This is a genomic window from Campylobacter gracilis, from assembly GCF_018374135.1.
Classification (GTDB): domain Bacteria; phylum Campylobacterota; class Campylobacteria; order Campylobacterales; family Campylobacteraceae; genus Campylobacter_B; species Campylobacter_B gracilis_A.
Genome location: NZ_JAHAFS010000001.1, coordinates 1 through 214,880, shown reverse-complemented (window position 1 = coordinate 214,880; position 214,880 = coordinate 1). Strand labels below are relative to the sequence as shown.

Here is a 214,880-nt window from a genome sequence, read left to right as displayed (position 1 = left end):
CAGATAAGCCGCGGCGAGCTGCACCTAAGCGACGCGGCGAACGAGCGCATTAGCCTGAGCGAGCGCTTTGGGCTACAGCTAAGCTTTTACGGCGGTAGCATGCGGGAGTATTTGGGGATCGTAGATGCCTATTTTGCGGCTGCGCAAGGTATGAGCGCGGCGGAATTTCGCTTGAGCTTTGCCGCAAATTTAGACGAGCTGCACGCAAAGGCGCGTGAGTTTGCGATGCTTCGCGCAAGCCGCAGCGGTCGGGCGGCAAAGCAATTTTTCTTGAGCTTTGGTGAGGAATTTTTTGCAAATTTAAAAGGTGGCGGCAGATGAATACAGCGTGCGAATTTAAATTTGGCGTAAATTTTATCGCAGTGTTAGAGCGCACGCAAAAAATCGCCGCCGCCGCGCGAAATTTTAAAAACGCTGCCAGAAATTTCGGAGGCGCGAAATGAGCGCGACCGAGCTTTTTATCGCGCTTTTTCGCGCCGTGAAAATCAAGGATTTTCACTGGTGGCCCGCGTTTGGAAGCTTTGAGGTGGTCGTGGGGGCGATTTTGATCCAAAACACGGCGTGGCGCAATGCCGATGCGGCACTGCAAAACCTGCGTAGTAAGGGACTTTTGAGCTTAGAAAGCATCGCCAGGTTAGAGGAAGCGGAACTTGCGCAGATCATCAAAGTGAGCGGATTTTATAATCAAAAAGCTAGGCGCCTAAGCTTGCTTTGCAAAGCGATAATCGCGGATTTTGGGGATTTTGAGAGCTTTAAAGCGGGCGTTAGTCGCGAGTGGCTGTTAGCGCGCAAAGGGATCGGCGCGGAGAGCTGCGATGCAATCCTGTGCTATGCGTGCGAGCGTACGGTGATGGTTGCGGATAGCTATTCGGCGCGGCTGCTTGAGGCTTTAGGCTATGAGTTTGAAAGCTACGACGAGCTTAGCGCGTGGCTCGGCGAGCTGGAATTTGAGCGGATCTATGAGCTTGTAAATTCTGCTAATCTTCCCTGCGATGCGGCGGCAAAAGCAGATAAGCTGGAGAACGAAAACGGCGCATATGCACTATTTCATGGACTCATCGTGGAATTTTGCAAAGCGCATTTGAAAGGTAAAATTTTTGATGATTTTGCGATAGAATTTTTTGATAATTTAAAATAAATCTTAGTCATCTTTGAAGGAAAGAACATTCTATACCATCCAAGTAACGACAAATAGGTGAATTTATGTATTGTTAAGCGCCGATATAGCAAAATTTAATTAAAATTACGGCGATAAATTTGGTCAAAAAACCGATATTTAGGGGAGTTTATGACGAAAAGAAAAATTTTGATAGTATTTGGGACGCGCCCGGAGGCCATTAAAATGGCTCTGTTGATAAAGGAATTTCAAAAACACGCGGAATTTGAAGTGAAGGTTTGCGTCACGGCTCAGCACAGACAGATGCTCGATCAAGTTTTGGAATTCTTTGAGATAAAGCCCGATTTTGATCTAAATTTAATGAAGCAAGGGCAGGATCTGTACGATATTACGTCGGGTGTTTTGCTTGGTATGCGCGATGTATTTAGCGAATATACCCCGGACATCGTGTTTGTGCATGGAGATACTACTACTACTTATGCCGTCTCTTTAGCGGCGTATTATCAAAAGATCGACGTAGCACATGTCGAAGCGGGGCTTAGGACACATGATATCTATTCGCCGTTTCCTGAAGAGATAAATAGGCAGATGACGGGGCTCATAGCTAAATATCACTTCGCGCCGACTGCCGATGCGAGAGACAATCTCTTAAAAGAAGGCAAAGATTCAAAAAATATAATCGTTAGTGGCAACACCGTTATAGACGCGCTTTTGTGGACGATAGATAAAATCGAAAAGAATGAGCTGCTAAAAAATAAAATTTTGTCTTTTATAAATTCCAAATATAAGATTAGTGATAGAAAATTTATTCTCGTTACAGGGCACAGACGAGAGAATTTCGGAGAAGGTTTTGTTAATATTTGTGAGGCTTTACGTGAAATAGCGCTAAAAAATGAAAATATCGACATCGTTTACCCCGTGCATCTAAATCCAAATGTAAGAAAGCCTGTGGGAGAAATTTTATCGGGCATTTCGAATATATTTTTAATCGATCCGCTAGAGTATGATAGTTTCGTCTATCTCATGAGCAAGTCATATATGATAGTAACAGATAGCGGCGGTATTCAAGAGGAGGCACCGAGCCTTTGCAAGCCCGTTTTAGTTATCAGAGAAACTACCGAAAGACCTGAAGGGATAAGAGCAAGATGCGTTAAGCTTATCGGCACCAAGCGCGAAAATATCATAAAAGAGGTGCAAAAATTATTAAATTTAAAAGATGAATATGATAAAATGAGTAAAAGTACAAGTCCGTATGGCGACGGTAAAGCTTGTAAAAAAATACTGGAATTTTTAAAAGGAATATTATGAAAAAAGTTTGCATCTTAGGTCTTGGATATATAGGGCTGCCGACGGCGGCGCTTTTGGCAAACAGAGGTTATAAAATCCATGGCGTTGATGTGGTTCAGAGCGTCGTAGATACGATCAATCAGGGCAAAATTCATATCGTAGAGCCGGAACTTGACGTATTTGTTAAAAAAGCAGTGCAGAGCGGAAATTTAAAAGCAGACGTTAGGCCTGATTTCGCAGACGTTTTTATCATAGCTGTTCCGACGCCGTTTCGAGACGGATACGTGCCAAATATCGATTATGTCATAAGTGCGGCAAAATCGATAATACCTTATGTAAAAGACGATAATATGGTCGTTTTAGAATCCACTTCACCGGTAGGTACTACCGAAAAGATAGGTGAAATTTTAAAAAATGGCGGTGTTGATATTTCTAAAATTTATATCGCTCATTGCCCGGAGAGAGTTTTGCCGGGTAAAATTTTAAAAGAGCTTACGCAAAACGATAGAATCGTGGGTGGAACTACAAAAATTGCTACTAAAAAAATAGCGGAATTTTACGCAGAATTCGTAGAAGGCGAAGTTTTACAGACTGACTCAAAAACTGCAGAGATGTCAAAGCTTACAGAGAACTCTTTCCGCGACGTAAACATAGCTTTTGCAAACGAACTTAGCATTTTGTGCGATAAATTCGGCATTAACGTCTGGGAACTCATTTCTCTAGCAAACCGTCATCCGCGAGTTAATATTTTAAACCCGGGCTGCGGCGTAGGCGGGCACTGCATAGCGGTCGATCCATGGTTTATAGTGCATGCGGGCGGCTACGAAGCAAGGCTGATCAAATCCGCAAGAGAGGTCAATGATCACAAAGCCGAGTGGTGTATTGAAAAAATCAAAAACGCCGCTTTGAAATTTGAGCTGCAAAACGGCAGAAAGCCCAAAGTCGCGTGTATGGGGCTTGCTTTTAAGCCAGACATCGACGATTTGCGGGAATCGCCTGCGCTAAATATAACCAAGTGCCTGATCGCAGACGGCGTCGATGTGGTAGCTGTGGAGCCCAATATCAAGGCTCACAAAGATTTTGAGATAGTGGATTATAAAAAGGCTATTGAAATTTCGGACATTATCGTATTTTTAGTCGGGCATAAGGAATTTAAAGGGCTAAAAATAGAAAAAGAAGTTTTGGATTTTTGCGGTGCGCGAAATACTAATATTTAATATTTTTTAAGGTTATAGTCAATGATACAAGCAATAGTTAAAAAAGGCAAAGTTTTAGCAGAACAGATCCCAGCCCCGAGCGTTTCAAAAGGATGCGTTCTTATCAAAGTAGTAAATAGCTGCATATCGGCGGGTACCGAGATAAGCGGCGTATTAAATAGCGGAAAAAGCCTGATCAGAAGGGCTTTGGAGCAGCCGGAGAACGTAAAAAAAGTAATCAATATGGTGAAATCCGACGGCATAGCCAGCGTCTATGCGAAGGTAAAAGGCAAGCTTGATAGCGGAAGCCCGACCGGCTATTCGCTTAGCGGCGTCGTCATAGCAGTCGGAGAGGGCGTTTCAAATTTTGAAATCGGAGAGCGCGTTGCCGCAGCCGGCGCAGGGCTTGCGAACCACGCAGAATACGTAGACGTGCCTAAAAATTTAGTTATGAAAATGTCGCAGGATATGGACTTTGAGCGAGCTTGCACCGTGACGCTCGGCGGTATAGCGATGCAGGGCGTTAGGCGGATCGATCTAAGGCTCGGCGAGACCTGCGTAGTCGTGGGAGCTGGGATTTTGGGGCTTCTTGCGGTGCAGATGCTTAAAATTTCAGGCGTAAGGGTTGCGGTCAGCGATTTTGACGATAGGCGCTTGCAGATAGCAAAGGAATACGGCGCAGAGCTCGTTATAAACCCGTCAAAGGACGATTTGTTAGACGTCGTTTCATCTTGGAGCGGCGGATACGGCGCCGATGGCGTGCTATTTACCGCCGCTACGAGCAGTAGCGAGCCGCTATCGCAAAGCTTTCAGATGTGCAAGAAGAAGGGCAGAGTGGTGCTCGTAGGCGTTGCCGGCATGCAGATCAATAGAGAGGATATGTATAAAAAGGAGCTTGATTTTCTCATCTCCACTTCCTACGGTCCCGGTCGCTACGACAAGAGCTACGAAGAGCAGGGGCTTGATTATCCGTTTAGCTACGTCAGATGGACCGAAAATCGAAATATGAGCGAGTATCTAAGGCTGGTAAATGAAAATTTGATAAAGCTGGATAAGCTCATAGACGCAAAATATCCTATCGAGCAGGTAACGGAGGCGTTTGAGTCGCTGCAGACTTCGCAGAATAAGCCGCTTATGGTTTTGCTCGACTACGGCGAGGCAAATTTAGCCGAGCTTGATAGCTATCTAAATCACGATAAAAAAATCATCATAAGCTCCGCGCCAGTAAACAGGGACGTGATAAACGTCGCGTTCGTCGGAGTCGGTGGATTTGCTACCGGTATGCACCTGCCTAATATCTCAAAGCTTACGGATAAGTATAAAATTTACGCGATAATGAACCGAAGCGGACATAAGGCAAAGGCGGTGGCGCAGCAATACGGAGCGAACTACGCTACTTCAAATTTAGACGATATTTTAAATGATAAAAATGTTGATCTGGTGATCATCTCCACAAGGCACGATAGCCATGCGGAGCTTACTTTAAAGGCGCTTGAGGCGGGTAAAAACGTATTTGTAGAAAAGCCGCTTGCAACAAACAAAGACGAGCTTGAAAAGATAAAGAAATTTTACGAAGGAGGCGGCGACAAGCCCCTTTTATTCGTGGGATTTAACAGGCGATTTAGCGCTTACGCGCAGGAGATAAAAAAGCACACGAGCGCTAGAATAAATCCGATGATAATCAGATATAGGATGAATGCGGGCTACATACCGATGGATCACTGGGTGCACGAAAACGGCGGTAGAATGATAGGCGAAGCGTGCCACATAATAGATCTGATGACGGCGCTAACGGGCAGCGAGATAGAGAGCGTATTTTCGCAGGCTATCACGCCGAGCAACAAAAAATATAGCGCCGAGGATAACAAATCGATCGTCTTAAAATACAAAGACGGCTCGGTGGCCAATATCGAGTATTTCGCAAACGGTAGTAAGGAGCTAAGTAAGGAATTTATGGAGATTCACTTCGACGGTAAGAGCATCGTTTTAGACGATTATAAAAGCTTAAAAGGATACGGAGTGGGGGTGAAAGAAATTTCAACAAACGCAAGCCAAAAAGGACAGCTCGAAGAGCTCGAGGCGCTATTTGGAGCTCTAAAAGGAAGCAAAAAAGGCTGGCCGATAGAGCTTTGGGATATGGTGCAGACGACGGAGATTTCGTTTTTAATATGATTAAGGTAGGAGTTATATATGTGCGGTATAGTTGGTAAGATTTCATTTAATAGCATTATAGATGCCGATAAACAAGCAATAGAAAAAATGGCTTTATTATTGGCTCACAGGGGGCCCGATTATCAAGGAATATATAATGATAATAATGTCGTACTTGCTCATAGAAGACTTGCTATTATAGATACTGCAAATTTAGCGAATCAGCCTATGCTTAGCGATGATCAAGAAATAGTGTTAGTGTTTAATGGCGAAATATACAATCATATGGAGATTAGAAAAGAACTAAAAAATAAATATGCATTTAGGACCGATCATTCAGATACGGAAACTATAATATATGCCTATAAAGAGTGGGGTATAGATTGCATAAAGAAATTCAATGGTTTTTTTGCCTTTTGTATTTATGATAAAAAGAAAAATGAGATTTATCTCGTTAGAGATAGGTTTGGTAAAAAGCCCCTATATTATATACTAAATGACAGCGCATGTTATTTTGCATCGGAAGCCCATGTTTTTTTTAGAACAAATATAATAAACAAGGAATTTAATGAAGAAGCGATATACCATTATCTCACTTTTTTAACAACACCGACTCCAAGCACATTTTTTAAAAATGTATATAAGCTAGAGGCCGGCTATTATCTAAAAATATCAAAACAGGGTGTTGAAAAACAACAATATTTTAATATCTCTGATTATATTAATATAGACAATAAAGATTCTTTTGAAACAGCCGTAAATATAACAAGAGAAAAATTAGAATCATCGATGAAATATAGGAATGTAGCTGATGTTGGTGTTTGTGTCGCATTAAGTGGAGGACTCGATAGCTCACTAAATCTATATTATTCTAAGGATATAAATAAAAATATAAAAGCAATAAATATAGCGTATGAAAAAACCAGTAGTTTTGACGAATCTGTTATATCTAAAAGATTGGCTGATGAATATAATATTGATTTTATAGGCAAAAAAGTTACAGATAATATGTTTGATAGCCTGATAGATAAATATATATCATTTAGTGGCGGCTTAGATAGACCTATGGGCGATATCAATGAGATCCTTGTTTATCTTCTATCAATAGTGGCTTTGGAGAGTAAAAGTAAAGTTATGTTGGTTGGTGAAGGCGGGGATGAGCTGGGTGGGTATCCTATATATAAAACTATGAATTTTATAAACAAAACTTTTGGTAAATTTAGTAGTTTTGAAGATATTTTTAAATTTTTGCCCAGCAGGATATCAAGAAAATTAAATTTTTACAATGGTTCTTTAGTATCAAATATGCATATACATGGATTTACTGAACGAGAAAAATATAATTTATGGGTTGGCGCTAAAAATTTTAATTCATTCAAAATATTAAACGACTATATGACCGAAATAAGAGATGATTTAAATGATAGTTATTTAAGGAAGATTATAAATATAGAATATAAATTAAGATTGCCTGAACTGATTTTATCAAGAATAGATTATCCAAGTATGGCAGCTAGTGTAGAGGCCAGGAGCCCTTTTATGGATCATGAACTAATTCAATATAGTTCAAGCTTGTCTTTTGGCGTTAAAATGAAAAATGGACCAAAAAGTATTTTAAAAGCTATTGCTAGTGATAGATTGCCAGACTATATATTAAATCATCCGAAGATTGGTTTTGGTGGATTACTTAATCCATTTTTATGCTATACGATGCCAATATGGTTTCATAAAGAACTTATTGAAACAAAGAATGATTTACATAATTTAATTTCAATTGACTATTGTAAATATATGTATGAGAGACATGAGAAGAAAAAAAATATGGGATATCAAATGTGGATACTTTATATTTTAAGTAGATGGTTCAGGATTAATTTTGATGGCTAGAAATCAGTCGTAGTTTAAAGATTCAAAAATTTGGTAATTAAATTATGGCAGAAAATAATTAAAGCAGTTTTTTTCGAGTAGATACTACTTTTCTAAATTTTTAGATATATAGATAAGTTAAAGGAATAATGCCTTGGTAAAAAATATATTGCATATTTTTCTTTTTAATGTTGTTTCTAAGCTTTTTGTAATGGCTACAACTGTGATTTTAATAAGGACATTAGATACAAAGGAATATTCATTGTTCGTTAATTTTCAGGCAGTTTACTCGTTTTTAGGCATGTTTTTATTTTCAGCGTTTAATTATTCGCTAGTAAGATATTCTGCAGAATATAGGTCCATATATAATTCTTATCCAATTGCTCTATGCAAGTTAGTGATTTTTTTACAAATTTTGATTTATGGTATTCTAGCCATCATTTTGCTATATAATTATGAAAGATTAACCTATTTGTTATTTTCTAAAAAATTAGAATTCCAGCGCCCTTTTATTCTTGGTATTTTTGCTGGGTTTAGTTTAATGCTATCCAATATTTCTTTTTTTATCTTACAATCTCAAGAAAATTTTAAGATCTATAATATTGCTAATGTATTAAGGCCATTACTAATATTTGTATTTATATCCATATCTTTTATTTTTCATGTTATTACTCTCGAGAATATCGCCGTTGCTATTATCATTTCTCAATTGGTTTTTGCATGTATTTTTTTATATTTAATTTTTAGGAGTAAAAATATAAAATATTCATATGATATAAACGCTGCTTCTTTTTTTGAATACTTAGGAGAAAATAAATTTTTAATTTTATATTTTATATTTTTAGAATTATTTTCTCAGTTTGATATTTTTATTTTAAGTAAGTATTCATCTGAATATGAACTTTCTAATTATGGTGTGGCCTTTAAGTATTATAGTGTAGGACTTTTACTTTTGGGTTCTATACATGCTGTCCTGTTGCCAAAAATGTCTAGAGAAGCTAAGAGCGGAGCTTTGAAACAAAAGCTATTTGCTTTAGAGTGGATAAAGAAAAGTTGTATTATAGGATTTATCATATTTATAGCTTATTTTTTATGCAAAAATATATATGTATACATAAATGGTTATAACTATTTATATTCGTATTATGTTCTTTTCATCTTTTGTTTTTCCATATTACAAGGTTTAGTTTTTAGTCCTATTGTAAATATTATAATTGCAAATAAAGACTATGGCTTTTTATCTAGCATAGCTTTAATAGCAATATCATTTAATTGCATTTTTAATTTATTAGTAGTAAAAGATTATGGCGCTATAGGAGTTGCTATAGTAACTACTATTACTCATTCCATTATTAATGTTTCATCCTTTTTTAGAATATTATATAATAATAGGGCGTTATCTGCATGATTGTGTACTATTTTAAGAAAATAAAACAGATGTCTTATAAAGATATATTAATTAAAATTTTAAATAAAATATTTAATATTATTAAAAATATAATTGAAAAGAATATGCTTTTGAAATTTGCTCAAACTATATACAGTCATTCAAATTGTTCAATAATAAAATTAAAGTGTATAAATATAAAAGAGCTTGATCTGTCAAATATCGATCCGGATGCCGCAAAATATCTATCTAAAATGTACATCGAGCACAAATTTGATCTGCTCGGTAGCGGGTGGGTAAAAAATAGCTATGATAGCGCGGCGCTCGGGCTTGAGGGCTACAAGTACGATATGAATGTCGCGGCGCCCGCGAGCGCGCTAGAGGGCTACGAGCCGATTGATTGGCAAAAGGATTTTAAAAGTGGCTTTCGGTGGAGCGAAAAAAAATGGTACAAAGATCAGCGCATAGCCCATAAACCTGGTAGCGATATAAAGGTGCCGTGGGAGCTTGCGAGGCTTCAACACTTGCCACAGCTTGCTATTTTTGCGGTAGCGGATCCAAACTTAAAAGAGCGAAATTTAAAAGAATTTAAAAACCAAATTTTAGATTTTATCCGCAATAATCCGCCTAGAATGGGCGTAAATTGGACTTGCACGATGGACGTTGGCATCAGGGTTGCAAATATGCTAGCGGCTTACGATATGTTTTGCCAGATGGACGGCGAGGAAATTTTAGATGCGGATTTTAAACAGACCTTTTCAAATAGCGTCTACGAACACGCGCTTCATATCGTAAATAATCTGGAATATTCGTCGCATCTTACGTCAAATCACTATCTAAGCAACATCGCGGGTTTGCTGTTTGCGTGCGCGTATCTAGACGGCGGCCGCGAGACGGACGCGTGGCTGGCGTTTACCGTGCAAGAAGTAATCAGCGAAATGAGAAAGGAATTTTACGAAGACGGCGGAAATTTCGAGAGTTCTACGAGCTATCACCGCCTAAGCGGCGAGCTAATGGCGTATAGTGCGGCTTTGATACTAGGTCTAAAAAGCGAGAAAATTTTATCGCTAAAAAATTACGACGTAAAGCTTTGGCGTAAAAAGCCGAAGCTCTTGCCGTCAAACGAGCAGGAATTTAAAATTACAAACGGACAAATAGCGCTGCCGCAGTGGTTCGTGGACAGGCTGTATAAAATCGGCAGATTTACCGCCGATATCACAAAGCCAAACGGAGAAGTGCCGCAATTTGGCGATAACGACAGCGGTAGGTTTTTTAAATTTAGCCCAAACGGCGAGTTTTTGAGCAACGAACAAGTCGCGCGAAAATATCTAAATTTAAGCTGCTTTGAGGGCGGCGAGGCGTTTTGGGATGAAAATATCTTAAATCACTCCACGCTAATTAGCTGCATGGGCGGGATTTTTGACGATGAGATATTTAAAAATGGTATTTGCTTTGAGAGGAGCTTTGTTCGCTCGCTCGCAGGGCGTACCCTGCAAGCAAGCGATAAAACATACAAAAGCCTGATCGCCTCGGGCGTGAAATTTAGCGAACTGCCGCACCGAAAAAGCATGGAATTTAAAATTGCGAGTTCGCAAGAGATCAAAAATATATTTTATCCGGACAGCGGAATTTTTATCTTTAAATCCGGCAAATTTTACCTCGCCATCTGCGCTGCGCCGCTTGGACAGAATGATCACGGTGGACACACGCACAATGATAAGTTGGGCTACGAGCTGTGGATAGACGGGCTGGATATAGCAAGAGATCCCGGCACCTATCTTTATACGCCGATCCCTAGCAGGAGAAATGAATTTAGAAGCGTCAAAGCCCACAACGCGCCGATTGTGGACGATTTGGAACAAAATAGTTGGGGCGAGGGAGCGATAGGACTATTTGGAATGTTTGCGGAATGCGGATGCGAAGTGGCGGATTTTGGAGAAAATTTTATAAGCCTAGCCGCAGAATATAAAGGCGTAAAAATTATTAGAAAATTTGAGATAAAAGAGGATAGATTGGAGATTATCGATATGGCAAATAGGGAATTTTATTATAGTAAATTTGAGTTGTATTCAAATGGATATGGGAAGCTGATGAAAAATGTCTAAAAAAGTTTTAATGGCTGTTGCGAATTACTATACTTCGCCGTTTCAGGTCGGTAGTCATCATTATGCTAGAGCGTTTGAAAAGCTAGGATATGAGGTGCTTTTTATCTCAAATCCTATCTCGCCGATACATAAAATTTTTGCAAATAGTAACGAATTAAAAGAGCGGGAAAGAATTTATAAAAAAGGAGGCGAAAGCGCAGGGGGCATTTTTTATTATGTTCCGCGCTCCCTTTTTACTCCTCAAAACAAACCATTTCTATCGTCGAATTTTGTTTTAAATAATTGGCAAAATTTTACGTATCCAAATTTATTAAATTTTATAAAGGAGCGAGGTTTTGGCGAGGTTGATATATTGTGGTTTGATAGTCCATTGTTTGGTTTTTTGCTAGATACTATAACTTATAAAAAATCTATTTTAAGGATAGCTGATTACGCAAAAGGTTTTGGTGCAGTTTCTGATACTCAGTTTAAAGCCGAGATAAATATCGCGAATAAGGTAGATGCAGTCATTTATACGGCCAAAAATTTAAAGGAAAAATACGATCAAATAAAAGATAAATCTAAAATGAAATATGTACCAAATGGCATTGATCTTGATTTCTTTAAAGCGGCAGATAGGTCTTTGCCGCAGGAGCTTGAAGATATTCCTGAGCCTAGGGTAATTTACGTAGGCGCAATACATGATTGGTTTGATGTGGATTTAGTGTATTACTGCGCTAAAAATTTGCCAAATTATAGTTTTATTATAATAGGTCCGGAGCAAAAAGATCTATCTTTACTTAAAAAGCTAAAAAATATCCATATTTTAGGCTCTATTCCATACGCTAAAATTCCTGCGTTTTTATATAATTGCCAAGTCGGTATAATCCCTTTTAGCGTTAAGGATTATCCCGAGTTGGTAAATAGCATAAATCCATTAAAAATGTACGAGTATCTAGCCTGCGGACTAAAAGTCGTCAGTGTAGAGTGGGAGCAGATAAAAGATATGAGTGGTATTATAAATTTAGTCGCAACAAAAGACGAATTTGTCAATGCAATAGAACATGGCGATAACTCAGGATATGATTTATTAAAATTAGCATGGTTCGAAATTTTAAGAAAATTTTTAAAAGATATCGGTGCATAAATATGTTTTCTATTTCATTAAAAAAGTATTTACTAGCAATATTTTTTATATTTATTCCATTTTCCCAAGCCTTAACTGTTGATGTGGGTTTTCCACTAAAAATTTCTGAGGTAGCAATGGTTTCTATTATTATATTATCTAAAAATATAATGAAATTAAAAGGATATGATATTATTTTAATTCTTTTTTTATTTCTTGCACTTTTGTCTTTTTTGATTAATATTCTATGGGAATATCCTTATAATATTGCTACTATAAAATATCGTTTTGGTGGCGACTTAGATGGTCTGGCGAAATTGATATATTTGAGTTTTACGATCTACTATTTTATATTATTGCGCAATATATTCAATATAAAAAAAGATAAATATATAAAATTTTTCTTCATCGGAGCAGTATCGGCAACACTATATAGTTGGTATTTGATGCTCGCTGGCATCTTTAAGTATAGACCGATACTTCTTTTCGGTATAAATGACCCTCAACTGATTTCTTTACAAAATTGGACATTAATTCGTTCTGGAACATTTTTAGAGGGGAATTATATGGGTTTATTTTTATTTATATCTACTGTTTTAGCCGTCTTTTATAAAAAAAGATTTTTAGCCGGGCTTTTTACTGTTTCTATGATAACTACTTTTTCTACGATGGGATTATTATCTTTATTATTTTTTTATGGATATCTTATCGCTAAAACAAATATTAAATATTTTATTATAAATTTGCCTTTAATCATCTGCTTATTTATGTTATTAAGCCATTATAGGGACTTTAATACATATGTATTATCTAAGATAAATATTTTTGATAGTGAGACAGTTGATAATGGAGCTATATCAAAAAAAGAAAGAATGGGCTTTATAATGAATGGCGTAGAGATTGCAATCGATAATCCTATCCTGGGCGTAGGCATCTCCAACTATGCCAAGCACTACAATCATTATAATAAGGCAGAGGAAACATTTTATGAAAATGATGATATAAAAGTTGTACCCAATAATATATATATTGAAATAGCCTCCGAGTTGGGATCAGTGGCTTTCTTATTGTTCACCTTTTTTTTATATAAAATTTATAGGCATATAAATAATAACGTTTTAATGGGTGGATTTTTTGGATGCTGTTTATATTTTAATGCAATGCCAAGCTATACGATTATAGTTATTTGGTTTTTCTTTGCTTTTTTGTTGAGCCAAAATGGCGATGATGGTAAAGGAGGTGGATGTGCTGTTTGTGAACGCTAGATTTCTAACTCAACATATTACGGGAGTGCAGAGATATGCTATTGAAATTTCTAAACAGCTTAAATTTAAGTTGAGAGATGGGGTTGTATTTTTATCTCCTAAAAATATTGTACATAATGAAATTGCTAGGAACTTAGATGTTCGAGTGATTGGTAAAAATAGCGGACATATTTGGGAGCAGTTGGATTTGCCGGTATATATTAAAAGAGAAGGGGGTCCGCTTCTTTTAAATTTAGCTAATACCGCACCGGTTTTTTATAAAAATAAAATTTGTGTTGTTCATGATATAGCATATGAACGCTTTCCGCAGACCTTTGATTGGAAATTTAGGTTATTTTATAAATTTCTAATTCCAAAAATACTAAAAACTTCTAGAAAAATTATAACTGTAAGTAAATTTTCTAAAAACGAAATATCTCAATTATATGGAATACAAAGCGATAAAATTGATATAGTATATAATTCCGCAAATACTACGTTTAAGAATATCCGCATAGAAAATAAAGAAAAATATGTGCTTGCCGTTTCATCGCTACATTATCAAAAAAATTTCCATTCTCTAATAGAAGCCTTTGACGGATTAGGCGATGAGAATATTAAGTTGTTTTTAGTCGGTGAGATTAATAAAAATTTTACGAATTTGAATTTATTAGAAAAGATCAAAAATAATACTAATATAATTTTCATAGGACGGGTTAGCGATGAAAAATTAACAAGGCTATATTCAAATGCAATATGTTTTGTTTTTCCTTCTTTTTACGAGGGCTTTGGTATTCCGCCACTTGAGGCACAGTCATGTGGGTGCCCGGTCGTCTGCTCAAATGCGGCAAGCTTGCCCGAAATTTACGGAGATAGTGTTGTGTATTTTGATCCATATAACGTGGAAGACATGAGAGGCAAGATTCAAATAGTTTTAAATGATGAAAATTTACAAAATGAACTTCGCATCAAAGGCTTTGAAAATATAAAAAGATTTAGCTGGGAAGAATCGGCACAAAAAATTATAAATTTAGTTAATAAACTGTAAAATATAAAAAAATTTAAGGAGTAGAAATGAAAACAGCATTGATCACGGGTATAACCGGTCAAGACGGGGCGTATCTCGCAAAGTATCTTTTAGGGCTTGGATACAGGATTGTAGGTACTTGCAGAAGGACGGCTAGCTTAAATTTGTGGCGCATAAACGAGCTTGGTATCATAAATGACAAAAATTTAAAAATTATTGAGATGGATTTAACCGATCCGTTTAATATTTTAGGCGTAATTTCACAAACTAAGCCCGATGAAATTTATAATCTTGCGGCTCAAAGTTTTGTAGGGGTGAGCTTCAAAGAGCCTTTTCATACTGCGAGCGTAACCGGTCTCGGTGTATTAAATCTACTCGAAGCTATAAGGATAGTAGATAAGAATATAAAATTTTATCAAGCCAGTACGTCGGAGATGTTCGGTAAAGTTCAGGCGGTACCCCAGAATGAAACTACACCGTTTCATCCACGTTCGCCGTATGGAGTTGCAAAGCTTTACGGGCACTGGATGACAGTTAATTATCGTGAGAGTTATGGTGTTTTTGGCTCTAGCGGTATATTATTTAACCATGAAAGCCCGCTTAGAGGTCTAGAATTCGTAACGAGAAAAATTACCAATACGGCTGCCAAGATTGCTCTAAAAAAAGCCGACAAATTAGTTCTTGGTAATTTGGATGCCAAACGCGATTGGGGTTATGCTTATGAGTATGTTCAGGGTATGCATAAAATTTTACAGCACGACAAGCCCGATACCTTTGTGCTCGCAACAAACAAAACGACTACGGTTAGGGACTTTGTAAAACTGAGCTTTGAGGCACTTGATATTGAGTTAAAATTTGAAGGCTGCGGCGAGAATGAAATTGCTCGCGATAAAAACGGCAATATTTTGGTGCAGGTTAGTTCGGAATTTTATCGTCCCGCCGAAGTGGATTTGCTTATAGGAGATCCGCTTAAGGCAAACAATGAATTGGACTGGCGATCGACCACCGATGTTAAAGCTCTTTGCGAGATGATGATAAAAGCGGATCTTAAAAAAGTAGAGGCTGGTTTTGAGTTCTAAAGTTTTAATAACGGGTGCAAATGGATTTACCGGGCGCTATCTTTGCAAATATTTAGAAAATTTAGGTTATGAAATTTTTGGAGTAGATACAAATAATTGTGATATTCGTAAAATAAATAGCATAAAAAGCGCTCTAAAATTTAATGCTGATTTTATCATCCACCTGGCTGCCGTCGCTTTCGCACCCAGTAATCCCGAGTTGATAGAGAATATAAATTTTACTGGAAGTAAAAATTTACTTGATGCTATAAGTGAATTAAAAATTAAACCGCAGCGAGTAATATTGGCGAGTTCGGCCTCGGTTTATGGTGCGCAAAAAGAGCAAATTTTGTCCGAAGATCTAAATCCAAACCCGCTATCTCCGTACGCAAAGAGCAAGTGGGAGATGGAGAAAATAGCAAAAGAATATGACTTTGACATTTTAATAACCCGTCCGTTTAACTATACAGGTGTCGGGCAAAATAGTAATTTTTTGATACCTAAGATAGTTTCGCACTTTAAACAAAAAAGCAGGATTATCGAGCTTGGGAATTTAACTCCGCAGCGTGAATATAATAATATTTTGGATGTAATTAAAATTTATGAAAAATTACTATATCTAAATTGTGACGAACAAATTTTTAATATCGGATCCGGTATAGGTTGCAGTATAGTTGAGATACTCGACTTGATGAGAGAAATTTCAGGACATGATATCAAAGTTGTACAAAATCCAAACTTTATGCGAAACGATGAAGCGCAAAAAATCATCTGTAATACCTCTAGGCTTAAAAAATACGGCATAGATTTATGCCGAAGTAATCTAAAGCAAACTTTAATTTGGATGTATGGGGGGCGGGAATGAAAAAGGCTCTTGTTCACGACTGGTTTAGTGTATATGCGGGCGCGGAGAAATGCGTCGAGAGTTTTACTGATATCTGGGATGATTTTGAAATTTACAGCCTCATCGACTTTTTAAGTGATGCCGACAGAAATAAAATTTTAAAGGGCAAGCGCGCCCACACGAGCTTTATCCAGAAGCTGCCCTTCGCGAAGGACAAATACCGCAACTACCTGCCGTTATTTCCGCTTGCCATTGAGCAGTTTGATCTAAGCAGCTATGATGTCGTGCTATCCAGCTCGCATGCCGTCGCAAAGGGGGTGCTGACGCACTCAAATCAACTTCATATCGCTTACGTGTATACGCCTATCCGCTACGTGTGGGATCTATATCATCAGTATCTGCACGAAAGCGGGCTAGATCACGGCCTAAAAGGCATGCTGGCGAGGTACTTTTTGCATAAAATTCGCCTTTGGGATTTATCTACTATAAACGGAGTTGATTGTTTTATCGCTATTAGTCATTACATCGCGCGCCGTATCAAAAAAACATACGGCAAGCCTAGCGACATCATCTATCCGCCCGTGGATGTGGATAAATTTACGCTGCGCGAAGCCAAAGAGGACTTCTACCTCACCGCCTCACGCATGGTGCCGTACAAAAAGATCGATCTCATCGTAGAGGCGTTTTCGCAGACGGATAAAAAGCTGCTCGTTATCGGCGATGGACCCGATATGGCCAAAATAAAATCAAAAGCGGGCAAAAATGTCGAGCTTTTGGGCTTTGCGAGCGATGAAACGATGGCGGATCTCATGGGGCGGGCTAAGGCGTTCGTTTTTGCCGCCGAAGAGGACTTCGGCATTACGCCGGTAGAAGCGCAGGCATGCGGCACGCCGGTGATCTGCTTCGGGCGCGGCGGCGCTCGCGAGACGGTGCTTGACGGCGAGAGCGGACTGTATTTTATGGAGCAAAATACAAAGGAGCTGCTCGCCGCCGTAGCTAAATTTGAGCAAAATTATGATAAATTTGAGCCTGTAAAAATCAGAGAAAATTCTTTAAAATTTTCGCGCGCGCGCTTTGAAGCCGAGATCAAAAGCTACGTCGAGAAAAAATATGAGGAATTTAAGGACGGACTAAATGACTAATATAATCCTAAGCGGCGGCAGCGGCACGAGACTGTGGCCCATCAGCCGCACGCTTATGCCGAAGCAGTTCGTGCGCCTCTTTGGCGATCGCTCGCTTTTTATGATGAGCTACGAGCGAAACTCCCCGCTATGCGAGCGCACGCTCGTCGTCTCGAATGAGCAGCAGTATTTTTTGGCGCTCGATCAGCTTGAGACTTTAGGCGCGCGTGGCGTAAAATTTCTGCTCGAGCCCGTCGGCAGAAACACGGCCCCTGCGATCGCGCTTGCGTGTTTGAGCTTGAAGGCCGAGGAGATCGTTTTCGTAACGCCGAGCGATCATCTAATTAAAGACGAAGCGGCGTATAAAAACAGCGTCTTGCGCGCACGCGAGCTTGCGAAGCAGGGATTTTTGGTGACGTTTGGTATCAAGCCAGCGGATGCAAATACGGGCTACGGCTATATCGAAGCAAACGGCGAGGACGTGTTAAAATTTCACGAAAAGCCTGAGCTTGCGGCGGCGCAAAGCTACATAGCGGCTGGGAATTTTTATTGGAACAGCGGCATGTTTATGTTCAAAGCGGGTGTATTTTTAGGCGAGCTAAAGGCGCGTAGTCCTGAAATTTACGAAGCCTGCGTCCGTGCGCATGAAAATTCTAACGCGGAAAATCCGATTAGAATTAAACTAGGCGATATGCAAGAAATCCCAGCAGATAGCATCGACTACGCGGTTATGGAGCGCACGAGCCTTGCTAAGGTCGTACCCGCAGACATCGGCTGGAGCGATCTGGGAAGCTTCGATAGCTTAGACGCCGAGCTGCCCAAAGACGCGAACGGCAACACCGCAAGGGAGCAAAATATCACTCTAAATTCTAAAAACAATCTCATCATCGGCTCGGGCCGCACGATAGCAGCCATAGATGTCGAGGATCTTGCTATCGTCGATACCAAAGATGCCCTGCTCATATGCAAAAAGGGCTCTACCCAAAAGGTAAAGCAGGTGGTAAAGCGGCTCGGAGATAGCGATCTAACGCGCGTGCACATAACGACGCACCGCCCGTGGGGCAGCTACACGGTGCTCGAAGATGAGCGCGGTTACAAGATCAAGCGTATCGTCGTTAAGCCCGGCAAGCGGCTATCGCTGCAGAAGCACTACCATCGCAACGAGCACTGGATCGTCGTTAGCGGCACCGCGACCGTGACTGTGGGCGAACGAAATTTCTTGCTGCGCGAGAATGAATCTACGTTTATTAGGATGGGTGAGGTCCATCGCCTCGCAAACGAAGGTAAAATCCCCGTCGTGCTAATCGAAGCTCAAGTCGGTAGCTACACCGGCGAGGACGATATCGTGCGTCTGCAAGACGATTTTAATAGGAGTTAGGATGAAAAAGCAACTCTGCGTTTTGATAATCTTGGCAGTCGATATTTTCGGCATCTGGCTTTGCTTCGGACTTGCCGTGGTGTTTAAAAATCTGCTCTACGGCGATAGCGCGCTGCTAGACATCGGCAGGTATCAAGGCTTCGCGCCGTCTTACGTCATAATGATATTTCTATTTTTCTATCAGGGGATCTATTCGAGGCGGTATGATTTTTGGCACGAGAGTAGAATTTTAGTAAGAAGTTGCTTTTTTGGGCTTTTACTAAGCCTTGCGCTGCTTGCTTTAATCAAAGTCAATTATGAATTTTCGCGAGCCAGCTTTATTCTGAGCTTTGCCTTTATGGCGGTGGTTTTGCCGCTTTTTAAGCTCGTAACGAAAAGGAGGCTTTTCAAATTTGGCCTATGGCAAAAGAGGGCGAAAATTTTAGGCGAGGGCGAGGAGTTTGAAAACGCCGTCTTAGAAAGCGCGTATTTGGGGTATGTAAGGGCGCTAGGCAGGGACTACGACGTGCTATTTATCGGTGGAAGCAGGCTTGGTGCGAAAGCCTTGAACGAGCTTATTGAACATAATATCAGAAAGAACAAAGAAATTTTATTCACCCCTGTGCTGCGCTCATACGATTTTACGCAGGCAGATATTTACAGCGTTTTTGCCTCGCGTACCAGCCTCTTTGCGATACGAAATTCTTTGAAGAATAAAATTAATATTGCTCTTAAGCGTGCACTGGATATATTTTTAATCTTAGTTACATTACCGATTTGGTTACCTATTTTTGCACTCACTGCACTCATGATAAAATTTGATGAACCAAATGAGCGGGTATTCTTTTCGCAGCCAAGGCTTGGACTGCACGGCAAAAAGTTTATGTGCTTGAAATTTAGATCCATGCATTCCGATCAGGGCTTTATGAAAGAGTGGCTAAACAATAATCCGGACGAAGTCGAACATTATGTTATTTTTAAAAAATATAAAAACGATCCTAGAATTACTAAAATTGGTAAAATTTTAAGAAAGACATCTTTGGACGAACTGCCTCAAATTCTCAATGTTTTAAAAGACGATATGAGTATTGTTGGGCCTAGGCCGTATCTGCCCTGTGAGGGGAGTGAGTTTAAAAATAATATGGATCTCATACTAGCCGTCAAGCCTGGTATTACTGGGCTTTGGCAGGTGAGCGGGCGCAGCGATGTGGATTTTGCGACCAGGGCGGGCATGGATGCGTGGTATATGAAAAACTGGTCGATATGGAATGATATCGTGATAATTATAAAAACCTTTAAGGTGGTCCTTGTTCGAGAGGGTGCAATTTAAATTTTAATTTGGAGAAGAAATATGCAACAGAATTATTGTGAAGATGATGAGATTGATTTGCTAGATTTGGCAAAAAAAATATGGAAATATAAAAAGCAAATTTGTATAGTAACTTGTGGATTTATTGCGGTTGGGCTTTTGTACATTCTATTTGCTACTCCGTGGTATAAAGCAACGGCGTTGGTAGAGATTGGGTATTATAAAGAAACAAATCCTCAAAGTGGTCTGGTTCAGGAGTTTAGCCTAGAAAATCCAATCGATGTTACTCGAAAGTTACAGACTCACTATATAGATTTGCTTAAGAATACGAAAGAGCTGGATTATGAAGTTAAAAAGATCGATAATGTTAAAGATAACCTAAAATTTATAAATTTAGAGGTGTATGGAAAATCTCGTAATATAGCAGTGGGGAAAATTAGTAAAATCATAGAATTACTTGCTAAAGAGCATAAAAATATTCTGGATGCTTATTTAGAAAAGGTTAAATCAGATGTAGAGAACGTAAATAGACAACTAAATTATTTAAAAAATAATAGGATCGTATCTGTCGAACAGCAGATCGCTTATATAAAAAACTATCAAATTCCACGTATTGATAGAAGTATAAAATATATGCAAGAAATGACCATTCCTGCGGCAAAGAAAGATCTAGAGGCTATAAATAATATAAGTATGGTTGCTATAGATGATAATATAAAATTAAATAATGATATTCTGCAGAAGTATCAAAAGAATTTAGATGAATTACAATCCGGCAGAAAAGTAAGCTCCGCAGAAAGCACGATATCTAGGCAGATTCTAGAGCAAGGATATTATTCGCAGATTTTGAATGCTAAGCAAAATTTGATATCATTGGAAGAACAAAAAAACCTTCTTATATCTCAGACTATACCCAATGCTCAAAACAGATTAGATAGATTATTAAATGTGGATTTAGAAAATTTGCAGTCCGATAGGGATAGCATAATGACCAATAAATTACCGGAACTTCAGCGCAACCTGATAAATTTGCAAACCAGTGAGCTTAATGCACTTCTTGAGAAAAAGGCTATTTTAGAGCTTTCGTTAAAGCCATATAATTATCAAAATACTCATATAGTCGCAGGAATAATCGCTTCGGATTATCCGGATAGACCTAAAAAATTAATAATTTTAGTTATATCTATGGTGCTGGGGCTTATGATCTCTGCTTTCGTGGTGTTAATTTATGATAAATTTAAAGCCGGTAGCACCGAAAACAGATAAATTCTAAATAATTTATCTATATTGGGCGTTGTGGTTGAATGTAAAGGCTGCTTTGATAAACTCGCTACTGCGGCGCCTGATATGAAAGATTATGTTGCGCGAACTATAAAAATATACTGCCATTAAATCATTCATATAGGCTATTTTTTTAAGAGCAATAACGATGTTTAGCTATTGCGGTATCAAAGATAAATTTGTTTTGTGCTTTTGGCTATGACTATTAAATTTTATCTATGCATCGAATCCTATCGCTTGGATACATTATCAAAAAAAGTCATTTATTGCCATCAAGTAGCTTCAGCTACGTTTTACAAAAGCATCATGATTATAAATTTAGCGTATTAACTAAAAATCGCCGATTAAAATTCTATAATTGTAAAAGAGTATTGGTGTCCCGATGCAGCTGCTGATTTGCTTCTAAATCGCTATAAAGAACATATACCCAATGGCATAACCTATATAGGCGGTGCTGGGGCGGATATCATAGCCGGCACAAGATACGATGATATACTTTACGGGCACGATAGGGATGGAAAAAATGATGATGGGGCGGAAGATACTTTAATCGGCGGAGAAGGTACAGACAAGATGTATGGCGGCAAAGGCTTTGATACCTACTACGTAGGATATAAAGATATCGTAGAAGACAGGCGACGGCAAAGGTAGGGCTTTTCTTAAATGCCTCTACTCTAACGGGTGGAACCCACAATAAGGATAAATGAGTATATCTAAGCGAAGATAGGAAGATAGAGCATAAATTAGAAGGCGATAAACTAACCGTCAAAAAAGGCGGTAACACAATAACAATCAATGGATATAAAAAGGATTTTAAATACGAAAATGGAAATGCATATCCTAAACACCATCCTTCTCGATGCAGATGAGATTGGTATAAGTATAAGCAACAACCAAACAAACGAAGGAGATAGTGGTAAAAAGTCTTTGAATTCCAATATCTTGCTACAAGGCTCTATCGAAAAAGGTGAATTTCTTATACTGGGAATAGGAGATAAAAAATATCTTTTCGGTGATCCAAGCGAAGAATATATCAAAAAATACAATCTAAATTTAGCGCAATATGAGCGGGGAAATACCTATACCTATACATGGGACAGCAATACGGACAAACAAGAGGATAGAGAATTTGATGTAACTCCTACAATCATCCAAACCTCAGATAAACTAAAAGCCAAGATATTAAAACACGGTACCGGCAAAATCATAGATGACGATGAAGATGACAGCCCAAACGATACTTTCCCGGATACAACTCCTGCTTCAACTAAAACTTCACCTATTGTGATTGACTTAAACGGTGACGGAGTAAAAACAATATCAAGAAAAAACAGTAAAACATACTTCGACCTGGATAACAACGAATTCGCAGAAAATACCTCTTGGATAGATAAAAATGACGGAATTCTAATCAATAAAACCTTAATCACAAATAGCATAACAAACGGAAGCGAACTATTTGGAAATCATACTTTACTAAGAGATGGAAGCTTGGCTAATAACGGCTTTGAAGCTCTAAAAGAATTCGATGAAAACAAAGACGGGGTGATAAATGAGCTAGACGCGCTAGCCTATGAAAACTTAGCAATCTGGCAAGATGCCAACCAAAACGCTAAACTAGACGACAACGAATTAAAATCTCTAAAAGAGCTTGGTATAAAAGAGATAAATTTAAACTACACAAATAGCAACTTTATCGATGAAAACGGCAACGAACACAGACAAACTTCAAATATAACCTTTACAAACGGAAATACAACTACAATCAGCGATGTATGGCTTGATACTCACACGGCAGATACAAGATATGTAGGAGAAAAGATTGTCTTGTCTGCTGAAATAGAAGCGCTTCCGCAAATTTATGCCTTTGGAGAGGTTCTAAATTTACACCAAGCTATGGCAAAAGATAAAGTTTTACAAACAATGGTTCAAAACTACATTGCCTCAGATAAAGCCAAACAAAATGAGATGATAAACGACATAATCTATCGTTGGGCTAACTCAGACCAAATAGATCCAAACTCAAGAGACCCGAAAAAAGTTTATTCACATGTAATGGATGCTCGTCAATTGGTTGCATTAGAGCATTTAACAGGCAAAGGTTATCTTGGAATTTGGTGTTGGGACGAAAAAGATCCAAACCCGCATGGTCAGGCAGCACCGCTTTTGATAGATGAGTTTAATAAATTTGTCAAATACGTACAAGCTCAAATTTCAGCTCAAAGCGAATTTAAAGATTTGTTTGCAGGTATCTTGCCTTTGCAATGGGAGAAAAATCAAACGGGCGATTTAAGCATAGCTTTTAAAGCTTTAAAAGATAGAATTGCCGATTTATTACCAAATGTTGATTATGCGGACATTTCCGCAGATAACATTATACAAGTTAGAAAACTAATAAATACCGCAAAGAATTTAGGCACTTACAACACAAAATATCAAAGTGTATTTGAAACGATTGAAGCTGGGTGGCTAAGCGAAATTGAAAATTTAAAATTTGTGATAAATTCGGTAGAAGGGACAGGCGGAAATGATAATTTAAGCGGAGATAATAAAGATAATATTATCATAGGCGGCCGTGGCGATGATATGCTATTTGGCGGAGCCGGAAATGATATGTATTATTTCGATATATCATTTGGAAAAGATAGAGTTTATGATAGTGCCGGTGTAGATAGCATCGTATTTTCTAAAAATATAAAACCTGAAAATATCGAACTAACTCGCAATAAAACTTCTATTTACATTACCAGACTGGATGATAATAAAGCCAAGACTAATGATGTTATTCAAATAGATAATTTTTTCGAATACAACGGCGATATAGGAAATGGAGCGATAGAAAAAATTATCTTTCAAAACGGCATCCAGTGGGATATTAATAAAATAATTGAAATTTTAGCACCACAACCGACACAAGGTAATGATAATTTATACGGCGATATGAAAGATAATATCATATCGGGGCTTGGCGGAGATGACATAATATATGGTGGTAATGGAAACGACACCATAAATGGAAATGACGGAAATGACGAGCTGCATGGAGATGATGGCAATGACCAACTATTTGGAGGAGACGGTAACGATACACTAAACGGCGGTTACGGCAATGAACCTATGTCTATAATAAAGATGATGAAGCTGATACTATAATCGATTACGGCGGTAATAATATTCTCAAACTAGGTACCGGATTGGATAAAAAAGATTTAATTGTTTCTCATAATTCCAATGGATACATACTTTTATCTTTTAAAGATAATGCTAGTGATAGCATAACTCTTACCTCTCCTAATATTCAAGTTGTTGAATTCGCTAACGGCGATAAGATGAATATGGATGAGATTAAAAAGCTATCTCTTATCGGAGATGATACCGATAATACAATTTACGGCTATAATGGTGAAGATAATACCCTAATCGGCAACAGAGGTAACGGCAGGCTTTACGGAGACAACAATAACGATACTTTGTTGGAGGAATAGGAAACAATACCCTAAACGGTGGAGCGGGAGATGGTACGTACATGTTTACTAGAGGTGATGGAGAGGATATTATAGAAGGCTTTAACGGTGTTGATACAATTAAATTCTGTGAGGGCATACAAAAAGAGGATCTAATTATTTCAAGAAATATAAGCAAGAATGCATATGGGTCATTAAACGATTCAAGGGATATAATCATTAAATTTAAGCATAATGAAACCGATTCCATAACATTGAAAAATGTTATTATAGGAAGTAAAACAGATATATACACGTCAATAGAAAATTTCCAATTTGTAAACGGCGAGAGCTTAAACTTCGAAGATATTAAGAAATTATCTCAGATAGGAAGCGATAAAAATGATGTTATAACAGCTTACGATGATCTTGAAAAGAATGTTTTAATCGGCGGTGGTGGAGATGACGAACTCTACGGTGAACGCGGTAACGACACCTTAATCGGCGGTAAAGACGATGACATTCTAAATGGTGGTGCAGCAGATGATACTTACATATTCAATAAAGGCGACGGCAACGATATAGTACAAGACGTAGACGGCACCGATACTATTAAATTTGGCAAAGAAATAAGCAATAGGATCTCATCGTAAAAAGAGTTGTGAGAATGAATTATTACACTAAACAAAAGGAATATTCGGATATATCCATACTCTATAAAAATTCTCCAAAAGATGATTCCATAACTATGTAAAACGTTATCGACAGAAATAAAAATAAAAATAATAATATCACAGAGGGATTTAAGTTTGCTAATGGTGATAAGCTGAGCTTCGAAGATATCAAAAAGCTATCTTTAATTGGTTCCGACAGTAGCGAGAACATTGTAGGTTATGTCCATGCAAATAATATCATAAAAGGAGGAGGCGGAGACGATAAACTCTACGGTCAAGGTTGGGATGATACTATATACGGCGGAGACGGCAATGATCTAATCGAAAGCGGCAGTGGCAACGATACCCTAATAGAAGGCGAAGGAAATGATACTCTAATCGGTGTAGCAAAAGACGATACCTATATTTTTAATAAAGGCGATGGTAATGATATAATAGAAGATGTCGGCGGAGTGGATACCCTTAAATTTGGAGAAGGAATATTTAAAGAAGACGTCATCGTATCAATAAGCAAGAATCCTAAAAATTATGGTTATAGCGATATGACAATCCAATTTAAAAATAGTAGTACAGACTCTATAACGCTTAAAAATGTTATTAAGGATCGTTCTACAAACTACGATTATGTCGTGAATGATTTTGAATTCTTTAATGGAGACAAATTAACCTTTAATGGCATCAAAAGATTGTATTTAATAGGCACCGATAATAATGATAAATTGTACGGATATAACGATATGGATAGCGTGATCAAAGGAAACAAGGGAGATGATACTCTAAATGGCGGGGGGTCTGAATGATACTATATACGGTGGGGATGGAAATGATACCTTAAATGGTAATTACGGCAACGATATCTTATACGGTGAAGAGGGTAATGATATTATATATGGTGGCGAAAATAACGACACCTTAATTGGCGGGGCCGGAGATGATATGCTTAACGGTGAATATGGCGATGATACTTATATCTATAATATTGGCGATGGAGCTGATATTATAGAAGATCACAGTGGAAGTGATACGCTCAAATTCGGACAGGGTATAAATAAAGAAGACATCATCATATTTAAAGGCAAGAATAATGAAGCGGATGAGAATCCTAGTTGCTTAACGATCAAATTTAAAAATAATGACAGAGATTCCATAACTATACGAAGCGTTATTTTTGATAACAAGCCTTATCCTGACTATGGTATAGAAACTTTCGAATTTGCTAATGGCGATAAGTTAAGCTTTGAAGATATTATTGCATTATCTTTGGTAGGAACCGACGGAAGTGAAACGATAAGAGGCTATAGCGACGCAAACAACACTATAGTGGGCAATGGCGGAAATGACGAGCTTTACGTAGATAGAGGCGATGATATCTTAATCGGCGGCAAAGGAGACGATATTTTAAGCGGCGGAGTCGGTGATGATACTTTTATTTTTAATAAAGGAGACGGTAATGACACAATAATGGATGATTATACCAAATATAGCAACGATAAAGATAGCGATACTCTAAAATTTGGCGAAGGCATAAGCAAAGAGTATTTAATAGTCAGAAGAGCTAGAAACGAATATTCTGATGATAATTATCGAGATTATAAGGATATCGTTATATCTCTTAAAAATTCTACCGGCGATTCGATTACTTTACGAAATGCTACCGATCAAAATAAAACCAATGAAAATAATGCCGTAAAAACCTTCAAATTTGCCAATGGCAAAGAATTAGGAATTGAAGAGATTAAAAGATTATCGCTTATCGGCACCGACGCAGACGATGATACGCTATACGGCTATGACGATATGGATAATGAGATCAAAGGTGGGGGCGGAGACGACATTTTAACTGGCGGTATCGGAGTAGAAAATATCCTTGAAGGCGGCATAGGTAACGACATACTAAAAGGGGGCTATAGAAGTTACGGTGAAGAGATAAGGGGCAAAAATACTTTCGTTTTTTCTAAGGGCGACGGCAAGGATACGGTAGCAAGCATTAATAATGGAGATCTGATTAAATTTAAGGATCTAAACAAAGAAGATGTTAAATTTGAACTAGATCTAGTAAATAAGACTCTTTTAATATCAAGTACCGTTTCAAATGATACCGTTTTAATAGAGGGCTATAGCACTACGACTGAAGAATACGATTATATCAATCAACACAGGTTAGTAAACGATATAAATATAAAGTTCAAAGACGGCAAAATTCTAGGAAGCGATTTTATTAATAAGCAAGCAAAACCTATAGGCGATGCAAACACTATGGTAGGAGGCAGTGAAAATAATACCTTTGAATATGCAGGCGGCATAAAGAGTATAGCTGATCTTGGAGGCTACGATAAAGTGATCTTTAAAAAGTCCGGCAATAGAATATATTACAGCTCGGATGGAGTAAATTTAAAAATAAGCACCGCTCCAATCGATGCGAATAATAAAGACGTATTGGAAGTAAAAGGCTTTTTTAGCGATAAGAATAGCATCGTAGAGGAATTTCAAATAAATAACCATTGGAATATTAAGGCAGTGGATATCTATAAAACATTCGGTAAAACCTATATTGCTAATGCCAAGCCTGCTGCTTTAGCGATGAATGCTAAGCTGCTAGAAAATAGATAACGAAGCTCAAATTTCGTCATTCTTGAAAAGCTCGGATGATGTAAAGCCCACGACACTTTTACAAACAGATTCTGCACTCTCTACTAAGAGCGATGAAAACGAAGTCTCATCTGCCTCAAAAGAAACCAATGAGCATAGCTTAAATTCCAAATCCAACTGGGATATGGTTTAGGTAACGGCGATAAGAACAAACTAAAGGCTATTGTTTCAAAATTTTACAACGATGCGGACCTGAGCACATCCAAGCTTAATTCGGCTCTTAATCCTAGCGGCGCTGCAGATCTAAACTCTGCTCCGGGCGTTATTCAAGAGGATACTTTAAAAGACAATGCTTTCCTAAGCCAAGATACCGTAAACAAGATCATCGAGCAGCTAAACGTCTATGCCGATAACTCGGAAGCTTTGGAATTTAACCAAAAAGATATTCGCAAGGACGATATGCAAGTTTATATGAGTTAAGGGCTATGCCGACATTACACTTGCTAGCATAGCACTTTGTAGGTTGGAATTTTATATGAGGCGGCATATTAAAAAACCGCCTCATAAGTTATTACTATCTTTCAAAATCATAGCGAACGTATGATTAAGACGAATGATTAAAATTTATACGATAAATTTAAAATGCTTGCATGAGTATAGGCAAAATTCTACAAACATCTCCATCCTTACATGGGTTTTTATGCTTGCGACCTTTACTCTTCTTAAAAATCCTGAAAAGAACTAGGTTGATTCCATAAGCTTACAACATATTTGCACCCTTTACGCTCCTCAAAGCCCAACCCATATCCGCCCTTCAACAAAATATTCCACTCAAAACCAACCCTGAAATCCTATACATAAAGCCCAATCCTAAAAACGAATACCTTGAACGCTTTCCTTGCTTAATATCCATCATCCTCCCTTTCCTATTATGCCCTGCATAACATACGCGATATCAGATTCTACCATTCTCTATCACCGAGCCTTTTTATAAGAAACAATGAGGCTTTATGAAAGCAATGAAGCTGGTAAAAAGACAATGAGGTCTATGAAAAAGCAATTAAGCATAATAAGGCTTCTAAGAAACAATGAAGCCCCATAGAAACCGATGAAGTTCTGAAAAAAACAACTAGGCGTTGAAAAAATAGAGCTTCTGAAAAGACAATGAATCTATCGAAAAACAACGAAGCACAATGACACTTCTGAAAGCAAGATGCACTATCGATCTTCTAAAAAACAATAAGACTTCTATAAGTAGCAAAGCTTCCTACCATTTTTTTATTCTCCCGTTATAATAGACCAGCAATCTTTAAATTTATCACAAAATCTACCATAAAGGAGCAGATATGCATTATGAAAATCTTTTAAGAGTCAAGAAAGGTATAAAGGTCTTTAACGATAAAGCTCAAGAAACTGCTAATCAGAATGAGCTTATATGGCTAGTAAATACCTTTATCTCATATATTAGTAGAGCGAGGCACGATAAGAAAAGAGCAGATAATGCACTTAACGGTATATTGCACTATTATAAAGATATGAAAGTAGATAAAAGAGCCTTAAGCGAAGTAGTAAATAAAGAGTATAAAAAGCTACTAGGCCCAAAGAAAAAACCGACCAAATCAAAAATAGCAGATTATAAGGATTGCTTAAAATCCCTACATAAAAGCGGCCATAGCTATCAAAAAATAGCGGATATTCTATGGAAAAACTACGGCATACAAACCAGCAAATCAAGCGTAGCAAGACTATTAAAAGATAGAGGTATATAAATCATGGCTCTGCACACTAGAATGAACGCTAAGGCTATTATCTCTCAGATTATGAAGCAAGCAAACGGTATCGGAATATCTAAAGGTAACGTAAGATGCAATAGTAAGCTTAAAGGACAGAATGGACATGCAAAGAGCACATACGCCCATAGCATTAAAAGCATTCAAAACTTAAGAGCGGTAACTACTCAATATATAGAATTTCTTAAAGCTAGGCACGGCCAAAAAATAATGCAAAACATAAATGCTAGCAGTGCAAGAGAGTGGCTACTGCTAAAAGCAAACGAAGTAAGCGGAGGAACGCTTAATACCTATATATCGGCATTAGCTAAGAGCTTTGATAATTGTAGTAAGCTAGGGCTAAACGTATCGGGAAAAGATATTACGGATATCCGCAAAGAGCTTAAGAAAAAGGGTATGAACCTTCGTAAGAGACATTATAACAGAGCCTATGAAAATCCATATAAAATCATAAGCAATATGCAATTAAGCTCTCCTTATTATATATCCGCCAAGCTTCAATTAGAGGCAGGACTAAGACTGGATGATGCTATAAATTCTAGCAAATGGCAAATTAACGACGATAATAGTATAACCATACTAGGTAGTAAGAACGGCTTATGCTACAGTACTAAAAAGCTAAGCGATAAAACCATAAAACAGCTAAGGCTTGCCAAAGAGTCGGGATACTATGTCCCAAAGAATGCTTACGTAAAGGATCTAAAAGCAGCAGGAGCGGACAAAAGAGGAACGCATTGGCTTAGATATAACTTTGCTCAAGAAAGATATGAGGAGTTACGTAAAGAGGGTATGAGCCATATAAAAGCTTTAGCTCAGGTATCTATAGATATGGGGCATTCAAGAGTAGAGATAACTAGGCATTATTTGGTTGGGTTATAGTATAGGTGGCTTGGCTTGATTATATATAAGCTTAAGCCTGCTTAAGAGAGGGGTGGATAGAAAGATACCTTCGCATTTAAATGCCTTATCAAAGCAAAGCTACATAAGAATATCCCTAAAATTTACTATTGCTTTAGCAAAGAATGCTCCTAAAAGTTATAAAAAGCATATTTAAACGGCACTTAGTAAGAAGAGAATTTATCCCTGTAATAGATAAAATACTTATTTAGTTGAGGAATTTAAGCTACCTATATATATGAAACTCATGGATTATGGAATTAATGAATTAAATGGGCTTACTAATAGCTTTAGAATATCTGAAATACGAGTAGCTCATCTTGTTCATTTTCTAGAGACCTAGCTAGATTAGAAAAATCCTCTGTATGTTTATAGTATTTGTCCGTTTATGGCAAGAGCTTTGCTATATCTATGGTATTTGCCGTATATATTACTTTAAGCTTGCCGGATGTATTCTGTTCAATCAACAACCGCGTAAACCTTCAAAGAAGCCATCCTTTTAGTTTGTTTTTACCTTCTTAAAATTTAAACCCCAACCCCTTTAAATAACCTAGCCACCATGTTAGAACCCTACGCGTATTCTCAATATTCGTAGCTTTGTTATAAATCTTTTGTATCTCTCTTTGTGCATGAAAAAGGGTGCGTTCAATGCTATATGGATCCAGCTTGTTCTCATGTATTTTCTCATATGCAAAGGTTTCTAGTATCTTTCTAAAAGAGTGAAAAACCAATCTATTCTTAGCTATTACGGGAGCATAGGTTTTAAGCGCTTTAACTAGAGTCATATCGCTTAGTACCTCTCCTTGCGTATTGGCGCATAGCAAGCAGCTACTATTATGAGCGTGTAACCTTTGCAGCCATTGCCCTACTTCTGTAGGAAGTCCCAGATGTTCATCTCCATTGCTTTTTACCTTATTTTCATCTTGCGGAAATAGTAAGTAGTATTCTCCATCATCACCTATTTTTAAATGCTCATGGGTTAAATTTCTTACATTTGAGCTTCTTAGCCCCGTAAGCAGTCCAAAGATCAAAGCGTTCTTAACGCCGATTTGGTAAGGATAGTTCATGATAAATTTAATAAGTACGGTTAAATCCAAGTCATCTTTTATATATGGGTATTCGCTACGGCGAGGTATATTATAAAAGTCCTTAAACACCTCTTCTGCAAATAATGGATTTTTAGAAATATCTCTTATGCGAGCATATCTGAATAGTCTTTTAATAAGTTTGAATAAAATTTCTAAGGAGGCGTATTTTTCATTATCGTAATAATAATCCAGTATCGGCATAATATCCTTTTTGCTTATCTTGTTTATATCTTTGTCGCAAATATCCCTTAAAGCTTTAAAGCTCATATCTCGTCTTTTAGAGGTTGCTAATGCGACGTTGCCGTTATGTCTGCAAAACTGTCTATAAACGCTTGCCAGAGTATTTTTAGCAGGGATCAGCTTAGTAGAATCATCTATCATTAAATCTTTAAGAGTTTCTTTGGCTTCGCTTAGACTTATCTCATCTACATTACCTAAAGACTTAATTAGCTTGCCGCCTAGCGAATAGTGGTAGTGCCTATGGATTGTTTGTATTCCCTTTTTAGTAAATGAGCGGTAAAATCTAACTGCTATATGCTCATCGATCATTTCTACCATAGTATTTTTGCGATGAGGCAGGGAGAAATTTCTGATGACTTTATCGGGATCTGTTTTAAAAGCTGGATCGTCTTTAATTTTAGAAAAAACCTTCATAACTGCTTGTCCTTTAAAATTTAATATAGTTTCATAGGACAAATTATAAAAGTTTCCAAAGAGCTTAGCAAGCTTAAGAGCTACTATACATTTTTTAATATATAGTAGTTTCTCTTAAACTGCCTGTATAATCTAGCGCTTTTAGCATTTGAAATTTTTTTGAAAAAATTTGAAAAAGCCGTAAAACAGGGCTTTTAAAAAAATCAAAAAACTAAAAATAGGGGGGAAATTTGATAGATGGTGTCCCGTGTAGGATTCGAACCTACGGCCGCCTGATTAAGAGTCAGATGCTCTACCAACTGAGCTAACGAGACAAGAACTATAATTGTAGTGATAAAAATATAAAAAACTGATTAAATTTTATAAAAATTTCGTTAAATTCCATAAAATTTTATTCGGTCTTTATATATCCAATAACTCATAAAAATTAAATAAAATACTTTAGTAAAGAATCAATAAATTTTTTTAAAAAATAACCTATGCGCTTCGATTTCACATCTAGGCGCTCTTGCACAAACTCAACGCAAAGCCAAAGCAAGAAGCCCCATAAGCGGGGCTTGGCTCGATAATTTATTTTGCTTTTTTAACCTTTTTGCTTCGCGTAGCCTTAGCGTGAGTTCTAGGAGAGCGGTTTGAGATGATCGGCTTACCATCAGGGTATTTTTTCTGCACGTGATTTACAGGTATCGCCGCACTGCTGCTAGCGCCGTATTTCTCGCCGTTTGTAAAATACTTCCTCATCACTTCTTTCCATCTTTTCGCGTATTTATTCGCGCGAGGAGAGTCATTTAAGATATCCTCGTAGTCGTAAATTCTCTCATAGAAGTCGTTAGTTAGTTGATCGTCGATAGTGATTCTGCCGTTGTCGATCGATACGCCTAGGTAGACGCCTGTTTGCTCGCCCGGACTTACCATCCATGCAGAGATATCAGGCAGATCGGTTGCGCGACCGGTTCTTCTACCTACGCCGCCTGCTGCGGCACCTACATTGATCTCAAGGGTGTCTGTGCCAGTAAAAATGTCTTGATATGACTTCGTAGTATGAAAGATCATAACGATGTCGCTCGTCTCGTAGCCTGCTTGTAAGCCCACGCCGTAGCCTTTATATTTGATAAAAATCGGTGAACTCCACTCGCCGTTCTCGCCTTTGACACTGAAAATTCCATCGCCGTATTGTAGCGATGCGCCCGCAGCTAGGCGTTTTACGTCGGTTAGGATTGCGACGGCTTTGGCGCTAGTCAGATAGCGCTCATCGGTGCCGAAGTTATTAGCCGCTACGAAAGATCTAACGACGTTAGTCGCCGCTATAACCTCTTGATTTGCCACGACGTCCGCGTGCAAAAGACCGCAAAGTGCAACAGATGCTAGAAGCAAAAACTTTTTCATCATTTAATCCTTTTAAAATTGAATTTTCGTTATTATAACAGCAATTTCATTTGTTTTAGCTAATTTTTAACAAAAAATTGATGAAAAATAACGAATTTTGGAAAATTTATGAAATTTCTAGCTATTTTTGCACTTTTGGCGATCAAAATTTTCGCTTTAGACATAGTAAACGGTGATGTCATAGTCTTAAAATTAGATAAAGGCACAACCGAGTTGAGCTTTGGCTCAAAGAAAATCCCCCTCATCGAGGCCCCAAATTCTAGCGATAAAATCGCCGTTCTGGCGGCAAACTACCGCGCTAAGGGGGATTTCGCGCTGCGGATAGTAGATCAAAGCGGCAGCCACGAGCAGATCGTCGCTTTGAAAAAGGGCGAGTATAAAAAAGAGGCTCTAAGCGTCGCTCCTGGTAAAGTTAAACCTCCAAAAGAAGCCGCCGCACGTATCAAAAAAGAGCTCGACGAAGCCAACGCGATCTATGCGATCACCACGCCGCGCTATCTTTTTTCCACGCCGTTTGAGCTGCCTTTAAACTCTAAAATAACCTCTGCATTCGGCAATGCCCGCACCTTTAATGGTGAGCTTAAAAGCTATCACAGCGGCACCGATTATCGCGCCGCGGTAGGCACTGCGGTGCGCGCAGCCAATGACGGCGTCGTAGTCATCGCCAAAGACCGCTACTACGCCGGCGGTTCGGTCGTGATCGATCACGGCGGCGGCATTTATTCGCAGTACTATCATCTAAGCGAGATCAAAGTGACGCTTGGCGATCACGTTCGCAAAGGCGATGAAATCGCGCTTTCGGGCGAGAGCGGTAGAGTTAGCGGTCCACATCTGCACTTCGGCATCGCGATCAACGGCGTGAGCGTCAATCCGCTAAGCTTCGTCGCTAAATTTAACGAAGTGGTTTTTGGCGAGCGCTAAAATGCCCTACAATCCGAAGGAGTTGATGAAAAAAATTCTCGCAGGCAGCGATTTTAAGCTAAAAGGCTCGCTCAAAGGTCGCGTGCGCGTCGCGAGTAGGGACGGAGCGATCGTAAATTTTACCGCTGCAGACTTCGGCGTGCAGAGCCTAAACGATAAAATTTCGCTCAGTGGCGAGCAGTTCGAGCGCTTTAGAGCTAGAATTTTTGGGATTTTAAACTCCGGTGGACGCGAGCTTGCAGGCAGACTCACTCTCTCTTCTACGCCTAAAAAGAAAGCCCGCGCAGATCGTCTCCGCACGGCGGATGGCTATGCGGAGTTTGACAGCGCCTGCGATTTTGGTAGCTTTTGCGGCGGAGATTCGGGCGCGGTTCCGTCCGAGGCTGGCGGCAGCTTGGCAAAGACTTCGTATGCTACAAACGCAAGGCGCGGCGAGCGAGATTTTTCTGCGCGCAGCGCTCAGAGTGCGCGAGATTTTGCTTCACGAGCAGAATTTCAAGATGCTTCGCAAGCAGAATTTTATGGCGTGGCTCAGGCGGAATTTTGCGCAGATACCGCGTGGGATACGACGCGCGAGAATTTAATTTTGCAAAATGACGCTGCGCAGGATGACATGAGCGTGGGGCTCGCCGCTAGTTTCGAAGAGAGCGCAAATGCGAGGAGTGAAAATTTTATACCACAAAACTCTGCGCCTACGAATTCTGCTAAAGGGCAAAGCTTCGTTCCTGCATCGCGAAATTTTATTTCCGCGCAAAGCTCTGCGCTCGTGAAAGATTCCGTATTTGGGGCGCAAAATTCTAATTTTATGGCGCAAACGGAGAATTTTGCAGCTGACAATTCGTTTGTAGCAGAGCAGGACGCGGACTTACGAAGTAAAAATTCTACGGCACAAAGCTCTGCATCAAAAAATTCTACTTTCGCAAATTCTGCGCTTGATATAAAGTGCGCAAATGATTGCAAGCCTCAAGGCTCCGAGTTTTCCAAGGGGCAAAGCGCTAATTTCGCTGGCCGCCGCGCCGCAAATTTTGCCTTAGAAAATGCCTCGGAATTTACGCCTCAAGATGAGAATTGCGTTGGTGAGAATTCCGCGTTTTTGGCAAAAGGGCAAAATTACGCGCCCGAAAATTCCGACGAGCAAAATTTAGCACAGAAAAGCTCCGCACAAGAGCGACATCCTTTAAATTTGCCGCCGCAAGCGGGAAATAAATTTGTGCCCGAATTTGAGCAATCCGCGCAGCCTGAGTTAACGGGTGAGAATTCTACGTTTGCTTCTTCTATGGCGAAGGGGGCGCTTGGTGATGAGCCTGCGTCTGCAGCTTTTGGGAGCGAATCAACTTTTGCGGCCAAGCCAGTAAATTTTTATGATAAACCTGCGCGCAAAGCGCCTACGAAAGAGCGCGCGAGCCTTCGAGAGCGTCCGCAGGCTCTGCCTATTGCAAGCACTTCGCGTCCTATCTCGCTACCGCAAGCATCTAGAGCTAGGCTCATCGAGCTTAAGCCGCGTTTCATAGGTATCGCGCATAGGATTAAAATTTCGTTTTTGAAAAAGAACGCGAGCGAGCCCGGCGAGGGGGTTTTGGCGCGCGTTCGTATTCCGCTTTTGATGGAAAATTTCGGTCTTAATGATATTTTGTCGTCCACGGCGAGCTACCAAATGGCGAAAAAAATGGTGCGCACGATCGCTGATCTTTACATCGCCAAGGACCTGCGCGGCGTGCACATAGGCGTGCCAGTACGCCTTGAAATGGGCTTTAAAAGCGGTATCTCCGACGTCAGCAACCACGCCTTTATCTTTAAGCTCATCGAGGACAGCCTCGTCAAAAACGGCGTCATCGACGACGACAATGCAGATATCGTGCGCGAGATCAAGCTCTTTAAGCAGGACGTTTTCGACGGGGTTTTGGTAAACCTCGTGCGGTTTGAGTAGAGGCTTTGCGGCGCCTCGCGTGTAAATTTTAAAAAATTCGCGTTACCGCATGAAATTCCATCGTTTTCGAGCTCTAGCTCGCACCGCAACAAGCGCTTTTTAAAATTTTTTTGATCAAACCAGCAAAAATTTGAAAGGATTGAGATGCAAAAAGCCTTTTTTAATTCGCCTATTGGGATGCTTGAAATTCGGGATGACGAGATCGGGATCTGCAGTATCGACTGGGTCAAAAGCTCTGTCTGCGGGCCCAATGATGAGATCTTTAAAAAGCACGACGCAGAGCTTAAATTCGGCTTTGTGCGTGCAGCGGATGATAAAGGACGCGATTTAAAGCTTAGTGATTTAAGAAAAAATTTGGCTCTTTGCGCCGACGAGCTTGGCGCATATTTCAGGGGCGAGCTTGAAAGCTTTAGCGTTAAACTGAGCCAAAATGGCACGCAGTTTCAAAAGTCCGTGTGGAGCGCGCTTTTAGAGATCCCTTATGGTGAGGTCGTAACATACGGCGAGCTAGCCCGGGCTATCGGCAGACCGCACGCAAGCCGCGCAGTAGGCGGCGCAAACGGCAAAAACAAAATTCCCATCATCGTGCCGTGCCACCGCGTCGTAGCTGCGGGCGGGCTCGGCGGATACAGCGGCGCGGGCGGTGTAGCTACCAAAGCGTGGCTACTAAACTTTGAAAGAGAAAGCTTAGCCAAATTGGGCAAGTAAAATTCCGTTAAATTATGCCTTGCAGGCACAGCGCTGATTTTAAAATTTTACCGCGAGACGCTTTTAAAATCCTAACTTTAAATTTATCGCGCCGCAGACGCTTGTTATGAGCGGCTGAAATTTTTCGCGGCGGTAAAATTTAGCCTTGCGAAATTCTGCGCTGAAGTTCTTCGATAAATTTTCATATTGCGTGCATTTAGTGCGGCAGCGCGTAAAGCAGCAAAATTTTGAATCCCTTTCGTGAAAATAGGCAAGGAAGCAAGGTTTTGCAGCAGAATTTTGCATAGCCTAAAAATTCTATGCTGCCGCGTCGTACGGGTAAAATTTCACATCGCCGTATCAAAGCAAAGTAAAATTCTTAAATTGCGCTTGCCGAAGCGGGGTAAAATTTCCACAGAAGTGGTAAGGCGGGGCGGAATTATCTCAGCGGCAACGTGACTAAGTAAAATTTTATAAATCCACGAAGCGGGCGGTATCCCAGCAGAAACGGCATTGTCTTAGCAAGCTTCTTGCGTAAGCAGCGAGCGCGCCAAAGATAAAATTTTTCGCGGAGGCGCCAAAGTACAGCAGTATGCTACTAGAGACACCTGGCGAAGATGAAATTTTACGCGAAGAGAGCGAGGGAAATTTTGCGCAAAGACCGCGCTATTTGCTGAAATTCGCGTAAAAGTAGTATTCTTTTAAAAAATTCCTAGCAGCGGTAGCGTTCGTTGTCAAAGCTCGCCTTTGAGGTGGTGGCGTTTTGCTAAGGCTTCTTGCGAAATCGACGTTGCATAGCAAAGTAATTGTAAAAGCGGCAAGCGTGCTGCAGATGAAATTCTTAACAAAAGTGGCATATCAGAGCGAAATCCCATTCAAAATCACGGCAGAGATAAAATTTGCCAAGCAACTACGAGCGAAAACCCCGGCAAATTCAGCAAAGTTTGGGTAGAACGCAGAATTTTATTAAATCTACGTAGCTTTGCCAAATCCCTAAATTAGTCGAAATTTTCTATCAGATCGCTAAAAATTTTAGCTAGATTTTCGACATCACTAATCTCTACTCGTTCGTTGATCTGATGGATCGTGTCGTTTCGCACGCCAAACTCCGCCGTCTCCACGCCAAACTCCGCGAAGTATCTCGCATCGCTCGTGCCGCCTGCGGTGTTTAGCTCGGCTGCTGCGCCGCAGATCTTCTGCACGCTAGCGCTTAGTTTTTGCACGATTTTGGAGTTTCGCTGAGTTAAAAAAGGCTTTGAGGAGCTTTTTAGCGCAAGGTGTAGCGACGCGCCTGCTCGCAGCTGCGCGGTGCAGCTCATTTCTAGCTTGCCGCAGGATTCGCTTTCGCTGCATAGCGCATCTTTAGCGTCCAGTTCAAATAACCTCAGTACGTAGTCTCGCACGTCCTCTAGCCCCAGCCCTACGCCACCGCGGACGTTAAACATCACGCGCACGTCCTTGGGTGTTACGTTTACTACCTGCGAACCGCCGCGAATGTCGGTGATGACTATCTTAGCCGAAGCGAAATCCTCGCTACCCGCGTCCAGATCATGCCCCGCAAGACTTGCAAGCACCGGCGCTAAAATGTGGACAGGATTGATGCATTTATCTGGGTAGGCTGCGTGCCCGCCGATACCTGTGAGCGTGAGGACGCCGTTAATCGAGCCGCGACGACCAATCTTAATGGTATCACCGAAGCGCACTTCGCATGTAGGCTCCGCAACGATTGCGAAGTCGGGTAGGGCACCTTGCTCGCGTAATTTAGAAAGCATTTCGCGCGTGCCATAGATGCCGTCACCCTCCTCATCGCTGGTTAGCAGCAGGCTAAGCGTGCCGTCAAAGCTCTGCGCGGATGCAAGCGCGCAGATCGCCGCTGCGATGCCGCTTTTCATATCCTGCGCGCCGCGCCCGTATAAAAAGCTCTCCACTTCCACCGGTTTAAACGGATCGCTCGCCCAGCCCTCACCCGGCGGCACGACGTCGATATGCCCGGCAAAGCATAGATGCGGACCCTGTCCGAAGCGCTTGGTAAAAATCGCGTTAGTTACGCCGTTTAGCTCGAATCTATCCTCGCTAAAGTCTGCCAGCAGCATTGAGACGTAGTTGAAAGCTCCGTCGTCGCTAGGTGTGAGCGAGCGGAATTTGATGAGCTCTTTTAGAATTTCAATCGGTTTCATAAGCCTTCCTTTGGTTTAAATTTTAGCGAAAATTATAGCGTATAAAAGCTTTAGCGCAAAAAATACCAAAATAAACGCCGAGATATATGCAAACGCCCGCACTATCATGTTTGGAAGCTTGCTGCGAGCTAGATATATCGCAAGCGGAAAAAGCGTGATCCAAGCTAAAATTCCGCTTACAAGCCCCGCAAGAGCAAGCGCGAAATTTGCTCGCGCGGTGCCGGCAGAGACACTGAGCCAAAACATAATGACGTATGGATTTAATAAATTTATTAAAAAGCCTTTGCCGTAAAGCGCCGCGCCTGAGCAAGCCTCGACGCTCGCAGGCTGCACCGAGCTAGTCGCGCCATGCCATATCGCGTATGCCGTGTAGAGTAAAAAGCATGCGCCAAATACCGATATGCAGGTAAAAACGATCGGGATTTTGGCTAACTGCGATATGCCGAACGCCGATAGCGCCAGATAGAGCATATCCGCGCTCATGGCGCCGAGGCCCAAGCACAGCGCCTGGGTGTAGCTTCGCAGCGCATAGGACATTATCAGCACGTTTACCGGGCCGATCGGCACGCTAACGCCCAGTCCCAGTAAAATGCCGCTAATGAAAGCTTGCAAATATTGCTCCTTTAGGGATTACTGTTTTTTAGTAAATTTAGAGTGAAATTTCACTTTGAAATTTTATAAAAAATTATTTTAAAATTCCGCTTTTAAATTCTATAAAAATCCTATTTTTAAACCCTACTCAGAAAATTCTGCCGTCCGTAGAGTATTATATTAAAATTTTGCTTTGGAATTTCATTTAAAATTCCGCATAAAATTTATGCAAAATTTCACCCTAGCTCGCGCGAATCTACCGCTGTTATGCTAAATTCCATAAGATTACGCGCAGCTTGCGAAATTCGCGCAATTCCTATGAATGATTTACGACGAATACGCGCGGAACGTGCTAACGACTCGCTTTAAAATGCAGCAAAATTTTAAATCTCTTGGCATAGTGATCAGAAACTTGTTGCATTTAAAATTTTCGCGTAACCTCACCTAATTTTAAACATCCAAGATGCGAAACGCTTGCAGAGCCTATCGCAGCGAAATAGATTAAAACGCCAGGATCGCACTATAAAAAATTTATTCGTGCATATTAAATGTATCATCAAAGCCGCCACCGCTGCTCATAAAATTTATTCACGCATCATTCTAAATAACGCTGTAGCCCTATATCACATCCGAGTGCAAAATTTTCGCGCGCGTAAACCTAGTCGGAATTTCACCAAGGTGCGCGCATTTTAAAGTACCTATTTAAAAAGCCCTTTGATCTTGCCAAAAAGCGACTTCTCGCCGCCTGCGGAGGTTTCGTCTTTATGATCTTCTGCGGCGGAATTTTCGCTGCCGCCTTCTATCATATCGCCGCTGCAAGGGACGGAGTTCTCGCCGCTTGCCTTCATTGCGCCGCCATCCGCCTCCATTGCACTGCCGCCGCCCGTTGCATTGGCGCCGCGCGAGACAGAATTCCCGCTGCCCGTCGTACCGCCTCCGCCTGCCTTATCTCGCTCTATCGCTTCGCCGATCTGCTGCGCGGCGATTTCAGCATAGATCAGCGCGCCCTGCGTATCGCAATTAAAAAGATTTGAAAACGACTCGGACCTATTCAGATCGATCGGATTGGGCTCAACCACCTCGGTAGCCTCAAGCAGCCCTACTCCAAGCTCCCCAGCCAAATTTAGCGCGTTTAAAAACACGGGCAAATTCTGCGCGTAAAACTCATCTATCGCCTCTTTTATCTCGCCGTCCGCTTCGTAATCGCGCAGCAGTTTCTGCACGCCATCGGCGCCAAGGTACGCGCCGCAGCAGTAGTTTTCGATGATCTCGTTGTGAATTTGCCCGCTAAACTCCGCTAAAAATTCCGCCGGTAAAACCTCGCGCCAATCGCTTATGTAAGGTTTAAATTTAAAGCTTTGCGCCGCCAAAAAGCTAAACGCCGTGCCGCGCGTGTAAAAATACTCTCTAAAATAGCCCTGCGCCACGGCGAGGTGAAATCCATGCGTTTTATTAAAAATGCCCCCTGTGCCGTACTGCAGCGCCGAGCGGAAGCCATCCGCGTATTTTTCTACATAAAATTCATCCACCCCCGCTTCGCGCGCGATTTGGGCGATAGCCTCAAAATCGCCCTTCTGTGCGAGCTTTAGCGGCTTAAAATACCACTGCGAAATTTCATCTTTGCCGATCGCGTGATAGCTTATGTCGTAGCCCACCCTCTCCCCTTTTAATCTTTCAGATCGATCTGCGGCTGCCAATACAGCGACTTTGAAATTTTACGAAATTTCATCGTGGCACCCAGACCATTTGAGGTGCGGTAGCTAAGCACCAACTCGTCCTTATCGCTCTTAGGCGCGGTGATCTTGTAACGGCTCGCCCACGCGATCTTAAAAAGCTCCTTTTGCAAAAGCGGATCGCCGTCGTGCAGCGGCGTTACGTTTGCGTTTGCGCCGTTGATCTGCACCGCGAGGATCTGAATCTCTTTAGGATAGGAGGTGAGCAAAAATACCTCGTCTCCAGCGGCGTTTCTAAGCTCGGGCGCGACGGGATTTAGATAGGTCGCCACTGCCAAATAGCGATCGCCCGCGCGCACCGATTCAAATTTTTGCGTATAAGCAAGAAACTCGTTTTTAAGCGGATCATGACGGGGATCGTTTGCGGAGCAGGAGTTTAAAAATAGCGCTAGCGCGGCTAAGAACGAGCCTTTTAGCAAGCCGTTTATCGCGCCGCTAAAATCAAATTTCTTCATCGATCTTCCTTTGAAATTTTAGGCGCATTTTAACGAATTTTGCTTTTTAAAAGGCTAAATTCGCTACAATCTGCTCATCTTAAAAAGCCGGATTTTAAAAATGAAAAGACTTGCTATCGCATTTTCAGGCCCTTCCAACAGCGGCAAAACGACGCTAATCTGCAAGATCGCTAAAATTTTTATCGCTAGCGGCCTGCGGACTGCGATCGTAAAGCACGATCCCGGCGATAAGGCGCGTTTCGACGTAGAGGGCAAGGACAGCGCCAAATTTAGCGAGCTAGGCGCCGAGACCGTCGTGATGAGCCCGACGCGGACGAGCTATTTTTCGCAGCGCTGTATGCAGATTGACGAGGTCGTGCGGATGCTCGGAGACTTCGATATTTTGCTCGTAGAGGGGCTAAAGACGCTGCCACTGCCGCGTATAAGCCTGTTTCGCGACAAGATCGACGAGACGTATCTGCCATTTTCGGACGCGATCGCTTCAAATTTAAGCGGCGAGCAGATGGATAAGTTTTGCCCGGTAAATTTCGACATCGACGACGCTGCGGGCATTAGCGAATGGATCTTAAAAAACGCCAAAAAAAATGTAAAGGAATAAAATGCAAGAGATCGTAAAATCAATCCAAAATATCGCGCTACAAATCGCCGAGGAGCTGAAATACGCGGACTTCGGCTACACAGATCATCACAATAGCACGGGCGATACGCAGCTCAAACTCGACGTAAAAAGCGACGCCATAATCGAAGCGGAATTTCGTAAAAATCCGCTCGTACGCGCCCTAATTAGCGAGGAGAAAGATGAAATTTTAACGCTGCGAGAGGACGCGCGCCTAATCGTCGCTTACGATCCGCTCGACGGCTCGAGCTTGGTGGATGTAAATTTCGCCGTGGGCTCGATATTTGGCATCTACGAGGATGAAATTTCGCCCGCAAACTTAAAAGCGGCGATCTATTGTATCTACGGGCCGCGCCTTGAGATGGTCGTTTGCGAGGACGCGCCGAAGCTCTACCGCCTAAATCGCGAGGGCGAATTTAGCTTCGTAAAAGACCTGCGCCTACAGCAAAAAGGCAAGCTAAACGCCACGGGTGCAACGCAAAAGGGCTGGAGCGAACCGCACCGAAAGCTCGTGCGGACGCTGTTTGATGAGGGCTACCGCCTGCGATACAGCGGCGCGATGGTGAGCGACCTGCATCAAATTTTATTAAAAGGCGGCGGACTTTTCAGCTACCCCGCTACTAGCGATCATCCGCGCGGCAAGCTTCGCGTAACCTTCGAAGTGCTGCCGTTTGCGTTTATCTTCGAGCGCGCAGGAGGCGCTACCAGCGACGGCACGAACGACTCGCTTTTGGATCTTAAGATTGAAAAAATCCACCAAAGCAGCCCTTGCTTTTTCGGCTCGAAGTACGAGATCGCGAAGATGCATGAAATTTACGGCGAGAAAAACTGATGGCTGATACCCAGAGCAGCGCGCCGCGCGACGTTTACGACGAAATTTTGGATAAAAGCTTAGCCGCGCTGCAAGCGTGCCAGGCAGAGCACAACCTCACCAGCTGCCTAGAGTGCGAGAACCTGCTAGATTGCGCGGTACGTGACAAATACGTCAAGGCGGTTTATGAGAGCATGTCGCACGGCGCTACGGGGGATTTTTCGTTTTAAAACGTACTTTTGCGGCGTGATGGGGATTTTTGACGGACTTTGGCATAAATGCACCCTGCCGCCTTCCTCTTGCGGGCGCGTAATTTTTATGAAGTGAGCTTTGCGTGCAAGATCTCTGCAAACCAAGCTGCGACGCGGAATTGCTCTGCGGTGCAGATTTAATACGGCTGCGCGCAGGTTCTTGCTTTGCAGTGTAAAATTTGCTCCGCTGCGAAACGATAAAATTTACGGCGCGATTTGGCGTCGTGGCGAGATATGCTCTGCGGCACGTCTGTTTTGCGGACCAGGTTTTGCGGCGGCCGATAAAATTTAAAATGAGGGCGTAGCCAAATTGCGGACGCGCGGCTAAATTTAAAGCGGGCGCACGATTAAATTTCAGGCGCCACGGCTGGATTTTAAAATTTGCGGATAAAATTTTAAGGCGCGAAATTTCACTTCGCAAAATTTTATCTGCGATCGTGAGCCGTTTGTGAGCGCGGATACACGAAATTTCGTAAAGCAAAATTTCGGCGGGTTAAATTCTACCGCCGCGATCTTTAAATTTACGCGACTAAAAATTGCCGACTTGCGCGAGCCGCCGTTCGTCACCGATCTTTTGCCGGTTTAAATTTTGCCTTGCGAAATTTGGCTCGCAAACTTAGCGGCGCAGGCGAGACGGCGGATTTTGCCTCGCCAAATTCGAGCCGTAAATTTAAACCGCGATCCGTGCGTTAAAATTTAAAAGCTAAATTTGAAGTCTAGTGAGCGGGTCCGCCGCACGAATGCTCGTATAAATTTCAAGCACATAATGCTCATATTGAAATTTTGCGACTGAGCGTGTATGTGAAGCGCTCGTTAAAATTTCGAAGCCAAGCGCGCTACTACGCTTGCGTTAAAAATTTAAAAGCCCAAGCATATGTGACCCGTATGTTAAAATTTAAAAGCTAAGGCGCATACGGCAGCGCTTGCGTTAAAAATTTAAAACAAATCTCCAAGTGCGCAAAATTCGGAATGCAAAATTGCTCCGTAACCAGTATAGAATTCGAAAGTTGCGGTGTTGGTCGGGTAGAATTTTAAATGTCGTAACTCTAAATTTTATGACAAGTAAAATTTTAAGCAAAGCCACCACCATGCCGCCGATCGCAAAGATAAAGGTTAAATTTTAGTGCGAGCAAAATTTAAGATCTGGGATTTAGAGCTTTTATAGTATAAAATTCCGCTCGAGTGCTCTGTCCTAAAATTTTACGACGCTCAATTTTAATTTTATGCCACTTAAAGTTCTACATTCGAGCGCTAATCTAAAATTTAATCGCTCACAAAACGCCGCGATAAAATTTCAATAAATTTTAGATTTCAAAGCTCGTTGCCCCAGAAATAAAGCTCGAAAAAAGCAAGCGCAAAGATAAAAAACAATATCAGCGCCGCCCCGCCCACTCGGACGTAGCTATCGTCTCCTACGCCGAATTGCACGCAATACGCACGCCATAAAAAACAAACAAGCCGCTAAATTTGCGGAGCGCTTCTTTTCGTCTTTCAATGACGATACGCACAAAACGGCGGCTATTATGAGAACTACGGTCGCGATAATTTGCATGGTGCGTTACCTTTCGTGTAAAGCGGGAAATAGCCGTTATTTGGCGTTAAGAGATGAAATTTCGCCGTTTTGATCTGCTCGTTCAAGCTCTTGGCAGGCAAATTTTGCGCTTTTGTTGAAGCGACGGCTTTTAAAATTCTTCGCTCGCTGCCTCTTAAAATCATCCCCCAAGCCCGCTGCCGGCTTAGCGGAAGCTATAGCTTCTACTCGGTATCAGCAGATCTTGCAGCTCCTGTTGCACCGAGACTTTCGCGCGCGGATCGAGGATCTGCGAGTAGATGATAAAATTTGCGAGCACCTTTTTACCGTAGTCCCTACTCTCGGCATACGGCACGAGCTCCATGCTAAGCCACGGCTCAAATTTGCCTTTATTAAACATATCGCCGCGTTGAAGCATCTTTTTGACGAGCCCGAGCCCGCCGTTGTAAGCGTATGCGATGAAAACCGGGCTGTAAATTTTACGCTCTAACCAGTCGATGTGGATGTTAGCGAAGCGGTAGGCGACCTCCGGACGGAACATATCGTCTTGATCGAAGCCGTCGATTTTGAGTTGCTTTTTGCCGATCTCGTTAGCCAAAAACGGCATAAACTGCATCATTCCAAGCGCATACGAGGTAGAAACCGATGCGGGCACGAAGCGGCTTTCTTGGCGGGCGAGCGCCAAAATTAGCGCCTTGCGGCGGTTGTCGCCATCGCCGATGTATTCCATAAACGGCGTTGGATAGAAGTTATCCTTGCCGCCGCTTGCTTTATTCATAATGTATGAGTACTCGCCGATGCTTTGCTTGGTGTCGAATTTTTTGGCAAATTCCAAAAGCTGCGGGCGTGACATCCGATCAGCGCTATTTTTCGTGCGAACCCAAGCGAAAGGATCGGTGATATCGTAGCCCTCGATGGAATTTTTAGCGGGATTTGGGATGATGATGTTTAAATTCCTATCTCCTAAGACCTCCTTGGCATAAAGCGCGTAGAGGCTGTAGTATTCGCTGCTAGCAAGCTGGCGCAAGACATTTTGATCTCCATTTAGCAGGTAGATCCAAAATTTCGCATTGTGCACATCGTGAGGTTTCTCAAAGCTCGTAGCCGCGCGGCTAAAAAACGCAAGCGCAGCCCCTTCATCGCCCTGCATGACGGCATTTACGCCCAGCATAAACGCTACGTCCTTCTCCACGGCTAGTGGATCGACGCCCGTAAGCGAGCGGCGCAAGTGCGGGTATTTGCGGTTGATTAGCGCGTCGTTAAGAACCGCTTTGAAGCCTTTTTGTGAAGCCAGTTCGCTTACGAAGGCTGCGTCGGCGTCGATGTCTATCAGAGCGTCCTTGCCCGCACCTTTTAAGTAGTCGTAATATAAAAAGTAGTTTTGCGCATTGCGGCTCTGCATAAAATACTCGCTCGGATTTTCGTCGTTAAATCCGCGCAGTAAATTTACGGCGTTTCTACTTGCCGCGTCTTGGTACTTTTCAAGCTGCGAAGCGAGCGTCTCGCGCACCGACGGGCTTAGCTTGGCGATAAAATTTGGATAGGAGCGCGCCTTTTTGCAGGTTAAATTTGCATCTAAAATATTTGCCGCCGTTACTCCTGCGCAGCGATCCGGACGCTTAGGAGCTTTGGCGACGCCGAAAATTCTATCTAGCTTCTCTTTTAGTTTGCCCTTGTAGCGAAAGATGCTCTGTTTTAAAGTTCTAATCTCCGCTTTGTTGTATTTTGTCTCATCTATTAGGCGATAGATGTAATAGTCCTTGGCTAGGGATTTGGGCTCGTCTTTGATCTGTTCGTAGCTTAAAATTTTACCGATACTTGCGGCGCACAGTAAAGTTAAAATAAGGCAAAATTTACAGATGGCTCTCAAAGAACGCTCCTATTTAGAATATAAATTATCATATTATCAAAAAACATTAAAACAAATAAAATCACTAACGGCGAAAGATCAAAGCCGCCGAAAGTCGTAGGCAGATAGCGGCGCACCAGCGCAAAAGCAGGCTCAGTAAGCGCAGAGATCGCGCGGACGATTTTATAAAATTTACCGAACGGATTTGGGCGGATGAAACTCAAAACGCAGGCGACGAAAATTAGCATCATATAAGCTTGAATCACGTAGTGAATACTCACTAAAATGCCGTAAAATACGCTATTTAGTAGCATCAAGTATCTCCTTTAAATCAGCGCGGATCAGCGGATACAGCTCGCTAAGCTCCGGACCGTGAGGCACGCCGGTCAGTAAAAACCTAAGCGGCATAAACAGGCTCTTGCCCTTTAAATTTGTAGCTTGCGAAAGTGCCGCTTTGAAATCATTAAATTCCATTGGACCGCCGTTTGAGCTTAATAAATTTAAGATCGCCTCTCGCAGCGCCTGCGCCTGCGCCGCCCACTCCTGCGGGATATCTTTCGCGCCGTAGATCGCTGCGATCTTTTCTTTGATACGTGGGATCAGGCTCGCTTCTTGAGTGTAAAATTTTATCAAAGGCGCAAATTTTGGCTCAAGCTCAAAAAGCTCAGCCAGGCGCTGCTCGCTCGCTCTTTTGATATGCTCGCGGTTTATAAAGGCGAGTTTGTCCTCGTCAAATTTCGCCGGGCTTTTTGAAATTTTAGCGATATCGAAAAACTCCACCGCCTCATCCATGCTAAAGACTTCTCGCGGCGTTTTGTTGCCCAGCAGGATCAGATAATTCGCGATCGCCTCGGGCAGGTAGCCGCTTTGAAGCAGCCATTTTACCGAGGAGCTATCCTCGCGCTTGCTCATCTTTTTGCCTTCGGAATTTAATATGATCGGCAGGTGCGCGTATTTGATCTCGCCGTCGTAGCCGAGGCTTTGGCGAATCCAGTTTTGCTTCGGGGTGTTTGAGACGTGATCCTCGCCGCGGATTACGAAGCTCACGCCCTGCATCATATCGTCGCAGGCGCAGGCGAAGTTATAAGTCGGTGTCTTGTCCGCGCGCATGATGACGAAGCTGTCGATGTTCTGCGGCTCAAATGCAATACGACCCTTGATCGCGTCGGTAAATTCCAGCACGTGATCAGGTTTTTTAAGGCGGATAGTAAAGGGCTTGCCGCAGTTTAGAACCTCTTCGTCGCTTAAATGCTCGCAGTGCCCATCGTAGCGGTACGCCTCGCCTGCGTCCTTAGCGGCTTGCTTTTTCGCCTCAAGCTCCTCCTCGCTGCAAAAACAGCAAAACGCTTTTTTCTCAGAGAGTAGCTTGGCAGCGAATTGGCGGTGGAATTTTAAATTTTTGCTTTGATAATACAGGCTCTGCCACGAGATGCCAAAGCGCTTTAAAATTTCGATGATCTCTTGATCTTTGCCTTCGATATTGCGCGCAGTGTCGGTATCCTCGATGCGTAAAATGAAGCCGCTTTTATCCTGCAGCGAGCAGATGTAGTTAAAAATAGCCGCGCGTAAATTTCCGATATGCATATCGCCGGTGGGCGACGGAGCGAAGCGATACAATTTAGGTCCTTTGGGTTTAAATTTAAGCTGGGATTATACTTTTTACTTCCTAATAAAAAGCAAAAACAAAGCAAAAATAGGCTAATATCGGCGCATTTTATTTAAGGAGACAATATGAGTTTCATTCAGGAATTCAAAGAATTTGCGATGAAAGGAAACGTCATCGATATGGCGGTGGGCGTCGTAATCGGCGGAGCTTTCGGCAAGATCGTAACCTCGCTCGTAAGCGACATCATGATGCCGGTTTTAGGACTTCTTACGGGAGGCATGAATTTTACCGATCTTAAGATCGTGCTAAAAGAAGCGGTGGGGCAGACCCCGGCTGTTACGATAAACTACGGCTCGTTTATCCAGGTAACGGTCGATTTTATCATCATCGCGTTTTGTATATTCTGCGCGATCAAGGCGATCAATAAGCTTAAAAAGCCTGCTCCTGCGCTGGAACCTGCCGCACCTGCCGAGCCTAGCGAAGAGATTAAACTTCTTACCGAGATAAGAGACTTGCTTAAAAAATAGGTTACGGAGATGCTTGAGAAAATCCCTTATTTTAAAGCTCTAAGCGCAGCGCAAATCGATCGTTTAGAGCAGATTAGCATCCATAAAAGTTACAAAAAGGGCGAAATTTTATTTTTCGAGGGCGAGCGCTCGCAGTATCTATTAATCCTGCTAAAAGGAATTTTAAAAATCTATAAAACCTCCGCAAAGGGGCGTGAGATCCATATGCGCGAGATCCGCCCTATCTCGCTCGTTGCCGAGATGGTAAATTTCGAAGAGACGAGCTATCCTGCAAGCGGCGTGTTTTCGACAAACGGCGAGGTGCTAAAGATCGATTATGAAAAATTTAAAAACGAGTTTATGAGCGATCCTAAAATTTGCCTGGAGCTTTTAAAATCGATGTCTGAGAAGATCCGCGCGCTAAATGCGATCTTTGATAATCAAGTCGTGCTTAGCTGCGACGGCAAGATCGCTAAGTTTATCAGCGAGAATTTTGATATTTTTATGAGCACGAAATACACCAGAATAGCCAAAATTCTAAATGTTACCCCCGAGACATTTTCGCGCACCATCACTAAATTTAAAAAGAGCGGTGCGCTAATTTTAGACGATAAACAAGAAATCACGGGCTTTGATAAAGATAAGCTGGACGAGTATATCCAAGGCTAGAGTTTGAAAAGCGCCTATATTTTTCCGATCGTCGGCACGGTTTTATTTCTGTTTTTTAATCTTTACGTCTACAGATCGATCAGCGCGCGCTTTACGCCATATAAAGGCTTCGCTACGTTTCGCCCTGCCTTGAGCTTGCTTTGCGTAGCTTTGGCGATTTCAGATGCGATATTTTTTGTAGGTTTTGGGCTTAATGGAAGCTTTAAAAACGAGCTGCTCTATAAAGCTTGCGTATTTTGCATGGCAGCGTCCTTTTCGCTCTTTTTTATCTGCCTTGCTTACGACGTGCTAAGCGCCGCCGCGCATGTGGTTAAATTTAGCCAAAACAGGCGGAAATTTTTAAAAACCTTTATAGATGTAACCTTCGTAATAATGGCGTTTAGCTATATTTTTAAAGGGCTTTATAATGCGCTAAAAATTCCAAAAATCACCGAGCGCGAAATAAAAATCAAAAACTTAGCTCGCGAGCTAAACTTTGCCGTCATCTCAGACGTGCATCTGGGCGAGTTTTTGAAAAAGGAATTTTTGCAAGGCGTCGTAGTGCAGATAAACTCGCTAAATTACGATGCGCTGCTGATCGTGGGCGATATGTTTGATCTGCGCTCGGATGAGCTCGGGGATATTTTACAGCCTCTTGAGGCGATCAAAAAACCTATCTTTTTCGTCACGGGCAACCACGAGTATTACCGCGGCGACGCAAGCGGACTTATCGCGGCGATGCAAAAAGCGGGCGTGCGGGTGCTGCAAAACGAAAGCGTGGAATTTGAGGGGCTAAATTTAATGGGCGTGCACGATCTTAGCGGTTTTCGCTTCGGATACATGCAGCCAGATCTCGGCGCCGCGCTAGCGCAGGCAGACCCCGATAAACCAAAAATTTTACTCGCGCATCAGCCAAAATACGTCGTGGATTTCGTGCGCGACGAGGTCGATCTGTGTATTTGCGGACACACTCACGCGGGGCAAATTTTTCCGTGGACGCTTTTGGTGCTGCTTAGCCAGAAGTATCTTTACGGGCTGTATAACGACGGGCTGAAGCAAATTTACGTAAGCAGCGGCGTGGGGTTTTGGGGCCCGCCGATAAGGGTCTTTGCCGATGCCGAGATCGCGCTGCTTAAGCTTAGAAAGGCATAGATGAGAAGTTTTATTTCGAGGATTTTCGGGGTTATCGCCGCGGTGAAATTCCCTAAATTTATACAAAATTTTATCAACCGCAAATATGTGGAATTTTTCAAAATCGATATGAGCGAATTTGATCTGCCGCAAAGCTACGCGAGCCTAAACGCGCTTTTTACCCGCCGCTTGCTGCGTCCGCGCGAGATAGCGGCAGACGAGACGGCTTTTATAAGCCCTAGCGACGGCGTGATCTTTGAGAGCGGATGCTGCGCCGATCTGCAAGCTTTTAGCGTAAAAGGCTGCGAATATAGCCTTAGCGAGCTGCTGGGGTGCACGTTTACGGCAAGCGAAAGCGGCGGATCGGTTAAAAATTTAGATGACGCCGCAGATGCCGCGCAAGCAAAAATCATGGACGGTGAAAGCGGCGCAAATTATTCCGCAAGCGGCGTGCGAGCTGAAATTTATAGCGATGAAAGCGGTGCGAGCCGCGAAACGAGCGCAATCGGCGTCCAAGGCGACGTAAATTTAAGCTACGCAAACATCTATCTAAGCCCGCGCGATTATCATCATTATCACGCGCCGTGCGACCTGAGCGTGCTGCAGGCGCTTTACATCCCTGCGGATCTTTACAGCGTGGCGAAGAAATTTTTACTTAAAATTCCAAACCTCTACGCTAAAAACGAGCGCGTGATTTTGAAGTGCAAAATGCGAAACGGCGGGATTTTGTGGATGGTTTTCGTGGGTGCTTTAAACGTTGGTAAGATGAGATTTGATTTCGATGCGCGAATACAGACGAATGCATGCGCAAGTAGATCTGAGGCGCTTTACGAGTATGAAAATTTAAACTTTAAAAAGGGCGATCATTTGGGAAATTTTGAGCTTGGCTCAACGATCGTACTCGTAGCGCAAAGCGAGTTTTTGAAATTTGAAACGCCGACCGATACGTCCGTAAAATTCGGACAAAAAATCGCAGAATTTAATGAAATTTCACAAAATTCCATTTAAAATGCAGGATTTTTTCTTTAACTAAAATTAATTTTATTTAAATTTGGCTATAATCATTCCACTTTAAATCAAAGGATTTAACATGAAAAATTTAAAAGCTTTTACGATGATCGAGCTTGTTTTTGTCATCGTCGTTTTAGGTATTTTGGCAGGCATCGCGGTGCCTAGATTGGCCGCTACGCGCGATGATGCTACGATCGCTAAGATGCGTGGTGATGTTGCTGCTATTAGGAGCGGTATATCTCTTGTAAGAAGTGAGAATATGATGAGGGGCGTAACTACATGGCCGGATTTGGAAGCTGCTACGGATGATACTACTAAACTTTTCGAGAATATACTACAAAACCCTATTTATCCAAAAACCGGTTGCGGCGCTTCTCCTAATGTTACAATTAATGGATGGTGCGCGGGTGTAGCCAATACTAGTTATTGGGCTTGTGTAGGAAGAGCATGCACTCAATTTACATACGTTCAAAATTCTGCTGCCATACCCGCGGGAAGAAACCTTGGTTCATTTGATTGTAATCATCAAGATGACCTTTGCCAAAAGATAGCTCAATAGCTAAATGTTCTATTATGAAGTTGCGGTTTTGGGTGCCGGCCTAAAGCCGCTTACTTATAGTTCAAATTTTAAAATCTCAGCTTATCAAATCGTATCCGTACCTGTAAAATCGAGCGTCAAATCCGTCGTGATCCTGCGCGAGGTTTCAAAGCCTGTCTTTAAAACTAAAGCAATCGCTGAAATCTGGCAGCTTAAATTTACTCCGTTTCAAATCGCGCTTGCAAATTTTATCGCGTACTACTATGTCTGCGAAAAGGGCGTTGTATTCGGGATTTTTGAGCCTGCAAGCGAGACGACGCAAGATTTTGCGAATCTTGCTACCAATCAGAATTGCGCCCCAGAGCAAACTCTTGCTGATAAACAAAATTTTGCGCTCGATGGGAATTTTGGCGTCACACAAAATTCTGCTACCATGCCGAATTTTTCGCAAAAGCAAAATTTAAAGCAGGTACCAAATTCTATCTCGCAAAATTTGGCGTCAAATTCTACCTCCGTTCAGAATTCTATCCAAGAGAGGGACTTTGTCGATGAGCAAAATTCCGTCTCAATCCAAAATTCTATATTGGCACAAAATTCCGCCACTACAATAAATTTTGTTGCCGAACCTGATTCTGCACACAAACAAAATTCCACCATTGCACCGAATTCTATTCAAGAGCGGAATTTTGCCGAGGGGCAAAATTCTATCTCAATTCAAAATTCCGCCGCAGTTCAAACTCCCGTTTCGCCGCTATCCCCGCTTCAAATAGGTAAAATTCCAAACCTCACCCCCGCGCAGGAGCAAGCGCGTAAATTTGCCGAAGCCAATGAGACGTCGCTGATTTTCGGCGATACGGGCAGCGGCAAGAGCGAAATTTATATCGCGCTGATCGCGCAGGCGCTCGCTGCGGGCAAGCAGGCGCTGTTTTTGATGCCCGAGATTTCGCTCACGCCGCAGATGACGAAGCGGCTACAGAGCTATTTCGGCGAACGGCTCGGCGTCTGGCACTCCAAAATTTCGCCCAAGAAAAAGCGCGAAATTTTAGCGAAATTTAACGCAGGCGAGATCCGGCTCATCGCGGGTGCCCGCTCGGCGCTGTTTTTGCCCTTTAGCGATCTGGGTCTCATCGTCGTGGACGAGGAGCACGACGACAGCTATAAATCGGCTGCTGCGCCGCGCCTAAATGCCCGCGACGCCGCGATTTTCGTCGGCAAAAAGCTCGGCATCCGCGTGGTTTTGGGCTCTGCGACGCCTGCACTTAGCACCTATGCGAAGCAGCCGCACTTCCGCCTGCGCGGCACCTATTTTAACAGCGCCAAGCGCTTTATTTTCGACGAGAGCGAGACGGGGCTGAGCCCTAAAATTTTAACCGAGATCGAGCGTAGCCTCGAAGCCGGCAAGCAGGCTGTCGTGTTTTTGCCGACGCGCGCGAACTACAAATATATGGTTTGCGAAAACTGCGGGCAGATCGTGCGCTGCCCATTTTGCGCCGTCGGGATGAGCTACCACGCGGACGCCGCGGCACTGAAGTGCCATTACTGCGGCTTTAGCACGTTTTACAAGGCATCTTGCGAAAACTGCGGCGGCGAAGTGATGCAGGCGCGCAAGATCGGCACGGGCGAGCTTGCGGCACAGCTTGCGGCGCATTTCCCGAGCGCTCGCATCGCAAAATTTGATCGCGACGAGATTACCACGCAGCGCAAGCTTGAGGCGCTACTCAATAACTTCAACGCCCATAAAATCGACATTTTGGTAGGCACGCAGATGCTTAGTAAGGGGCACGATTACCACGGCGTGGATCTTGCGGTGATAATGGGGATCGACGAACATCTGAGCTATCCCGATTTTAGGGCGCGTGAAAAGACGCTGGCGCTTGCGATGCAGGTGGCTGGCCGCGCGGGTCGCTCGGGGCAGGGCAGGGTCGTCATACAGACGCGCCAGAGCGGCTTTTTTAGGGATTATATCGAAAACTACGATGATTTTTTGCGCGACGAGGCTGAGTTTCGCGAGGGGCTCTATCCGCCCTATATGCGGCTTTTGCGCGTGCTGATCTCGCATAAAAACGAAAAGACGGCGGGCGAGATAATGAACGTGGCGCTTGATCTTTTGCGCCGCAAACAGGTGGGAAGTAGCGCGTTTGCATCGCATGACGGGCTGGATACAGGCTTGAAGCGAGCAAGTTTAAATGTTTTAAATTTAGAAAATGCCGCAGGGGGGGGTAGCAGCGAAATATCAAATTCTAAATTTCAAAGCTCGGATTTGCGCACGGGCGATGTAAATTTAGGCTCCCAAAAAAACGCTTCAGATTTAAAAAATACCGCACAAATTTCAGCTTGCGACTGGGATGCGGGTAGCGTAAATTTAAAGCCTGAAAGAAATGGCGCTGCGCAAAATTTTATAAATTTAGAAACCGAAAATCTTACCGAAAATTCCGCGCAGTATTTGAAAGAGAAAGCGAGCGAGAGCTTTGAAATCATCGGCTACGGCAAGGCGGGCATCGCCTATATTGCGTCGAAATTTCGCTTTGAAATTCTGCTGCGCGCTAGCTCGCACGTGCCGCTGATTAACGCCGCGCGCGCGCTTGAGCATCTGCCCGTTGAGATCGATATGGACCCCGTAAATTTCGGCTAGATGTAGGACCTGGTTTAAATTTAAGATAAATTTGCAGCCTATTCAGCGCAGGTTCATTGGCTGGCAATTTTACTGTAAGGGGGCTTGCTTATCGCCACGGATCATCTTATTGAGATTTTATCTCGATTGCGGCGTGAATGCTAGTTGGCGCTGGGTTTTTGCTCTCAACTCATCCGTTTCCGTGCTTGCAATAAAAGCATTAAGCAGCATTTAATCCGCCGCACAATACAATACATCAATGTATCGTTCGAAATTTAATGAAAGTGCAGTTGAATTTTGTACGCCCATTCGCACTTTATGGGTATCGAGGGTAGCCGTTAAGTCTAATTACCGAACTTGCGATAGCATGCGCTTTTTGGGCTACCATCTATGTTTATCTAAAGGAACACAATGAAAAACCCGCTTCGTTACGTGGATTATTGTAATGATTTAATAAAATTCGGCTTTGCTAAAAAGCATAATTTTTTAGCGATGATTGCCGTATTTTCTATGGTTTTTATGCCTATATGTTTTTTGGCCGCTTATGTAGTTGCACCTAGTGAGAAGTCCTTGCGGAATCCGTATATTTTTTCCGGAACAGTAGAGAAATTTTCCAGATTTCATAGTTATAAAAGCGGTAATGGTTGCAAGATATCCGTAGCGGGAAATGGCAAAATATTTTCTTGGGAATTTATCGACTTTCATATTGATACAAATAAATACGACTATGAAGAAAAATACTTTTGTGATTTTATATTTAGCAGATACATTAATAATAAATGCGTAATCTTAAAAATGATCAATCTTCATATCGTAGAATTTGGAGATTGTGATAATAAAGTAATCATCGAAGTTGATCTTAGGCAAAATTTCTTTAAACAAAAACTCTTTTTATGCAGCGGAATTATTTTGGCGCTAATTTTATTTTTGATATTTTTTAAACTAAATAAAGCATATAAAAATCTATTAAAAGGGGTATAAATATTCCGCAATGTCTGATGCGATAAGAAATTTTACTTAAAAATACGCGCAGAAATTCATTCTGCTAACGTCAAATAAATTTTTCAATATATCCAAAATTTTTTCTCACTCATGTCTCGACACTTTAAATTTATTGTTCATATATAAACTTTACTTCGCGGATCCATATAGAGCTTACCGCGCAGCTTGCTATCCGCAGCGCCTACTCCTCATTTCCCTCCGTTCGCACGATCAGGCTTTTTGGAAGGCCGAATTTCTCGATGATCTCACACTCCTTGGCGCGCATCTGCCCGTCGTCGCTCTCGTGGTCGTAACCTAGCACGTGCAGCATGCCGTGCGTAAAAAGCAGCGCCGTCTCGTCATCCGTGCCGTGCCCAAGCTGCGCGGCTTTCAGCTCTACGAGGTCTAAATTTATCACGACCGAGCCGAGCGGCGCGGGAGCGAAATTTCCGCTGCTAAAATTCTCATTTTTTAAATTTTCATCGCTAGGATTTTCGCTGGTGGAATTCGCAGCATTAGAATTTTCGTCCTCAGAATTTATAGTATTAGAATTTTTGCTCGCAGAATTCGCGGCGCTTGTATTTTCATTAGTAGAATTTACGGTGTTTAGAATTTTATCGCCGCTGTTTTCATTCGCGGAATTTTCCTCGCTAAAATCCTCGCCGAAGCCCGCAAACGCCGCAGGATCGAGCGGGAAGCTCAGCACGTCGGTCGCCTTATCGATGCCGCGCGTTTGCACGTTTAGCTGCCGCATCTCCTCGTCGCGCACGAAAATTAGCTCGACGCTCCCGCCGCCCAGCTCCGCCGCGATAGCGTCCAAAATTTCGGGATAGGGCTGCTCGCAAAGTATCATTTTTACCCCTCTTTTATAAAATTTTCGTATAATTTTAGCAAAAAAAAGGACGAAAATGAAAGCTTTATGCGTGATCAGCGGTGGCATGGACAGCGCGACCTGCGCCTATATCGCGAAGCGCAAAGGTTACGAGATCGTGGCGCTGCACTTTGACTACGATCAGCGCACGATGGGCAAGGAGCGCGAGTGCTTCGGTAAAATTTGCGACGATTTGGGGGTCGCAAAGAGGTTCGTTTTGGACGCTCGCTTCATCGCGCAAATCGGCGGCAGCGCCCTTACGGACGGCACTTTGTCGATCAGAAAAGGTGCGGTGAAGCTTGGCAGCGCGGCAAATTCTGCCGGCACTAAGATTGACAGCGCGGTAAATTCCAAGAGCACCCGCCTAGACGGGCAAAATTCTATCGCGGCAAATTCTACTAATGCCGAGACTGGCGGGCAAAATTTTGCTGCGTCAAATTTCTCGACGAGCTCCGCGGACGCTACGCTCGGTGCAGATTCGGCGCGAGACAGCCGCTTGCAGAGCGGTGAAATTTTAACGCAAGAGAGTGAAATTTCACTAGGGGGTGATGAAATTTCATCACAGCGCAGCAAAATTTTAGCCCGCGACGACAAAATTTCACCGCAAGGCAGCGAAATTTCACCTCAAAGCGGAGCCGAGCCGCAGCAGGGCGATAAAATTTCATCGAAGCGCGCAGGGGGCAAAATTTTACCGCAAAGCCGAAGCGATAAAATTCCACCGCCAAGCGGCGAGAGCGCATTTTCGGATCTGCCGAGCACCTACGTGCCGTTTCGCAACGGCGTGTTTTTGAGCATCGCCGCCGCGCTCGCCGAGAAGGAGCGCTGCGACGCGATTTTCATCGGCGTGGTGCAGGAGGACAGCAGCGGCTATCCCGACTGCGGCGCGGAGTTTATCGGCGCGTTTGAGCGAGCGCTCGATCTGGGCACGAACCGCGACTTTCATCCGCGCATCAAAACCCCGCTCGTGCACCTTAGCAAGGCGCAGATCGTCTCGCTGGCGCTTAGAATCGGCGTGCCGCTAGAGCTTACGTGGAGCTGCTACGAGCGCGAGGACGCTGCGTGCGGGCTTTGCGACAGCTGCCTGCTGCGGCTTAAAGGCTTTGCGGGCGCCGGCGCGAAAGATAAAATCCCCTACGCGATAAAAGCTTAGGCGCGCCGCGGTTAAATTTACCGAGCTCGCGCAACTCGGCGTGTCATCACAGCGCCTGATATGCGTGGGTTTTGAATACGTAGCCGCACGATTTGTGGCGGGATTTAAACATGCGGCGGCTTGCACTTTAGCGCGCCGAGCCGCAGCTGTAAATTTAAACTACGCTTTGAAATTTTAAAAATTTTAACGAGAGCGTTGCGCACGGTTCAAAGCAAAAATCAACTATAAATTTAACTCCTATGCTTATATTTATTAGCACATAGGCGGATATAAACATATCGCGGTATAATCCAAGAATTAAATTTTAAGGAGTAGGAAATGGCGTTTGAAAATGCAATCATCACCAAAGAGGATGATGAGAAGTATGGATTGAGTAAAATTTTTTATCAATATAGTCCGTATCATGAAGAACTACCTAGAAATTTTGTTGTTGATAGACAAAAAGATATTTGGTTTCTTTTAATTGAAAGACTACCAAATGAAGGGTATGATTATGGTTATGGGAGCAAAAAGCTATGGAGGCTTTATATTCAAGGAAATAATTTAGATATTCTTTTGGACTACGAATATAATCAAGAAGTGGATGGACGCAAATTTCAAAGGGTGTGGAAAATTATCGAGGTAAATGTTATAAATTCTATTATTCCAGATAATGAAGTTATTAAAATATTGAGAGATATTTTGATTGATTTTAAATTTAGACCAGGCTGGGAGGATAAGGATGATTTTAGTGTAGCGTTAATAGATGTAAGAAAGGAAAAATAAAATGTCGTTTGTAGCAGAATATATTTCGAAAGAGGATATTGAGAAATATGGCGTTATTGACATAGTAAATAGCTCCAGAGCAAATTTTGGTGAACTTCCATTAGGCGATCAACGTATAAAACAACTTGATTGGGTTATCGATAGGCAGAGGGATATTTGGTTTATCTTTGTGTGTGATCCGCACTTACCGGATCCGCGAGATGGATTTACGGGTGAGGAGATTTATATTTTATGTTATAAAGGCAATGTTATTGAGCTTGATATAAGGCGAATTTATGACGAAACCACAAGTAAAATGCTAGTCGATAATCCGTTTTTTATCAAATATAAGCTGGAAAATATAAATTCTAGTCTTGACGGAATTTCGTTAGATGAGCTCTATAAGGTGCTTAATGAAGCTTTGATAGAATATGGAGAAAGTGGTATACACGGTAGAAAGTTCTTGCCAAAAGAACACGAAGTCGTAACTTTTCTGCACGATTAAATATAAAGGATAAAAAATGACGAGTAAACAAGCCGATCAAAATTTAGCAGATATTGCAAGCGGCAGGGACATGCGCAGCGGCACCGATGGCGGTGCGAATACGAGAGAAATTTAACAAAACGTGGCGCGAGCTTTAACGCGATGTGTAAATTCAAAGCGAAATTTATCCAAAATCCAACCGTGAGCGAGCGCGAGATAAAATTTTACTCAAACGCCCAATGCGCGAGAATTCGCTAGGGGCGCAGACTATTTGTAAATTTTAAAATTTTACTCAAACGCCGAGCGCAGATTTAGATGAGGGACGATCTGTAGCTCTGCGGGCGAGACGAACTCCTTTTTACGCAGCTTTTCTATCGCCGCGCGCGCGATCATAGCGGCGTTGTCGGAGCAAAATTTCATCGGCGCGAAAAGTATCTCGCAGCCTGCCCGTTCGCACAGATCCGTCAAAAGCTCGCGCAGATGCAGGTTTGCGCTCGCTCCGCCCACGACGCCGAATCGCGCAAAGCGGCGCAGCTCAAAGATCCGCTGCAATTTATCGAGTATGTGCGCGCACGCCGCGTCCTCAAAGCAGCGCGCCAGATCGCGCATCGCCCGCTCATCCAGCTCGCCCGCCTCTTTTAGCTTCTCTATCTGCACGCGCACGGCGTTTTTAAGCCCCGAAAAGCTATACTCCAGCCGCCTGTCGCCCTTCAGCGGCACGGGCAGCTCAAACCGCGGCTCGCCGCTTTTTGCGAGCTCCTCGATGAGCGCGCCGCCCGGGTAGCCGAGCCCTAGCATCTTCGCGACCTTATCGAAGCTCTCGCCGAAGCTGTCGTCGCCGGTGGTCGCTAAAATTTCGATATCACCTGCCGCGCCGATATCCAAAACCATCGTATGCCCACCGCTAACTAGCAAAATGCCCATCGGGAATCGCGCCTCGCTGCCTAAAAACAGCGAATAAACGTGGCCTATGAGATGATTTACGCCGATGAGCGGCAGATTTAGCGCGAGCGCGAGCGCTTTTGCCATATTCACGCCGCCGATCAGGCTCACGCTAAGTCCCGGGGTATTGGTCGCTGCGACTGCGTTAAGCTCGCTAAAATAGGGCTTTGCGCGCTGCAAAATCCGCGGCAGCGCCTCAGTATGCAGCCTCGCGGCAAGCTCGGGTACGACGCCGCCGTATTTGGCGTGATCGGTCTCCTGGCTTATTTTTTCGTAAAATTTCAGCTCGAAACTGCACTCATCCATCACCGCGACTGAGCTGTCGTCGCAGCTGCTCTCAATAGCAAGTATCACACAAAATCCTTAAAATTTTTTCGCTCATTATACTCAAAAATCGGCGCAGATGAAATTTTAAAATTTAAAACAGCGCGCTCTAAATTTTGTCTTTGTCGCGACATACTCGCGCTCGCGAGGCTAAATTTTAAAATTCGCCGTTCGGCTCGGTGCGCTAACGGAATTAAATTTAAAATGCGCCGCCGCGCACCCTTGCTTCCGCGTCGCAGTTTGTCTGCCGCGGCGGGTAAAATTTTAAATAGATGAAATTTTGGCAGTTGAAATTTAGCGAGCAAATTTAAAAAGGCCTTTGGATTTTAAAGCTCCAAAGGCCGTTGCGATTAAATTTATCGCTAAATTTAAAGGCTAAATTTCGGGCTCTTGCTCTTGTTTTTTCTCGCCGCTTGGGATCGCGGTGTCGTACCAATCGAGCTTGCGCGTAAAATACATAACGAGCGAGATTACCGCAAAGATCATCAAGCTTCCCATTAGAAGCGCGTAGTCTTCGGAATTTAAGATGACATAGAGGATCGCATATGAAACGAGCTGAACGCAAGTGATGAAAATACCCCAGCGCGCGCCTTTGAAAATCGCGCTCGCGTAGAAAAATACTATGGCGCTTACCGCGATCGCCGAGATAGCGTAGCTGATCGCAAAGCCGATGTGTTCGGAGAGCGAAAGCACCAGCAGGTAGAAAACGACGTCCTCAAGCCCTATTAATAGGTATTGAATTGGATGGATGCGCTCGTGAGTGTAAACCTCGCATAAAAAGATCGCTAAAAATGGCACCGCTAAAAATAACAGTGCGTAATCCGTGCAGCGCTTAATCAGCGAGTAGTTGTTCACGGGCTCGATGAAGCCGATGCTTACGGCGTCATTTCTATCGTCGTTGCTGCGCCAGTTCGTCATAGCGATGCGGTCATCTTGATCTGCAAGCCACGCAGGAGCAATGCCTGCGGCTAAGCCTGTAACTTCCCACGAAGCTTTAAAGCCGCTAGCGCTTACCTCGCGCGATTTGGCGATAAAGCCGCCGCCAAAGCTAGGCGATGCCCAAGTAGAGCTAATTTCAAAACGGCTATTTTGCGCGATCGGAGCTAGATGAAGTGCCTCGCCGCCTTGGATTTTAAGCGTGCCGCTGATGCTAAAATCAGACGACAGTGCGGAAGCGGGGAGCTTGTAGATTAGGCTTCGATCGAAAATTTTAGCCTCGGTGTTGCCGTGATATTGCTTAAGCTCCTTGCCGTTTAGGCTTAAAGCGGGAGAGGCGGTGAAGGATTTTTGATTGCCTACGCCGAGCACTAGCACGGCTTCGTCGAAATTTAGTCGCGTAGGATCGACGCCGAGCTCGGTATAGTTTATCGCCTCAAAGTCTGCCTTAAGCGCAAAGTCGCCGTTATATATCGGAACGCGAAAAATCCCGCGCTTTAGATAGGTGGGGTCGATTTCCGCCGCGAGGGAGTAGTTTTTAGGCACGATGATGAAATTTTTCTCTACGCGCCTTTTTACGAGCTCGTTGTTGTTTTTGTCTATCGCTTCGATTATCTCTGCGTAGGGCACTACGATCGCAAGGCCCTGGATTTGCAGTTCGCCGCCCACCGGCGTGAGGATCGAATCCTGCGCGAGCTGCTTGGTTTCGGAGCGGGAGTAGGTGAGGTTATCAATAAAGCTTAGCGGAATTAACAGCAGCAAAAGCAGCACTAAAACTATGAACGGTTTCGTCCAAAATGCGCCGCGAATGGCGTTTTTAGTAGAATTTAACAAAGGCTCTCCTTTTAAGTAGAATTTAAAACGGAATTTTAACGATGAAGAGTAAACGGACGGCGCTTGAAGCGGGAGGAATTTTATAAATTCTAAACGAGCTTCGGATGTAAAGCGCTGCGGATATCGCTTTGAATTTTGAGGATTTTGCCGTAAGCTAGAATTTCATTGCGAATGAGAATTTTGCTATTTGCAAGAATTTTATGAGAAAATTTCTGTTAGTAGAATTTAAAGGCTTGAAATTCAAAGCCCTTGGAATTTCAAATTCCAAGGGCTTTGAATTTTTAAAATTTCGCCGCTTTAGTGTGCAAAATTTCGTGCGGTCATCTCGCGTAAGTTTTAAAATTTATACGCCACGCTTAGCTTGAAATTTCGTCCCGGCTAATCTCCGGTAAAATCGGCGCTACGCTGCGAGTGCGATGCGTAGGCTTTATCAAAGAGATTGTAAACACCCGCGTTGATCTCAAGTCCTTTAAAGCGTCCGCTATCCGGAGCATAGGTGACGTATAGATCGTGAACCGCGTAGCTAGGCACTTTCGTCTTTTCGTCGCTATTTGCGGAGGCTACGTTTTTGGAGTTGAAAAAGAGCAAGTTATAGCCCAGCAGTAGATCCGCCGCAGAGATTGCGTATTCGGCATTGAAGGTGTATTTATCGCCGTAATCGCGGTAGCCGATGATGTTTGAGCTTAGATAGCCCGAGCCGCTGCGCACGCGGTCTTTATATTCTACTTGCTGGTGGGTGTAACCCGCAGCAAGGCTCAAATCATCTAATATTAATCTTGCAAAAAGCTCGACGCCGTCGATATCCGCACCGCCTGTATTAGCCCTGCATAAGGTGCCCTGTGCGCCTCCCGGGCAGCCGACGATTCCGCCCGCCGCATTGTTATCTACGATGAGATTTTTATATTCCGTTCTGAAATACTTCGCAGTTAGGCTTACTGAGGAGTTTTCTGCTAGATCGCTTTTGTAGCGACCGCCTATTTCGTAGGCGTTGCCTGTAGTGGCTTTTAAACTTTCGTTAGCCATCCAGCTTAGCGGTCTGCCACGGCTTGTACTTGCAGCCATCATGCTCTCCATTACGTCAGGTCCTCTAAATACTCGCGCATAGCTCGCAAACGCTCCGAATCCCGCGCCGATCTCGTAATCAAGCGCCAAGGCGGGGCTCACTTCGTCGAATTTATATTTGTAGCTAGAGATATTAGCGCCTCTGCCGTTGTAAGTCTTTAGCTCGTGCCTTTCGTAGCGCACGCCAGGAGTTACCGTAAGCCCGCCGTATCGCATAGCATCCTCTAAATAGACGCTGTAGTTATCAACCCTTTCTGGACGCAAATTTCCAGGTTTTACGTAGTTTTCGGAGCGGTAGTAATCAAAGCCGTAACGCAATGTATGCGCTAAATCGCCCGTTTCAAATTTACTCTTAGCGCCGATTTTGCCGCCCTTAGTCTCAACGCCCCATTTTACGTTCGTCGAAGTCGATCCGATGCGTTGATGCTTTGTGTAGTATCCCGTGATGTCGAGTTCTAGCAAGTCGCTTGGATTATACGTGTATTTGATCGTATGTGTATCGCGCTCGTATTTGCGGTTATCCAGCTGTCCGTTTAGCCATGAGCCGAATTCCGGGCGCAAAGGATACAAGCCTTTATACTGCATATGTTCGGTAGATAGCGAAATTTTATGAAAATCCGAAAAGCTATAGCCCGCTTTTAATAAATAATTTATGTCGTTGCCGTCGCCGCCCGTAGGTTTGCCGTTGCCAGATTCGCCGAAGCCATATCCGTAGTGCTTAAACACAGCAAGCATATCTAGGCTATCAAATGCCCTGCCGTAGAGTATCGCGCTTTGCGAATAGCCCTCGTTATTGCTCGTATAGCCCACTTTGAGCTTCGCGCCGATATTTTGACCGTCCTCAAGCAGATCAGAAGCATCCACCGTCTTAAAAGCTACCGAGCCACCCAAGGCGCCTGAGCCGTTTACGACCGAGCGCGCGCCGACATCGACCTCTACGGCTTTGATAAGATCCGGATCGATTAGTAAATCGGCGTTGTGATGAAAGGTATTGCCGTTTTGCTTCGCGCCGTCAATCGTGATATTTAAGCCGCGATCGCTCGCGCCACGCATATAAATTTTTTGATTCATGCCGTTGGTGCCGCCTACGTAAACTCCGGGGATATCGCGAAATACGTCCTTAACAAGCGTAGCGTTGCGAGTATTGATTTTGACATCATCCACGGTGCTAGGCGTGCTAGAATCGCTAGTAACTTCAATTACGCCTAGGTTTTGCGTATTTGAATCCTTGCTTTTGGATACGTCCGTAGCGCTTGATTTCTCGTCTGCTTGTGCGCTTAAGCAAAGAACCGCGCACAAAGACAAAGCCAGATGAAATTTTTTCATACGAAACTCCTAAATGATAATGAGATTAAAAAAATGGCAAATAATATAAAATTAATCTTTTATTTTATATTAATTATCAAGACATTTTAAAATCATTAGAATTCTATCTCCGAATGCTTTATTATCATTAAATAAAGCTAAATGATAAAATATAATTTAAATATCGATCATCAAAATTTTAGTAAAAATTAAATCTACTTTTGATAAAATCGCTCATTTTTTGGCAAGCTGATCTGCTAAATTTATAAAATTTTAAAATTCTTAAGGAGAGATTATGGGCATTATGGAATTTTTGGCGCGTTACGTGGATTACTTTATCTTCGCAATCCTCGGATTTATGAGTTTTTTAGTTGTGTGGTTTACTATCGAAAGGCTGCTTTTTTATTCGAAGGTTAAGGCGAGCGATTACAAAAGCAAGGCACTATACGAAGAGGCTCTGACAAAAAATTTAACGACGCTTTATATTGTTTATTCAAATGCCCCGTACATCGGTCTTTTAGGTACTGTCATCGGCATTATGATCACATTTTTTGATATGAGTACTGCAAGCGGTATCGATACCAAGGCTATCATGCAGGGTCTTTCGCTTGCGCTTAAAGCTACCGCTACCGGTCTAGTCGTCGCCGTGCCTACGCTCATCATCTACAATGGCTTTGTCCGCAAGGTAGATGTGCTTCTAAACCGCTACGATGAGGTTAAATAAATGAGCATTCCTAGACGAGACGGGCTAAATATCGTCCCGTTCATCGACATCATGCTGGTACTGCTAGCGATTGTGCTTAGCGTTTCGACTTTTATCGCGCAGGGTCATATCAAGGTAAATCTGCCCTCGTCTTCAAGCTCGCAAAATCCGCAAGAGGATAAAAAAGTTACCATCAAAGTGGATAGCGAATCTAAAATTTATCTAGACGATGTCGCAATAAGCGAGGATGAGCTTGAGAAAAAAATTGCCGCACTCGATAAAAACGATCTTGTCGTGCTAAAAAACGATAAAGACTCGAAATTTTCCTCTTTCATTTCTATCATGGATGTCCTAAAAAAGGCGGGTCATGAAAAATTTGCGATCGTGACCGAAAAAGAGCAATGAATAAAGATAGCGTAGTAGGTTTTATCGTATCTTTGGTGCTGCATTGCATCATAGCTGTGGGTGTTTTTGTTCTTTTATCGTCGGCACCGAAGCCGCCTAGCATGCCCGATATGATAGCTTTTTCCATCGATAGCATAATGGATGAGGCCAAGCAGGGCGATATCTCCGATGAGCCCAATATCCCGCCTCCTTCCGATCAGTCTGAACCGGATCCTGAGCCAGAGCCCACTCCGCCGGAGCCTGAACCCGAACCGGAACCAACTCCGTCTGAGCCGGAGCCGATACCGGAGCCCGAGCCGATTCCTGAACCGGAGCCTATACCAGAGCCCGTAGTCGAAAAACCGAAACCGGTCGAGAAGCCCAAGCCAAAGCCGGTAGAAAAACCAAAACCGATCGAAAAACCGAAGCCTAAAAAAGAGCATAAAGTTCAAAGCAGCGATAGGAATTTAACGGCGAAGTTTGACCCGGAAAAGCCTATTTCGCTAGGTAGCGGCGGGGGCGGCGGCTCCAGTAGCGCAGGCGGCGGTAGCGACGCCATTACAAGCCGCGGCGATCCTAGCAATAGCGATGTCGGCAAGAAAATTTTCGCCATTATTTCTCGCTACGCGCAGTCGCACTACCCTAAAAATGCCCAGCGCATGCGTAAAATCGGCGTCGTAGGCGTGCACTTTACCTATACGGCAAGCGGTGATGTTAAGGGTCTTCGCGTTACGTCCTCCTCGAATGTCGATTCGCTTGATGAGGGCGCATTAAGCGCAGTCGAGCGCACAAAGGGTAGCTTTCCAAAGGTCGAGAAAGATATGGAATTTAACTTTAGCATAAAATATACGCTAAATTTCAACTAGCCTTAAAGCTTCTACTAAAAACTTTTGCCTGGGCGGTGAAATTTTAAAATTTCACTGCCCTTGCCGCTTTATCTTAGCTCGCAAAATTCCATCTCGGCGAAGTGAAATTTTAAAATTTCACTGCCCTTGCCGCTTTATCTTAGCTCGCAAAATTCCATCTCGGCGAAGTGAAATTTTAAAATTTACTGCTCTTGCTGCCGCTTCTGCCGCGCTAGTTTTTACAAACGGATTGAAGCGCCGTGAAATTTAAAATTTAAACGGAGAAAATTCTGTCTTTTCAAATTTAGCCAAGCAAGCATCTTAAAGCGTTAAAATTTTAAATTAAAGCTGCGAAATTGCTAGGAAATTCCACTGATTTTAATGGAATTTTTACTATAATTTCGTATGAAATTTAAAAGATTAAAGGAAATTTATGATAGACGTTTACGACTTGGCGGTGATCGGCGGCGGTCCTTGCGGCATCGCTTCCGTAGTAGAAGCCAAAAGAAACGGGCTTGCGCACGTGCTTCTGCTTGAAAAAGGCGACAACCACTCTCAAACGATTAGGCAGTTTTACAAAGACAAAAAGCGCGTCGATAAAGAATATAAGGGCTTTGACAGTGAGACGCGCGGCTCTATTTCGTTTGAAACCGGCACAAAAGAGAGCGTGCTAAATTATTTCGACGAGCTCTTAGATAGCGACGAAATCGATACGAATTTCAAAAGTGAGGTCGAAAAGATCGAAAAGCACGCAGATGAGTTTTATATCACGACTAGCTCGGCTGGATACCGCGCGCGCAACGTCATCGTCGCAATTGGCAGGATGGGCAAGCCTAATAAGCCCGCTTATAAAATTCCGCCTTCGATCACGCAACGCGTAAATTTCAATCTCGATAAATGCACGATCAATGAAAAAATTCTAGTCGTTGGAGGCGGTAACTCAGCCGCTGAATACGCTATAGCGCTATGTAAAACCAATGTCGTGACGCTTTGCTATCGCAAGCCTAAATTTACCCGCCTAAACGAGACGAATGAAAGCGACGTAATGCGCGAGACCAAATACGGCAACATCATCTTGCGCTTAGGTATCGATATAGAGGCTCTTGAGAATGAAAACGGCAAGGTGCTGGTGAAATTTGATGATGGCACCGAGCTCGTATTTGACCGCGTGATATACGCGATCGGCGGCACGAGCCCGATTGATTTTCTTAAAAAATGCGGCATCGCTTACGATGAAAACGGCGTGCCGATCGTGGATGAAAATCTCCAAACCGCCACTAGCGGGCTTTACGTGGGCGGAGATCTCATCAGCAGAAGCGGCGGATCGATCGTGGTGGCAATAAATCACGCCCATACCATCATCAAAAACATCCGCAGATGAGGCTTTATCAGCCAAAAAAGGGTTATCGCTACACGAGCGATACGATTTTTTTGTGGAATTTTATAAGAAGCTCAGGCGTGCGTCAAGCTGACGCAGCATCGCAAAATGGCTCTTTAGCGCTGGGCTGTGGCGCGGAATTTAAAGGCGTAGCAGATAGGAGCTTTAATGCAAAATTTTGCGCTGCGGATTACGCAGGCTGCGAAGCGGAATTTTGCGCTGCGGATTGTGCTTTTAGCAAAGAAGAGTTGTATGTCCCTAACCATAGCGCGGAGAATGATCGCGATTTTGGAGGTAAGGGCTGCGCTGAACTTCAGGCGGAATTTAAAAGAGAATTTAAAGCGGGACTTCGGGCGAAATTTCAAAGCGAGCACTGCAAAAATTCTGATTTTCAAAGCGACGAAGCCTGGCATGTTTTAAAGCCTGACATTGCAAGCGGTGAAAATTTTAAATTTTGTGACGAGCAAATCGCGCAGTTTTTAGAATCTCAAAAGACGCACTATAAAGATTTCGCGAGCAAATTTGAAGACGCCAAAGCGCGCGAGGATTTTGTTGCGGAGTGCTTGAATGACGGCGGGTTTGCCGCTTGCGATGATCGTAGCTTAAAAGGCGCGCTAAATCCGCGAGTGATATACGGCGACGTGCTGGATGTGGGCGCAGGATGTGGAATTTTAGGGCTTTTGCTAAAACGCGATTTTAAAAGCATTAATCTAAGCTTGCTAGAAATTCAAGAGCGAAATTTAGAAATCTTAAGGCTGAATTCTTTGCAAAACGATCTGCCTGCCGAAATTTTGCACGCGGATTTTGCGGAGTTTAAAAGCGAGAAGCGTTTTGACTTTATCGTCTCAAATCCACCCTTTTATCGAGAGCGCATTTCGCTTAGCAAAGAGCCTTATATGGCGCTTAGTAAGAGCGCAGCAAGCCTTAGCCTACGGGATTTTATGCGATCTGCGAATGCTCATCTTAAGCCTGGCGGTACGCTTATTTTTTGCTATGAGGCGGGCAAACTAGCTAAAATTTGCGAGCTTTTGGGCGAGTTTAGGCTAAATTTGACGAGGCTTGGTTTTGTCTATCCTGACATTTCAAAGCCCGCTAAGCTCGCGCTTTTGCAGGCTCGTAAGAACTCGCGCTCGCCCTGTGAGATCATCCTTCCGATCTACGCTAGCGCGCATGGAAGGCGTACCGAGCAAGCCCAAGCGATCTACAAAAGCGCGGATTTAACGAGCGTGGATTATGAGTGAGTTTGGCTTTAGCTTTGATGCGAGCGCGTGTGAGCGCTGCGGCGGCAAGTGCTGCACCGGAGAGAGCGGCTATATCTGGATAGATGAGAGCGAGATTGCGGCGCTAGCGGCAAAATTTAAAATTTCGCCCGCAAGGCTTAAAGAAATTTATTTACAAAAAATAGGCGCTAAATTTAGCGTAAAAGAAAAGCCCTTTGAAGGCGGCTTAGCGTGCGTGTTTTTTGACGAGACGCAGCGCAATTGCGGGATTTACGAGCTGCGTCCGAAGCAATGCCGTAGCTTTCCGTTTTGGGAATATTTTAAAACGCATACTAAAGAATTGGAGGAAGAATGTATCGGGGTAAGGTTTTAAGCGGAATTTTAATCGCGGCGATGATTTTAGCGCCACAGTATCTAAGTGCGGAGAGTGGGACGAATGCTGCAGCGGCGAAGCGGTCCGTTACGGATAAAAAGGCGTCTGATCGGAATTCTAGCATTGGCACAAAAAAGGGTGCAAAAGATGCAATTAAAAAGAGCTTGATAAATCGCGGCGTAAGCGCTAAAAATATAACCAAAGAAAAGCTAAATCACGCGATGCGAGCGCAAGAGGATGCCGAGTTAAATTTCGATTTGCTTACAGCTTTGGAGCTACTGCATAAAGATCCCGTTGCATCGATGTTTTTATACGAAAAGGCATACAATAAAACAGGCTCGTCCGTTTATCTGCTAGAGGCGCTAAAGACCGCTTTTGCGATCAAAGATCGTAAAAATACGGCGCGTTATTTAAAGCTCGGCGAAAAAAGCCTAAGCTCAGACTCCGAGTATCTGCGAGTAAAAATCGGCTACTACTTAGGCATTAAAGATAATCTAAACGCTAATACCGCTGCTCTTAAGCTAGTCACCGTAGATCCCGTTTCGCGAAGTTATGCGATCTTAGCGGCGACATATTATGCGATGGAGAATTTTACTTTAGCCAAAACCTACTTTGAAAAAGCCTATGAGCTAGACAAAACCGACGAAAATCTCATTAGATTATGCGACGTGTTACTAAATAAACTCGATGATTCGGACGGAGCGATCCGCATCATCGAGACACACAGGCGTATCTACGGCTGCGCCCAGGGTATGGCGTGCGAGCTGCTAGCTGATGTGTATCGCGCGAATAAGCGCTATTTAGATGTCGCTAAGATCGATGAAGCGCTGTATGAAGCCAAAGGGGATAATAAATTCTTAGATGATATGATAGCGATTTATTACTACTCAAACGACTTTGATAAAATAATCGAGCTTTTGAAGAAATACGACTACAAGCGCGAGCTTCTAATCGATGCCTACGCGCATAAGAAAGACTATAAAACCGCGATTAAAATGGCGCGCGATGAGTTTATGAAGACCAAAAATTATGACTTTTTGGCGATCGAGGCGATCTACGAATATGAAAGTGCGGGCAAAAACGTAGATGCTAAGACCCTATCTAGCGTAGTGGCAAAATTTGAAAATATCGCGCCGCAGCTTAAAGACCCCGTGCATCTAAACTATTACGGCTACATCCTAATAGATCATGATTTGGACGTTCGCAAGGGCATCGAGCTTGTCCGCCGCGCCCTACAAAAAGACCCCGACTCGCCGTATTATCTGGACTCGCTTGCCTGGGGATACTACAAGCTTGGCGAGTGCGACAAGGCTAAAAATGAAATGGCTAAGATCAAAGACGCAGAATTTTTTAATTCCCCTGAAGGCAAAGAGCATTTAGAGGCGATCGATGCGTGCGCCGCGGGCACAGGCGTAGCGCCGCAGAATTCTATATCGCAAAACCCCGCTACGATAAAAGGCTCTAAAGGTCCCGCGCCGAAAGATCAGGCACCGCAAAGCCCGGCAATAAAAACTCCTGCGCCTGATTCCATAAAATCTACGGCGCCCGAAAGCTCTGCGTTAGATTCCGCGCGTCCAAGCTCTGCTGCAACGCGTGATTTAACGCCAAAAGACTCCGCTTCGCAAAATTCTGCTGGGTCTGCAAATTCCGCAGTTCAAAATCAGACACCAAATTCCGCGACTTCTGAAAATTTAGCGACGCCCATAAATTCCGCCGCGCAGAATTCTGCCTCGTCAAGACAAAATTCCATATTGAGGCAGGATTTTATGCCAGAGCAGAATTCTACGTCGAAAGAGCCTACTGGCTCTAAAACCCAGACGCCAAGGCAGTAGTGATGATTTTGGATGAAATTTTAAAACGCACTCGCGAGGATCTCGCGCTTCGCAAAGAAAAGCTGCCCGAGGATCTGCTCGGCCGCTCGCTAAGCGCCAATCCTTACGAGCCGCGTGACGTCATAAACGCGCTTAGAAGCGATGAGAAGGACCCACTTCGCATCATCGCCGAGATCAAAAAGGCAAGCCCGAGCAAAGGGATCATCCGCGAGGATTTTGAGCCGCTAAATCTTGCCGTGGAGTACGAAAATGCAGGCGCCAGCGCCTTTTCGGTGCTTACCGAGCCGCATTATTTCAGAGGCGATTTGGAGTTCATCCCGCAGATACGCCGCTACACGTACACGCCCATTTTGCGCAAGGATTTCATCGTCGATCGCTATCAGATCCTCGAGGCGCTGGTTTACGGCGCGGATTTTATCCTGCTGATTGCCAAAGCTCTGGAAGGCAAACAGCTAAGAGAGCTGCTCGAGTTTGCCCGCAGGCTGGGACTTGAGGCGCTGTGCGAGATCCACGATAAGGATGATCTGAAAAAAGCGATCTTTGCAGGGGCTGATATTATCGGCATCAATCATCGAAATTTAGAGACTTTCGAGGTCGATACGAGCCTGAGCGAGCGGCTAATCCCGCTGATTCCAAATGGCAAGATCATCGTCGCCGAAAGCGGTCTGCACTCGCACGAACAGCTTTTAAGTTTGCATAAGGCGGGCGTCGATGCGTTTTTGATCGGCGAGCATTTTATGCGCCAAAATGACGTCGGCGCGGCACTGCGCGAGATAAAACTCGGCGCGGGCGGCTAAATTTAAACCCACTTGTTTGATCGCGAAAGACTGAATCGGAACGAGAAGTTAAATTTAGCGAAGGGAGCGAAATTCTAAGGCAGTAAATTTTAAAATTCGTAGAATTCGACGGACTTTAAAATTTAGCAGTTCTTTAAATTTAGCGGTTGTGACGAGATTTAGTATCACACGCTGCGTAAGTATCCGCACTACGTTTTAGCGTAGTAAGTTCGTTATCGTGTGCGCTGCGCGGGCGGCTGCGAAGCGAGGTTTAAATTTACGCCTTTCCTTTGTATAGCTTTCCGTCGCATCACGAGCTGGTGCAAAAAGCGCGGGTTTAAATTTAGCTTTACGTTTGCGAAGCTTCGCGCGCGCGGTTGCGCTTGTAGCATTGAGCGCCGAGAATTGCGCGTCTGCTGTAGCGCCTTGTATGCTTAGCGCGATACCCAAGTTCAGTTTTGGCGATTGCGCGGCGCCGTAAATTTAATCGTAGCTCGCGACCTAAGCCGCCCAGAGGAGCTGCGCATACGATAACTGCGCAGCGAGCTATCGTAAAAGCGAACGGCGTAGGGGCTTAGCAGGGCTGCGATACCCTGCAATACGCCGCGATTAAGCCGCAGCTGTATTACGACTGCGCTATGACCGCGCCGCGTTAAATTTTATCGCGTGTCGCGACGGTGATTGCGGCGCAGGTTTGGCATCGCGTACCGTGCCTGTGAGTGCGTCAAAGTTTTGTTATAATCCGCACGCAAACTGCCCGCGGATTTAGTATCGCCCGCCGTGCGCTTTGATCTGCGAAGCGTATGTCGCACCGAAGCGCCTTGCGCAGCCCGAGATTTGTAAAGAGCGCGTACCCCGCGCATAACTTTATGCCGTGCGAGCAAGCGCGAGCTGCGTAAATAAAATTCTATGAAATTTAGAAGTTTTAAATTCCAAATTTCATAGAATTTTGCTAAACGCAAATTTTAAAATTCCATAGAATTTTGGAATTTCGGAAAGGAAAAGAGATGGATTATCTTTGCGCCCCTTGGCGAAGCGAGTATTTTACCGAAAAAAGAAGCGGCTGTCCCTTTTGCGACGCGGCGGCGGATGCGGCGTTTGATGATCGCAACGGCGTGCTTTTTCGCGCGCAGCACTGCTTCGGGGTGATGAACCTCTACCCCTACAGCCCGGGCGCGTTTATGGTCATACCTTACGAGCATGTCGATAATATCGAGTGTCTTAGCGACGATGCGTGGGCGGAGATGAGCCGCTACGTGCGCGCCGGAGTGGGGATATTAAAGCGCACGCTGGGCGCAAACGGCGTAAATATCGGCATGAACTTAGGCGCCGCCGCGGGTGCGGGTATCGCCGAGCACGTGCACTATCATCTCGTGCCTCGGTGGCAGCGCGATACGAATTTTATCACGACGATCGCAAACGTCCGCGTAAACGGCGTTTCGTTCGCCCCGCTTTTTGAGAAGCTAAAAGCGGCATTTGTAGAATTAAATTTAAAGGAGAGATAATGATCAGCGTAGAGCAGGCGATCGAGGATCTGAAAAACGGTAAAATGCTCGTTATGGTCGATGACGTCGATCGCGAGAACGAGGGCGATTTGGTGTTTGCGAGCACATTTAGCAGCGCGGAAAAGGTAAATTTTGCTATCACGCATGCTCGCGGAGTGCTGTGCGTGGCGCTTAGCCCGCAGATTGCGCAGCAGCTAGATCTAAACTTAATGGTCGATAAAAACACTTCAAGCCACGAGACCGCCTTTACCGTCACGATCGACGCAAAGGACGCCAAGACGGGCGTAAGCGCGTATGAGCGTAATATGACGATCGAGCTGATGTCGCGCGTGGGCGCTCGTGCGGATGATTTCGTCCGCCCCGGGCATATCTTCCCGCTTATCGCCAAAAGCGGCGGCGTGCTCGCTCGCACGGGGCACACCGAGGGCTCTACGGATCTGTGCCGCTTGGCGGGGCTTTCGCAAAGCGCCGTGATCTGCGAGATCGTCAAAGACGACGGCGATATGGCGCGCAGGGACGATCTGGAAAAATTCTGCGCGCAGCACGGCATCAATATGATCTCGGTCGCGCAGATCGTGCAGTACCGCCTAAAGCACGAAACTCTCGTTAAATTTAGCGAGCCAAAAAGCGCTCTGCTGTGTGGTGAGGCGGCGAAATTTTACGACGTGAGCGATCACGAGGGCAACGAGCACCGCGCCTATATTTTCGGCGAGCAGGGAAAGAGCGCGCAGACGAATGTGAAATTTCATAAAATTTCAAGTGATCTGGAATTTTTAAGCGATACGAAATTTAACGATTTCATGCGCGATCTGGACGTTTTGCGCAAAGAGGGCGGCGTGCTTTTGATGCTAAAATCCGCGCAAAATCGCGCTGATTTTAAGAGCTTCGGTATCGGAGCGCAAATTTTAGCGCATCTGGGCGTGAGAAAAATCAAAATTTTAAGCAAGAGCGAGCCGAAAGACTACGCCGGGCTTAGCGGTTTTGGGATCGACATAGTTTGATAGCTCATATCGATTTGGACAGCTTCTTCGTCTCTGTAGCGAGACTCGCCGATCCCGCGCTTGCGGGCAAAAAGATCGCAGTCGTCGGAGGCGGCGATGAGGAGATTTTCGGCGGCAAGAGCGAGCTTGGAAGCGTGATTTTAAGCGCGAGCTATGAGGCTAGAGCGGACGGCGTGCACTCGGCTCAGCCCGTTAAAATCGCGCTCGGACTCTGCCCACAGCTCATTTTGGTGCGCGCCAGACATGGCGAATACCGTAAAATTTCACGCGAAATTTATGAGTTTTTACTAAACTTTACGCCCGAGATCGAAAAATTTAGCATCGACGAGTTTTTTCTAAATTTACGCGGCACGGCATACGACGCGGACGCGCTGAGCTTTGCCGCGTTTTTGCAGAGCGAGATTATGCGCCGCTTTAGCCTTCCGTGCAGCGTAGGCCTTAGCGAAGCAAAACTGATCGCAAAGCTCGCCACTAGCCTTGCTAAGCCCTTCGGCGTGCGGCAAATTTTAAAATCACAAATCGCGCGCGAGCTATCCGCCGTGCCTGTGGCAAAATTCCCGGGCATCGGCAAAGCGGCGCAAAAAACGCTCGGCAAATACGGAATCGTAAGCTTCGGCGACGCGCTAGGGCACAGAGAAATTTTTGAAAAGATGGGCGCAAACGGCAGGAAAATTTTCGCAGCCCTTAGCGGCGAGGACGAGGGCGAGGTCGTCTCAAAGCGCGAGCGCAAGAGTATCGGCTTTGGGCGCAGCTTCGCGCCGTGCGCCGATCGGGACGAGCTGCGGCGTAAAATTTTAATTTTGGCGCGCCATTTGGCGGGCGAAGTGCTCGCAAGGGACCTAAAGCCCGCGACGTATGATCTAAAGATCCGCTATAAATCGCGCGACGAGTTTTCGCATCAGATCAGCCAGGATAGGGCATTTAGTCTAAGCTTGCTGAGCGAGACCGCGCTTGAGCTGTTTGAGCTCTGCGACGTGAAAAAAGGCGCGCAGATAATCCACGTAGCGCTAAATCTTTCAAATTTCGGCGGCAGATCAGGCGGCTCGCTGCTCTTTGGCGAGATCGATAAGAAGCAGCAGAGCTTGGATCGATCTTTAAGCAGGATTTGGGAAAAATTCGGCATCGAAAAGCTAAAAAAAGCGAGCGAAATTTGATTAAATTTAAAGGAAAAAGATGAAATTAGGCGAGCTATACTCGGTGATCTGCATAATCTTTGCGACGAATTTTAAAGGCGTGATAGATGAGCAGAAGTTGCGCGGCTTGGGCAAAAACTGGATCATCGTAAACAAAAATATCGAGAACAAAAACGGTCACGAGCTTTGGCAAAAGGTTCAGGGCGAGGACTATACGGCGCTAGGGCGCGATTTTGAGGCGCTAAAAAGGGCGTTTGAGATGGATTTTTTCAAGCTCATAAGCGAAAGCGAAGTGGAGCTGTTTTATGAAAAATGCCGCTTTAAAAAGCCTTTTGCAGAGCTTAAAAGCGCTCATGCGGCCAATATGCTGGCGCTGCTTGCCATGATTTTTAAGCAAAACACGGACGCGAAATCGCATAAAATTTTGACACTATATCTGGCACAATTTATCATTCCTAGCTTTTCCGCGCTTGCTACGTACGTGCAGATAAACGCCAAAAGCAGCTATTACAAGGCGCTCGGGTGGTTTTTGGCGGATTTTTGCCGCGTGATGAAAGAGACGCTGGGGCTTGGAATTTAAAATTTAGAGTGCTCGCTCGGTGTTTTTGCGCGCTCGGCACGGAGAGTGCTGCGTAGAGATAGAATTTAAAGCTTGCTTTCGGAATTTCTTGCGCTGTAGCCGGTACAGCTCCTGCGGGTGCGATAAGCTAAGCAAGACGGGCGAATTTTATCTGCATTATCTGCGCGGATGCAAAGTATCTGCCTTACTGTTTTGCGCGTCGGCGTTTGTCATATCGCGCGCGTCGTTTTAATTCTGCGCGGCATTCGGTATTTTGCGCATGTGCCGCCTGATGTTTGTTTTGCGCGCACTGCGAGTTTTGCTCGGCGTCCGGTGCTCTCGTTTTGCGCCGCCTGCATTAGGGTACTGCGAGCTTTGTCCGCGTCGCGCCACTTTGCGTGCCGCTTCGTATGTTGTCTGGTATCGCCGCTCGGTGCTTTACGTGTAGCGCTTTGCGCCCCATCTGGCGCCGTCGTGCGAAATTTCATGCGAGGTGGTCTGCGCATCGTTTGACGCTATCGCTAAGCATCTGCGCATTACGTGTTTCGCGCGTTCGAAAACTGAGATTTAGTGCCTGCGCATGCGCCGCTCTGCGTCTTTTACAGAGCGTGCGTCCGCAGCGTCCGATGCGTGCCGTTAAATTTTAAAATTTAAAACAAAGGAAAAATTTGAATTACTGGAACGAAATTTACGCTCACTTTGATCCCGTGGCATTTAGCGCGTTTGGCATAAACGTGCATTGGTACGGCATTATGTATGTTTTGGCGCTACTTACGGCGCTATTTATCGCCAAATATTTCGTGCGAAAAGACGGGCTTGACTTCAGCGATAAGATGCTTGATCGCTACTTTATCTGGGTCGAGGTTGGCGTCATTTTGGGCGCGCGGCTTGGATACATCGCGATCTATTCGGGAGAGGCGGCGTGGTATTTCAGCCATCCGTGGCAAATTTTCAACCCCTTTCATAACGGCGAGTTCGTGGGCATTCGCGGTATGAGCTATCACGGCGCGGTCGTCGGATTCGTGATCGCGACGGTTTGGTTTTGCAAAAAATTTAAAACCGATATGTGGGCGCTGCTCGATCTCGTGGCGCTTAGCGTGCCGCTTGGGTATTTTTTCGGACGCGTAGGAAATTTTTTAAATCAGGAGCTTTTCGGGCGCGAGACGAGCGAGCCGTGGGGGATTTTGGTAGGCGGCACGTTGCGTCACCCAAGCCAGCTTTACGAAGCGGTTTTGGAAGGGCTCGTTATTTTTGCGATTTTATTTTTCTACCATAAATTTAAGAAATTTAACGGCGAGCTGATATGTTTATACGCGATGCTATATACGGCGTTTAGATTTTTCGTGGAATTTTTTAGGCAGCCGGACGATGGACTTGGGTTTATATTTTTAAATTTATCGATGGGGCAAATTTTATCTTTGGTGATGTTTTTGATAGCAGTTTTCTTAAAGCAGTCTTTGAAGAAAAAACTAATTTGTAGAAATTAAATTAATCTAAAGTTAAAAAGTAATATAATCTCTTTACAAAAATGTAAATTTTCGTTTAGCGGGGATTTATAATCATCTTTTTTAAGGAGAACCTATGCTAGGTCGCATTGAAGGCTTTACGGGCAGATCCATAGACGGCAAAAAGAGTCGCATTATGGCTTTGCAAGACGTGGCGCAAAGCATCAGCGGGCTGATTTTGGCCTGTTTCATGCTGTGTCATATGATATTTACCGGCACGATTTTGATCGGTAAGGGCGCGTTTGAGGGCGTCGTACATTTCGCCGAACCGGGCGGAATTTATTTCGTTACAAACATCGTCGCTTTTGTAATTTTCGTGATTTTCGTAGTTCATGCGTTTTTGGCGATGAGAAAATTTCCAGCTAATTACGCCGCTTACAGGGCGTTTAAAGCGCACAAAATGCGAATGAAGCATTGCGACACGACGCTTTGGTGGTTTCAGTTTTGGACGGGATTTTTCCTATTTTTCTTTGCGGCAGCTCATATTTTAATGATTGTATTCGGTCCGAAAATTACTGCAGATCTTGCTATTGCTCGATTCGGACAGCTTCATCTATTTTATTTCGTTTTATTGATTTTCGTAGTAACTCACGCTAGCATCGGAATTTATAGACTTTATATGAAATGGATCAGCATAGACGGCACGAAGGCTGAAATTCAAAGGAAAAGAGCCTTCATTAAAAAGGCGGTTTTTATCGTTTGGGGTGTATTTTTCTTGCTTTCGATAATCGCCGATTTCAAATGGTTAAGTTTAGAATAGGGAGCTTAGGATGAATGTAATATATTGCGATTCTTTAGTTATTGGCGGCGGTTTGGCGGGCTTAAGAGCTGCGATCGCTACCGGAGAGAAGGGGCTTAGCACCATCGTTTTGAGTCTAATCCCTGTTAAGCGCTCGCACTCTGCGGCGGCTCAAGGCGGCATGCAGGCGTCTCTGGGAAATTCCAAGATGAGCGAAGGCGACAACGAGGACGTGCACTTTGCCGATACCGTAAAAGGAAGCGACTGGGGCTGTGATCAGGATGTCGCTAGGATGTTTGCGCAAACGGCGCCTAAAGCGATCCGCGAGCTTGCGGGTTGGGGCGTTCCTTGGACCAGGATTACTAGAGGCGAGCGAAGCGCTATTATCAATGCTCAAAAAACCACGATCACCGAAAAAGATGAGGTTCACGGGCTTATTCATAGCCGCGACTTCGGCGGTACGAAAAAATGGCGAACCTGCTATACTGCCGATGCTACGGGACATACGATGCTTTTTGCCGTTGCAAACGAAGCGTTAAAGCATAACGTCGATATTCATGATAGAAAAGAAGCGATCGCACTAATTCATGCAAATAACCGCTGCTACGGCGCAATCGTGCGGGATTTGGTTACCGGCGAGCTGATCGCATACGTCTCAAAGGGCACACTGATCGCTACCGGCGGCTACGGCAGAGTATATAAGCACACCACGAATGCCGTAGTGTGCGAGGGTATAGGTGCTGCTATCGCGCTTGAGACCGGCGTCGCGCAGCTTGGAAATATGGAAGCGGTGCAGTTTCACCCGACCCCTATCGTTCCGAGCGGAATTTTGCTTACCGAGGGTTGCCGCGGCGACGGCGGAATTTTACGCGACGTGGACGGCTACCGCTTTATGCCGGATTATGAGCCTGAGAAAAAAGAACTTGCTAGCCGCGACGTCGTAAGCCGCCGCATAATGGAGCATATAAGAAAAGGCAAGGGTGTCAAAAGCCCTTACGGCGAGCACGTTTGGCTTGACATTTCGATCCTCGGACGCGAGCATATCGAGAAAAATTTACGCGACGTACAAGAAATTTGCGAGATTTTCAACGGCATCGATCCCGCCGACACCGAGGTAATAACCGACGAGCAGGGCAGAAAGCGCGGCAAGGGCTGGGCTCCGATCCTTCCTATGCAGCATTACTCGATGGGCGGCATCAAAACAAAAGCTACGGGCGAGAGTCCAACGCTAGCCGGGCTTTTCAGCGCCGGCGAGGCTGCGTGCTGGGATATGCACGGCTTTAACCGCTTGGGCGGAAATTCCGTCGCCGAAACCGTCGTCGCAGGAATGATCGTGGGCGAGTATTTTGCGGAGTATTGCCAAGGACACGACGTCGATATTAATACGCACGATATACAAAAATTCGTGGATAAAGAGAAAAATTACATTAAAAGCCTGCTTGAAAAAGAGGGTAAATTTAACGTATTCGAGATCAAAAACAAGATGAAAGACGTTATGTGGGAGCACTGCGCGATCTTCCGCACCGGCGATGGGCTAGCCAAAGCCGTAAAAGAGCTCGAGGAGCTTTACAAGCAGTCCTTAGACGTCAAAGTAAGTAATAAAGAGCTTTTTGGAAACCCGGAGCTCGAGGAGGCTTATCGCGTACCGAAGATGCTAAAGCTTGCGCTTTGTATCGCCAAGGGTGCGCTTGATCGCACAGAAAGCCGCGGCGCGCACTTTCGCGAGGACTTCCCGAAGCGCGACGATCTAAACTGGCTAAAACGAACGCTTGCAAACTGGAAAGAGGGCGATACTATGCCTACTCTAAGCTACGAGCCGCTTGATATTATGAAGATGGAGATGCCGCCTGCGTTCCGCGGATACGGCGCCAAAGGTAATATCATCGAGCATCCGGACAGCGCCGTGCGCCAAAAAGAGGTCGATGAAATTCGCGAGAAAATGCAAGCCGAGGGCAAAGGCAGATATGAAATTCAAGAAGCATTGATGCATTATGAATTGCAGCCAAAATATAAAGCACCTAACGAAAGAGCAGGTATAGGATATGAGTAGAAAAATAACAATAAAGGCATTTAAGTACAATCCGCTAAGCAAAATTTCAAAGCCGCACTTCGCTACTTATGAGCTTGAAGAGACCGACGGAATGACGCTATTTATCGCGCTTAACGTGATTCGTGAGAAATTTGATCCCGAGCTAAGCTTCGACTTCGTTTGCCGCGCGGGTATCTGCGGTAGCTGCGGTATGCTCGTAAACGGCAAGCCGAGCCTTGCGTGTCGCACGCTTACTAAGGATTATCCGGACGGCGTGATCGAGCTTATGCCGCTTCCGGTTTTCAAGCTGCTAAAAGACCTCAGCGTCGATACGGGCAACTGGATGAACGCGATGAGCAAACGCGTAGAGAGTTGGATCCACACCGATCACGAAACCGATATCTCAAAGCTTGAAGAAAAGGTCGAGCCGGAGGTCGCGCAGGAGGTTTTCGAGCTGGATCGCTGCATCGAGTGCGGCATCTGCGTGGCGAGCTGCGGTACCGCAATAATGCGAAAGGATTTCATCGGCGCCGTCGGTATCAACCGCATAGCGCGCTTTCAGATCGATGCGCTGGATAAACGCAGCGACGAGGATTTTTACGAGCTAATCGGCGATGATGACGGAGTATTCGGCTGTATGACGCTGTTAGGCTGCGAGGACAACTGTCCTAAGCACCTTCCGCTTCAAAGCAAAATCGCCTATATCCGCCGCAAGCTTGCCGCTCAGGGCAAATGCGGCTGCGGCAAATAAAATTTAAGCGGGACCCCTCGCTTCATCTCGCAAATTTGCGCCCTTTGCGAATTTGCGAGATTTTAAAATTCTACATCGCAAGCTATTTTAAATTTCATAGATTATGAGAACGGCTATACATAAATTTATTTTATATTAAGATATAAAATGATAATATCTCGCAAATTTTTCATAAAGGAGATGTTATGAGAAAAATAGTTTTAGTTTCTTGCTTTTTAGCAAGTTTGGTCGCTATGGCGGCAATGGCAGGTAATAATGATAAAGAGCAACAATGCCACGATGACGAATATGAGCTGTGCGTTGCGGAATGTGAATATTTACTTGGAACAGGAGATCCATTTCCTTTCTATATTTGCATGAATCAGTGCTTGACAAGAAGCACAAGGAGTGATTGTATATGATCGAAAGATTGCAAAAAAATTACGATAATATGATAGATATTATCTATGAGCACGAAAGACCGCTCGTGCACTTTAAAAATTTGACGGAAGAGGATCCTAAATTTAGATCATATTTTTCAGAATTTGCTATGGCGGGAGTACAGATATTTCGCCTTCACAAAAAATTACGTCAAGATTTCGCGGAACTGAAAGATTACAAAAAAGAGAAGATGAAAAACGATCAAGTTCAAAGGGCAAGTGCGCCCGTAAAATCGCAAGAGGTGCTAAAAATAAGTGACGAGAGCATACCGCAACTCATCCGCAAAATAGACGCCTCGATTGAGGATTTTGCTGATATGTCGAAGGATGATGCAAAGTTTAAAGAGTACTGCTTAGAGCTTCAAGACGCTAAGAAAAAATTTCTTGAAATTCAAAAAAGACTGCATAGCGAATTCGCCAGCCCTTCAGGCCAAAATAACTGCTAAATTTAACGACGTTTAGGCCGCGCCGATTGAAATTTTAATTGCTTGAAGGCTTTGTCGTAATTTAAAATTTTATGGCAAAGCCGCTCTTCTGTGATGATCCAAGACGCTCGAGGATATTTTCAAAATACGAATTGCGCTTAATTTGTGCTATTCGTCGCAGCCTATGCATGAAATTTTAAATTTATCGCGGCTCATAAATGCCCCAAGCGCGATCTGTGCCAGATTTGCTCGCGCCCGCTAAAATTTGAACTTAAATTTTAAACGACGGGTTTTATCGCCATAGAATGCTACCGATAAAATTTTACGCCTTACCCTCTTAAACCTCGCCCTGCGAATTCCGCCCGAGCGAAATTGCCTTGTGAAATTCCGCCCGTTTATATTCGGCTAAGCTCACACTCGGTAGTATTTGTCATTTTATTTGCGGAGGTTGCTTTGAAAGAGATAAAATCCAAGCTCATCATAGCGTGCTTGGTTGTTTCGGCGGGCGTATTTTTCTTGATCGCAGGCGGTGCACTTATGGATAGATCCGAAACTCAGCCCGCGCAAAATTCCACAGCGAGCCACACCGCAGCCTCTGGCAACTCCTCCAATCGGCCGCTAACGGACGAGGATCGCGCCGCAATAGCAAGGTACCGGTACGAAAGGCTGGGCGCCGAGTTAGATTTGGACGAGCGCGTAGTGCAGGGCGATGAGCGGATGGAATATTTCCGCAAGCTTTTGCGCTCCAAGGATACTGCCCGTATTTTGGGATTTATGCGAGAGCAGCGCATCACTGCGGGCGATCCGCTGCAGTTTGGTATCACGGCGATAATGTATTCCAGTTTTTACAACGATGCAAATACCACCGAGGAGCTGATCTATCACGGAGCGGATATCAACCGCACGGACGATTTTTCTCATTCGGCGTTAAGCTATGCTATCGAAAATAACTCTACCGCTGCCGCAGAAATTCTACTTAAGCACGGAGCTAGCTTTTCTGGCGTTAAATATGTTCGTCCGTGGCTTACATACCCTGGATACGGTGACTCCTATTTGGTTGTTACTAGCGACGCACAGGTAAAGACATATTCCATAACGCCTAAAAGTGAAGGTACTAGTGCGGTATCCGATCCGCTCTATTATGCCGTAGCAGGCGGATTTTTGCAGATGACGGAGCTTATGCTTAGCAGCGGCGTAAGACCTGAGATTACCGCTTGGACGGACGATCATTGTATTGCTTTTACGCTCAAACACCGCAAAGATGAGCGGCAGCCGAACTGCTCCATCTATCAGATGCTGCCGCAACGATATGACGCGAGTATGCTAAATCTGCTACTTAAATACGATTTAGCAGGGCTTCCGGACGATGAGCGTATTCAAAAAAAAATACGATGACTGCCGTAAGGATTTGGATACGTTGAGGAAGTATAAGAAAATATACCTAGAGCATATGGATAATTATTGTTACGATGAGATTATTTTAGATTGGACTTTATTAAACAGCTCTAGGTATGAGCTGCTTAGATATATGATGACGGAGCGCTCAAAGTATTCGGAAAATGATGTAATCAAGCTTAACAAAGGCTCGCTGCCCGATCTTAATAGATGCGGCTCGGTAACGCCAAATACAGCGCTACTTGGTATCTACGATACGCTTATAAAGCGCTACTCTGCGCTCTGCGGCGATGAGCCTAAGGGTGCAGGCGGCTTTGATTTGGATAATTTTTTTAGATATTTGCAATTAGAAAAATTGGAATATTATCTTAAAATAGAGTATGAGGGCAAGGTGATAAAGGTGGAGGAGTACGATAAAATTTTAAGGCGCAATGCGTCTAAGCAGCTAGAGCAAGCGGGATCCAAGACTGCAGATACCGCGTCCGCCAATGAGTAAATTCTATAAAATTTACAGACGCGATTATCGGCTTCGCGGTTGCTGTGTATCTTGCAAAATTATATAAATTACGCCGATTTAAAATTTGCGTCGTTTTTGCTTTATAAAACGCATGGAATTTTGTCGCTATGACGCAAGCGGTTTGCAAAATTCCGGCATGTATGTAAATTTTAAAAATTCCGAGAGTTGCGGCGCGTTAAATTATATAAATTTAGGCGTTAAAATTCTACCGATATAGACACCCGCGAAATTCGCCGCTTAAAATTTCGCGCTACAAATTCTTAAATTCCATCTCCAGCTGCTTGCGCCAGTCTTGCAGCGAGCGCTCTGCGTCCGCGGCGTATTTTTCGATAAGCGCGTCCGTTTTACTTAGAAACTCAAATAGCTTACCCTCCCACACGGCGGGATTTAGGTTGCTTTGATGCATCGTTTTGATATAGACTAACTCCTTGCTAAGAGCCTCAAGCTCGTCTAGATAACTCTCGCGAGCGCTTTCGTCGTGCAGTTCTAGCCGCTTTAGATCTCGCAGTTTGTCCTCTAAAATATCGCAAAATTTCATATATCTTTGCGAGCTAAGCTCTGGGTCTACGGCGTCTGCGCGCGCGGAAGCCTTTTGGACCTGAAAATACACGAGCGCGCCCACCGCAAGGGCGACTGCGAACATCAAAGCGAAATTAGCCATTTTTTCTCCTTAAGCCGTCCAAGCCCACGACTGCGAGCCCGAACCAAATTAGCGAAAAGCTCAAAATTTTGTAAGTCTCAAGCTCCTCGCCGTAGATAAATACTGCAATCAGCATGCTCATGCTAGGGCTGATGTATTGCATAAAGCCGATCGTAGATAGCGGCAGATACTGCGTGCTTACGGCGAAAGTAAGCAGCGGCAAAATCGTAATCAGCCCGCTTGCAAACAGCAGCGCGCCGCTTGCGTTAAAGCCGAAGGCGCCGCTTCCTTTTAGCGCGCAGTAGATCAGAAACGCAAGTGCGGGCAGCAGCATCAGCGTCGTCTCGCAAAACAGCCCCTCAAAGCTAGGCACTTTTACCTTCTTGCGTATGAGCCCGTAAAACGCAAAGCTAAGCGGTAGCACGAGCGAGATTATGGGAAGCCTGCCTAGCGCGTAAATTTGCACGCCGATAGCCGCAAAGGCTAGCAGCAAAGAAAATTTCGCCGCCGCGCTTAATCGCTCGCGCAGAAACAAAGCGCCCAAAAGTACCGAAAATAGAGGATTTATGAAATATCCGAGGCTGGTGGCTAAAATTTGATCGGAATTTACCGCGTAGATATAAATGCCCCAGTTTGTGCTGATAAGTAGTCCTGTACAAAGCAGCGTGAGAGCGATTTTAGGGGCGCTAAGAAGCCGTGCGACGTTTTTTAAGCGGTGCGTAAAACATAGAAAAACAAGCAGCAGCACGAAGGACCAAGCTATGCGATGTGCTAAAATTTGCACCGCGTCTACGCCCCGTATGAGCTTAAAATATATCGGAAAAACGCCCCACATAACAAAGGTGGCAAGAGCAAGCATTAGCCCTTTAGTGCGGTTTTCTTCCATAAAATTCCTTCCAAATTGCCTAAAGACGCTATTTTAAGATTTTTTGGGTTAATAAAAGCTTATTTCGGTATAATCGCGAAATTTTTACGAAACCTAGGAGGGGCTATGAGCTGGAGTAGGACGTCATGGAAAGATTATAAAATTTTACAGCAGCCGATTTATCAGGATGAAAGTGCGGTGCAGGCCGCTAAAGATCGCCTTTACAAGCTGCCGCCGTTAATTTTCGCGGGCGAGGTTCGCAACCTAAAAGCCGAGCTTGCGCGCGCCAGCGAAGGCAAGTCGTTTTTGCTTCAAGGCGGCGATTGCGCGGAGAGCTTTAATGATTTTAGCGCGAATAATATCCGCGATATGTTTAAAGTAATGCTTCAGATGGCGATTATTCTTACCTTTGCAGCGGGACGCCCCGTCGTTAAGGTGGGTCGTATCGCAGGGCAGTTCGCAAAGCCGCGCAGCAGCGACTTCGAGGAGGTTGGCGGCGTGAGTTTGCCTAGCTACCGCGGCGACATAATCAACGGATTTGAGTTTAACGAAGCGGCGCGCAAGCCAGATCCTGCCCGCATGATCGAGGCGTATCATCAAAGCGCTTCGACGCTAAATCTTCTGCGCGCCTTTTCTCGCGGCGGTCTTGCGAACCTGCACGAGGTGCATAAGTGGAATTTGGGCTTTTTGAAAAAGGGCGAGCTGGAGGCTAAATTTAACGAGCTGAGCGATGAAATTTCGCGCACGCTTAAATTTATGGAGGCGTGCGGGCTGAGCGCCGCTAACTCTCCGAGCCTTGCCGAGACGGTGCTTTACACCTCGCATGAGGCGCTTCTGCTGCACTATGAGGAGTGTCTGACGCGCATCGACAGCACCAGCGGCGATTGGTACGACTGCTCGGCGCACATGCTTTGGATCGGCGAGCGCACGCGCGGCGCGGACGATGCGCACGTGCATTTTTTAAGCGGTATCAAAAACCCTCTCGGCGTCAAGATCGGCCCGAGCGGCACCGCGGATGAAATTTTGCGCCTTTGCGACAAGCTCAATCCGCAAAACGAAGCAGGCAGGCTAAACGTCATCATCCGCATGGGCGCGGATAAGATCGGCGCGCGGCTGCCGCAAATTTTACGCGAGCTAAAGCGCGAGGGCAGAGCGATCCTATACAGCATAGACCCGATGCACGGCAACACCGTCAAGACCGCGAACGGCTACAAAACGCGCGAGTTTTCTAAAATTTTAAGCGAGGTTCAGAGCTTTTTCGAGATCCATGCTGCGGAGGGCACGCATGCAGGCGGCATCCATCTTGAGATGACCGGTCAAAACGTCACAGAGTGCACGGGCGGCTCGTTTAACGTAACGCAAGAGACGCTAAAACAGCGCTACGAAACGCAGTGCGATCCGCGTCTAAACGCAGATCAGGCGCTAGAGCTTGCGTTTTTGCTCGCCGATAATCTAAAAAAGGCGGAGTAGTTCGCCTTTCGTTGCGCGGGAATTCGGTCGCGGCTTGGAATTTTAGTCGTAGTTTTAGGCGTTTTGACGTAAGCCAGCGCTATGATTGCACGCTTTACGTTCTAAATTTAATCGTATCTTGGCGCGAGCGATTAAAACACGGCTCTAAATACGAGGCGGCTTTGGGCGCAGTCTTAAAGCGGTCAAAATATATACATTAAAATTTATACTTCGCGCGAAAACGTAAGCCGCGTAAACTCGCCGCCGAAATACGAGCAATTTAAAAATTTGCGGCGTCGCGCTTTGATAAAATTCCACTTTGCAGAGACTTGCGAACTTCTTGGCGGCTAAATTTAGCCCCGTGAGCTCGCGGCTTAAAATTTTAAATCCGCCCTGCATGGAATTTTTAAAATTTGCGCCGCCGTGAAATTTTAAAAATTTAGCGCTAAATTTGCAGCCCGCGGAATTTCATTTGTGAATTTCGCCGTGTAAATTTTGATCGCTCGCTGCTGTGGGCATGCCGCTTATCTGTGTGTGCTTAAACTAGCGGCAGACTAAGCGGTAAATGTAGCTACGCAAGCCCGCCTCCGTCTTTTCGCACATGGCGGTAGAGAATGCCGCGCTATCTGCGGCATTTGGCATAAGTACGGCGCAAAGCTCTTGCTTAAGATGGGCACGACGAACGCACGCCGTCGCGGCGCGTGTTTCATTGGCTCATGAACTTTCGCTTAATCTTTATGATGCGATACATTAGGAAGAGCAGGCTTCGTATCCGTTGTAAATTTCAAAGCGCAATTTCGCCGTGAAATTTTAATAGAAAATCTATGCTTCTGTCGCTAAATTCGGAGCTGAAATTTTACCTTTTGAGTTTATGCCGCCTCGCCGCTATAAAATTCCAAGTCTTAAATTTAAAGCAAAATTCTGCGGCGCAATGAAATTCCAAAATTTCGTTGCGGTAAATTTTGTGCTCTAAAATTTCATCCATGAATGTAGAATTTTAAGTCGGCAAATATAAAATTTGAGATAGTCAAAGGTTTGCTGCCGCATCGTGTACTGCACCGCGAAATACTACTCTACATAATCTGCGCCTAACCTCATAAATTTCGTCGTGCAAAATTTATGCAGAATTTACGCGGAGTTCTTGCTGTCGCGCCGCTTCGCTTCGTTACTTTGAGCGCGGCTTATTAAGTTTTAGTGCGACTACCGCGATTGCGACGTTTGCGTCGTGCGTGATGCTAAGGCTTCCGGATTTGATATGAAATTTTTTACGGATTTTTTTACGGATTTTTAAATGCGGCGCCCCCAGGGCGTCTTTGTAAATTTTAGCGTCTTTAAAGCCAAATTCCGCGCCGATGCCGGTGCCTAGCGCCTTGCTAAGCGCCTCTTTGGCGGCATAGATGCCCGCGATATTTTCATCGCGCAGCGCGGATGAGCGTTCGGATTTTTTTAAAATGCGCTTTAGAAATTTCGCGCCGTATTTTGCGCGAAGCGCCGCGATCCTGCGCACCGCGGTTATGTCCGTGCCGATCTTTATCACGGTCTGGCGCCCCGCGGTTTAAATTTAATCACGATTGCAGACTCTCTTTAATCTCGATATCGATGATCTTATCGCCCTGTCTGATCGCGTCCAAAACCGCCAGGCTAGGCTCATCTACGATCTGCCCGAACACCGTGTGCACGCCGTCTAGGTGCGGTTGCGCGCTGTGGCAGACAAAAAACTGACTACCGCCCGTATCGCGCCCCGCGTGCGCCATCGATAGCGCGCCGCGCACGTGCTTGTGCTTTTGGCGGTCGCATTCGCACTTTATACGCCAGCCGGGGCCTCCCGTGCCGGTGCCGCGCGGGCAGCCGCCTTGGATCACAAAATTTGGAATTACGCGGTGAAAATTTAGCCCCTTGTAAAACCCGCTGCGCGCGAGGCTAGCGAAATTCGTAACCGCCTGCGGGGCTTCGTCACCGAAAAGCTCCAGCTTCATATCGCCCTTTTCGGTTTTGATAACGGCGTATTTATCGCGCGCCAAAGCCTCTGCGTCGATGTCGTAAATTTTTAAGCTTTCCATTTTTTCTCCTATGCGATATTGGTGTAAACAGCCTGTACGTCGTCGTCATCCTCTAGCCGCTCGAGCAGTGTGTCTATGTCGCCAAGCTGCTCCTCGCTAAATTCGTGCTTTTCGTTGGCGACGAATTTTAAGCTTGCGCTGATGATCTCAAGCCCTATCTTTTCGATACCTTCGTTTAGAGTGCCGAAGCTTTCGTATTCGCCGTAGATTAGAAGCGTCTTTTCGAGCTCGCCCTTATCGTTTTCAAACTCGTTGATCTCAAGCTCGCTAAGACCGAAGTCGATGAGCTCAAGCTCCAGCTCCTCGATGTCGCGGCTCGGCAGCTTAGTCTCAAAAACGGCCTTGTGCGAAAACATAAATTTCAAACTGCCGCTCGGCAAAAACTCGCCCTTAGCTTTGTTTAAAATCGATTTTACGTTTGCGACGGTGCGGGTCGGGTTGTCGGTGGCGCATTCGATTATTAAAAGCGCGCCGTGCGGCGCCTTGCCGTCGTAAAAGATCGTTTTGATATCGGCGCTATCCTTGCCGCTTGCGCGCTTGATAGCCGCGTCGATGTTGTCTTTGGGCATATTTTGCGCCTTTGCCGTGGCGATCGCGGCGCGCAGTTTAGAGTTCATCAGCGGATCTTCGCCGCCCTCTTTCGCAGCCATCGTTATGGCCTTGCCCAGTTTTGGGAAAAGTTTGCTCATCTTCCCCCATCTAGCTTCTTTTGAAGCGCGTCTGTATTCAAAAGCTCGTCCCATAAAATTCCTTAAAGCTTAAATTTAAAAACGAGTGATTATAACGAAAAACCCTTAAATTTCAGGAGCGGGCGTTGAAATAAAATTTATTAAAAAGTAGTATAAGTTTTGAAATTTTAATCCAAAGGAGAGGCTCATGGTTTTGAAACAAAGCGTAAAATTTAAGGCGCAAAATATACACTGCGAAAACTGCGCGAGGACGATCAAAAACGCGCTCAAGGACGATTTCGGCGAGATCGAGGTGGACGTAGCAAGCGGAGTGGTGAGTTTAAGCTTAGATCCGCGCGACGAGGCTAAATTTAAAGAGGAGATGGACGATTTGGGCTTTAGCGTCGCAGAAAAGCTAGCCTGAGAAAACTAACGGATGCCAAGCAAAATCACTCTAAATATCGTCGGGATGAGCTGCGTAAACTGCTCCAATGCGATCGAGCGGGTAAGTCGCAAGATCGAGGGGGTGCAGGATGCGCACGTAAATTTCGCAAACGGCAGCGGCGAGTTCATACTTGCTGATCCGGCGCTTGAGGAGACGCTAAAAGCCAAGATCAAAAAGCTAGGCTACGACATCGCCGTAGATTACGAGGATTTGGAGCGCAAAAAGCGGAGTAATCTCAAAGCGGCGCTATTTAGGCTAATCCTCGCTCTCATTTTAGCCGCGGCGGTAATGGCGGTGGAGATGAGCGGGTTTTTAAGCTTCGTTCCAAAGGCGCTACTTTGCGCGGCGATGGCGTGCGTGAGCCTATTTTACTGCGGCAAGAGCTTCTTTTATCACGCTTACGGCTCGCTAAAAAACAGAAGCTTTGATATGAACGTACTCGTGGCGATGGGAAGCTTCTTCGCGTTTGCCTATTCGCTAACGGCCGCGGCGTGGGTCTATGCGCACGGCGCGCAGAACGAATTTACCAATCTTTATTTCTCGTCCGCCTCGATGATAATCGCCTTTATTTCGCTCGGCAAATACCTTGAAGAGCGCAGCAAGATGAAGGCGAACGACTACATCAAGGGGTTAATCGATCTAAGCCCCAAAACCGCGCTTTTGATCAAAGACGACGGCACGATAGCCGAAGTGCGCGCAGAAGCGCTAAAGCCAGGCGATAAGGTGCTAGTAAAAAACGGCTCGCGCATCCCTTGCGACGGGCTTATCGTCGAGGGCGGTGCGCAGATCGACGCTTCGCTCATCAGCGGCGAGAGCTTGGCGGTTTATAAAAGCGTAGGCGATGAGGTAAACGCAGGCTGCGTCAGCACTGACGGCGTCATCTACGTGAAGGCGACGAAATTCCCGCATCAGACGCTGCTTGCCGAAATTAAAAATCTGCTAAACGAGGCGGGCAACAAAAAGATGCCGATCGCGCGCTTTGCGGATAAAATTTCAAATGTCTTCGTGCCCGCGGTGATCTTGATCGCGTTTGTTAGCTTTATAGCGTGGATGGCGCTTGACGGGCGGCTCTCATATGCCGCATCCGCCGCTATCTGCGTGCTTATCATATCCTGCCCGTGCGCGCTAGGCCTTGCGACGCCGATCGCTATCGTCTGCGCGATCTCAAACGCCGCAAAGGCTGGAATTTTAATCAAAAATCCCGAAATTTTAGAAATTTTAAAGGACGCGGACGTTGCAGTTTTCGATAAAACCGGCACGCTTAGTAAGGGCGAAATTTCGGTAAGCTTCAGCGATCTGAGCGCCCAAGATCTCTACGCTCTAGCAAGCGCGCAAAAACTTAGCGAGCATCCGATCTCAAAGGCGATCGTAAAATTTGCCGAGCTGAAATTCGGCGAAATTTCTAAATTTAACGGCGAGTTCGAAAGCATCGCGGGAAAAGGTATCGTCGCTAAAAATCCCACCGGCGAAATCCTTTGCGGCAGTGCAGGCTTTCTGCGCGAGCGCGGCGTGGATGCGGGCGTCGAAGTAGAAGCGGAGGAGCTTTTAGACAAGGGCTTCGGCGTCGTTTACTGCGCGATAGGCGGCTCATACGCGGGCTTCATCGCATTTAGCGACGAGATCAGAGCCGAAGCGCGCGGCGTCGTGCAGACGCTGCAAAAAAGAGGCGTAAAAACCGTCATGCTAACGGGCGATAACGCCAAAACGGCAAATTTCGTCGCTCGCAACCTCGGCATCGACGAGGTAAGAAGCGGAGTGCTTCCAAGCGGCAAATATGAGTTCATCAAATCCCTGACGGACGAAGGCAAGCGGGTGCTTTTCGTGGGTGACGGCGTCAATGACGCGCCGAGCTTAAAAGCCGCTAGTATCGGCATCGCGATGAACGGCGGCAGCGACGTAGCCAAGGGCGCGGGCGACGTGATCTTTATAAAAAACGACCTTGAAAGCGTGCTGTATCTATTCCGCCTAGGCGGTGCCGCCATGCGGACGATCAAACAAAACCTCTTCTGGGCGCTGTTTTACAACGCCGTATGTATCCCGATCGCAGCAGGCGCGCTATATCCAGCGCTTGGCGTGCTTCTAAAGCCGATGTACGGCGCTGCCGCGATGTGTTTTAGCTCCGTGACGGTCGTGTTAAACTCCATCAGATTGAAATTTGCTAAATTTTAACGCGACGAAATTTTAATTTGCTCCGCGCAAAACGCGTAAAATTCTTCCATTCTGCAAGGAATTCTACCTCGCAAATTCTATCTCGTTACTAATGCGCGTAGAATTCCACGGAGGAGCTGCGTTTGTAAAATTTTATTTCACGATAAACCTAGCACGGAATTCCACTAGATTTGTACAGCTTGCAAAATTTTATTTTACCGCTAGCTCGCGCGCAAATTTTAAAATTTTTAATGTCGCCGATCGCTGTGCCCTCATATAGTACCCTCCATTGCTGCGCCTATAACTACCATTATTTAACGTCGCTGCGCCGTAAAATTTTAAAAATTCCGCAAAATTTTATAAGGTTGAAAGGAATTCCATAAAATTCCACCGCCCGCACTAAGTTTTAATAAATAAATTTAAAGGTAAAATAACGCTTCAAATGCAATTCGAGGTAGCGATGCGAAAGATTCTAATGGGTTCGTTTGTTTTTTGCGGCACGCTTTTTGGCGCTTCTTGCGAGCAGATGCTAAGCGATCCGCGCGGCTTTTTTAGCAAAGAGCCTGCGGACGAAGAGCTGCTGCAAAGCGATTTTGGCTGTAAAGGCTCGCTAGCTGGCGCAGAATTTTTGCAAAATTTAAAAAGCGCGGCTTCTGAGATCAGGGACGAAAATATCGATTGTGTCGGTAACGAAGCCTTGCTGAACGAAAAAGGGCTTGAGCGAACCTTGGCATTTGCGGGGATGGATGGCGAGGGCTTTTTAAGCTATGCCAAAGAGAAAAACTACGCGCGAATTAGCGAAAAATCGCTTGAAGCCTTAGAATTTTACTCCGAGCGCAAGATTGGAAATTTCATCGCTTATGGCAATTTTATGGGCGAGATCCCGGCAGCCAGGGAGGCGTTAAGAGATTATTTCGCCGCTAAATTTAACAAAAACGACGCCGATGAGCTGGCAAGCGCCGTGATAGCGGAATTTATCGCATACGCTGCAAAGGATCGCAAGGCAGGGGATTACGGTGAGCTTGAGCTGGCACTAAAAGGCGGAGTAGGCGCAGATGAGTTTCGTACGCTACTTTTTAGCAAGGATTTTGCGATTTACGAGCTTGATAATGCCCTGGATCTGGCACTTTTGCTAGGATATGACGAGCGTTTTAGCGGTGCTTTGATCGAGCGAGGTGCGCAGGTGAATGCGGGTGAGGAAAACTCTCTATTTTACGCGATGAATAACGTTCAAAGCGCTAAATTTATGATCTCTAAAGGCGCTTTGGTTGGCTATAAAAACTCGCTTGGGCAAACTCCGATATTTTTCGCCGCCGCGGCAAAAAATTATGAGCTCGTAAAGTTGCTAATCTACTCGCACGCTAGCGTAAATGTCCGCCAGATCGGCAGCGCTGAAGCTCAGGCTCTAGCGTCGCTAGGCGAGCGTAGCGACGGCTGTGAACGTTCGGGCGCGGGTAAGACACTGCTGATGTTTGCGGCGCAAAAAAGTACCAAGCAGATCGTTGAATTGCTCGTAAAATCGGGCGCAAACGAAAAAGCAGTCGATGAGTCGGGGCTAAATGCGCTAGACTACGCGCTTGCGGGTGGTGAAGCGGCTACGCAGAGCTATTTGCGCTCGCTTGGATTAAGTCCTACGCAAGTAAGCGATGATTTTACGAGCGATCCGCAAGATGCACCTGAGCGTGAAAATTAGCGGGCTTGATTTAAAGGGTCGCTCGCCGCTTCGTCGTCGTTTTAGGTTTGCGGCGTTTTGGGTTTGTAAAAGCTTTATGAGCTTTAAATTTAGAGTTTTGTCTCTTTGTAAATTCTATAAATTTAGCGGATTTTTCGAGTGCAATTTGGTGAAATTTAACGCTTTAAAATTTTATCGCTTTGCTTGCGCAGGTTGCATGCACTGAAATTTTATAAACGCGCAGGCAGGCTTGAGAAATGGCGATTTGTGCGTTTATGCGCGATAAAATTTTTGCCGAGGGATTTTGGTTCGCGATCAAGAGCGGGATTTTGTCAAATTTTGTGCGATAAACTTATCGCTTTTGCGACAAAGTAAGCATCGCAGTATTGTAGAATCTTACCTTGATTTGAAGCTTTTGCTATGTTAAGTAAAATTTTAAATTCACTTATAAAACGCTTTTGATTACGCCGCGCGCGGTATTTTGCACCGGAAGAATTTTGCTGCGCGACAAGTTACTTAAAAATGCGTTCGCAAAATTGCAAACTCAGCAAAATAGCAGAGCTTGCTGCGCGATTAAGGCGCTCAATAATCGCCGTAAAAGAAAGCACGCAATACAAATAATTGCTGCAAGGCGCGCAGAATTTTAAAATTTAACCCCCGATTGGAGGTTAAATTTTAAAATTTTATCAACCATCAAGGATTAAAATGTTAAAAAATTTGCTTATCTTTACGGCGATTTTTTTGCCCGCGCTGGCGCTTGCGGACGTGGAGCCCGCCGTGCGAAACAGCGAGCTTTACGGCGTGCTGACGCTTATACCGCCGGTTGCGGCGATCGTACTTGCTTTCATCACCAAGGACGTGATTTTGTCGCTGTTTTTGGGCGTGCTAAGCGGGACTTTTCTCGTCGGTATGGTAGATCACGGCATCACGGCTTCGGCGCTTTTTGCCTTTACGAACCTGTGCTCGCGCATGGTAAAATCGATGGCGGATACGTGGAACGCTGGCATTTTACTTCAGGTTATGTGTATCGGCGGGCTCATCGCTCTGGTGACCAAAAGCGGCGGCACGAAGGCGCTTGCCCTATGGCTTAGCAAGCACGCAGACACTCCCGTTTTGGGTCAAATTTACACTTGGCTCATGGGTATCGTGATATTTTTTGACGATTACGCAAACGCGCTGATCGTGGGCCCTATCATGCGACCGCTTATGGATAAATTTAAAATTTCGCGCGCAAAATTCGCCTTCATCATCGACGCGACCGCCGCACCTATTACTGGCATCGCTGTGATCTCCACGTGGGTCGGAGTTGAAATTTCGGCGATCAAAGAGGCCTACTCACAGATCGGCGTAGAAAACATAAACGCCTTCACCGTCTTTGTTGAGACGATCCCGTATAGATTTTATAACATTTTCATGATCTTTTTCGTAGTCGCTACCGCCGTAATGAGTAGGGAGTTTGGCTCGATGTATCGCGCAGAGATCGCATCTCGCGGCGGCAAGAGCGGAGCTGCGGATTTTAAGATCAAAAATTTAGAGGATCAAATTTTCGTACCCAAAGAGGGCGTCGCGCTTCGCAAGCTAAACGCGATAATCCCGCTAGGAGCGATGATTGTCCTTTCCGTCATCGGGTTTTACTTTAACGGCTACAGCTCGCTGGAGGGCGAGACTTTGGAGGCGGTCAAGGCAGCCCCTCTTAGCTTTACTTCTATCCGCACCGCATTTAGCGCGGCGGATGCCTCGGTCGTACTGTTTCAATCCGCGCTCTTTTCATCGATCATCGCCGTTGTTTTAGGCATCGCGCAAAAAATTTACGGCGTCAAAGAGGCGATCGAGGTCTGGGTGGGCGGCTGGAAAAGTATGCTAAATACCGTCATAATCCTGCTTTTTGCGTGGTCGCTAAGCTCTGTTATCAAAGAGCTAGGCACTTCGCGTTACTTGGTAGAGCTTCTAAGCGACGCTACGCCGCGCTTTGCTCTTGCGATCGTGATTTTCGTGCTTAGCTCGTTTATCTCATTTTCAACGGGTACGAGCTTCGGTACCATGGGTATCGTCACTCCTTTAGCCGTGCCTCTTGCTCACGCCGTAGGGCAAAAATATGGCCTTAGCGGCGAGGAATTTCACGTTTTTATGTGCGTAAATATCAGCGCGGTGCTTACGGGAGCGATATTTGGCGATCACTGCTCGCCGATTTCGGATACGACGATCCTCTCTTCGATGGGCGCAGGCTGCGATCACATCGAGCACGTAAGCACGCAGATGACCTATGCGCTGGTCGTTTGCGGCATCAGTATCGTTTGTGGCTATCTGCCTGCGGGCTTTGGGCTTAGCGTGTGGGGATGTCTGATCTTGGGTATCGCGGCTATCATTCTTTTACTGCGCGTGGTGGGTAAAAGAGTGGATGTATGAATTGCGAAAGCTTCGGTAGCTGCGGTAGCTGCACGCTCGGCGAGCCCTATGAGGATCAAATTTTATACAAAAAGCGTCTGATCGCCGATAAATTTAGAGAATTTTTTGACGGCGAGTTTGAGTTTTTTGCCTCAAGCCCACAAAATTACCGCATCAGGGCGGAATTTGGCATCTGGCACGATATTTGGCATAGCGCATTTGATCTTGCCTACACGATGGGCGGCGCACGTAGCAAGAAAATTTTAATTAACGAATGCCCCAAGGTGGCGCTTCCTATCGCAAATTTAATGCCGCGGCTGCTAGAGGCGCTTAGACGGAGCGAAGCTTTAAAAGAGAAGCTATTCGGCGTCGAGTTTATCTCGTGCGCTAGCGGGATTTTGGCGACGTTGCTTTATCACAAGCGCCTGGGCGAGCGCGAGCAGGAGGCGATTTGCGAGCTGGCGGACAAGCTTGGCATCAGGGTCATGGCTCGCGCACGCGGACAGAAGCTTCTAAGCGGCGAGCTAAGCCTCACGGATGAGCTTTGCGTGGACGGGCGAGTTTATAAATTTTGCTTCGGCGAAAACGCCTTCATCCAGCCAAACCGCGGCGTGAACGAAAAGATGATCGCCTGGGCGAGAAGTTGCGTGGACTTCGGCAAAGAGGGCACGAGCGAGGTGTGCGCCGCGCAGAATTTCGTCACGAGGAATTCCATAGCAGAGAATTCTGCTGCGCAAAATTCTACGGATCGAAATTTTGCTTCTGAAAATTCCGCCGAATTTGACGCCGCTTGCCGAAATTCCGTTAAAGCAAATTCTGCTCGCGCAGAATTTAACGGCGAAAATTCCGTGAAATTTAACTGTGCGTCCGCAGACGAGGGCACTACGGATAAAAATTCCGCTCATAAGGATTTGGATGCGCAAAATTCCGCCTCTCAAAATTTCATCGAACAGAATTTGACCGCGCAAAATTTAGATTGTGAAAAGCAAAGCGTGCAAAATTCAGCCTGTGAAAATTCCGCCGCGCAAAATTCGAGCTGCGAAAAACATTCCGTGCACCCGGAAAGCTCCGCCGCGCGCGATCTGCTGGAGCTGTACTGCGGACACGGCAACTTCACCATCCCGCTTGCGGCTAAATTTAATCGCGTGCTGGCGAGCGAAATTTCAAAAAGCTCGATTGCGAATGCCCGCATAAACTGCGAGCTCAACGGCGTTTACAACGCGCAATTCGTCCGCCTTAGCGCGGATGAGCTGATGAGTGCGTTTGCGCGCAGGCGTGGGTTTGAGCGGCTAAAGGGGATCGATATTTTCAGCTACGATTTTTCGCACGTCTTGATCGATCCGCCGCGCGCGGGGCTGGAGCCTAGCGTGATTGATTTCATAAAAAATTTTCAAAATTTGATCTACATCTCCTGTAATCCGCAGACGCTTTTTGAAAATTTGCGCTCGCTTTGCACTACGCACGAGGTGCGCAGATTTGCGATCTTCGATCAGTTCGCGCATACGGCGCATATCGAATGCGGCGTGCTGCTAAAGCGCAGGAGCTAGATGAGCTTAAAACCGAAGTCGCGCATTTGCGGCGAGAGTTTGAGTTGCGCCTCGTATGTTAGGAGCCTAGCGGCTGAGATTTTATCCGAAACATCGCTTATCGGCAAAAGCGAGCAAACCCGCGGTAAGACGCCGTTTTAAGTGCTGCGATTTTTAAAAATTTCGACCGGCTGAGAGATAAAATTTCGCCTAAAAATATGTATAATAACAAAATTTAAAATTACGAAAGGAAATAGATGGTTGATCTAAATAAAATCATCCAAGCAAAGCGCACGATAAACGATTTCGTCTATAAAACGCCCTTTGCTCTGGCGCCGAAGCTCAGCAAGCTTTACGGCGCGGAAGTGTATCTCAAAAGCGAGAATTTGCAGCGCACCGGCGCATATAAGATCCGCGGCGCTTACAATAAAATCGCGCACCTAACGGATGAGGAGCGGGCGCATGGAGTAATAGCCGCAAGCGCGGGCAACCACGCCCAGGGCGTAGCGATGAGCGCGCAAAAATTCGGCGTGCATGCCGTGATCGTAATGCCTGAAGCCACGCCGCTACTTAAGGTAAGCGGCACGAAGGCTCTGGGCGCGGAGATCATCCTAAAGGGCGATAATTTCGACGAGGCGTACGCGTTTGCACTGGAATATGCCAAAGAGCATAATTTGACGTTCGTGCATCCCTTCAACGACGAGTTCGTCCAAGCGGGCCAGGGCACGATCGCGCTTGAGATGATCGAGGAGGTCGCAGATCTTGAATACATCGTCGTTCCCGTAGGCGGTGGCGGGCTTGCTACGGGGGTTTGCAGCTGTGCCAAGCAGATCAACCCCGACATCAAAATCATCGCCGTAGCCGCCAAGGGCGCGCCCGCGATGCACGATAGCTTCGTCGCGAAAAAGCCGCTAAATTCCAAATCCGTCCGCACTATCGCCGACGGCATCGCCGTGCGGGATACGAGCGAGATCACGCTTAGCACGATCATCGAGTGCGTCGATGAGTTCGTGCAGGTCGATGACGAGGAGATCGCAAGCGCGATACTCTATCTGCTCGAACAGCAAAAAATCATCGTCGAGGGCGCGGGCGCGGCGGGCGTAGCGGCGCTGATGAACGCGAAATTTGCATTCCCCGCCGGCGCAAAGATCGGCATCATCCTAAGCGGCGGCAACATCGACGTACAGATGCTAAACATCATCATCGAGAAAGGCCTTATCAAATCGCACCGCAAGATGACGATCAACGTCACGCTCGTCGATAAGCCGGGCGCGCTTACGGGACTTACCGAAATTTTGCGCCGCGCCAACGCAAACATCGTCAAGATCGACTACGACCGCTTCTCGACCAATATCGAGTACGGCGATGCGCAGATCACGATCACGCTTGAGACCAAAGGCAAGGCTCATCAAGAGGACATCGCCTGGGCGCTCAAAAACGCAGGGTATGATTTTAGGGAGATTTTATAAAATTACGCTGGAGTTTGTAAAATTTATTTTCGCTCGTGAATTTGTCTGAAATTGCCAAATTTACTCGCTTGCATCCTGATCGCGGCTTGCGGTTTTAAATTTTACGTAGAATTTAAAATTTCAAATATGCGGCGCAAGCCGCAATTTAAATAAACGCAGACACAGTCCGCCCCGCTTAAAGCGTCGTAGGGGGTTAGGGGATTTTAAGGGGGAAGGGGAGCGCCTCGCAAAACGAGCGTAGCGACGCAAGGCTCTTAGCCTGCGGCGTTTCTTGCGAGCGCAGCGAAGCAGAGCAAGTAGCGTCCCTTCCCCCTTAAGAGAAACTTCGTGGTGAACTAATCCTCCTGCGACGCTTTAAGTGGCACGGGCTGCGCCTTAGTTTAATTCTAATGAAATAAACAAGCATAAAATTTCGAGAATTGCAATTCAAATCTTATTAAAATTTAGCGCGAGCGTAGCTCACCCTTCTAGCGTCGCGCGGGTGGGGCAAAATTTTAAAAAGTCGTGGGGCGGGCGCGCCTCGCAACTCTGAGCGCCGCCCCCTTACGTATTATACATAATATATACACCTGATTAAAATTTATATCGTTAAAATTTCAAAAGACCTAAGCCTTAGTAAGCTAAATTTGTAGAGATTTCGCCACGTTAAATTTTTTGAGTATTTTTAGCTCTTGGTATATTTCTCTTGGGGTGGGAAGGGGGCTTGAATTGCGAGGTCGCTCCCCTTCCCGCCCCAAACCCCACCCATCATTCCCCGACGACGCTTTAAGCGGTGCAGGCTGCGCCTAAGTTTAATTCTAATGAAACGAACAAGCATAAAATTCCGTGTGTTGTAATTCAAGCCATATCAAAATTTAACATTAGCCACAAGGCTGACCCCTGACACGCTCAAGAGGCGGACTACGTCCGCGCATTCTTATTTTGCGGCTTCGCCGCATGCTTTGATTTTAAAATTTCTTGCCGCAAAAATCATAAAATTTCAATTACGCTACAAATCGGCGCTGTATTTTGCTAAAATACCGATAAAATTTTAAAGGATGAAATTTGGAAAATTTTGCTTTTCTTCTAAATTTAGTGATATTTTGCATCTTGGTTTTTATGTTTTTTAAGATGCGCAAAAGCGGCGAGCAGGCGAGCAAACCGCAGATCGCCACCGACATCACGCGGCTTAAAAGCATCGGCGAGCTGAGCGTTTTTAAAATTTACTCCAAAGAGATCGTTACGCGCAAGCAAAACGTAGGCAGCGGGCTGCTGGGCTCGCTCGTCTCGCCGCTGATGACGAAAAAGCAGATCGCCATCATCTTCGAGTTTGAGATCGAATTCGTTTACGACTTGCTAAGCCCTGAGTTTGCGATATTGCCGCAGGGCGAGGATCACTACGAGATCAAGATGCCGCCGTGCAAATACAAATACTCGATCAAAGATATGAAAATTTACGACGAGAAAAACGCCAAGCTGCTGCCATTTTTGCTGCCCGATTCGCTAAACGGGCTATTCGGCGCGAGCTTTGATGAAAGCGATAAAAACCACCTCATCGACGACGCAAAGGACGAGGTCAAGCAGCTCTCACTAAAAATCATCAACGATCTGGGCGGCAAGATCCACAAATCCGCGACCGACACGCTGGAAGCGATCGCCAAGAGCTTCGGCGCGAAGGAGGTCGGATTTATCTTCCAGGACAAGGCGCTTCAAACGATCGACATAAACTCCAGCGAGATCGCAATCGATAAGTCGCTAAAATCGCAGATCGAGAAGTAGATGGAGCTTTTTAAGGCGCTTTTTAAAATTTATTTCGCCCGCATGCTCGCGTTTATGGATGCTTGCGCAAGGGCTTGGCAGCGATTTTATGAGCCTATCAGGCTGCGCAAAGAGAAAAAGCGACTGCGCGCGAAGGGCTATTTTACCGAGGATGCGACGTGGGCGGAGTTTTTCGCTGATTTTAAATTTTGCAAATGCTTTATCATCAAAAAAATCCTCTATCCAAACTTCTACGCGATCAAAAACTCCTCCAAATGGGAGGCGGGCTCAAAGCGAGCTAGTTTTACGGTAGGCTCGTTTGCATACGACGAGATCGCGTGGGTGTGGGTGCCGCGAGCCTTCGACGGCGGGCGAAAAAACGATCTAGCGCAGCTAAAAGATCTACTACAAAAAATCCCTGCGCTGCGCTACGAGCAGAGCGATACGGGGATTAAAATTTTCGGCTACGAGTGCGGCGAAGGGACCTTGTAATTGCGCAAAGCATGACTTTAATCTGCAAAAGGCGCTTTTTGATCGCGTAAATATCCTTTATCTTGTTGCACAGCTTCTGTTTGAGCTTGCAGACAGTGGCTGCTTGGTTTATCTTTGCACCGAGTAGAGGCTTACCGCGAGCGTATAGTGCGATTTGCTGCAATCCTCTAAAATAAGAAATTTAAGCTTGCTCTCTAAAATGAGCCGGACAGGGGGTTTAAATGTTAATTAGTTTAGTCATATTTGCTTATTTTTACTACTTTAGCGATTTGAATTCGATCTTCTCCTAGGTAAATTTTTAATCCTTACCCCCGTTCATATTACCTATCCATTCGGCACGATAAATTCTTGGTACAATAAATTCTTTAAATTTCATTCGTAGCGAAGTGCAGATTAAAACGCTGTTTCGCCATAAATTTTAAAATTTAATGCAAAATTTTTATCTGCAGTTAAAATTTATCATTTTTTTGTCATTTTTTCTAATTATAATTCTTCGCATAGGACGTCTTTAAAAAAGCTGAGTTTTGGTAAGAAAGGAGATAAAATGCTGTATCTTGAAGTAGCGATCCTGCTTGGAAGTATCGCGTTGGCTGCGAAGCTGGGCGGTATCGGCGTGGGTATCGCTGGAGGCTTTGGGCTCACAATTGTGGTTTTTGCGCTGGGACTAACCCCCGGCGAGATCCCTATCACCGTCATGCTCATCATCATGGCGATCATCTTGGCGCTTAGCGTAGTACAAAAAGCAGGCGGCATCGACTACATGGTCAAGCTCGCCGGTATCGCGCTACGCAAGCATCCAAAATACATAAATTTCCTAGCCCCGTTAATTGCCTTTATCCTAACGGTCATCACGGGCACGGGTTATAGTTCTCTTTCGATTTTTAACATCATTCAAGAGGTCGCCAAACAAAACGGCGTGCGCCCCTCTCAGCCGCTAAGCTCGGCGGTCGTAGCGTCGCAGCTTGGCATCACGGCTTCGCCGATCTCTGCGGCTACGGCGACAACCTTCGTATACGTCGAGCAGATGGGCGTTAGCTTTAGCTCAATGCTTTGTGTTATCGTGCCCGCCGCACTTTTTGGCGTCTTGGTGGCTGCGCTGGTTTCGAGTTTTCAGGGCTGCGAACTCAAAGACGATCCGATCTATATTGAACGGCTAAAACAAGGGCTCGTAAATTTGGGCGGCAAGCAGATGGACGAGGAGCAAACTAAGGGCACCAAAATTTCTGTCTGGCTATTTTTGGGCGGCGTCGCGTTTATCGTCGGTATGCTACTTTTTAAAAAGCAGATCGGACACAGCCTCGCCACGCGCGATCTTATTATTATCTCAATGTATTTCATTTCGGCGCTGATTATCTATTTTTCAAAGATAAATTTAAGCCAGGTTAAAGAAACCCCGATCTTTAAAGACGGCGCGCAGTCACTTATAGTGGTCCTTGGTATCGTATGGCTGAGCGCGACGATTTTGGGCGCTCATACCGAGGAGATTAAAACTTTTTCGAGTACGATTTTAAAAGAATATCCGGGATTTTTAGCTGTGATATTTTTTATCGCTAGCTCCATGCTCTTTTCGCAGGGTGCAACGGCGGCGCTTTTGGTACCTTTAGCCGTGCAGCTAAACGTGGATGCACAGACGATACTAGCTAGCTTCGTTGCGGCAAGCGCGCTGTATATCACGAACATCTATCCGACCACGGCTTTTGCGATCGCTATAGACGATACGGGCTCATATATGGATAAAAAATGGAACGGCTCGTTTATCGTAAATCATCCGTTTTTCTTACCGGGCTTGCTTGGGATTTGCGCGGCGGTGCCGTTTGGCTTTTTACTTGCAAAAATTTTTGTATAATTCACATAAAGGATAAAAAATGAGAAAAGACAGCGATTTTTTAGGCGAAGTCGAGCTAGAAGATAGCGTGTATTACGGAGTGCAAACCCTACGAGCGATGAGAAATTTCGCCGTTTCGGGCGCTAGCCACTACGACGTAGAAGGATATATACAAAGCGTAGCTTTAGTTAAAAAGGCCGCAGCGATCGCAAATTTTAGATGCGGCGCGCTTAGCGAAGAGGTCTGCAGCGCGATTTGCAAGGCGGCGGATGAAATCATCGCGGGAGGCTTGAGCGAAAATTTCCCCATAGACGCCTTCCAAGGCGGTGGCGGAACGTCCACGAACATGAACGCAAACGAGGTCATCGCGTGCCGCGCAAATGAAATTTTGACCGGTGCCAAAGGTTATGAGCGCGTGCATCCGAATGATCACGTAAATATGGGCCAGTCTACCAACGACGTTATCCCCGCCGCGCTCAAAATCGCCGCGCGGGGCTATTTGCAAAATTTGCTAGCCGCATTAGCGGGGCTTGAAAAATCTTTTGCCGCGTTGCAGAACAAATATCAAAACGCTATCAGGCTCGGCAGAACCTGCCTGCAAGACGCCGTACCGATGAGCTTCGGGCAGTATTTTAGCGGCTATGTATCTTTTACCAAAAGGGCTCAGGCTAGGGCGCGAAATTTGATGGATAGCTGCCTAGAATTGCCGCTTGGAGCTACCGCCGTGGGCACTAGCCTTAGCGTAAAAGAAGGCTACCTGGATGCCGTTTATACGGCACTCGGCGAGATAACGGGCGCTAAATTTAAAAGAGAGGAAAATTTCTTCGACGGACTGCAAAATGCCGATATTTACGTTGAAATTTCAGCCTTTTTCAAAAGCGTCGCCGTGTTTTTATCCAAGGTTGCGACCGATTTTAGGATTTTATCCTCGGGACCGCGCGCGGGCATAAACGAGCTCGTACTTCCTAGCGTGCAGCCGGGAAGCTCGATAATGCCCGGCAAGGTAAATCCCGTCATTCCCGAGCTCGTCAATCAAATCGCTTACCAAGTTTGCGGCAACGACGTTGTGATCGGCATGAGTGTGGAGGGAGGGGAGCTTGATCTAAATGTCTGGGAGCCCGTCATCATCAAAAACCTCTCGGAGTCGTAAAAACTGCTTAAAAACGGTATCGCAATCTTTTGCGAAAAGTGCATCGACGGCGTGCTAATAAATGAAGAAAGATGCAAGGAATTCGCCGCCAACAGCACCGCACTAAGCACGATCATCTCCTCGATCTGCGGCTATAAAACGGCAACCAAGATCGCCCGACACGCCTACGAAAAGGGTGTTAGCGTTAAAACTGCGGCGATGGAACTAGGCGTGCTAAATCAGGCACAGGCGGATGAAATTTTAGACCCGTTTGCTATGACCGACCCTGCTTTAAGCGATGCTATCGTGAAAAAATTTAAAGGCAAAATTTAGCAAAGCGGTTCTATTTTATTGTGTCGCATGCGAAACAGGGCGCGCCAAACGCGACAAGAAACGAGCAGCACAATTTGGTGCGAAGCGTTTTTGGAGATAGTTAATGTGTGAATACGCGGCACGAAAAACAGCGCCGTAAATTTAAAAAAGGAGTTTAAATTTGATGCAAAAGAGTATCTTGGCGCGTGCGGCGGAGCTTGCTTGCGGGGTGAAATTTGAGGATTTGCCGCCAAAGCTCGTAGATTTAGCCAAAACTGCGCTCATAGACTACGCGGGCGTTTGCGTCGCGGGTAGTAGCGAGCCTAGCGCAAAGGCGGCGCTAAGATACTGCCTGCAAAACTCCGTCAAAAAAGAAGCAAGCGTGTTTGGCTCGGGCGAGACGGCGGACGCTAAATATGCCGCATTCGCCAACGCCGTGAGCGCTCACGCGCTGGACTTTGACGACGTTAGTTGGAGCACGATCGGACACCCGACATGCGTCATCGCGCCCGTTTGTTTTGCGCTGTGTGAAAAGCTAAATTTGAGTGGTAAAAAGCTTATTTTGGCCTACTGCGCAGGCGTAGAGGTCATGCACGAGCTAGCGCGCCTTGCGATGCCTAGCGTTTCGCAAAACGGCTGGCATACGACTAGCGTATTTGGGATTTTCGGTGCGGCGGTCGCGGGAGCGAAGCTTTTAGGCTTGGACGCAAAGTCGCTAACGCCCGCCCTGGCTCTGGCGGTCTCAAAAGCAAGCGGCGTGCGGGCGAATTTCGGCTCATCTGCCAAGCACTATCACGCGGGCATGGCGGTTTTGGGCGGGCTGGACGCGCTAGAGTTGGCGCTTTGCGGATTTAGCGTGAACGAATACGCCTTTGAAGCGAGCGAAAGTTTTTTACAAATTTACGGCGACGTGGCGACAAATTCACAAAATTTTAGTGGCTCAAATTTGACTAACGATGCCGAGTTACGCGCAAATTTAGACCGCAATAAATACCCAAACTACGGTTTAAATTTCGGCAAGCCCTGGAATTTGCTGCAAAACGGGCTCGTGTTTAAGCGATATCCAAGCTGTAGCGGCTCGCATCCGGCTATTGATCTAGCGCTTGATCTGCGGCGAGAGCATGGCATCCGCGCCGCCGAGATAAAATTCGTAAAAATAGGCTGTTCGCTCCTAGCGCCAAAAGAGCTGGTTTGCGACGTCCCCGCAAACGCTACGGAGGCGAAATTTTCGATGAAATTTGCCGTCGCCGCCGCACTTTATCGCGGCGCAGCGGGGCTAGCCGAGTTTTTGGCCGAGTCTGTAAACGACGCGACAATCTGAGATCTAATGTGCAAAATCAGCGTCAGCGTCGACGAGGAGTTTGCGGCACTCGGATTTATCGGTACCTCACCCGCAAAAATCGAGATAGAGTTGCTTAGCGGTGAAAAAATCGTCGGCAAAAATATGCTTGCCAAAGGAAATCCGCAAAAGCCGCTCGGCGAGGCGGAGTTTCGTGATAAATTTTACTCCTGCACGGCGAATTTAGCACAGCGCGAGCGGCTTTGCGAACTGCTTTCTCGCATAGACGAACTTTCAAATTTAAGCGAGGTAAGCGAAATTTGCAAACAAACTCGTTAAACTTCGAAATCTTTAAAAATCTGCCCTACCGCGTCTACGTACGCGACAAAAACGGCGTCATCGTTTACGCTAACGCGCTTGCAGGCGAGTTTTTACGCCTTGAAATGAATGAACTAGTCGGAAAACGTTACGACGAAATTTTTAAAGACGAGGAATTTATCGCGCATCTACAAAGCGTGGATAGCGAGCTTTTTGCGCTAAAAAGCAAGGCCGTAACCGCAGTAAAAAGCTTTAACCGCTACTACAAAAAGCAGTCGGTTTTCAAGGTCGTGGACTTTATATACGTCGCTGGCGACGGGCGCAAATTTATCGTTACGTTTTTGATTGAGATTTTAGACGGTTACTCGCTTGCGCGGGGACATTTTTTGCCCGGACTCGGGCTTTACGATCCAAAAAGCATGACAATAGGCACTAAAACCGGCAGAGTGCGGTTAACCGATCTTGAAAACTCGCTATTTTTCCTACTTTACGAAAATCGCGGCGCAGTCGTGACCTATGAGGAAATTTTTCTCTCACTTGATACCTACAACAAAATGAACCTCTCCTCACTGCGCGCGCTGGTGAAAAGGATCAAAGCTAAAATCGGCGACAAGGTCGTCAAAAACATCTCGAAAAAGGGGTATATGCTCGATTTTAGATGACGCTTTGCAAGCCGGAATTTATGCTAAATTCGACGGCGGTATGAAATTTCAAAATACGTGAATTTCATCTTTGCAAGCGATGCGGCGCGAAATTTTAGCTCTGGCAATAGTCCGTGCAGACTAAATTTAAGCCCTGTATGCCATGAGGAAAAATGCAGGCGCGAAATGCAGAGGTAAAACGCAGGCGAAATTCTATCTATCCGCTTAGCTCCATATATCTTTTGAGTCGGCGGAGCTTTTCATGCTAAGTCACGCAAGCAGTAGTACCGCGGGCGCCAACGGCTTTAAGATTAAATTCGCTAACGCCATATATTTTACGATGCTAGCCGTTATAAGGGCGGGAGCTAGCACTTGAAGCATGCCGTAGAGGATGTTTGCGCCGATGCTTGCGATTAGAATAGCGGCATATACGGCGAAAAGCCCGCATCCTGTGGCGGCGCGCAACTTAAAATTTATAACTATCCAAGCGACCGTAACCGCAAGCACCAAAAACGGCTTAAATGCTAGCAATTGATCGTAATAGGATTCGCTTAATACATAAACGGCTACGTAACCCAGCAGCACCAAAACCGCGATATTGTAGGTGTATTTGAAGATCGTAAAGACCTGCGAGCCCGTTATATTTTGGATGTTTGCAAGCGCGTAGTGAAGGAATGTGAAGGCAAGAAGCCACGCCAAGAGCCGAGCGATTTCCGAATACGCGACCTCGGCGCTTAGAAGATACGTCGCGCCCGCGATCAATAGGCAGAGCGCGCCGAGCGTGCCTTGCAGCTTCGCTCTTTGAAAAGCTTTATTCATTTTATCCCCTTAAATTTTAATATGCGGCTCACTGCTTGCACCGCGCAGATGAGCGGCGGGCGCTGCTCTGATTATCGCCGCGCGAGCTTTAAATTTAGCCGCTGCGAATGCTTTGATTTAGCTTGGCGCGGTTGCTGCAAATTTTAATTTGATATCATCGCTGCAAATTTTACTTTACCGCCGCCGCTCGCGCAATACGTTTTGAAATGGGATTTTACGCAAATTTTGTTTAAAATTGATTTAACTTTTTAAATTTAAAAGCGGTGGCATGGAATTTGTGTGTCGTCTAAAATTCAAACGCAGTGCAAAAGCGAATGGCGAAAATTTGTGTATAGTTTTTTAATTTATTCCATATTTTATTCCGTCGTGTTAGAGTTAAAATAAAGTCGTTGACGCCTGAACTAGCATTTTACAGGAGTTATGAAATTTTATTTTACGTTATTTTTGCCGAAAATATATAATTTAATCCAAAATTTATATACACTTCGCTATCATCTCATTTTTAATTTCGCGGCCCACTCGTCTAGTGGTTAGGACGCTGGCCTCTCACGCCGGTAACAGGAGTTCAAATCTCCTGTGGGTCACCATTACTCATTTTTATATCTATTTATATCAATTTAAAATCATTTACAAAGCTCCGCTGTTAAGGCATTTTAAAGCTATTTTCAATTTATATTAATTTATATCGATTTATAATAATTTACGCAAAAAATGTATAACTTTTTGTATAACAAAGGCATAAAATGGCTAAAATTTTAACCGCGACGCAAGTAAAGAAATTAAAATTTGAGGGTAGCGGCAAGCTCAAGGCGTATTCTATCGATAGCACGTGCGCGCTGTATCTAGTGTGTTTCGCAAACGGCAGCAGATACTATAAGCTACGCACGAAAAGAGGCTACGCGACGCTAGGAGGTTTCGATGATATAAGCCTTGCCGAAGCTAGAGAAAAAGCAATGAGTTTGCGTAAATCGGGCGCGAGCGACGCTTTGGAAAGACAGAAGCTAAAAGACGTTTTCTATGCTTGGTTGGATATTAAAATCCCGCCCGAGGATGGCGAGAAAATAAGGCAATCTCGCCGTAAGATGGTAAATCGCGTAAATAAACATCTGCTGCAACCTCTAGGTAATATGCCGATAGATGAGATCGGCACGAAAGAGGTGATCGCAGCGACCAAGGGAGTGAATTTCGCGAGCGCCAAAAAGATAATCCCAATCCTGCGAGACGTGCTTAAATTCGCCCGCGCCCAAAACGCGGCGGGCGATATATCGTTTATCTACGAGATTGTCGGCGATATGAGCGAAATTTACCCTAAAAAGAAAGTAGAGCACCGAAAGGCGGTGACGGATCCAAATCGCTTAAAAGAGATTATAAAGGCGGTCAGAGATGCCCTTATAGAGCCGACCATTAAAAATCTCTTTTTTTTCAATCTGATTATGGCGCAGCGCCCGCATCAAATCAGGGAGCTTTGTTGGGATAGAATAGATGGGGATTTTGTGTATTTTAGAGAGTCCGACAATAAAACGGGGGTAAATGCACGCTTGCCGCTTCCGAGGCAGGCAAAGCAAATTTTAGAGCGCCAAAAAGAGATAAGCGCGGAGGGGATAGTTTTCAAATCGAGCACCTATTCTAGGCTTAGCGGATGGGCTATTTCGGAGGGTACGCTGTTAAAAACACTAAAGCGATTGGGTATAGCCGATCTGCACGCACACGGCTTTCGCTCGATGTTTGCAACTTTTGCTATTCGGGCAACCGACGGCGAGCGAGCTATGTTTGAAAAGCGTATCATCGACGAAGTGCTGCTACACGCGCCTAGTAGCGAGGTAGATAAGGCTTATTTCAGGGACTTCAACTCGCGGGAGCATTTGCGGGTATTGCAGTGGTGGGCGGATTATTTAGAGGGGCTAACACCCCTCTTTTAGCTTTTTAATGTCCTCATTGAGCCAATCTAAGGGGTAGCGGGCCTCGCCGTTGAATATGATAAACCGCGGCATAAATTTCCACTTTCCTTTATTTTTAGGCATTCGCATTTTGGCAAGGATGTTGCTGTTTTCGGAGTAGCCCAGCATAACCGAAGCCTCTTTTTGCGTCAGCAGCCTTTGATTTTCAGCGGCAACCCCTGCTACGATGCCGCCGTTTTCAAAACGTCCAAGCGCGGCCGATACTTCTTTTGGTCTTTGATTTTCAGTAGTCATCGTTAATCCTTTTTAAAATTTCTTTTAGTTGCTTTACATTCAGCTTAAACAGCCTTTTATGGATTTTCTCCACGAGCGCACCTTTTTTATTATGTTTCTGCGCGAAACCATCGATTTTCTGCAGCATCTCGCGCTCTTTTTCTCGATCAGGGCTACTCATTTTTCATCCTTTGCTTTGCTCGCTTCTCTCATAGCCTCCCGTTCGCGAGCCAGAAACTCCGCGCGCGCTTCTGCGCTCATTGCCAAAAGCGCCTCTAGGTTCTCGCACATTTTCTCTACTATCTTCCCGCCGCGATGCCACCTGAAGCGCAGAAATCGCTGAAGCACATTTAGATGCGGTGAGCCCGTGCCCTTGTGCGCTATCCACGCTAGCTCATAATCGCTTGTGACTAACTCGATTGCCTCATAATAAAGCCGCTCTATTCGCTCTTTCAGCGCGGGCGTGATCGGATCTTTAAAGGCTAGATAATAGTGCTCCGTCTCTATCTGCAATACTCCGCCCACTTTACGGAAGCGATCCGTGCGTCCGATCTTTCGGTCTTTACTAGCCTGCACGTCTATCACGTAGAGCTTTTTACCCTCGCGCTTTGCGAATTCACTTGCATTCATCCACATTGAATATCTGCCTTAAAATTTCCGTGCTATAGGTGTTTACGCGTCCGTATCTAGGATCGATAACCGCGCCCATAAACGCCCCTTGTTCGTTGCTTAGTCGCGTTGCTTTTTTGCCGAGGCTCGGGATATGATAACCCTTTTGCGAAATGCCGTTTAAATTCATATATGCAATAAGCGTCATATAGTTATCGTTGTTTAAAAGACGATTGATATTGTGCCTAGCTTTTAACTGCTCTTTATGCAGGTCGCTTATATCGTTTTTTATGACTTTTATATCCTTTTCGTGCGCGGCTAGAATTTCGACCGAGCCTTGTAAAATTTCTATTTGCGAGAGCGGTTTTTGCGTATAGCTCCCCGTTTTTCTAATGCTAGGCAAAACCTCTTTATTTACCCACATCCTAAACGGCTTCGCGTTCGGTTTATTGCTCCGCATAAGCACGAAGTAAAGCTGCGGCTCGGTTATCATAGTAAATTCTTTAACGCCGTAACCGGTATCAAAGCTGTATGAATTTAATTCACCCAGCTCAAACTCCGATTTTATCGCATCTACAACTTTTGCTGGCGTTGTAAGTTCTAAAACCTTGCAAACGTCGGCTAAGCAAAAAAGCGGTTCGTTATTCTCATCAACCGCAACTCTAACCTCAAAATTTTCGTTTTTAAAAATTTCTAAATTCATTTTTTATCCTTTTAAAATTTGATTTCGTTCTATAAAAAAGCGGTCATTATCGTTTGCATACGCCATAACCGCGCCTATCTCGCTATAAACGCCGTCCATTTGATACTGGATTTTGTTTAATAGCCTTACTATCTCGCTATCTTTGATGTTTTGCTTTTGCTTTAGCTCTTGCGTGCGCTTGCGATAAAAATCCCGCTCGGTTTTGGCGTTATGTAGCATCGCTCTTAGGTTTTCCTCTTTTTGCTCGTAGCGTTCTATAACCTCCACGTCGTAAATTACCCCGCGCTTGGCCAATTCGGATTTTAGCTTTACGATAAGGGCGTTGTGCTGAGAAATTTGGGATTTATAGCCGTTGATTACGTTTTGATTATGTCTGCCCTGCGAGATTTGCACTGCTCTAAGATTTGAGATTTCATCAACTAGACGGAGATTATGCTCGCGAGCTTCTTTAAATTTAGCTTCGTTTTGCTCTTTGCAAAGCCTTAGAAATTTAGCCACTTTTTTACGATAATCTTTCGCCCTTTCGCTTTTAATAAAAAAGCCGAGCATATAAACGCCCTCTAGGGTCCAGCGAATGACTTTTGTTTTAAAACGAGGATTTATTTCGTAAAAATAGTGGATATTTTCGATAAGTTCATCAGAATGTCGCTCGTAATGATCTCGTATCGTATCTTTTGAAACACCGTAATTTTCGGCAACTTGTGAAGTGGTTTGAATTTGATTGATTTGTAGCATTTAACGCCCCTTGGAAAAATTTTACTTCCAAATAGGGCGTCAAATTTTAATGTTGAGCTCTACCTTTGCTTTGCTTATATGCTTTGTAGCACACATAAGCGAAAAGGATAGCCGCAATGGCTAAAATAAGATTTTGACCTGCCATCATTTGCTCCTCTTTTCGATGTAAATACACATCGCCATAATCCCGACGCTTAATATCGTGATTAAAAACGATTGTATAGTAAAAACGCCATTTAATAAGGCGAAACTGCCGTTTACAAACAAACCTAAGCCTACATTTTTGATTAGCTCGTTCATAGTTACATTTTAGCACAACATATAAAACTTGACAACCCTATTTAAAAGAACGAAACCTTAATATTCTTAAGATTTATAGGGTCATTATATTATAATAATTTAGATTTGTCAAGAGGTTTTATAAGTATAACTAAGAAAAAAGCCAAAAAGTCTAAGTTTTACTAAGGAGGGAGTTTTTCTCCTTTCTTATGATACGGCGTCTTTTAAGGCATTTTTTAAATTTTCATATTTTGACAACTCCTTTTTAAGGCTTTCAACTTCTAATACTAAATTTACGGCAGCTTCTGTCATTTTGCTTATTTTATTATTGGAAACTGCGACATTTAAGCTATCCGCACTCATCCCTATCCTCTCCGCCAGCTCTCTTTGCGTTATGCCAAGTTCTTTACATACGCGCTTAACGATATTTTCGCTCATTACTTTATCCTCTCTCTTACCTCTTTTATGAAATGCTTAGCGTCTAAAAAGTAATTCGGGTAAGCTTTTTTAAGCTTTTTGACGCTATCAACGCTTACCAAAACGCTTTGCGTGGTATCGTTGGTTTCCATACTTTGATACATCTTTTTGGCTAGCTCGAATTCATTTTTATCAAAGACGGTTAGCTTTAAAATGCCCGCCTTAGTATCTAGCACCATAAGATAAAGGCTTTCCGTGCTGCCGTCTTTCTCGAGCTTATCGGCTACGACGCTAAGTCCGCTAAGCAGGGTTAAAATTTGATGCTTTTCGTTAAGCTCCTTAACTTCGTCTTTGTGATCGCCGCTTCCTGCAAAGAGCTCGGCGCAAAGCCAAAAGAAACGTTTAAAATGCTCGTCGCCGTAGCCTGCTTTGATATTGGTAGAGCTTCTAAGGGCTAAAATTTCAACTGCCGTCGCCCAATAATGCTGAAGCAAATCCCTAAGCTGAAGCTCTATATGATAGCCTTTAACCTCGTCAATTTTGCCATTATATTTAAAAACGATATGATAGCTTCTATATCCATCGGCTTTGGGGTTTGTTATATAGTCGTTTTCCTTAACTATCTCAAGCACGCTTCTTTTGCTGCAATAGACGTCTTGAATATTTTTTACGAATTGCCTTACTTCGTTGTTGTTCTTAAAAACGGCTCTTACTCCGCCGATGTCTTGCATGCGGTCTAAACTCATTCCCTCGAAGCGTTGCAGTTTAGCCTGTATAGAACTTAGGCGCTTTAACCTCCTAGCGATAAAAAGAGGTTTGGGTAACTTTTTAGATATGGTTTTAACGAGCATTTTCATAAGCTGGATATGGCTTGATCTAAATGTCGATATGGCGTCTAAATCCTCTCTCGTAGCCTTTTGTAACTTTAGATTATCGCCTGCTTTCCTGATAGCATTATTTGATAGTCTTTTGCCCATAATTATCCTTGCACGCTCGTTTTATGATATTTTTTTCCTCTGCCATTACTGCTCCTTTTTCTTATCTATCTTTTTGAATTTTCTATCTACTTTTTTAAGCTCGTTTTGCACCTCTTTTATGTGCTCGGTTCTAGCTAGCATTTCGGGGCGCACGCCGTCGTTTCTCATCATTATGCCTCTTACTTCGCGCCCTACCTCATAAGCCGTGTTTTCTAGGTTTTTTTGTCCGCAAATTCGGTTATTTTCGATCTTAGCTTTAGTTTCTTGAAGCCTGAAAAGATTTGCGGCTAATTCGCGAGCTCCCATAAAGTCGAATACCTTATCCTTTGCCGTAAGCCCCTTGATACGCAAAAGGTCTTTTAGATGCATATTATACATACCCATATAACCCGCATCCATAAAATAAGCGTAGCATTCAACTCCGTGAGAGCTAGCCACGCCCGTTAAGGCTTTGTTTGCGTCTTTGGTCTTTTCTCTTACATCTAGGCGCTCTAACTGCTCGGCTTCGATATGTCTATGCAGGGCTTCTGCGATAGTGGCGAAATATGCCTGAGCTTGCGCCACTCTTGGTTTTTTAATATCGGCATTCATAGACACCAAAAAGCAAGCGAAGCGGGATAGCTTATAATCGCTGCCTACGGGGCTGAAATGATCTAATATGTTGTAACCTATGCTAGAGCATACGGCGATAGCCTTATTCACTGCTTTATTTAGAGATTTTACGCCGTCGTATCCTAGCATTTGCGCTAATTCGCTAGCTAACCAATACGTAGTGCCATTTTTGTGCGAGGATAGCTCGAAAGCGTCGTTTTCCCGGTTGGATACGTCAAAAAGAGTTAGTTGCGTTTCCATTTATTGCTCCCTTTAATTAATTTTAATCAAACTGCGCTATAATTACGCTACTTCTTAAAAGAGTAGTTAAGCTTTAAAGCTAAGGTTTAGCTACTCTTTCAAGGAGATTTGCCCCCTTGCTTCTTGCAAGGCTCGGGTCCCCGGTCTTAGTGCCGGGATATTATCTTATAATCTTATCCTTTACCTTGCTTTTTATCTTTTCAAAATCGGCCTTTAATACTGAAATATTCGCATTGCTTATCACTCTTTTAGTATCAAATAGCCTAATTTGGGCTAGTAAAGCGATTTGCTTCACGCCTTGTTTGTCGGTAAATTTATGATATAAGCACCCTGATTTTTGCGCCGTTTTCGAGCTAAGAGGCACGCCAACAAAAGCGTTTATATAGTTTTGTATGCAAATTTTGTTTAAAACTAGCACAGGGCGTTTAAATTTAGCTCCTTTGCCATAAGTTTCACTACCTAAATTTTGCCCTACGCTTAGCCAATAAACTTTGCCGTTAGCGACGTTCGTCCCTGCTTGCTCCTCTAGCTGTTTTTTAATTTCATTCCACTCATCGAATCTATTCACGCACTAGCCTTTTAAAATTTTAGGCTCAATTATACAAAATTCTACTTTGATTTTAGATAACTCATTGGGGTTTTTCTTTCTCCGCCTCAGCGAAATATTCCGCGTCGTCTATCTCTCTGTCATATGCCGCATCAGCTCCGTAATCCTCCCACCATTGCGCCTCTGCTGCGGCACGCCACTCATCGAAGTCGCCGTGTTCGTTTAGCCATTCTACCTCGTTCATAGCTCATCCTTTAAAAATAGCTTGCAAGCCGCATTATTGGCTTTAATTTTTAGCAATTTGTTGTCTGTTCTGTTTGAGCGAATTTTCGAACAATACCAAACAACTTTTGTATTACACTCCCACCGCTCTGAAAATTTGCACTCTTTACATTTGTAGAGAGCGGGGGCAACTACACCGATACCCTCAAGCTCTAAAGACGGTTGGTTCATTTATATCTCCTTAAAACGGGATCGTGTCGTTGCCGTCATCGTATTTATCGGCAGCGGGCTTCCCCGCCCTGCTTTGCGCTCCGCCGCTTTGAGCGTAGTTTTGCGTACCGCTACTTTGGTTATTCTGGCCGCCCTGATTGCCGCCTAGCATCTCTAGGCTCTCTACCTCTACTACGTGCCTGCTGCGGTTCTGCCCGCTTTGATCTTGCCACTGCTCCAGCTTGAGCCGCCCCTCAACGGCGAGCTTTGAGCCTTTACGCAAATATTGGTTCGCGACCTCCGCCGTGCGACCGAAAAACTTCAGGTCGATAAAGCAGGTTTCCTCTCCCGTTTGTCCTTGCGCGTTCTTAAATTTTCTCGTTACGGCTATACCTGTATTTCCGACGCAATATCCGCTCTGCGTGTATTGCAGCTTGATATCACGTGTTAAATTTCCTATTAAAACAACTTTATTCACTTCTTAACTCCTCCGCCAATGCATCAATCGAATTTGGATCGGACAGATACGCTCTAGCCTCATCGGGGCTCATCCTCTCCATCCGCTTTTCCGCTTCGATTTCGTCTATGCCTCTTGCCACTAGCTCGTTTTGCAGGGCGTCAAGCGGTAGCACCTCCTCGCCTACGTCAATCTCTAGCGGCGCGGCTTCGATGATATCCTCTGTCGGGTTTGGAAGTTCGGCGGCGGGTTTTTCCGTTGCTTTTGCCAAAAACTCGTTTAAATTTTGCGTTGCGGGAGTTTCGATTTTAGGTTGTTCTTTGTAGGCCTCGTTTTCGGCATTTACCGCGCTCATCAGCATAAAATCATCGGTCGGCAGCTTTGAGGCGATGTATTTAATAGCTTTTGCCTTAAACATCTCCTCGCTCCAATTCGTCCACGCTGAAAATTTGCCCTTTTTTACCGCTTGATTGGTGTTTTTTAGCTGATTTAGTTTTTTTGCGCTGATGAAATCTTTGGTTACGCCGTTTTTATCTCTAGCCCATACCATAGCGCCTAATAAATTTTCATTTATCCACGTGGTGTCGGTTTCGTTGCGGTCTTTTAGATTGGCTTCAAATATAAATTTCTTGCCGTTTTCATCGACCGTGTATTCAAATTTATCGCACTCATACACCAGCTCGGCGTCTATGTCATATCCTGCGCGCTTTGCTAAAATTCGCCAGCCGATATAACCTATTTGCAGTTGAGCTTTTTTGACGCCTTGCTCCATAAACGGCACGATGTAGGCCTGCTTCTGCTCTTTTACTATCGATAGCCCGACTTGAGCGATTTTAAGAGCAACGCTAAAGACGGATACGGGATCGCACTCTAAAATATTCTTATCCATTCCAAGCAGAGTTAAATCGGTTACGAATTTGTCTGCCTTAACCTTACTGCCGCCGCTGAGGGCTATGATCTCACTCATCTTTTGCTCGGCAAATTTTGCCATTAAGCTATTAAAATTCTTTGCCGGGCTTTGAGGTTTAGTTTGTTGTAGTTGGTTCATCTTTTATCCTTACGCTATACTTTCATAAAATTTCCACGCAGGCAGACTTAACGTCTGCACCGCCTCTATCTCTTTACTCTCGGGCTCGAATTTTGCATATCCCCACCACTCGTTACGCTCCATGCATAGTTTATAGCGCTCAAGCAGGGCTAGATATGTCTTGCGCCCCTGCTCTATCGCCGCCTCATCCAGCGTATAAAAGCCAGTCATATAGGGCTTTTTGGTTTCGACCGCGATAAAAAGGAAGTTTTCTACCCGCTTGCCGCATAGACGCAAGATGTCGGTATAAAACGCCGCTTGGATGTGGTAGTTAAAATTTGCTACCGATTTTGCAAATCCGTCCGCGCTAGCGTCGGAGGTCGTTTTCAAATCTACGCAAAGGCTTAGCGCTTCGTTTAGAAAATCAGGGCGACACCTCACGGGCACGCCCGAAATCTCCGCGAAATAACTCTGCTCGGCTAGCCCGTCTTTTAAAAAAAGCGCCGTCTCTCTCATAGAATTTACCGCGTTTGCGATAGCCGTGGCTTTCTCATAGGCTTCGGCGTCTAGCACGGTCTTGCCCTCCGCCCCCTTTAAAAACTCCGCATAGAGTTCTTTGCCCTCTTTGGTGCGCTTATCGGCTTTGGGTTCGGCGGCGAATTCTTTAAAAAAATCCGCAGGCTCCAGCACCAGCTTATGCACGGCGGAGCCTAGGGTTAGAGCCTTGCTATCAGGCTTTTCGAACTCGTCTTTAAATTTAAAATGATAAGGGCTCTTTGCTAAGAGATCCAAATCGCTTTTAGAGATTTCGGCTCGCGCGTGGTAGTCTTTGATACTCATTGTTTCGCGCATTGCATCTCCTTTTTACGAGCATTCACAAATTTAGCGAAGCTGCTAAATTTCGTGTGTTTATCGATACCTATCCAGGTCCGGTAGGCTCTAAATGCCTTTCTAAAATCTTTTAAATCCATTTTTTATCCTTTCAATATCCCAAACCTAAGATTTGAGATCGTAAATTTCGTATGCTTTCTAAATAGCCTTTTCAGAAGCCGTAGCATCGCGCTCCTCCTTTTTTCGCTCCGCTATTCTTGTTAGTAGCGCGAGGTCTATTAGTAGATCGCCTACGCTCATTCTGCTCATTTGTGAAACTTCACATAGATGTTTCGCTACGGAGTGCAGATAATTCGAAATGCTATCTGCAATCTCTGCCGCAGCAGTTTCAAACTCTTGATTTTTCATCGTTTTCTCCTTAAAAAATATCCATAAAAGAGCCTCCGATTAAGGATTTTCAGCGTTTTCAATTTCATTTAGGATTTAACCGCCTAAGGAGCAAGGCGAGTGGAGGCTCATTTATGGATATTGGATTTTGACAAGGATTTTTCTACCCCCGAACTTGTCGCTATCGGGGCCGGCACCAGGTATGAAACTATCGTATCCATACTCACGCTCCCGTAGCTTTAGCTCAACGCGGGCTAGGTGTGGGGCACCTTGGTTTTGATGGGGGAATATTATCAAAAGTAATATTAAACAATGCTTAAATTTTATTATTATTGATAATATTTTTAGTAGTATAATTCGGCAATCGAGAAAAGTCTTGATTATCTTAATGAAAGGAGGTTGAGATGGCGACAAATAAGAAGCAAACGTCCAAAAAGGTTGCGTCAGAGGCATCCGAAATTTTAAAGGACGATAGGTATAGCGAGAAAAGTAAATCCGTCGCAGGAAGCGCACTTTCTCAAACAAAGCCTACGCCTAAAAAGAAGAAATAGGTTTTTTGCCCTCCTAAATAGAGGGCAAATTATTTAAATTCATGAGAAAGCCGATAAGCGATGAAAAAAGTTTTATTGTTGATTTTGGTATTGTCCTCATCTCTATCTGCGTTTTGTGAAAAAATTTACGCTACAGATGAGATGACCGATAAAGTAACCCTTTATTTTGTATGTAGGGGAAAGGATGCGTCCTTATATCTTGGAAGCAAGAACGGAAAGGTAAATTATGGGGACATGCTCGGGATTGTGCTAAAGGAATCAGAGCAGTTTTGGATGGAGGATAGCAATGGTGGCGTTCCAACCCAGAAGCTAGAAATGAGAGTTGACAAAAACACTATGTTTACCAATAAGGCTATACTGGCGGCATCTTTTCAAGTAGCGACAATTCGTCTTTCCGAATCGCAACAAAAACAACTTCGAGACGGGGATATTCTTGCCGTTAGATATTTTCTTTATCCTCTAGAAAGGCGGCTAACCCGCTTTGATTTAGCAGATCTGAAACAATTTCAATAAAGGATCATAAAATGAAAAAACTACTCGCTTTAATTCTAGCGGCTTTTTTGCTCGCGCCGTCGGTATCTTTAGGCGCGCAGAGAGTGGGTGGATACGTCACCAAAAAGGGCAAATACGTAAAGCCTCACTACCGCTCAAATAAAAACCGCACGCAGCGCGACAACTGGTCGAGCAAGGGCAGAAGCAATCCATACACCGGCAAAAAAGGTACGAAAAGGCCGAAATGGTAAAAATTTATGAGAAATTTGATGCTAATTTGTGCGGCCGCGCTATTTTCGGGCTGCGCCTTTAATCCTGCCGAGCGTGACGTTGCTTTTATGAGCGGCGAAGCCTATTATGTTCCGGTCGAATCGGTAGGCTATCCAGTCACCCGCGATATGGAAAAATATCTAAAAAATATCGGAATTTATTTCTGCACCGAGGGCGACGCCTTTTGGGTATCGAAGTATGATTTTGACAGATTAAAGCAGGCGGGAAGCGATTACCTGCTTAAGGATTATTTCGCAAGGTATCTGGCGGGCTGTGCCAAGCCTCTAACGCCGCAAGAGGTGCTCGCTCTTGCCGGCTCAAGCCAAGGAGGCTATGATTGGCAAGATGCGGGGATGGCTTGGCAAAACGCTTTTTATAACAATGCGGCCACTATGCAAGATGCCGCGAATGCACTGGAAATAGAAAACCAAAAGATGCGCGAGCGACTATGGCAACAGCAACAAGGCAGATTTTACCAAATACCGGGGCTTTAAATTATTTTATCCCGCTATCGCTAAATGTTAGCCCCTTTTGGATTTCTAGCTTGATTTGCTTAGGGTTTTGTATATGGGCAAAATCAATTCTCCTTATTTTGCATCGTTATAAAATATGCGAGAAATTTATATGTCCTATACGTCTTATAAATAGCGATAAAAAATAAAGCCAAGGACGCTATAGATAGTATGATTTTTATCCAATAGCTTTCCATCTTTAAAAGCCATACTACAAAAATAAATAGTCCTACGAACAAATTCCAAGATAATGCGCTAGTAAAGATTTTTACGACATCGTTAAAAATATCGGCTCTTTTAAAATCCTCGATCCTGCCGCCTCGTATAGCTTGTAATACGCTTAACGCCGTTATCAAAAAGGCGAGCATTACGAAGTTAATGTTATACAGCTTATCTAAATTTTCCCACAGACCGTCTATGTCGATCCATCCCAATATAAAATCTTTTACCGCATTCATATTAGTTCTAAAACATCCTTTATATTTTCGTCGTAAATTTCATTTAGTATTGTTATTATATCATTTATTTCCAGACTTTTAGTTTTTTCATTCACTCTTATGTCATCCTTACAGACGCTATAAAATTTATCTATTAAATCTATAGTTTGCCCTTTATCAAAAACGGAAGACAGCGTTTTAAGCTTTAATTTTTTGAAGTTATTTTTGTTAAAATCAAAATTTAACATTCTCTTTATAGTCGATGAAACAAAGCCCCTTTTTTGTTTTGACGTGATTTTTAGCTCTAAAGTATTAATATCGTTTAAATCAAAATCTTTAATTTGATCGAGGCTTAGCCCTAGTTCCTTTAAAAGACGGGGGTTAGGACTAGCTATCGTGAATTCAAAGGCGGCTATCGTGTCCGTATCCAGTATCTGCTCTATGCCCTCTTTTCTTGCGATATGTTGCAGAATAAAGCCGCCCAGCTTGTCTTTGAATACCCATTTTATGTATTTTTCAAAAACAGACGGAGAAAAGCCCTCCTGATTATTTTGGTATATGATTATATCGTGTGCAAAATCCCAATATAAATAGCTTTGTTCCAAAAGAGCCTCATCACCTCTTAGCTTCAAGAAGCTTACCTCGCCGGTAGTTTCGTTTTTTATTTCCGGGAGATAATCCTTTCTGAGTTTTTGAAAAGAAAAGATGTTGTCGTTTATCTTGTATAAAAACGCCTTATTATCGCCCATATCCATTAGTTGATGATCTAAAGAAAAACCCTCGGCAAAGAAGTCTTTAAACGCATCGCCGTATAAACCTACACTAAATTTCTTTTCTACCTTATAAAAATAAAATTTTATATTTTTGGTTTTATTCATTTTTAGCCTTTTTTCTTAAAACCTCTTGGAATTTATAGAATACGATCCGACTACGCGGATTATTTTATTCCATAATCATTAAAGGTAAGCCCTTTATGAACCTCATAATGTATTTTTCCGCAGACTTTGCCTAATATCTCCCAGTCGTAACCCTCTTTGTGCGGGTAAATATCGCCGTATTTCGGATTTAGGCTAATGAGCTTGACATTGTCATTTGGCAGAAACTCGACCCTTTTTATATACACGATATCGCCCATCCGAACGACATAAACTCCCGCTATCCTGACGAAATTGCCGCGGTTGTTTACCATATCAACGATCGCCCAATCGCTCTCCTCAAAATCAGGCAGCATACTATCGCCCACTACCTCAAAAACTCTTAAATTTGCAGGGTTTAGCCCCTTTACGAAGCTTTTATCTACCGCTACCTTTCGCTCCTCTTTATTTAGCAGCTCTAAATCGAACGTGCCCTCGCTACCCGCGCCTACCCGCATCTCGGATTTAGAGAGAAACACCACGTTTTTTAGGCTATACTCGGCAGGGATTAGATGAGCGTATTTTTCAAAATTGTTTTTCAGCTCTTTTTTGACGATCTGTTTCTTTGACGTCTCCTCGTCATCGAATAAATCTATTACGTTTTTCCCCAATATTTCCGCTATTAGCGGCAACTTTTCAAGCTCAGGCTTTGACGATTTTTTCTCTTTGCCGTTTTTGCCGATTTCGCCCGGCTGCGTTTCATAGTGCGCCACTAGCCCTTGCGTTATACCTAGCTTCTCGGCAAACTGCACCTGTGTTAGTCCCGCTTCCTGTCTGAAAGCTCTAATCTTTTGATGAATATCCATTAAAAATCCTTCTATTGAATTTTAGCAATTTTAAAATTACTAAAGATAATATCATTAAGCAGATTTTTATATTATCGATGATAATATACCGCTCATGGAACAGAACAAAATTACTCAAGAACAAATAGCAAAAAAGCTCGGCGTCACACAGGGGGCAGTTTCGCTATGGTTTTTACAAATCAATACGCCAAAAGTCAAACACGCAAATGCGATGCAAAAGCATTGGGGTTTTCCTACTCAAATATGGGGCAACCCAAAGCTTTTTAGCGCTTTTATGCAGAAGAATAGCCAAAAATTCGGCTCGCTGAAAATATTACGAAAGGCTAAGAATGGTAGCGCCGAAGTATGACAATAGCAAGGCTTTTAAGCTTTCGAACCAAAACATCGCCGCTATCGTGAAAATCCAAAACGCGAAGGGCTTTAAAAACGATAGTGAGGTTGTGAGGTTTTGCATTGATTTTATGGCGGTTTTGATTGAGCGCGGGCTAGAAACTCAAGCGCTCGCAAGGCTCGTAGAAAGCGTAGCGAACGAAAGATGACCGCAGACCTTGCTTTTGCTATCGGCGGAATAATCGCGCTTTGCGTAGGGATTTGGAGCGCTAGACGTGAAAAACAAAAAAGAGATTAAAAAACTTAAGCGCGCGATAAAGAAACTTCGCGAGGAGGTCGATAAGCTAGGCGGAGGCGCAAGCGCGATCGGTTTCATTACGGAAGAGTACAAATATGAAGAAGAGGATATCGATACGCAAATCAGATGCAGAAAGGATAAAAAATGCAAACGACGTTAAACGCCGATGAGAAAAAGGTTAAAAACAAGCGCTTTTTAAAATCGCTTAAAAAAATAGTAGCGGAGCTAGACAAATGCACGGACAGAAAAGACCAAGCCAAGATGGTAGAAATACTTATTGCTTATTTCGATCTTGGTTTTTATCTAAATCGATAAGCGTAGGAGCTATTTTTTTAGCTATAGCGTTAAATAAAGCTCCGATGTTTTCGCCGAGCGTTGGGGCGTCTAAGTTTCTGCTTACGACGCCTTGCACTGAAAGTTGTTTTTCTATGATTGCTTTGGTTAGTTCTAAAACTATCTCTTTGTCTGTCATTTAAATCCTTTGCGGTGAATTTCTTAGCTTGGCGGCGGAATTCTACGAAGGATTTAACTGAAAGTCAAATTTAAGGAGAGGACATGAAAAAATCAAAATTAAAAGCCGAGGTTAAAACCTTGAAGTTTTGGCGTAAGCAATACAAAAAAAAGCTTAACGAGGCTATCAAGGTTATTAACAAAAACGCTCAAACTACGAACGAACAAGACAGGCGTATAAATAGCTTAGAGTTTAAGGCGAGCACGCTCATAGCGGAGATTACTCGCCTTAAAACCATCGTCAATTTTAAAGACTAGGCTATTCATCGCCCGGGAAAGGACTAAGCGGAGTGCGTAAATACGCTATCGTGTTTTCTATCCACTTTTTTCTTTCCGCGTCCATTTCGGCTAAAGGCTTTAAAAAGTCCGGTTGTCTTTTGTATCGTAGGCATAGCTCTATGATCCTTAAATTGTTAGACAACTCTTGTTCTTTGAGCATTCTGCTCGGCAGTGTTTCGTCATTCATCGTGATGGCTCCTTGTGTTGAAATGCAAATAAATTATATCACAAGGGGCTTTTAGGATGAATAAAAAAGATAACTTGAAAGGAAGAGGATATGAGACACGCGTTTAATACGGATCTAGCCGAGAAATACGGCATAGAAAAAGCGCTTATAATAGACTATTTCGCCTATTGGGTAGTTGAAAATATGCGAAATGAAAAAAACTTCCACGAGGGCAGGTATTGGGTTTTTAACTCCGCGAGTGCCTTAAGCGAAAAATTCCATTATATTTCGCGCAGGACGATGAACCAAAAACTTCAAGAGCTGGAGACAGACGGCATTTTAATCAGCGGAAATTTTAATAAAAATAAATTCGACCGCACGAAGTGGTATAGCTTTAGGGATGAATATGCGTGGCTGCTAGACGAACATCGCAGCTCGGCAGAAATTGCGGCTTCGAGCGGGGATAATCTCCAATCCATTGGAAAAAGTAGCCACTCCATTGGAGAAAATTGCCAATGGAGTGGAGAAAATTGCCACTCTATAAAAATATCAAACACACCTACAGAAGAAAATTCAAAAGAATTTCAAACTGATAGCTCGCTATCGCTCGCTAACGCGCGCACGCGAGAAGCGATTCCTGCAGATGATTTTTCGCAGAAGCGCTCGGATAATTTTTCACGAACGGACGATTTTCCACAGAGTGATAATTTCTCACCTCCCGTCCAAAATCCCGCTAAGCCTAAAAAATTTCAAAAACCTACGATCGAGCAGATAAGGGCGTACTGCAAGGAAGCGGGCAAAAATATCGACGCGGAGGCGTTTTTCGATTTCTACGAAGCCAAAGGCTGGGTAGTAGGGCGAGCTCCGATGAAAGACTGGAAAGCTGCCGTAAGGAACTGGGCTAAAAACGAAAGCCAGTTTCTGCGGCGCAAGGTCAATTCAGACGGACAAGATGACGAATATGCCGATGTGCCGATGTTTGCAAGCGATAATCCAATCCTAAAAAACAACTTCCTAAGCCGTGATATGAGCGTGATCTACGATAGAGCCGCACAAATCGCCATAGAGGATGAAAGACTGCGGAGCAGCCCCGCACAAATTGAGATGAAGGATCACAGATGAGCTACAAAGAAAAATTCATAAACGAGATTTTGTTTCAAGGCAGAGCTACGCCGATGCAGGTGAAATTTCTAGCCGAGGGTGCGCTTAAAAATATCGCGGATAAAGACCTAGGTGAGTTTGCAAATTTCGCTTTCAGCCTCAAGACGAGATACGACAACGCCATCCAAACGATCATCAATGCTGCAAACGAGTACCAGCGAGAAACTACGATGCGGCTGTTAAAGAGAGGATGCGCGTTTTCGGATATCGCACTGCTTAAAAAATTCCTAACGCAATACTTCAAGCGAAAACTCATAGCGTGTGGCGTGTATCCGTTTACTTGCACGAGTATATCGATGAACGAATTTGGGGAATTTATCAACGACAACACCAAAAAGGCAATATCTGCGGCGGACGAAGTAGATTTTCTTACCGCGCTTTTGAAAGAGCAATACGCTATCGGCGAATATAGAGGCGAGCTTTTAGCGCAAAATATCGAGAATTTTCAGCGTGCCAAGGAGGGGCGGCTTAAAGAGGTGCCGAAGCTCGAAAATAAGCAATCTTCCGCAAACTCCGAGGGCTTTACGAAGCTACTTGAAAAAGTGAAGGCGAGATCGTTATGCTAGGCTTTTTTGACTACTACACTTCCGCGCCTTTGCCTTTTCAGGGGCAGAAGCGTAATTTTGCAAAAAAATTTGCCGAGGTTTTGGGTGAATTCCCCGACGACGCGATCTATTTAGATCTTTTCGGCGGCAGCGGGCTACTATCTCATATCACAAAGCGCGTAAAACCAGAAGCTCGCGTAATTTGGAACGATTACGACGATTATTACGGGCGGTTTTTGAAGTTTGATCAGACGAATGAGATTTTAGGGCGCTGCAATGAGCTTTTAAAGCTCTATCGCAAAGACGAGAAAATTTCACATCCGCATAGGGAGGAAATTTTAAAAATTATATCCGAATATGAAAACCCCGATTTTATTTCTCTATCCTCCCGCCTACTTTTCAGCGGGCAATATGCGCATTCATTCGCGGAGCTTAGCAAAAAGACGCTTTTTTCGTCCTCAAATAGCGTGTCCCTATTCACGCAGGCGGGTGATTTTTTTGATGGTATAGAGCGCACAAGCTGCGATTATAGCGAGCTTTACAAAAAGCATAAAGACGAAAATATCGTGCTAGTCTGCGACCCCCCCTATCTGCAAACCGATCGCAACGGCTACGTGATGAGCGGTAAGCCTTGGCGGATGGTAGAGTTTTTAAAATTGTTTGAAATTTTAAAACATCCGTTTTTCTTTTTCAGCTCGGAAAAAAGCGACTTTAAGGACTATATAGAATTTTGCGTCGAACGCGGGATGGCGAACGAATGGATTAAAAATATGAAATTTTGCGTAACCAAAGCACAAAATCACGGTTTTTCAAGCTACAAAGATATGATGTATTGGAGCGCGCGATGCTAGAGCTTAATAAAATTTACAATACCGATTGCTTGGAGTTTATGCACTCTATGCCCGATAGCTGCGTGGATTTGGTCGTAACCGACCCGCCTTATGAAATTCACACCAAAGGCGGCGGGCTAGGCAAACGCCCCATATATGAAAACGGCGCGCTGGGTAAAATTTCGCAGGGCTTTGATGCGGAGGCTGCGCTAGAGCAGATCGCGCGCATCTGCAAGAAAATCAATATTTTCATATTCTGCTCTACAAAACAAAAGCCGCGCATAATGAATTGGGGCTATGAGAGGGGCTGCAATATCGCCGAGCTCGCGTGGTATAAACCCAACGCCGCGCCCTTTACGAATAACACCTTTAAAAGCGACCTTGAAAATATAATCTACATCAGGGAAAAAGGGGTCAAAATTAAAGGCATTTCAAGGCTTTTTACGCACAACTGCGGCAAGAGTAAATACGGACATCCGACTGAAAAACCGCTCGAAATAATCGAAAAGCTGATTTTAACCGCATCAAACGAGGGGGATTTGGTATTCGACCCTTTTATGGGTAGCGGCACGACTGCGGCGGCTTGCAAAGAGTTAAATAGAAACTTCATCGGCTGCGAGATAGAGAGCAAATACTGCGAAATCGCCGAGAAAAGATTAAGAAAAACTATAAGGGGGTTATTATGAGCGAAATTTTGAATTACGCGGTGTATAAGCTGGAGCTTGACGAGATAGAAAATAGCGACGATTGGTTTGACGCGAACGGGCAGCTGAAATACAAAGAGCGGTTTTTATTTGACGCACTCAAAGAGGCGGGACGGATAGAAGAGGATAGCTGGCTAACGGCTCTATTCGCAAACGAGCAGGACGCTATAGAGTTTTGCGAGGGCGCGGGGCTAAGCTCAAACTCGGATTATTTTTATTTTTGCCTGCGGGTAGAGGCCGCCGTTTCTGCCGTCGAGGGCGAATATGTGGAGATAGGGTATTGATGAGACTATCCAAAGCGGAGTTTGAAAAATTCAAATGAAAATTAGGCGAATTTCCAAATACAGGGCTAAAAAGACCGCCTACGGGGGCGCGATATACGATAGCGCCAAAGAAGCAAAACGGGCGGCGGAGCTAGAACTACTACAAAGAGCGGGCAAGATCAGAAACCTTAGGCGACAGGTGAAATTTACCCTGCAAGATAAATTTCAATACCGCGGCAAAACTATAAGAGCGATAGAGTATGTGGCGGATTTCGTCTATGAAGCGGACGGGCTCATCATCGAGGACGTCAAAGGCTACCGCACGCCCGAATACAAAATCAAAGCCAAGATGCTAAAAAGGCTGATCGCAAACGGCAAGATAGACGGGGAATTTAAGGAGAGTTGATGGCAAAGATCACGGACGAAACAAAAAAGCAGGTAATAGCAGACTATCTCACGGGCAAATTTTCACAACGCGACCTGGTGAAAAAATATAATATTTCGCTAGGAACCGCAAACAAATTGACCAGGGATTTGTCCCCCGAAAATGAACGCTACGTAGAAGCCGAAGTAACGATGATTGCGGCGAGGCAAACGCTCCCAAATGAACAGATGAACGCAATAATGAACGCCGCTAAAGACGAGGCGTATAACAGGGGGCTAATTTTCAACGCTACTCAAAAAAACCTGGTAAAGATCACGGAAATGCTAAACAAAAACACCAAGCACGAAAAGGTAGGCGTGGGAGACGGAGTGCAAAACTTCGAGCCGGTGGAGCTAAACGCGAACGACTATAAAGCCTTACAGGACGCGATAGATAAGGCAAGTCTAACGCTTGGCGTAAATCCTCGCACGGCTCAAACCCTGATCCAAAACACAAACGCGCAGCAGACGAAAATTCAGATCACCAGGCGCGAGATAGGGGCGAGCGATGAGTGAGCTAGCCCTTGATCTGCGCTATACGCCGCAGCAAAAGGCGGTATTTTTCCAAAACGACGCGCGCTTTTGCACTATCGAAAAAGGCAGACGTTTCGGCTTTACGAAGGGCACGGCGAATGCCTGCATCGAGTGGCTGCTTGAGGGGCAAAAGATACTCTGGGTAGATACGATAGCGGCAAATTTGAAAAGATACTTCGAGCGGTATTTCCTCCCCGAGCTGCGGCAGCTGCCAAAAGAGCTGTGGAGCTGGAACGCGCAGGATAAGCAGCTCAAGATCTGTGAGGGCTATCTTGATTTTCGCTCCGCAGAACGCCCCGAGAATATAGAGGGTTTCGGATACGACACGGTCATCCTCAACGAGGCGGGCATCATCCTCAAAGACCCCTATTTGTGGGACAATGCGATCTCTCCTATGCTGCTAGACAATCCAAACTCTCGCGCATTCATCGGCGGCGTGCCGAAAGGGAAAAATAAATTTTTCGATCTGGCGCAGCGCGGAATGAGAAACGAAAAGGGTTGGAGAAATTTTCAGTTTTCCAGCTACGACAACCCGCTACTTCAAAAAGAGGAGATCGACAGGCTGGTTGCAGAGCTGGGCGGAGCGGATAGCGACGTAGCGAGGCAGGAGATTTTCGGCGAGTTTTTGGATACTACCTCAAACTCCGTGTTTTCTTTGGCGGCTATCGAGGCCGCGTTTCGCAAGCAAAGATATTTCGACGCAGGCGCGTCCGTGATCTGGGCTTTGGACGTAGCCAGAGAGGGAGACGACGAAAGCGTGCTTTGCAAAAGGCAGGGAGATAGCGTAGAGGCTCTGAAACCCTACCGCATAGCTAGCACGAGCGAGCTGGCGCGCGAAATTTACGGCGAGTATGAGAGAAGCGATCTCAAGCCTCACGCGATATACATTGACACTATCGGAGTGGGCGCGGGGGTGTTTGATACTCTGTGCGATCTAGGGCTACGCGGCATCGTGCGCGAGGCAAAAGGAAGCTTTAAAGCAAGCGACGAGCGCAAATATGCGAACAAACGCGCCGAGATGTATTTCAACCTGCGCGAAAAGCTCCCGCTTCTTGCGATCGCGCCCGATGAGGAGCTCAAAAGGCAGCTACAAACGATCGCTTTCTACTTTGACAAAAAGGAGCGGTATCTGCTGATGCCCAAAGAGGGCATCAAAAAAGAGTATGGCCGCAGCCCCGATCGCGCCGATGCGCTAGCGATGAGCTTTTTTGATCTCTGCCCGATACTACCGCGAAGAAAGGATCAAAGATATGACGACTACGCATGGTGAAAAGTGCGAACTATGGGTAGAAAATGCACTCAAAACAGACTATATTTTTGAAAAAATTTCGCCTACGCTTGTGAGGAATTTGGCGAGGCTGGACGATAGGGCTTTGAGGCTAGGCATATTCGTGATGATCTGCGATCTGGCTAGCGGAATGAAGCAGATGCCGACGAAAATTCACAAAATCAGACTCGCCGCGGAGCTTGTGAGAGACGGAGCGAAATTTAAGAGGGTGCGCGAGCTCACGGGGGTTTCAAAAAGCACATACTACAAAATGAAAAGGATCATCAATGGATAGGACGGCATACCTGCAGGAGCTCAAAACTGCGGCAATGGACGGCTACGAACATTACAAGCAAGGTTTCAAGGATTTGGAGGAGGCGTATTTGCTGATCTTGCGCCCCGAGCTCGCAGAGAGCCTGCAAAAGCGCAACAAAAGCAAAAACTATATCCCGAAACTCAATTCAAAGGCAAAAAGAATTTACGACGGACTAACCGAAACCTACTTCAACAACGACAAATTCGCAAAGCTCGAACCCTATATCAACTCCTCGGACGACGTGATCGACAAATGGCAGGCGGCGATAGATCATTACGCCGAGAGCATAAATCTATACAAAACCTTTGCGCCGATATTCTTGCGCGCGCCGTTTTCGGCAAGCTGCGCGGTAAAGGTGTATTGGAGCAAAGACCGCGCAATGATAGACGAAGTGAGCCTGCAAGATCTATATTTTGACCCGGGCGCGCGCGGACTAAACGACATATCCTATTTGGTGCATAGAATATATCTTAGCAGCGAGGATATTTTGAGCTACGGCAAAAGGGGCGTTTTTAAAATAGAGAACAAAGAGGCTTTCGCAGACAAAAAGCCGTATGAGAGATTTGAAATTTATGAAATTTACGAGCTGCGCGGAGGCAAATGGTATGTTTCTAGCCTTTATGAAAACGAGCTTTTGCGCGATCTAGTAGAGCTGCGAGACGGACAGCCTTTCATAGTGGGCTATATGCTGCCGCAGATCAGATGCACGGACGAGGAGATTTACGTCAGCGCCTATGGCGAGCCTGCGCTGATGTCGATGCTTCCGCTGCAAAACGAACTCAATGTGAATAGAAACTCGATCACCGATGTCATCCGTCAGCAGGTCGCGCCGAAAATCATATTTGACAAGGCTTCAATGGTAGAGCGGGGCGAGCTTGAGAGCGTAGGCACGCCGATATACACAAATCAGCCGAGCGCCGTGCAGGTTTTGCCCGCGGGGGACATAGGCGGAGCGATGGCTACGCTTCAGGTCATCGAAAACGAAATGAGCGAAGTTAGCGGCGTTTCTCCTCAACAAAACGGCGCGACGACCGTGCGAAAAGAGACCGCCACGATGGCAAGCATAATGGCGAACGAGGGCAGCGTAAGACTTCAAGGCTATATCCGCACATTCAACGAGACATTTTTCGAGCCGATATTTGAACGGCTTGCGTTTTTGGTGTGGAAATATGCCGATCCAATCTTTTTTGCGGGCTTCGGGCGCGGCGAGGTGCCGAGTTTTAAAGTGAATTTAAATACGGGCATCGGAGCGCTAAATAAGGAGGTGCAAAAGCAATCCTTGATGGATGCGGCGAAAATGATCGGCGCGCAGTTTGGAATGTGCTTGCAGATAGGCGATCAGGCGGGAGCGGCTGCGATGAAAGAGGCGAGCAAAAAGCTTCTTTTGGAGCTTCTGCCGCTATACGGTATCAAAAATGCAAGCGAGTTTATCGGCGAGCGCAGCGGGCTAGAGCAGATGATCCTGCCGCCGCAGATACCCCCTGATATAAATCCAATGCAAGGAGTAAGCAATGCTTTCTAACACGCAAAAAAAGGTTTTTGACGCCACTATTTCAAATTTGACGTCAAATAAAGAGCTTGAGCCGATTTTGGGGAGTGACGCCGTGAGGAAATTCCTCGTTTTGCTAAGTATCAAATACGAGGAATTCTTGATCTCGGCGCAAGATGAGAATGCAAGCGACGAAAGCCGCCTGCGGGCAATGGATAAGGTGAAGCTTATAGAAAGCTTTTTTGAATTTTTTGAAAACTATACAGGAGAGTAGAGATGACGGAGCAAGACGCAATCAATGCATTGGTAGGCGAATTAGAAGCGAGCGAGGGGCAAACGGAGCCACAGGAAGCGCAAGGTGCAGAGCCTACGGAGGGGCAAAAAACAGAGCAGCCGCAGCTTACGCAAGAAAATCTGCAAAATATGATAGCAAGCGCTATGCAAGGCATAGAGGAACAAAAAGCGGCGCAAGAGGCGGAAAAAGCCAAAGCGGCGGAGCAGGCCAAAGCGGTGCAGCTTCCGCCCGAGCAACAAGCGCTGCTCGATAGTATGGGCTTGCAAGGAATGCCACAGATGCAAGAGCAGATCAGGCAGCTTCAAGAAGCGCAAGCTCAGGCACAAGAAGCGGCGCGCAAGAGAGCGGTTTTTGACAAAAATTTAGATCAATTCAGCAAAGATTATCCGACTATCAAGCCCGAGGAGATGGGAAAATGGGCGGAGCAAAACGGCTTTTTGCCACTTCTTGGCGAAAACTACGACGGCTGGAAAGCGGTAGCAAACGCGATGATAAAGATCGCAACGCCTACGCAAAAACCTGACGAGATCATCGATACGAACAAATCGGGCGGGGAGCTCGGGGCATTCGATAGGATGAAAAAAGGCGAGGACGTAAGCGACGTAGAGATCGGTGCGGAACTTCTAAAACAGGCGGGATTTTAAGGAGGATGAGATGAACCCATTTTTTTCAGGTATAGCAGGCGGGCTAGCAGGAGCGGCGAATACGGCAGCAAACAGCGGCGGATGGAATTTTCTTGATATGCTAAAAGGGGCGGGCAATCGGGCGATGGGCTTGTTTTCAGGCTCGGGCGGCGGAACGCCTACGTGGTTACAAGCCGCGGGCTTGGCTGGCGGTCTGTATTCGGGCTTGCAGCAGCAAAAAGCGGCTAACAAAGCCCTGCAAATGCAGCAAGATGCATATAATTTCAACAAGATGCTTTCGCAACGCGAGATCGACAGACAAAACCGCGCCGAGCAAAATTTATACGACGGATGGAATGCGTCCACTTTCGCGAGGTGAGAGATGATAGAAAACATCACATATGCAAGAGGGCGAGCGGTAGAGCTACAGGAGGATATCAAAGAGTGCGAAACCGCTATCGCAGCTCTTAGGCGAGATATGCAAAGAGAGCTTAACGGCGAGCTTGATACGCGCGTCATAAGAGCCTTGGTAAATAAGATTGATATCTTTGACGAGGAGCTTAAGAAAAAGCGCTTAGACCTTAAAGCTTTAAAGCAAGATTGGGGGATATGATGGCTTTTTTTAACCCTCATAAGGTAGATTTCAACTACGATACGCGGATGATAGATGCAGTCGGAGCGGTCGGCAGATCGCTCTATGAAATTTACAAGGACAACGTGGCGAAAAATCAAAATCAGGCGCGCCTTGACGAGACGAACCGCGCGAATTTGATGAAAGAATACCTATACGGGCAGAAAAATCAAGAAACCGCTCGGCACAATCAAGCGGCGGAAGCCGAAACTGCAAAGAAAAACGCTTTCGATCAGGATTTGAGCCTTAAAAATTTCTATAGCACGGATTCGCTGCGTAGAGCACAGATAAACAATCTATACGCCGACAACGCAAGGCAGAACGCGCAGCTGCAATGGAATATGAACCAAGCGCGAGATAAGGCGCAAGCCGAGCAGGAAAAGCAGGCGGGCATAGATATGGCGTGGTATAACGCGGGGCAACAAGGCGGGCAGTTTAAGGATCAAGCCCCGAATTTGAGCGACGCAGAAAAGAGAAATCTGGGCAGGCAGTATAGGTTGCAAACCGAAGCGCAAGGAGGAATAAACAAGGCGCAAGAGCCTATTTTGAAGCAACAGGAGGCGCAACGCAAAGAGGAGCAGACGGCGAAAATAAATGATTTTCTTTTTAATCAAATGGGTGGGCAAATTCCGCCGGGCATGACCGACCCGAGAGAGCAGGCCGCATATAAAGCCGCCTATGTCTCACCGGAATCAACAAAAGCAAGAGCGGCAAGTACGGGCTCGCCCGAGAAAAACCTGCCCGTGGGAATAGCAAATAAACTAATGCACTCAAGGGAAATATTAGACCAATATGCTCCCTATGCAAATGATTTGGTCGGGAATGAAAGCAAAATAAGCGGCCCCGTGGATAACATAACGGCTCCTGCAGCAAGAGGGCTCGGGCTTAATGCGGATATAACGGCGGATTTATATGCTAAAGCCGACGCAATAGCCGATCTAGAGAGGGCTTACACTAAAGGCGGCGGATTGATGACAAAAAAAGCCGTATACGATCAAATACAGCCCGTAAATGTATTTTTTAATACTACTCTTGCGGGAGTAGCTGCGCGAGCAAGCAATCATCTTGCTTCAATCAAAGAGGCGGAAAAATTCCTAATATCTCAAGGGAATTACAAAGGGGCGGAGTATTTTAGCAATATGTATAACGACTACTTAGGGCAATTTCCAAAAGAAATCAGAGATAAAATTGATAAAACGACTGTGGGGAAAGAACAACAAATGCTAAAGCGTTTGAATAAAATGGCTTCGCCGATGAATACCGCATCGTCAGGGGGATATGCGCCCCAAAACTTATACGATGAGATGAGCGCCTATGATGAAAACGGCGTAAGGTATGTCGGCGACGACGGATTTAATAGCTGGTAAGGAGAGAATATGACCCCTAGAGAATATTTAGGCAACGATACGATCGCAAAATTTCAAGCAGCGGGATACACGACAGAGCAGATTAAGGGCTACGCCCGCCAAAAATATATTAAAGAATTTGGCAGGGAGCCGAGTAACGAAGCGCAGCAGGCAAGCTTAACCCCGCAACAAAATACGGCAGCCGCGCCTCAACAAAACGCGACGGCAGTGCAAAATACGCAGCAGAATTTTCAAATGCCGAGCGAATACGCTAATACCACGCGCATAAATTATACGCCCGAGGCGGCTCGCGAGATGTTGGCGAACGTCAAACCCGCGCAGCCTATTATGGGGAAAGATCAATTCTATAACCCGCAGCAGGAGGAAAAGCAATACGACGACGCGTATCGCGCCATTTATGCGGAAGCTCCGAACGTGAGAAAGCAGGATGATTTAAAAGATAAAATAGCCCTTGCTCAAAATACCACCATTTGGCAAAAGCTGACGGGCGGAAAGAAAGAGGCCGAGGAGCTACAAAAAGACCTAGATTACATCGCGAAAAATGCGGGATATGAGCTTGGCGCAGTGCAGACGGACGATGGCAAAATTTACTTCGGCACCTTAGACGCCAAAGGTAACCCCATAGCAAAAGAACTTACGCCCGGTATTCTTAATGATCTATCGGCAAACAAGGGCGAGATCATCGGCGGCATAACCGCAACGGCGCTAGCCCCTTTTACGGGCGGAGGAAGCTTTTTGCCCCTACTAGGGGCAAGTGCTACGGGAACGGCGCTCGGCTCTATGAGCGATCTATACCGAAAAGGCGAAGCGACGGGTAGAGAATACGACGCTGGAGACTATGCCGCAAGAGCGCTCCAATCTGCAGGGGCGGACGCGCTAGGAGGCGTCGCCATAAATAGCGCGGGAAAACTCGTAAAAGCTGCAGCGCCTGCAGTGAAACGCGCTGGCGAGAAAGTAATAGAGCCCGTGATGGAATACGGCGGCAAGGCGGTAGATTTAGCCAGAAAAGCATCCGATTGGGGGCTGGTAGGCATAGCTAAAGACAGCTTAAAGGGGCTGCCGATGGCGAATGCAGGCGGAGCGAAAAAAGCAATCTCTGCAATCGTCGGCGACGAAGCGGATGAAATTTTAAAAAATGCGGAAAAGCTAGGCGGGTATAAGGTAGATAATAATAATTTTACCGATCTACAAATTTTAAACAAGCCTATAAATTTTATTAAAGATCATTTAGCAAATACGGCGGGGAAACTTAAATTAGATAAGGCGTCGGATTTCTTAAATAACGCCCAGGGCGTAAATAAGGTGCAGCGGGAAATCGTGGATTTTGCCCTAGGCGATAATAAAGCTACATCTAATGTCATAAATGCCCTGCAGGGGGATAAAACAGGTCAAGCGGCACGGAATTTGGCAGCTTTAGCTCAATCGGACGTAAATGCGGTAAGACAAATTTTGCCCAAAACGGCGAAAGGGGAGATAAGCCGCGACGTTTCGAATTTCTACGCCAGAGTAAGCGACGACTTCGGCAAAATGGAGGAGGGGATCGCCCAAAGCCTAGGCGGCAAAACGACGACGCTAAGCAGCGAGGCGATACAAAACGCCAAAGAGGCTATGGTAAAGAATTTAAATGCATTCGAGCTAAAAACGCCTGAAGCCAAAACGTTACTAGACGCGCTTGAGAATTTAAAAGATAAGCCGATGGATTTTTCGCAGTTAAGAAAGATCAAAAAAGACTTTAACGAATACGCCCAAAGGATTTTTAATAAAGACGGACATTACGGGCAGAAGGTAGATACTTCCGCAGTCGGCAAAATCATTGATGACGCGGTGGATAGACTTATCGAGGGAACGCCTAATGCGAAATATCTAAAAAGCGAGCTTGCTAAATATGCGGATATGAGTAAGATCAGGGAAAATCCATTTTTTGAAAAAATAATCGATCCGAACTCAAGTGCAGATGACGTATTAAGCGCGATATTTAATGCGGATAAGGCTCAAGGCGATATTTTAGCTAAATTTAGCAAGCAACTAAGCCCCGCCGAGCTTGAAAAATTCGAAACCGATCTATTGAACGAGCTTTTTAATTCTCAAATCGCCAAGCGCGGAACCCGCAACATAACCGAGGTTTTAGACGGCATCGGATTAAGAGAAAACCTTCAAAAGATAAATTTAAAAAGCCAGGCAGGCAAAGATTTAAAAGATGCTATGTTACAACTCACAAATGCAAGGGGGAATTTAGTCGATGTATTCGCGGCCGTAGATAAAAAATTTATCAAGCCCACTATGCCTAGAGCGGGAATAGCCCAAACCCCAGAAGGACTGCTAAAATCCATCTTAATAAACAGATTAAAGCAGTCCGTATTTAAATACGTAGGCAAAGTAGGCAATGATGCGGCGCTAGATTATCACTTGCGAGAGGGACTAAAAGCGCTTAAGGTAAATGAGGGGTTAAGCTCATTTATGCAGGCGGTTAAAAATAGCGGCGCAAGCGATGAAGTAGCCGAGGGGATAGCAAAAGCCGTAATAGATCAAGGGCGCGAAATAGCGGCAAAAAATGCTGCCAAAGAGGCACAAGGCGCCGTAAAGGCTAAATTTAACCCCAAGGAATTAAAAAAGGCGTTGATAGATCCAAGCCGAAGCGATCGAGAAAAGATAAATCTAGTCGAAATGGCTAAAAAGCAAATTAAGGAGGAGCTAGACGAAAAAGCGGGTAAGGTCGCTAAGGGCGGGCTTGTCAAGCAGGGCGAGGGTTTTACGATGAAAGACGGCGGTAAGCCCTATCAATACGCGCAGCAAACGTTTAAACCCGAACAGTGGATCAATGATTTAAGCGGAATTCTGACCGACGAATGGGCCGCAAATTTAAAAAGCCTTGCGGTAAAACACCCCGAGATGTTTAAGAGCGAGGCGGATGTCTTTAGAGTAATCAAGGAGATTAAAAATAATCCTACTCACTTTTTAGAAAACACGAAAGATGATGTTGCGCTCATAGCCAAAAGACTGAACGATAATAAGGCTGCGAATATCGGGGTGCAAAAAGAGACCGGCAAGATAATTCACGCAAATAAAACCGATGGGCGAGATTTAAATAGGCTTGTAAATAGGCAGAAAAGGCTTAGAAAAGAAAAAGGGAAACCCACCGCGACGCCAGCTGCGGCAACCTCTCTAAAAAAGGAGGATGGCGAATTATTAAAGTCTCCCAATAAGCCTATTATACCACAAAATCTCAAAAATGCATCAATGGCTCAGTGGCAAAGCGAAATTTCTAAGCTCAAGGACGACTGGAACGGGCTAAAACGCCTGATGGATCAAATCAAACAAAACGAAACGCTAGGGCAAAACGAAAGAGCTAAGCTATACGTAGATATAAGCGACAGAATGAAAAAGCTAAGAGAGGCGGGGGAATAAACTCTTGCCTCTAATCTATGCTATGTTTTTTTGTCGTCGTTATTTTTCCAAGTTATCGCCGTCTGCTCCTTTTTGCCGCTTATATGATAAAGAGACAACAGCAAAACGCAGATAACGCAAGTAATAGCAAAACTCGTCTCGTGATTGTATATCGCAAGACATACGATACATAAAGATGTAAGCATTACGATAAATCCAAAAATTTGGCCTCTAGTATTATACGCCCTATCTTTGGGATCGTTGGCGAGACGCCTTGTCTGCTCCGTCTTTTCAAGCTCCATGAGCCCGATATCTATTTTCTGAATGTGAGATTGATTATTTTTTATGATTTCTAAATATTCTTTAGCCAAGCTCGGATCTATCCTAGCGAGCCCGCCGAGCTCCGATAAATTTACTTCAACATTTACATTGTTTTGGATAATAGCCTTGATATCTTGCGGATCGGTCGCCCTATCCTTTATTTTTTGAAGCCTTGCGTCTACTTCGCTCTTTTTCAATTGAAGCCTTTCTTTTTTCAGAAAATTCTACTGCAATTTGGCCCAAATTTTTTGTAGTTTGGAGCTTTATAGGCGAAAAAGCGTTTCTAAATCCGAGCATAAAACATTTTACAGCATGGCCCATTTCTACTCCTTTTAAAGGTTTGCTTTGTAGCTTATTGACTTTAATAATACACTTAAAATCCTTCAAAAGTTTTTAAAATCATTTAAATATTTTTTCTCTAGCGATAAAAATTTATCAAAAATCCTTCAAATTTAATCTAAAAATCCCAAAGAGTGCGTTTTATGGGTAGATTACGCACTCGCACTTGCGCGAAAATTGCCTTAACTTTCAAAAGGAGAACGTTATGGCAATCACATCTACGGGCTTTCAAGCTCCAGCAACAAAAAGAGAAGGGTTAAAGCCCTCCGTCTACGATAGCATAATCCTAATCGGAGCGGACGATACCCCCGTCTTAAGTCTCATCGGAACTTCAACTGTTACGAACACTGAACATAGTTGGCTAACCGACAATATCGCGGCGCCTAAAAAGAACGCGCAGCTTGAGATTAGCGATTTCGCCGATGATCGAAAATCGACTATTCAAAAAACGACTGACAGCGTGCAAATTTTCACTACCAATATAAGCGTATCTTACACGATGCAGAAGGTAGCCACCTACGGCGGGAAAGAGATGGAGCGCGAAACGGCTAAGCGCGCCAAAGAGCATAAGCGCGATATGGAATATGCCCTATTCGGCTTAGGTCGCGATACGGATACCAAAACATCCATATTTAAAGCTCCTACCCCACGAACCGATACGGTAGCGGGCGAGATGGCGGGAATGTTTTATTACATTTCCAAAGGAAAGACGGCGTTTGATAACGGCAGACGCGGCAATGTTCTTGCTTTCGATAGCAAAAACGACTGGACCGGCACGCCTACGGTTTTAACCGAAGATGCCTTAAACAAAATTTTACAAAACATTTGGGATGCGGGCGCGACGCCTAAAGACGTATTCATAGGCGCTAAACTCAAAAAGGCGATCAATGCTTTTGCTACCCGCCAATTCGGCAACGAAAAAAGCATCAATTCAAGCGTAGTAAGCCTTGACACCGACTTCGGGAAGGTAAATTTTAGGCTTCATAGGTACCTATCCGAGCAAAATAAGCTAGACGACGTGCTGATTGCGGGCGACTTTAGTTTTATGAAAAACGGGCTTTTGATCCCTACTATGATCGAGAACGTAACCACGAGCAAGACCGCAAAACAAAAGCGTTACTACACCGAAGCGACGCTTGAGGTGCGAAATGCGGATGCTTTTGCAATCGGCGTAGGCTTAAAGGTGAAATAATGACGTCGAAATTCGCAAAAGAATTTCTAGCTCATAAGATCGTGGGCGGCAAAAAAATGCCGCCCGATGAGATATTGTCCGAAATGTTTTTAGAGGCTATGCTGTGGGTAGCTAACAAATGCACGCCTAGCGAATTGTTGCGTAGCGTAGAGAGCGAACGAGTATATAGAAACGTCGCGAACGGCTTTTATATCACATACCCCGATAAGCCGAATTTCAGCAATGAAAAAGAGCATATTATGATCGATGAGAGCCTAACGTATGCGGTAATCAACTACGTAGCGTTTATCATCAACCAAGACACTTTTTATAGGGATTTGGCGCTTGAAATCATTTCGGATTATATCGCAAACGACGGCAAGGAAAGGATATTCGATGACTGAGGAGGAATTTAATACGGCGCTTTTAAACGCTGAGGCAATATCGGACATCGATATTTTAGAGCTATTGCGGGCTTTGGCGACAAGACTAAAAATCCTTAATGCTCTCATCGCCGCAAGCATATTAAAGGGGTAAAAAATGGTATCGATTTATGAACTCAAATTAGGGGCCGAAAAGCTTGAAATTTTAAAAGCTCTAAGCGCGGAGATAGAAAAAGCGATCGCCTCTATCGGCAAGATAGATAATAGCCGCTTAAATGCTATCTACAACGACATACTGGTAAAAGCAAATCAGGTTTTGCAAAATACGAATACTACGCAGTCTTTAAAAGACGACGTGGATATAAAACACAGGGATATTTCCGAAAAAGCCGCCACGATAAATCAAAAATTCGAGCAGCAGCAGGCTTTGCAGCAAAGCCTGCAAAAGCTAAAAGCAGAGATAGAAGCTCTCTTAAAAAGCGGACTTATCGACGATACTGCAGAAAAAACTACGACTACCTATTCGAGCAAAAAGATCGGGGATATGCTGAAATTAAAAATCGATAAAGCGGATTTTGACAATTTAAAAAGCACCGTCGGTAATAAGCTCGGCAAAAACGATAAAGCCGCGGATAGCGCAAAATTAGGCGGGCTTGCCGCCGATAAATACGCTTTAAAAGACGATATTCCATCGGCCGCTACCGAAACAAAGGCCGGTATCGTAAAACTCAAAAATTCTATCACGGGAAGCTTAAGCGATACGGCGGTAAGCGAGAAAGCTATAGCCGATTTTATCGCCTCTAATTTTGCAAACTCAAGACAAGAGAGTGGCTATACTAAGCTGCCTAACGGATTAATCTTTCAATGGGGAAGAATTGGAGAACAAACTAACGACCCCATAAGAGTAAATTACCCTATAGCATTTCCTAATTTATGTTTATCTCTAATAATAGGAAACTTAATAGACGCAGCTCCTAGTACTACAGGAGGAGTGGGGCACCAAAAGATAAACCCTTTTGACAATAATAAAACTGGGTTTACCGCTAAAGGGCCTTATGGATACACTTCACATTATATAGCAATAGGCTATTAAGGAGCGAAAAATGAAATACGTAAATTACGACAAAAAAACAAACGAGATACTGGGATATTATGACGATGCTATACACGAAAATATCCCTACTCCTAACGTAGAAATAAGCGATGAGCAATGGGCAAAAGCTCTTGATATGGGCGCTACTCATATCGACCCAAAAACACTTGCAACTAGCATAAAAATAGAGGAGCCCCCAATCGAGCAGCTACGCAAAGCAAAGACCGCAGAGCTTGCCGCTTGGACGCATTCAATGGGCGATAGTTGCAAGATCAATCTCAAAGGCTTTGGGCTCATCAACGGCGGCTATCGCTATCTCCTAAACGTCGAGGCTATGATAGATACATTCGATAGCCTCGAAATAAGGGCATTTAGGATGTACGACAACACGATGAAAAAGATTAGCGGACAAGAGGAGTTGAAGCGTATCAAACGGGCAATTCAGATCGGAGGCCAAAAACTTCATACTCTAAAATGGGGCTATGAGCTTAAAATCGAAAAAGCCAAGAATAAAAAAGAGCTTGATGCCATAGCATTTACAGATACGATCGAGGTGGCGCTATGAGCTATGTTTTGATATTTTTCTCGGCATTTATCCTTGGAATTTTGGCTTGCCCTATCATCATATTTCTACGCGCTAGAAAGTGCAACCAATGGGACGGCTCAAACATGATGAATATCTTTCGAGTGATTGCACACCTTGCGACGCACCCCGATGATTTTGCAAAATTTCGTTATGAGGATGGCTCAAAACCTTTTTGGTATCTAGGCGGTGATGAGTTTGCAGACATAGTCAAAAGCCGTCCAAAGGAGCGATGATGTTTTGGATACTCAATAGGTTACGCGGGCAGTATAGCTATTTCGCCAAAGTAAACGCCTTGGTGGTGGCTCTGTTGATATTTGCCTTTTATGGCAATTTTTTCATAGCTATCGTTTGCGGGCTTGGCTACCTCGCAGGAGAAGCCAAAGGCTGGGGCGTATGGGTGGGTGCCTTGACGAGCCACGGAGCAGATAAAGGCGAGAGCAAAAGTCGTGGCATAGAATGGCTTGCGGGGCGTTTTATACCTCGCACGCGCTGGCTAGCATATTGCAGGGCGTGCCTATTTCTGCGCGGTCTGATTTGGTGGCTGCCAGTATTTGTGCCGTTAGTCTTTGCAGGCGTTTACGCCGCGCCGCTTCTAGCCGTAGCTCTTGCGGCGGGCTTCCCGCTTGCTTGTGAGCTGGGATACCGCACGAAATTTAGCTTCGCTTTTAAGAGCTTTGAGGTTAAAACCGCTTGGGCTAGGCAGGAGCTCTTTTACGGTGCAATGCAGGATATCGCATTTTTGATTTTATGGATGGCAATATGAGCTTTAAAATTTACCTCGGAATTATCGCAGCTCTGATCCTTGCCTGCCTTGCACTGGCGGGGTGGAACCATAGTCTCAAAAGCAAGATAGAGCAGCTAAATAAAGACCTAGTATTCACCAAAACCCAAGAGCTCATCAGCTCCTCGAATTTGCAGGCTTGCAACGCCAAAATCGATTTGCAAAACGAGAGAGTTAAAGAGATCGCTCTGCAAAACGAAAAGCTCAAAAATGCGGAACCTATCATCAAAAAAAAGGTGCAGACGAAATACGAAAAGATAGAGGTGCCGATAAAAGATAGCAAGTGTGAAAGCAAGCTTAAATTTTACGAAAGAATTTTTAAGGAGCTTAGTAGATGAAAACAGCTCAATTATATACGCCGCAGTATTTAAAGCCTCTGCGCAAGACGTTTACGATGGACAAAAACTACCAAAAAGCGCTAGCTAGGCACAAGCGAGAATATATTATCAGGTTTCTTTTGTTTTTGATAGGGCTTGCGTTGTGCGTATCTCTTAGCGGGTGCGCAAAACCTGCACCGATGGTAAGGACGGAATATAAGGATGTCCTCACTCCGATAAAGTGCAAAGTAAGCCTCCCCGAAAAGCCTAAATTTGATTCAAGCAACATGCAAAGCGCGGTCGAGCTGGCAAAATACTATCAAACCTGCGAAGCGCTCCTCAAGGAGTGCGTAGATGTGGGGGATCGATAAAGAAGTGTGGAACTACATACTTGTAGGAGTGATAAGCTTTTTGGGCTCGATGCTCGGTATCGGTAGCGGCAATATGAAGCTGCGAGGAACGGGCGGGCAAAAGGTCATATCGTGGCTAGTAGCGGTGGGCTCGTCAATGCTGTTTGCGTTCGTGAGCTACGCGGTGCTGAGCGAGTTTATGCCCGGCAGCCCAAAAACTTGCATAGCTCTAAGCGGTGCAGTGGCTTGGTTTGGCGCCGATTGGGTCAGAGCAAAAATAAACAGCTTCTTGTCAAGGAAGATTAAAAATTTAAAAGATATGGATTTTGGAGGATCGGAATATGAAGATAAAGATAAATAGATTTAAAAACATTCACGATGGCACGATTGGAAAACTAACGATCACGGACGACGGGAAAAAGCTTTTTAGCTGCTTCACCCTTGAGCCAGCAGGCGCAGATACTACCGAGCGCGGCAAGGATAGGCGGATTCCGGCAGGCAGGTATCAAATGCAGTGGCACAATAGCCCGAGCCAGAAGCGAATATGTCCGCTACTTTTTAATGAGCTAGTGCCGAAGTCCCGCTACATTTTAATTCATCCCGGCAACTTCCCGAAAGATACGGCAGGATGTATTTTAGTAGGCGAAAATTATACCGCTGCCGGGGTTACGAACTCGCTAAAAACCTATAACGCATTTTTTAAAATTTGCTCGGGCAAACACATAGAATTCATAGAGATCACGAACGAGGAGGGAGTATGAGCCTGCTAGAAAATATTAAAGCTCACGAGGGCTTTCGGGATCATATCTACAAAGATAGCCTCGGAAAGGCTACGATAGGATACGGCTTTTTGGTAGCCGCTCTTAGCCCCGATGAACTCAAGCTCAACGGTGGCAAGGTGGAGCCGATGGGTAAAGAGGTAGCGGAAAAAATCTTAAATTTGAAAGTCTCCAAACTCAAAAAACGGCTCTTTCAGTGCCTGCCGTGGCTGCAGAGCAAGCCGCAAGGCGTGCAAGATACCCTAATCGAAATGGCGTATCAGCTAGGGCTTGCGGGACTTATGGGCTTCCGCCACACCCTAAGCTGCATCGAAGCGGGAGATTACGCGCAAGCAGCTAAGAATTTAAAAGCAAGCTTGCTGTATCGCCAGACCCCAAAAAGGGTTGAGGGCTACATTAAAGGACTGAAAAATGGCTGATTACAAAGAAAGATATAGTGAGCTTTACAAGCGCGTGCTCGGCGATACTATGGCGGAGGATACGCCGTATCAAAAATTTACCGCTAAGATCGATGAGTACATGCAGCTTTATGGACTGCATAACGATAAGAAATTCGATATGCTCTGTAACACCCTAGTGTCGATGACGCAGAGCGTAACGACGAGCTCGCAAGAGATAGCGCTGCGGCTTCTAAGCGAAAGCGAGGAGTTGCCTTTGCGAAAACAGCAACTCGAAGCCCAAGTAAAAATAGCCGATGCCGATGTCAAACTCAAAGAACGCGAGCTTGATCTGATGGAGAAAAAGCTAAATTTGGCAGATCGGGAGGCGGCATTTAACGAGGCGCGCACGGCTCTAATCAAAGAGCAGACTAATAGTGAAAAAAAGCGAGGTCAGGCGATAGACAGAGAGATCGCGAGCTACGATGATAAATTAAGAATTCAAGAGGCAAGCTTGCTAAAAGATAGCGTATTCGGCTACTCCGTGGGAGGACTAAATCCGCCTACAGAGATGACAACTAAAATGTTTAATGCAATCGATAGGATTACTCCGTAATGCGTAGCGAGGCCGCGGCTTTTTATCGTAACCCATCGGGCGACGTAGTAGCCGATGCTACCAACGGGATGATCTACTCGGCGACTGCGTATAATAAAATTTGCGAGTATCTACACAAACAGCTCGTCCGAAAAGGGCGCGCACCGCAGCAGATATTTATAGATACGCAAAAATGGGGGCGGGTATATTACTGCAAAGACCTTTATATCGCGCACGAGAACGAAAGGCGTTATTACGTAAACGGCTATCGCCTAGATACGGGCGGGCTTCAGCCCTATGCTTACGACGGAAGCGACAATTTAGGGCTATCTCAATTTTTTGCGGGGCAAAAGCCAACCGCACCTTACTCTGGACCTAGCGACGGACAGATAACAGATTATTTTTGGATTAAAAAAACAAAATTTAGCAACTTCAGGATTGCCTGCAAATATAGCGGGCGATGGAATCAATATGAAATTTATCGTTTTTTTTCTTTAAATCGGAATCGTCCGATTGAAAAAATAATAGCGCTCTGCGGTATTACCAATTATCAAATCGTAAAGGAATTTTACGATGAAACAAAAAATATGGGCGGCGAGTTTATAGACCTCGACGAGGGAATTTGCTATTTTTACTATATGTGGTTTCCCGATCCCAATCATCAAGAGGGGGAACATGGAGGGAGACCATCCAAAATGCGTCTTGGTTGCACCGCATATCCTCTTTTTTATGCGGATAGTAATTCTCCCGTAATGGGCTCTAGAAAATGGGTCAAAAAGTGGAGCCAAATGTATAAATTGGTATATGATAGGAAATCCAAAGGCAAATTTGGCAAATGGGGGCCTATAATCAGTTTTGGCATAATAGCAATAACCTTTGTGCTGGCGGCTGTAACCGTCGGCACATACGGACCTGCTGCGGGCGCTACAATAGGCGCACTAGCAGGAGGCGCCGGTGCGGTCACTGTAGGAGGAGTAATGGCGACCCTTGCAGTCGCGGGCGCCATAGGTGGATTTATCGCTACAATAGGCTCTCTTTCGGGTAAAAAAAGCTTAGCTAAATTCGGACGCGTGATGGGTTTTATAGGCGCAATAGGCTCGATCTATCTCTCCGTAAAATCTCTTTTCACTCAATCCGTCGCCGCTCAAAACGCGAGCACTGCGACTAATCAAGCCGTAGCCGGAGCCAGCGGGGCAAATCAAACTTGCCAGCTTTACAACGGCGTAAGCCCTAGCTCTTGGATAGGCTCGGGTAGCTCTGCGGGACTTGGCTATGCTGCAACGCAGGGGGCGTCTATCGGTGGATTTGCCGCCGCAGGAGCTACTAGCACGTCACAGCTTTACCTCACTACCGCACTGAAAGTAGTAGGTATCGGCAGCAAGGCTTTTGCTCTGGTGCAAGATATACGCTCGGAATTTCGCAAACACGGCGACACACAAGATACCGATATGCAAGAGCAAAGCGAGGACGAAAAAGTAATCAGCGTCAGCGGTGACGCACAGCAAGACGAGGGCGACGTAACGCGTAGATTTTATGAGCGCGACGCAGAATACGACATCGGGCTTACGGGCGGCACGCTAATATCGATCGACGATAGCGTATTGGATGAGCCGAATAGCGCGGTAAAAAGTATTTAAATTTATCCCCCTCCATTTTCACTTATCTTTTTACTGATTATAAATTTTGTATAAAAAAGTGTATAACTAAAATTTAAATATTGCCTATTTTAGGCGATATACATATTATAATCAAATCTCCTGTGGGTCACCATTTCATCACTTAAAATCAATTAAAATTTTCTAGCATTCAGCTGCCTGCCCTTGAAATTTAAGACCTCATTTGATTTTGAAGCATTTTGGCTGAAATTTCATCATATTTTTACCAGGGTTAATTGGTCTAGAATTAAAGTCGCGCGAATTAAAATTTAGATCAAATTTTTAAATTCACGGCTAAATCCCGCCGCTGCTTATATTTTCCAGATTGCGCAGCCTGTTCCAGTTTTGTTCGTTTTGTAAATTTCTCATATTTTGGCGCTGCTGCATCTGCCCCATCTGCTGCTGCGCTTGTTGTTGCATTAGGCTTCGCTGCGTGGCGATATATCGCTCTTGCGCTCTTTGCTGAGCTTGCGCGCTGTCCGCTCTGAATGAATTAAGCGTATCTTGCAATACCGCTTGCTCTTGCGCCTTTCGCGCGACTTCGGCGTCAGTCTTTTGCCGCTTCGCACAGCGGTTTAGCTGCTCCTTGCTTAGCGGGTTTGCGACATCGCATCTGCTCACGTCCGCTACTAATGGACCTTCCTCGTCGCCCTGCGAGAGCAGCGAGCAACCGCAAAGCAACACAACTAAAATCAAGGCAAGGAAAAATTTTAACTTCATAGCAGCCTCTTAAATTTTATCTTTAATTCTCGACCGCCGCTAGTCTGCGCCCTTTGCGAGGTCGAACCCGCACTGCGCCACAAGCGCCTTATCGCTTGCGATGCTATCGCCGGTGGTGGTTAGGAAATTGCCCGTAAGCGCCGAGTTGATACCGCATCCAAGCGCCATGCGCACGTGCTCGCCCAAATTTCGCCTGCCGCCTGCGAAGCGCAGATACGCGCGCGGCAAAATGAAGCGGTAGATCGCGATCGATTTTAAAATTTCATCGTGCGCTAGCGGCGCGGCGTTTTGCAGAGGAGTGCCTTTAATCGGGGTTAGGATATTGATCGGCACGGAGCTAACGCCCAGCTCTCGCAGCTGCAGTGCCATATCGATGCGATCCTCCATGCCCTCGCCTAGCCCGAAAATCCCGCCGCTACATACGTCAAGCCCCACGGCGCGGCAGTTTTGTATCGTTTGGATGCGGTCGTCGTAGCTGTGCGTCGTGCAGATCTGTGGATAAAATTTGCGCGAAGTCTCGAGATTGTGATGATAGGTCTGCACGCCGCTAGCTTTAAGCAGCGCCAGCGCGGGCTTTGAAGCGATTCCCAGCGAGGCGCACAGATGCAGCCGCGTTTCGCTTCGCAGCCGCTCATAGATCGCGCAGTATGCCCCTAGATCGGAGCTTTTTTGAAAAATTCCGCGCCCGCTGGCGACGAGCGAGAAGCGGTGCGTCTGCTCGGCTTCGTTCGCAAGCGCGGCGCTTAGCACCTGCTGCTCGCTCAAAATTCCATAAGTCTCGCAGCCCGTGTTAAAATGCGCCGACTGCGCGCAGTATTTGCAGTCCTCGCTACAGCGCCCCGATTTTACGTTTATGATCGTGCAAAGATTAAATTTATCGCCGCAAAACTCGCGCCTGATCTCATCTGCCGCCGCAAAAAGCGCGCCTAAATCCTCGCATCGCGCCAGATTTAGCGCCTGCTGCTTTGCAATCTCGCAGCCGCCTATCACGCGATCTTTCAGCTCGGAAATATAAAATTTGTCTATCAATACTTAGCCTTTTTGAAAAAATGCGTAATTATACAATGCGAAATTTAAAGCAAAGCTCGAGCGCGAAATTTTGGCGCAGGAATTTTGTGCGGAATTTTACGCCCTTTGCGCGCCGCTTTTGCACCGCGATTTTTACGGACGGCTCGTCCGCATTCTGCTTATGCGACGGAGCAAATTAAACTCGCTTCAAAGTTGCGGCGCAGTAAAATTTTACGCGTATGAAAAATACATAGCGAGCCGCTACCTGCGACATCCGCGTGCGATTTATCGTTTTGAAATTTTATTTTGGCTAAAATTGCGGCTTTAAATTTAAAGGCAAAAAATGAAATACGACGTTATCGTTGTGGGCGGCGGGCACGCTGGTATCGAGGCGAGCTTAGCCGCCGCAAAAATGGGCGCAAAGACGCTGCTAATTACGATCTTAGCCGAGCAGATCGGCGCTGCGAGCTGTAACCCTGCAATCGGCGGCCTTGCTAAGGGGCATCTAGTAAAGGAGATCGACGCACTGGGCGGTCAGATGGGGCTTGCGGCGGATGCATGCGGGCTGCAGTTTAGAATTTTAAACGAGAGCAAGGGCCCCGCCGTGCGCGGCTCGCGCGCTCAGATCGATATGGACGAATACCGCATCTACATGCGAAATTTGCTGCTAAACACGCAGGGGCTGGACATAAGCCAGGAGATCGCGAGCGAAATTTTAACCTGCGAGCAAGGCGGCGAGCAGCGCGTTTGCGGCATTAAGAGCCATCTTGGCAACGTTTATGAGACCGAGCATCTGATAATCACCGCCGGCACCTTTTTAAACGGGCTAATTCACGTGGGCGAAAACAAGCTGCAAGCAGGGCGCGTGGGCGAGCTAGCAAGCGTGGAGCTAGCCGAATCGCTGCGAAGTCTCGGGCTGCAAATGGGGCGGCTAAAGACGGGTACCTGCCCAAGGATCGATGCTAAGACGATCGATTTTAGCGTGCTTGAGCGCCAAGACGGTGACGCGGATCCGCGCGCTTTTAGCTTTCGCAGCAAAAATTTTGCACCGAAGCAGCTTGCCTGCTTCATTGCTTACACGAACGAGCGCACGCACGAGATCATCCGCGAAAATTTCGCCCGCGCGCCGATGTTTACGGGGCAAATTTCAAGCACCGGTCCGCGCTACTGCCCGAGCATCGAGACTAAAATTTATGAATTTCCAAATCGCGACCGCCATCACGTCTTCGTCGAGCCGCAGACCCGCGAGGCTACGGAGTATTACGTAAATGGCCTTTCTACGAGCCTTCCTTACGATGTGCAGATTGCGTTTTTGCGCACGATCAGGGGCTTTGAAAATGCTAAAATCGTCCGCCCGGGATATGCGATCGAGTACGATTTCATCGATCCTACCGAGCTTAAACACAGCCTCGAGACCAAAAAGATCCGCGGGCTGTTTTTGTCGGGGCAGATCAACGGCACCACCGGCTACGAGGAAGCCGCGGCGCAGGGGCTGATGGCGGGCATCAACGCCGTGCTTGATTTGCGCGGGCGGCAGCCTTTGATTTTGCGCAGAGATGAGGCGTATATCGGCGTTTTGATCGATGATCTCGTCACGAAGGGCACGAACGAGCCTTACCGAATGTTTACTTCGCGCGCAGAATTTCGCCTGCTGCTGCGCGAGGGCAACGCCGTGCTACGCCTAAGCGAATACGGCCACGAGATCGGGCTTTTAGACGAGGCGAGTTACGAGCGGGCACGTAAATTTAAGCGCGATGTGCAAAGCGGAATGGAATTTTTGCTAAAAACGCAGATTACCCCTTCGAAACAGACGCTTAGCCTGCTGCAAAGTATCGGTGCGGAGCCCATTTCGCAAAGCTGTAGCTTGCAAAAAATCGTAGCCAAAAGCGGCTTTTCAAAGGCGGGATTGCTCGCTCTGGCGCCGCATTTTGAGGGCTTTAGCGATGAGGTTTTGGATGAAATTTTAACGCAGTGCAAGTATCATTTCTACATCGCGATGCAGCGCGCCGAGGTCGAGAGGATGAAGGGGTTGCTTGGCGTCGCGATCCCGCCGCAGATCGATTTTAGCAAGATCGGAGGGCTTAGCAACGAGATCGTGCAGAAGCTAAACCGCTTCGCGCCGCCGACGCTGTTTGCCGCGAGCGAGATCAGCGGCGTAACGCCCGCCGCGATCGATATTTTGCACATCTACATCAAGCAAAATTTTGGCCTGAAATAAGCTGCACGTCTGGCGTGAGAAAGCTGTAGTAGAATTTTACTACACAGGCAAAATAGGAATGAGCATGCAAGATGAGTTAAATTTAAGCCTGAAAAAAAATGCAAGAGACTACGACAAAGAGCCGCTAGTCATCAAAGACGAAACTAATCAAGTCATAAAAATTTCGATTATTTTAATGCTCGCATTAATGGCTCTCGGAATTTTAAGAAACGTATTTTTTGGCGGTAACTCCGATATATTTAAAATTTCATTATACTTTTTGCTCGTCATAGGCAGGAGAAAATTCGATATGAATTTCTATAGAAACGCTTATGTCTATTTTTATAATGATAAAATTCTCAAGATAATTGACGGTAAAATTTTTGCGGAAATTGCGCCGCGTCAAATACGAAAGCTTCACAAAATAGTATCCTACGCGCTTCCGATACATTACGAGCTAGATAGCGTCGGCGGTAAATCAGGCATAATATTTCTTGTCGTTATTATGGCGGCGATGTTTGTAGTGCTGCCCGTAGCGACATCTATTTTTATAATTTTAGCGACGATCTGCATGGTGCTTTTGCCCCAGATCATTTTTCATTTTGGCAAGGGCATTGATAGCGTTTTTGATATGATATTTTTGCAGGGCAAAAACGGTTTGTTTTGTAATTTTATGATCAGCAATCCAAGCGATTACGCCGAGCTACGTAGATATTTCAAGGCTATTTGCAATAAAAATTTAGACCTAGCCGAAAAGAAAATCACGGCGCTATTTGAAGTGAGTAAATTAGAGATAAATTTATTAGCTAAATTCATCGCGGAGCGCAACAAAAAGGGCGATGCCTAGAGTTAAATTTGGATTTTAGCAAAGCCTACAAAGTTTATAAAATTTAAAAATATAGTTGAAATTTTGCTCTCTGCCGCTTTAGGTTTTTAAATTTGATTCAAAATTTTACGATCCGTCAAATTTGATCCTATCTGCTAATTTCTGTCAGGGGTGGAATACAAATAGAGCTTATCGCTCCTGGCGCGCCAAAAGTGGATAAATTTACGGCGGAATTTTACGCAGTCCTGTAAAATTTTATTCGCGAAATGAGAACGGATTTAAAATTTAACCGTTTTTTCAAGCGAATTTTGCCACAATTGTGCTCAAATTTCATTGGGGCGAAAGATGAAAAAATATACCAAGCAAATCCTCGCGATGCTCGCGCTAAACGCGATTTACAGTGGCTCGGGGATCTTGATTTTAAGCTTTATCAATAAATATCTACTTGACGGCACCGAAAGAGGCGGGCGCATCATCGCGCTATTTTTCGCGCTCTTGGCGCTATTTCTGCTGCTTTCGGTGCTAAGCCGCATCATGCTTTGCAAGATGGAAAACGACTTCGTGTTCGATCTGCGCACCAAGATCATCAAGCAGATCATCGATACGAAGTTCGAGCGCATCGAGGCTGCGTCGAAGGCGAACCTGCTTGCGTCCCTTTCCAGCGATATTTCGCGCCTGACCGAGGGCTTTATGCGCATCTCCGAGCTTATCCAAGGCGCGATGATCGTGCTATTTTGCGGCATCTACGTGCTATATATCGCGCCTATGATGTTTGCGTTTTTATTCGTTTGGATCGGCGCGCTGATGGTATTCAACCGCTTTTTGATGAAAAAGGTCATGCAAAATTACGATCTGTACCGCCAAAACGAGGACGTTTTGTATAAAAACTACGCCGCGGCGATCGAGGGGCACAAGGAGCTGTCGCTAAGCCTAGCCAAAGCGAAGAGCCTATACGAAAATGACTTTCTGCCCAATGCGCAAAATTTACGCCAAAGCTCGCTGCGAGCCGAGGTCTACGGCGCGTTTGCGAGTAATTTTATGAACGTAATGATGCTCGGCGCGGTGGGCTTTGTGCTTTATTTTGGGCTTAGCGGCGGCAAAGCGGAGCTTGCAAACGCCGTAACGATCGCGCTTACGGTGCTTTTTTTGCGCGCGCCTTTGATGATGCTCATATTCTCGCTTCCTAGCGTGCTGCGCGCCAAGATCGCCTACGCAAAGATCAAAGAATTAAATTTAGATCCATTCGTGCAGGGCTTCGAGCTTGCGCAAATGCAGCCGTGGCGCAGATTGGAGCTTAAAGACGTGGGCTTTTCGTATCCGGGCGGGAAATTCGGCATAAAAGGGGTAAGCTTGCAGCTAAATGCGGGCGAGACGGTGTTTTTGATCGGCGAAAACGGCAGCGGCAAATCGACGCTTTTTATGATTTTAGCGGGCCTTTATACGCCGCAAACGGGCGAAATTTTAGCCGACGGCGCGGCCCTTGAACCCTCCGATCTGCGCGCCTACAGCAACAACATAAGCGCGGTTTTCAGCGATTTTTATCTCTTCGACTACGCTACGGGCGATGCGGACATCGCGCGCGAGTGGCTGGCGCTTACGCACCTGCAGGATAAGGTTGAGCTAAAGGGGGCTAAATTTAGCACCACGAGCCTATCTAGCGGGCAGCGCAAGCGTTTGGCACTCGTAAGTGTGCTGATGGACGGGCGAAAATTTTTGATGCTTGATGAGTTTGCCGCCGATCTCGATCCGCAGTTTCGCGCGGAGTTTTACGAGCGGATTTTGCCCGAGCTGAAATCGCGCGGATATACGATCTTTGCGATTTCGCACGATGATAAATACTTCGGCGCCGCAGATAAAATTTATAAGATGCAAGGCGGCGAAATTTCGCGGATCAAATAAAATTTCACCGCAGCGAATTCTGCCGTCTAAATCACGGCGTCTCACAACTCGCGTTATGTTTTGAGCTGCGTTTGCCGAGCCTACTTTAAATTTAATCAAGGCTCCTGAAATTTCGCTGCGCGCGGCTTGTGCGAAATGTTTTTCGCGCTCAGGCTCGCGAGAAATTAAACTAAATTTTTAAACGTAAATTTAAGAATTTCAACTATAATGCGCGCTGCAACTTAATCGTAAAGGATGAAAAATGAGAAAAGTTTTAATCGCATGCGCTGCATTGGCGGCGTTTGGTTCGGCAGCGTTTGCCGCAGACGGCGCTACTTTATATAAAAAATGCGTGGCCTGTCATGGAGCCAACGCCGAGAAGCCTTATCTTGGCGGCAAAGTACCTGCGCTAAACACCCTAAGCAAGGAAGATATAATCGCCGGTCTAAAGGGCTACAAAGATGGCACCTTGGGCGAGGGCAAGGGCAAATTCGGCATGATGGGCGTTATGAAAGGCCAAGTCGCTTCGCTTAACGATGAATCGATCGAAGCGTTAGCCGATTTCATCGTTTCTAAAAAATAATTTCAAACTTCATTCGGCGGGCTTCGCGCTCGCCGAGCTTCACTTAATTTAAAATTTTAAAATTCTACGCTAATATCACGTAAAAATTCCAAAGGCTCATAATGTTTAACGGACTGATCAGAGAGATCGCGCAGGTTGCGAGCTTTAGCGGCGATTCGCTGCGGCTGCGCGCGAGATACCGCCCCGCACTCGGTAATAGCGTTGCGGTAAATGGCGCGTGCCTGAGCGTGACGCGGCTTTTTGCGGACGGATTTACGGTGCAGCTTTCAAGCGAAACGGCGCGCGTCATCGCCGTGCAAAACCTGCGCGGCTCGGTGCATATCGAGCCTGCGATGCGGATTGGGGATCGCATAGACGGGCATTTGATCCAAGGACACGTCGATGCCGTGGGTGAAATTTATAAAATTTCAAAGCTTGCAAGCGGCGTCGATTTTTTCATCCGCGCACCGCTACACATAGCGCCGCTGCTAGCGCCGAAAGGCTCGGTAGCGATCGACGGCGTGAGTCTAACGATTAATGAAGTGCTTGAGGGCGGCGGCACGCACGGGCGAAATTTTAACGGCCAAGGTCTTGACGGCGGAAATTTTACTCATAAAGAGCTGCGCGGCGCAAATTTCAACGGCGTAAGCTTGCGCGGGCCAAATTCTAGCGGCTCAAATTCTGTTCGCGATCCAAACTCCTTGGGCTTAAATTTAAAAAGCGAAGCGCAAAGCTGCGCCATTCGCCTTACGATCATCCCGCTGACGCTTAAAGATACACTCTTTGGATCCTATAAAATCGGGCGCCGCGTAAATATCGAGACTGATCTGCTAGCGCGATACGTCGCGGCACAGCTACGTTTTGCCGGCGGACAACCCGTCCGCGGTATGGACACGGCGCGCGATGAGAGCGCCGAGGGCGAAAAAGAGGGGCTTTCGTGGGACGCGGTAGATAAAATTTTGAGCCTGTATTAAGCGGCGCGTGATGGCTAAAATCGAAATTTGTAGAGAAAATCTTGAGTTTGTATTGGACGGACGCGGCGTGTTGGCGGGCTTTAGCACGCGGCTTGGCGGCGTAAGCGGCGGAGCCTACGCGAGCTTAAATTTAGGGGATCACGTGGGCGACGATCCGCAAAACGTCGCGCAAAATCGCGAAATTTTAGCCGCTGCGCTCGGCATCGCGCTGCGAAATTTAAAATTTATGCGCCAGATGCATTCAAACCGCGTTGAAATTTTACGCGCAGCTAGCGTTGAAATCCCGCCCTGCGATGGGCTCGTGACCGATCTGCGCGGCGTGGCGCTGTGCGTGCTGGTAGCGGACTGCTCGCCCGTGCTGATCGCGGACGAGCGGCGCGGCGTGGTTGCCGCGGTGCATGCGGGGCGCGCGGGCGTGAGCCAGCGGATCTGCACCAATGCGATAAATTTGATGAGCGAGCGCTTCGGCTGCGTCGCTGCGGAGCTGAAAGTATTCGTGGGCGCGAATATCAAGGCGCGAAACTACGAACTTGGCGAGCTTGATCTGGGCGAGTTTGAGCGCTACAAAACGCAGGAGCATTTCGATATGAACGCCGCACTTCGCGACGAGCTCGCAGCTGCAGGTGTGCGAAACGTTAAATTTGATCCGTGCTGCACTTTTGAGAGCGAGCGACATTTTTCATACCGCAGAGATGGCGTCACGGGGCGCTTCTGCGGCTTTGTGATGAATAAACTATGCCGATGAAAAGCAAAAATAGGATATAAAATTTCTCCGCAAGGTTCGCTAAAATTTCTCCGAAACTCTATAAAATTTGACGTAGAGGCGCTGCAAAGCGAAACGGCGAAAAGAGGCGAGATTGTGGCGTGACATCGCAGTCAAGAAGGCTAAAAAACGTAAAATTTACAATCAAAAATCCAAAGCAAAGGAGAAAATATGCTGTTACTTAAAAATGCCGACCTATACGCGCCAGAGCACGTCGGCAGGAGCGACGTTTTACTCGGCGGAGGTAAAATTTTAGCCGTTTCTAAGGGGCTTGATTTTCGAGTCGAGGGACTTGAAATTTACGATCTAGAGGGCAAAATTTTAGCGCCCGGACTCATCGATCAGCACGTGCACATCACGGGCGGCGGCGGCGAGGCGGGTTATCACTCGCGAACGCCCGAAATAACGCTAAGCCGTATCATCCGCTACGGCACGACGACGGTTGTAGGCACGCTAGGCACCGACGGGTGCACGAGGAGTCTGGAAAATCTCTACTCAAAAGCCAAGGCGCTTGAATACGAGGGCATCTCGACCTTCATCCATACGGGCTCTTATGCGCTGCCTAGCGTTACATTTACGGGCTCCGTCGCGCGCGACCTGGTGCTCATCGACAAGGTCATCGGCTGTAAGATCGCGATGAGCGACAACCGCGGCAGCTACCCGACCTCCGAGGAGCTCATCAAGACCCTAACGCAGATCCGCATCGGCGGCATGATCTCGAAAAAAGGCGGCGTGCTGCATATGCATATGGGCGGGCTCGCGGATAAATTTGACCTGATTTTTAGCGTGATCAAGGATTATTCGTTCCCGGTTAATTACTTCTCGCCGACGCACTGTGCGCGGACGAAGGAGCTCTTTGACGAGGCGATTAAATTTCAAAAAATGGGCGGCTACATCGACATCACGAGCGGCGGAAGTAAATTTGCGCCGCTTCACGAAGCTATCGCGTACGGACTTGCTAACGGGCTAAATTTAGAGCGCCTAACGATGAGCTCGGACGGCAACGGCAGCGTGCCTAGATTTGACGAAAACGGCGCACTAGTGGGATACGGCTGCGCTTCGTGCGAGACGAATTTAGAGGTCTTGCAAGCCTGCGTGAAAAATAAAATCCTAGCCATCCCGCAAGCGCTAAGCATGATGGGCAAAAACGTCGCAAAATACCTAAATCTAAGCGGCAAAGGCGAGATAAAAGTAGGCTTTGACGCTGATTTTGCGGTATTTGACGAAGCTCTAAACCTAGATAGCGTGATCGCAAAAGGGGAGTTTTGCGTGAAAGAGGGCAAGCTCGTGAAAAAGGGATTTTTTGAGTAAATTTTAGAGTAAATTCGCCGCTTTATTAAATTTGGCGAGTTTAAATTTAGCGAATAATCTTGCTCTCGACCTTTGTGGTCATCTTGTCTTTGCGGCGCAAAATTTAACCGCGCCGAAGTTTGGATTATATTAAATTTAGCTTTAATTCAGTTATTTTTAAATATAATCCAAGCTTCAATTCACACACACCAGTCCTAAAATTTGGTTGCGTTTGTCAAAAGCAAATGTTAATGGGTGTGGAGGAGAAACCTAAATTTCGGGGAAACCCACAAGGAGAAAACTCATGGTAACAATGAGAGATTTGCTAGAGTGCGGCGTTCATTTCGGACACCAAACGCGCAGATGGAATCCGAAGATGAAAAAATTCATTTTCGGCGAGAGAAAAGGTATCTATATCATAGATCTACAAAAAACTATCCGCTACTTCCGCTACACTTATAATATCGTGCGCGACGCGGCTGCAGAGGGTAAGACTATACTTTTTGTAGGCACGAAAAAACAAGCCGGCGCGACGCTAAAAGAGTACGCCGAAAAATGCGGCATGCCTTATGTGAGCCACAGATGGTTAGGCGGCATGCTGACGAATTTTTCCACTATCAAGCAATCTATCCGCAAGCTCGAAGTAATCGAGACTATGGAAGAGGACGGCTCGATAAATTTACTAACCAAAAAAGAGGCTCTAATGCTTCGCCGCAAAAAAGAGAAACTCGAGCTTTATCTAGGCGGCATTCGCAATATGAAGGGTCTTCCCGATATGATCTTCGTCATCGACGTTGTAAAAGAAAAGATCGCCGTAGCGGAAGCTAATCGCCTAAAAATGCCGGTTATCGCGCCTTTGGATACGAACTGCGATCCGGACGTAGTCGATTTCCCAATACCCGGCAACGACGATGCGATCCGCTCAGTTCAGCTTTTCTGCCAAGAGATGGCTGAGGCGATCAACGAGGGCAAGGCGCTTCGCGATCAAGATGCGAGCGAGGACGGCGAGCAGAGCGAGGCCGTCAGCGACGAAGAGAAAGAGGAAGTCGTAGCCGAGGCGATGAGCGAAGAGGATTTTGACGTAAGCGAGGACGAAGAATAATGGAAATCAACGCGCAAATGGTAAAAGAGCTCCGCGAAAGTACCGGAGCGGGGATGATGGACTGCAAGAAGGCTTTAGTTGAAACAGACGGCGATATGGATAAGGCCGTCGATCTGCTTCGCGAGAAGGGTCTCGGAAAGGCTGCTAAAAAAGCCGATCGCCTAGCTAGCGAGGGTCTAGTGAGCGTCGAAGTGGGTGCGGATCATAAGATCGCTACCATAAGCGAGATAAATTCCGAAACCGACTTCGTAGCTAAAAATCAAAATTTTATAAATTTAGTTAAAAATACTACTCTACATATCCAAAGCAAGGGCATTAGCAGCATTGATGAGCTAAATTCCAGCATCATCGACGGCGTTAAATTTGATGAGCATTTAAAGAGTCAGATCGCTACGATCGGCGAAAATTTGGTCGTTAGAAGATTTGAGACGATTAAGGCGGGCGCAAACGGCGTGGTAAACGGCTACCTACACTCAAACGGTCGCGTAGGGGTCATTATCGCAGCAGCTTGCGATAGCGAGCGGACTGCACAGAATGCGCAGGAGCTTATAAAAAATCTCTGCATGCACGCAGCCGCGATGAAACCGCAGGTCATCAGCTATAAAGAGCTTGACCCTGATTTTATCGAGAAGGAATTTTTGGCTCTTAAAGGCGAGTTTGAGAAGGAAAACGAGGAGTTTGTGCGTTTAGGTAAGCCCCTTCATAAGATCCCGCAGTTCGGCTCGCGCGCGCATCTAAGCGATGAAATTTTAGCCAAAGAGATCGAAGCTTTAAAAGATGAGCTTCGCAAGCAAAATAAACCTGAAAAAATTTGGGATAAAATTTTGCCGGGTCAGATCGATCGCTTCATCGCCGATAACACTCAAATCGATCAGCGTCTCACGTTGCTAGGGCAATTTTACGTAATGGACGATAAGAAAACCGTCGAGCAGGTTATCGAGGAAGAAGCTAAAAAACTAGGTGGCAAAATCGAGATTGTAAAATACATCCGCTTCGAAGTGGGCGAAGGCCTAGAGAAAAAGAGCGAAGACTTCGCAGCCGAAGTAGCGGCTCAAATCGGCTAAATATGGAACTTCTAAAGGGCGTAAATCTTACTCACGCGTATGATTATACGCTCTTTGAAAATGTAAGCTTAAGCGTTCAAGAGGGCGAGAGTATCGCCATTTTGGGCGTTAGCGGCTGCGGTAAATCGACCCTGCTTCATATTCTATGCGCGCTTTTAAAACCAAACTCGGGCGAGGTGATCTATAATGGGCGCAGTATTTACGAGTTAAGCTCCGATGAGAGACTTAAAATCCGCCGCAACGACTTTGGCATAATATTTCAATCCCACTACCTTTTTAAGGGCTTTTCCTCTGGCGAAAATATTGAACTTGCCGCCAAACTTACGAATAATGCGATAGATGATGAAATTTTAAAAAAGCTTAAAATCGAACATACTTTAAAGCAGGGCGTGGGCGAGCTTAGCGGCGGGCAGCAGCAGCGCGTGAGTATCGCTCGCATACTTTGCAAAAAGCCGCGCATAATCTTTGCCGACGAGCCTACTGGAAATTTAGATAAGGATACCGCAAACGAGGTCATGGACGTGATTTTTGATTACGTAAAATCCAGCCGCGGTGCACTCGTGCTCGTGACCCACGATGAGAATTTAGCGCAAAAATGCTGCAAAGTTTATCGCCTAAATAACCGAAATTTAGCGCAAATATAAGCAATTAATAACCAAAAATATCTTACAATAGCCCAAATTCTTTCTAAAAGGTCATAAATGAAAATTCTACTTGACAATCACAATGAGCAGGTTGCAAGTGTCGTAAATATTTGCTGCGAGCGCATCGGTGCGGACCTGGTAGCATATAGTGCAGACGAGAGTGAATATGATTTGACGATAAAAAATTATGAAGATGGCGATGATATTTCAAAATTTGATCTTAATAAAACGCTGTTTCTGACGCCTAAGAATGTCTCGGCCTCAGGAGCGCGATACACCCTTACCAAGCCTTTTTCGCCGCTTGAGCTCATCACGTTTATCAGCGAGTTTTCGGTTCAAAATATGAGTGTGCAGGCGAAAGAAAAAATGGCGAAAGAATTTGCCGACGCAAGCTCTGTAATGAAAGAGATCGATGCGATTGATCAGGCAAATTCCGCTTCGGGCAGTAATTTTGAAGAGCTCGTGGATAGTTTTTACGACTCCGGCAAGGATATACCGCTTTCGCAGCTGGCAAGCGACATAGCGCCCGAGATTGCAGATGATGTGCCGCTTTCGCAGTTGGTAGGTGATATGCCGCGCACGGACGAGATCGCAGATGATATTCCGCTCTCGCAGCTTGCAGATGAAGCAGCTCTTGCGGACACCATCGCCGATGATACGCCGCTTAACGCCGTCGCAGAAAAGATTGCGGATAATATCGCAGATGATATGCCCCTAAACTTAGTTGCTAGCGATATCCCTGAGGATGTACCGCTAAATAGTATCGGCACAAGCGAACCCGCCGAAAGTAATCACGCGCCTCAAGATGAAATTCCGCTCGCAAAGGATGACGCTCCTATAGCTCTAGCAGCGCTAGATGATGAAAATCCTAAGAATTCCAAAACGGATAAATTGCAGACAGAAGATGAAATTCCTGCCACACGGGCAAGCGAAACTTTACCGTTTGCGCAGCAAGACGAGCCGCAAAGAGCTGGCAGCTCTAATGAAGCTGCTGTTGAAAAAAAGGCAGACGCTACGCCTAATCTACAGGAAGCGAAAGACTCTGCGGACGTTACGCTTAAACAGCATGAATCAGACGGCTCATTTGCCTATAAAACAGAGGAAAGAAAATCTGCCTCGCAAGTAGTGCAAGATGCAGCTGGCGCGTCTGTTAACAGTGGATTTGATATGGATTTTTCTAGGCTTTTCGATAGTGCCGGCATGCCCGTGGAGGAGTTTGGCGGATATGATAATTTTGCCACGGCTGCGTTTGCTTCTGATGAAAAAGAGGATAAAAAATCTGCGCATGATAAAAATACAGCGGCTACGGATTTTCAAAAAACGCAAATTCCGTCTCAATACGAGGTCGCTTCAGATACGCCGATTGCGTTAGCGGGTGCGGGCGATATACCTCGCGAAAATCTTTATAATGCCGTTCCGTTTCAAAGCATGGAATTTACTGGCGGACTTGCACAGAATACGCCTATGTCTGCTCATAATGAAGCATGGAATTCAATTGGCGCAAATTTTGTGGCTTCTACAAATTCTAGCAATACAGGGACTACAAATTCTACTCCTGCACCGAATTTTTCGGAGCTAAACTTACCGCACATATTAGATGCCTCAGATTTACCGAAGCAAAGCGAGCAAGCTGATAGTGTTGTCGGCGGGTTTGCGGACGGATTTTTACGCGCTATGGAGGGCGATTTTGCAAACTCGTTTGCCGCAAGCTCCGCAGATAGCGAGCAATTTAAATCCGGCAAGCCCGCAAAGAGCGCCGCGCAGCAGATAAAATTTAATGCTTCAAAGCCTATATCAAAGCCTTCGGAGTGCACCGAATTTAAAGCGCATAAATTCGGCGCGTCCGAGCAGGCAAATGAGATGAAATTTGGCGCACAAGCTATGCCGAATGAGCTTGCTGCTTCGGCTGCGGCGGAGTTTGCCAGCCTTATGGCAAGCGAGTTAGAGCCTAGCTCTAAAAGCGAGCCGCTGCGTAACGAGCACGGTAAAAAACCGAGTGCCGAGGAGCTGAAAACCAAGTTGCGCGATGATCTGGAAGCGGGCATCGCAAACACGATCGAGAGATTTGCGGGTAGCAAGGACGCCAAAGACGCGCTGAAGGACTTCAAGATCAATATTGACATATCGTTTGGAGATAGATAGTGAAAGGCAAAATTTTGCTCGTCTCCGGTCCCAGCGGTAGCGGCAAAAGTACGCTCATAAAGCGTCTTGTTGCAGAATTTGGCGAGCAGATATACTTCTCGATCTCCTCTACGACGCGTGAAATGCGTGCAGGCGAAGCGGATGGTGTGAATTATCATTTCATAAGCGAGAGCGAGTTTCGCGCAGGCATCGAGCGCGGAGAGTTTTTAGAGTGGGCATTGGTCCACGGCAAATACTACGGTACTTCGCTAAAGGCCGCTACGAGCGAGCTTGAGCGGGGCAAGATCGTGATTTTTGACATCGATGTTCAAGGATATGAGATCGTGCGCGGAAAAGTACCTAAAAACGAGCTTACCAGCGTATTTATTACTACGCCGAGCTTGTCAGAGCTTAGGGATAGGTTGCGCGCTCGCGGCGATAATGATCCCGCCGATATTGCTTTACGCCTGCAAAACGCGCAAGAGGAGATGGAGCGCCTAGGCGAGTATGATTATTTCATAATAAACGACCGCCTGGAAGCGGCATATGAAAATTTAAAATCGATCTATAAAACTATCAAATTAGAAACGGCGAGCCGCGACATAGGCAAGCTAATCGAAATTTGGAAAATTTAAAGGAGAAAAAATGGGTTCTATGAGTATTGGACACTGGCTGATTGTTTTGATCGTTGTTGTGTTGATGTTCGGAGCGAAAAAAATCCCGGAGCTTGCAAAGGGTCTAGGGCAGGGCATAAAGACTTTCAAAAAAGAGATGGAAGAGGACGACGAACCGCAAAAGGTCGAGAAAAAGATGGAGCAAGAGGTTAAAGACGCCGAAATCAGCGATACTAAAAAGGCGTAAAGGATTTGAAAAATTTAGTCTTAAATGAAATTTTTAAAATTTTATCTCGCAAAGTCGTTTTAGAAAAACCCAAAGATAAAAGTTTGGCTCATTACGCCTCGCCCGAGGCTTTCGCGCTGGCTAAGGAGCTGCGAAAGGCGCCTAAGCTCATCGCTGAGGATCTTGCAGCTAAATTTAAAGATAGCGAAATTCTAAGCGCTACGGCGGTGAACGGCTATCTAAATTTTCACCTAAAGCCCGCAGTGTTGGGCGCTCTTGCTGAAAATGCCCTTAGACTGGGCGGTGATTTCGCAAAAAACGACGCGAAGCTCGGACGCGGAATTTTACCAGCTTCGGAAAAGCTTTGCGCGAGCGAGCCTGTTTGCAACGGCTTTGCTGCAAATCTAGCTGCGAGCGGCAATGACGCCGCCAAATCGCAAAATTCCGCCGCTAGGCAAAATTTTATTTCGCAGAATTCCGAAGAGGCGACAAATTCCCTCGCAGCATCAAATTGCGATGAGGCGCAGAATTCCGCCGCCGCACCGCAAAAAATTCTGCTCGAATATATCAGCGCTAATCCTACAGGCCCGCTTCATATCGGGCACGTGCGCGGCGCCGTTTACGGCGATACGTTCGCGCGCATCGGAGGCTATCTGGGGCACCGCGTCGATACCGAGTATTACATCAACGACGCGGGCAATCAGATCGAGCTTTTGGGCACTTCGATCGCGCTTCGTGCGCGCGAGCTCGCGGGCGAGGACGTGAGCTATCCCGAGAAATACTACCGCGGCGAGTATATCGACGAGATCATCCCTCTTGCGCGCGCCCAATTCGGCGATGAAATTTTCCGCGACGAATCGCGGATCTTGCAGCTCGCGGAGTTTGCTAAGGATGAAGTGCTAAAAATCATCCAAAAAGATCTCGCAGACGCGGGCATCTATATCCAAAACTGGGCTAGCGAAAAGAGCCTCTACGGCGAGCTTGAGCCTACGATTAAGAAGCTCGAGCGTAGCGGCAAGATGTATGAGCAAGACGGTAAAATTTGGATCCGCTCATCGCAGCTCGGCGACGAAAAAGATCGCGTCGTCATCCGCGAGGATGCGCGCCCGACCTATCTTGCGGGCGACATCGTCTATCACAACAACAAATTTGAGCGCGGATATGAGCGCTGCATCAACATCTGGGGAGCCGATCACCATGGCTACATCGCCCGCCTAAAGGCCGCCGTGCATTTTCTGGGCTATGACGAAAACAGGCTCGAGATCATCTTAATGCAGATGGTAAATTTGCTCAAAGACGGGCAGACCTACAAAATGAGCAAGCGCGCGGGCAACGCGATTTTGATGAGCGACGTGCTCGCCGCGATCGGCAGGGATGCTATGCGATTTATCTTCATCAGCAAAAAGGGCGAGACGCCGCTTGAGTTCGACGTGGACGAGCTCGCGCGCGAGGACAGCAGCAATCCTATCTTTTACATCAACTACGCCCACGCGCGGGTCAATCAAATTTTTACCAAAGCGGGCAAGCGCGAGGCGGACGTCTTGGGCGCGGACTTCGGCACGCTGGATGAAGCGGGGCTCGGCCTAGCTTTTGCGGCGCTTGGCTTGAATGAAATTTTAAACGACGCATTTAATTCGCGCGGCTTGCAGAAGCTGCCCGATTTCCTAAAGGCGCTCGCAGCGGACTTTCACAAATACTACAACGAAAACCGCGTCGTAGGCAGCGAGAACGAGGATGCGAAGCTCAAGCTGTTTGCGCTCGTGGCACTCAGTATCCGCACGGCGTTTGCTCTGATGGGCTTAAGCGCGAAAGAGAAGATGTAGCCGCGCAGGCTACATTTCGCGCTGATAGCCCTAAATCTCACGAACGAAATTTTATGATTTAAAATACAAAGCGAAATTATTTATAGCTATGAAATTTTTAAAACTAGTTCTAAATTTACCGCTCGTAAAATTTCAATTTTAGAATTTTACGAGCGGTTTTGCGGTATTGCTACTGCGTCGTTCGTAAAATTTAAAATTTGACTACAAATTTACCGCTTGCAGAATTTCAGAATTTCAAAATTTTGCGGCGTGGAAGCCCTGAGTAAATTTTAAAGAAGGGCTTTAAGGCGGCAAAATTTCATCCGCAAAATTTACTCGGGCGGGATTTGCCTGCAAGAGTACTCCTTAAGCCCTGCGGCGCATCGCCGCAAAAAGGATAGATATGAGAAAGATCATCGACATAGCGGCGCTTTCGCTCGCCGTTTGTATCTTGATTATGGTGCTTTTCCTGCCGTCACCCGTTTTATCGTTTAAATGCTACCGCGGCGATGGCGTAAGCTGCGCGCAGCTGGGGCGCGACAAGCTCTCCCGCGGAGATTATGAAGGCGCCAGGCTCGCTCTTGCTAAGGCTTGTGAGGCGGGCGAGAAAGATAGCTGCTTTGATTTGGGTGCCCTATACGACGGCGAGGGTAATGCGACGCAAGCGGGCGTATTTTATGCCGCAGCATGCGATAAAAACGTCGCCGTAGCCTGCCACAAGCTAGGCAACCTGTATCAAAGGGGGCGCCTGAGTAGGGACTTCGTTGTCGCCGCGCAGCTCTACGCTAGGGCCTGCGATTTGGGCTATGCCAAGAGCTGCCACAATGCGGGCGTGGTCTATTTCACGGGCGGTTTCGGGCTTGCGGCGGATCCGGCAAAGGCGGTGAGCTTTTTCGAGCGAGGCTGTGACGGCGGGCCGAGGGACAGCTGCTATAACGCCGGCGTTGCGTATGATAAGGGTCTCGGCGCGCCGCAGGATCGCGACAAGGCGGAGAAGTTTTACACCAAATCCTGCGAGCTGGGCTACGGCGATGCCTGCAATAATTTAGGCTATTTGTATCTGAGCGAGGGGGATTTGCGCGGATTTTCCAAGGGGCTCGGATACGTCAAAAAGGGCTGCGACGCGGGCAATAAAAAATCCTGCCAGATCTACGAATTTATGAAAGAGCAAATTTTAAAGAAGTAGGTGCTTGGTAGCCCGGCGCACGTTTCGGTTTGCACTGCCTGCCGTGCACGCCGTCTGTTTTGTATTGCTCGCCGTGCGCCGTCCGTCGTATGGCGTCTATTTTGCGCTATCTGCCTTGCACTGCCTGTTTGCGCTGCTCGTTGCGAGATATCGGTTTTGCGATGGCTTCTGCGATATTGCCGCGGCGGATTTGTGAGCTTTCGTAGCGTGCGGAATTTCGCCGCGATTTTGCGACGTTCGAAATTCGGCAGGGCACAGATAACCCATGCATGCGGCTTGTTAAATTTAGCGGCAGAGTTTTACTTAGAATTCTATCGCTATGAAATTTTAAGGTTTAGCTCTAAAATTAGGGCTCGCAGAATCTCAACTTTAAAATTTTACAGACGACGCTGCAAGCAAGGCAAATTTTAGATTTTAAAATTTTACGGCGCGGAATTTAGCCTGGAAGCAAAGCGTGAAGCTGTTTGAGGAGGCAAATTGGAATATGAGATCACGGGCGAGGTTCGAAATCTCCGCGTCCACGCTGCAAGAGGAAATAGCAAAATTTGGGTATTTTTCGAAATAGACGGCGTGAAGCTGCGCGGCGAGTTTAACGATATCCCCGTGGAGGAGGGCGAGCTTGCGCGCGCGTATTTCATCCGTGGAGGATATGCTGGCAGCTACGTGATTACGCGAGTTCAGGTAGCGCGCAAACCAAGCCCCTTGCGCCGCAAGCTGGGGATCGCGACCGCCGTGTGCATGCTTGGCTTCGGCGCGGCGCTGTGGATTGTAGGCTTTGGGATTTTAAACGTTGGCGGGAGGGGCTCGTTAATTAATTTTGTCTGTATTGCCGCGGCAGGATTTGGGGTGCTAAAAGAGGGCGTGGGCAATCTTAAAATGTGGCTAAATCAGCGCACGTCCGAGTAGATCGCCGCTGCAACGCAAATTTCATAGATTTACAAATCCGCCGAATAAAATTTACTCACGCCCGCCGTATCTTTGCGGCGTAAATTTTGCTAAAATTCGCTCCGAGCGCGAAATCCGCCGCATAAATTTAGAAAAAGGTAAAATTTGAATCTAAACGAAGCGATAGTTGCCACCGCCAAAAAACAAAAAGAGTGCAGACGCGCATTTGTAAAGTATCTGTTTTTGGGAATTTTATTTATAATAGTGCTGCCCGTAGGCGGCGGATTTGCCGTATGGCATCTTTTTGAAAATCGCCTTGCACCGCTATTTTTCATCATTATCTATATTCCGTTTTTTCAAGCCGCGCTAATGGCTAACGCGAGCCGAGTGACCAGCGAGCTGGGGGATTACAAAGCGTTTTATAAAGACGTTTTTGTCCGCGCTGCTATTCGGGGCACAGATCCAAATTTTAACTACGATCCGAATGCCGGCATCAGCCGTAAAGAATTTCGCAAAATCGGCATCTATTCGCCGGATGAATTTCGTGCCGAAGACCAAATCAGCGGCATTTATAAAGGCGTCAAATTTAGCCTCAGCGAAGCGATCAATATCCCAAACGGCGCGACGCTGGAGCTAAGCGACTCGGCGGCGCTAAATTTGCTATCCGCGATAGTCTTTGCGTGGTCGACGATGAAGGATATGCAGGCGTTCAGCGGCTCGGTCTTGGTCTGCGAGTTTTACAAGAAATTTAGCGGGCAAACTATAGTCGCGAGCCGCACGCTAAACACCAGATTTTTAGGCGAAAAAGAGCAGATGGACGACCTGTTTTTTAGCAAAGAATTTAGGGTCTTTGCGGATGATAAGATCGAGGCACGGTATCTTTTGACGCCCGCATTTATGGAGCGTCTGCGAGAGCTAAAGGAAAAATTCGCGGGGAAAATGGGGCTGAGCGCGGCGTTTATGGACGATAAGCTTTATCTATTTTTAAACGGAGCGAAAAATAAGTTTGAAACAACGCTCTTTTCGCCGCCGCCGAGCTTAGAGGACGCCGCGGAGATCAAAAATGAAATTTTAGAGCTTTTGCGGGTCATAGACGAGCTAAGCTTGAACCCGGATTTAAGTAGAGCGGCGATTTTGGCTGATTGAACATGCGCCGCTATTTATCGGTTAAAATTTACTTGCGCTGCGGTAACGCCTCGATCTCCTCTTGCAGCACGCGTAGCATTTCGTCGTTATCGTAAATTTTTAGATCGTAGCAGGTCTTTTCGTTTTAACATTTTTAAATTTAAATTTTATCACGACGGAATTTTACCGCGATATAAATTTAAAAATTCCGCCGCGATAAAATTCCGCCTTTTAGAATTTTGCCCGCCGCGAGATTTACCACAAATTCTGCTACTTTAGATTTGCAACGTTAAGCCTCGATGGCTTTAAATTTTGCGGCGTCAATCCTCGATAAAATTCTGTAGAATTTTATCGCAAGTAAAATTTAGCCTGCCAGCGCCTTTAGCTGTTCGGCGCTTAGCCCATCCACCAAAATATAGCTTGCATCGATGAAGCGGTAGTTTTGCTTCGGCAGGCGCGCGATAAACTCGTCGTATTCCAGCTCGGCGATTGCATGGTAGTTATCGGCGTCGTTTTCGTCGCCCTCTATGCCTATGAGCGCGATCTGCCAGCGCGCGACGTCGTTATTTTTCAGCATCTCCGCATTTTGCCACTCCACAAACGGCTTGTAAGGCAGGATAGTGGGCAGGTCCTGCGTGAGCGCGTATGAGCCCATTATCGTGCCGTCATCTCCATTTCGGTAAAACCTCTGGTGTGCGCTGTAAGCGTCAAGATACTGCACCTCGGTCAGCCGCTTGCTAAACTCGGCAGCGGGGTTATACGAGGCTAAAATTTCATCCATCATCGCGCGGTTTATCGCAAAAGGCCTCTGCGCCCCGTAGCAAAAATTTATCTCCGTATCGCCGCTTAAATGCTGATCTATCGAATGTAGCCCCGCCGCTATATCGCGCTCGTAGTCGAATTGCTCTATCGTGTCGTGAGCGTAAATTTCGCCGTTTTCATCCATGATCTCGCCCCCTAGCTGCTTAGATAGCGCCTGCAGATACGAGATCGCCAAAACCCAATCAAAGATCGTCGCGGGCGTATTTACGCGCACGGCGTAGCTTTGCCGCTCCTCGTCATATCTTAGCTCCATCCCGCGCCCGCTCTTGCCCCGCACGCCCAAAATCAAGCACCCCTGCTCGCTCAAAGGCGATTTTAAAAAGGCCCTCTCGTTAAAATCCTCGGCGCTCTCGTCTATGTCAAATACCGATAGATCGGGCAGCAGATCCAAAGCCTCGCTAACGCTCATGGTGTCCGAATAGCCCATAAATAGCGGTCGCTTTTTGTTTTTGACGCGGAATTCTACGCTCATCACTTTCTCCTTTGTTAAATTGGCAAAATTATAGCGAAGTTTTACCCGCCGCCGCGAGCTAAATTTACGCTCGCCGTTCGCGATAGCTTTCGTATTTTGCGCCCCCCTGCGCATATATTTTTTATCCGCTCGCGCCGTATTTTAGCTCGCCTGCAGGTTTTTTACATACTCGCGGTACAGCCTGAATATTTGTGAGTTAAAATTTTACCGCGATGAGAGTTTTATGGCTTTTGCAAAATTTAACGCGCAGTTTGGCGTTTGTCGTCCACATTTAAAGCGCAGACTGCGCGGCGAGCGTTTGAGCGCTAAATTTACCAGCGCAAGCCTGCGCCCATTATTGATCGCACGAGCGTGCGCCGCAGCCCGTACAAAACTCACTAATAATCGCAAAAGCTTACGCGCCGATCGCGTCTTTTAGGCTCTGTGCGCACAAACCCGCATCCTTTAGCTCACGCAAAATTTCATCCATCAGCTCCTCTTTGAAAACGTCCAGTATCATCGCGCCCGCATCCAGCTCAGCATAGCGCAGGGCGGGCTCGCTGAAGTTCTTAAGCTCTTTAAACCGTCGCTCGCCCCGCCTGGCAAATCCGAGCCGAACCTCGTTCGGGCTAAGGCTCAGCATGCCGCTATTGCGAGCGAAATTATACACGCTAAAGCCGTAAAGCTGCGGATCGGCGGCTCTAGCTCGCACGCTCAAAATTTCCTCCAGCCGCGCCTTCGTGCCGTCTAGATCGAACCCCATTTGCAGCGCGATCTTGCCGCCCGTATCGAGCCGCAAAAGCGCCAAAAACGAAGCGAAATCCTGCGCGATGATGTTTTGCTCGTCACACTCGACGTCGATGTAGGCGACTGCAGGCTGTTCGCTCGCGCGGTAGTCCAGGCACAGATACCAATGCCCGTCGCCGCTGAAGGGCACCAGCCCGTCAAGTTCGAAGCTCACGCACTCGCGCTCTTCGCCCCAGCTAAAGCGCGTAAGCGACGGATACGCCTCGCCGATGCCGCTGACGGCGTCCAGCGGGTAGCCCTCTAGCTCGTAGCGCAGGTAGCCGCCATTTTGCACGCTCAGCATCATAGTAAGCTCGCGCAGCAGGGCGTGCCCTAGCTCCTCTTCTGCAGCTCGCAGCGCCTCGGGCGTAAGCGGATCTTGTAGATAGGGCAGGTAGATCGGCCTGCGCCAGATGTTTGCAAGCTCGTTTGCGTTCATTTTCGCTCCTTTAAATTTATGGGTTAAAATTTCAAGCACGCCTTAAATTTCAAGCTCGAATCCGAAATCTCAGTTATAAAATTTTAAAATTTTGCGGCGCCGATTTTTCGTAGCTCGCTTGCCGTATTGGGAGCGTCTGCAACTATACGGCTCGTCTTTCGGCAGTTTAAATTTAATCTAGATCGGGGCGCGCGGCCGTCTAAATTTAATCCGCGCCGAGCGAGCTCAAAGCCGCACGCCGATAAAATTCATCGTAAATTTATGCGGCCCAGGCATTTATTTAAAGCGGCGGAATTTTGCGGGCGAGCTAAATTTACATTTCGCGCGCCTAATCGAAATCATAATACAGGCTCCACGCGCCGCTTTGCGGGTTTTTAGCAAACATCAAGCTACCGCCGTCTATGACTTTAAAATTCGCCTTTTCGTCGCTTGAGATCTGGAAAACAAACTGAAAACCCTCGCCGAAGCTCACTCCCGGCTGGCAAAAGGAGGGATAGCCGCCGAATTTCGTGCAGTTATAAAACTCCAAGGCGATATCGTCGTAATACTCGAGCCCCTCTGTCTCCTCAAGACGCAAAATTTCATCTATGGCGTTCGCATCCAGCCCGCCGCCGTCCCAAACGGGCGTATCGTCCGCGGCAAATTTTGGCTGCAAAGGAAAGGGTCTTATCTGCGAGCGCGGATTTGAAAGCTCCTTTATGACGAGCTCGCTTACGTCGCTATACTCGCGGATTGCCCACAGGCCGTCCATATTCTCATCAAATTTGCCGATGAGATCCTGCGAGATGAAAACCGTAAGCAGCTTGACGCCGTCCAAGATCTGCGGCACGTAGGGCAGCGCGGGCAGGTAAAACTGCGCCAGAGGGAGCATCGGCGCACCGTTTTGATCAGTCGGCAGCTCCTCGTCCGTCGCGCAAGCGAGCACGCGGTCGATCCAGCACTCATCGATCGCGCCTCGCGGCCTCACTCCGCCCGTCTGAAAATAGGTGATTTCGCGCGCGATCTTGCGCTGCAGCTCCTTAATCTTTTCTTGCAGATCCGTTTGCATTTGCGTCCTTTTCGGTTGGAATTTTAGCGCCTTTGTGAAATTATAGCGAAATTTTACCCGCCGCAGCGGGCTAAATTTGAGCTCGCCCTTTGTGATAGCTCGCGTATTTTGTGCCTACTTTTCCGCGGCAAACGCCGATTAAAATTTTATAGCTCGAGCGTTTGTTTCGGCTTGCTTTAGACGCGCTGTAAATTCTACGATCATATCCGCGGCGCGCGGTTTATCTACGTAAAAGCAAATTTTAGCTACAATCTCGCCTAAATTTTTAAAAAAGGATGCATTATGGCAATAAATGTTTTTTACGACAAAGATTGCGATTTAGGTTTGATTAAGGCTAAAAAGGTCGCTATGATCGGCTTTGGCTCGCAGGGACACGCTCACGCCGAAAATTTGCGAGATAGCGGCGTAGAGGTCATCGTGGGCCTGAAAAAGGGCGGCGCGAGCTGGAGCAAGGCCGAGGCGAAGGGTTTTAAAGTAATGAGCGTCGGCGAAGCTACGAAGGCAGCTGATCTTGTGATGATCCTAACGCCCGATGAGTTTCAAAGCGACATTTTCAAAGCGGAGATCGAGCCGAATTTAAGCGAGGGCAACGCGATTGCGTTTGCGCACGGCTTTAATATCCACTTCGGACAGATCGTCCCTCCAAAGGGCGTCGACTGCATTATGATCGCTCCGAAAGCCCCGGGCCACACCGTCCGTAACGAGTTTGTAAGCGGCGGCGGCGTACCTATGCTGATCGCCGTTTCGCAAAACGAAAGCGGCAGGGCCAAAGAGCTCGCTCTAAGCTACGCAAGCGCGATCGGCGGCGGTCGCACCGGCATCATCGAAACGAGCTTCAAAGCAGAGACCGAGACCGATCTTTTCGGCGAGCAGGCTGTGCTTTGCGGCGGACTTTGCGCGCTCATCAACGCAGGCTTTGAGACCCTCGTCGAGGCGGGATATGAGCCCGAGATGGCGTATTTTGAGTGCCAGCACGAGATGAAGCTGATCGTGGATCTCATCTATCAAGGTGGTATGGCAGATATGCGCTACTCGATCTCAAACACCGCAGAATACGGCGATTATGTAAGCGGAAACCGTGTCATAAACGAAAGCAGCAAAGCGGCGATGAAAGAGGTGCTAAGAGAGATCCAAAACGGCAAATTTGCAAAAGACTTCATCCTCGAGCGCAAGGCGGGCTATGTACGGATGAACGCCGAGCGCAATATCACGGCAAACAGCTTGCTTACCAAAACCGGCGATAAGCTTCGCGCGATGATGCCGTGGATCGCCAAGGGTAAGCTCGTAAATAAAGATAAAAACTGATTTCGGCTGAGCTTTGGCTAGTAGAAATCCACGCGGGCGCCGCAAAAAGCGCCCGATCAACTACGCAACGATCGCCTTTGTCGTAATCTTATGCTTTTTAAGCGGTGCGGTTACCTACGCGGTTTTGGATCTCGTATTTTCGGGCAATAAAGCCGCGTTGCAGCAAAGCTCGCGCAAACAAGCCCCAGAGAGCACTTCCGATCCTCGCGGTAAAAAGCCGCGTTTAAGCGTTGCACAGAAGGAAGCTCTGATTCAAAAGGAGCTCGATAAGATCGCCGAGCAAAACATAACTACGCCGAAGCTTCCCGTAGAGCCTGCATCGCAAAATTCCGCAGGACAAAATTTAGCGAGGCAAAATTCAGGAAACGACAACTCGCAAAATTCCGTAAATTCTATGGCTTCCGCAAATTCCGCCGCCGCAAATTCGGCAAATGACGGATCGGATGTAAATTTTACCGCGGCAAATTCCGCATCCGGAAATTCCATAAATTCTGCCGCCCAAAGCCACGCTTCTAGCGGCGCGGACGATCTTTCTAAATCGCCGCGCAAGGCTTTGCCCGCAGGCTCTCGCGCAAAGCTAGCGATCATCATCGACGACGTAGGTACCGGCGAGCAGGCGCAAAAGATCGCCGCTCTGCCCGTGCGAGTGACGCCGTCCATCTTCCCGCCCGGGTATCAGCGCAAGGATACGCGCTCGCTCGCTCGCGGCTTTGAGCATTACGCGATCCACCTGCCGATGGAGGCGAGCTCTGCTAAAAATAATTCCGCGACGCTGCGAACCTCGGATAATTACGAGAAGCTGCGAGGCGTCATAGAGAAGCTGCGCGCGGACTTTCCGAACGCTAAATTTATAAACAACCACACCGGTTCTAAATTTACCGCTGACGAGCGCGCGATGCAAAATCTGCTGCGCGCGATGAACGAGCATGGATTTTTATTTATCGACTCGCGCACGAGCCCCGCTACCAAGGCTAAGGCGGCGATGAATGGGCTTGGCATGCGATATGTGCATCGCGATGTGTTTTTAGATAATCAAAACAGCGTCGCTGCGGTGCGCAAAAAGCTGCGCGAAGCCGTCGCGCTTGCTAAAAAGCAGGGTTACGCCATCGCTATCGGCCATCCCAAAAGCTCCACTCTGCGCGCGCTTGCAAACAGCGCCGACATCCTAGGCGAGGTGGATTTGGTCTATTTGGACGAAATTTATGAGTACTACGAGTGAGCTTAGTTTTAAAATTCCAAGCCTAGCAAGGCTCGGTGTGAGCGAGCCCGCGCAGCTGTATTTTAGGGGCGAGCCGGCGCTACTGCAAAAGCGTCGCATCTCGATAGTGGGCTCGCGCAAGATGAGCGTTTATAGCAAAAATTTGATCCTGCGCCTCGCGCGCGCTTTGAGCGATGCGGACTTTTGCGTCGTAAGCGGCGCGGCGATCGGCTGCGACATAGCTGCTCACGAAGGGGCGTTTCCAAACACGATCGCGGTTTTTGGTAACGGTCTTGATCAAATTTATCCCGCGCAAAACGCTGCTATGATCGGCAAAATTTACGAGCGCAGCCTCGCGCTTAGCGAGTATGAGGACGGCGTGAGCGCGCGCGGATTTCAGTTTTTGCAGCGCAACCGCATCGTCGTGGCGCTATCCGAAGCGCTGATCGTCGCTCAAGCCGAGCCCCGCAGCGGCTCACTACAAAGTGCGCGCCTGGCTCGCGAGATGGGCATACCCGTGTACGTGCTGCCGCACCGCATGGACGAGAGCGCGGGCACGAATGATCTGCTCGCAAAATCCCAGGCGCGGCTGATCGCGGATTTTGGCGAGTTTGTCGCCTCTTTGGCTCCGCAGACGCTGCAAAATACTGAGCGCGTGCAGGATGAAGTGATGGAATTTTTAGCGCTAAATTCCGATCTGCAAGCGGCGATCGAGCGCTTCGGCGATAAAATTTATGAATACGAGCTTGAAGGCAAGATCGAAATTTTAGGCGCAAAGATCGTGGCAAAGTAGCCGGCGAGCAGCGCTTGCTCGCCGTGGTTTGATCGGCGCCGCCCGCCGGCACGGCTTGTTTGCACGGCGCGTAGTCTGCGCGGTCGGTGTTTAAATTTAGAAAAAGGCGGCTCGGTAAAATTTTACCTTCCGCAAGTAGCACTTGAGCTTAAAACAAACCCGCGCGGTTTGCCGAAGCTGAACTAAAAAGGATAAAATTTTGATAGTTGCGATCGATCTTGGGCTTAAACGTATCGGCGTGGCGGCGGCACCGGATGATAAGACGCCGCTTCCGTGCGAGCCGATCCTGCGCAAAAATCGCACCCAAGCCGCGCGCGAGCTAAGCGAACTGCTGCGCGAAAAGGGCGCCAGCATGCTGGTGCTTGGCGTGCCGCGCGGCGGGGCGAGCGAGGAGGAGATGAGCAGGCGCATACGCCACTTCGCCTCGCTGCTGGATTTTGACGGCGAGATAAAATTTCAAGACGAGAGCTTTTCGAGCGCCGAAGCGGCAGAGTTTGCGAGCAAAGGCGCTAAGGGGGGCGGCAAGGATCCGCGCTTTGATAGTATCGCCGCGACGATAATTTTGCAGAGGTTTTTGTCGAGCAAGGGTTAGCGCGTGCGTAGCAACATAATTTGCCCGCGGCGGCGCAAGAGAAAATCGCCGCTCGTCTGTTTTGTCGCCGTTTGAAAGGCCGCGGAATTTTACTCGCTCGCCTAAAATAGACGGAATTTATGCGCGCCGAAAGTCAGTAAAATTTTCATCGTTCGCTAAAGCTTGGCGAAATTTTGCTTTGCCTGCAAAGAGCCTGCGGAATTTATTTTGGCGGCAGCCGTAAATGACGCTTTAGGTAGTTAAACCGAGTGAGATTGACAGCGATTTAAGTTTTAAGTGGCGAGACTTATGTATTTTGGCGGTTTGTGCTAGCGTGTACGGTTGCTATTTTAAGTTTTTGCAAGGTCTATTTAGACGCAAAGAACGTGAAGTAAAAATCGCAAAAAGGCGCGGAGGTATCATAAAATAGGGCGTAAATTTTGCGATAAATTTCATTTAGGGAGCGGTTATGTTTAAGATCACGATGTTAGTAAAAAGGGCGCCGGGTATCACGCAGCAGGAGTTTTTGGCGCACTGGGCGGCGCATTCGCAAAAGGTTTTGGCTAATCAAAAAGAGCTAAATATTATCCGTTATGCAAAAACTATTCCCGTCTTTCCCGAGGGGCAGAGCACCAAGCGTGAGACGGCAGCGTTTGGCTACGACGCGATGGGCGAGCTATGGTATGAAAGCGTGCAGGCGTTTGCGGACGCACGAAACAGCGAGGTAGCGCGAGCGGTGTTAGCGGAGCTGATGGCGGATGAGGCGCGGTTTTGCGATATGAAGAACTCCGTGATGTGGTTCGGCGAGGAGGCCGTGATAGAGTTCGGCTCCAAAAAAGCGTAAATTTAAAGACCGAGAGGATAAAATTTCATGGATCGTGTAAGCGGCGAAAAGCGGAAATTTATCGCTCATGACCGATACGCTTTTTTGGCATACAGCGCGCGGAATCGCGGCAAATATAGTGTTCATGGATGATGTGTGGGTGCAGCATACACATATGAAATTTACGCACGCGATACAGATATCGTGCGGCCTTGATTATTTTAAGGCTCATATATCTAAGTGGCGTGGATCTAAGAAGCCTGGGTATCGGAGCAAAAAATGCCTAAAGACGCATTACGCCCGCGATTTTGGCATAGAAAAGCCTATTTCTAAGATAAAACTTAAAGGCTGGCGGCGTAAAATTTTTTAAAATTTCTAAACAGCAATGCGAAATTTTCAAAAGTTTTCTAGGGCACGGCAAGATGCTTACCACGGGCTTGGTATATGGCAAAATGTTTTACATACTAGATCATCGCTCTGATAAATCGTCATTGAAGAGGTTGTAGGCGTTTTAGGTCTCAAAGATTAAATGCGTTTTAGTTATTATAAAGTACTGCAGGCGCCGTGGATGCCGCATAGACGGTGCGAGTAAAAAGTGTGGGGCAGCCAGCTATAAAAACAATCTTGCAATTAAAATTTTAATTTGTCTTTTTTAAAATTCTGCTCAAAGTTCCGTTTAGAATTTTATTTAAAATTTTGCTTGGGATTTTGATAGGAATTTTACAAGAATTCGCCGCAAATTTCACAGCTATTATCAAAAATTAAAATTTTATCCCTCGCTTTTTGCTATAATTATTTTTAAAATTTAAAAGGAGCAAAAATGAAAATTTTAGCGTCGATTGCCGCACTAATCGTAGCAGCCTACTTGCTCGCGCAGATATTTTTCCCGCAGGGGGTCTCGTTTGTCGGATGCGGCGTCGGTAGGGCTAATTCGTGCGAAGACTACGGAGCGTATTTGCTTGAGGAGCGCGATTATGAGGCAGCAAAAAAGCCGTTTGAAAAAGCTTGTGAAGCGGGGCTAGAAAATAGTTGTGCTATCGCGGGAGATTTATATTACGACGAGCAAAATTTATATAAAACTACGAAAGATAAGGGCAAGTCCGCGCGGTTTTATTCCAAAGCGTGTGAGCTGGGAGCTGCCAAAGCTTGCTACAATGCCGCGATAATCTCTTATAAAAATGCTGATAAGAAAAATACGTTCGCATTTTTTGCCAAATCATGCGATTTGGGACTAGGCGAGGGCTGCTTGAACGCTGCGGTTGCTAGCTACGAAGAAAAAGACTATCAGGGTGCTCTTAAGTTTTTCCTCAAATCTTGCGATGCTGCTTTGGCAGAGGGATGCCAGAGGGTCGGGCTAGCGTATTCAAAGAATGAATTTGGCGAGCCGGATCTGGATAAAGCGATGATCTATTACGACAAAGCCTGCAAGCTGGGAGCGGAGTTTAGCTGCAATGTAGTAGCCGCGATGAATAAAATAAATGCAAGCGAGGCTAATGCTACCAAATAGATGGTAGGGCTAGCTAGACGATAACACGGCGAGATAGAAATTAACTTAGAAATTTGACGGAGCTTTATGGAATTTCATGGAATTCCGCGGAATTTCGTCTTTAAAATTTTATTGCTGAAATTTCGCATATTGCGATAATGGCGATAGATAGTGATTTTAAAATTTCAGTATTTTGGAAGTTTAGAATTTAATCTATGCTGTGGATTTTATTGACAGAATTTTAACTTATCATAGACTTATCCATCGCGATATAGGAATTTCATCATAATCTTAGTATGTATCTTTGAAAGAGAAAAAAATGCGCAAACTAACGAGTAGCTATGCAATCACAGCTGATATGGCAAAAATATCCGAAAAGATCGCACGGGGTAATCAATCTGCGAAGTAAGTAAAATCAATTATCAAGTGGATGGAATCTATCAATAAACAAGTAAAATTATTCATTGCAAGGCAAGCAAAATCGATCTGTCAATGGGTAGATCAAGCTTGAAACTAACTCGAAGTAGCCTGTAAATAAGATAAATTGCAAGCAAGATAAATTTTAAGCAGGCATATTGTAAGAAAGTAAAATTTTAGATGGGGTAAGCGGGGTAAATCGATTTCAAATCACCGTAGAAGTTGGATGAGGATTTTAATTTTAAAGCCCCATTTTTCCGGGATTTAAGATGCCTTTTGGATCAAAAGCCCTTTTGATTGCGCGAAATAGCTCCATCTCTGCTACGCTAAAGGCTAACGGCATAAATTCTGCTTTGCTTAGCCCGATGCCGTGCTCGCCGCTGAGCGTACCGCCAAGATCAACTGTAGCTTTGAAAATCTCAGCAATCGCGTCATGTCCGCGTTGCACCTGAGCTTCGTCCTTTTTGTCGGCGACCATGACGTTGGTGTGGACGTTGCCATCGCCCGTGTGCCCGAAGCAGGGCACGTGCACGCCGTATTTATCGCCGATGCGCGCGATACGGCGCAGTAGCTCGGGCAGCTGCGAGCGCGGGACGGTGATGTCCTCATTTAGCTTAAGCGTGCCGTAGATATTGATCGCCTGCGAGCAGTTGCGCCTCGCAAACCAAATGCCCGCACGCTCTTCTTCGCTTTCTGCGATGCGAAAGTCGCTCGCGCCGTTTTGAACGAAAATTTCTTTTATGAGCGCGAGCTCCTCCAAAAGCACTGCTTCTAAATTGCCGTCTGTTTCGCAGATCAAAATCGCGCCCGCACCCTTCGGCAAGCCCTTGTGAAATTTCTCCTCGACCGCGGCTATGCACAGCGCGTCTAAAAATTCCATCGCCACGGGCGTGATACCAGCTGCCATTGTCTTATACACGGCATTCATTGCTGCATCTACGCTAGGAAAGACGCCCATCGCGGTCTTTTTAAGCTTTGGCATCGGGATTAGTTTGAGCGTGATTTCGGTGATGACGGCAAGCGCGCCTTCGCTTGCGATTAAAATTCCTACCACGTTGAAGCCTGCGACGTCTTTGATAGTGCGTTTGCCCGCTCGGATCACCTCTCCATTAGGCAGTACCGCACGCAGTGCCATTACGTAGTCTTTGGTGATGCCGTATTTTGCGGCGCGCATACCGCCGGAGTTTTCGGCGACATTGCCTCCTAGCGTGGAATAATCCTGGCTTGCGGGATCGGGCGGATAAAAAAGCCCGCGCGCTGCGGCTGCTTTTTGCAGATCGATATTTATGCAGCCGGGTTGGACTACGGCGAGTAGATTTTGCATGTCGATTTCTAGAATTTTATTCATATGTTTTTCAAATGCCAAAATCACTCCGCCGTTTGCGGCTAAAGATCCACCCGTAAAACCGCTACCTGCGCCTCTTGGAACTATGGGGATTAAATTTCCGTTGCAAAATTTTAAAATTTGACTGACATCGTCCTCACTTCGCGGGAAAAGCACGCCGTCCGGCAGGCAGCGTCTTTTCGTCGCGTCGTAGCAGTATGCCGTGCGATGAGCCTCGTCAAAATAGGCATTATCCGCGCCTAATAGATTTGTAAAAAACGCTTGCGCGGCGCTATTCATCGCCGTCTAAGCCCAGCAAATAGCGGTAGTGTTTGTCGTAATCGCTGATCGGGCCATTAGTAAAGTCCCAAATGACGGTCTTTATCTCGCCCACGCGTGAGTAAAATGGCAGCTGATAATAAGCCACGTTGCCGCTAGCAAACGTACGCAAAGGCTTGAAGCTGCCGCAGTCGGCAAATACGCCTTGTTTATCCATCGCGATAAAAATCAGTCCGGCGCTGTTTTGCGCGCAAATTTTACGAAAATCGTCACGGCTGGGATTTGGCTTGTGATTGTAGTTAAGATAGGCGCCGCCAAGATCCGGGTGGATAAAATTTATATTTGGAAAAGCCTTGATAACCTGCTCGTAAATTTCAGCGTTAGGCGCGACGATTATGGCGCGGTCATAGAGGAAATTTAAGATCACTTTATCGCCGCTTGAGGGTAAAATTTTAGGCAGCGGTAGCGCCTCTTGAGCTAACATATCAAAAACCTCAAATCGCACCTTTGCCTTGCCTGCGCTTTTTTGCGTCACGACTGCGCGCGCGATGATGGAGCTTGCGCCGCTACCGAAATTATGCATCACAACTCCGCTGCTACCTACGGCAATCGTAGGGCTATCTGTGATCTCGCCCGAACCATCCGCTACGCTAAGTAGGGCGGTTTCGTATCGCGGCATGTTAAATTCCGCCCCTATCGCCGCACTTAAAAATAGACCTAAAATAAGTAAAGTTTTTTTCAAAATTCTGCTCCTGAATAAAATTTCGGCTAATTATACATAAAACTTTGAAATTAGCGATAAAATTCCGCGGTATTTACGAAATATAAGCGTTTTTTCGTTACAATCCCGCCTTAAAATAATATTTCAAAGCGGTTTTATATGACTAGAATTTTTATATTGCTTTTTCTGTGGATAGGCGTAGTTTTTGCGAACAACCCCAGCGTAGAGAAGTTTGCCTGGCCCGATGGCGTGAGTCTGCTGCAATTTATGGAAACCGCGGGCATCCCCGCATCAGTGTATTATGACCTGGATAAAGAAGACCAAGAGCTTGCCGCTGAGGTGCGCGCGGGCGTAGAGTGTCAAATTTTGCGTGATCCCGCAGGCCGTGTCTCCCAGCTGTTAATCCCCGTCAGTGAGGAGCTTCAGATCCACATATACCGTGATAAATTCGGCACTTTTAGATTCGTTTATACTCCGATAGTTTATGAGGAAAACAGCTACTCTTTAGGAATTCAGATCGAAAGCTCGCCCTATCAAGATATCATCAAAGCTACGGGCAATGCGGCTTTAGCGAATGAGTTTATGCTTGTTTTTAAAAATGAGGTAAATTTTAAAAAGCTGCAAAAGGGCGATCGGCTTGTGATTCTATACGAGCAAAAAACGCGCCTTGGCAAGCCTTTTGGCGGAGTAAATATTACCGCAGGAATGATCGAGGAAAATAAAAAGCCCAAATCGCTATATTTTTTCGACGATAAATACTACGACCGAAGCGGTAAAAAGGTCGAATCTTTTCTACTAATCACGCCGCTTGTTTATACTAGAATTTCATCATATTTTACTCCCAAAAGATTTCATCCGATTTTAAAGCGCTATCGCGCGCATCTGGGTGTGGATTATGCAGCTCCCAAAGGCACTAGGGTAAATGCGGCAGGGGCGGGCAAGATTAGCTTCGTAGGGCGTAAAAACGGCTACGGCAATACCGTTGAAATCAACCACGGCGGCGGCATTAGCACGCTTTATGCACATCTTAGCGGCTTTGCTAGCGGCACAAAAGCAGGCGTTAGCGTCAAGCAAGGTCAGTTAATCGCCTACGTGGGCTCGACCGGGCTTAGTTCTGGACCGCATCTACACTTCGGACTTTATAAAAATAAGCAGGCGATAGATCCGCTTAAGGTAGTCAAGATTGAAAAAACTAACGTCATAAGCGCCGAGGAACTTAAATTTAAAGCCCTCGTCAAAGATATGGACGCCAGAATGGCTGCGGCTAAAGACGGCTCGAAAAACCCTACTAAATTTGAAAACTACGAGTCGCTTATCACGATAAATTAAGGCCAAAAATGGAAAATAAAGAGCAGCTGGACGACGTCGAGGAAGCCAAAGCGCTTCTTGATGCGCACTTGGACGATACGCTTGAACATGAGCTGAGTGCCGCCGATCTTACGGAGCATTTAAAAACTCTAAAAAAGCACGACGAAGAAAAATACGTAGAATTCTTAAAAAAGCTAGATCCTGAGGATCTTGCCGATGCTGCGCTTGAGATGCCCGAGCATATGCTCGAAGACGTCATCGAAACTCTACCTCACGAAAAGATCGTCAAAGCGATCGAGGAGCTAGAAAGTGACGATCAGGCGGAGCTTTTGCAAAACATCGGCGAAATCGACGAGGACAAGGCCGAGCAGATTTTCTACGGGCTTGACGAGGACGATCGCCACGACATCCTCACGATCTCCAAATATAGCGAAGACGAGGCGGGCGCGTATATGCAGACTGAGGTCTTTAGCGCGAGGCAGGATCAGACTCTGGGACAGGCGGTCGAGATGCTGCGCGTTATGCGCGAAAAGGACGAGATCGAAAACGTCTTTCAGCTCTTCGTGCTCGATAAAAAAGGGCACCTGCTTACTACCTTTTCGACGTCCGATCTGATTTTATACGATTTTTCGCTCACACTTGAGCAAATTTCACAAAAATTCGGCGCCGAAAATAAAATCCACTTCGCCACCGATACCGATAAGATCGACGATGTGATCAAGGACTTTGAGGAATTCGATCTTAACGTCATTCCTGTAGTCGATGCTAACGGCGTGCTCATCGGGCGGATTACCGCCGACGATATCCACGATCTCATCCAAGAGCGCGCCACCGAGCAAATTTACAACCTCGCGGGCGTCGATGACGAAGCCGAAGACGATGAGACTACGATCTTTAAGGCAGGTCGCGCGCGCGCTGTGTGGCTAGCGGTAAATTTATGCACGGCGATCGTAAGCTCCACGATCATCGGGCTTTTTGACGCCACTATCGAAAAGCTAGTCGCACTCGCCGTGCTTATGCCAATAGTTGCTTCCATGGGCGGCAACACCGGCACGCAGGCGCTTACGGTAACCGTGCGCCGCCTGGCCTTGGGCGAGATAGCGTTTAAAGACAAAAAGCAGGTTCTCTTTCGCGAGATCACGATCGCTTTTATAAACGGCTTAATCTTTGCCACGCTAATGGGGTTTGTGGCGTATTTTTGGTTCGGCATTAAGCTTTTAGGGCTGGTGATTGCGATGTCGATGGTGCTAAATTTAACTCTTGCGGGGCTTTTTGGCGCCGTCATTCCGATCACGCTTAAAAAATTAAATATCGACCCCGCCGTCGGCAGCTCCGTGCTGCTTACCACGGTTACGGACATCGTGGGATTTTTTAGCTTTTTAGGACTTGCGACGTGGATACTACTATAAAAAATTTTAAAATTTCCGAGCTTAAAAGCTCGAATTTCGTTAAACCCTTTCGCTTAAATTTTGAAATGGATGGCGTAGCGCGCGCGTGGGACTGCGTCAAGGTGCACGATAGCGTCTCGATTTTGCTCTACCATACGCAGCGCGACGCGCTTTTGCTCGTTAAGCAGTTTCGCCCCAGCGTGTGGTTTTATCAAGAGGAAAATTTAATAAATTCGCCCGAAAAGGGCTACACCTATGAGCTTTGCGCTGGCATTTTAGACAAGGGCATCAGCGAGGAACAAACGGCGATCGAAGAGGTGCTCGAGGAGACGGGCTATGCCGTGAAGGATCTGAAATTTATCACGAGCTACTACAGCGCCCTGGGCTTTGCGGCGAATCGTCAAATTTTATACTTCGCGTGCATCGACGAATCGATGAAGATCGGTAGCGGCGGCGGCGTGGACGGCGAGAAGATCGAGCTTTTCTACCTGCCTGCGGCTAAGGCGCGAGAGTTTATGTTCGACGAAAAGATCGTGCGCGCGCCGGGGCTGATTTTGGCGTTTCAATGGTTTTTGAGCGAGTTTAAGGCTTAGCGGCGAGGCGGAACTTCGCATGCTGTCGCGCGTTTTTGTGTCTCGGCTTTAAATTTAAAGGATGGCGATGAGGGTTTTATTTAGGCTGTGCGTTATCGCGGCGTGTCTTTATGCAGCGATCGCGGCGGGACTTTATATCTTTCAGGAACGGCTGATATTTTTGGGCGAGCCGCTGGATAAAAACTTCAAATTTAGCTTTGAAAATTCCGAATTTGCAGGACTTGTGAACGCGCCCGAGAGCGGCGCGCATTTAGATATGCAGGCGTCCGCTACGCAAAATAGCACCTCTACGAAGAACAGCGCGGACGAAGGCGCTTCCGCAGCGAGCGACACAAAAGAAAGCGGCTCCGCAGCGGGCGAGACTAAAAGCGAAGGCGCTCAAACTAGCGCCGAGCGCGTCGGCGAAAATACCGCTCGAGACGCCGCTACGGGCAATAATGCAAACGCCGCTGCGATAAAATTTCAAGAGATCAATATCCCGTTTGAGGGCGAGCTGGTAAACGGGCTGAAATTTAGCGCGGCAGAGCCTAAAGGCGCGATTTTGTTCTTTCACGGCAATTTCGGCGACGTGAGCGGCTGGGGCGCATACGGCGCGGATTTTGCGGCTTTGGGATATGATTTTTATATTTTCGATTACCCGGGTTACGGCAAATCTGACGGCAAAATTACATCGCAGCAGCAGCTTTTTGCGAGCGCCGATGCGATGAGCCGCTACGTTTTAGCGCAGCATTCGCCAAGAAAGCTCACGATGATCGGCTACTCGATCGGAAGCGGCATCGCAGCACAGCAGGCTGCGAAGCGGGATGCGGCGCGGCTGATTTTGCTCGCGCCATATTTTAGCTTCGAGCGGCTCGCGCATGAAAAAGCCCCCTTCGTGCCGAAATTTTTGATCCGCTACAAGATTCCGACCGCGGAATTTTTGCAAGCAGCACGCGGCACTCAGATCACGCTCATCCACGGAGCCGCAGATGAGCTGATACCCGTGCATCACTCGTATGATCTTGCGGGGTCTCTTAAGGCGGGCGATCTATTTTATGAAATACCAGACGCGCGGCATAATGGCCTACTGGCAATGCCCGGGACTTGGAAGATTTTAAAAGAGAGGCTGCGCTAATCTAGCGGAGCTCGGCGTAAAATTCCACGCAGAATTCGACCGCTAAATTTTAAAATTTTACGTAGAATTCCGCGCGGGCTCGCTCTCCGTAAAATCGCATGAAATTTTATAACGGCAAAACACGACGCCAAAAACGAGGGCGCAATTTCAAATCAAAATTTATGCGCCGTTAGCGTAAGCATAGAGCCAATTTTGTAGCGTTAAATTCTTTCTAGCGTGCAGGTGCTGAAAATTTTAAACTAAAATTTGTGCTAGGCCGCAACGCCGTATGTTTTAGCCGCGATAAAATTCTGTGAAATTTTATCTCCGCAGCCGTTTATAAATTTCAAGTCTAAATTTTATATTTGCGCCCTGACGGCGCCGTATTTTAGCCACGTAGAATTCTGCCGCATAAAATTTTACCTAGCGAAATTCTGTCTCGTAGAATTTTAATTCGCCGAGCTCAAATTTTATCCGCCGCTCTGAAATTTATCCCGCCGCGTCTAAATTTCTCCAGCCCGTCGCGCTTTACCGAAATTTATATTTAGTTGTTGTAAAATGCGTTTTTAAAAGGATTTTAGCGGTTTGTGATATGAGTATTTTAGAGCTTACGGAGTGCGTAGGCATCGCTTCGGCGGCGCTTAGCGGGTTTTTATTCGGCGTAAAGAAGGGCTGCGATTGGCTTGGGATCTTTATTGCGGCATTTTTGACGGCGCTTGGCGGCGGGATCATGCGTGACACCTTAGTAAGCCGCGAGATATACTCGTTTACGCACTATGCGCCCGTAACTATCGTGCTTGCGGTAAGTGCCGTAGCCATTTTTGCCAAACTTTACGAAAATCGCGATTTGGAGGGTAAATTTTTATTTATTCTAACCGATGCGATCGACGTCGTAAGCTTTTCGATCGTGGGAGCGATGGTCGCGCTAAGCTATGATCACAACGTTTTCGGCGTGGTGCTAATCGCGTTTTGCAACGGCGTGGGCGGCGGTATTTTGCGCGACGTACTGCTGAATGAAGTGCCGTGGTTTTTGCATACGGGGCTTTATGGCACGATAAGCATGGGCGTGGGCTTGATATATTTCGTGCTTGATGGATTGGGGCTTAGCGGCGTAGTTTCAGTGCTTATTTTGCTGGTTTTAGGGGTTGCGTTTCGCATGGTGGCTTATTACAAATCTTGGCATCTGCCTAAAGTGGAGTATAAAAAATGAACTATTTGATGGATAATTTCGCGCGCGTAAAGGTAGCGCTAGTAAGAGGCGAGGGCTCGATAGTCTATGACGAAACGGGTAAAGACTACGTGGATTTTGGTGCGGGCATCGGCGTAAACTGCCTAGGGCACGCAAACGAGATCGTGCTGGAAGCGATCGGCACGCAAGCCGCGCAGATCATCCACGGCTCAAATATCTATAGAATTCTACCCCAAGAAGCCCTGGCTCAAAAGATTAGCGAGCTTTTAGGATACCGTACATACGCGGTGTTTTGCAACTCGGGCGCGGAGGCGAACGAAGCGGCGATCAAAATGGCGCGCAAATATGGCACCGTAAACTTCCCTAATAAAAAATTTGAAATTCTAACTCTGCGAAATTCTTTCCACGGTCGCACGCTAGCGACGCTGCAAGCTACCGGGCAGGAGAAATTTCATCCGGAAATTTTTGCGCCCTATATGCCCGGGTTTAAATTTTTCGACGATATCGAGGAGATCATCGCGCATATCGATGAAAACAGCGTCGCCGTGATGATAGAGCTAGTCCAGGGCGAGGGTGGCATTAAACCCCTGGATAAGGCTAGCGTGCAAAAGCTGGCGGCTGTTTTGAAAGAGAAAAAGCTGCTTTTGATCACCGACGAGGTGCAGTGCGGCGTATATCGCACGGGCGAGTTCGCGACGTCGCAAATTTACGGCATCCGCCCCGACATCATCACCTTTGCCAAAGGTCTTGCGGGCGGTGTGCCGATCGGCGCGTGCGTGGCGCAGCAAAATATTTTCGCTCCGGGCGAGCACGGCAGCACCTTCGGCGGTAACTTTTTGGCGACCTCTACGGCGCTTGCGGTGCTTTCGCAACTTCAGTTTTTAAAAGCGAGCGGCAAGCTTGATAAGACTATAAAAAGATTTATCAAAAAACTAGACGCCATCGCCGCAGACTATCCTAGCCTGATCGAAAAGCGCGTGGGGCTCGGTCTGATGCAAGGCCTCGTGCTACGCGATGAAAAAAACTTGGGCGAGATCTTTAACAAAGCCCTGCAAAACGGGCTTTTGATCCTAAAATCCGGCAAGCGCACCCTTAGATTTTTGCCTGCATTAAATATCAAAAAATCCGAGATCAAAGAGGGCTTCGCGCGCCTACGCAAGAGCCTGGACGAGATAGCGCGGGCGTGAAATTTAGCGATTTTTTTGAGAGCTGGCTAAACGAGAACTACTACGCAAATGCCGCTAAAATCGGCAAGAGCGGCGATTTTTATACTGCCGTGAGCGTAGGGAGCTTCTTTGGGATCTGCATCGCGCGCGAAATTTTACGCTTAAGCGCGGATTTTGGCGCGAAGCAAGAGTTAAGCTTAGATGCGGCGGCAAGCTCAGGCGCATCGCGGCAAAACCTTGCGGCTAATCCTCGCAAGCTAAATTTAGATGTCGCACTTGCAAAAAAGCCACAAAATAGCGCTAAAATCGCTATTGTAGAGATCGGCTCGCACGACGGGCGACTGCTTTGCGACATAGTGCAAGCCATCTTTACGCTAGGCGGTGCGGCGGCGCTTGATAAATTTAGCTTTGCGATCATCGAGCCGCACGAGCGTCTGCGCGAGCTGCAGCGGGCGAGCTTTGCGGAGAGCTTCGGCGGCGAAATCGCGCTAAAGCACTTTACAAGCGCGCGCGAGGCGAAATTTAAAGATGCGATCTTTGTGGCAAATGAACTTTTCGACGCCTTTAAATGCGAGGCGGTGGACGGCGAAAATATGCTTTTTATAAAGAGCGGTGCGGCAAAATTTGCTCCCATAAAAGAAGGTGAAATTTTGACCCTTACGCGTAGATTCGGTATCTCGCGCGGCGAAATCCCGGTCAGATACTTTCGCTTCGCGCGCGAAATTTGCGCCAGCGCGCAGCGGTTTTATTTCATCGCCTTTGATTACGGGCAGATGGGCTCTAGCGGCGATTTTAGCCTGCGAATTTACCGAAATCACGAAGTTTTTAGCTTCTTTGAGGTGCAAAACTTGAGCGATTTTTACGGCAAAAGCGATCTTACCTACGACGTAAATTTTGAAATTTTACGCGCGGCGTTTGAGGACGCGGGCGCGGCAGCGACAGATTTTAAAAGACAGATCGCAGCTTTGATAGACTTCGGCGCGGCTGAGCTTTTAGAGCTTTTTATGCAAAAAAGCGGCGAGAAGGGCTACCTAAATGCGCTTTTGCAGTTCAATCACCTGCGTGCGGAGTTTGGCGAGAAGTTTAAGATGATAAAATTTAAAAAGGGGCTTTGATGAAAGCTTTTATCGATTGCGACTGCGAAATTTTACAAAAGACGCTGGAGCTGTTTTTGAAAGACCATGCCGCAAGTGCGCAGGATTGCGACTTTGTGATAAGCGATGAGCCGCAAAGCTCGGCAAAACCGCTATTTTTAATCGGCGAGGACGGAGATTTGACGCTACCGTTTTCAAAAAATACTCTGCTATCGAAGTTAGAAGATTTCCAAGGCTCGCTAAAGCGGGATTTTGGCGAATACGACGCGGCGGAAGAGGAAATTTGCGCGCTATTTGATGAGTTCAAGGCAAAAATCATCGAAATTTTAAGAAGGCAAAATGGCTAAATTTTCCAAACCTGACGGCGCGCTCTTTACGCAAATTTCAAGCGGCATTTACAAAGGCAAAAAGCTCGCTCTGCCCGCGCTTTCGAGCACGCGTAGCACGAAAAGCATCGTAAAAGGCTCGTTTTTCGATACGTGGCGAGTGCAGTTGCGCGGCGCGGCGTTTATCGAGTGCTTCGGCGGCAGCGGCGCGATGGCGCTTGAAGCGCTAAGCAACGGCGCAAAAAACGTTTATGCGATCGAAAAGGATGTCGCCGCGCATAAGATAATGCGGAAAAATTTTGAGCTTTTCGGGCTCGGCGCAAATGCGATTTTGGGCGATTGCTTCGAGCGACTACCCGAAATTTTGCGCGAGCTGCAAGCGAATATAAACGGATGCTCGGGCGCGAATTCGTTAAATTTGAGCGGCAAAAATTTAGACAAAAACCGCGCTTCCGATGCCGCCTGCTGTGAGAATTTAAGTAGCGAAAAAGAGGGCTGTCGCAAAAGCTTTAGTAGCGTAGAGCAGGGCGAGGACGGATACCGCGCCGCGCAAAACGTTGGAATGGAAGGCGGCACGCAAAGCGGCGTAAAAAATTTAGCAAAATGCGGCATGCGAAGCAGTGTGCCTGACAGTGCTCAAAATAGCGCGCAGATCGGCGCAAATGATGATTACGCAGGCATGGAGAGCTTTGGCGATTGTGCCCAGATTGGCGATTATGCGGGCGCTTCTAGTATAAAATACTGCGTGAATTCGCTAGCTGCGGACGTCGCGAACTTTAGCGAAAAGTTTGACGATAACTGCGCTTCTCAATACGACGCGAGCGGCACTGAGACCGCTAATCGCAACGTAAATTTAAGTTCAAAATGCGGCGAAAGTTCTAATTTTGACGCAAATCGCGGTGCAAGCCTAAGCGTGAGTTGTGAAGAAAAAGAAATCTTAAATTTAGGCGAGAATTTTGCCACTAGCTACAGAGAAAATTTACATTCAAACGCAAATTTCGTCTATGATTCAAGAAAAAATTCTACTGAGAATTCTGACGGCAATTTTGCCGCTAGCTACGGAGAAAATTCGCGCCCAAACGTAAATTTAACCCGCGGTTTAGGAGAAAGCTCTGCCGCAAACGATTTAGGCAAATGTTCTGTTGCAAATTCTAACGAAAGCCATACTGCAAATTCCAAAGAAAATTCCGTCTCCGATCCCGCGCGCAGAGTGTTTGTATATCTGGACCCGCCGTTTGCGATTAGGCAGGGCTTTGGGGAGATTTACGAGCGAGTGCTGGCGCTGATAGCGCGCCTGGGCTCCGTGCAGTGCGAGCTGCTAATCGTGATCGAGCATATGAGCGAGCTTGAGCTGCCGCCTAAAACCGGCGATTTCGCGCTGCTTAAATCGCGTAAATTCGGCGCTACGACGATGAGCTACTACGCAAAATGAAAAGCTTAAAGCAAATTTTAGATTATTACGCCGATTTGAAAAATTGCGACGCGGATCTTTTCGGCGCGCCCGATCCGCTGCAGGTCGCAAAGGGACATCGAAACGACGTCGTAGCGCTCATCTGTGCGCTGTTTGCTTACGGTAACGCGGCTCAAATTTTAAAATTCCTCCGCTCGCTTGATTTTTCGCTTTTAGACGGGAGCGATGAGCGCATTGGCGCGGAGCTTGCGGGCAAAAAATATAGATTTCAAAGCCCGCGCGACGTCGCTGAAATTTTTATAACTTTAAAGCGGCTTAAAAATAGCCTTAGTATCGAAGATAGCGTGCTTTGCGGCATGCAAAAAAGCGGACGGATCGAGGATGGGATAAATTTTTTAATCGGCGAAATTTACAGATTAAATCCTTATCGCAGCCAGGGATATGAGTTTTTTTTCGGGCGCGGCTTCGCGAAAAAGCCCACGTCGCCGTACAAGCGCTACAATCTCTTCCTGCGCTGGGCGGTGCGCGACAGCGACATCGATCTGGGGCTGTATAAAAAGATCGAAAAATCGCGTCTCCTCATCCCGCTCGATACCCACACGCATAAAGTTTCACTTAAGCTTGGGCTGATCGATCGCAAGAGTTACGATTTTGAGGCGGTTTTGCAGCTTACGCAAAGCTTAAGGCGCTTCGATCCGAGCGATCCCATCAAATACGACTTCGCGCTGTATCGCCTTGGACAGAGCGGCGAGATAGATAAAATTTTACCTGTACTAAGCGCGAGTTTAGATAAAACTGCGAAGTAAGTCGGCGGAATTTTATCTGATACGAGCGGGGCGATGAAGTTTTATGGAGCTTTGGTGCGGGTGTGCGGCGGAATTTTGCGCTGTGCTGCCGCGTAAGTGGGGGCTAGCTTTATGAATTTGCCGTACGTTTGAGTACAGCGCGCCGAAATTTCATAAAATTTTAGCAATAGATCGCTTCATAAAATTCTACAAATTTCACGGATAGCTGCGTAAAATTTATAGGGCTGCTGTCTTGCAGAATTTGGATAAAATTTCGCCGCTTTGCGCTACTTAAATTTTATGAAATTTTGCAGCTTGTGCGCGACGCGATAAAATGCATGGAGCTAAAACGGCAATCGCGCGGTAAATTTCATAAAATTTAAGCAGAGAGGCGCGGCAAAATCCGATATAATTCCGCGAAATTTTATAGGATTTCACGAAATTATAGTAGGCATTCGTATGCACTTTGCGGCGCATGGGCGGTTTGCGATCGTAATTGCGAGGAATTCTGGCAGGCGTTCATAGCGCGTGCCTGTGTGATTTGAGAAAAGGACAAAAATGGAGCTTGAGCTTTGGCAGTTTGCGGTGCTTTTTGCGGCGGCGTTTTTCGGCGGATTTATCGACTCGATCGCGGGCGGCGGCGGGTTGATTTCGCTGCCTGCGCTGCTTGCCGTGGGCATTCCGCCGCATGTAGCGATCGCCACAAATAGATTTCAAGGCAGTTTCGGAAGCTTTACCGCCGCTTTAAATTTCATCCGCAAGGGTTACGTCGATGCGGCGGAGATCTTGCGTGGCGTGATTTTTACGTTCATAGGCGGACTCGTCGGTGCTTACGTCCTGCTTCTAATAGATGCGAAATTCCTAAACTACCTCATTCCGATCCTGCTGCTAGCGCTTTTCTTTTATATGATTTTTTCGCCAAACCTTGGCGAAGCGCCCGCAAGACCTAAGATGTCAAAAAATAGCTTTTACGCGATTTTCGGGCTTGTTTTGGGCTTTTACGACGGATTTTTCGGCCCAGGCACAGGCTCATTTTGGACGTTTGCTCTCGTGGGAATTTTAGGGCTTTATATGAAAAAGGCGGTCGCGCACACGAAGGTTTTAAATTTCACCTCAAACATCGTCTCTTTGAGCGTTTTTATCATCGGTGGGCAAATTTTATGGCTCGTCGGAGCGGTGATGGCGGTCGGACAGATCGCGGGCAGCTTCGCAGGCTCAAGCTTGGTGATGCGATGCGACGTAAAATTCGTGCGCAAGATGCTTTTGTTCGTCGTTGCCGCCACGATTTTAAAGCTACTTTACGGACTGATTGCAAGTTGATTACAGGACTGATTGAAGGCTGATCGCAAATTGATTACAGACTGGTTGAGGACCGATCGCGGGCTAATCTCAAGCCAAAATCATAGAATTTTATACAGGATTTCGTATAATATTTCACGTAAAATTTTATGAGCTTTCGCCGATATTCTACGATAGCGTCGATCTTGCCGCCTCGATGGTGCTTAGTTTACTGCTGCGGCGCCATATTGCCGCAGCGTTGCGCCGAACTTACTGAGACACTGCCAATTTACTACTGCAGCGTCGATTTTATCGTAGCGTTGTGTTGATCTTGTCGCGACTACGCTAAATTCATCGCTGTTGCAATGTTGGTTCTGTTGCCGTTGTGTCGAAGGCTTCGCTTGTCGCGAGGTTTTTGATTTTATTATTTTGGTAGCGTTAATTTTGCTCCGCTATATCGACAAATTCGTTACCGCACTTGCTACTGCGAGGATTTTAATTGCGTTGCGCGGTGTCGCACTGATTTTTTATGACGGCGCTGTTATTTCTGCTGCGATGGTAGCGATTTTGGCTCTGCTTTTACCGCCCCGTCGCCCGTATCACTATCGTGGGCGGCTTGGTTGTGCTGTCGCGACATTGATGGTCTTGATGGTGCAAGGATTTGATTTGCTGTACAACGATGCCGATGAAGTTTCATCCATTCGCATCGGTTAAATTTAGCCACATTGTCTGTATCTATTTCGTCGTATCGCCATGCATTCATTTGGTACCGCTGATAGAGTCGTTGTATTGCCGAGCGCACAATGCTATCGTGCCCGTGCTATGAAATTTTATATGTTTATGCCCACAAAATTTTAAAATACCGCTCCATAGATCATTTCGCCGTGCCGCCCGTACGTACTACCAAATCCACTCGCAGCGATTAAATTTAGCCGCACTTTCACGCTCTGTTTTGTTACGCCCATCGGATATTTAAATTTTGCCGTTTCGCCGCCACGGCTCGCTATTCCGCGCTAACTACCTCTCACCATATTGCTCTCTCTATATTTGTACGATAATAACTGCACCGCTGTGCTTATACTAACAAAATTTAGTTACCCTCGCCGCCCATTAAATTTCATCGTACCAGCCGCATCCGCAATCTTAGCCGCCCGCCCGCAAAATTTCGCCGCCTAAAGCAATGCTAAAATATTTTGCGATAAAATGGGCGAAATTTTTCACAAAGGATTTAGTATGCAGATCATCTCGACTTCCGATGCGGCGCAGGCCATCGGACCGTACTCCCAGGCGATCAAGGCGGGCGGGCTCATCTTTACCTCGGGGCAGATCGCGCTTAAGCCTGACGGCGAGTTCGTCGCGGGCGGCGTGGAGGCGCAGAGCAGGCAGGTTTTGCAAAACCTCGCCGCGATCCTGAAAGAGGCGGGTGCGACGCTGCAGGATGCCGTCAAAACGACGATTTTTCTGGCTGATATGGGCGATTTTGCCGCGGTGAACGAGATATACGCAGCGGCGTTCGGCGAGCACAAGCCGGCTCGCAGCACGGTGCAGGTCGCCAAACTCCCCAAAGGCGCGCTTGTGGAGATCGAAGTAATAGCGCTGGCTAGGGCTTAGCGCTAAATTTAGATCGCTAGAACACTGGGGGTTCGCATTCTCGGTTAAAATTTAGACGCGGGCTGCTCGAAATTTTAAACGGCTCGCTTTGGTCCTGAAGTCAAGCGCTTTTAAATTTAGATTTTCAAAGCCGCGCCAAACGCCCGCGGGTTTATGCAAACAGTGCGTCTGGTGCGCTAAGGCGTTAAAATTTCTCGCTCGAAACGGGATCAACATGATAGAAGAACTTATTCAAAAATCTAAAAATATCACGGCCTCGGGGCGCAGCGACATAGAGCCCGCATGGATCGCGCAGGCGCAGCGGCGGCTCGGTTTTGCGCTGCCTGCGAGCTACAAGCAGATGCTGCTAAGATACGCCAGCGTGAGCGCGGCGGGGACGGAGCTAAAAATGATCGCGCCGCTCGAGTTTACGGACAGTGCCGACGCCGACATCTGCTATACGTATGAGGTAAATCTCAAAAACGGGCTATTCGCCGTGGACGAGCTCGTATTCTTGCAGCTAGAGGACGAGGAGTATTATTTTAAAATTTTGCCCGCAGGCGACATAGCGGACGGCTCGCCGAATACGGCGCGCGGTAAGACGGCGGAGAGCACGAGCGGCGAAGCCATGGGCGAGACGGTGCGCGATACGGTCGTCGCGACGGTATCCGACGGTGCGAAAAATAGGGCACCTGGCGACGAAGCGCGCGTGGAGGGATCGCTGGATGCGGCGCACGATATGAATGCCGAAACGACGTGTAAAACGGCGGGCGCGACAATAAGCGACGCAACAGACGAGGCCGCAAGTGGAGCGACAAAAGAGATAGCGAGCGAAGCGGCAGGCGACGCGCCGTGCGAATACAAGGTCTATGTGCGCGACTATGCGGAAGGCGAGGATAGGCTTTTCGCAGACGATTTTTACGGGTTTTTGGAAAAATTTTAAGACGAAATTAACACAAAATTAGGAGCGATAAATGGGACTGTTTGACATTTTTAAAAAGGATGAATTTGACGTCGACGTGCGTTCGGACGGCATTTTCATAGGCGGCGTAAACTGCGAGTTTGATCTAGCTAAGCTTAACGAAGCCTTGGGGCAGCCGCGCGTGATCGATGACGGAGAGGGCAAAAGCCGCTATTTTTGGGATGAGGCGGGGATTTTCGCCTTCGTGCGCGCAGGCGAGCTCACAGAGCCGAAGCTTACCGAGATGGTTTTGATGCTTGAGGTCGCAAAGGGCGTGCAGCACGAGGTTCCGCGCAAGCTCTACGGCGGCACGTTCACGATAGATGGCAAGCCGCCGCTTGAGGTCGTGCCTGAGCACGAGCTGCGCGGCGCATATATATTTTTGGAGCTTAACCTGGGCAAATTTGAAGTCTCGCTAGCTCTCGCCGAGGCCGTGCAGGAGCGCATAGGCGCGATGGACTTCGCCGAGCGCTTCGCTAAGCGCGACACCGACGAGATCGCAGACATCGTGCGAGCTGCAAAAATGCCGATAGGGCGCGTCTGCATCAATCAAAAGGCGAAAAAGATAAAGCGCAAGCCGAGCGATAAATTTAAGCTTCCGCGCGCGACCGGCGAGACGCTAGCGTTTAAAAATTTCAATTTCAAAATCGCCGTGATGAACGAGCTGATGTATGAAAAAGCCCTGCTACAGCCTAAATTTGACGTGTTTGAGTACTGCGAGGAGCGCGGCATCGATCCGTATGCGGACTTTGGCGCCCTGCCGCAAGCCAAAAAGTGGTTTAAGGACTATCCGGTCCCCGCAAATCTGGCGGAGCAGGTGAGCGAGCTCTATCTTGACGGCGGAAACGAAATTTATCTGCAAATCGCGCCTGATTGGGACGGCGAGGATGAGCTTTTTGACATCAAAAATCTAGACGCCGCCGAGCTTGCGCCCTTCGTTAATCTTAAGAGAATCGAAACGACCGGTATCGGCATATCTAAAAAGGCGCGAAAAGCCTGCGCGGATGCGGGGATCACGGTAGTCGATTAAGCGCGTGAAAATGGACTTTGAGCTATACGGCGTGCGGTTTTTAAAAATCTGAAATAGGCTTTTGAGTTGCGGTCGCGCTCTTAAAAGGTTGTAATTGTTGCCGTGCCGCGCAAAATCCGCGTAAAATTCTACTTATATCGAGCGCTATGAATGAGCTTTGAAAGGCGCTTGGTAAAGCATCTGACACGTCTAATTTGGCGCGCGTTAAAAGTTTAGAGGAAGCTCATTTACAGCATAAGAGCTGCGTCGCGCGAGTAAATAATTTGCTTTTCGGCTTTTATGGAAAATTCGCTGCGTAGCAAGAGGGTTAAATTTACCGCTTTTAAATTTTAAAATTTACAAAGAGCGGCGCGTGCGGCTTTGAATGTGCGGTTAAATTTAGACTTCATAGCGGTTTAAATTCTAAGCGTAGTTAAATTTGCGTTTTTAATTCCGTTTGTAATTGTATCATGTCATAAAATAGGGCAGAGAACAGATCGCATTTGCGTGCGTGCGGCGCGGATTAAATTAAAATTCCAGCTTTGAAATTTTACGGCTCGCACTTAAGAAGTGGTTTTGCGCGCTGATACCGAAAGCCTAGAAGATGTTTTAAATGCTCAAGTCGAGAAAGTATTTTGCAGGCTGGCTCGCAAGAAAGCGTTTTTTATAAGCTGATTGATGGGCTAGAAAGTGCCTTGAAAGCTAGCGTTAGCGGGTTTATAAAATTTTTGAGAACTCGTACCGGAGGGCGTATTAAAGCTAACGAGACGCGGCGCTGCTTTGCTGGTCTTATAACGCCGCTTCGAGGCTAAATTTCATAGCCGCATAAAGCTGTCGTCGTAGCCGCCTTCTAGCTTGCGGCGCATATCCTCGCGCCATTTTGGAGTAAGCGTCGTAAGTAGGTTAAATTTTGCTAACAGCCCTTCATCGATACGCTCGCCGTAAAATAGACGGTTGAGCTCCATCACGCTCATCATAGCGGGGTCGCGCTCTACGACGTAAATCTCGTCGCCCGCGCGGCACGAGCCCGCCTCCAGCACGCGGTAGTACCAGCCGGTAAGTCCGCTACGCGCGATCTCCGCCGTCATCTCCGCGTTGCCCCAGCGCATCGAGAGCTTGTAGCAGGGCTTGCGCGGCTGACTTACTTGCAGCATCAGCGAGCCTATGCGGTGCACATCGCCGATGCATACGTTTTGCTCGTGTAGTCCGCTGATCGTGAGGTTTTCGCCCATTGCGCCGTAAGCTAGATTTTTAAGCCCCAAAAACCTCTCCCACGCGGCGTAATTTTGCAGCGAGTTGGCAAAAATCGCCTTTTCCTCTCCGCCGTGATGCAGCGTGTCGGCTACCGCGTCGCCCTCGAATCCAAGCTCATTCGCGCGCACTTCACCCGCTCTGGCTTGCTTGAATATCGCCGTCTCCCAGCGCTTTTTTAGAGGCTGCGTAGCGCGCTCGTCGCCGTAAGCGCGCGGTTGCCCGGTCAGTAATGCCTTTAAAACGGGCATTTTTCGCTCCTTAAAATTTGCATCCGTTCTCCTTAGATCATAAAATTTAGGCAAGGATTTTAGCTCGAAAAGAATTTTAAAATTCTAAATTTTACAGCGATTATGCGCTAAATTCCAAGTGCGAGCTTGAAATTTAGCGCGCGGCGTTATTTGTAGTCGTTCGCGTCGTAACTTTTGCCGTCGTTAAAGTCGCTCAAAAGCCGCACGACGACGGGGCTAAGTAGGATGATCGCGATTAAGTTGGGGATCACCATCAGTCCGTTAAACATATCGGCTAGCCCCCAGACGAGGTCGATCTTTTGCACGCTTCCTATGAATACGAATGCGACGACTAAAATTTGCAGGAGCTTGACGAATTTTGCGCCCAGGAGGTATCGCACGTTGATCTCGGCGAAGTAATACCAGCCCAAAATCGTGGTAAATGCGAAGAAAAACAGACAGATCGCCACGAAGCCGTAGCCGCCGCTGCGACCCAAAATTTGCGATGCGAAGGCTTCTTGCACCAGCGAGATGCCCGAAAATACCGCCTTGCCGTTTTCGAAGGTGACTACGTCGGTGCTGAGTACGACGAAAACGGTGATGTTAAGCACGATGAATGTATCGACGAAAACGCCCATTATGCCGAGCACGGCTTGATCTACGGGGTGTTTGACGTTCGCTGCGGCGTGTGCGTGCGGTGTCGAGCCCATGCCCGCTTCGTTTGAAAAGAGCCCGCGTGCGATGCCGTATCTCATCGCAGTAGCGATCGTAGCGCCAGTAGCGCCGCCCCAAGCAGCCGATGGATCGAACGCGGCTTTGAATATCAACGCAATGACGGATGGAATTTTATCGAAATTTGAGCCGATGATGACGAGACCCACCAGCACGTAGCAGATCGCCATTAGTGGTACGACCTTTTCGGCTACGCGTGCGATCGCTTTGACGCCGCCAAAAAAGATAACGCAGCAGATGAGCGCTAAAGCTGCTCCGCTCACCCACTTCGGAATTCCGAATGCGCCGCTAAAGCCGTCGGAGATAGAGTTTGCTTGCACCATATTGCCCATGAAGCCCAAAGCAAAGATGATAGCTAGCGCAAAAAATGCCGCTAAAGGCTTGGCAAAGGAGCTTTTAAGTCCGCGGCTGATGTAAAACGCGGGCCCTCCGATCATGTGTCCGCTGTCGTCCTTGGTGCGGTAAATTTGAGCCAGGCAGATCTCTGCAAAGTTCGTCGCCATGCCCAAAAACGCCGCACACCACATCCAAAATATCGCGCCCGGTCCGCCCATTACTAACGCGGTGCTGGCGCCTACCAGGTTGCCCGTGCCGACCTGTGCGGCGATCGCCGTGGCGACGGCTTGGAACGAGCTCATGCCGCTTTTGCCCGCAGCCTCGCCGTGCAGGGAGAAGTTGCCGAAAAGCTTGCGCGCGCCCATTTTAAATTTAAAAATCTGCACCAGGTGCAAGCGCGCCGTAAAATACGCGCCGGTGCCGCAAAGTAGGGCGATCAGAAAGTACGGACCCCACAAAAAGGAGTTGATCGCGTCGATTGTGGCGGTGAGTTTGTCGAGAAAATTTTGCATGATCTTTTCCGTGAATTTAAGATGCGAAAATATATTTTAAAAACTCTTAAATTCCTATAAATCGAGAGAAATTTAAGAGAAATTTTAAAGCGTTTTTATAATTTTACTCAAGCATTGAGCAAAGCGGTATGTGCTGTTTGCTGCATGCCAGCTTGTTTGGCAAGCGGCTTAGAATTCGCGCCTTAGCTATCTAAATTTACAAAGCAATCAACTGAAATTTTAAGCCTATTCATCACCGCCTTCGATTTTGAAAACGAACATCTTGCACGCGTTGCAAAAAGCGGGGATCAGGCTAAAGAGGCGCGCTTTGAGGCTCCAGTGCTCGCGGTACATTTTCATCATCGCAGCTTCTTTTATGAAGCGGATACGCGCAGGCTCCCAGCTCTGCACCTCCGCGCCGCCGCTGATGCCCATTTTAAAGGGCGCGTTTTGCATGTGTCGCATCGCGTCGTGGCGTTTGGAGTCGAATTTTCTTACCGAAAACTCGCTCATGAAGTCGCTCAACACGTAGCCACTAAATTTTTGTGAAAGTGCGATAAAAAATTTTTTAAATTCCTCCTTTTCAAAATACATACTCACACCCTCTAAGATGAATATGTAGCCCGCGCTGCCGTGCTTTGCGACCAGCTCGTCCATCCACGAGGGATCTAGCATCGAGTAGGGCAGGCTGAAATTATTCTTTGCTTTGGGTAGCAGCGCGTCGCGCATGGAGATGACGTCGGGTAGATCGAGATCGTAAAATAGGGCGTTTGGCAGGGCGCTTTGCAGCCTAAGCGGGCGGGTGTCGAGTCCTGCGCCAAGTTGCACAATAATAGGGCGATTAAGCTCCGCCGCGAGCCGCAGCATTTCGTCGTCGAAAAATTTCGCGCGGATCACGGTGCCCGTTTTGCTAAGGCGTGCGTCGTTAAATTTTGCAAAATCATAATCGATCTGCTCTACGACGGCGCTTGAAAAGGGATCATTTAGGATTGGATCTGTGTCTTTGAAATCCAAATGGCGCATATAGACGTTGATCAGCAGCGTCTCGGAGACGTTATTTTTAAAATTTAACTTTTGCATAAAGTGCCTTTCTTGCGGTATCTTTGCGAGCAAAATACCGTTTATTTTTAATATGCATTATTATATCCTTGCTAAATAAAATTTCAATAAAATGATACGAGTTTTTATTTAGAGACAGAATTTTAAATTCGCGCCGCGGGTTTTGGCTATAATATTGCCGCGTAAAGCTTTAATAAATTTTTGAAATTTTACGCGATGCAAAGCGCGGGTAAAATTAGAATTTTAATAGCTATAAAATTTATTAGCTCCGGCGACCTAGATGCCCAGCCATAGCGCGGATAGTAAATTTCATCCGCGCAGCTTTATCTTTGTCTAAATATTTCATTGTATAATTCTTAGCTTTTGGAGGTTATATGGAAAAATCGCGGCTGGGACTACTGCAAACCGAGGCTATTGCCACGCTTAGCGACGAGGAGCTTGCAATGTTCGAGCACCAAGTCATCAAAAAAGGCTATGTTTTTTACAGCGAGGCGCCTAAAGTTTTTATTTTTAAAAGCGGGCAGGCGAAGCTTTCGTTTTTTGAAGACGGCGAGGAATTCATCATCAACTACCTAAACAAGGACAATATTACCATTCTTAATGAAATTTGCGCGCTTGAGTTTTTAGAGGACAGCGAGATTTATACGATCGATGCGAGCGGACTTGGGGAGATCTTGGCAAATCGCAGCTTTTGCGAGGCGTATATAAAAATTTTGACTGAGATAATTCTGCTGCAGCGCAAAATCACACGCTCTATACTTTTTGAAAATGCAAAAGGGCGCATCGCGAGCTTTTTGATCGAGCTTGCAAACGAGCAGAATTTTCATCAAAACGGCTACAAATACGTCTTTTTGCCCTTTTCGCTAAAGGTGCTTTCATCCTTCGTAGGGCTCAAGCGTCAAAGCGCGAGTACCGCGTTTAACGAGCTTGTAAAAGATAACGTAATTCAAAAAATTAGTCAGCACGAGTTTTTGATCCTAGACTACGACAGGTTGCTTAGCTACTGTGTTTAGGCGCGGGCTAGAGTTTTTAAAGCATTTGTGCGGTTTACGTTACGGCTTAAGCGCGAAATTTTGTATAAAGTTAAGGCACAGGATTTTGCCTAGATTTACAGCGTAAAATTTTTATCAAGAGCTTGGTTTTAGAATTTTATCGCGAATTTAGCTTAGGATCTCGTCTAAAATTTTAACTTATATAAAATTTGGGTTTGTGATCTCGTTTAAAATTTTAACACGTAATTCGTTTTTTGATTTTATCCGCTATCCTAAAACGCAAAGCTTTGGAATTTAAAATTTTGAATCAAGCTGGAATTTTATGTGTTGCAATGGAATTTAAAATTTTGGATCGAACGAAATTTTACGCATCGGAATTTTTAAAATTTAAGAAACTAAAAATGCGCGGCAAAGTGCCGCGCCGTATTTTGTTTATATCGTGCTGAAGTGCGGTAGATTAGTCTTTCTTTTTCATATCGTATTTATTGACCATAAATCCGACCAAGCCTACGAAAAATAGACCACCGCAGATGTTACCTAGCGTAACCGGGATCATATTTTTAACGATGAAATTTCCCCAGTTTATTGAATCTATTTGAGCTGCCGTTACGCCGTGAAGCGAGCTTGCAAGAGCATTTACATCGCCACCTGCAGCCGCAAGGTAGTGGCCTTTAGCGATGATACCTTCAGTTAGGATAAACATATTTGCCACGCAGTGTTCCATCGAGCAAGCTACGAATGCGCCGATCATCCACATAATTGCAAAGAATTTACCCGATAGATTGCTCTCACTGGTCGCAGTCCAGATAGACATACATACAAACACGTTACAAAAAATTCCGCGGATGAATAGCTCATGAAAAGGTGCGTTTATTTTGCCGGCTGCTGCAGGAATGAAGTGCTGCAAGATGTAGCCGTCATATTTAAGCGGAAGTCCTGAGTAATAATACATATACGCGATTAACGCGCCGCCTACGAAGTTAAAGCACCAAACGATAGCCCAATAGCCGATAGTTTTACCTAGCGGCAATTTACCGTCGGCAGCAGGTACGCCCGTTAAAACCGAGCTAGTAAATAGATGCCCGCCATAAAAAACCACCATCATCAGACCGCAGCTAAAGGTAATACCACCGATGAAATTTGATAAGCCAATAGATTGCTTTTCAGCCATTCCGACGGTCGAGTGAGCCCAGAAAATATCGCCCATAGCGATTGCAGCGCCCGCCATTATAGCTAGAAAAATTATGCTAATTAGCGGGGTATGCGCCTTGTGTTGCATCGAACTAGACACCGCTTGCGCGGTTTCTGCAGGATTTAACATTTACTCCTCCTCATTTAAATTTGAATCAATTTCTAAGATACGCTCATAAGCTTTTTGCGCACTTTTTTTTGCGCTCTCGCTTAGCCCTTCTTTAAAATCAAGGACGTTATCGAGCAACACGCTGATGCCCAAAAACAACGTCTTTGGGCAAATTTTGCGCAGATAGCTTAGAAGCACCGGCGTAGGTAGGTTATGCGTCGAGTAGATATAGTCGCGATCGTTGCTGAGGTCGAAAAATTCTATCTTATCCTCATCAAAGCCGCTCATCGCATCTACTACGATCAGAATTTCAGGGGCGAATTCCCTAAGGGTAGCAAATTCGTTTTCGGGCACATCCTGCCCGTAAAAAACGCGCCAGTCTTTTAGATTTGCCTCGACTATTCGCCCCGTTTCATTGCCCACGTCGTCGTCGCCGCGAAGGGGATTGCCGATACAAAGCAACGCCTTTCGCATCAAAAATCCTTCCTCAGCACGAAGTATCCTTCGCGCATATTTTTTAGCAGATCTTTAAGCTCACATTCACAAAGCTGAGGGATTAGCTTAGCTGCGTGCTCGGCAAAAATTTCAATCTCGAAATACTTGCTTAGGTTACCGATCTTAAATTTAACATAGTCGCCCGAGTTTTCGATGATGCGTTTAAATTCTTCATCGTCTATCTCAAGTACCTTTTCGCTAAAATCTATCGTACCTACGCCGTGACCGACGCAGGTGGAAAAAACCTTGATATCCTTTAGCTCTTTAGGTAAATTTTCGTTTTCGTCCATATGCCGCTTTGTAAGCTTAAAAACCTCAATCATCGTTTGCTCCAGACCTCTTTTTGCGGATCGATCTTAAATTCTTCCGTAGCGCGGGCGTATTTTAGATATACGTCATTGTGCAATAGTGCCATGCACTCCGCGTATCTAGGATCCTCTTCGGTATGGATAGCGTTAAGTAGAGCCTCGCGAGAAGCTTTTGGATCGTGAACGTCAGATGAGGTTTTGATTGCATCCATATATTTTGCAAATAAAACTCTTCCGAAAATATAGCTCATCAGCCTCTTAGCTTCAGCTTGCAGATCGCGCTCGAATAAAATATCGCCGATAACTGAACTCTTAACCGGTGGCGGAAGAGTGCTATCTTGCTCGTAGCTCTTCTTTTGAAGCTTTTGATCGATGATGCCAAGCGCCATGCCAAGACCATAGATGATGCTAGCAGGATGCGGAGGGCAGCCTGGGATATAAACATCTACTGGTACAATCTTATCGATACCACTCCATACGCTATATGCGTCGTGAAAAATTCCGCCAGTGCTTCCGCAGGCTCCAAGAGCTACTACGATCTTCGGATCGGGTGCAGCCTCATAAGCGCGGAGCAGCGGATAATACATCTGGCGAGTAACCGGACCGGTGCAGACTAAGATATCTGCGTGGCGAGGGTTGGCTACGAGTTTAAATCCGAAGCGCTCCGGATCCCACATCGGCGTGATAGAAGCAAAAATTTCGATTTCACAGCCGTTGCAACTTCCGCAGTCGATACGATAAACGCTGAAGCTTCGTTTGATATTTTTCAAAAGCTCCAATTTTGCGGTTAGATCGTTTGCGTTTTTAATATTTTCGGGGACTTGATACAAACTCATTTTATTGCCTCCTCTATACCTTTGGTTACTCTTTCGACCGCTTGAGCTTTTTTGCATTCAGGACAGATATAGAGATATTTTTTAGCTTCTTCTAATCTGCCTGGGAGCAAATTTGCAGTACTTAACTTTTCTAGCGTGTAATTGATGAGCCTTTTTGGGGTCATCGGCTTGCCGCAACAGCTGCATTTTTCCATCTCAAGCTCGCCGTGTTGGATAAGCGCGCTTTTATCAAATTTTACCGCTAGTTCAAAGCTATTGCCTAGCCTTACCGCTCCCGTAGGGCATACCTCGTCGCAGCGACCGCAAAATATGCAGCGCCCGCAGTCAAATTCCCAAATTAGTTTAGTTTGGGCTTCGTTCATCTTAAGCTCAATCGCATTGGATGGGCAGGCGATGCCACATGCAGCACAGCCTATGCAAAGCTCATAGGTGTATTCAGGCTGCCCGCGAAAATTCTCGGGCACGATGTATGGCTCAAACGGATAAGCATAGGTCGCCTTACCATATTTTTCGGTAATGTCGAATAATTTCATCATCTTAAATCCTTTTTGCTAACCTTGCCGTCTTGGCAAAATTTCTTAAGGTCTTTTTCGGTTAGAATTTTACTCTTTCCGCTATTAATATCGACTAAAGTTACGCGCTCGGTGCATGAGTAGCACGGATCCATCGAGCATACGATTAGCGCCGCATCGGAGATGTTATTTCCGCGGAATTGAAATCGCAAGCTCGGCCAGTTGTTATACGTAGCGGCGCGACATCTCCAGCGGTAAACCTTCTGTGCGTTTCCTTGCATGATCCAGTGGACGTTTTCGCCGCGCGGTGCTTCGTCGTGACCTAAAGCGTAGTTTTCCGGTCTGATCATAGTCTGCGGATCGATCATTATTGGAGTTTGCGGCATTTGATGCAAGCACTGCCTGATAATGTGGATCGATTGTTTAAGCTCTTTATATCTTACGACTTCGCGGCTGAATACATCGCCACCGTGCTCTACGGCTACTTCGAATTCTATCTTGTTGAAGAAATCATAAGGATGATCGTAGCGGTTGTCGCGTTTAAAACCGGAAGCTCTCATATTCGGACCTACCGGGCTAAAATCACGCGCCACTTTGCGATCTAATACGCCCACGCCCTTCCAGCGACCGATTTGGCGTTTATCCTCCATAACGGCGTCCCAAATTTCAGAAATTTGAACGTCGAGCTTGTTGATGATCTCAATGCTCTTGCGAATTTCATTGTCGGTCATATCACGGCGAAGTCCGCCCATAATTACATTGCCATAAGTCTTGCGGCCGCCGGTTACGAGCTGAGCTAACTCCATGGAGTATTCGCGCACCCTAAAGATATGCATGAAGGCGTTGTAGTTACCTGTTACCTCGCAGGCTAGACCGATATTTAAAAGATGGCTGTGAAGGCGCTCGATCTCAAGGCAGATGACGCGGATAGCCTGCGCACGAAGCGGAATTTCAAGCTTGATGGCTTTCTCTGCTGCTTCAATACACGCAATCGCGTGAGCGTAGCCGCAAATTCCGCAGACACGCTCCGCAAGGTAACCCATCTGATCGTAATTCATGCGATTTTCAGCTAGCTTCTCCATACCGCGGTGTTGATAAAACAAGCGGTAGTCCGCGTCTATAATCTCATCGCCGTCGCAAAATAGTCTGAAGTGTCCCGGCTCATCGCTCGTTACGTGAAGAGGTCCAAGTGGAACATCCACTACTCCATCACCGCTAGGAAATAAAAACTCTGCATTAGGCTCGTCTTTATGATCTACAGGATCGGGCCTATAGCGGTAGTCCATTGCGTCTTTGCGAAGCGGATGAAGTCCATCCGGCCAATCGTCGCTTAACACCAAACGACGTTTATCAGGCAAGCCTTCGGCGATTAAGCCGAACATGTCGAAGGCTTCTCTTTCGTACCATACGCAAGCAGGCACTAAAGGAGTAACCGACGGGAATGTAGGATCCGATCCGGGAATTAGCGTCCTAACGGTGATGAAGCATTTATCCTCTGCGGCAAAATCCTCCGCTTCGGTCATTTTGCCACCTTCCATAGATATCGCATAGTAAAGCGCGAAATTTCCGTTTAGCTCGCGCTCATCGTTAGGGATCATCGTGCTGATAAAACCACCGATGTCATAATATAGCGTCTTAACCGCAAGCGGCAGATCATTTCTATCCACTAAAACGGTGATTTGATCCTCGGCTTGGCGGGTAACTTCTAAGACCTTGACTTTGGTCTTTAAAATTTCTATAAATTTATCGCCTCTCATTTTTAACCTCTCATCATTATTCTAACGCCGTTTTCGACGAGCATCCAAAAATCGCCTACGTGCCATACGCCGAAAATTATCACTAAAGCGCAAAGCAAGATTAGCGGTAAATTTTCAAACAAGCTCATCTCTTTAGCATAAACCACTTCACCTTTAGGCGTACCGAAGCTCGCTAGATTAAAGTGCGCGAAGTCCGCGATGAAAATAATTACGAGCGCGATCGCAAATAATGCTACAGCTATGTATTGACCGCTGGCTATCGCGCCTTTGAAAACGTTAAATTCGCTTACGAATATCGCAAACGCAGGAACACCTACGAGCGAGCAAACCGCAGCACCAAACATTATCGTAGTAAGCGGAGCGATTTTTACCATACCGCCCATTCTAGTCATATCTTTGTGACCATAAATTCTAGCGATATTACCGGTAGAGCAGAATGCAAGAGCCTTGGTAAAGCTGTGAGCTAAGCAGTGAAAGATCGCGGCAAGCAAGCCAAAATATCCGCCGATGCCTAGCGCAAATGCAATAACACCCATATGAACGACTGAGTGGTAAGCAAACATCCTTTTTACGTCGTGTTGGCGAACAAGGAAAATTCCTGCTATAAATAGCGTGATCGTGCCCGAAATCAGCATAACCGATTGAACGAAGCTGAAATTCACGGCTTGGGCTGTGACGGCATAGTATCTAAATATCGCTAGCATCGCACATTTTAAAAGCACACCCGAAAGTAGTGCCGAAATCGGAGCCGGACCTTCTGCGTGAACGTCAGGAAGCCAAGTGTGAGTAGGAGCAAGTCCTGCTTTGGTTCCAAAGCCGATTAGAGCGAATATAAAGATAAGCTTAGCGGCATCTTTGTTTAAGCCTTTAGCGTGATCCATAATGCTCGTCCAAAGCATCGAAGCCTCGCCGTCGCCTGTGATTTTGAATGTAGCCGCATATAGTAAAACGGTCGCATAAAGCGCGAACGCTAAACCGATCGAGCAGATGACGATATATTTATAACCGCTCTCGGTAGATTTTTTATCTTTATGAATAGCGACCAAAAATACCGATGCTAACGTAGTGGCTTCTACTGCAGCCCACATAAACGCAACGTTGTTGCAGATAACGCTAAGCGTCATCGTAAAAACGAAAACGTGGCAGAGCGCATAGTATTTTCTAAGATCGCTAAGATCCAGATGACCGCCCTGTATCTCCCATTTCATATAGGTGGTAGAGTATAAATTTACCAAAAAGCCCGTTACGGCGATTAGCACTAAAAATACGCAGCCTAGGCTATCTAGGAATAGAAATTTATCGTATGCGTAAAAAGCCTCAAAGTTGCCGCTGATAAGCTTGCCTACGTTACAGAGTAGCCCTGCGGATGTAACCGCAGAAATCAAAACGTGTAACGTGCTTAGGAGCTTGAAATTCTTAGGGCATAAGAATAATATCAGCGCTCCGAGCAACGGAAAAATTAATATAAAAGCTAAACTATTCATCATTAACCCCTTAAATTCGAAGCTTTAGACGTATCAAGTCCGTCATAAGCTTTGTAAAATCTAACCGCCAAAACGCTCATAATGATAACCGCAAAGATCGCGTCGGTTAAAATTCCAAGCTCGACTAGCTCGTGAGAGTTGTAAGCCATAAGTGCAAGGCTTAGGTGGATGCCGTTTTCAAATAGGCAGTAGGCTAGAATTTGCTTGATGAAAGAATTTCTTAGCATGAAGCCAAAAATTCCCATCATAAATACGGTTACTGCCGCTATTAGAACGATTCTTTCTTGAATAAGAGAGAATTGAAGCAAGATCGGATTGATTGTCATCGCAATCGCTAGCGAAAATCCCATCGCAATAACGGGGCTTACGAAAAAGCCGCCTACCGGCTCATCCTCGCTGATCACATCCAGCTTTTTAACTAGCCAAAATAAAATTCCTGGCACGAAAATAACCTTCGTAAAAAACGCCACTATCGCCCAAATTCTAAGCTGCGGCGCATTGAAGTTAGAATACAGCATAAAAAATATGCTTACCAAAAGTAGCGTCTGAATCGCGTAAATTCCGATCGAAAGCTTTAAATTTCTAAGTCCGAATACCGCGAGTGACGTTACGATCATACAAATTGCTAAAATATCGATACTATTCATCTTAAAATCCTACTACGTAAAGCGTTAATGCCGCAAAAGCGATGGCAAGAGCACCGCATGAAATTTTGCGCATGCTCGAAGTCATTCTAAAGCGTGGTCCAAAGTTGTCGATGAAAACGGCTGCTACGTAAAATACGCCGGTTTTTAGCACGAAGATTATGATCGCTAAAAGCGGATTGCTAAAATTCCACGGCTCAAATATCGTTAGGAATAATCCGATCATCGCAAATTGCTTCAAAATAAGCGCCGCTTGCACTAAGCCTAGATCGCTGCCTGCATATTCGCCCAAAAGTCCTTCTTGAAGCTCTTGCTCGGCTTCGGCAAGATCAAATGGCTTTCTGCCGGTCTCGACATACATACACCATAAAAACGCAATCGAAGCGACAGCAAAGCTTGGAATTTGATAGCCGATCTGACCGCTGCGTACCATCTGCTGGATCTCAACTAAATTTGAAGTTCCCGCAGCCATCATTACTACGATTAGGCACATCATCATCACAGGTTCGACAAAAACGGCAAGCATCTGCTCGCGTCCGCCGCCGGTTGCAGCAAACGGGTTACCGCTATCTATCGAAGCCGCACCGAATACGAAGCGCAAAAGCGCGCCTAGATATAGGATAACGAAAATATCTGAATACGCTCCGAAAAGAGTATCTTTGCTGTATGTAATAGGAATAGCCGCCAAAATCGCCGCCGAAGTAGCGAAAAGGAAAAACGGCGCCCATCTAAATACCCAGTGGCTGCACGCAGGAACGGTCCTGCCGCGCTTAAAAAGCTTAATAATATCGCGGTAAGTCTGGAAAAAATCGCTTCCTTGTTTCGACTGAAGCTTGGCTCGAAGTTTTCTCGCCATACCGTCGAAGAGTGGAGCGACTAGGACGATAACCGCGACTTGAAATATCATTAAAAATATAGTTTGTATAGTCTGCATCTTAAACCTCCTAGATCAAGAAATATCCGACGCCCAGTATCGCGCAAAGATAGATTAGGATGTAAAGCGTATATAAATTTGCATAGCCGCTTTGAATAATTCCTATCTTATCAGCGATCTTCTTACTCCAATCGATTACAGGTTGATAAATCATCGTCCACCAAATGTCTTGTGGGTGGTTGTGATACTCGATCGGTCCAAAGTAGCCGTTTTGCTCTATTCTGCGTTTATGACCTCTAAATAACCAGTCCATAATCTTTCTTAAATCGCCGGTAAAAGGACCGCCGGTCATCTGCATGCGAGGGCTATATTTAAAGCCGCATGCCCAAGGATCGGTCTCGCGAGGTTTGTCGCGATTTGCTTTCATAACTGCTAGGATGATAAACGGAAGTAGCATTGTAGAACACAAAATAACTGCAATAAGAGGAGTTGAGACGATACTTCCCAAAGGCGAAGTGATTGACGAAGCGCCTAGGCTTGCAACATACCCGCTATTGGAAGTGATAGAATTTACCGCCTGCATAATGTAATCAACTATGAAGTGTGCGCCTACGCCAAATCCCACGCAGCCTATCATCAAAATGATCATTCCTAAAACCATTCCTAATGGGCTTTCTTTTGCATTTTCCCAAATTTTTTCATCTCTCGGGGTTCCTGCAAAGATTACCGCATATAGCTTAAGGTGCATACCGACTAAAACGCCCGTAAGCGCAAGTGCGACTACTGCTAGCGAGAAAGCGTATCTAATGAAAATTCCGCTCTCTTTAGCACCTTGAAGCATTCCTTGATAGGTAAACCACTCTGAAACGAAGCCGTTTACCGGAGGAAGCGCTGCGATACCCATGATGCCGATAAACATACCGACAGCAGTTAGAGGCATTTTTTTAGCTAGACCTCCTAGCACATCCATATTTTGCGTATGAGTAGCGTGGATTACTGAGCCTGCGCATAAGAATAAAAGGCCTTTGAATATTGCGTGGTTTACTACGTGGTAGCAGCCTGCTAAAAATCCGACTGCAGCTAGCGTTACATTGCCTGCTGCGACGCCGTAAATTCCGGTGCCAAGACCCAGCAAGATAATGCCGATATTTTCAACCGAGTGGTACGCAAGAAGCGCTTTGAAGTCGTGCTGGCACAACGCGTATAAAACGCCGAAAAGCGAGCTGGCTGCTCCTAGGATCAAAACTGCAAGTCCAAAATAGATGCTTAGCGGCAAAAATAACGTAAATTTAACAAGCGTAAAGAGCGCTACTTTAATCATAACGCCGCTCATCAGTGCAGAGACATTCGATGGAGCCGCAGGGTGAGCTTGCGGTAGCCAAACGTGAAAAGGCCACATTCCCGCTTTTGAGCCGAAGCCGATCAAAAACAAGATGAATGCTGCTACAGAAGCGCCCATAGGCATATTTACTTTTCCCCACTCTGCAAATTCGAAGCTGCCTGCGTAGTTTGCAATGATAAGTAATCCACAGGTGATACAAAATGCACCGATCTGCGCTATACCTAGATATACCATAACGGCTTTTAGCGTGCCTTTGCCGTCGTTTACTATGATTAGAAATGACGAGATTAGTGTCATAAGCTCCCATAAAACAGCGAAGCAAAATACATTATCTGCGCTGATGACTAAAAGCATAGATAAGATGAATGTATTAAATAAACATGCAAAAACGCCGATATTTGCCTTTCCGATATATTCCTCAGCGTAGCTCATGCCGTAAACGCTGCTTGCAAAGCCTATAAAAACGACTACGAAGCTGAAGAAATTTCCAAGCGGGCTTAAAGCAAATTTTGGCGCATATAAGAAAGTGCCGCCTAAAACGAAGCTGTCGCTTACGCCCATATTGGCTACGAAATGGCACATCGCATAAAAACAGCTGATAGCACCTAATCCAAATCCCACCTTAACGGCAGTTTTTGGAGCGCAGTATAAAAGAATACTAATTACTGCACTGACGATAAATAAAGTATAGACGCTTATCATTTTGCGCCTCCTTCTTTTTTGGCGACGCAACTGATTTCGCCGTTTAACACGTCTTTTGCAAAAGCATTAGCCGCATCGTAGTCTATCGCAAAGCCCAATTTATGCTTGCCCTCTTTAGGATCTATCATAATGATAGCGCTAGTTGGGCAAACCTCAACGCATGCAGGACCGTTCTCGCGTCCGTTGCATAGATCGCATTTGATGGCGGTGCTTTTGGCGCCCGCTTGGCTTTCGATCTCTAGATAATACTTCGGCTCGACCGCATAATTTACTGACGGCATAAGCTCGGCATTCGAGCTGATCGCGCCATAAGGACAGGCGAGCGTACACATCTTGCATCCGATGCAAATTTCTTCGTGTAATTCGATATAGTTATTATCGAAGCGAAGCGCACCGGTAGGGCAGACATTTGCACATGGTCCGTCATCGCACTGCCTGCACTGCGTAGGCATAACGCCGTAAGCCTGTCTAAGCACGGTAAGTCGCGATTTAGCAAGCTTGCCGCGCTCGTAGGCACTTGAGTAACAGGCTGCCATACACGTCGTGCAACCGATACATCGTTTGTAATCGCAGATTACAAATTTATGTTGTTTCATACCTTTCTCCTTGACTTAAGGAATTTTAAAAATTTTTTACTAAAAATTTTGGTGTAATTATATTTAAGTCCGTAAAAAAATTCCGTCATTTATCTGACGATATTTGGAATTTATTTGATAAATTTGCTTTCAAAGCTTAAATTTGAAAACTAATTTCTTTTTTAAACCAGTTCGTTGATTATTTGCTTTAAAAGTCTAGTATATCAGTATTAAAGTATATTTTAAAATTTAAATTACTACTTAAATTACCCCAACTTACTCCTAATTATAATTGAAAAAATTCTTTTAGCTTAAGACAAAATTTCAATTTTATTTTAGGTAAGAATTTATATAATTGTGCCGAAATTGCATATATGGTAATTTTGCATGTTTAGTATTTTCGAAAGGAGAAAATATGGCGAATAAAGGCAAGGTCATATGCCCTTATTGTGGCACAGGCTGTCAAATCGAGCTGACTGCGGAAGACAATTATATCAAATCCGCAACCGGCGTAAGCGACAACCCCGTAAATCAAGGTTGTTTATGTTTGAAAGGTTATTACGGATGGAATTACGTAGGCTCTAGAGATAGGCTTACTACTCCGCTAATTCGTAAAAAGAATGGCAAATTTAGTAAAGACGGCGATTTGGTCGAGGCTAGCTGGGACGAAGCACTTGATTTGGTTGCTAAAAAGATGCTCGAAGTTAAAGAAAAATACGGCGCCGACGCGATAGCCGGAAACTATTCCGCACGCTGTACGCATGAGGATAACTACGTAGCGCAGAAGCTACTTAGAATTTTAGGCACGAATAATATCGATCACTGCGCGCGCATTTGACACGCTCCGACTGTGGCAGGTCTTGCCAAAACAATCGGTAACGGAGCGGCTACAAATAGCTTCACGGAGATCGGAACTCACAGCAACTGCATTATGATGATCGGCTCAAACCCGGAAAATGGCCACCCGATCGTAGCTATGCACGTTCAAAGAGCACTAAACAGAGGCGCCAAACTCATCGTAATTGACCCGGTTAAGACGGAATTTGCAAATCGCGCAGATATCCACCTCCAGCTTGAGCCGGAGCACAATATCCCGGTTATAAACGCTTTAATCCATGCTATTATCGACGAGGATTTGGTAAATCATGAATTCGTTAATAAATACACCAAGGGTTTTGAATATGTAAAAGAGGCGGTTAAGGATTATTCGCCTGAAGCCGTAGCCAAATACACTAGGTTAAACGCTGAAGATATTAGAAAAGCAGCTAGAATTTACGCCACTACGCGACCTGCGGTTATCACGCACGGAATGGGTGTAACTCACTTCAACCACGGCGTGGGCGCAGTCTGCGACATTTCAAATTTAATGCTCGTAACGGGCAATGTGGGCGAGCTCGGAAGCGGCGATCTACCGATCCGTGGACAAGAAAACGTTCAAGGCTGCTGCGATATGGGAATGCTTCCTAATGTATTTACCGGCTATAAAGCTGTAACCAACGAGAGTGCCCGTGATTGGTTTGAGCGCCAGTGGAATTTGCCGAAAGGTCATCTAAATGGCAAGATTGGCATTCATAAAACCGAAGTGCCTGACGCAATTCTTGATGGTAGGGTAAAATTCTTCTGGACGATGGGCGAAAACCCGGTTATGACCGATCCGAACGCAAACCACTTCCTGCGCGCGATCTCTGAGGTCGAGATGTATGTCGTGCAAGATATTTTCTTAACCGAGACGAGCCGCAAGGCAGACGTCGTGCTCCCCGGAGCTTGTAGCGGCGAGAAAGAGGGTACTTATGCTAACGCCGAGCGCCGCGTACAGCATAGCGAAATTGTAGTTGCCCCTCCGGGACAAGCTAGACAAGACTGGGCTATCATCTGCGAGCTTGCCAGACGCTTAGGACTAGGGGATTATTTCACATTTCAATCTCCAGAGCAGATTTGGGAAGAGGTGCGCAGGGTAGCTCCACACAACTACGGCGGAATGAGCTATTACCGCATCAAAAAATACCACGGACTTCACTGGCCGTGCCCTGATGAGAATTCTATGGGCGGACCTGCATTGTATCTTGATAAAAAATTCTTTACCCCGGACGGCAAAGGAAATTTCGTCCCAGTTCTATTTGTGGATGATAAGAGCAAGATCGAAAGCGCCAAAGAGGAATTCGCAAAGCGTATGAATATGCCGAAAGATTATCCTGTAATGGCGGGCTCCGTGGACGAGAAGACCGATGCAGAGTTCCCGATCCAGCTTCTAACTACGCGTAAGGTTTACGAGTACGCGGGAGGCGCGATGACTAGGCGCTCTAAGACCGTCGAGCAGGGCGGCGACGCGATAGGACCGATTGCGGAAATGAATCCGAAACTCGCCGAACGATACGGAATTTCACAGGGCGATTTCATCGTCGCGTGGAGCCGCTACGGCTATATCGCGATCAAGGCGGACATCACCGAGTGTATAATGGATGGTATCATTCAGATGTCTTATCACTACTGGGAGAGCTGCTGCAACGAGCTAACCAGCGGCGGTTGGGATCTAATCGCCAAAACGCCTACGTTTAAGGCAGCGATTCAGATTAAAAAGATCGATGAAGAGGAATTTTTGCGTATCCGCGAGCTTAAGCGCATTAAGTTTCAAACCAATAAAGTCGTTTACGACGACTTCCACCACCATCCGATTAAATTCTAAGAATTTAATCTTATCCGTAGATTCGGGGGCTATGCTTCCGAATCTATTTTTTAACAATCAATTCAAATAATATGAAATTTTGGCGATCTAGCCGTCTTGCGATATTTTAAAGATCAAAAATTTAAAAAATTCAATAAATTCCGCGGTATTAATACGCTTTTTTGCGTAGTTGCACTATCGATAAGAGGGCATAGAAATTTATCTGCTATTTCATTTAATAGATGTGGCGGCAGAGACCGGGCATTCGTGATTTATCAAATCCTAATAAATGTAGTCTCTATAAGAGCGGCGCAATGGAGTAAATTTTAAAGATAAGCATGATAATAAGGCTATTTTATCGCGACAAATCTTGCCAAATTATATTATTGATTAAATTTTAACGCGCGCAGGCTGATTTTATGCGAATTAGCCTATATTGCCAAGTAGCGCTGTAATTTTGATAACGCAAATGCAATTTTTGTGATTTTAATATATAAATGCAAAAGGCTCAT

219 protein-coding genes, 2 tRNA genes and 7 pseudogenes are annotated in these 214,880 nt (G+C 45.8%); 164 read left to right on the top strand and 64 right to left on the bottom strand.

All coding sequences use genetic code 11. The features are described from left to right. The 18 genes from KH703_RS01130 to KH703_RS01045 form a co-directional block, all read left to right on the top strand. A partial coding sequence (locus KH703_RS01130) for a DUF815 domain-containing protein (protein ID WP_304293389.1) occupies positions 1–321 on the top strand: 321 nt, incomplete at its 5' end. Further along, a complete protein-coding gene (locus tag KH703_RS01125; RefSeq protein ID WP_304293387.1) occupies positions 318–443 on the top strand; it encodes a hypothetical protein in 126 nt (41 codons plus the stop codon). The genes KH703_RS01130 and KH703_RS01125, both read left to right, overlap by 4 nt. Next, positions 440–1,138 carry a 3-methyladenine DNA glycosylase gene (locus KH703_RS01120; RefSeq protein WP_304293385.1) on the top strand — a complete coding sequence of 233 codons (699 nt, stop codon included), beginning with the start codon at positions 440–442 and terminating at the stop codon, positions 1,136–1,138. Before KH703_RS01125 ends, KH703_RS01120 begins: the two co-directional genes overlap by 4 nt. 150 nt (positions 1,139–1,288) lie before the next feature. Continuing rightward, the gene (wecB, locus tag KH703_RS01115) at positions 1,289–2,425 is read left to right on the top strand and encodes a non-hydrolyzing UDP-N-acetylglucosamine 2-epimerase (protein ID WP_304293384.1); all 1,137 of its coding nucleotides are present in this window, start codon (positions 1,289–1,291) and stop codon (positions 2,423–2,425) included. Next, entirely contained in the window at positions 2,422–3,621 is a 1,200-nt protein-coding gene (gene wecC / locus KH703_RS01110; RefSeq protein ID WP_304293382.1) for a UDP-N-acetyl-D-mannosamine dehydrogenase, read from the top strand. Before wecB ends, wecC begins: the two co-directional genes overlap by 4 nt. A 21-nt stretch (positions 3,622–3,642) precedes the next feature. Next, entirely contained in the window at positions 3,643–5,772 is a 2,130-nt protein-coding gene (locus KH703_RS01105; RefSeq protein ID WP_304293380.1) for a bi-domain-containing oxidoreductase, read from the top strand. An 18-nt stretch (positions 5,773–5,790) separates the two neighbouring features. Further along, entirely contained in the window at positions 5,791–7,638 is a 1,848-nt protein-coding gene (asnB, locus tag KH703_RS01100; protein ID WP_304293378.1) for an asparagine synthase (glutamine-hydrolyzing), read from the top strand. A 133-nt stretch (positions 7,639–7,771) separates the two neighbouring features. Next, entirely contained in the window at positions 7,772–9,025 is a 1,254-nt protein-coding gene (locus KH703_RS01095) for an oligosaccharide flippase family protein (protein ID WP_304293376.1), read from the top strand. A gap of 110 nt (positions 9,026–9,135) precedes the next feature. Further along, on the top strand, positions 9,136–11,109 hold the full coding sequence (locus tag KH703_RS01090) for an alginate lyase family protein (RefSeq protein WP_304293374.1): 1,974 nt from the start codon (positions 9,136–9,138) through the stop codon (positions 11,107–11,109). Beyond that, on the top strand, positions 11,102–12,235 hold the full coding sequence (locus KH703_RS01085; RefSeq protein WP_304293371.1) for a glycosyltransferase: 1,134 nt from the start codon (positions 11,102–11,104) through the stop codon (positions 12,233–12,235). The genes KH703_RS01090 and KH703_RS01085 overlap by 8 nt, the downstream gene beginning before the upstream one ends. 2 nt (positions 12,236–12,237) lie before the next feature. Next, the gene (locus KH703_RS01080; RefSeq protein WP_304293370.1) at positions 12,238–13,479 is read left to right on the top strand and encodes an O-antigen ligase; all 1,242 of its coding nucleotides are present in this window, start codon (positions 12,238–12,240) and stop codon (positions 13,477–13,479) included. Next, entirely contained in the window at positions 13,460–14,506 is a 1,047-nt protein-coding gene (locus KH703_RS01075) for a glycosyltransferase family 1 protein (protein ID WP_304293368.1), read from the top strand. The genes KH703_RS01080 and KH703_RS01075 overlap by 20 nt, the downstream gene beginning before the upstream one ends. A 26-nt stretch (positions 14,507–14,532) precedes the next feature. Further along, positions 14,533–15,564 carry a GDP-mannose 4,6-dehydratase gene (gmd, locus tag KH703_RS01070; protein ID WP_304293366.1) on the top strand — a complete coding sequence of 344 codons (1,032 nt, stop codon included), beginning with the start codon at positions 14,533–14,535 and terminating at the stop codon, positions 15,562–15,564. Further along, positions 15,554–16,408: an NAD(P)-dependent oxidoreductase gene (locus tag KH703_RS01065; protein WP_304293364.1), complete on the top strand. Its 855-nt coding sequence runs from the start codon at positions 15,554–15,556 to the stop codon at positions 16,406–16,408. The genes gmd and KH703_RS01065 overlap by 11 nt, the downstream gene beginning before the upstream one ends. After that, a complete protein-coding gene (locus KH703_RS01060) occupies positions 16,405–17,529 on the top strand; it encodes a glycosyltransferase family 4 protein (protein WP_304293362.1) in 1,125 nt (374 codons plus the stop codon). Before KH703_RS01065 ends, KH703_RS01060 begins: the two co-directional genes overlap by 4 nt. After that, positions 17,522–18,886 (top strand): mannose-1-phosphate guanylyltransferase/mannose-6-phosphate isomerase, encoded by a 1,365-nt coding sequence (locus KH703_RS01055; RefSeq protein WP_304293360.1) that lies wholly within the window; start codon positions 17,522–17,524, stop codon positions 18,884–18,886. The genes KH703_RS01060 and KH703_RS01055 overlap by 8 nt, the downstream gene beginning before the upstream one ends. Position 18,887: 1 nt before the next feature. Continuing rightward, positions 18,888–20,195 carry a sugar transferase gene (locus tag KH703_RS01050; RefSeq protein ID WP_304293358.1) on the top strand — a complete coding sequence of 436 codons (1,308 nt, stop codon included), beginning with the start codon at positions 18,888–18,890 and terminating at the stop codon, positions 20,193–20,195. A 21-nt stretch (positions 20,196–20,216) separates the two neighbouring features. After that, positions 20,217–21,440, top strand: coding sequence for a Wzz/FepE/Etk N-terminal domain-containing protein (locus KH703_RS01045; protein ID WP_304293357.1), 1,224 nt, complete (start codon positions 20,217–20,219; stop codon positions 21,438–21,440). A 12-nt stretch (positions 21,441–21,452) separates the two neighbouring features. On the opposite strand, the gene KH703_RS01040 is transcribed toward KH703_RS01045, so the two are convergent. Then, entirely contained in the window at positions 21,453–21,575 is a 123-nt protein-coding gene (locus KH703_RS01040; protein ID WP_304293355.1) for a hypothetical protein, read from the bottom strand. Positions 21,576–21,851: 276 nt separating this feature from the next. Between KH703_RS01040 and KH703_RS09995 the strand changes: the two genes are divergently transcribed. The 7 genes and pseudogenes from KH703_RS09995 to KH703_RS01015 all read left to right on the top strand — a co-directional run bounded on the left by KH703_RS09995 (position 21,852) and on the right by KH703_RS01015 (position 28,182). Beyond that, complete coding sequence (locus tag KH703_RS09995) at positions 21,852–22,106, top strand: hypothetical protein (protein WP_369692713.1); 255 nt, start codon at positions 21,852–21,854, stop codon at positions 22,104–22,106. 174 nt (positions 22,107–22,280) lie between these two features. Further along, entirely contained in the window at positions 22,281–24,608 is a 2,328-nt protein-coding gene (locus tag KH703_RS01035; protein WP_304293353.1) for a calcium-binding protein, read from the top strand. 41 nt (positions 24,609–24,649) lie between these two features. After that, positions 24,650–24,940 (top strand): hypothetical protein, encoded by a 291-nt coding sequence (locus tag KH703_RS01030; RefSeq protein ID WP_304293351.1) that lies wholly within the window; start codon positions 24,650–24,652, stop codon positions 24,938–24,940. Positions 24,941–24,981: 41 nt separating this feature from the next. Continuing rightward, a complete protein-coding gene (locus tag KH703_RS01025) occupies positions 24,982–25,551 on the top strand; it encodes a hypothetical protein (RefSeq protein WP_304293349.1) in 570 nt (189 codons plus the stop codon). Positions 25,552–25,658: 107 nt separating this feature from the next. Continuing rightward, a pseudogene (locus KH703_RS09990) lies at positions 25,659–25,916 on the top strand (hypothetical protein); the annotation flags it as partial. A gap of 108 nt (positions 25,917–26,024) precedes the next feature. Further along, on the top strand, positions 26,025–26,372 hold the full coding sequence (locus tag KH703_RS01020) for a hypothetical protein (protein ID WP_304293348.1): 348 nt from the start codon (positions 26,025–26,027) through the stop codon (positions 26,370–26,372). Continuing rightward, on the top strand, positions 26,353–28,182 hold the full coding sequence (locus KH703_RS01015) for a calcium-binding protein (RefSeq protein WP_304293346.1): 1,830 nt from the start codon (positions 26,353–26,355) through the stop codon (positions 28,180–28,182). Before KH703_RS01020 ends, KH703_RS01015 begins: the two co-directional genes overlap by 20 nt. Positions 28,183–28,188: 6 nt before the next feature. Here the strand turns inward: KH703_RS01015 and KH703_RS01010 are convergent, their stop codons facing one another. Then, positions 28,189–28,311, bottom strand: a complete 123-nt coding sequence (locus KH703_RS01010; protein WP_304293344.1) for a hypothetical protein — start codon at positions 28,309–28,311, stop codon at positions 28,189–28,191. A 1,196-nt stretch (positions 28,312–29,507) separates the two neighbouring features. Here KH703_RS01010 and KH703_RS01005 point away from each other — a divergent pair. After that, complete coding sequence (locus tag KH703_RS01005; RefSeq protein WP_304293342.1) at positions 29,508–29,930, top strand: hypothetical protein; 423 nt, start codon at positions 29,508–29,510, stop codon at positions 29,928–29,930. Between the two features lie 21 nt (positions 29,931–29,951). Then, positions 29,952–30,830 carry a hypothetical protein gene (locus KH703_RS01000; RefSeq protein ID WP_304293340.1) on the top strand — a complete coding sequence of 293 codons (879 nt, stop codon included), beginning with the start codon at positions 29,952–29,954 and terminating at the stop codon, positions 30,828–30,830. Positions 30,831–31,366: 536 nt separating this feature from the next. Here the strand turns inward: KH703_RS01000 and KH703_RS00995 are convergent. From KH703_RS00995 to KH703_RS00985, 3 genes are all read right to left on the bottom strand, one after another. Further along, positions 31,367–32,590: a tyrosine-type recombinase/integrase gene (locus KH703_RS00995; RefSeq protein WP_304293338.1), complete on the bottom strand. Its 1,224-nt coding sequence runs from the start codon at positions 32,588–32,590 to the stop codon at positions 31,367–31,369. A gap of 238 nt (positions 32,591–32,828) precedes the next feature. Continuing rightward, a tRNA-Lys gene (locus tag KH703_RS00990) sits at positions 32,829–32,904 on the bottom strand. Positions 32,905–33,160: 256 nt separating this feature from the next. Further along, positions 33,161–33,976 (bottom strand): lipid-binding SYLF domain-containing protein, encoded by an 816-nt coding sequence (locus KH703_RS00985; protein ID WP_298988162.1) that lies wholly within the window; start codon positions 33,974–33,976, stop codon positions 33,161–33,163. A gap of 108 nt (positions 33,977–34,084) precedes the next feature. On the opposite strand from KH703_RS00985, the gene KH703_RS00980 reads away from it, so the two are divergent. The 3 genes from KH703_RS00980 to KH703_RS00970 all read left to right on the top strand — a co-directional run bounded on the left by KH703_RS00980 (position 34,085) and on the right by KH703_RS00970 (position 37,532). Next, complete coding sequence (locus tag KH703_RS00980; protein ID WP_304293335.1) at positions 34,085–34,897, top strand: M23 family metallopeptidase; 813 nt, start codon at positions 34,085–34,087, stop codon at positions 34,895–34,897. A gap of 25 nt (positions 34,898–34,922) precedes the next feature. Continuing rightward, on the top strand, positions 34,923–36,824 hold the full coding sequence (locus KH703_RS00975) for a hypothetical protein (RefSeq protein ID WP_304293333.1): 1,902 nt from the start codon (positions 34,923–34,925) through the stop codon (positions 36,822–36,824). Between the two features lie 144 nt (positions 36,825–36,968). Then, positions 36,969–37,532 carry a methylated-DNA--[protein]-cysteine S-methyltransferase gene (locus tag KH703_RS00970; RefSeq protein ID WP_304293331.1) on the top strand — a complete coding sequence of 188 codons (564 nt, stop codon included), beginning with the start codon at positions 36,969–36,971 and terminating at the stop codon, positions 37,530–37,532. Positions 37,533–38,509: 977 nt separating this feature from the next. Here the strand turns inward: KH703_RS00970 and dapE are convergent. From dapE to KH703_RS00950, 4 genes are all read right to left on the bottom strand, one after another. Further along, the gene (dapE, locus tag KH703_RS00965) at positions 38,510–39,688 is read right to left on the bottom strand and encodes a succinyl-diaminopimelate desuccinylase (protein ID WP_304293329.1); all 1,179 of its coding nucleotides are present in this window, start codon (positions 39,686–39,688) and stop codon (positions 38,510–38,512) included. A 15-nt stretch (positions 39,689–39,703) separates the two neighbouring features. Beyond that, positions 39,704–40,300 (bottom strand): LysE family translocator, encoded by a 597-nt coding sequence (locus KH703_RS00960; RefSeq protein ID WP_304293328.1) that lies wholly within the window; start codon positions 40,298–40,300, stop codon positions 39,704–39,706. 677 nt (positions 40,301–40,977) lie between these two features. Next, positions 40,978–41,934, bottom strand: coding sequence for a hypothetical protein (locus KH703_RS00955; protein ID WP_304293326.1), 957 nt, complete (start codon positions 41,932–41,934; stop codon positions 40,978–40,980). A gap of 11 nt (positions 41,935–41,945) precedes the next feature. Next, positions 41,946–42,467, bottom strand: a complete 522-nt coding sequence (locus tag KH703_RS00950) for a hypothetical protein (RefSeq protein ID WP_304293324.1) — start codon at positions 42,465–42,467, stop codon at positions 41,946–41,948. A gap of 100 nt (positions 42,468–42,567) precedes the next feature. Between KH703_RS00950 and mobB the strand changes: the two genes are divergently transcribed. The 4 genes from mobB to KH703_RS00930 all read left to right on the top strand — a co-directional run bounded on the left by mobB (position 42,568) and on the right by KH703_RS00930 (position 44,731). Further along, the gene (gene mobB, locus KH703_RS00945) at positions 42,568–43,065 is read left to right on the top strand and encodes a molybdopterin-guanine dinucleotide biosynthesis protein B (RefSeq protein WP_304293322.1); all 498 of its coding nucleotides are present in this window, start codon (positions 42,568–42,570) and stop codon (positions 43,063–43,065) included. A gap of 1 nt (position 43,066) precedes the next feature. Continuing rightward, positions 43,067–43,915, top strand: a complete 849-nt coding sequence (locus KH703_RS00940; protein WP_304293320.1) for a class 1 fructose-bisphosphatase — start codon at positions 43,067–43,069, stop codon at positions 43,913–43,915. Beyond that, positions 43,915–44,124, top strand: a complete 210-nt coding sequence (locus tag KH703_RS00935; RefSeq protein ID WP_304293318.1) for a hypothetical protein — start codon at positions 43,915–43,917, stop codon at positions 44,122–44,124. The genes KH703_RS00940 and KH703_RS00935 overlap by 1 nt, the downstream gene beginning before the upstream one ends. Positions 44,125–44,593: 469 nt before the next feature. Continuing rightward, positions 44,594–44,731: a hypothetical protein gene (locus KH703_RS00930; protein WP_304293317.1), complete on the top strand. Its 138-nt coding sequence runs from the start codon at positions 44,594–44,596 to the stop codon at positions 44,729–44,731. Between the two features lie 1,150 nt (positions 44,732–45,881). Here the strand turns inward: KH703_RS00930 and KH703_RS00925 are convergent. Genes KH703_RS00925 through gltX form a run of 3 tightly spaced genes read right to left on the bottom strand, consistent with a single transcriptional unit; the run spans position 45,882 to position 49,142 of the window. Next, on the bottom strand, positions 45,882–47,546 hold the full coding sequence (locus tag KH703_RS00925) for a lytic transglycosylase domain-containing protein (protein WP_304293315.1): 1,665 nt from the start codon (positions 47,544–47,546) through the stop codon (positions 45,882–45,884). Further along, positions 47,543–47,839, bottom strand: a complete 297-nt coding sequence (locus KH703_RS00920) for a YggT family protein (RefSeq protein ID WP_304293314.1) — start codon at positions 47,837–47,839, stop codon at positions 47,543–47,545. Before KH703_RS00920 ends, KH703_RS00925 begins: the two co-directional genes overlap by 4 nt. Then, on the bottom strand, positions 47,826–49,142 hold the full coding sequence (gene gltX / locus KH703_RS00915; protein WP_304293312.1) for a glutamate--tRNA ligase: 1,317 nt from the start codon (positions 49,140–49,142) through the stop codon (positions 47,826–47,828). Before gltX ends, KH703_RS00920 begins: the two co-directional genes overlap by 14 nt. A gap of 114 nt (positions 49,143–49,256) precedes the next feature. Between gltX and mscL the strand changes: the two genes are divergently transcribed. The 7 genes and pseudogenes from mscL to KH703_RS00880 all read left to right on the top strand — a co-directional run bounded on the left by mscL (position 49,257) and on the right by KH703_RS00880 (position 56,557). After that, entirely contained in the window at positions 49,257–49,658 is a 402-nt protein-coding gene (gene mscL, locus KH703_RS00910) for a large-conductance mechanosensitive channel protein MscL (protein ID WP_304293311.1), read from the top strand. A gap of 9 nt (positions 49,659–49,667) precedes the next feature. Next, positions 49,668–50,306, top strand: a complete 639-nt coding sequence (locus KH703_RS00905) for a Crp/Fnr family transcriptional regulator (protein ID WP_304293309.1) — start codon at positions 49,668–49,670, stop codon at positions 50,304–50,306. A gap of 3 nt (positions 50,307–50,309) precedes the next feature. After that, positions 50,310–51,437 (top strand): metallophosphoesterase, encoded by a 1,128-nt coding sequence (locus KH703_RS00900; RefSeq protein ID WP_304293308.1) that lies wholly within the window; start codon positions 50,310–50,312, stop codon positions 51,435–51,437. Then, on the top strand, positions 51,438–52,424 hold the full coding sequence (gene asd, locus KH703_RS00895; RefSeq protein WP_304293307.1) for an archaetidylserine decarboxylase: 987 nt from the start codon (positions 51,438–51,440) through the stop codon (positions 52,422–52,424). Positions 52,425–52,506: 82 nt separating this feature from the next. Further along, the gene (locus KH703_RS00890) at positions 52,507–52,986 is read left to right on the top strand and encodes a type II secretion system protein (protein ID WP_304293305.1); all 480 of its coding nucleotides are present in this window, start codon (positions 52,507–52,509) and stop codon (positions 52,984–52,986) included. A gap of 751 nt (positions 52,987–53,737) precedes the next feature. Beyond that, positions 53,738–55,066, top strand: a pseudogene (priA, locus tag KH703_RS09985) (primosomal protein N'); the annotation flags it as partial. 921 nt (positions 55,067–55,987) lie between these two features. Next, a complete protein-coding gene (locus KH703_RS00880) occupies positions 55,988–56,557 on the top strand; it encodes a hypothetical protein (RefSeq protein ID WP_304293303.1) in 570 nt (189 codons plus the stop codon). Between the two features lie 202 nt (positions 56,558–56,759). On the opposite strand, the gene ybeY is transcribed toward KH703_RS00880, so the two are convergent. Further along, positions 56,760–57,410 carry an rRNA maturation RNase YbeY gene (gene ybeY, locus KH703_RS00875; protein ID WP_304293302.1) on the bottom strand — a complete coding sequence of 217 codons (651 nt, stop codon included), beginning with the start codon at positions 57,408–57,410 and terminating at the stop codon, positions 56,760–56,762. Positions 57,411–57,465: 55 nt separating this feature from the next. On the opposite strand from ybeY, the pseudogene KH703_RS00870 reads away from it, so the two are divergent. The 4 genes and pseudogenes from KH703_RS00870 to KH703_RS00855 form a co-directional block, all read left to right on the top strand. Next, positions 57,466–57,714: pseudogene (locus tag KH703_RS00870) on the top strand (7-cyano-7-deazaguanine synthase); the annotation flags it as partial. Between the two features lie 444 nt (positions 57,715–58,158). Further along, positions 58,159–58,578 (top strand): annotated as a pseudogene (locus tag KH703_RS00865) (7-cyano-7-deazaguanine synthase); the annotation flags it as partial. A 318-nt stretch (positions 58,579–58,896) separates the two neighbouring features. Continuing rightward, the gene (locus tag KH703_RS00860) at positions 58,897–59,343 is read left to right on the top strand and encodes a hypothetical protein (protein WP_304293300.1); all 447 of its coding nucleotides are present in this window, start codon (positions 58,897–58,899) and stop codon (positions 59,341–59,343) included. 1 nt (position 59,344) lies between these two features. Continuing rightward, a complete protein-coding gene (locus KH703_RS00855) occupies positions 59,345–59,827 on the top strand; it encodes a hypothetical protein (protein ID WP_304293298.1) in 483 nt (160 codons plus the stop codon). A gap of 267 nt (positions 59,828–60,094) precedes the next feature. Here KH703_RS00855 and tsaD read toward each other — a convergent pair whose 3' ends face one another. After that, positions 60,095–61,102 (bottom strand): tRNA (adenosine(37)-N6)-threonylcarbamoyltransferase complex transferase subunit TsaD, encoded by a 1,008-nt coding sequence (gene tsaD / locus KH703_RS00850; RefSeq protein ID WP_304293296.1) that lies wholly within the window; start codon positions 61,100–61,102, stop codon positions 60,095–60,097. 345 nt (positions 61,103–61,447) lie between these two features. Continuing rightward, positions 61,448–62,842 carry a cell envelope integrity protein CreD gene (creD, locus tag KH703_RS00845; protein WP_304293294.1) on the bottom strand — a complete coding sequence of 465 codons (1,395 nt, stop codon included), beginning with the start codon at positions 62,840–62,842 and terminating at the stop codon, positions 61,448–61,450. 200 nt (positions 62,843–63,042) lie between these two features. Between creD and KH703_RS00840 the strand changes: the two genes are divergently transcribed. After that, positions 63,043–63,207, top strand: coding sequence for a hypothetical protein (locus KH703_RS00840; protein ID WP_304293292.1), 165 nt, complete (start codon positions 63,043–63,045; stop codon positions 63,205–63,207). A gap of 13 nt (positions 63,208–63,220) precedes the next feature. On the opposite strand, the gene KH703_RS00835 is transcribed toward KH703_RS00840, so the two are convergent. Then, complete coding sequence (locus KH703_RS00835; RefSeq protein ID WP_304293291.1) at positions 63,221–65,230, bottom strand: TonB-dependent receptor domain-containing protein; 2,010 nt, start codon at positions 65,228–65,230, stop codon at positions 63,221–63,223. Between the two features lie 283 nt (positions 65,231–65,513). Between KH703_RS00835 and exbB the strand changes: the two genes are divergently transcribed. The 20 genes from exbB to KH703_RS00735 all read left to right on the top strand — a co-directional run bounded on the left by exbB (position 65,514) and on the right by KH703_RS00735 (position 84,677). Continuing rightward, the gene (gene exbB / locus KH703_RS00830; RefSeq protein ID WP_304293395.1) at positions 65,514–65,933 is read left to right on the top strand and encodes a TonB-system energizer ExbB; all 420 of its coding nucleotides are present in this window, start codon (positions 65,514–65,516) and stop codon (positions 65,931–65,933) included. Beyond that, positions 65,934–66,317, top strand: coding sequence for a TonB system transport protein ExbD (exbD, locus tag KH703_RS00825; RefSeq protein ID WP_005872149.1), 384 nt, complete (start codon positions 65,934–65,936; stop codon positions 66,315–66,317). It begins immediately after the preceding gene. Then, positions 66,314–67,162 (top strand): energy transducer TonB, encoded by an 849-nt coding sequence (locus KH703_RS00820; protein WP_304293288.1) that lies wholly within the window; start codon positions 66,314–66,316, stop codon positions 67,160–67,162. The genes exbD and KH703_RS00820 overlap by 4 nt, the downstream gene beginning before the upstream one ends. Positions 67,163–67,574: 412 nt before the next feature. Further along, positions 67,575–68,522, top strand: coding sequence for an NAD(P)-binding domain-containing protein (locus KH703_RS00815; protein ID WP_005872145.1), 948 nt, complete (start codon positions 67,575–67,577; stop codon positions 68,520–68,522). Beyond that, entirely contained in the window at positions 68,519–69,760 is a 1,242-nt protein-coding gene (locus KH703_RS00810) for a tRNA1(Val) (adenine(37)-N6)-methyltransferase (RefSeq protein ID WP_304293286.1), read from the top strand. Before KH703_RS00815 ends, KH703_RS00810 begins: the two co-directional genes overlap by 4 nt. Next, on the top strand, positions 69,753–70,112 hold the full coding sequence (locus tag KH703_RS00805) for a YkgJ family cysteine cluster protein (protein ID WP_304293284.1): 360 nt from the start codon (positions 69,753–69,755) through the stop codon (positions 70,110–70,112). Before KH703_RS00810 ends, KH703_RS00805 begins: the two co-directional genes overlap by 8 nt. Beyond that, entirely contained in the window at positions 70,091–71,944 is a 1,854-nt protein-coding gene (locus tag KH703_RS00800) for a hypothetical protein (protein WP_304293282.1), read from the top strand. Before KH703_RS00805 ends, KH703_RS00800 begins: the two co-directional genes overlap by 22 nt. Before the next feature lie 2 nt (positions 71,945–71,946). Beyond that, positions 71,947–72,741: an indole-3-glycerol phosphate synthase TrpC gene (gene trpC / locus KH703_RS00795; RefSeq protein WP_304293280.1), complete on the top strand. Its 795-nt coding sequence runs from the start codon at positions 71,947–71,949 to the stop codon at positions 72,739–72,741. A gap of 986 nt (positions 72,742–73,727) precedes the next feature. Beyond that, the gene (locus tag KH703_RS00790; protein ID WP_297903569.1) at positions 73,728–74,225 is read left to right on the top strand and encodes an HIT domain-containing protein; all 498 of its coding nucleotides are present in this window, start codon (positions 73,728–73,730) and stop codon (positions 74,223–74,225) included. After that, entirely contained in the window at positions 74,225–75,226 is a 1,002-nt protein-coding gene (locus KH703_RS00785; RefSeq protein ID WP_304293277.1) for a bifunctional 3,4-dihydroxy-2-butanone 4-phosphate synthase/GTP cyclohydrolase II, read from the top strand. Before KH703_RS00790 ends, KH703_RS00785 begins: the two co-directional genes overlap by 1 nt. After that, entirely contained in the window at positions 75,223–76,380 is a 1,158-nt protein-coding gene (locus KH703_RS00780; protein WP_304293276.1) for a DNA polymerase IV, read from the top strand. Before KH703_RS00785 ends, KH703_RS00780 begins: the two co-directional genes overlap by 4 nt. Before the next feature lie 19 nt (positions 76,381–76,399). Further along, positions 76,400–76,939 (top strand): hypothetical protein, encoded by a 540-nt coding sequence (locus KH703_RS00775; RefSeq protein WP_304293274.1) that lies wholly within the window; start codon positions 76,400–76,402, stop codon positions 76,937–76,939. A gap of 647 nt (positions 76,940–77,586) precedes the next feature. Further along, on the top strand, positions 77,587–78,405 hold the full coding sequence (gene lgt, locus KH703_RS00770; RefSeq protein ID WP_304293272.1) for a prolipoprotein diacylglyceryl transferase: 819 nt from the start codon (positions 77,587–77,589) through the stop codon (positions 78,403–78,405). 94 nt (positions 78,406–78,499) lie between these two features. After that, entirely contained in the window at positions 78,500–79,183 is a 684-nt protein-coding gene (locus tag KH703_RS00765) for a fumarate reductase cytochrome b subunit (RefSeq protein WP_304293271.1), read from the top strand. Positions 79,184–79,193: 10 nt separating this feature from the next. Next, positions 79,194–81,212 carry a fumarate reductase flavoprotein subunit gene (locus tag KH703_RS00760; protein ID WP_304293270.1) on the top strand — a complete coding sequence of 673 codons (2,019 nt, stop codon included), beginning with the start codon at positions 79,194–79,196 and terminating at the stop codon, positions 81,210–81,212. Continuing rightward, a complete protein-coding gene (locus KH703_RS00755; RefSeq protein WP_304293268.1) occupies positions 81,205–81,942 on the top strand; it encodes a fumarate reductase iron-sulfur subunit in 738 nt (245 codons plus the stop codon). Before KH703_RS00760 ends, KH703_RS00755 begins: the two co-directional genes overlap by 8 nt. A gap of 185 nt (positions 81,943–82,127) precedes the next feature. After that, positions 82,128–82,343 (top strand): hypothetical protein, encoded by a 216-nt coding sequence (locus tag KH703_RS00750; RefSeq protein ID WP_304293266.1) that lies wholly within the window; start codon positions 82,128–82,130, stop codon positions 82,341–82,343. After that, positions 82,340–82,807: a hypothetical protein gene (locus tag KH703_RS00745; RefSeq protein WP_304293265.1), complete on the top strand. Its 468-nt coding sequence runs from the start codon at positions 82,340–82,342 to the stop codon at positions 82,805–82,807. The genes KH703_RS00750 and KH703_RS00745 overlap by 4 nt, the downstream gene beginning before the upstream one ends. A 432-nt stretch (positions 82,808–83,239) precedes the next feature. Then, positions 83,240–84,181, top strand: coding sequence for an ankyrin repeat domain-containing protein (locus KH703_RS00740; protein WP_304293264.1), 942 nt, complete (start codon positions 83,240–83,242; stop codon positions 84,179–84,181). 22 nt (positions 84,182–84,203) lie between these two features. Further along, positions 84,204–84,677, top strand: a complete 474-nt coding sequence (locus KH703_RS00735) for a hypothetical protein (protein ID WP_304293263.1) — start codon at positions 84,204–84,206, stop codon at positions 84,675–84,677. Positions 84,678–84,948: 271 nt separating this feature from the next. Here KH703_RS00735 and KH703_RS00730 read toward each other — a convergent pair whose 3' ends face one another. Further along, positions 84,949–85,359, bottom strand: a complete 411-nt coding sequence (locus KH703_RS00730) for a hypothetical protein (protein ID WP_304293261.1) — start codon at positions 85,357–85,359, stop codon at positions 84,949–84,951. After that, positions 85,352–86,224 carry an EamA family transporter RarD gene (gene rarD / locus KH703_RS00725; RefSeq protein WP_304293259.1) on the bottom strand — a complete coding sequence of 291 codons (873 nt, stop codon included), beginning with the start codon at positions 86,222–86,224 and terminating at the stop codon, positions 85,352–85,354. The genes KH703_RS00730 and rarD overlap by 8 nt, the downstream gene beginning before the upstream one ends. 105 nt (positions 86,225–86,329) lie before the next feature. Between rarD and KH703_RS00720 the strand changes: the two genes are divergently transcribed. Next, the gene (locus KH703_RS00720) at positions 86,330–87,673 is read left to right on the top strand and encodes a class II 3-deoxy-7-phosphoheptulonate synthase (protein ID WP_304293257.1); all 1,344 of its coding nucleotides are present in this window, start codon (positions 86,330–86,332) and stop codon (positions 87,671–87,673) included. Between the two features lie 1,144 nt (positions 87,674–88,817). On the opposite strand, the gene acpS is transcribed toward KH703_RS00720, so the two are convergent. Genes acpS through KH703_RS00705 form a run of 3 tightly spaced genes read right to left on the bottom strand, consistent with a single transcriptional unit; the run spans position 88,818 to position 90,455 of the window. Further along, entirely contained in the window at positions 88,818–89,189 is a 372-nt protein-coding gene (acpS, locus tag KH703_RS00715; protein ID WP_298041033.1) for a holo-ACP synthase, read from the bottom strand. Between the two features lie 28 nt (positions 89,190–89,217). Continuing rightward, the gene (locus KH703_RS00710; protein ID WP_298041035.1) at positions 89,218–89,712 is read right to left on the bottom strand and encodes a peptidylprolyl isomerase; all 495 of its coding nucleotides are present in this window, start codon (positions 89,710–89,712) and stop codon (positions 89,218–89,220) included. 8 nt (positions 89,713–89,720) lie between these two features. Then, positions 89,721–90,455, bottom strand: a complete 735-nt coding sequence (locus KH703_RS00705; protein WP_298041037.1) for a YebC/PmpR family DNA-binding transcriptional regulator — start codon at positions 90,453–90,455, stop codon at positions 89,721–89,723. 133 nt (positions 90,456–90,588) lie between these two features. On the opposite strand from KH703_RS00705, the gene KH703_RS00700 reads away from it, so the two are divergent. The 16 genes and pseudogenes from KH703_RS00700 (at position 90,589) to KH703_RS00625 (ending at position 107,779) form a co-directional block, all read left to right on the top strand. Next, positions 90,589–90,804, top strand: a complete 216-nt coding sequence (locus tag KH703_RS00700) for a heavy-metal-associated domain-containing protein (protein ID WP_304293253.1) — start codon at positions 90,589–90,591, stop codon at positions 90,802–90,804. A 12-nt stretch (positions 90,805–90,816) separates the two neighbouring features. Next, complete coding sequence (locus KH703_RS00695) at positions 90,817–92,994, top strand: cation-translocating P-type ATPase (RefSeq protein ID WP_304293251.1); 2,178 nt, start codon at positions 90,817–90,819, stop codon at positions 92,992–92,994. Between the two features lie 421 nt (positions 92,995–93,415). Further along, entirely contained in the window at positions 93,416–94,666 is a 1,251-nt protein-coding gene (locus KH703_RS00690) for an ankyrin repeat domain-containing protein (RefSeq protein WP_304293249.1), read from the top strand. A gap of 684 nt (positions 94,667–95,350) precedes the next feature. Continuing rightward, a complete protein-coding gene (locus KH703_RS00685; RefSeq protein ID WP_304293248.1) occupies positions 95,351–97,051 on the top strand; it encodes a Na+/H+ antiporter NhaC family protein in 1,701 nt (566 codons plus the stop codon). Continuing rightward, positions 97,048–97,716, top strand: a pseudogene (locus tag KH703_RS00680) (tRNA (uridine(54)-C5)-methyltransferase TrmA); the annotation flags it as partial. The gene KH703_RS00685 and the pseudogene KH703_RS00680, both read left to right, overlap by 4 nt. Before the next feature lie 378 nt (positions 97,717–98,094). Beyond that, a pseudogene (locus KH703_RS09980) lies at positions 98,095–98,577 on the top strand (methyltransferase domain-containing protein); the annotation flags it as partial. Then, entirely contained in the window at positions 98,578–98,718 is a 141-nt protein-coding gene (locus KH703_RS00670; RefSeq protein WP_298027739.1) for a hypothetical protein, read from the top strand. A 95-nt stretch (positions 98,719–98,813) separates the two neighbouring features. After that, complete coding sequence (gene ilvA, locus KH703_RS00665) at positions 98,814–100,025, top strand: threonine ammonia-lyase (RefSeq protein ID WP_005872070.1); 1,212 nt, start codon at positions 98,814–98,816, stop codon at positions 100,023–100,025. Positions 100,026–101,069: 1,044 nt separating this feature from the next. Next, entirely contained in the window at positions 101,070–101,783 is a 714-nt protein-coding gene (locus tag KH703_RS00660; RefSeq protein WP_304293246.1) for a DUF4230 domain-containing protein, read from the top strand. Next, complete coding sequence (locus KH703_RS00655; RefSeq protein WP_304293244.1) at positions 101,784–102,254, top strand: hypothetical protein; 471 nt, start codon at positions 101,784–101,786, stop codon at positions 102,252–102,254. A 544-nt stretch (positions 102,255–102,798) separates the two neighbouring features. Continuing rightward, entirely contained in the window at positions 102,799–104,100 is a 1,302-nt protein-coding gene (locus KH703_RS00650) for an anaerobic C4-dicarboxylate transporter family protein (protein ID WP_304293242.1), read from the top strand. A 19-nt stretch (positions 104,101–104,119) separates the two neighbouring features. Next, positions 104,120–105,229 (top strand): lyase family protein, encoded by a 1,110-nt coding sequence (locus KH703_RS00645; RefSeq protein WP_304293241.1) that lies wholly within the window; start codon positions 104,120–104,122, stop codon positions 105,227–105,229. Between the two features lie 51 nt (positions 105,230–105,280). Further along, the gene (locus KH703_RS00640) at positions 105,281–105,541 is read left to right on the top strand and encodes a hypothetical protein (RefSeq protein ID WP_304293239.1); all 261 of its coding nucleotides are present in this window, start codon (positions 105,281–105,283) and stop codon (positions 105,539–105,541) included. 163 nt (positions 105,542–105,704) lie between these two features. Further along, positions 105,705–106,841, top strand: a complete 1,137-nt coding sequence (locus KH703_RS00635; protein WP_304293237.1) for an MmgE/PrpD family protein — start codon at positions 105,705–105,707, stop codon at positions 106,839–106,841. 6 nt (positions 106,842–106,847) lie between these two features. Beyond that, positions 106,848–107,138, top strand: a complete 291-nt coding sequence (locus KH703_RS00630; RefSeq protein ID WP_304293235.1) for a hypothetical protein — start codon at positions 106,848–106,850, stop codon at positions 107,136–107,138. Continuing rightward, on the top strand, positions 107,120–107,779 hold the full coding sequence (locus tag KH703_RS00625; RefSeq protein ID WP_304293233.1) for a winged helix-turn-helix domain-containing protein: 660 nt from the start codon (positions 107,120–107,122) through the stop codon (positions 107,777–107,779). The genes KH703_RS00630 and KH703_RS00625 overlap by 19 nt, the downstream gene beginning before the upstream one ends. Positions 107,780–108,028: 249 nt before the next feature. Here KH703_RS00625 and KH703_RS00620 read toward each other — a convergent pair whose 3' ends face one another. Continuing rightward, entirely contained in the window at positions 108,029–108,577 is a 549-nt protein-coding gene (locus tag KH703_RS00620) for a hypothetical protein (protein WP_304293231.1), read from the bottom strand. A gap of 512 nt (positions 108,578–109,089) precedes the next feature. Here KH703_RS00620 and KH703_RS00615 point away from each other — a divergent pair. Together KH703_RS00615 and KH703_RS00610 are read left to right on the top strand one after the other, a co-directional pair. Next, positions 109,090–109,164 (top strand) — tRNA-Glu (locus tag KH703_RS00615). 156 nt (positions 109,165–109,320) lie between these two features. After that, positions 109,321–110,496: an integrase arm-type DNA-binding domain-containing protein gene (locus KH703_RS00610; protein WP_304293229.1), complete on the top strand. Its 1,176-nt coding sequence runs from the start codon at positions 109,321–109,323 to the stop codon at positions 110,494–110,496. Here KH703_RS00610 and KH703_RS00605 read toward each other — a convergent pair. The 15 genes from KH703_RS00605 to KH703_RS00535 all read right to left on the bottom strand — a co-directional run bounded on the left by KH703_RS00605 (position 110,479) and on the right by KH703_RS00535 (position 119,022). Then, a complete protein-coding gene (locus KH703_RS00605; protein WP_304293227.1) occupies positions 110,479–110,769 on the bottom strand; it encodes a hypothetical protein in 291 nt (96 codons plus the stop codon). The genes KH703_RS00610 and KH703_RS00605 overlap by 18 nt on opposite strands. Beyond that, complete coding sequence (locus KH703_RS00600; RefSeq protein WP_304293225.1) at positions 110,759–110,929, bottom strand: hypothetical protein; 171 nt, start codon at positions 110,927–110,929, stop codon at positions 110,759–110,761. The genes KH703_RS00605 and KH703_RS00600 overlap by 11 nt, the downstream gene beginning before the upstream one ends. Continuing rightward, positions 110,926–111,378: a hypothetical protein gene (locus KH703_RS00595; RefSeq protein WP_304293223.1), complete on the bottom strand. Its 453-nt coding sequence runs from the start codon at positions 111,376–111,378 to the stop codon at positions 110,926–110,928. The genes KH703_RS00600 and KH703_RS00595 overlap by 4 nt, the downstream gene beginning before the upstream one ends. Beyond that, positions 111,365–112,060, bottom strand: a complete 696-nt coding sequence (locus KH703_RS00590) for a BRO family protein (protein WP_304293221.1) — start codon at positions 112,058–112,060, stop codon at positions 111,365–111,367. Before KH703_RS00590 ends, KH703_RS00595 begins: the two co-directional genes overlap by 14 nt. 3 nt (positions 112,061–112,063) lie before the next feature. Then, positions 112,064–112,795, bottom strand: a complete 732-nt coding sequence (locus KH703_RS00585; RefSeq protein ID WP_304293219.1) for a hypothetical protein — start codon at positions 112,793–112,795, stop codon at positions 112,064–112,066. Between the two features lie 486 nt (positions 112,796–113,281). Beyond that, entirely contained in the window at positions 113,282–113,512 is a 231-nt protein-coding gene (locus KH703_RS00580; protein ID WP_304293217.1) for a helix-turn-helix transcriptional regulator, read from the bottom strand. Beyond that, positions 113,512–114,468 carry a RelA/SpoT domain-containing protein gene (locus KH703_RS00575; RefSeq protein ID WP_304293216.1) on the bottom strand — a complete coding sequence of 319 codons (957 nt, stop codon included), beginning with the start codon at positions 114,466–114,468 and terminating at the stop codon, positions 113,512–113,514. The genes KH703_RS00580 and KH703_RS00575 overlap by 1 nt, the downstream gene beginning before the upstream one ends. Before the next feature lie 45 nt (positions 114,469–114,513). After that, positions 114,514–115,320, bottom strand: coding sequence for a BRO family protein (locus KH703_RS00570; RefSeq protein WP_304293214.1), 807 nt, complete (start codon positions 115,318–115,320; stop codon positions 114,514–114,516). A 160-nt stretch (positions 115,321–115,480) separates the two neighbouring features. Beyond that, positions 115,481–115,888 (bottom strand): type II toxin-antitoxin system PemK/MazF family toxin, encoded by a 408-nt coding sequence (locus tag KH703_RS00565; protein WP_304293212.1) that lies wholly within the window; start codon positions 115,886–115,888, stop codon positions 115,481–115,483. Between the two features lie 61 nt (positions 115,889–115,949). Next, positions 115,950–116,111 (bottom strand): hypothetical protein, encoded by a 162-nt coding sequence (locus tag KH703_RS00560; RefSeq protein ID WP_304293210.1) that lies wholly within the window; start codon positions 116,109–116,111, stop codon positions 115,950–115,952. A gap of 219 nt (positions 116,112–116,330) precedes the next feature. Then, positions 116,331–116,777: a single-stranded DNA-binding protein gene (gene ssb, locus KH703_RS00555; RefSeq protein WP_304293208.1), complete on the bottom strand. Its 447-nt coding sequence runs from the start codon at positions 116,775–116,777 to the stop codon at positions 116,331–116,333. Next, positions 116,770–117,804, bottom strand: a complete 1,035-nt coding sequence (locus tag KH703_RS00550) for a RecT family recombinase (RefSeq protein WP_304293206.1) — start codon at positions 117,802–117,804, stop codon at positions 116,770–116,772. The genes ssb and KH703_RS00550 overlap by 8 nt, the downstream gene beginning before the upstream one ends. A 9-nt stretch (positions 117,805–117,813) precedes the next feature. Next, the gene (locus KH703_RS00545) at positions 117,814–118,635 is read right to left on the bottom strand and encodes a PD-(D/E)XK nuclease-like domain-containing protein (protein ID WP_304293204.1); all 822 of its coding nucleotides are present in this window, start codon (positions 118,633–118,635) and stop codon (positions 117,814–117,816) included. Then, the gene (locus KH703_RS00540) at positions 118,620–118,754 is read right to left on the bottom strand and encodes a hypothetical protein (protein WP_304293203.1); all 135 of its coding nucleotides are present in this window, start codon (positions 118,752–118,754) and stop codon (positions 118,620–118,622) included. The genes KH703_RS00545 and KH703_RS00540 overlap by 16 nt, the downstream gene beginning before the upstream one ends. A 58-nt stretch (positions 118,755–118,812) precedes the next feature. Next, the gene (locus KH703_RS00535) at positions 118,813–119,022 is read right to left on the bottom strand and encodes a hypothetical protein (protein ID WP_304293202.1); all 210 of its coding nucleotides are present in this window, start codon (positions 119,020–119,022) and stop codon (positions 118,813–118,815) included. A gap of 383 nt (positions 119,023–119,405) precedes the next feature. Here KH703_RS00535 and KH703_RS00530 point away from each other — a divergent pair, with 383 nt between their 5' ends. Genes KH703_RS00530 through KH703_RS00515 form a run of 4 tightly spaced genes read left to right on the top strand, consistent with a single transcriptional unit; the run spans position 119,406 to position 120,808 of the window. After that, entirely contained in the window at positions 119,406–119,552 is a 147-nt protein-coding gene (locus KH703_RS00530) for a hypothetical protein (RefSeq protein ID WP_005870007.1), read from the top strand. Positions 119,553–119,612: 60 nt separating this feature from the next. Continuing rightward, positions 119,613–120,065: a hypothetical protein gene (locus KH703_RS00525; RefSeq protein WP_304293198.1), complete on the top strand. Its 453-nt coding sequence runs from the start codon at positions 119,613–119,615 to the stop codon at positions 120,063–120,065. 11 nt (positions 120,066–120,076) lie between these two features. Then, positions 120,077–120,295, top strand: a complete 219-nt coding sequence (locus KH703_RS00520; protein WP_304293196.1) for a hypothetical protein — start codon at positions 120,077–120,079, stop codon at positions 120,293–120,295. Between the two features lie 6 nt (positions 120,296–120,301). Next, positions 120,302–120,808 (top strand): hypothetical protein, encoded by a 507-nt coding sequence (locus KH703_RS00515; RefSeq protein ID WP_304293195.1) that lies wholly within the window; start codon positions 120,302–120,304, stop codon positions 120,806–120,808. Between the two features lie 83 nt (positions 120,809–120,891). Here KH703_RS00515 and KH703_RS00510 read toward each other — a convergent pair whose 3' ends face one another. The 3 genes from KH703_RS00510 to KH703_RS00500 are packed head-to-tail and all read right to left on the bottom strand — an operon-like array spanning position 120,892 to position 122,983. Further along, positions 120,892–121,284: a hypothetical protein gene (locus tag KH703_RS00510; protein ID WP_304293193.1), complete on the bottom strand. Its 393-nt coding sequence runs from the start codon at positions 121,282–121,284 to the stop codon at positions 120,892–120,894. After that, the gene (locus tag KH703_RS00505; RefSeq protein WP_304293191.1) at positions 121,281–122,141 is read right to left on the bottom strand and encodes a DUF6731 family protein; all 861 of its coding nucleotides are present in this window, start codon (positions 122,139–122,141) and stop codon (positions 121,281–121,283) included. Before KH703_RS00505 ends, KH703_RS00510 begins: the two co-directional genes overlap by 4 nt. Before the next feature lie 59 nt (positions 122,142–122,200). Then, positions 122,201–122,983: a LexA family transcriptional regulator gene (locus tag KH703_RS00500; RefSeq protein ID WP_304293189.1), complete on the bottom strand. Its 783-nt coding sequence runs from the start codon at positions 122,981–122,983 to the stop codon at positions 122,201–122,203. Positions 122,984–123,077: 94 nt separating this feature from the next. Here KH703_RS00500 and KH703_RS00495 point away from each other — a divergent pair, with 94 nt between their 5' ends. From KH703_RS00495 to KH703_RS00485, 3 genes are all read left to right on the top strand, one after another. After that, positions 123,078–123,332 carry a helix-turn-helix transcriptional regulator gene (locus tag KH703_RS00495; protein ID WP_304293187.1) on the top strand — a complete coding sequence of 85 codons (255 nt, stop codon included), beginning with the start codon at positions 123,078–123,080 and terminating at the stop codon, positions 123,330–123,332. Then, positions 123,313–123,522 carry a hypothetical protein gene (locus KH703_RS00490; protein WP_304293185.1) on the top strand — a complete coding sequence of 70 codons (210 nt, stop codon included), beginning with the start codon at positions 123,313–123,315 and terminating at the stop codon, positions 123,520–123,522. Before KH703_RS00495 ends, KH703_RS00490 begins: the two co-directional genes overlap by 20 nt. A 66-nt stretch (positions 123,523–123,588) precedes the next feature. After that, on the top strand, positions 123,589–123,771 hold the full coding sequence (locus KH703_RS00485) for a hypothetical protein (RefSeq protein ID WP_304293183.1): 183 nt from the start codon (positions 123,589–123,591) through the stop codon (positions 123,769–123,771). Positions 123,772–123,885: 114 nt separating this feature from the next. Here KH703_RS00485 and KH703_RS00480 read toward each other — a convergent pair whose 3' ends face one another. Continuing rightward, a complete protein-coding gene (locus tag KH703_RS00480) occupies positions 123,886–124,083 on the bottom strand; it encodes a hypothetical protein (RefSeq protein ID WP_304293181.1) in 198 nt (65 codons plus the stop codon). A gap of 83 nt (positions 124,084–124,166) precedes the next feature. Here KH703_RS00480 and KH703_RS00475 point away from each other — a divergent pair, with 83 nt between their 5' ends. Then, positions 124,167–124,379: a hypothetical protein gene (locus KH703_RS00475; RefSeq protein ID WP_304293179.1), complete on the top strand. Its 213-nt coding sequence runs from the start codon at positions 124,167–124,169 to the stop codon at positions 124,377–124,379. A 1-nt stretch (position 124,380) separates the two neighbouring features. Here KH703_RS00475 and KH703_RS00470 read toward each other — a convergent pair whose 3' ends face one another. After that, positions 124,381–124,587, bottom strand: coding sequence for a hypothetical protein (locus KH703_RS00470; protein ID WP_304293177.1), 207 nt, complete (start codon positions 124,585–124,587; stop codon positions 124,381–124,383). Positions 124,588–124,677: 90 nt separating this feature from the next. On the opposite strand from KH703_RS00470, the gene KH703_RS00465 reads away from it, so the two are divergent. The 16 genes from KH703_RS00465 to KH703_RS00390 are packed head-to-tail and all read left to right on the top strand — an operon-like array spanning position 124,678 to position 138,419. Beyond that, positions 124,678–125,688 carry a hypothetical protein gene (locus tag KH703_RS00465; RefSeq protein ID WP_304293176.1) on the top strand — a complete coding sequence of 337 codons (1,011 nt, stop codon included), beginning with the start codon at positions 124,678–124,680 and terminating at the stop codon, positions 125,686–125,688. Next, positions 125,685–126,293: a hypothetical protein gene (locus KH703_RS00460; RefSeq protein ID WP_304293174.1), complete on the top strand. Its 609-nt coding sequence runs from the start codon at positions 125,685–125,687 to the stop codon at positions 126,291–126,293. The genes KH703_RS00465 and KH703_RS00460 overlap by 4 nt, the downstream gene beginning before the upstream one ends. Continuing rightward, entirely contained in the window at positions 126,287–127,123 is an 837-nt protein-coding gene (locus tag KH703_RS00455; RefSeq protein WP_304293172.1) for a DNA adenine methylase, read from the top strand. Before KH703_RS00460 ends, KH703_RS00455 begins: the two co-directional genes overlap by 7 nt. Continuing rightward, a complete protein-coding gene (locus KH703_RS00450) occupies positions 127,117–127,788 on the top strand; it encodes a site-specific DNA-methyltransferase (protein WP_304293170.1) in 672 nt (223 codons plus the stop codon). Before KH703_RS00455 ends, KH703_RS00450 begins: the two co-directional genes overlap by 7 nt. Next, a complete protein-coding gene (locus KH703_RS00445; protein ID WP_304293168.1) occupies positions 127,785–128,090 on the top strand; it encodes a hypothetical protein in 306 nt (101 codons plus the stop codon). Before KH703_RS00450 ends, KH703_RS00445 begins: the two co-directional genes overlap by 4 nt. Before the next feature lie 34 nt (positions 128,091–128,124). Continuing rightward, positions 128,125–128,475 carry a DUF1064 domain-containing protein gene (locus tag KH703_RS00440; protein ID WP_304293166.1) on the top strand — a complete coding sequence of 117 codons (351 nt, stop codon included), beginning with the start codon at positions 128,125–128,127 and terminating at the stop codon, positions 128,473–128,475. Further along, complete coding sequence (locus KH703_RS00435; RefSeq protein WP_304293164.1) at positions 128,475–129,008, top strand: hypothetical protein; 534 nt, start codon at positions 128,475–128,477, stop codon at positions 129,006–129,008. The genes KH703_RS00440 and KH703_RS00435 overlap by 1 nt, the downstream gene beginning before the upstream one ends. Beyond that, positions 129,001–130,296, top strand: coding sequence for a hypothetical protein (locus tag KH703_RS00430; RefSeq protein ID WP_304293162.1), 1,296 nt, complete (start codon positions 129,001–129,003; stop codon positions 130,294–130,296). Before KH703_RS00435 ends, KH703_RS00430 begins: the two co-directional genes overlap by 8 nt. Beyond that, positions 130,277–130,588, top strand: a complete 312-nt coding sequence (locus KH703_RS00425) for a resolvase (protein WP_304293160.1) — start codon at positions 130,277–130,279, stop codon at positions 130,586–130,588. Before KH703_RS00430 ends, KH703_RS00425 begins: the two co-directional genes overlap by 20 nt. Continuing rightward, the gene (locus KH703_RS00420) at positions 130,581–132,131 is read left to right on the top strand and encodes a phage head-tail adapter protein (RefSeq protein ID WP_304293158.1); all 1,551 of its coding nucleotides are present in this window, start codon (positions 130,581–130,583) and stop codon (positions 132,129–132,131) included. The genes KH703_RS00425 and KH703_RS00420 overlap by 8 nt, the downstream gene beginning before the upstream one ends. Then, entirely contained in the window at positions 132,121–132,372 is a 252-nt protein-coding gene (locus KH703_RS00415) for a hypothetical protein (protein ID WP_304293156.1), read from the top strand. The genes KH703_RS00420 and KH703_RS00415 overlap by 11 nt, the downstream gene beginning before the upstream one ends. Before the next feature lie 2 nt (positions 132,373–132,374). Further along, positions 132,375–133,037, top strand: coding sequence for an HIT family hydrolase (locus tag KH703_RS00410; protein ID WP_304293155.1), 663 nt, complete (start codon positions 132,375–132,377; stop codon positions 133,035–133,037). 10 nt (positions 133,038–133,047) lie between these two features. After that, entirely contained in the window at positions 133,048–133,395 is a 348-nt protein-coding gene (locus KH703_RS00405) for a hypothetical protein (RefSeq protein ID WP_297962543.1), read from the top strand. A gap of 3 nt (positions 133,396–133,398) precedes the next feature. Then, entirely contained in the window at positions 133,399–133,629 is a 231-nt protein-coding gene (locus tag KH703_RS00400; RefSeq protein WP_304293152.1) for a hypothetical protein, read from the top strand. Next, a complete protein-coding gene (locus KH703_RS00395; protein WP_304293151.1) occupies positions 133,629–135,014 on the top strand; it encodes a hypothetical protein in 1,386 nt (461 codons plus the stop codon). Before KH703_RS00400 ends, KH703_RS00395 begins: the two co-directional genes overlap by 1 nt. 9 nt (positions 135,015–135,023) lie before the next feature. Next, a complete protein-coding gene (locus KH703_RS00390; protein ID WP_304293149.1) occupies positions 135,024–138,419 on the top strand; it encodes a hypothetical protein in 3,396 nt (1,131 codons plus the stop codon). Between the two features lie 20 nt (positions 138,420–138,439). On the opposite strand, the gene KH703_RS00385 is transcribed toward KH703_RS00390, so the two are convergent. After that, positions 138,440–138,916, bottom strand: a complete 477-nt coding sequence (locus tag KH703_RS00385) for a hypothetical protein (protein ID WP_304293147.1) — start codon at positions 138,914–138,916, stop codon at positions 138,440–138,442. Between the two features lie 347 nt (positions 138,917–139,263). Here KH703_RS00385 and KH703_RS00380 point away from each other — a divergent pair, with 347 nt between their 5' ends. From KH703_RS00380 to KH703_RS00315, 14 genes are read left to right on the top strand one after another with little or no spacing between them, the layout of a single operon-like run. After that, on the top strand, positions 139,264–140,250 hold the full coding sequence (locus tag KH703_RS00380) for a DUF5309 family protein (protein WP_304293145.1): 987 nt from the start codon (positions 139,264–139,266) through the stop codon (positions 140,248–140,250). Beyond that, positions 140,250–140,633 carry a hypothetical protein gene (locus KH703_RS00375; protein ID WP_304293143.1) on the top strand — a complete coding sequence of 128 codons (384 nt, stop codon included), beginning with the start codon at positions 140,250–140,252 and terminating at the stop codon, positions 140,631–140,633. The genes KH703_RS00380 and KH703_RS00375 overlap by 1 nt, the downstream gene beginning before the upstream one ends. Next, positions 140,626–140,766: a hypothetical protein gene (locus KH703_RS00370; protein WP_304293141.1), complete on the top strand. Its 141-nt coding sequence runs from the start codon at positions 140,626–140,628 to the stop codon at positions 140,764–140,766. Before KH703_RS00375 ends, KH703_RS00370 begins: the two co-directional genes overlap by 8 nt. Before the next feature lie 3 nt (positions 140,767–140,769). Then, complete coding sequence (locus tag KH703_RS00365; protein ID WP_304293140.1) at positions 140,770–141,705, top strand: hypothetical protein; 936 nt, start codon at positions 140,770–140,772, stop codon at positions 141,703–141,705. Positions 141,706–141,715: 10 nt separating this feature from the next. Next, complete coding sequence (locus KH703_RS00360; RefSeq protein WP_304293139.1) at positions 141,716–142,270, top strand: hypothetical protein; 555 nt, start codon at positions 141,716–141,718, stop codon at positions 142,268–142,270. Continuing rightward, positions 142,267–142,524, top strand: a complete 258-nt coding sequence (locus tag KH703_RS00355; RefSeq protein WP_304293138.1) for a hypothetical protein — start codon at positions 142,267–142,269, stop codon at positions 142,522–142,524. Before KH703_RS00360 ends, KH703_RS00355 begins: the two co-directional genes overlap by 4 nt. After that, the gene (locus KH703_RS00350) at positions 142,524–143,054 is read left to right on the top strand and encodes a hypothetical protein (RefSeq protein ID WP_304293136.1); all 531 of its coding nucleotides are present in this window, start codon (positions 142,524–142,526) and stop codon (positions 143,052–143,054) included. The genes KH703_RS00355 and KH703_RS00350 overlap by 1 nt, the downstream gene beginning before the upstream one ends. Continuing rightward, positions 143,051–143,410 (top strand): hypothetical protein, encoded by a 360-nt coding sequence (locus tag KH703_RS00345; protein WP_304293133.1) that lies wholly within the window; start codon positions 143,051–143,053, stop codon positions 143,408–143,410. The genes KH703_RS00350 and KH703_RS00345 overlap by 4 nt, the downstream gene beginning before the upstream one ends. Continuing rightward, positions 143,407–143,760, top strand: a complete 354-nt coding sequence (locus tag KH703_RS00340) for a hypothetical protein (protein WP_304293132.1) — start codon at positions 143,407–143,409, stop codon at positions 143,758–143,760. The genes KH703_RS00345 and KH703_RS00340 overlap by 4 nt, the downstream gene beginning before the upstream one ends. Further along, entirely contained in the window at positions 143,744–144,100 is a 357-nt protein-coding gene (locus KH703_RS00335; protein ID WP_304293130.1) for a hypothetical protein, read from the top strand. The genes KH703_RS00340 and KH703_RS00335 overlap by 17 nt, the downstream gene beginning before the upstream one ends. Continuing rightward, on the top strand, positions 144,081–144,500 hold the full coding sequence (locus tag KH703_RS00330) for a DUF5675 family protein (protein ID WP_304293128.1): 420 nt from the start codon (positions 144,081–144,083) through the stop codon (positions 144,498–144,500). Before KH703_RS00335 ends, KH703_RS00330 begins: the two co-directional genes overlap by 20 nt. Continuing rightward, positions 144,497–144,937 carry a glycoside hydrolase family protein gene (locus tag KH703_RS00325; protein ID WP_304293126.1) on the top strand — a complete coding sequence of 147 codons (441 nt, stop codon included), beginning with the start codon at positions 144,497–144,499 and terminating at the stop codon, positions 144,935–144,937. The genes KH703_RS00330 and KH703_RS00325 overlap by 4 nt, the downstream gene beginning before the upstream one ends. Then, the gene (locus KH703_RS00320) at positions 144,930–145,511 is read left to right on the top strand and encodes a hypothetical protein (protein ID WP_304293124.1); all 582 of its coding nucleotides are present in this window, start codon (positions 144,930–144,932) and stop codon (positions 145,509–145,511) included. Before KH703_RS00325 ends, KH703_RS00320 begins: the two co-directional genes overlap by 8 nt. Then, positions 145,511–147,127 carry a hypothetical protein gene (locus KH703_RS00315; protein ID WP_304293122.1) on the top strand — a complete coding sequence of 539 codons (1,617 nt, stop codon included), beginning with the start codon at positions 145,511–145,513 and terminating at the stop codon, positions 147,125–147,127. Before KH703_RS00320 ends, KH703_RS00315 begins: the two co-directional genes overlap by 1 nt. Positions 147,128–147,439: 312 nt before the next feature. Here the strand turns inward: KH703_RS00315 and KH703_RS00310 are convergent, their stop codons facing one another. Next, complete coding sequence (locus tag KH703_RS00310; RefSeq protein WP_304293121.1) at positions 147,440–147,865, bottom strand: hypothetical protein; 426 nt, start codon at positions 147,863–147,865, stop codon at positions 147,440–147,442. A gap of 39 nt (positions 147,866–147,904) precedes the next feature. Then, positions 147,905–148,894: a biotin synthase BioB gene (gene bioB / locus KH703_RS00305; protein ID WP_304293120.1), complete on the bottom strand. Its 990-nt coding sequence runs from the start codon at positions 148,892–148,894 to the stop codon at positions 147,905–147,907. 322 nt (positions 148,895–149,216) lie between these two features. Between bioB and mnmG the strand changes: the two genes are divergently transcribed. From mnmG to KH703_RS00220, 17 genes are all read left to right on the top strand, one after another. Next, positions 149,217–151,091: a tRNA uridine-5-carboxymethylaminomethyl(34) synthesis enzyme MnmG gene (mnmG, locus tag KH703_RS00300; protein WP_304293118.1), complete on the top strand. Its 1,875-nt coding sequence runs from the start codon at positions 149,217–149,219 to the stop codon at positions 151,089–151,091. Between the two features lie 64 nt (positions 151,092–151,155). Continuing rightward, positions 151,156–151,917, top strand: coding sequence for a hypothetical protein (locus KH703_RS00295; RefSeq protein WP_304293116.1), 762 nt, complete (start codon positions 151,156–151,158; stop codon positions 151,915–151,917). 324 nt (positions 151,918–152,241) lie between these two features. Further along, positions 152,242–153,795: an ATP-binding cassette domain-containing protein gene (locus KH703_RS00290; RefSeq protein ID WP_304293115.1), complete on the top strand. Its 1,554-nt coding sequence runs from the start codon at positions 152,242–152,244 to the stop codon at positions 153,793–153,795. Positions 153,796–154,036: 241 nt separating this feature from the next. Then, positions 154,037–154,357: a c-type cytochrome gene (locus KH703_RS00285; RefSeq protein ID WP_304293114.1), complete on the top strand. Its 321-nt coding sequence runs from the start codon at positions 154,037–154,039 to the stop codon at positions 154,355–154,357. Between the two features lie 101 nt (positions 154,358–154,458). Beyond that, positions 154,459–155,310 (top strand): riboflavin synthase, encoded by an 852-nt coding sequence (locus KH703_RS00280; RefSeq protein ID WP_304293113.1) that lies wholly within the window; start codon positions 154,459–154,461, stop codon positions 155,308–155,310. A gap of 10 nt (positions 155,311–155,320) precedes the next feature. Continuing rightward, entirely contained in the window at positions 155,321–156,055 is a 735-nt protein-coding gene (locus KH703_RS00275; RefSeq protein ID WP_304293111.1) for a polyphenol oxidase family protein, read from the top strand. A 189-nt stretch (positions 156,056–156,244) separates the two neighbouring features. After that, complete coding sequence (gene iadA / locus KH703_RS00270; RefSeq protein ID WP_304293110.1) at positions 156,245–157,384, top strand: beta-aspartyl-peptidase; 1,140 nt, start codon at positions 156,245–156,247, stop codon at positions 157,382–157,384. A gap of 283 nt (positions 157,385–157,667) precedes the next feature. Continuing rightward, positions 157,668–158,465: a 30S ribosomal protein S2 gene (gene rpsB / locus KH703_RS00265; RefSeq protein ID WP_297896475.1), complete on the top strand. Its 798-nt coding sequence runs from the start codon at positions 157,668–157,670 to the stop codon at positions 158,463–158,465. After that, entirely contained in the window at positions 158,465–159,529 is a 1,065-nt protein-coding gene (tsf, locus tag KH703_RS00260) for a translation elongation factor Ts (RefSeq protein ID WP_304293106.1), read from the top strand. The genes rpsB and tsf overlap by 1 nt, the downstream gene beginning before the upstream one ends. A 2-nt stretch (positions 159,530–159,531) precedes the next feature. Continuing rightward, positions 159,532–160,173 carry an ABC transporter ATP-binding protein gene (locus KH703_RS00255; protein ID WP_304293105.1) on the top strand — a complete coding sequence of 214 codons (642 nt, stop codon included), beginning with the start codon at positions 159,532–159,534 and terminating at the stop codon, positions 160,171–160,173. A 57-nt stretch (positions 160,174–160,230) separates the two neighbouring features. Beyond that, positions 160,231–162,315, top strand: a complete 2,085-nt coding sequence (locus tag KH703_RS00250; protein WP_304293104.1) for a hypothetical protein — start codon at positions 160,231–160,233, stop codon at positions 162,313–162,315. Continuing rightward, positions 162,315–162,929 carry a guanylate kinase gene (gene gmk, locus KH703_RS00245; RefSeq protein WP_304293102.1) on the top strand — a complete coding sequence of 205 codons (615 nt, stop codon included), beginning with the start codon at positions 162,315–162,317 and terminating at the stop codon, positions 162,927–162,929. The genes KH703_RS00250 and gmk overlap by 1 nt, the downstream gene beginning before the upstream one ends. A gap of 10 nt (positions 162,930–162,939) precedes the next feature. Beyond that, positions 162,940–163,155, top strand: a complete 216-nt coding sequence (gene tatA / locus KH703_RS00240) for a twin-arginine translocase TatA/TatE family subunit (RefSeq protein WP_291936310.1) — start codon at positions 162,940–162,942, stop codon at positions 163,153–163,155. 5 nt (positions 163,156–163,160) lie between these two features. Then, positions 163,161–164,957 carry an arginine--tRNA ligase gene (gene argS, locus KH703_RS00235; protein ID WP_304293101.1) on the top strand — a complete coding sequence of 599 codons (1,797 nt, stop codon included), beginning with the start codon at positions 163,161–163,163 and terminating at the stop codon, positions 164,955–164,957. Between the two features lie 382 nt (positions 164,958–165,339). Beyond that, positions 165,340–166,122 (top strand): tetratricopeptide repeat protein, encoded by a 783-nt coding sequence (locus KH703_RS00230; RefSeq protein ID WP_304293099.1) that lies wholly within the window; start codon positions 165,340–165,342, stop codon positions 166,120–166,122. Positions 166,123–166,599: 477 nt separating this feature from the next. Continuing rightward, complete coding sequence (locus tag KH703_RS00225) at positions 166,600–167,028, top strand: hypothetical protein (RefSeq protein ID WP_304293097.1); 429 nt, start codon at positions 166,600–166,602, stop codon at positions 167,026–167,028. A 144-nt stretch (positions 167,029–167,172) separates the two neighbouring features. Beyond that, entirely contained in the window at positions 167,173–168,153 is a 981-nt protein-coding gene (locus KH703_RS00220; RefSeq protein ID WP_304293095.1) for a DUF3137 domain-containing protein, read from the top strand. A 343-nt stretch (positions 168,154–168,496) separates the two neighbouring features. On the opposite strand, the gene KH703_RS00215 is transcribed toward KH703_RS00220, so the two are convergent. The 3 genes from KH703_RS00215 to KH703_RS00205 form a co-directional block, all read right to left on the bottom strand. Next, a complete protein-coding gene (locus tag KH703_RS00215; RefSeq protein WP_304293094.1) occupies positions 168,497–169,426 on the bottom strand; it encodes a DUF4299 family protein in 930 nt (309 codons plus the stop codon). 394 nt (positions 169,427–169,820) lie between these two features. Then, positions 169,821–170,630, bottom strand: a complete 810-nt coding sequence (locus KH703_RS00210; RefSeq protein WP_304293092.1) for an SMI1/KNR4 family protein — start codon at positions 170,628–170,630, stop codon at positions 169,821–169,823. Between the two features lie 328 nt (positions 170,631–170,958). After that, positions 170,959–171,678 (bottom strand): DUF1963 domain-containing protein, encoded by a 720-nt coding sequence (locus KH703_RS00205; protein ID WP_304293090.1) that lies wholly within the window; start codon positions 171,676–171,678, stop codon positions 170,959–170,961. A 282-nt stretch (positions 171,679–171,960) separates the two neighbouring features. Here KH703_RS00205 and ilvC point away from each other — a divergent pair, with 282 nt between their 5' ends. From ilvC to KH703_RS00175, 6 genes are all read left to right on the top strand, one after another. Beyond that, a complete protein-coding gene (gene ilvC, locus KH703_RS00200) occupies positions 171,961–172,983 on the top strand; it encodes a ketol-acid reductoisomerase (protein ID WP_304293088.1) in 1,023 nt (340 codons plus the stop codon). Between the two features lie 13 nt (positions 172,984–172,996). Beyond that, the gene (locus KH703_RS00195; RefSeq protein ID WP_304293086.1) at positions 172,997–174,202 is read left to right on the top strand and encodes a divergent polysaccharide deacetylase family protein; all 1,206 of its coding nucleotides are present in this window, start codon (positions 172,997–172,999) and stop codon (positions 174,200–174,202) included. Beyond that, complete coding sequence (locus KH703_RS00190) at positions 174,186–174,974, top strand: DNA-processing protein DprA (protein WP_304293084.1); 789 nt, start codon at positions 174,186–174,188, stop codon at positions 174,972–174,974. The genes KH703_RS00195 and KH703_RS00190 overlap by 17 nt, the downstream gene beginning before the upstream one ends. Before the next feature lie 199 nt (positions 174,975–175,173). Further along, the gene (gene ruvX, locus KH703_RS00185) at positions 175,174–175,566 is read left to right on the top strand and encodes a Holliday junction resolvase RuvX (protein ID WP_297989822.1); all 393 of its coding nucleotides are present in this window, start codon (positions 175,174–175,176) and stop codon (positions 175,564–175,566) included. Positions 175,567–176,014: 448 nt separating this feature from the next. Continuing rightward, on the top strand, positions 176,015–176,389 hold the full coding sequence (locus KH703_RS00180; RefSeq protein ID WP_304293081.1) for an EthD domain-containing protein: 375 nt from the start codon (positions 176,015–176,017) through the stop codon (positions 176,387–176,389). 799 nt (positions 176,390–177,188) lie between these two features. Beyond that, positions 177,189–177,875, top strand: coding sequence for a tetratricopeptide repeat protein (locus KH703_RS00175; RefSeq protein ID WP_304293079.1), 687 nt, complete (start codon positions 177,189–177,191; stop codon positions 177,873–177,875). 637 nt (positions 177,876–178,512) lie between these two features. Here the strand turns inward: KH703_RS00175 and KH703_RS00170 are convergent. Both KH703_RS00170 and KH703_RS00165 read right to left on the bottom strand, forming a co-directional pair. Next, complete coding sequence (locus KH703_RS00170) at positions 178,513–179,895, bottom strand: FAD-linked oxidase C-terminal domain-containing protein (RefSeq protein ID WP_304293077.1); 1,383 nt, start codon at positions 179,893–179,895, stop codon at positions 178,513–178,515. Continuing rightward, positions 179,888–180,616: a plasminogen-binding N-terminal domain-containing protein gene (locus tag KH703_RS00165; RefSeq protein ID WP_304293075.1), complete on the bottom strand. Its 729-nt coding sequence runs from the start codon at positions 180,614–180,616 to the stop codon at positions 179,888–179,890. Before KH703_RS00165 ends, KH703_RS00170 begins: the two co-directional genes overlap by 8 nt. A 138-nt stretch (positions 180,617–180,754) precedes the next feature. On the opposite strand from KH703_RS00165, the gene KH703_RS00160 reads away from it, so the two are divergent. The 16 genes and pseudogenes from KH703_RS00160 to KH703_RS00085 all read left to right on the top strand — a co-directional run bounded on the left by KH703_RS00160 (position 180,755) and on the right by KH703_RS00085 (position 195,807). After that, positions 180,755–181,924: a peptidoglycan DD-metalloendopeptidase family protein gene (locus KH703_RS00160; RefSeq protein WP_299224279.1), complete on the top strand. Its 1,170-nt coding sequence runs from the start codon at positions 180,755–180,757 to the stop codon at positions 181,922–181,924. Positions 181,925–181,932: 8 nt separating this feature from the next. Next, positions 181,933–183,312 (top strand): magnesium transporter, encoded by a 1,380-nt coding sequence (gene mgtE / locus KH703_RS00155; RefSeq protein ID WP_005871953.1) that lies wholly within the window; start codon positions 181,933–181,935, stop codon positions 183,310–183,312. Next, on the top strand, positions 183,297–183,884 hold the full coding sequence (locus KH703_RS00150; RefSeq protein WP_304293072.1) for an NUDIX hydrolase: 588 nt from the start codon (positions 183,297–183,299) through the stop codon (positions 183,882–183,884). The genes mgtE and KH703_RS00150 overlap by 16 nt, the downstream gene beginning before the upstream one ends. Positions 183,885–183,951: 67 nt before the next feature. Further along, positions 183,952–184,998: an alpha/beta hydrolase gene (locus KH703_RS00145; RefSeq protein ID WP_304293070.1), complete on the top strand. Its 1,047-nt coding sequence runs from the start codon at positions 183,952–183,954 to the stop codon at positions 184,996–184,998. Positions 184,999–185,569: 571 nt separating this feature from the next. Next, positions 185,570–186,187, top strand: coding sequence for a trimeric intracellular cation channel family protein (locus KH703_RS00140; RefSeq protein WP_304293068.1), 618 nt, complete (start codon positions 185,570–185,572; stop codon positions 186,185–186,187). Beyond that, positions 186,184–187,353 (top strand): acetylornithine transaminase, encoded by a 1,170-nt coding sequence (locus tag KH703_RS00135; protein ID WP_304293067.1) that lies wholly within the window; start codon positions 186,184–186,186, stop codon positions 187,351–187,353. Before KH703_RS00140 ends, KH703_RS00135 begins: the two co-directional genes overlap by 4 nt. Beyond that, positions 187,350–188,447, top strand: a complete 1,098-nt coding sequence (locus tag KH703_RS00130; RefSeq protein ID WP_304293065.1) for an SAM-dependent methyltransferase — start codon at positions 187,350–187,352, stop codon at positions 188,445–188,447. The genes KH703_RS00135 and KH703_RS00130 overlap by 4 nt, the downstream gene beginning before the upstream one ends. After that, positions 188,447–188,773: a hypothetical protein gene (locus KH703_RS00125; protein ID WP_304293063.1), complete on the top strand. Its 327-nt coding sequence runs from the start codon at positions 188,447–188,449 to the stop codon at positions 188,771–188,773. Before KH703_RS00130 ends, KH703_RS00125 begins: the two co-directional genes overlap by 1 nt. Further along, positions 188,766–189,119, top strand: a pseudogene (locus KH703_RS00120) (RsmD family RNA methyltransferase); the annotation flags it as partial. The gene KH703_RS00125 and the pseudogene KH703_RS00120, both read left to right, overlap by 8 nt. Before the next feature lie 195 nt (positions 189,120–189,314). Next, positions 189,315–190,184 carry an RsmD family RNA methyltransferase gene (locus KH703_RS00115; protein WP_369692714.1) on the top strand — a complete coding sequence of 290 codons (870 nt, stop codon included), beginning with the start codon at positions 189,315–189,317 and terminating at the stop codon, positions 190,182–190,184. Next, complete coding sequence (locus KH703_RS00110; protein WP_304293062.1) at positions 190,181–190,969, top strand: TIGR02757 family protein; 789 nt, start codon at positions 190,181–190,183, stop codon at positions 190,967–190,969. The genes KH703_RS00115 and KH703_RS00110 overlap by 4 nt, the downstream gene beginning before the upstream one ends. A gap of 537 nt (positions 190,970–191,506) precedes the next feature. Further along, positions 191,507–192,268: a TSUP family transporter gene (locus KH703_RS00105; RefSeq protein WP_304293060.1), complete on the top strand. Its 762-nt coding sequence runs from the start codon at positions 191,507–191,509 to the stop codon at positions 192,266–192,268. Between the two features lie 402 nt (positions 192,269–192,670). Then, positions 192,671–192,940 (top strand): hypothetical protein, encoded by a 270-nt coding sequence (locus tag KH703_RS00100; RefSeq protein ID WP_304293058.1) that lies wholly within the window; start codon positions 192,671–192,673, stop codon positions 192,938–192,940. Positions 192,941–193,459: 519 nt separating this feature from the next. Beyond that, complete coding sequence (locus tag KH703_RS00095) at positions 193,460–193,837, top strand: RidA family protein (RefSeq protein WP_304293057.1); 378 nt, start codon at positions 193,460–193,462, stop codon at positions 193,835–193,837. A 214-nt stretch (positions 193,838–194,051) separates the two neighbouring features. Further along, positions 194,052–194,759: a hypothetical protein gene (locus KH703_RS00090; protein WP_304293056.1), complete on the top strand. Its 708-nt coding sequence runs from the start codon at positions 194,052–194,054 to the stop codon at positions 194,757–194,759. A gap of 31 nt (positions 194,760–194,790) precedes the next feature. Beyond that, positions 194,791–195,807 carry a hypothetical protein gene (locus KH703_RS00085; RefSeq protein WP_304293054.1) on the top strand — a complete coding sequence of 339 codons (1,017 nt, stop codon included), beginning with the start codon at positions 194,791–194,793 and terminating at the stop codon, positions 195,805–195,807. Positions 195,808–196,601: 794 nt separating this feature from the next. Here KH703_RS00085 and KH703_RS00080 read toward each other — a convergent pair. From KH703_RS00080 to KH703_RS00070, 3 genes are all read right to left on the bottom strand, one after another. Next, entirely contained in the window at positions 196,602–197,288 is a 687-nt protein-coding gene (locus tag KH703_RS00080; protein ID WP_304293052.1) for an MOSC domain-containing protein, read from the bottom strand. A gap of 146 nt (positions 197,289–197,434) precedes the next feature. Beyond that, positions 197,435–198,847 (bottom strand): sodium:alanine symporter family protein, encoded by a 1,413-nt coding sequence (locus KH703_RS00075; RefSeq protein WP_304293050.1) that lies wholly within the window; start codon positions 198,845–198,847, stop codon positions 197,435–197,437. A gap of 225 nt (positions 198,848–199,072) precedes the next feature. Beyond that, positions 199,073–199,906, bottom strand: a complete 834-nt coding sequence (locus tag KH703_RS00070) for a class I SAM-dependent methyltransferase (RefSeq protein ID WP_304293049.1) — start codon at positions 199,904–199,906, stop codon at positions 199,073–199,075. 353 nt (positions 199,907–200,259) lie between these two features. Here KH703_RS00070 and KH703_RS00065 point away from each other — a divergent pair, with 353 nt between their 5' ends. After that, positions 200,260–200,898, top strand: a complete 639-nt coding sequence (locus KH703_RS00065; protein ID WP_005871915.1) for a Crp/Fnr family transcriptional regulator — start codon at positions 200,260–200,262, stop codon at positions 200,896–200,898. Positions 200,899–201,334: 436 nt separating this feature from the next. On the opposite strand, the gene KH703_RS00060 is transcribed toward KH703_RS00065, so the two are convergent. Genes KH703_RS00060 through KH703_RS00010 form a run of 11 tightly spaced genes read right to left on the bottom strand, consistent with a single transcriptional unit; the run spans position 201,335 to position 211,727 of the window. Further along, entirely contained in the window at positions 201,335–202,198 is an 864-nt protein-coding gene (locus KH703_RS00060; protein ID WP_005871911.1) for a formate/nitrite transporter family protein, read from the bottom strand. Further along, positions 202,199–202,651, bottom strand: a complete 453-nt coding sequence (locus tag KH703_RS00055) for a hydrogenase 3 maturation endopeptidase HyCI (RefSeq protein WP_304293047.1) — start codon at positions 202,649–202,651, stop codon at positions 202,199–202,201. After that, positions 202,651–202,995 carry a formate hydrogenlyase maturation HycH family protein gene (locus KH703_RS00050; protein WP_005871907.1) on the bottom strand — a complete coding sequence of 115 codons (345 nt, stop codon included), beginning with the start codon at positions 202,993–202,995 and terminating at the stop codon, positions 202,651–202,653. Before KH703_RS00050 ends, KH703_RS00055 begins: the two co-directional genes overlap by 1 nt. Continuing rightward, positions 202,992–203,816: an NADH-quinone oxidoreductase subunit B family protein gene (locus KH703_RS00045; RefSeq protein ID WP_177386901.1), complete on the bottom strand. Its 825-nt coding sequence runs from the start codon at positions 203,814–203,816 to the stop codon at positions 202,992–202,994. The genes KH703_RS00050 and KH703_RS00045 overlap by 4 nt, the downstream gene beginning before the upstream one ends. Then, positions 203,813–204,352: a formate hydrogenlyase complex iron-sulfur subunit gene (locus KH703_RS00040; protein ID WP_177386902.1), complete on the bottom strand. Its 540-nt coding sequence runs from the start codon at positions 204,350–204,352 to the stop codon at positions 203,813–203,815. Before KH703_RS00040 ends, KH703_RS00045 begins: the two co-directional genes overlap by 4 nt. Next, positions 204,349–206,085 carry an NADH-quinone oxidoreductase subunit C gene (locus KH703_RS00035; protein WP_005871901.1) on the bottom strand — a complete coding sequence of 579 codons (1,737 nt, stop codon included), beginning with the start codon at positions 206,083–206,085 and terminating at the stop codon, positions 204,349–204,351. The genes KH703_RS00040 and KH703_RS00035 overlap by 4 nt, the downstream gene beginning before the upstream one ends. Before the next feature lie 2 nt (positions 206,086–206,087). Continuing rightward, positions 206,088–207,569 carry a hydrogenase 4 subunit F gene (locus KH703_RS00030; protein WP_298832368.1) on the bottom strand — a complete coding sequence of 494 codons (1,482 nt, stop codon included), beginning with the start codon at positions 207,567–207,569 and terminating at the stop codon, positions 206,088–206,090. Positions 207,570–207,571: 2 nt separating this feature from the next. Then, positions 207,572–208,216, bottom strand: a complete 645-nt coding sequence (gene hyfE / locus KH703_RS00025) for a hydrogenase 4 membrane subunit (protein WP_005871898.1) — start codon at positions 208,214–208,216, stop codon at positions 207,572–207,574. 1 nt (position 208,217) lies between these two features. Then, positions 208,218–209,147: a respiratory chain complex I subunit 1 family protein gene (locus KH703_RS00020; RefSeq protein ID WP_005871895.1), complete on the bottom strand. Its 930-nt coding sequence runs from the start codon at positions 209,145–209,147 to the stop codon at positions 208,218–208,220. A 10-nt stretch (positions 209,148–209,157) separates the two neighbouring features. Further along, positions 209,158–211,131: a proton-conducting transporter membrane subunit gene (locus KH703_RS00015; RefSeq protein WP_304293041.1), complete on the bottom strand. Its 1,974-nt coding sequence runs from the start codon at positions 211,129–211,131 to the stop codon at positions 209,158–209,160. Further along, positions 211,128–211,727 carry a 4Fe-4S dicluster domain-containing protein gene (locus KH703_RS00010; protein WP_005871891.1) on the bottom strand — a complete coding sequence of 200 codons (600 nt, stop codon included), beginning with the start codon at positions 211,725–211,727 and terminating at the stop codon, positions 211,128–211,130. The genes KH703_RS00015 and KH703_RS00010 overlap by 4 nt, the downstream gene beginning before the upstream one ends. 394 nt (positions 211,728–212,121) lie before the next feature. Here KH703_RS00010 and KH703_RS00005 point away from each other — a divergent pair, with 394 nt between their 5' ends. Further along, positions 212,122–214,389, top strand: coding sequence for a molybdopterin oxidoreductase family protein (locus KH703_RS00005; protein ID WP_304293036.1), 2,268 nt, complete (start codon positions 212,122–212,124; stop codon positions 214,387–214,389). Positions 214,390–214,880: the final 491 nt, after the last annotated feature.

Bases quoted from the DNA above. Each gene is read 5' to 3' on its own strand.
- KH703_RS01125 (WP_304293387.1), top strand. From the start codon at position 318: ATGAATACAGCGTGCGAATTTAAATTTGGCGTAAATTTTATCGCAGTG.
- KH703_RS01120 (WP_304293385.1), top strand. From the start codon at position 440: ATGAGCGCGACCGAGCTTTTTATCGCGCTTTTTCGCGCCGTGAAAATC.
- wecB (WP_304293384.1), top strand. From the start codon at position 1,289: ATGACGAAAAGAAAAATTTTGATAGTATTTGGGACGCGCCCGGAGGCC.
- wecC (WP_304293382.1), top strand. From the start codon at position 2,422: ATGAAAAAAGTTTGCATCTTAGGTCTTGGATATATAGGGCTGCCGACG.
- KH703_RS01105 (WP_304293380.1), top strand. From the start codon at position 3,643: ATGATACAAGCAATAGTTAAAAAAGGCAAAGTTTTAGCAGAACAGATC.
- asnB (WP_304293378.1), top strand. From the start codon at position 5,791: ATGTGCGGTATAGTTGGTAAGATTTCATTTAATAGCATTATAGATGCC.
- KH703_RS01085 (WP_304293371.1), top strand. From the start codon at position 11,102: ATGTCTAAAAAAGTTTTAATGGCTGTTGCGAATTACTATACTTCGCCG.
- KH703_RS01080 (WP_304293370.1), top strand. From the start codon at position 12,238: ATGTTTTCTATTTCATTAAAAAAGTATTTACTAGCAATATTTTTTATA.
- gmd (WP_304293366.1), top strand. From the start codon at position 14,533: ATGAAAACAGCATTGATCACGGGTATAACCGGTCAAGACGGGGCGTAT.
- KH703_RS01060 (WP_304293362.1), top strand. From the start codon at position 16,405: ATGAAAAAGGCTCTTGTTCACGACTGGTTTAGTGTATATGCGGGCGCG.
- KH703_RS01055 (WP_304293360.1), top strand. From the start codon at position 17,522: ATGACTAATATAATCCTAAGCGGCGGCAGCGGCACGAGACTGTGGCCC.
- KH703_RS01050 (WP_304293358.1), top strand. From the start codon at position 18,888: ATGAAAAAGCAACTCTGCGTTTTGATAATCTTGGCAGTCGATATTTTC.
- KH703_RS01045 (WP_304293357.1), top strand. From the start codon at position 20,217: ATGCAACAGAATTATTGTGAAGATGATGAGATTGATTTGCTAGATTTG.
- KH703_RS01040 (WP_304293355.1), bottom strand. From the start codon at position 21,575: ATGAATGATTTAATGGCAGTATATTTTTATAGTTCGCGCAACATAATC.
- KH703_RS01035 (WP_304293353.1), top strand. From the start codon at position 22,281: ATGGAAATGCATATCCTAAACACCATCCTTCTCGATGCAGATGAGATT.
- KH703_RS01025 (WP_304293349.1), top strand. From the start codon at position 24,982: ATGTTTACTAGAGGTGATGGAGAGGATATTATAGAAGGCTTTAACGGT.
- KH703_RS01015 (WP_304293346.1), top strand. From the start codon at position 26,353: ATGGCGGGGGGTCTGAATGATACTATATACGGTGGGGATGGAAATGAT.
- KH703_RS01005 (WP_304293342.1), top strand. From the start codon at position 29,508: ATGCATTATGAAAATCTTTTAAGAGTCAAGAAAGGTATAAAGGTCTTT.
- KH703_RS01000 (WP_304293340.1), top strand. From the start codon at position 29,952: ATGAACGCTAAGGCTATTATCTCTCAGATTATGAAGCAAGCAAACGGT.
- KH703_RS00995 (WP_304293338.1), bottom strand. From the start codon at position 32,590: ATGAAGGTTTTTTCTAAAATTAAAGACGATCCAGCTTTTAAAACAGAT.
- KH703_RS00985 (WP_298988162.1), bottom strand. From the start codon at position 33,976: ATGAAAAAGTTTTTGCTTCTAGCATCTGTTGCACTTTGCGGTCTTTTG.
- KH703_RS00980 (WP_304293335.1), top strand. From the start codon at position 34,085: ATGAAATTTCTAGCTATTTTTGCACTTTTGGCGATCAAAATTTTCGCT.
- KH703_RS00975 (WP_304293333.1), top strand. From the start codon at position 34,923: ATGAAAAAAATTCTCGCAGGCAGCGATTTTAAGCTAAAAGGCTCGCTC.
- KH703_RS00970 (WP_304293331.1), top strand. From the start codon at position 36,969: ATGCAAAAAGCCTTTTTTAATTCGCCTATTGGGATGCTTGAAATTCGG.
- dapE (WP_304293329.1), bottom strand. From the start codon at position 39,688: ATGAAACCGATTGAAATTCTAAAAGAGCTCATCAAATTCCGCTCGCTC.
- KH703_RS00950 (WP_304293324.1), bottom strand. From the start codon at position 42,467: ATGAAGAAATTTGATTTTAGCGGCGCGATAAACGGCTTGCTAAAAGGC.
- mobB (WP_304293322.1), top strand. From the start codon at position 42,568: ATGAAAAGACTTGCTATCGCATTTTCAGGCCCTTCCAACAGCGGCAAA.
- KH703_RS00940 (WP_304293320.1), top strand. From the start codon at position 43,067: ATGCAAGAGATCGTAAAATCAATCCAAAATATCGCGCTACAAATCGCC.
- KH703_RS00935 (WP_304293318.1), top strand. From the start codon at position 43,915: ATGGCTGATACCCAGAGCAGCGCGCCGCGCGACGTTTACGACGAAATT.
- KH703_RS00920 (WP_304293314.1), bottom strand. From the start codon at position 47,839: ATGCTACTAAATAGCGTATTTTACGGCATTTTAGTGAGTATTCACTAC.
- mscL (WP_304293311.1), top strand. From the start codon at position 49,257: ATGAGTTTCATTCAGGAATTCAAAGAATTTGCGATGAAAGGAAACGTC.
- KH703_RS00905 (WP_304293309.1), top strand. From the start codon at position 49,668: ATGCTTGAGAAAATCCCTTATTTTAAAGCTCTAAGCGCAGCGCAAATC.
- asd (WP_304293307.1), top strand. From the start codon at position 51,438: ATGAGAAGTTTTATTTCGAGGATTTTCGGGGTTATCGCCGCGGTGAAA.
- KH703_RS00890 (WP_304293305.1), top strand. From the start codon at position 52,507: ATGAAAAATTTAAAAGCTTTTACGATGATCGAGCTTGTTTTTGTCATC.
- KH703_RS00880 (WP_304293303.1), top strand. From the start codon at position 55,988: ATGAAAAACCCGCTTCGTTACGTGGATTATTGTAATGATTTAATAAAA.
- ybeY (WP_304293302.1), bottom strand. From the start codon at position 57,410: ATGATACTTTGCGAGCAGCCCTATCCCGAAATTTTGGACGCTATCGCG.
- KH703_RS00860 (WP_304293300.1), top strand. From the start codon at position 58,897: ATGGCGTTTGAAAATGCAATCATCACCAAAGAGGATGATGAGAAGTAT.
- KH703_RS00855 (WP_304293298.1), top strand. From the start codon at position 59,345: ATGTCGTTTGTAGCAGAATATATTTCGAAAGAGGATATTGAGAAATAT.
- KH703_RS00840 (WP_304293292.1), top strand. From the start codon at position 63,043: ATGAGAAAATTTCTGTTAGTAGAATTTAAAGGCTTGAAATTCAAAGCC.
- KH703_RS00835 (WP_304293291.1), bottom strand. From the start codon at position 65,230: ATGAAAAAATTTCATCTGGCTTTGTCTTTGTGCGCGGTTCTTTGCTTA.
- exbB (WP_304293395.1), top strand. From the start codon at position 65,514: ATGGAATTTTTGGCGCGTTACGTGGATTACTTTATCTTCGCAATCCTC.
- exbD (WP_005872149.1), top strand. From the start codon at position 65,934: ATGAGCATTCCTAGACGAGACGGGCTAAATATCGTCCCGTTCATCGAC.
- KH703_RS00820 (WP_304293288.1), top strand. From the start codon at position 66,314: ATGAATAAAGATAGCGTAGTAGGTTTTATCGTATCTTTGGTGCTGCAT.
- KH703_RS00815 (WP_005872145.1), top strand. From the start codon at position 67,575: ATGATAGACGTTTACGACTTGGCGGTGATCGGCGGCGGTCCTTGCGGC.
- KH703_RS00810 (WP_304293286.1), top strand. From the start codon at position 68,519: ATGAGGCTTTATCAGCCAAAAAAGGGTTATCGCTACACGAGCGATACG.
- KH703_RS00805 (WP_304293284.1), top strand. From the start codon at position 69,753: ATGAGTGAGTTTGGCTTTAGCTTTGATGCGAGCGCGTGTGAGCGCTGC.
- KH703_RS00800 (WP_304293282.1), top strand. From the start codon at position 70,091: ATGTATCGGGGTAAGGTTTTAAGCGGAATTTTAATCGCGGCGATGATT.
- trpC (WP_304293280.1), top strand. From the start codon at position 71,947: ATGATTTTGGATGAAATTTTAAAACGCACTCGCGAGGATCTCGCGCTT.
- KH703_RS00790 (WP_297903569.1), top strand. From the start codon at position 73,728: ATGGATTATCTTTGCGCCCCTTGGCGAAGCGAGTATTTTACCGAAAAA.
- KH703_RS00785 (WP_304293277.1), top strand. From the start codon at position 74,225: ATGATCAGCGTAGAGCAGGCGATCGAGGATCTGAAAAACGGTAAAATG.
- KH703_RS00775 (WP_304293274.1), top strand. From the start codon at position 76,400: ATGAAATTAGGCGAGCTATACTCGGTGATCTGCATAATCTTTGCGACG.
- KH703_RS00765 (WP_304293271.1), top strand. From the start codon at position 78,500: ATGCTAGGTCGCATTGAAGGCTTTACGGGCAGATCCATAGACGGCAAA.
- KH703_RS00760 (WP_304293270.1), top strand. From the start codon at position 79,194: ATGAATGTAATATATTGCGATTCTTTAGTTATTGGCGGCGGTTTGGCG.
- KH703_RS00755 (WP_304293268.1), top strand. From the start codon at position 81,205: ATGAGTAGAAAAATAACAATAAAGGCATTTAAGTACAATCCGCTAAGC.
- KH703_RS00750 (WP_304293266.1), top strand. From the start codon at position 82,128: ATGAGAAAAATAGTTTTAGTTTCTTGCTTTTTAGCAAGTTTGGTCGCT.
- KH703_RS00745 (WP_304293265.1), top strand. From the start codon at position 82,340: ATGATCGAAAGATTGCAAAAAAATTACGATAATATGATAGATATTATC.
- KH703_RS00730 (WP_304293261.1), bottom strand. From the start codon at position 85,359: ATGGCTAATTTCGCTTTGATGTTCGCAGTCGCCCTTGCGGTGGGCGCG.
- rarD (WP_304293259.1), bottom strand. From the start codon at position 86,224: ATGGAAGAAAACCGCACTAAAGGGCTAATGCTTGCTCTTGCCACCTTT.
- KH703_RS00720 (WP_304293257.1), top strand. From the start codon at position 86,330: ATGAGCTGGAGTAGGACGTCATGGAAAGATTATAAAATTTTACAGCAG.
- KH703_RS00710 (WP_298041035.1), bottom strand. From the start codon at position 89,712: ATGGAAAGCTTAAAAATTTACGACATCGACGCAGAGGCTTTGGCGCGC.
- KH703_RS00705 (WP_298041037.1), bottom strand. From the start codon at position 90,455: ATGGGACGAGCTTTTGAATACAGACGCGCTTCAAAAGAAGCTAGATGG.
- KH703_RS00700 (WP_304293253.1), top strand. From the start codon at position 90,589: ATGGTTTTGAAACAAAGCGTAAAATTTAAGGCGCAAAATATACACTGC.
- KH703_RS00695 (WP_304293251.1), top strand. From the start codon at position 90,817: ATGCCAAGCAAAATCACTCTAAATATCGTCGGGATGAGCTGCGTAAAC.
- KH703_RS00690 (WP_304293249.1), top strand. From the start codon at position 93,416: ATGCAATTCGAGGTAGCGATGCGAAAGATTCTAATGGGTTCGTTTGTT.
- KH703_RS00685 (WP_304293248.1), top strand. From the start codon at position 95,351: ATGTTAAAAAATTTGCTTATCTTTACGGCGATTTTTTTGCCCGCGCTG.
- KH703_RS00670 (WP_298027739.1), top strand. From the start codon at position 98,578: ATGAGCTTAAAACCGAAGTCGCGCATTTGCGGCGAGAGTTTGAGTTGC.
- ilvA (WP_005872070.1), top strand. From the start codon at position 98,814: ATGGTTGATCTAAATAAAATCATCCAAGCAAAGCGCACGATAAACGAT.
- KH703_RS00655 (WP_304293244.1), top strand. From the start codon at position 101,784: ATGGAGCTTTTTAAGGCGCTTTTTAAAATTTATTTCGCCCGCATGCTC.
- KH703_RS00650 (WP_304293242.1), top strand. From the start codon at position 102,799: ATGCTGTATCTTGAAGTAGCGATCCTGCTTGGAAGTATCGCGTTGGCT.
- KH703_RS00645 (WP_304293241.1), top strand. From the start codon at position 104,120: ATGAGAAAAGACAGCGATTTTTTAGGCGAAGTCGAGCTAGAAGATAGC.
- KH703_RS00635 (WP_304293237.1), top strand. From the start codon at position 105,705: ATGCAAAAGAGTATCTTGGCGCGTGCGGCGGAGCTTGCTTGCGGGGTG.
- KH703_RS00630 (WP_304293235.1), top strand. From the start codon at position 106,848: ATGTGCAAAATCAGCGTCAGCGTCGACGAGGAGTTTGCGGCACTCGGA.
- KH703_RS00620 (WP_304293231.1), bottom strand. From the start codon at position 108,577: ATGAATAAAGCTTTTCAAAGAGCGAAGCTGCAAGGCACGCTCGGCGCG.
- KH703_RS00610 (WP_304293229.1), top strand. From the start codon at position 109,321: ATGGCTAAAATTTTAACCGCGACGCAAGTAAAGAAATTAAAATTTGAG.
- KH703_RS00605 (WP_304293227.1), bottom strand. From the start codon at position 110,769: ATGACTACTGAAAATCAAAGACCAAAAGAAGTATCGGCCGCGCTTGGA.
- KH703_RS00600 (WP_304293225.1), bottom strand. From the start codon at position 110,929: ATGAGTAGCCCTGATCGAGAAAAAGAGCGCGAGATGCTGCAGAAAATC.
- KH703_RS00595 (WP_304293223.1), bottom strand. From the start codon at position 111,378: ATGAATGCAAGTGAATTCGCAAAGCGCGAGGGTAAAAAGCTCTACGTG.
- KH703_RS00590 (WP_304293221.1), bottom strand. From the start codon at position 112,060: ATGAATTTAGAAATTTTTAAAAACGAAAATTTTGAGGTTAGAGTTGCG.
- KH703_RS00585 (WP_304293219.1), bottom strand. From the start codon at position 112,795: ATGCTACAAATCAATCAAATTCAAACCACTTCACAAGTTGCCGAAAAT.
- KH703_RS00580 (WP_304293217.1), bottom strand. From the start codon at position 113,512: ATGAGCGAAAATATCGTTAAGCGCGTATGTAAAGAACTTGGCATAACG.
- KH703_RS00575 (WP_304293216.1), bottom strand. From the start codon at position 114,468: ATGGGCAAAAGACTATCAAATAATGCTATCAGGAAAGCAGGCGATAAT.
- KH703_RS00570 (WP_304293214.1), bottom strand. From the start codon at position 115,320: ATGGAAACGCAACTAACTCTTTTTGACGTATCCAACCGGGAAAACGAC.
- KH703_RS00560 (WP_304293210.1), bottom strand. From the start codon at position 116,111: ATGAACGAGGTAGAATGGCTAAACGAACACGGCGACTTCGATGAGTGG.
- KH703_RS00550 (WP_304293206.1), bottom strand. From the start codon at position 117,804: ATGAACCAACTACAACAAACTAAACCTCAAAGCCCGGCAAAGAATTTT.
- KH703_RS00545 (WP_304293204.1), bottom strand. From the start codon at position 118,635: ATGCGCGAAACAATGAGTATCAAAGACTACCACGCGCGAGCCGAAATC.
- KH703_RS00540 (WP_304293203.1), bottom strand. From the start codon at position 118,754: ATGGATTTAAAAGATTTTAGAAAGGCATTTAGAGCCTACCGGACCTGG.
- KH703_RS00535 (WP_304293202.1), bottom strand. From the start codon at position 119,022: ATGAAAAATCAAGAGTTTGAAACTGCTGCGGCAGAGATTGCAGATAGC.
- KH703_RS00530 (WP_005870007.1), top strand. From the start codon at position 119,406: ATGGCGACAAATAAGAAGCAAACGTCCAAAAAGGTTGCGTCAGAGGCA.
- KH703_RS00525 (WP_304293198.1), top strand. From the start codon at position 119,613: ATGAAAAAAGTTTTATTGTTGATTTTGGTATTGTCCTCATCTCTATCT.
- KH703_RS00520 (WP_304293196.1), top strand. From the start codon at position 120,077: ATGAAAAAACTACTCGCTTTAATTCTAGCGGCTTTTTTGCTCGCGCCG.
- KH703_RS00515 (WP_304293195.1), top strand. From the start codon at position 120,302: ATGAGAAATTTGATGCTAATTTGTGCGGCCGCGCTATTTTCGGGCTGC.
- KH703_RS00510 (WP_304293193.1), bottom strand. From the start codon at position 121,284: ATGAATGCGGTAAAAGATTTTATATTGGGATGGATCGACATAGACGGT.
- KH703_RS00505 (WP_304293191.1), bottom strand. From the start codon at position 122,141: ATGAATAAAACCAAAAATATAAAATTTTATTTTTATAAGGTAGAAAAG.
- KH703_RS00500 (WP_304293189.1), bottom strand. From the start codon at position 122,983: ATGGATATTCATCAAAAGATTAGAGCTTTCAGACAGGAAGCGGGACTA.
- KH703_RS00495 (WP_304293187.1), top strand. From the start codon at position 123,078: ATGGAACAGAACAAAATTACTCAAGAACAAATAGCAAAAAAGCTCGGC.
- KH703_RS00490 (WP_304293185.1), top strand. From the start codon at position 123,313: ATGGTAGCGCCGAAGTATGACAATAGCAAGGCTTTTAAGCTTTCGAAC.
- KH703_RS00480 (WP_304293181.1), bottom strand. From the start codon at position 124,083: ATGACAGACAAAGAGATAGTTTTAGAACTAACCAAAGCAATCATAGAA.
- KH703_RS00475 (WP_304293179.1), top strand. From the start codon at position 124,167: ATGAAAAAATCAAAATTAAAAGCCGAGGTTAAAACCTTGAAGTTTTGG.
- KH703_RS00470 (WP_304293177.1), bottom strand. From the start codon at position 124,587: ATGAATGACGAAACACTGCCGAGCAGAATGCTCAAAGAACAAGAGTTG.
- KH703_RS00465 (WP_304293176.1), top strand. From the start codon at position 124,678: ATGAGACACGCGTTTAATACGGATCTAGCCGAGAAATACGGCATAGAA.
- KH703_RS00460 (WP_304293174.1), top strand. From the start codon at position 125,685: ATGAGCTACAAAGAAAAATTCATAAACGAGATTTTGTTTCAAGGCAGA.
- KH703_RS00455 (WP_304293172.1), top strand. From the start codon at position 126,287: ATGCTAGGCTTTTTTGACTACTACACTTCCGCGCCTTTGCCTTTTCAG.
- KH703_RS00450 (WP_304293170.1), top strand. From the start codon at position 127,117: ATGCTAGAGCTTAATAAAATTTACAATACCGATTGCTTGGAGTTTATG.
- KH703_RS00445 (WP_304293168.1), top strand. From the start codon at position 127,785: ATGAGCGAAATTTTGAATTACGCGGTGTATAAGCTGGAGCTTGACGAG.
- KH703_RS00440 (WP_304293166.1), top strand. From the start codon at position 128,125: ATGAAAATTAGGCGAATTTCCAAATACAGGGCTAAAAAGACCGCCTAC.
- KH703_RS00435 (WP_304293164.1), top strand. From the start codon at position 128,475: ATGGCAAAGATCACGGACGAAACAAAAAAGCAGGTAATAGCAGACTAT.
- KH703_RS00430 (WP_304293162.1), top strand. From the start codon at position 129,001: ATGAGTGAGCTAGCCCTTGATCTGCGCTATACGCCGCAGCAAAAGGCG.
- KH703_RS00425 (WP_304293160.1), top strand. From the start codon at position 130,277: ATGACGACTACGCATGGTGAAAAGTGCGAACTATGGGTAGAAAATGCA.
- KH703_RS00420 (WP_304293158.1), top strand. From the start codon at position 130,581: ATGGATAGGACGGCATACCTGCAGGAGCTCAAAACTGCGGCAATGGAC.
- KH703_RS00415 (WP_304293156.1), top strand. From the start codon at position 132,121: ATGCTTTCTAACACGCAAAAAAAGGTTTTTGACGCCACTATTTCAAAT.
- KH703_RS00410 (WP_304293155.1), top strand. From the start codon at position 132,375: ATGACGGAGCAAGACGCAATCAATGCATTGGTAGGCGAATTAGAAGCG.
- KH703_RS00405 (WP_297962543.1), top strand. From the start codon at position 133,048: ATGAACCCATTTTTTTCAGGTATAGCAGGCGGGCTAGCAGGAGCGGCG.
- KH703_RS00400 (WP_304293152.1), top strand. From the start codon at position 133,399: ATGATAGAAAACATCACATATGCAAGAGGGCGAGCGGTAGAGCTACAG.
- KH703_RS00395 (WP_304293151.1), top strand. From the start codon at position 133,629: ATGGCTTTTTTTAACCCTCATAAGGTAGATTTCAACTACGATACGCGG.
- KH703_RS00390 (WP_304293149.1), top strand. From the start codon at position 135,024: ATGACCCCTAGAGAATATTTAGGCAACGATACGATCGCAAAATTTCAA.
- KH703_RS00380 (WP_304293145.1), top strand. From the start codon at position 139,264: ATGGCAATCACATCTACGGGCTTTCAAGCTCCAGCAACAAAAAGAGAA.
- KH703_RS00375 (WP_304293143.1), top strand. From the start codon at position 140,250: ATGACGTCGAAATTCGCAAAAGAATTTCTAGCTCATAAGATCGTGGGC.
- KH703_RS00370 (WP_304293141.1), top strand. From the start codon at position 140,626: ATGACTGAGGAGGAATTTAATACGGCGCTTTTAAACGCTGAGGCAATA.
- KH703_RS00365 (WP_304293140.1), top strand. From the start codon at position 140,770: ATGGTATCGATTTATGAACTCAAATTAGGGGCCGAAAAGCTTGAAATT.
- KH703_RS00360 (WP_304293139.1), top strand. From the start codon at position 141,716: ATGAAATACGTAAATTACGACAAAAAAACAAACGAGATACTGGGATAT.
- KH703_RS00355 (WP_304293138.1), top strand. From the start codon at position 142,267: ATGAGCTATGTTTTGATATTTTTCTCGGCATTTATCCTTGGAATTTTG.
- KH703_RS00350 (WP_304293136.1), top strand. From the start codon at position 142,524: ATGTTTTGGATACTCAATAGGTTACGCGGGCAGTATAGCTATTTCGCC.
- KH703_RS00345 (WP_304293133.1), top strand. From the start codon at position 143,051: ATGAGCTTTAAAATTTACCTCGGAATTATCGCAGCTCTGATCCTTGCC.
- KH703_RS00340 (WP_304293132.1), top strand. From the start codon at position 143,407: ATGAAAACAGCTCAATTATATACGCCGCAGTATTTAAAGCCTCTGCGC.
- KH703_RS00335 (WP_304293130.1), top strand. From the start codon at position 143,744: ATGTGGGGGATCGATAAAGAAGTGTGGAACTACATACTTGTAGGAGTG.
- KH703_RS00330 (WP_304293128.1), top strand. From the start codon at position 144,081: ATGAAGATAAAGATAAATAGATTTAAAAACATTCACGATGGCACGATT.
- KH703_RS00325 (WP_304293126.1), top strand. From the start codon at position 144,497: ATGAGCCTGCTAGAAAATATTAAAGCTCACGAGGGCTTTCGGGATCAT.
- KH703_RS00320 (WP_304293124.1), top strand. From the start codon at position 144,930: ATGGCTGATTACAAAGAAAGATATAGTGAGCTTTACAAGCGCGTGCTC.
- KH703_RS00315 (WP_304293122.1), top strand. From the start codon at position 145,511: ATGCGTAGCGAGGCCGCGGCTTTTTATCGTAACCCATCGGGCGACGTA.
- KH703_RS00310 (WP_304293121.1), bottom strand. From the start codon at position 147,865: ATGAAGTTAAAATTTTTCCTTGCCTTGATTTTAGTTGTGTTGCTTTGC.
- mnmG (WP_304293118.1), top strand. From the start codon at position 149,217: ATGAAATACGACGTTATCGTTGTGGGCGGCGGGCACGCTGGTATCGAG.
- KH703_RS00295 (WP_304293116.1), top strand. From the start codon at position 151,156: ATGCAAGATGAGTTAAATTTAAGCCTGAAAAAAAATGCAAGAGACTAC.
- KH703_RS00290 (WP_304293115.1), top strand. From the start codon at position 152,242: ATGAAAAAATATACCAAGCAAATCCTCGCGATGCTCGCGCTAAACGCG.
- KH703_RS00285 (WP_304293114.1), top strand. From the start codon at position 154,037: ATGAGAAAAGTTTTAATCGCATGCGCTGCATTGGCGGCGTTTGGTTCG.
- KH703_RS00280 (WP_304293113.1), top strand. From the start codon at position 154,459: ATGTTTAACGGACTGATCAGAGAGATCGCGCAGGTTGCGAGCTTTAGC.
- KH703_RS00275 (WP_304293111.1), top strand. From the start codon at position 155,321: ATGGCTAAAATCGAAATTTGTAGAGAAAATCTTGAGTTTGTATTGGAC.
- iadA (WP_304293110.1), top strand. From the start codon at position 156,245: ATGCTGTTACTTAAAAATGCCGACCTATACGCGCCAGAGCACGTCGGC.
- rpsB (WP_297896475.1), top strand. From the start codon at position 157,668: ATGGTAACAATGAGAGATTTGCTAGAGTGCGGCGTTCATTTCGGACAC.
- tsf (WP_304293106.1), top strand. From the start codon at position 158,465: ATGGAAATCAACGCGCAAATGGTAAAAGAGCTCCGCGAAAGTACCGGA.
- KH703_RS00255 (WP_304293105.1), top strand. From the start codon at position 159,532: ATGGAACTTCTAAAGGGCGTAAATCTTACTCACGCGTATGATTATACG.
- KH703_RS00250 (WP_304293104.1), top strand. From the start codon at position 160,231: ATGAAAATTCTACTTGACAATCACAATGAGCAGGTTGCAAGTGTCGTA.
- tatA (WP_291936310.1), top strand. From the start codon at position 162,940: ATGGGTTCTATGAGTATTGGACACTGGCTGATTGTTTTGATCGTTGTT.
- KH703_RS00230 (WP_304293099.1), top strand. From the start codon at position 165,340: ATGAGAAAGATCATCGACATAGCGGCGCTTTCGCTCGCCGTTTGTATC.
- KH703_RS00215 (WP_304293094.1), bottom strand. From the start codon at position 169,426: ATGAGCGTAGAATTCCGCGTCAAAAACAAAAAGCGACCGCTATTTATG.
- KH703_RS00210 (WP_304293092.1), bottom strand. From the start codon at position 170,630: ATGAACGCAAACGAGCTTGCAAACATCTGGCGCAGGCCGATCTACCTG.
- KH703_RS00205 (WP_304293090.1), bottom strand. From the start codon at position 171,678: ATGCAAACGGATCTGCAAGAAAAGATTAAGGAGCTGCAGCGCAAGATC.
- ilvC (WP_304293088.1), top strand. From the start codon at position 171,961: ATGGCAATAAATGTTTTTTACGACAAAGATTGCGATTTAGGTTTGATT.
- KH703_RS00190 (WP_304293084.1), top strand. From the start codon at position 174,186: ATGAGTACTACGAGTGAGCTTAGTTTTAAAATTCCAAGCCTAGCAAGG.
- KH703_RS00180 (WP_304293081.1), top strand. From the start codon at position 176,015: ATGTTTAAGATCACGATGTTAGTAAAAAGGGCGCCGGGTATCACGCAG.
- KH703_RS00175 (WP_304293079.1), top strand. From the start codon at position 177,189: ATGAAAATTTTAGCGTCGATTGCCGCACTAATCGTAGCAGCCTACTTG.
- KH703_RS00170 (WP_304293077.1), bottom strand. From the start codon at position 179,895: ATGAATAGCGCCGCGCAAGCGTTTTTTACAAATCTATTAGGCGCGGAT.
- KH703_RS00160 (WP_299224279.1), top strand. From the start codon at position 180,755: ATGACTAGAATTTTTATATTGCTTTTTCTGTGGATAGGCGTAGTTTTT.
- mgtE (WP_005871953.1), top strand. From the start codon at position 181,933: ATGGAAAATAAAGAGCAGCTGGACGACGTCGAGGAAGCCAAAGCGCTT.
- KH703_RS00145 (WP_304293070.1), top strand. From the start codon at position 183,952: ATGAGGGTTTTATTTAGGCTGTGCGTTATCGCGGCGTGTCTTTATGCA.
- KH703_RS00140 (WP_304293068.1), top strand. From the start codon at position 185,570: ATGAGTATTTTAGAGCTTACGGAGTGCGTAGGCATCGCTTCGGCGGCG.
- KH703_RS00135 (WP_304293067.1), top strand. From the start codon at position 186,184: ATGAACTATTTGATGGATAATTTCGCGCGCGTAAAGGTAGCGCTAGTA.
- KH703_RS00125 (WP_304293063.1), top strand. From the start codon at position 188,447: ATGAAAGCTTTTATCGATTGCGACTGCGAAATTTTACAAAAGACGCTG.
- KH703_RS00115 (WP_369692714.1), top strand. From the start codon at position 189,315: ATGGAAGGCGGCACGCAAAGCGGCGTAAAAAATTTAGCAAAATGCGGC.
- KH703_RS00110 (WP_304293062.1), top strand. From the start codon at position 190,181: ATGAAAAGCTTAAAGCAAATTTTAGATTATTACGCCGATTTGAAAAAT.
- KH703_RS00105 (WP_304293060.1), top strand. From the start codon at position 191,507: ATGGAGCTTGAGCTTTGGCAGTTTGCGGTGCTTTTTGCGGCGGCGTTT.
- KH703_RS00095 (WP_304293057.1), top strand. From the start codon at position 193,460: ATGCAGATCATCTCGACTTCCGATGCGGCGCAGGCCATCGGACCGTAC.
- KH703_RS00090 (WP_304293056.1), top strand. From the start codon at position 194,052: ATGATAGAAGAACTTATTCAAAAATCTAAAAATATCACGGCCTCGGGG.
- KH703_RS00085 (WP_304293054.1), top strand. From the start codon at position 194,791: ATGGGACTGTTTGACATTTTTAAAAAGGATGAATTTGACGTCGACGTG.
- KH703_RS00080 (WP_304293052.1), bottom strand. From the start codon at position 197,288: ATGCCCGTTTTAAAGGCATTACTGACCGGGCAACCGCGCGCTTACGGC.
- KH703_RS00075 (WP_304293050.1), bottom strand. From the start codon at position 198,847: ATGCAAAATTTTCTCGACAAACTCACCGCCACAATCGACGCGATCAAC.
- KH703_RS00070 (WP_304293049.1), bottom strand. From the start codon at position 199,906: ATGCAAAAGTTAAATTTTAAAAATAACGTCTCCGAGACGCTGCTGATC.
- KH703_RS00065 (WP_005871915.1), top strand. From the start codon at position 200,260: ATGGAAAAATCGCGGCTGGGACTACTGCAAACCGAGGCTATTGCCACG.
- KH703_RS00060 (WP_005871911.1), bottom strand. From the start codon at position 202,198: ATGTTAAATCCTGCAGAAACCGCGCAAGCGGTGTCTAGTTCGATGCAA.
- KH703_RS00055 (WP_304293047.1), bottom strand. From the start codon at position 202,651: ATGCGAAAGGCGTTGCTTTGTATCGGCAATCCCCTTCGCGGCGACGAC.
- KH703_RS00050 (WP_005871907.1), bottom strand. From the start codon at position 202,995: ATGATTGAGGTTTTTAAGCTTACAAAGCGGCATATGGACGAAAACGAA.
- KH703_RS00045 (WP_177386901.1), bottom strand. From the start codon at position 203,816: ATGAGTTTGTATCAAGTCCCCGAAAATATTAAAAACGCAAACGATCTA.
- KH703_RS00040 (WP_177386902.1), bottom strand. From the start codon at position 204,352: ATGATGAAATTATTCGACATTACCGAAAAATATGGTAAGGCGACCTAT.
- KH703_RS00035 (WP_005871901.1), bottom strand. From the start codon at position 206,085: ATGAGAGGCGATAAATTTATAGAAATTTTAAAGACCAAAGTCAAGGTC.
- KH703_RS00030 (WP_298832368.1), bottom strand. From the start codon at position 207,569: ATGAATAGTTTAGCTTTTATATTAATTTTTCCGTTGCTCGGAGCGCTG.
- hyfE (WP_005871898.1), bottom strand. From the start codon at position 208,216: ATGAATAGTATCGATATTTTAGCAATTTGTATGATCGTAACGTCACTC.
- KH703_RS00020 (WP_005871895.1), bottom strand. From the start codon at position 209,147: ATGCAGACTATACAAACTATATTTTTAATGATATTTCAAGTCGCGGTT.
- KH703_RS00015 (WP_304293041.1), bottom strand. From the start codon at position 211,131: ATGATAAGCGTCTATACTTTATTTATCGTCAGTGCAGTAATTAGTATT.
- KH703_RS00010 (WP_005871891.1), bottom strand. From the start codon at position 211,727: ATGAAACAACATAAATTTGTAATCTGCGATTACAAACGATGTATCGGT.